Here is a 226,598-nt window from a genome sequence, read left to right as displayed (position 1 = left end):
GCGAGGCTGCGCGAGGCGGCGGCGACGTCCGCGCCGAGCGTCGCGAGCTCGGTGAGCCTGGCGCCGGTGTCCGCGGCGGCCCCGAGGATCTTCTCGACGACGACGGTCGCTCCGGTCCCGCGCCGCCCGGTCGCTGTGTCGAGCCCGTCGGTGGCGAGGTCGTCGTCGACGAGGACCCGGGCGACGTCGACGCCCTCCATCCGCAGCCGCTCCGCGGCGATGCCGAAGTTGATCCGGTCGCCGGTGTAGTTCTTGACGACGTGCAGGAGCCCGTCCGGGCCGGCGGCGGCCCGGGAGGCGTGCAGCACGGCCTTGTTGTGCGGGGAGGTGAACACCGGGCCGGGGGCGACGGCGTCGAGCATCCCGCGGCCGAGGAACCCGGCGTGCAGCGGCTCATGACCGGACCCCCCACCGGAGACCAGCCCGACCCGCCTGCCGGGTGCCCGATCGCGGGCGACCAGGTGGATCGGGTCCTCGTGCAGGACGACGAGGTCGGCGTGGGCCCGGGCGAACCCGCGGACGGCGGCCGGCACGGGGTCGTCGCTCGCGGGGTGGAAGGGGAACGGCATGGCGCCGATCATGCTGGCCGCGGGCGGTCAGCGCATCAACGGCGCGCGGACGGCGTTCTCCACGAGGTCGAGCACCGGGCCGAGGTCATCGGCGGGCAGGCCCATCGCCAGGTGCGACACGAGCCCCTCCAGCACCAGCTCCAGGTACTGGGCGAGCACCGGGACCGGCACGTCGTCGCGCAGGGCGCCGGCCGCGGCCTGGCGTTCCAGCCGCGCCCGGGTCGCGGCCGTCAGCGCACCGGAGTGCTGCTGCCAGCGGGCCCGGAACTCCGGCTCGGTGCGCAGCCGCCGAGAGACCTCCAGGCGGGTGCCCAGCCAGCTGCGGTCCGATCCGTCGCGCAGCAGGTCGCGCATGACCTGCACCAGGCCCTGCTCGGCGACGACGTCGGCCATCCGGGTGGCGTCCTGCTCGGCCAGGGCCAGGAACAGCGCCTCCTTGTCCCGGAAGTAGTGGAAGATCGCGCCACGGGACAGCCCGGTGTACTCCTCGAGCCGCCGCACGGTGGCGCCCTCGTAGCCGTGGTCGGCGAAGCAGGTCCGGGCACCGGAGAGGATCTGCTGCCGGCGCGCGGCGAGCTGGTCGGTGCTGACACGGGGCATGCCCCCAGTATTCCGTACGCTTGTCCTGCATGGGGGGACGGTCGTGCCGCCGGTCACCCGCGGTCCCGCGGACCACGATTTCATCGCGTGCGGGTGTCACACGTCGGGGGTAGCGTCGACCTGGTGACCCTGGACCACCAGAGCACCGACGGTGTGCTCCGCAGCGTGGGGGAGGCCGAGGCCTACGTGGCGTCGGTCTGCTTCAAACACGGCCCCCCGACCCTGGCCGGTGTCGAGATCGAATGGATGCTCCACCGACCCGGTCACCCGGCCGACCCGGTCGACCTCGGCGCCGTGCGTGCCGCGCTCGGCCCGCACTGCCCGGCCTCCCTGGACCCCGCCTCGCACGCGGCCCCGCTCCCCGCGGGCGGCACCGTGACCGTCGAGCCGGGCGGCCAGATCGAGATCTCCAGCGCTCCCGCCGGCTCGCTCGAGGCCCTCCTCGGCGCCCTCGCCGCCGACTCCGCCCACCTCCACGGACTGCTCGCCGAGTACGGCCTGCGCCCGCACGACCGCGCCGCCGACCCGGTCCGGCCCGCCCGGCGGCTGCTGGACCTGCCGCGCTACGCGGCCATGGAGTGCGTGTTCGACGGCGTCGGCCCGCACGGCCGCAGCGGCATGTGCTCCACGGCCGCGGTGCAGGTCAGCGTGGACGCCGGCCCGGCCGCCGGGATCGCCGACCGCTGGGCGGTCCTGCACGAGCTCGGTCCGGTGCTGCTCGCGGCGTTCGCGAACTCGCCGGTGCAGCACGGCCGCCGCACCGGCTGGAAGTCCTCCCGGCAGGCGTGCTGGCTGAGCCTGGACCCCTCGCGGACCGCGCCGCCGTCCATCGCGGCGTCCGGTACCGACCCGGCCGCGGCGTGGGCGCGCCGGGTGGTCACCACCCCGCTGCTGTGCGTGCGCGGCACCGGAACCTGGTCGGTACCGCCCGGGGTCACCTTCGCCGACTGGGTGTCCGGCCGCGTCCGTGGCGGGGTCCTCGACCGGCCGCCGACACTGGCCGACCTCGACTACCACGTCTCGACCCTGTTCCCGCCGGTCCGTCCGCAGGGCTACCTCGAGGTGCGCTACGTCGACGGCCAGGCCGGCGGGGACTGGGCGCTGCCCGCCGCGGTCCTGCTCGCGCTGACCACCGACACCGTCGTCGACCGGGTCCGGGAGCTGTGCGAGCCGGTCCGCGACGAGTGGGTCGCCGCCGCCCGCGACGGGCTGGACCACCCCGGGCTCGCCGCCGCGGCGGCCGCGCTGTTCCCGCTGGCCTGCGACGTGCTCGCCGCCGGCACTCACCCGCTGACCACCGCCCCCGTACCGCTGCTGGACCGGCTGCGGGAGGTCACCGAGCAGCGCGTGCTGCGCGGGCGATGCCCCGCCGACGAGGCCGACCCGGCCGAGCACGGCGCGGGGCCGGCCACCGCCCCGTTCCCGCCGGGGCTGTACCTGTCCCAGGCCGGTCGAGGCCCCGGCCGACCCGGCGCCGCCACCCCGACCACCCGAGCCGCCGAGGAGGACGTGGCATGACCGCCGACCCCACCGTTCCCACCGGACCCCTGACCGGGCCCGCGACGCCCGGGGAGCGCCCGGAGACCATGCGCACCCGGGTCGCGGCGCTGCTGGAGCGCTCGCGGGGCCGCAGCACCGCGCTGACCGATCTCGACGACGGCGAGCTGCAGGCCCAGCACTCGCCGCTGATGTCACCGCTGGTCTGGGACCTCGCGCACATCGGGTCGATGGAGGAGCTGTGGCTCGTCCGTGACGTGGGCGGCCGCGAGCCGCTGCGCCCGGAGATCGACGGCCTCTACGACGCGTTCCAGCACTCCCGCTCCTCGCGGGTCACGCTGCCGCTGCTCACCCCGGCCGAGGCCCGCGGCTACGTCGCCGAGGTCCGGGACAAGGCGCTCGACGCGCTGCACCGCAGCCCGCTGCGCGGTCGTCCGCTGGAGGCCGAGGGCTTCGCGTTCGGGATGATCGTGCAGCACGAGCAGCAGCACGACGAGACCATGCTCGCCACCCACCAGCTGCGCTCCGGGGCGCCGGTGCTCGACGCCGCCCCGCCGCCCCGCCCGGCCGGGGCGGTGGACCCGGCGGCGGAGGTCCTCGTCCCGGCGGGCCCGTTCGAGATGGGCACCTCGGCCGAGCCGTGGGCGCTGGACAACGAGCGGCCCGCGCACGTCGTCGACCTGCCCGCGTTCCGGATCGACGTGCACCCGGTCACCAACGGTGCGTTCGCGGCGTTCGTCGACGCGGGCGGCTACGACGACCCGCGGCTGTGGACCGACGCCGGTTGGGCGCACCGCACGGAGGAAGGGCTGGTCGCGCCGCGGTTCTGGTCCCGCGACGCCGACGGCACCTGGTGGCGGCGCCGGTTCGGGATCGTCGAGCGGGTGCCCGACGACGAGCCTGTCGTGCACGTGTCCTTCCACGAGGCGCAGGCCTACGCCCGCTGGGTCGGCAAGCGGCTGCCCACCGAGGCGGAGTGGGAGAAGGCCGCCCGCTTCGACCCGGCGACCGGCCGCTCGCGGCGCTTCCCCTGGGGTGACGACGAGCCGCGCGCCGAGCACGCCAACCTCGGTCAGCGGCACCTGCAGCCGGCCCCGATCGGGGCCTACCCGGCGGGGGCGTCCGCGCTCGGGGTGCAGCAGATGGTCGGCGACGTCTGGGAGTGGTGCGACTCCGGCTGGCACCCCTACCCGGGGTTCACCGTGTTCCCGTACCCGGAGTACTCGGAGGTCTTCTTCGGCGGGGACTACGCCGTCCTGCGCGGCGGGTCGTTCGGCACCGATCCGGCGGCGATCCGGGCGACGTTCCGCAACTGGGACCACCCGATCCGCCGACAGATCTTCGCCGGGTTCCGGCTGGTCCGCGACGCCGGTGTGTAGGCACCTCGCGTACCTGGGGGAACCGGCCACACTGGCGTCGCTGGTCCTGGAACCGGAGCACGGGCTGCTCGCGCAGTCCTACGCCCCGGCCGACATGCGCGGTGGCGGCACGATCAACGCCGACGGCCACGGCACCGGCTGGTACCCGCCCGGGAGCACGACGCCGGTGCGGGTCCGCTCGGCGTCGCCGCTGTGGTCCGACACGTCCTACGCCGCGCTGGCCGGGGCGACGACGTCGGGAGCGGTGCTCGCCGCCGTCCGCTCGGCGACGGTCGGGATGCCGGTCACCGCGGCGGCCGCCGCCCCCTTCACCGACGGGCGGTGGCTGTTCAGCCACAACGGCGTCGTCCGCGGCTGGCCGGAGTCCCTTGCGGAAGCCGCGGCGGCACTGCCCGTCACCGACCTGATGACCCTCGACGCCCCCACCGACGCGGCACTGCTGTGGGCGGTGGTCCGGCGGGGTCTCGCCGACGGCGCCGACCCGGCGGACCTGCTGGCCAGGGTCTGCGCCGACACCGAGCGGACCGCGCCCGGCTCGCGGCTGAACCTGCTGCTGACCGACGGCACGACGATCTGGGCGACGGCCTGGCGGCACGCACTCGCCGTCCGGGTCGGACCGGGCTGCGTGACCGTCGCCTCCGAACCGACCCATGCGTTCCCCGACTGGACCCGGGTGCCCGACCGGCACCTGGTGGTGGCCCGACCGGGCCACCACGAGAGTCATGACCTAGGAGCTCCGTGAGCACTCCCGGCGCCATTCAGCTGGACGTCCACCTCACCGAATCCGATGCCGACACCGCGCTGCGGTCCGACGTGACGCGCGGGCTCGCCGCGTCGCCGAAGGAACTGCCGCCGAAGTGGTTCTACGACGCCCGGGGATCCGAGCTGTTCGAGCGGATCACCGAGCTGCCCGAGTACTACCCCTTCCGCACCGAGCGGGCCCTGCTCGCCGACTCCGTGGACGACATCGCCCGCTCCTCGGGCGCCGACACCGTCGTCGAGCTGGGGTCGGGGTCCTCGACCAAGACCCGGTTGCTGCTCGACGCGTTCGCCCGGGCCGGGACGTTGCGCCGCTACGTCCCGCAGGACGTCAGCGAGTCCGCCCTGCGCGGCGCCATCGACGAGCTCCACCGGGACTACCCGGAGCTGGAGCTGCACGGCGTGGTCGGCGACTTCACCCGTGACCTGGACCGGCTGCCCGGTGCCGAGCCGGGCGGGAAGCGGATGATCGCCTTCCTCGGCGGCACCATCGGCAACCTCATGCCCGGCCCGCGCCACGACTTCCTGCGACACGTCCGCTCGGTGCTGCGGCCCGGTGAGCAGCTGCTGCTCGGCACCGGCCTGGCCACCGACCCGGCCGTGATGGTCCCCGCCTACGACGACGCCGCCGGGGTCACCGCGGAGTTCAACCGCAACGTGCTGCGCGTGCTCAACCGCGAGCTCGGCGCGACCTTCGACGTCGACGCGTTCGACCACGTCGCGGTGTGGGACGCGGAGAACTCGTGGATCGAGATGCGGTTGCGCGCCACCCGCGACATGCGGGTCCGGATCGCCGACCTCGACCTCGACGTCGCGTTCGTCGCGGGGGAGGAGCTCGCCACCGAGATCTCGGCGAAGTTCACCCCGGCGACGGTCGACGCGTTCGCCGCCGCGGCCGGGTTCGCCACGACGCGCCGCTGGGTCGACCCCGACGCGCGGTTCGCGCTGACCCTGTTCACCGCCGCCTGAGCCCCGGCGGTGCTGTGCCGGCCGGGCGCAGCACCGCCGACGGCGTGGTCCCGGTCTCCCGGCGGAACGCCGCGACGAACGCCGAGGGCGTCGCGTAGCCGACGTGCCGGGCGACCACGCCGACCGGGCGGCCCGCGGCCAGCTGCTCCAGTGCGACCCGCATCCGCAGCAGCGTCCGCCACCGGCCGGGGCCCACCCCGGTCTCGGCGCGGAACAGCCGGGCCAGGGTGCGTTCACCCGCTCCCACGGCCCGGCCCCACGCGGCGGTGTCGCGGTCGTCGGCGGGATCGTCGAGCAGGGCCAGGGCGACCCGGCGGGCTCGCGGGTCGGTGGGCAGGACGAGCCGGACCGCCGCGCCGGGGCCGCCGGCGTCGCGGGCCGGGCGGAGCCGGTCGAACAGCACCGCCTCGGCGCGGGACCGCTCGGGCGTCGCGGGCCCCGGCCCGGCCAGGTGTTCCAGCAGGGCCGCGACCAGCGGTTCGACCGCGAGCACGCACGGCGCGGGCCAGTCGATCGGGCAGCGGCCGGGCCACAGGTAGATCCCGCGCATCGCCGCCGTCTCGGTGGCGGCCGTGACGTGCGGGACCCCGGCCGGCAGCCACAGCGCCCGTCCGGGGCCGAGGACCCAGCTGGTGTCGGCGACGGTGACCCGCAGGACCCCGGCGGCCGCCCAGGCGAGCTGGTGCGCCGGGTGGGTGTGCTCGGCGAACGCGTGCCCGCGCTCGAGCGGGATGCGGGAGACCAGCACCGCGGCGCCCGGCACGTCGGGGACGTGCGCGGGCAGGCCGGAACGCGACACGATCCGGCAGCCTAGCGACTCCCGGCCACCGCTACCCGCGCCTAGCGTCGCGGCCATGGCGATGAACGTGCTGCACCGGCGGATCTGCCGCTCCGACTCCTGGTCCGACCGGATGCACGGGACGACGCTGCCCTGGGCCACCCGCGACGTCGACCTCACCGGTGAGGTCCTGGAGATCGGCCCCGGCTACGGCGTCACCACCCGCTGGCTCGCGCCGCGGTCCGGGGCACTGACCGCGCTGGAGGTCGACCCCGTGCTGGCGGCCGACCTGCGCGACGGCCTCGGGGACGAGCTCGGTGTCGCCGTCCGGCACGGCGACGGCGCCGCCCTGCCGTTCCCGGACGGGAGCTTCGACGCCGTCGTCTGCTTCACGATGCTCCACCACGTCCCGACGCCGGGGGAGCAGGACCGGCTCTTCGCCGAGGCCGCGCGGGTGCTGCGTCCCGGTGGGACGTTCGCCGGGATCGACTCCCGGATGTCGCTGCGGTTCCGGGCGGTCCACGTCGGGGACACCCTGACCGTGGTCGACCCGGCGACACTGCCGCGGCGGCTCGGCGCGGCCGGGCTCGCACGGCCGGAGACCGAGCTGGGTGCGCGGTCGTTCCGGTTCCGGGCCGGCCGCGGCTAGGGTCGGCCCATGAGCACCGACTGGCGCCACGACGGCGTCCGGGTCATCCCCGGCGACATGCTCGACGACAACACCCCGCAGACCCCCGGCATGCACCGCGCCGCCGCCGTCACCGGGGACCGGGTCGGCGCGCAGCGGTTGTGGGCGGGCACGGTGACCATCCATCCCGGCGCCCGCACCGGCGCGCACCACCACGGGGAGCTGGAGAGCGTCATCTACGTCGTGCGCGGCCGGGCCCGCATGAAGTGGGGCGAGAACCTGGAGTTCACCGCCGAGGCCGGGCCGGGCGGGTTCATCTTCGTGCCGCCGTGGGTGCCGCACCAGGAGATCAACGCCCTCGACGACGAGCCGCTGGAGTGCGTGCTGACCCGCTCCGGTCAGGAGCCGGTCGTGGTGAACCTCGACATCACCGGGGTCGAGCAGCCCGAGCACGTGCCGTGGATCGACCCGCTGCACCGGTCCTGAGCAGGCAGACGACCAGCGTCAGCGCCAGCAGGGTGCCCAGGACGAGGTCGACCACCGGCCACGCCCGCTCCGACGGGTCGATCCCCAGGGTGTAGACGGCCAGCGGGTCCACCAGACGCCCGCGGTAGGCGAGCAGCGTCGCCGGGCCGAATGCCAGCATCAGCCCGGCCATCCGGCCGGCGGTGCTCCTCGGACCCGGGTGGTGCCGCCCCCGCAGCGCGGAGACCGCCAGGAGCACGAGCCCGGCGAGGATCAGCGGGAGCCAGCCGCGCCACAGCCCGACCGGCAGCACCGGCACCGCGGTTCCGTGCCGGAAGACCAGGCCCGGCACCTGCTGGGCGACCAGCAGCACGGCGGCGGCGCCGGCGACGACCGGGGTGGCCCGGGACGGCCGGTCGGGCGGCTGTCCCGACGGTTGGCCGGACGACTGCCCGGACGGCTGGCCGGACGACACGGCACTCACGGCGGGCGACGATACGTCGCCCCGCGCCCGGCGCTCCGGCGCGGGTTCGGTGGAGGCGGGCACCGGGGCTCCGTCGCGGCTGCGGAGCGGGTCAGGGCCGGCTGCGGGCGACGAGTTCCTCGATCGCCCGGACGACCTGGTCGGGAGCTTCCTCCGGGACGAAGTGGCCGGCACCGGCCACCCGGACGTCGAGGACGTCGGCCGCGTCGCCGACGAGGGGTCGGACGGCCGCCGCCATGTCGGGGATCGAGCCCTGGTCGCTGGAGATCGCCGACACCGGCACATCGATCTTCCGTGCGGCCGCGAGCTCGCGGTTGCGACTCGCCGACTCCGGCACGGACCGGTAGTAGGCGAGGATCGCCCGCACCCCGTCCGCCGCGGCGAACAGGCGTGCGTACCGGTCGATCTCGGCATCGGAGAACACGTCGGGCGCCGCGGCCTTGTGGGTCAGGAACCAGGCCACGTACTCCCGCTCGTGCCCGCTGATGAGCGTCTCGGGGAGATCGGGCACCAGGTGGAAGGCGAAGTGCGCGAGCTTGTACGCGCTCGCGGGGTCGAGGGCCACGCTCGTGGGCAGGCTGACGCCGGGGATCCCGGCGTCGAGCAGTGCCAGGCCGAGCAGCTCGGGCCCGCCGGACGCGGTCGGGGTGTCGAGGGCGTAGGTGGTGGCGACCCATGCCCCGACGTCGTGGGCGACGAGCCAGTGCTCGCCGACCCCGAGGAGCTCGACGGCCCGCCGCATGAGGCGCGCCACGCTGAGGGTGTCGTAGCCGTCGGCGGGCCGGGCGGAGTGCCCCTGCCCGGGAAGGTCCAGGGCCACGACCCGGTGGGTCGCGGCGAGGGCGGGCATGACCCGGTGCCAGGCCCACCAGGTCTGCGGCACGCCGGCCAGGAGCACCACCGCGGGTGCCTCCGGGACGCCACCGTCGACGGCGTGCAGCGTCACACCGTCGACGTCGACCATGTGGTGGGTGAAGCCGTCGAGGACGTCGAACGGCACGTCGACCTCGCGGTGAGCGGATGCGGTCATCATGCTCTCCTCCCTGGGGAGCCGAGCGTAGAACGGGTACCGCCCGGCTCCACCGTGGCCGTGGTCGTTCTTCCCGGGCCGGGGCGCCGTGTGTCGGCGCGGCTGCCGCGGCGTGCCGCACCCGGTAGCGTCGTCGCCGATGCGGCGGCGGACGGACGAGCAGGCGGCCGCCCCGGTTCCGGCCGGGGCCCGCGACTCCGGGGCAACCCCGGGGTGCGCCGGCACGATGCAGCACGGCGTCCCGCGCGCTTACGGCACGACAGCGCTGCCCGCGGCGCGCGGCGGACGGAGAACACCGGTCGACCCCCGCCGCCGCATCACCCAGCGTTGCGGCCCCGCCGTGCCGCCCGGCCCCGCTGTGGTGCCCGGCCCCGCTGTGGTGCCCGGCCCCGCTGTGGTGCCCGGCCCCGCTGTGGTGCCCGGCCCCGCTGTGGTGCCCGGCCCCGCTGTGGTGCCCGGCCCCGCTGTGGTGCCCGGCCCCGCTGTGGTGCCCGGCCCCGCTGTGGTGCCGGGCCTCGCCGTGTCGTCCGATCCCGCGGTGCGGGACCGCTCGACGGTGCGGGGCCGCTGATGGCACCGCACCCGGCGGCGATCGCCGCGGCCGCCTGTGCCGGGCCGTGGGGCACGGACCCGCTGACCGAGCGGCTCGCCGGGCTCGGCGGCTGGTCGGGACCCGAGGAGCTGGCGGGCGTCGTGGGCGCGCTCGTCGCCCGCCGGCGCCGAGCCCCGCGCGGTTCCTCGGCCGGTGTCGAGGCCGAGGTCACCGCCCTCCTGGCGGGGCCGCGCCGGCACCGCCGGGTCGAGCAGCCCGACCCGGTGTGGCGCCTGCCGGTGCCGCGCTGGGCGGATCTGTCCGCCCTGGCCACCGCCCTGCGCCTCGACGACGGCGAGCTCGCCTGGTTCGCCGACCCCGGCGGCTGGCTGCGGCACGCCCCCGACGGCCCGCTGACCCACTACCGGCGGCACTGGACACCGTCGCGCTCCGGGACGCCCCGGCTGATCGAGGCACCCGCTCCGCGGCTCGCCGAGCTGCAGCGCCGGATCCGGCGGAGGGTGCTCGACCGGATCCCGGTGCACCCGGCCGCGCACGGCCACGTCCGGGGGCGGAGCCCGCACACCCTCGCCGCGGAGCACCGGGCCCGGCCGATGGTGCTGCGCCTGGACCTGGAGGGCTTCTACTCCCACGTGACCGGCGGCCGGGTCGCCGGACTGCTGCGGGTCGCGGGCTACCCGCCCGCCGTCGCCGCCACCATCGCCGGCCTGCTCGTGACCGCCACCCCGCCCGGGGTGCTGCGCGCCTGCCCGCACCGCGGCGATCCCGCCGCGCGACGACGGATGCTCGACCGCCTCGCCTCGCCGCACCTGCCCCAGGGCGCGCCGTCGTCGCCGATGGTGGCGAACCTGCTCACCTACGGACTGGACCGGCGGCTGAGCGGACTGGCGACCGCGGTCGGCGCCGCCTACGGCCGCTACGCCGACGACCTGGTGTTCTCCGGCGACGCCGGGCTGCCGGTGCACGGTCTGACACAGCGGGTGGCGGCGATCGCCGCGGAGGAGGGCTTCCGCGTCCGCCCGGACAAGACCCGGATCATGCCCGCGCACCACCGGCAGCGCGTCGTGGGCCTGGTCGTCAACGGCGACGCCCCGGCCGCCTCGCGGCGCGACCACGACGAGCTGCGCGCGATCCTGCACAACGCCGCCCGCACCGGTCCCGACGCGCAGAACCGGGCCGGGCACCCGGCGTTCCGCGAGCACCTGCTGGGGCGGATCGCGTGGGTGGGTCACGGACGCCCGGCGCGGGCGGCGCGGCTGCGGGAGCTCTTCGACCGCATCAGCTGGTGAACCGCCGGGGAAGGGAAAACGGCGGGCGCCGGGGGAGCGCGACGGCTACGGTGACGGCCGTGGGCAGTCCGGAGTCGAACACGCGGTAGCCACCGGTCCCACCGGTGGCGGCGACCTCCCCTGCCCGCACCCGGTGACGCGGCCGGACCGATGTCCGTTCCCGACCCCGTCACCCACGGAGTTTCACCGTGCTGCTCGTCGTCCTCGCCTGCGCCGTCACCGCGCTGGCCACCTCGGAGTTCATGCTCGCCGGGCTCGTCCCGGACATCGCCGCCGACCTCGGCGTCACCCCGCTCGCCGCCGGGTCCCTGACCTCGGCGTTCGCCGTGGGGATGGTCCTCGGCGCCCCGCTCACAGCGCTGGCCGCACGCCGGCTGCCGCCGCGGCTCGCGCTGTGCGGGTTCCTGGCCGCCTTCGTCGCCGCGCACGTCGCCGGGGCGCTGACCCCCGGCCTGGGGATCCTGCTGGTCACCCGGGTTCTCGCCGCGCTGTGCACCGCCGGGTTCCTCGCCGTCGCCCTGTCGGTCGCGGTCGCGGCGGTGCCGCCGGAGCGTACGGCCCGGGCGACCGCGACCCTGCTGTCCGGCACGACCGTCGCCCTCGTCGCCGGTGTCCCGGCCGGCGCACTGGTGGGACAGGCGTTCGGCTGGCGTGCGACGTTCTGGGTGGTCGCGGCGGTGGCCGCCGTCGCGCTGGCCGGGGTCGTCGCCGGCGTCCGCACCGGCGACGGCGGACGGGCACCGGCGCCGGGCCTGCGCGCCGAGCTGACGGTCCTGCGCCGGGGCGCGGTCGTCGGGGCGCTGGCGCTCGGTGCCCTGGTGAACGGCTCGACGTTCGCCGCGTACACCTACCTTGCGCCGCTGCTGGCCGAGGCGGGCGGCCCACCGGCGGTGCCCGTCGGGCTGCTGCTGTTCGGGTCCGGCGCCGCCGCAGGGGTGGGCATCGCGGGCAGGTTCGCCGACACCCGCGCCCGCCCGCTGCTGCTCGGCGCGGGTAGCGCGCTGCCGGTGGCCTGGACCGCGCTCGCGCTCGTTGCCACGCACCCGGTGGCGGTGCTCGCCCTGGTCGGGCTCCTGGGCGCGCTGGGTTTCGCGGTCGGGTCGACGCTCGTCGCCCGGGCGCTGACGGCCGCCCGCGAGGCACCGACCCTCGGCGGCGCCGTCGCCACCGCGTCGCTGAACGCCGGAGCGACCCTCGGCCCGCTACTGGGCGGCGCCGCATTCGCGGCGGCCGGGTCGGTCGCTCCGATATGGACGGCCGCGGCACTGGCCCTGCTGGCCGCGCCGCTGCTGGTGCTCACAACGACTCCCACTCCAGCTCCGGGCCGGGCGGCCACGGCCGCTCCCACCCGCCCAGGCGCAGCACCGCGTCGAGCACCTCGGCGGTGAACCCCCACACCACGTCCTCGCCCACCCGGAAACCGGGGCCCCGCCAGGCCCCGCCGCCGCCCCGGAGCCGGAACCGGTGCGCCGGGTCGGCGAGCACCACCAGCGGCACCTGCAGCACCGCCTCGGTCTCGGCCGGGTCGACCGCGTGCAGCCGGGTCGGCGTCCGCCAGTGCCCGAGTACCGCGGTCACGTGGAACCCGGTCAGCAGGATCAGCCGCGGCAGCGTCGCGACGACGTCCACACCGGACGGCTCCAGCCCGGTCTCCTCGGTCGCCTCCCGCAGCGCGGTGGCCGCGGGATCGGTGTCACCCGGGTCCGCACGGCCCCCGGGGAAGGAGATCTCGCCGGAGTGGTGGCGCAGCCGTCGGGCCCGCCGCTGGAGCACGACCTCCGGGCCGTCGGGGCCCTGCCCGAGCAGCACCAGCACGGCCGACTGCCGTGGCCCGACGTGGTCGGCGGGCAGGTCGTTCCTGCTGATGTCCCGCGGCCCGGCGCGCTCCAGCCCGCGCAGCAACGGCACCATCCAGTCCGGGGCACGGCCGGGATCGGGCCGGGCGGCGTCGAGCCAGCGCCGGGCCGCGGCGACGTCACACATACGGTTGGGTGATCATCTCGAGGAAGTGACCGGCCGGGTCGAGGAAGTACACCCCGCGCCCGCCGTGCCCGTGGTTGATCTCGCCGGGGCGGGTGCGCTGCGGGTCGGCCCAGTGCTCGGCGCCCGCCTCGACGAGCCGGGCGTACGCGCGGTCGAACAGCGCGTCGTCGACGAGGAACGCGTAGTGCTGGGGCTGGATCTGCGGGTAGACGTCGGTGGGCAGGTCGGCGAACTGGACGAGGACGCCGCCGTCGAGGGCGATGTTGGTGAACGGCCCCCAGGACGGCGCCTGCGCCGCCTCCAGGACGTGCCGGTAGAACGCCGCGGAGGCCACCCGGTCCCGGGCGGCGACGATCATGTGGTTGAACGTGCAGGTCATGCGGGTCTCCTGACGACAGTGGGGACCACGCGAACGACCTGGGTGAAGGAGCTGCGCCCGCGGGCCCGTGCGGGACTGGCGAGAACTCCTTCCGGCTGGGCCCATCGGGGGCGCACCGGACACGCTATCAGCGCAGCGCGGCGTTGCCGATGTTCTGCGCCTGCCGCAGCCCCGCGGCGACGGGCAGCCGCCCGGCGAACAGGTCGTCGAGCGTGGGCTCCATCGCCGTCGTCGCCGCGCCCACCTTCGGGCCCGACGGTGCCGGGGTCGTCGGGCCGTCCGCGACGAACTCCCGGGTGTCGACGCCGCGGCGCGCCCAGTAGTCGAACCAGCCCCGCTGGGCCGCGGTCACCGCGGGCAGCCCGGCGCCGCTGTCGCCGACCGGGGCGGCACCCTCCGGCGATCCCAACCAGCGCAGCACCCGCAGGATCTCCGGACGCCGCGGGCTGTCGGCGTTGCCGGCGGCCACGATGCTCGACACCACGCTGACCCGGCCGCGCGGGCCCTCGACCATCGGCGCGATCCCCCAGTCGAAGGTCGCGCCCTCGGCGATGTTGGCGAGGTTGTAGGTGCCGCTCTGGAACAGTGCGATCCGGCCCCGCAGGAACTGGTCGCGGCTGAAGTCCGGGTTCTGGTTCGTGTCGGCCGCGGACGGCGCCACCCGCTCGGTGTCGATCATGTTCACCAGGTAGCCGAATGCCTGCTCGCCCGCGGGCGTGGCGAGGTCGAAGGTCTCGTCGGGGGCCTGCAACCGGCCGCCCGCGGAGGCGAGGAAGTTCACGTAGATCGCCTGCAGGTCCCGGGCCGCGTTGAAGCCGTACCGGCGCACCGTGCGCGGGTCGAACCCGGGCTGGTCCGCGGTCCGTCCGGTGGCGTCGGCGGTCAGCCTCCGCGCGGCCGGGAGCAGGGTGTCGCGTGCCGGGTCGGTCGGATCCCACCGCAGCGTCGTCGGGTCGACCCCGGCCGCGCGGACCAGGTCCTTGTTGTAGAACAGCGCGATCCGGCCGTCGGTCACCGCCGGGACACCCCACAGGGTGCCGCCGCGGGAGTACTGGTCCGCGGCGGCCGGCACCCAGCCGGCGCGCTGGTCGGCCAGCGCCGACCCGATGTCGATCAGCCTTCCGGCGTCGGCGAGCGCCCCGAAGTTGGACGAGTTGACCCAGTAGATGTCGGTCGCGGTACCCGAGGCCACGTCGAGGGGCAGCGAGGTGAAGTAGTCCTTGAACGGGACCTGCACCAGCTCGACCCGGATGTCGGGGTTGGCCGCGGAGAACGCGTCGAACGAGCGCCGGTAGGCCGCCGCGACCTGGGTGTCCCACAACCGCAGCGTCACCGTGGTGACGCCGTCGGCGTCGTCGTCGAACCGCGACGCGGGGGAGCAGGCCGTCAGCACCAGCGCCGCGACCAGCACCAGCGCCGCGACCAGCACCAGCGCGGCGCCCAGGCGGCGCCTCACCGGAACCCGGTGATCGTGATCGAGCGGACGACGCTGCGCTGGAACACCAGGAACAGCGCGATCAGCGGGACGATCGCGACCGTCGTCGCCGCCATCACGATCGGCCAGTTCCCGTTGTACTGGGTCTGCAGCCCGGCGGTCGCGACCGTCATCACCTGCCAGGTCCGGCCGGAGGTGATGACCAGCGGCCACAGGAAGTTGTTCCAGTGCGTCACCACGGTGATCACCGCCAGCGTCGTGAGGATCGGCCGGCTCACCGGCACGACGACGTGCCGCAGGATCCCGACCGTCCCGGCGCCGTCGAGCCGGGCGGCGTCGATCAGGTCCTGCGGGATGGTCCGGAAGTGCTCGCGCAGCAGGAAGATGGCGAACGGCGACCCGAGGACGTAGGGCAGCACCAGCGCCCAGAAGGTGTTCCGCAGCCCCACCTCGGTCATCATCAGGTACAGCGGGATCACCGTCACCGCCTGCGGCACCATCAGCGTCCCCAGGTACACCCAGAACAGCGCGTCGCGGCCCGGGAACTCCAGGCGGGCGAACGCGTACGCCGCGAGCACCGAGAACAGCAGCTGCCCCACCAGGACCACGACCACCACCTGCGCGGTCACCGCGATCGGGGTCACGAAGTCGTAGTCGCGGCCGAACAGGGTCACGATGTTCTCCACCGTCGGCGGGGCCGGCGGTGCCAGCACCGGCGTCGCCGCGAACTGCCGGGTCGTCTTCAGCGCGGTCATCACGCTCAGCACGAACGGCGCCAGCGTCACCACCGCGCCCACCAGCAGCGCGACCAGCACGGCCGCGTCGACGAGTCTGCCGCGCCTCACGTGTCGAGCTCGTAGGTCGTGCGACGGCTGAACCACCGCTGCTGGGCCACGGTCACCACCACCAGGATCACGAACAACACCACCGCCATCACCGCGGCCTGCCCGACCGCGCGGTTCTCGAACGCCTCGTAGTAGATCCGCCCCGCGACGACGTCGGTGACACCCTGCGGTCCGCCGTTCGGCGTGAGCGCGTACACCGAGTCGAACACCTGGAAGCTGGAGATCACGCCGGTGACCAGCACGAAGAACAGCGTCGGCCGCAGCAGCGGCAGCCGGATCCGCCACAGCAGCTGCCACGCCGACGCCCCGTCGAGCCGGGCCGCCTCGACGATCGTGTCCGGGATGGCGCGCAGCCCGGCCAGGAAGAACAGGGCGACGTAGCCGACCTGGGTCCAGGCGGTCACGGCCGCGACCGACGGCAGCGCCAGCGCAGGGTCGGCCAGCCACTCGACGCGGATCCCCAGCAGCGCGTTGAGCGCACCGTCGGTGGGGGACAGGATCCACCGCCACACCACGCCCAGCGCCAGCGGCGCGCAGATCCACGGCAGCACGAAGATCACCCGGAACACCGTGGTCCCCGGAAGCCCGCGGTCCAGCAGCAGCGCCGCCGCCAGACCGAGGGCGGTCTGCACCGGGATGACGATGAGCACGAAGAACGCCGTCACCAGCAGGGACCGGGTGAACCGGCCGTCGGTGGCGACGGCGACGACGTTGCCCAGCCCGACGAACGTCCGCGGCCCGACCAGGTCCCACCGGAACAGCGCCAGCCCCACCACGATCAGCACCGGGACCAGCAGGAACAGCACCACACCCAGCAGGCTGGGCGCCAGCAGCAGGTACGCGGTGCGGGTGTCCCGCCCGGACCGGCTCACGTCCCGTGGGCGAAGCCCGCGGCCTCGCTCCCGCGGACAGGACCGGCCTGCCGGCGCAGTCGCTCCAGCAGCCGCGCCAGGTCGTCGAGCAGCAGCGCGGCCAGGTCGTGGCTGAACCCGTTGCGCACCACGATCCGCAGCGCCGCCAGGTCCTCCCGGTTCTGCGGGAACGTGTACGCCGGGACCAGCCATCCCGTCTCGCGCAGGCCCGCCGACACGTCGAACACCGAGAACGGTTCGCCGTCGGCGACGGTGAACGCGAACACGGGCAGCTGCGAGCCGTCGGTGAGCAGCCGGAACGCGCCCGTCTCGGCGATCCGCCCGGCCAGCCCGGTGGCGATCTCCCGGCAGGTGCCCTGCACCCGCGCGTAGCCCTCGCGACCCAGGCGCAGAAAATTGTAGTACTGGGCGATGACCTGCCCGCCGGGGCGGGAGAAGTTCAGGGCGAAGGTCGGCATGTCCCCGCCCAGGTAGTTCACCCGGAACACCAGGTCCTCGGGCAGCGCGTCGGTGTCGCGCCACACCGCCCAGCCGACGCCCGGATGCACCAGGCCGTACTTGTGGCCGGAGGTGTTGATCGACGCCACCCGGGGCAGCCGGAAGTCCCACTCCAGGTCGGGGTCGCAGAACGGCGCGATCATCGCTCCGGACGCCCCGTCGACGTGCACCGGGACGTCCAGCCCGGTGCGGGACTGCAGGTCGTCGAGCGCGGCGCAGATCTCGGCGACGGGCTCGTAGCTGCCGTCGAAGGTGGACCCCAGGATCGCGACGACGCCGATGGTGTTCTCGTCGCACAGCGCGACGGCCTCGTCGGCCCCCAGGTGCAGCCGGTCGCCCTCCATCGGGACCAGCCGCGGCTCCACGTCCCAGTAGTTCGCGAACTTGTCCCAGCAGATCTGGACGTTCACGCCCATCACGATGTTCGGCCGGTCCGTCGGGAGGCCTGCCGCCCTGCGCCGGTGCTGCCAGCGCCGCTTGAGCGCCAGCCCGCCGAGCATGCACGCCTCCGACGAGCCCGTCGTCGAGCAGCCGACGGCCCGTCCCGGGTCGGGGGCGTGCCACAGGTCCGCGAGCATCCGCACGCACCGCTGCTCCAGGTCCGCGGTCCGCGGGTACTCGTCCTTGTCGATCATGTTCTTGTCGAAGGACTCGGCCATCAGCCGCTCGGCCTGGGGCTCCGCCCACGTCGTGACGAACGTGGCCAGGTTCAGCCGGGCGTTGCCGTCGAGCATCAGCTCGTCGTGCACGACCTGGTAGGCGATCTCGGGGTGCAGGCCCGAGTCGGGCATCCGGAACCGGGGGATGTCCACCGGCTCGGCCGCGAAGACGGGGTTGACCGAGACCCCGCGGTCGTCGCCGCGGTCCTCCGAGGGTGAGTGCGCACCGGGCATGGTCAGCAACCTAGGCCCGGCTGGCCGGGAGCGCCCGCGGACGCGCCCGATCCGGGGACCCGGGTCAGGCGCCGAGCAGCTTCTTCTGGACCTTGCCCATCGCGTTGCGGGGCAGGGCGTCGACGAACACGACCTCGCGGGGACGCTTGTGCCAGGACAGCTGCCCGGCGACGTGGTCGATCAGCGCCTGCCCGTCACGCGAGTCGCCGACGACGTAGGCGACGATCTTCTGGCCGAGGTCGGGATCGGGGGCGCCGACCACGGCCACCTCGGCGACGCCCGGGTGGTCGAGCAGCACGGCCTCGATCTCCCCGGAGCCGATCCGGTAGCCGCCCGACTTGATCAGGTCGGTGGACTCGCGGCCGACGATGCGGTGGAACCCGCCCGGGTCGCGGACGGCGAGGTCCCCGGTGCGGAACCAGCCCTCGCCGGCCCAGCACTCGTCGTTCGCGCCGGGGCGGTTCAGGTAGCCGTCGAACAGCATGGGGCCGCGGACCTCGAGCCGACCGACGGTCTCGCCGTCGTCGGGGACGGTGGCGGGGGCATCGTCGGAGGCGGGCAGTAGCCGGGTCTGGGCGCCCGGGACGGGGAGGCCGACCCATCCGGCGCGACGCTCCCCGGAGGCGTGCGCGGACAGGGTGATCATGGTCTCGGTCATGCCGTAGCGCTCGACCGGCGCCTGCCCGGTCAGGCCGGCGATCCGGTCGAACAGCGAGGCGGGCAGCGGGGCGCTGCCCGAGACGAGGAGCCGGGCCCGGCCCAGGGCACGGGCGGCGTCGGGCTCGTCGACGATCCGGTTCCAGACCGTGGGGACGCCGAAGTACATCGAGGCGTCGACCGCGGCGTAGCGGGCGGGCTGCGGCTTCACCGTGTGCACCACCCGCGACCCGAGGCGCAGGGAACCGAGCACCCCCAGGATGAGGCCGTGCACGTGGAACAGGGGCAGACCGTGGGCGACGGTGTCCTCGGGGGTCCAGTCCCACACCTCGAACAGGGCGTCCAGCCCGGCGGCGATCGCGGCCCCCGACAGCTGCGCGCCCTTGGGGCGGCCGGTGGTGCCGGAGGTGTAGAGCAGCATCGCGGTGGCCGCCGGGTCGACCGGGCGCGGGGTGAGCGGTCGTGCGCCGGGGACGACGACCGGCAGGTCGACGCCGTCGGGCCGCGGTCCCGCCCAGGCGGTGGCGCCGGAGTCGGTCAGGATGTGCCCACGCTCGGCCGGCCCCGAGTCCGGCGGGACCGGCACGACCGGCACCCCGGCCATGATCGCGCCGGTGATCGCGACGACGGTGTCGATCGAGGCGGTGGCGTGCACCGCGACCGGGCCGTCGTCGGGGATCCCGGCGGCGACGCGGCCGGCCCGGTCGACGAGCTCGGAGCGGGAGAGCACGTCGTCGCCGACGGTGACGGCCCGCTCCAGGTCCCGCGGCTCGGTCAGGGAGGTGAGGAACACGAGGATCTCCTTCTCACGCGGCCATGGCCGGCAGTACGAGGGCGCCGACCAAGGCCAACGGGCCGATCACGACCATCGACAGGCCCCAGCGGGTCAGCAGTGCAGTCATGCGGGGGCGTTCCTGCTCGTCGACGGTGGTGGCGACCAGCGTCGCACCCACCGTCGAGAAGGGAGACACGTCCACGATGGACGAGCAGACCCCGAGCGCGCAGATCAGTGCCCAGCCCGGGATCCCGCCCTGCTGCACGAGCGGGATCGCCAGCGGCACCAGCGCGGCGAGTATGCCGGTGGTCGAGGCGAACGCCCCCACCAGCCCGCACACCGCGCAGATCACCAGCGCGGCGAGCAGCGGGACGGTGAGGCTCGCGGCGAGGTCGCCCAGCAGGTCGACCGAGCCGATCTCCTGGAGCACACCGACGTAGGTGATGATGCCGCCGACCAGCAGCACGGTGGACCAGTCGATCTCCTTCAGGGCGCCGCGGCCGCTGTCCGGGTCGATCAGGGTCAGCACCGCGCCGAAGGCGAAGGCGAGCACCCCCACGTCGGGTTCGAGGTCCAGCACCGCCAGCGCCACGACCGCCGCGACCAGGCCCAGCATCGCGACGACGGTAATCCGGTGCGTCGCGGTGAACGGCTCGCGGACCGGCGCCTCGGTGTCGCCGGGCTCCTGCGGCCCGCCCCCGCCGCCGGTGGTGACCGGGACGCGGCTGCGGGCGGAGAACATCAGGTAGGACGCGGCCAGCAGCACCAGGTTCGCGACGATCGCGACCGCGAACAGGGTCAGCGGGTTGAGCGCGATGCCCGCCGCCGACGCCGTGCCCCAGGTGACGATCCCGAACAGCGACGTCGGGGCGAACCCGCCCGCCGACAGGCCGGTCCCGATGGCCAGCGCCATCAGCATCGGGTCGATCCCGCGCCGGTGGGCCCCGGTCATCCCGATCGGCGCCATGACCAGACCACCCAGGGGCGAGCCCATCGCCGACACCACGCCGGTGAGCACGAAGAACGTCAGCGGCAGCGCCCCGGGCCGGTCACCGACCACGACCAGGGCCCGGTCGACGAGCCGGCCGATGGTGCCGTTGGCCTTCGCGATCCCGAAGAAGAACGTCACCCCGACCAGCAGGACGAGGATGTCGACGGGGAAGCCCGCGACGACGTCGTCGAGCGGCAGGCCCGCGACGAGCACGCCCATGCCCGCGGCGGCCGCGAACATGACGATCCCGATATGGGACCGGCGGACCTCGGCGATCACGAAGACCGCCGCGAACACCACCAGCGTGATGACCTGCACCGCCATGCCTACCCCCGTTGGTACGCGCTTGTCGTATCGGTCCATCAGGTGGCACAGTGGTTCGTAGAGTGGACCGTCTGGGGCGGACACTAGGTCGCCCGAACGGGGGAGGTCAACACCGCTCATGGCTCCGACCACCAGCGTCGTCTCCGCGGTCCGCGTCCTGGAGGCGGTGGGGGAGCGTCAGCCCGTCGGGCTGTCCGACCTCGCCCGCGCCGTCGTGCTGCCGAAGTCCACCGTGCAGCGGATCCTGCACACCCTCGCCGAGGTCGGCTGGTGCGTCAGCGACGACACCGCCCGCTGGCGGCTCACCTACCGGGCGTTCGCGGTCGGCAACCAGGCCCGCGACGCCGGTGGCCTGCGCGCGGTGGCGCTCCCGGTCCTGCACGAGCTGCAGCTCACGACGGGGGAGACCGTGCACCTGGCGGCCCCGGACGGTCGCGAGCTGGTCCTGCTCGAACGGCTGGACACCGCGCACCGGCTGCGCGCCTTCCTGCCGCTGGGCCACCGCATCCCGCTGCACGCCTCGGCCACCGGGCAGGCCTACCTCGCCGCCTGCACCCCGGCGGAGGTCGAGGACTACCTCGCCGGTCCGCTGGAGGCGTCCACCCGGCACACCGTCGTCGACCCCGACCGGCTGCGGGCCCGGATCGCCGAGGTCCGCGAGCGCGGATGGTCGGTCAATCCCGAGGGGCTCTCCGACGGCATCGCCGCGGTCGGTGCCCCCCTCCGCGGTCCCGACGGGCGACCGGTCGGGGCGCTGTCGGTGTCCGGTCCGACGGTGCGGATGACCGAGGACGTCTTCGACGACCACGGCCGCGCCGCCGCCGACGCCGCCCGGTGCATCTCCCACGACCTGGGGGCCCGTCCGTAGGCACGCGCCGGGAGCGCAGTCCCAGCCCGCAGCCCCGGCCCGCAGCACCGACGGAGCCCGCCCCCTCGGCGAGGGGACGGGCTCCGCGTGTGGTGGTGGGGTGCTGCGCGTCAGCTCTTCAGCATGCCCCGCAGGACGTACTGCAAGATGCCGCCGTTGCGGTAGTAGTCCGCCTCACCGGGGGTGTCGATGCGGACCTTCGCGTCGAACTCGACGGTCTCGCCGGACTCCTTGGTCGCGGTCACGTGCACCGACTTCGGGGTCTTCCCGTCGTTCAGCTCGGTGATGCCCGCGATGTCGAAGGTCTCGGTGCCGTCGAGCCCGAGGCTCTTCGCCGACTCGCCCTCGGGGAACTGCAGCGGGATCACGCCCATGCCGATCAGGTTCGAGCGGTGGATCCGCTCGAAGGACTCGACGATGACGGCGCGCACGCCCAGCAGCGCGGTGCCCTTGGCCGCCCAGTCACGCGACGAGCCGGAGCCGTACTCCTTGCCGCCGAGGATGACCAGCGGGGTGCCCTGCGCGGCGTAGTTCTGCGCGGCGTCGTAGATGAACGCCTGCGGCCCGCCGTCCTGGGTGAAGTCGCGGGTGTAGCCGCCCGAGACGTCGTCGAGCAGCTGGTTGCGCAGCCGGATGTTCGCGAACGTGCCGCGGATCATCACCTCGTGGTTGCCGCGCCGCGAGCCGAAGGAGTTGTAGTCCTTCTTCTCGACGCCGTGGGAGTCCAGGTACTCCGCGGCCGGGGTGCCCGGCTTGATCGCACCGGCCGGCGAGATGTGGTCGGTGGTGACCGAGTCGCGGAGCAGCGCGAGCACGCGGGCGCCGGAGATGTCGGTGACCGGGTCCGGCTCGCCCTTCATGCCCTCGAAGTACGGGGGCTTGCGGACGTAGGTGGACTTCTGGTCCCACTCGAAGACCTTGCCCTCGGGGGTGGGCAGCGCGCGCCAGCGATCGTCGCCGCGGAACACGTCGGAGTAGCTCTTGGTGAACATCTCCGAGGTGATCGAGGAGTCCACGACGTCGTTGATGTCCTCGGTCGAGGGCCAGATGTCGCGGAGGAAGACGTCGTTGCCCTCGGAGTCCTGCCCCAGGGGCTGGGTCTCGAAGTCGAAGTCCATCGTCCCGGCCAGCGCGTAGGCGATGACCAGCGGCGGGGACGCCAGGTAGTTCATCTTGACGTCGGGGTTGATACGGCCCTCGAAGTTCCGGTTGCCCGAGAGCACCGAGACGACGGTGAGGTCGTTGTCGTTGACCGCGGCCGAGATCTCCTCCGGCAGCGGGCCGGAGTTGCCGATGCAGGTGGTGCAGCCGTAGCCGACCAGGTTGTAGCCGAGCTTGTCGAGGTAGGGCCAGAGACCGGCCTTCTCGTAGTAGTCGGTCACGACCTGGCTGCCCGGGGCCATCGAGGTCTTGACCCACGGCTTGGTGGTCAGGCCCTTCTCGACGGCGTTGCGCGCCAGCAGCGCGGCACCGAGCATGACGCTCGGGTTCGAGGTGTTGGTGCACGAGGTGATCGAGGCGATCACGACGGCGCCGTGGTCGAGCACGAACTCGCCGCGCGTCTCGGACTTCACCGTGACCGGCTTGGACGGGCGGCCCTCGCAGCCGTCGGCCGCCGACATGATGATCGGCGCGGCGTCGTCGTCGGCGAAGGAGAGCGCGGGGGCGTCGCTGGCCGGGAAGGACTCGTTCGACGACTCGTCGACGCCGGCGAGCGGGCTCGGGGCCACGCCGTCGTCGGTGTAGTCGTGCACGGTCTTGCGGAACGCCGGCTTGGCGTCGGTCAGCTCGATGCGGTCCTGCGGGCGCTTCGGGCCGGCGATCGACGGGACGACCGTCGACAGGTCGAGCTCCAGGGTCTGGGAGTAGACCGGCTCGTGGTCCGGGTCGTGCCAGAGGCCCTGCTCCTTGGCGTAGGCCTCGACCAGCGCGATCTGCTCGGCTGACCGGCCGGTCAGCTTCAGGTAGCGGACGGTCTCCTCGTCGATCGGGAAGATCGCCGCGGTCGAGCCGAACTCCGGGCTCATGTTGCCGATGGTGGCGCGGTTGGCCAGCGGCACCGCGCCGACGCCGGCGCCGTAGAACTCGACGAACTTGCCGACGACGCCCTGGCGGCGCAGCATCTCGGTGATCGTCAGCACCACGTCGGTGGCGGTCACGCCGGTCGGGATCTCACCGGTCAGCTTGAAGCCGAGCACCTGGGGGATGAGCATCGAGACCGGCTGGCCGAGCATCGCGGCCTCGGCCTCGATGCCGCCGACGCCCCAGCCCAGCACACCCAGGCCGTTGACCATCGTGGTGTGGGAGTCGGTGCCGACCAGGGTGTCGGGGTAGGCCTGTCCGTTGCGCGGCATGACCACGCGCGCCAGGTTCTCGATGTTGACCTGGTGCACGATGCCGGTGCCGGGCGGGACGACCTTGAACTCGTCGAAGGCGCCCTGGCCCCAGCGCAGGAACTGGTAGCGCTCCTTGTTGCGGCCGTACTCGAACTCGATGTTCTTCTCGAACGCGTCGGCGGTGCCGAAGAAGTCGATCATTACCGAGTGGTCGATGACGAGCTCGGCCGGTGCGAGCGGGTTGACCTTGGACGGGTCGCCGCCCATCTCGGTCACGGCCTCGCGCATGGTCGCCAGGTCGACGACGCAGGGCACGCCGGTGAAGTCCTGCATGATCACCCGGGCGGGGGTGAACTGGATCTCGGTGTCCGGGTCGGCCTGCGGGTCCCAGTTCGCCAGGGCGTTGATGTGGTCCGCCGTGACGTTCGCACCGTCCTCGGTGCGGAGCAGGTTCTCGAGCAGGACCTTCAGGCTGAACGGCAGGCGCTTCGAGCCCTCCACCGCGGAGAGCCGGAAGATCTCGTAACCGGTGCCCCCGACGTCGAGCTGTCCTCGGGCGCCGAAGCTGTCGGTGCTGGCCACTTGGTGGTCCTCCCGTGGTGGTGGGCGGTCGCTATGTCCGGTGCGGTGAGCCCGCCCCGCCTCGCGGGGAGGAGGTGCTCACCTGCGTCGTGTCGGAGTCTCGCGCACCGCCGTGTCGGCAGCAGCGCGGACCCTCGTGAGGTAAACAGTACGCCTGTCCTATAAGCCTGGCGAGCCGGGTGTGGCCGGAGTCGCGGAGCCGTCGGGGGCGTGAGGTCGCTCGTGTGATGGACGGGTCCGGTGTGTCGCACGGGATTCGGGTGACACGAGTGGCAGTGTTGCCGGTCGAGCTCCCCTGTCGATCCCGCCCCGCTCCCCGGAAGGACCTCCCCGTGACGCGCCAGCCGTCGGCGACCCTCGTCGTGGTGGCCGTGCTCGTGGCGATCGCACTGGCCTCGCCCGGGGTGGGCGCGGCCGCGACCGTCGTGCCCACCGCTGCCGTGCCCGCCGCCGTGCCCACCGCCGCGGTGCTCCCGGCGCAGCCCCCGCCCCCGCCGCCGCCCAACCCCGGCGACGACGAGCTGGAGCGCAGCCGCCAGTCGGTGCAGGACCGGGCGGCCGAGGTCGGCAGGCTCACCGCCCGCCTCGCCGAGCTCGACGCGCAGGCCGAGCAGCTGCAGATGGAGGTCGCGGGGCGCAACGAGGAGGCGCTCGCCGCCCGGGACACCGCCGACGCCGCCGGTCGCGAGGCCGAGACCGCCGCGGCCCGGGCCGCCGACGCCCGCGCCGCGACCGAGGCCGCGGGCCGCGCCGTCGACGACGCCCGGACCCGGATCGACGCCTTCGTCGGCGACGTCTACACCCACGGGCTCGACCTGGGCCCGCTCGGCCTGCTCTCCCGGGCGACCGATCCGCAGGACCTGATGGACCGGGCCCGGCTCACCGACGCGCTGAGCGAGGACCAGGCCGCCGTCCTGGAGCAGCTCCAGCAGGCCCGCATCGCCCAGGCCAACGCCGACTCCCTCGCCCGCGCGGCGCAGGAGGAGGCCGACCGGCGCCGCGCCGACGCCGAGCAGGCGTCCGCGGCGGCCGATGCCGCCGTCGACGAGGCCGTCGCGGCCGCCGACGCCCAGCAGACCCGGCTCGACGCGGTGCACGCCGAACGCACCGACGTCCAGTCCCGGCTCGACGCCGCCGAGAACGCCGCCGCCGGGCTGCGCGCCCAGCGCCAGCGCTACGAGGCGTGGCGTGCCGAGCAGGCCCGGCTCCAGGCCGAGGCCGACCGGCGGGCCCGGGAGGAGGCCGCGTCGCGGGTCGCGCAGGAGTCCGCGCCGTCGGCGGGTCCCGCGCCGCGGCGCACCGGGACGGCGGCGATCGAGACCGTGATCGACCGGGCGATGGCCCAGCTCGGCACCATCTACGCCTGGGGCGGCGGCAACACGCGCGGACCGACCCGCGGCATCCGCGACGGCGGCGTCGCCGACGCCCACGGCGACTTCCGCAAGGTCGGCTTCGACTGCTCGGGGCTGATGCAGTTCGCCTTCGCCGGCGTCGGCATCTACCTGCCCCGCTACAGCGGGAACCAGGCCAACGCCGGGCGCCTGGTGCCGATCTCGGACATGCGGCGCGGGGACATGCTGTCCTGGGCCGAGGGCGGTCGCACCCACCACATCGCCATCTACCTCGGCGACGGCAAGATGCTGGAGGCCCCGTACTCGGGCGCGACGGTGCGGGTCACCCCGGTCCGCTACGCCGGACTGAACAAGGTCACCCGGCTGCTCTGACCGCCGCGGCCTCCGCGGCGAGCTCGTCGAGCACCAGCCGTACCGCGGGCCGGGTCACCGCACCGCGGGTCACGGCGCGCACCAGGCGGTCGGCCCGCACCCCGGCGAGCGGGCGCAGCGCGAGCCGGGCGCCGTCGCGGTGGTCGGTGGAGTAGCGGGGCAGCAGCGCGACGCCGTGCCTGTGCGCGACGAGCTCCTCGGTGACCGAGAAGTCGTTGATCCGCTGCACCACCCGCGGCACGGTGCCGGTCACCAGGGACAGCGAACTCAGCACGTCGTCGACCGGCCAGCCGACGGCGACCGAGATCCAGTCGGCGTCGACGAGCTCGGGCAGGTGCACCTCGGCACGGTGGGCCAGCGGGTGGTCCGGGGGGAGTGCGACGTCGAGGGGCTCGCGCAGGAGCGGGTGCACGGTGAGCCGGCCGGTGCCGAACGGGTCGAGCCGTTCGTCGTGGTGGGTGACGACGACGTCGGCGTCGGCCGCCGCGGCCGGCACCTCCTCCGGACGCAGGTCGAGGTCCCGGCAGGACAGCGCGAGCCCGGGATGGGCGGACGCCCGGTGCAGCAGCCCCGGCAGGAGCAGCCGGGCCGCGGACGGGAAGAACACCACCCGCACCGTCCCCAGCGGCTGCTCGCGCAGTCCCGCGGCGGTCTCCTCCAGCCGGCCCAGCGCGTCGAGCACCTCCTGCGCCCCGTCGACGACGGCCCGCCCGGCCGCGGTGAGCCGCAGACCACGCCCGTCCGGCGCGGTCAGCTCCAGCCCCGCCTCCCGCGACAAGGTCTTGAGCTGCTGGGACACCGCGGACGGGGTGAAGTTCAGTGCCGCGGCGACGGCTGTGACCGAGCCGCGGTCGGCGAGCTCGCGCAGGATCCGGAGCCGACGCACGTCCATGAAGGAACGCTACAACATCATTTCACATCTCATCGCTGGTCTGCACGGTCAGGGGGCGGCAGCGTGGACCCGTGACCGTTCGGGACCGTCTGCTCGCTGTCGTCGTCGCCGTGTTGTGGGGCGCCAACTTCATCGCCATCCACGTCGGCCTGGAGCACTTCCAGCCGCTGTTCCTCGCCGGGCTGCGGATGCTCGTGCTCGCGGTGCCGACGGTGCTGCTCGTACCGCGGCCGCGGGTGCCGCTGCGCTGGCTCGTCGGCTACGGGCTCGGGTTCGGCACGGTGCAGTTCCTCTTCCTGTTCCTGGGCATGTACGCCGGGATGCCGACCGGGCTCGCGTCGCTGGCGCTGCAGGCGTCGGGGCCGTTCACGCTGGTGCTGGGCGCGCTGCTGCTGCGCGAGCGGGTGACGCCGCGGCAGTGGGCCGGGATCGGCGTCGCCGTCGTCGGTCTGGGGTGCATCGCGGTGGCCCGGGCGCAGTCCGCGGCGTTGCTGCCCGTGGTGCTGACCCTGCTCGGCGCACTCGGCTGGGCGGCCGGGAACCTGTGCAGTCGCCTGGCCCAGCGCGACGGCGAGGCGGTGAACCCGCTGCACCTGACGCTGTGGATGACCGTCGTGCCGCCGGTGCCGCTGCTGGCCGCCTCGGCGGTGGTGGAGGGGCCGGGCGCGTGGGGTGACGTCGTCGCGATGGTGACCCCCGACGGCGTCGCGGGGCTGGCCGCGCTGGTGTACCTGTCGCTGGTCGCGACCGTGCTGGCCGCCGGGGTCTGGACCGGGTTGATGCGCCGCTACCCGGCCGGGCTCGTCGCGCCGCACTCGCTGCTCGTGCCGGTGGTCGGGATGAGCCTGGCGATGGTGCTGCTGGGGGAGCGGCCGTCGGTGGTCGAGCTGGTCGCCGGGGCGGTGGTGGTCGGTGGGGTCTTGGTGGCGTCCGCGCCGGCCCGGGGTCGGGTGCCGGTGGCGGTGTGAGGGCGTGGCGCTTCGGGGTGCCGGTGGGAGCTGCCGGCCGGGTCGTGCGTCAGCCGCGCCTGTGCCGTCGGCGGTTGCGGCGTCGCGGGCTCGGGACGACGAGCACCGCTGCGGTACCCCGGCCAGGGCCACGACCCGCAGCGCGATGAGTGTGGTCGCGAACCCGCCCGTGGAGACGGTGGTCACCGGGAGCTCAGGCGGCGCCGCGACCTCGTGGGTGGCGGTGCAGAGTGTGTCGGCGTAGGGGGCTCGCCGCCGGGGTCAGCGGGTGGAGTGGCCGACGTAGCCGCCCGCCGGACGGCTGCGCCCGGGCGCCGAACGGTCTGGGAAGGTGCAGCTCAGAACACTATAATCGAACGTATGATCGAGCACGTGGCGGCGTGGGTCTCCGTCGACCCCGGTGACGACCCGGCCTGGATCGAGCACCGACGCCGCTGTGAGGCGGTGGAGGAGGCGACCCGGTGTCCGCACGGTCTCGCGGCCGATCTGTGCGGCGAGATGTGCGGGCCCGAGCCGCCGCCCGACCCGTCCGGCGGGATCGACGACGTTGCCTGGGCCGCGTTGCGCTGCCTGGTCGCCGGCGCGCCGTCCGACCGGCTCACCGACCTGCAGGTGCTCGACGTCCTCGAGGGCGCCGAGCACTGGGTGCGCCGCTCGACCGCCCTGCGGATGCGCTCGGTCGCGGAGGTCGCGGAGCGGCACCCGGCCGGGACGAGTGCCGCACCGCCGGGAGCGGACCCGCGTGCGTCGCAGCCCGTCGCGCGATGGTTGCCGGACCAGGTGGCGATCGTGCTGCGGGTCCCGCGCGACCACGCCCGGTCGCTGATCGGTCAGGCGCAGCGGTTCGCCAGGGTGCTGCCGGAGACCCTGGCGGAGTGGGAGTCGGGGCGGATCGACCAGGCTGCGGCCGAGGCGATCTCGTCGTCGACCCTCGTGCTCGACGACGAGCGTGCCCGTCGGGTGCAGGCCGCCGTCCTCCCGGGTGCCCCGCAGGCGCACCGGCGGCTGCTCCGGGACCGGCTGCGCCGCCACATCGCCCGGATCGACCCGGACGGCGCCCGCGAGCGTCACGAACGGGCCCGTTCGGAGCGGCGGATGTCGGTCTCCCCGGGGGACGACGGCATGGGCTCGCTGTGGCTGGGCGGCACCGCCGCGCAGGTCGAGGCGTCGTGGCAGTGCGTCGACCGGCTCGCGCGTTCCCTCGACGACCCGTGCGATGACCGGACCCTGGACCAGAAGCGCGTCGACCTCGCCCACCAGCTGCTGCAGGGCACGCTGACGCTCACCGACGTCGGCACGGTCCGGGACGCGCTCGGTGCGGCCGCTGAGGGTGCCGAGGACGGCACCCTGCTCGCCGCGGTCGCGCAGGTGCTCGCGGCGAAGCCGGACCCGGGGGAGGTGGTGGGTCGTCGTCCGCTGATCCAGGTCGTGGTCCCGCTCAGCACGCTGATGGGAGGCGCGGCGCCGGCCGAGCTGGTCGGGCACGGTCCGATCCCCGCGGACCTCGCCCGGGCCCTCGCCGCAGGCGGTGTGTGGCAGCGGTTGGTGACCGACCCGCTGTCGGGCACGCTGCTCGACGTCGGACGGACGCGCTACCGCCCGCCGGTCGCGATGGCCGACCACGTCCGGGCACGGGACGGCACCTGTCGCGGTCCCGCGTGCAGCCGCCGGGTCCGCGACCTCGACCACCACCGGCCCTGGGCGGCCGGGGACGGGCCGACCAGCGCGGAGAACCTGTTCGGGCTCTGCCGGGCCGATCATGCGTTGAAGGACGCTCCCGGCTGGCAGGTGCTCGCCGGGTGCGACGGCCGCCTGACCTGGGTGGCACCGTGCGGTCGCCGAGCGACGACGCAGCCGTTCGACTACCGGGCCTTCACCGATCCGTTGCCTGCCGGGGCCGACCACGACGCCGCCCTCGTGCCCTTCTGATCCCGTCGAGCCCTTCTGGGCATGGCGTCGATCGGGCAGGGGGGTGTCGTGGAGCGGCTCCGGGAACGCAGCGTGGTCGTCGTGGTCGTCGTCCTGCTGCGGGCGCGTCGGCGGGGGATCTGAGCGCGGTTCAGGCCGCCTGCGCAGCGAGCTGCCAGGACACGCCGAAGCGGTCCTCGACCCAGGCGAAGGGGCCGAAGCCGTAGTCGTCGAGCGGCATGAACTCCCGTCCGCCGGTGGCGAGGGCGCCCAGCAGCCGCTTCTGCTCGTCACCGGACCCGCAGTCCACCCAGAGAGAGACGGCGGGGGTGAAGTCCCACTGGTGCACCGGCGGGCTGTCGCTGCACCGCAGCCGCTGCCCGGCGACGACGAACTCGGCGAGGACCACCGCGGTGGGGTCGTCGGGGCGGTGAGTGACCGAGACGATCTCGCCGTCGTCGAACAGGGACGTCCAGAACTCCATCGCCTCGCTCGCGCTCGGGCCGCGCGGCGGCTGGAAGGTCAAGAACGGCAGGGCACGGGCGGGCATCGGTCCTCCTGAGCTCGGACGGGTGCAGCGCGCCCGAAACCGGACGACGCGCCACCTGTCGCCGGGTAGACTCGAACCATGGCACGAGGAATCTGGTCGCAGAAGGTCCGCACCGCCCGCTGACGGCGGCGCCCACCTCTTCGTCCCGCGAAGCAACCACCGCGTCCGCCGTCCCGGTCCCCGCCGGGCGGCGCATTCCGTGCTGCCCGGCTCCGATCTCGGATGCCGCGGAGCCTCTCGTGCACACCACCCCCGAACCCTCGTCCCTCCTGCCCGCCCTCGACGCCGGCGCGTCCGCCCACGTGCGCGCCGAGGACGTCGTCGTCACCCGCGGATCGCACCGCGTCCTCGCCGGCGTGAGCCTCACCGTCTCCGCCCGGTCACGCCTCGCCGTGGTCGGGGAGAACGGCCGGGGCAAGTCCACGCTCCTGCAGGTCCTCGCCGGCGTGCTCGTCCCGGACTCCGGCACCGTGCACCGTGCCGGGACCGTCGCCCTGGTCCGCCAGGAGGTGCCCACCCGCGACGGCGAGACCGTCGGCACACTCACAGCGGAGTCGCTCGCCGCCCCGCGGACGGCGCTGAGCGAGCTCGACGCGGCAACCGTGGCGCTCACCGACGGTGCGCCCGGCGCCGACGACCGGTTCGCCGCCGCCCTGGACACCGCGACCCGGCTCGACGCCTGGGACGCCGAACGCCGCATCGACGTCGCGCTGGAGGCACTCGGCGCCTGCACCGATCGCGACCGGCCGCTGGAGACGCTGTCGGTGGGGCAGCGCCACCGGGTGCGGCTGGCGTGCCTGCTCGGCGCCCGCCACGACGTCCTGCTCCTCGACGAGCCCACCAACCACCTCGACGCGGGCGGTCTGGACTTCCTGACCCGCACCCTGCGCGCGTACCCGGGCGGACTCGCCGTGGTCAGCCACGACCGAGCCCTGCTGCGCGAGGTCGCCGAGGAGTTCTGCGACCTCGACCCGACCCGTGACGGCGCGCCCCGGCTCACCGCGGGCGGCTACGACGGCTGGGTGACCGCCCGCGACCGGGCCCGCAGCGCATGGGAGGCCGCGTACGCCGAGCAGCAGGCCGAGCACCGCCGCCTCGCCGACGCCGTCGCCACCGCCCGGGACCGGCTCTCGACCGGCTGGCGCCCGGACAAGGGGACCGGCAAGCACGCTCGTCAGTCGCGGGCTCCCGGCGTGGTGCAGGCACTGCACCGCCGCCGCGCCGAGCTCGACGCGCACCGGGTCGACGTGCCGGTGCCGCCGTCGTCGCTGCGTAGGCCCGACCTCGACGTGCGACCGGGCGCGCCACAGCTGCGCGCGCACGGGATCGGCGTGCGGGACCGCCTCGCCGGCCCGGTCGACCTGGTCCTCGACGGGGGCGACCGGCTGCTCGTGACCGGGCCGAACGGGGCCGGGAAGTCGACACTGCTCGCCGTGCTGGCGGGAGCACTCGACCCGGACACCGGGGCGGTGCGCACCGCGCGCGGCGCCCGGGTCGTCCTGCTGGGGCAGGAGACCGCGGTGCTCGACCCGCGGTGGCCCGCGCGCGCCGTGCTGGAGCAGGCCGGCGGCGGCGCTCACGGCCTGCTCGACGCGGCGGCGTTGCGGACCCCGGTCGGACGGCTGTCGGAGGGGCAGCGACGACGGCTCGACCTGGCCGTGACCCTCGCGGCGCGCCCGACGACGCTGCTGCTCGACGAGCCGACCAACCACCTGTCGGCGCGGCTGGTGGACGAGCTCACCGCGATGGTGCTGGACACCTCGGCGGCCGTCGTCGTCGCCACCCACGACCGGCAGCTGCTGCGCGACCTGGCCGACTGGCCGCGCCTCGAGCTCGGTACGGCCGGCTGATCAGGGCCGGAGCCCGGCCTCGACGACGTCGAGGGTGCGACGCAGCCCGGACTCGAACAGCGGCTCGCCGCCACCGGGTCCGCGCACCACCGCGCCGCCGAGCAGCCGGGACAGCACCGGCAGCTGCTCGGACCGGCCGGAGCGACGGACGTCGTCGAGGGTGGGCAGGCGGTCCCCGGCCAGGGCCGCTGCCCCCCGCACGTAGCCGTGCAGCAGGTGCAGCACCTCCACGGCCGCGTGCAGCGGATGCCCCCCGACGACGTGCGCGAGCAGCGTCTCCGACCACGCGCACTCGGCCGGGCCGGTGGCGCGGGGACCGGCGAGCAGCCCGACGGCCCACGGGTGCTCGTCGAGCACCTCGCGCAGGGCGGACGCCCAGATCTCGCACCCCAGCCGCAGCCCGCAGCCCGCCAGGTCCGGCGGCTCGCCCAGCGCGGCGTCCAGGACGAGGTCGACCAGCGCGTCCTTGCCGGGCACGTGCCGGTACAGCGACATCGGCGCCGACCCCAGCTCCCGGGCCAGCCGCGGCATCGACACCGCGGCCAGGCCGTCGGTGTCGGCGAGGCGCAGCGCCGTGGCGACGACGGACCCGCGGTCCAGCGTCCGTCGCGCCGGGGCCGGGGGAGCGGCCCAGCGGGGGTCGTCGACGGTCATGGCGTGGATCATGCCACGCACGTCGTAGAGCTACCTACGCACCATGCGTAAGCCCTACGCAGACACGGGCGGCGGGTCGTCCGCCGTGCGGTTCGTAGGGTGGCCCGATGCAGTGGTGGGAGGTCGGGGTCATCGCGCTGGCCGGAGTCTGGGCGGGGTTGATCAACACCGTCGTCGGGTCCGGGACGCTGGTGACCTTCCCGGTGCTGGTGGCGCTCGGCTTCCCGCCGGTGACGGCGACGACGTCGAACGCCATCGGTCTGATCACGGGGTCGGTCACCGGCGCCGTCGGCTACCGCAGGGAGTGGGCCGGGCACGGCCGCCGGCTCGCGAAGTACGCCGTCGCGTCGTTCCTCGGGGCGGTCGTCGGCGCGGCGCTGCTGCTGTCGCTGCCGCCGGACGCGTTCGAGACGATCGTGCCGGTGTTGGTCGGCACCTCGGTGCTGCTGGTCGCCGTGCAACCGCTGCTGGCCCGCCGGCTGCGGGACCGGCCGCGTCCCGACCGGTCCGGCTCGCCGGTGCTCTACCTGCTGGTGTTCCTGGTGGGCGTCTACGGCGGCTACTTCACCGCCGCGCAGGGGATCATGCTGGTCGGGGTCATGGGGCTGCTCCTCGCGGACCCGCTGCAGCGGCTCAACGCCTTCAAGAACACCCTCGCCTCGGTCGTGAACATCGTCGCGGGGGCCATATCTACGCCGTCGTCGCGCCGGTCGACTGGAGGGTCGTCGGGATCATCGCGGTCAGCTCGATCGTCGGCGGGCTGCTCGGCGCGAAGGTCGGGCGCAAATTGTCGCCCGCGGTGCTGCGGAGCGCGATCGTCGTGATCGGGGTCGCGGCCATCGTGTTCCTGCTGGTGGAGTGAGCGGCCCGGAACTGTCGGGGGTGTCTGCTCTGCTGGGGCCGTGGACGACGACCGCGCCGCCGAGCTGGCCGCGGCCCTCGCCGCGCTGGCCGGTCGCGAGATCGGTCCGGTCGAGGCGCGGGCCGTCGTCGCGCACGCCCACGACCTGACCCCGGCCCGGGCGAACGCGGTCTGGACCCGGCACCGGGCGGCACCGCGGACCGTGCCGCTGCGCGACTACCTGGCGATGACGCTGCGGTTCACCGCGCAGGACCCGGCGGTCGGCCCGCTCGCCGGCGGGGAGCGGCACGCCTCACCGGATCCACACGGCCGACACGGTGGGATGGCACCGTGAGCACGACTGCCTCGACCGGCCCGGACCCGATCACCCCCGCCCGCGACGCCGAGCGGCTCGAGCGTGCGGTACTCGAGGTGAAGCGGGTGATCGTCGGCCAGGACCGGCTCGTCGAGCGGATGCTGGTGGGTCTGCTCGCGAAGGGGCACCTGCTGCTGGAGGGCGTCCCCGGCGTCGCGAAGACCCTCGCGGTGGAGACCTTCGCCCGGGTCGTCGGGGGGAGCTTCTCCCGGCTGCAGTTCACCCCCGACCTGGTGCCCGCCGACATCCTCGGCACCCGGATCTACCGGCAGGGCCGGGAGGAGTTCGACGTCGAGCTCGGTCCGGTCGTCGCGAACTTCGTGCTGGCCGACGAGATCAACCGCGCCCCGGCGAAGGTGCAGTCGGCGATGCTCGAGGTGATGGCCGAGCGCAAGCTCTCCCTCGCCGGTCGCGACCACCCGATGCCCGACCCGTTCCTCGTGCTCGCCACCCAGAACCCGATCGAGAACGAGGGCGTCTACCCGCTGCCCGAGGCCCAACGCGACCGCTTCCTGTTCAAGCTGATCATCGAGTACCCGGGGGTCGAGGAGGAACGGGAGATCATCTACCGGATGGGGTCCACCCCACCGGTGGCCTCCCAGGTCCTCACCCCGGACGAACTGGTCCGGCTGCAGCGCACCGCGGCGGACGTGTTCGTGCACCACGCCCTGGTCGACTACGTCGTGCGGCTGGTCGTCGCGACCCGGCTGCCGTCCGAGCACGGCCTGTCCGACGTCGCGTCCTGGATCGCCTACGGGGCCTCGCCGCGTGCGTCGCTGGGCATCGTGTCCGCCGCCCGCGCGCTGGCCCTGGTGCGTGGCCGCGACTACGTCCTGCCGCAGGACGTGCTGGAGGTCGCCCCGGACGTGCTGCGGCACCGCCTCGTGCTGTCCTACGACGCGATCGCCGACCAGGTGCCGGTCGACCACATCGTCACCCGGGTCCTGCAGACCGTGCCGTTGCCGCAGGTCAGCGCCCGGCCCGGAGGAGCGCCCGAGGGTGCGCCGTCGGCGTGGCCGCCCGCACCGGGTGCCGGCCAGGGTCCGGCGTGACGGCGGGGTCCTCCGACCTCGTCCGGCTCGAGGCCTCCCTGCGGACCCTGGAGCTCACCGTCCGGCGCCGGCTGGACGGGCTGCTCCAGGGCAACCACATCGGGCTGCTGCCCGGCCCGGGCACCGAGCCCGGTGACGCGCGGCCGTACCAGCCCGGTGACGACGTCCGCCGGATGGACTGGTCGGTCACCGCCCGCACGACCGCCCCGCACGTGCGGGAGACCGTCGCCGACCGCGAGCTGGAGACCTGGGCGGTGGTGGACCTGTCGCGCAGCATCGACTACGGCACCGCCCGCACCGACAAGCGGCACCTGGCGCTGGCCGGGCTGACCGCGGTCGCCCAGCTGACGACCGGGGGCGGCAACCGGCTCGGCGCCGTCGTCGCGAACGGGGAGTCGACGCTGCGGCTGCCCGCCCGCGGTGGCCTGGCGCACGCCCGTGGCCTGGTCCGCCGGGTCGCGACGATGCCGTCGGCGCCCGAGGGCACCCGCGGCGACCTGTCGGGCGCACTCGACGAGCTGCGCCGTCCCCCGCGCCGGCGCGGGCTGGTCGTGGTGGTCTCGGACTTCCTCGGCGAGCCCACCTGGGAGCGGTCGCTGCGGGCGCTCTCGGCGCGCCACGAGCTCCTCGCGATCGAGGTCGTCGACCCGCGGGAGCTGGAGCTGCCCGACGTCGGGACCGTCGTGCTGGCCGACCCCGAGACCGGGCGTCAGCGCGAGGTCGACACCACACCGCTGCTGCGCCGCGAGTTCGCCGCCGCCGCCGCCGAGCACCGCGACCGGGTGGCCGCGGCGCTGCGTCGCTGCGGGGCCGGGCACCTGACCCTGCGCACCGACACCGACTGGGTGGCCGACATCGTGCGGTTCGCCGTCGCCCGTAAGCACACCGCGTCCCCGCGCAACGGCACAGCGGCCCCACGCAGCGGCGCCGCGTTCTCGCGCAACGGCGCAGCGTCCCCGCGCAACGGCGCAGCGTTCCCGCCCGACGGAACTGCGGCCCCGCGGAGGCCCGCGTGACGTTCACCGCCCCCTGGTGGCTGCTCGGGCTGCTCGTCGTCGCCGCGCTGGCGGTCGCCTACGTGTGGCTGCTGCGCCGGCGCCGTCGCGACGTCGTACGGTTCACCAACCTGGAGCTGCTGGAGTCGGTCGCCCCGAAGCGGCCGGGCCGGTGGCGGCACGTTCCCGCGATCGCGTTGATCGCGGCACTGGCGGTGCTCACCGTGGCGCTCGCCGGGCCACAGGCGATGGCGAAGGTGCCGCGGAACCGGGCCACGGTGATGCTGGTGATCGACGTGTCGCTGTCGATGAAGGCCACCGACGTCGCGCCGACCCGGCTCGCCGCCGCGCAGGCCGCGGCCAAGCAGTTCGCCGACCAGCTGACCCCCGGCGTCAACCTCGGGCTGGTGTCGTTCGCCGGGACGGCGGCGGTGCTCGTCTCGCCGACGACCGACCGCAGCGCGGTCAAGAACGGCGTCGACAACCTGCAGCTCGCCGAGTCCACCGCGACCGGTGAGGCGATCTTCACGGCGATGCAGTCCATCGACACCTTCTCCCGGTCGCTGCAGGGCGGCCCGGACGCGGAGGGGGTGCCGCCCCCGGCGCGGATCGTGCTGCTCTCCGACGGCACCCAGACCGTGCCGGGTCCGGACGGGGAGAACGAGCCGCGCGGCTCGTTCACCGCGGCCGCCGAGGCGCGCAACCGCGGCATCCCCGTGTCCACGATCTCCTTCGGCACCAGCTACGGCACGATCGAGCTCGACGGCGGGCGCACCCCCGTCCCCGTCGACGACGCCTCGATGGAGCGCATCGCGCAGCTCGCCGGTGGCCGGTTCTTCACCGCCGCCACCGAGTCCGAGCTGCGCGCGGTCTACTCCGACCTGTCCGAGGAGCTCGGCTACGAGGAGCGCGAGGTCGACGCGAGCAGACCGTGGATGATCGGCGGGTTCGTGCTGCTGATCGGCGGGCTCGGTGCGGGCATCCTGCTCGGCAGGCGGCTGCCGTGAGGGTGATCTCCGCTCGCGGGTACCGACCGGTAGTGCGTTAGGTTCACCCCCCGTGGGACGCAGCGTGCTCGTGACCGGAGGAAACCGCGGCATCGGCCTGGCGATCGCGCAGGCGTTCGCGGCCGAGGGCGACCAGGTGGCGGTGACCTACCGCTCGGGGAAGGACGACATCCCCGACGGGCTGTTGCCGGTGCACTGCGACGTCACCGACGCCGAGTCCGTCGACGCCGCGTTCACCGAGGTCGAGGCCGCCCACGGACCGGTCGAGGTGCTGGTGTCCAACGCCGGCATCACCGACGACGGCCTGCTCATGCGGATGTCCGAGGAATCCTTCACCCGGGTCGTCGACGCCAACCTCACCGCCGCCTACCGGGTCGCGAAGCGGGCCTCGCGCGGGATGCTGAAGGCCAAGAAGGGCCGCATGATCTTCGTGTCGTCGGTTGTGGGCCTCTCCGGGTCGGCCGGGCAGGTCAACTACGCCGCCTCCAAGTCCGGGCTCGTCGGCCTCGCCCGCTCGGTCGCCCGCGAGCTCGGCAGCCGCGGCATCACCGCGAACGTCGTCGCCCCCGGCTTCGTCGACACCGACATGACCCGCGCGCTGCCCGAGAAGCGGCGCGAGGAGATCCTCGGGACCATCCCGCTCTCCCGCTACGCCGACGCCGGCGAGATCGCCTCGGTCGTCGCCTTCCTCGCCTCGCCCGGCGCCGGCTACGTCACCGGGGCGGTCGTCCCGGTCGACGGCGGCCTGGGCATGGGGCACTGAGCATGGGGCACTGATCGGCGCTTGCGCGCGACACCGACACCGGGCCCCGGCCCGGGCCCCGCAGAACTCTCGAAAGGACGTCATGGGACTGCTCGACGGCAAGCGGCTGCTGATCACCGGTGTGATCACCGATGCCTCGCTGGCCTTCCACTCCGCCAAGATCGCCCAGGAGCAGGGCGCCGAGGTCGTGCTCACCGGCTTCGGCCGGATGCGGCTGGTCGAGCGGATCGCGATGCGGCTGCCGAAGCCTGCACCGGTCGTCGAGCTGGACGTGTCGAACCAGGAGCAGCTGGACTCGCTCGTCGAGCGGATCACCCCGCACCTGGGCGAGGAGCCCCGCCTCGACGGCGTGCTGCACTCGATCGGGTTCGCCCCGGCGGGTGCGTTGGGGGAGGGTGCGTTCCTGAACGCGCAGTGGGAGGACGTCGCCACCACGATCCAGGTGTCGGCGTTCTCGCTGAAGTCGCTGGCGATGGCGTGCAAGCCGCTGCTCGGTCCGGGCAGCTCGATCGTCGGCATGGACTTCGACAACCGTCAGGCCTGGCCCGCCTACGACTGGATGGGCGTCGCGAAGTCCGCCCTGGAGTCGGTCACCCGCTACCTGGCCCGCGACCTGGGCCGCGACGGAATCCGGGTCAACCTGGTCGCCGCCGGCCCAGTGAAGACGATGGCCGCCAAGTCGATCCCGGGCTTCGCCGCGTTCGAGGACGTGTGGGACAAGCGCGCCCCGCTCGGCTGGGACATGAACGACCCGGTGCCGGTCGCGAAGACCGTGTGCGCCGCACTGTCGGACTGGATGCCGACCACCACCGGATCGATGATCATGGCCGACGGCGGGGTGCACGCCGTCGGCGTGTGAGGCCGGGGAGCGCGCCCGCGGGAAGGCGTCGATAATCGGGTCCGTGCCCGAACAGTCCTGCCCCGACCCCGATGCCATCCTGGTGCTCAGCTTCGGCGGCCCCGAGGCCCCCGACGAGGTCCGCCCGTTCCTGGAGAACGTGACCCGGGGCCGCGGGGTCCCGCCGGAGCGCCTCGACGCCGTCGAGGAGCACTACCAGCACTTCGGCGGGGTCTCGCCGATCAACGCCCGCAACCGCGAGCTGATCGCGTCGATCGCCGCGCGCACCGAGCTGCCGGTGTACTTCGGCAACCGCAACTGGCGGCCCTTCGCCGAGGACACCGTGCGCGAGATGGCCGAGGCCGGCGTCGAGCGGGCACTGGTGTTCGCGACCAGCGCCTACGGCGGCTACTCCGCCTGCCGCCAGTACCACGAGGACATCGCCCGGGCCCGCGACGCCGTCGGCGAGGCGGCGCCCGAGCTGGTCAAGCTGCGCCACTTCTACGAGCACCCGGACTTCGTGCGCGCCAACGCCGACGCCGTGCGGACGGCGTGGGCGCAGCTGCCCGAGGACCGGCGCGAGGCGGCGCGGCTGGTGTTCACGGCGCACTCCATCCCCACCTCGGCCGACGCGGCCGCGGGGACCCCGGCCGACGGCGGGCACCGCTACTCCCGGCAGGTCGCCGAGGCCGCCGCGCTGGTCGCCGCCGAGCTGGGCGTCGACGAGTTCGACGTCGTCTGGCAGTCCCGCTCCGGTCCGCCGCAGGTGCCGTGGCTGGAGCCCGACATCGTCGACCACATCGACGACCTGCACGCCAAGGGTGTGCCCGCGGTCGTCGTCGCGCCGGTCGGGTTCGTGTCCGACCACGTCGAGGTCGTGTGGGACCTCGACAACGAGGCCGCCGAGCGGGCCGTCGAGCACGGCATGGGGTTCGCCCGCGCCGCCACCGCCGGGCCCGACCCGCGGTTCGCCGACATGGTGGTCGAGCTCGTGCGGGAGCACACCGACGACGCGCCCGCCCGGCGGCTGGGCAGCGGCCCGTCGGCGGGGTGCACCCGCAACGGGGCACCCTGCGCGGTCGACTGCTGTGTGCCGCAGCGGCGGCCCGCCCGGTCGGGCTGATCAGCGGCGCCGTACCCGGGCGAGGTGGGCGGGGACCTCGACCCTGGTCCCGGCCGGCTCACCGTAGGCCTGCGCCAGGGCGGCGGTCACGACTCCCCGGTACGACGCCGGTGTGACGGTCTCCACCGACCAGTCCGGACCGGTGAACGCGGTGCGGACGTCGGCCGCGTCGATCACCGGGCCGAACTCGGCGGCGGCGCCGGTCCGGGCCAGGGCGAGCACGTGCACGACGCCTCCCCGGCGCACGATCCCGGCGAGTGCGCGGGCGTAGCGGGCCTGGTCAGCGGGGTCGAACAGGTGGAACAGGGCACTGTCGACCACCGTGTCGAACGGGCCGAGGCCGTTCGGGGCGAGTGCGTCGGCGACGACGAACCGGGCGTCCACCCCCGCGGCCGCGGCGCGCTCGCGTGCCCGGTGTACCGCGGTCGGGGCGGCGTCGGCGCCGAGCACGTCGTACCCGAGCCTGGCCAGCAGGGTCGTGTGCTCGCCGGTGCCGCACCCGGGGTCGAGGACGGTCCCGGTGACGGCGTCGTCGCGGGCCAGCGCGACGACGGCCGGCTGCGGCTCGTCGATGACCCAGGGCGGGTCGCCGTCGCGGTAGGCCTGCTCGAACCAGGAGACGGGCGGGGTGAGGTCCATCGGATGCTCCTCTGACGGGGTTCTCCCGAGAGCCTCCGACCTCGATCGAGGTTCAGGTCAAGTCCCGGCGTCACACCAGGTCCGCCGTCCCGGCGGCCACAGCGGTTGGCCCATCCTGTCAAGGAATCATTGACGCCTGCGCGTGGTCAATCGAACGGCGACACCCACCGGACGTGGAGCCGGGGGAGTGGTCGCCGGATCCCGCGGAGCCGGGCGCGGGGACCGTCGCCGGGAGCCCAGCGGCCCCGCGCGGGGGTGACCTGGCACAGATGGTGTTCCCGGTGTCGTCGAGCTGCGGGAACAGGTCGTCGGCGTGGTGCGGCCCGGCTGCCGCGTGCGGAGGCGGTGCTCCTCTCGGGCCCTCGGTGATGCCGCCGCGCCCACGCCGCATCCCGCCGCGCCGCATCCCGCCGTGCCGGAGCGCATCGCGCGGTCTCCTCGCCGACCGTCGGATCGTGTCCTGACCTCCGATAACAATGATTCATTGACGCCAGCAGATCGTCGACGAAACGACGACAACCACACCGCCAGGAGCCGGGGAAGTCGGCGCCGGCCGGGGAGCCCGGGCTGCGGGATTTCCCGTGCGATGTGCGGTGTGGTCGGCCCGGGTCAGCGGGGCAGGTCGGCGGCCCGGTCGAGGGCGTCGACGACGGCGTCGGTGAACGCTCCGGCGCCACCGTGGCCGGCGTCGTCGATGATCCGCAGCTCGCTGCCGGGCCAGCGCCGGTGCAGGTCCCAGGGGATGTCCGGCGGCCCGCTGACGTCGTAGCGGCCGTGGACCATGCTCCCGGGGATGCCGGCGAGCCGGGTCGCCCCGTCGAGCAGGGCCCCGTCGGGGAGGAATGCGGCGTGCCGCCAGTAGTGCGTGACCAGTCGGGCGAACACGAGCCGGAACGCCGGGTCCTCGTAGCGGCTGCTCGGCCGGTACCCCGGGACGAGGGAGACGTGGACGTCCTCCCAGCGGCACCACTCGCGGGCGGCGTGCTCGCGGACGGCCGGGTCGGGGTCGGCGAGCAGGGTCGCGTAGGCGTCGACGAGGCGGGTGCCGCGCAGCGGGGCGGGCACGGCCTCGGCGAAGCGGTCCCAGGCGGCGGGGAAGATGCGGCGCATGTCCTCGGTGATCCAGCGGACCTCCCGCTCGGTCGTCGTCGCGACGGCGGCGAGAAGGAGCGCCTCGACCCGCTGCGGGTGGGCCTGGGCGTAGGCCAGCGCGAGGGTGCTGCCCCAGGAACCGCCCTTCACGACCCAGGAGGGGATCGCGAGCAGCTCGCGGAGCCGCTCGATGTCGTCGAGCAGCAGCCGGGTGGTCTGGGTGCGTTCCAGGTCGACGTCGGGGTCGGACGCGAGCGGCCTGCTGCGGCCGCAGCCGCGCTGGTCGAACAGCACGATCCGGTACCGCTCGGGGTCGAAGTACCGGCGTGCCCCGGCCGAGCAGCCCGAGCCGGGGCCGCCGTGCAGGTACAGCACCGGGCGTCCGTCGGGGTTGCCGCAGGTCTCCCAGTACAGCGCCTGGCCGTCGTCGGTGGTGAGGACGCCCGTGTCGTAGGGCTCGATCGGTGGGTGGAGAGGCACCGCTACAACCCTGCCAGCAGGGCGGCGGAGTTGTCCTCCCAGGCGTTGTCGACACGGATGTAGGTGCCGACGGTGGCCAGGGAACGGTGCCGGGTCTGGTGGGCGATGGCCCGGTCGGAGGCGCCGCGCTGGTGGGCGTAGGTGACGTGGCCCGCGCGCAGGGAGTGCGCCGACCAGGGGCCGGGGCCGATGCCGGCGCGGGCGACCGCACGCTGGACGATCTCGTTGACCGACTCCGGGTGCAGCGGGCGGTCGGTGACCCGGTTGCCACGAGTGACCTTGCGCAGCACCGGGCCCTCGGTGATCCCGGCTGCCTCGAGCCAGGTCCGCAGCGCGGTGATCGGGCAGCGCGCGGCCCGGTGCGCGTGCGGGAGGACCACGAGCTCGGGCTCGGTGCCGTACGGATTGGTCTTGGACCGGGGGATCGACAGGACGCGGCCGCGGGGGTGCTCGGCGACGTCGGCCACGGTGAGTCCCGCCAGCTCGGAGCGGCGCAGCGCGGAGAAGAACCCGACCAGCAGCAGGGCCCGGTCGCGCAACCCGGCGAGGTCGGTCCCGGACCCGCAGGCGGCGACGACGTCGTCGAGATCGGGCGGCATGAGGGCGCGGGCCCGGTCCGGCGGCGCGCCGTGGGTACGGCGGATGCCCTCCCAGACGGCGGTGACGCGGCGGGCGTCGGTGGGGTCGGGCAGGTCTCGCATGACGTGGACGAAGCGGATCGAGGACAGCCGACGGCTGATGGTCCCGACCTTCGCCCCGGCCCCGGCGAGCTCGGTGATGTAGCCGGACAGCGCCTCGGGGGCGGCCGGCAGCGGCGCGTGGCCGTTCCGGGCGCACCAGCCGCTGAACTCACGCCAGTCCGAGGCGTAGCCGCGGCGGGTGTTCGGGGAGCGGGCGGCCGCGACGTAGGCGGCCTCCTCCGGCGTCAGCGGCAGGTCGACCTGCGGTGCGAGCAGCTCGGCACCGGGGACCGTGGTGCGGTCGGGCACGGGGTCGGTCACGGGGTCATCCTGCCGGGTGCGGCGCGGCGGCCACGAGCACCACGCCCGACCCGCTCGCGCCCTCGGCGGGGAAACGGAGCTCGGCCTCGGTGCGCAGCCCGGTGTCCTCGACGAGCGCGCGGAGCCGCTCGGGCCGCCACAGGTGCGTGGTCCAGGTGACCGGGACGCCGCCGTAGCCCTCGGTGCGGACGAGGTCGCCGTCGCCGGCGTGGGTGGCCAGGATCAGTCGTCCGCCCGGGGCCAGCGCCCGGGCGAAGGAGGCCAGGACGTGCGGCAGGACGTCACGGGGCAGGTTGAACAGCGACCACCACCCGAGCACGCCAGCGAGCGAGCCGTCGGGCACGTCGAGCTCGGTGGCCGAACCGACCGCGAACGAGCAGTGCGGGTGCAGGCGACGGGCGTGGGCGACCATCGCGGGGGACAGGTCCACACCCGAGGCGTCCACCCCGCGCTCCACCAGGTAGGCGGTGACCTGCCCCGGCCCGCAGCCGACGTCGAGGACCGGCCCGCGGCCGGCGACGGCGTCGGCGAACACGTCCATCGCGGCGCGCAGCCAGGGATGGGCGCGGACGTCCCCGATCCCGGTGTCGACGACCATCGCGACGTAGTTGTCGGCGACGCGGTCGTAGGACGCGCGGACGGCGTCCAGGTCGGCGGGGCGCGGGACCGGTTCGGTGGGCACGCCGGCGACCGTAGGGCAGGGGACCGACACTCAGGCGCCGCGTGACCGGCGACCGGCCGGGGTGTGGCGCAGGGCCTGCTGGTGCGCGACGGCGCGGCGCACGATGTCGATCACGCCGTCGTCGTCGGCAAGGTAGACGCGGTGGCGGCCCTGGCGGCGGACGCGGACCCACCCGGCCGCCTTGAGCTTGCCCAGGTGGTGGCTGACCGTCGCGACGGACTGCCCGAGCTCCTCTGCGAGGGCGCCGACGTCGCGCTCGCCCTCGGCCAGCAGCCACATGATGTGCAGCCGGACGGTGGCCGCGAGCATGCCGAAGGCGGAGGCGGTGTCGTGCAACAGGTCCTGTGACGGGGGATCGGGGGTCAACGGTCTCCTTCCGCGACGGGGTGACGAGCGTCAAACATTCTCACAACCGTTTGAACGTTGCAGCTCGGTACGGTTCACTGGTCCCCGACTGTCCACGAGGGAGGTGAGCCGGATGTCCGACGACGAGCACAGTAGGTGCGGCCGCACGGACTGCCGGCCGCTGCACCGGGAACTCCCGGGCTGAGCTCCGGGCCACGTGCCCGCGTCCGCCGTCCACAACGGCCGCTTCGTCCGCGCGGCGTCCCCTGCCGCGCGTCTCCCACCTCTCCGTCCGTCACCGCCGCCCCCACACGGCCGGTCGTCGCGTGCTGCGCCGACCGGCATCGACGTGTGCCCGGCCGCGGCCGGCGGACCTCTCCTGCGCAACGAGAGCGAGTACGTGATGACGACCGTCGAGATGCTGCTGCGCCTGGGGGCCGGTGTCGGCCTGGGCACGGTGATCGGCTTCGAGCGCCAGTACCGGGCGCGGATGGCCGGCCTGCGCACCAACGCGCTGGTCGCCGTCGGCGCGACCCTGTTCGTCCTGCTGTCCGCACACGGCTTCGGTGGGCTGTCCGACACCGGCAGCGCCGATCCCACCCGGGTGGCGGCCCAGATCGTGTCCGGCATCGGGTTCCTCGGCGCCGGGGTGATCCTGCGCGACGGGATGACCGTCCGCGGGCTCAACACCGCGGCGACCCTGTGGTGCTCCGCCGCCGTCGGAGCGCTGTCCGGGGCCGGGCTCTACCCGGTCGCCGCCGCGGGGACCGGTGTCGTGGTGCTGGTGAACCTGGCGCTGCGCCCGCTGGGGCGGGCCATCGACCGCCGCCCGGAGTCCGGCGACGAGACCCCGACCGTCTACAGCTTCCACGCCGTCACCCGCGACGACGCCGAGGCCCACGTCCGGGCGCTGCTGGTCCAGGCACTCGGGCGCACCGACTTCCGGCTCGCCTCGGTCCGCTCGGCCAACACCGACACCGACGGCTACGTCGAGGTCCGGGCCGATCTGGCCGCCGACCACCGTGACGACACCCAGATGGAGTCGGCGGTCAGCCGGCTGTCGCTCGAGCCCTCGGTCACCAGCGTCCGGTGGGACGTGCGGACCCCGGCCCGGGACACCGGCGCCGCGCGCTGACCCCGCCCGCAGGCGGAGAAAGGAGACCGTCGTGGTGCTGCGCGTGTTCCCCTCCCGGGAGGCACTGGCCCGGCCGCGGCAGGGCCTCGTCGACGTCGCCGTGCTGGCCGGGGCCGCCGCCCTGCTCTACGCACTGGTGCGGGTCTCGCACGGGATCGACGTCCCGTTCGACCCGGCCACCGCCCCGTCGCGGCTCTCGACCGACCCGGCCGAGCTGCCCTACTACGCCGCCCGCTCGCTGCTGCGGATGTTCGCCGCGCTCGTGCTGTCGGTGCTGTTCACCTTCGTCTACGCCACCGCCGCGGCCAGGCTGCCGCGCGCGGAGGCGGTGCTCCTGCCGGCGCTCGACATCCTGCAGTCGGTGCCGATCCTGGGGTTCCTGTCGATCACGGTCACCGGCTTCCTCGCCCTGTTCCCCGGCTCGGAGCTGGGCCTGGAGTGCGCGTCGATCTTCGCGATCTTCACCTCGCAGGCCATGGAACATGGCGTTCGCCTTCCACCGGTCGCTGGTGTCCCAGCCCCGCGAGCTGGACGAGGCGGCGCGACTGCTGCGGCTGTCGAAGTGGCAGCGGTTCTGGCGGGTCGACGTGCCCGGCGGGATGATCCCGCTGGTCTGGAACGGCATGATGAGCTTCGGCGGCGGCTGGTTCTTCCTGGTCGCCTCGGAGGCGCTGACCGTCGACGGCCACTCCTACGTGCTGCCCGGTATCGGTGCCTACGTGGCCACCGCGACGGCCGACGCCGACCCGGGACGGGTGCTGCTCGCCGTCGTCGTCATGGTGGTCATGGTCGTCGGGGTGAACGTGCTGTTCTGACGGCCGCTCACGGCTTGGGCGGAGCGGTTCCGGATCGGTGACTCCGCACCCGGCGAGGCGCCCCGCAGCGTGGTGCTGGACCTGCTGCGCCGCTCCCGCGTCCCGCGGGCGGTCGGCCGGGTCGCGGGGCGGCTGGTCGGGCCGCTCGACCGGGCCATGGCGGTGTTCGGCCGCGCCGAGCACCCGCTGCGGGTGTCGGCCGTGCGCCGGCGGGCCGGTGACGTCGTGCTGGGGGCGGCGGTGGCGGCCGTGCTCGCCTACGCCCTGGTCCGGATGGCCGGTTACGTCGCGGCGACGGTCGGGTTCGGCGAGGTCGGGCACGCCCTGCTGCTGGGGCTGGTCACGTTCGGCCGGGTGGTGCTGCTCGTCGTCGTCGCGACCGTGGTGTGGGTGCCGGTCGGGGTGTGGATCGGCATGAACCCACGGGTGTCCCGGCTCGCGCAGCCGGTGGTGCAGGTACTGGCCTCGTTCCCGGCGAACTTCCTGTTCCCACTGGTCACCGGGGTGCTCCTGGCGACCGGGGTGAGCCTGGACTGGGGCGGGATCGTGCTGATGAGCCTGGGTGCGCAGTGGTACATCCTGTTCAACGTGATCGCCGCGGCGTCGGCGATCCCGCACGACCTGCGCGAGGCCGCGGCCGACCTCGGGCTGCCGCGCTCGCTGTGGTGGCGCCGGCTGGCGCTGCCCGCGGTGTTCCCCGGCTACGTCACCGGCGGGATCACCGCCGCGGGTGGCGCCTGGAACGCCTCGATCGTCGCCGAGGTCGTGACCTACGGACCGGTCACGCTCACCGCCACCGGGCTCGGCGCGTACATCGCTCAGGCCACCGCCGCCGGCGACGGGCCCCGGATCCTGATCGGCGTCGTCGTCATGAGCCTCTACGTCGTCGGGGTCAACCGCCTGTTCTGGCGACCCCTGCAGGCCCTGGCCGAGCGCCGCTTCGCCCTCTGACCCGCTGCCCCACCGATCACCAGGAGGCATCCCGTGTCGTCCACGACCGCCACCCGTTCCGACGCCCTGATCACCCTCGACGGGGTCAGCACGAGCTTCCCCGGCAGCACGGGGGAGGAGCTGCGGGTCCTGCAGGACATCGCCCTGGAGCTGCGCGAGGGAGAGATCGTCGCGTTGCTCGGCCGGTCGGGCTCGGGCAAGTCGACCCTGCTGCGCACCATCGCCGGGCTGATCGCGCCGACGTCGGGCTCGGTGCGGTACCGGGGCCGCGAGCTCGACGGCGCCAACCCCGGTGTCGCGATGGTGTTCCAGTCCTTCGCACTGATGCCGTGGCTGACCGTGCAGGACAACGTCGAGCTGGGGCTCGCCGCCCGTGGCGTCCCGGCCGCCGAGCGCCGCGAGCGAGCCCTGGCCGCGATCGACCTGATCGGACTCGACGGCTTCGAGTCCGCCTACCCGCGGGAGCTGTCGGGCGGCATGCGCCAGCGGGTCGGGTTCGCCCGGGCGCTGGTGCTGGAACCGGACCTGCTGCTGATGGACGAGCCGTTCTCCGCCCTGGACGTGCTCACCGCGGAGAACCTGCGCACCGAGCTGATGAGCCTGTGGACCGGGCGGCGCTTCCCGACCCGGTCGGTCTGCATCGTCACGCACAACATCGAGGAGGCGGTTCTGCTGGCCGACCGGGTCGTCGTCCTGGAGGCCAACCCGGGACGCATCCGGGCGGAGGTCGCGGTCGACCTGCCGCGTCCGCGGGACCGCGCGACGCCGGCGTTCACCGCGCTGGTCGACCGGCTCTACGACCTGTTGACCGGTCGCGAGTCCGACGTCGTCGGCGTCGGCACCGGCGAGGTGACCCCGACCGCGCGGCCGCTGCCCGCCGCCTCGGTGGGCGGGCTGGCGGGCCTGGTGGAGCTGGTGCACTCCGGTGGCGGCCGGGCGGACCTGCCCGAGCTCGCCGCCGGGCTGAGCTTCGAGGTCGACGACCTGCTGCCGCTGGTCGACGCGGCCGCGATGCTCGACCTGCTGGAGGTGTCCGGGGCGGACCTGCACCTGACCGGCACCGGGCGGGCGTTCACCACCGCCGACATCCAGGAGAGCAAGCGGATCTTCGCCGCGCAGGCGGTGACCCGGGCCCCGCTGGTGCGCACCGTGCACCGGGCGCTGTCCGCCGCGGCGGACGGATCGCTGCGGGTCGGGTTCTTCCTGGACCTGCTGCAGCGGGGGTTCTCCGCCGAGGACGCCCGCCGCCAGATCGACACCGCGATCGACTGGGGCCGCTACGGCGAGCTGTTCGACTTCGACACCGACACCGACACCGGTCTGCTCACCCTCGACCCGGCCCCCTGACCCCGCCGGGCCGCCCGCGCTCCCGGGCGGTCCCTGTCCAGTCACACGGGATTCTCTGCATTATCCAGTGTTATCTCGGTTAGTCATAACGAACCACGAACTGGTTTCGAGTTTGAGAAACATGAACCGGTAGCGTGGGGTGCATGGCGGACACGGTGGTGCGGTGCGGATACAGCCGATGCCGGGCGGAGCTGCCCCCGCCCGGGCCGCAGGGCGGCCGTCCGCGGTCGTTCTGCCGGGACACCCGGTGGGAGCAGGGTCGGACCTGCGCGCAGATGGCCCGCGCCGAGCGGGAGGCCCTCGGCGCCCTCGGTCTCGACACCGGGACCGGGGCGTTCGCGCTCGACGCGGACCGGCTCCGCGAGCACGTCGGCGCGCTCGCCGGGCCGGTCGCCGAGCTGTCCGGGGCACTGACCGCCGTGCTGGACCGGCTCGACGAGATCGAGCGCGACGCCCTGGCCGCCACCGAGGCCGCCCGCGCCGCCGCCACGGAGTCCGACGCGGCCCGTCAGCAGGCCGACGCCGCACGGGAGGCGGCCGAGCGCCGCGCCCGTGACGCGGACCGGGCCGCCGCCGACGCCCGGCAGGAGCGGGCCGAGGCGGTGGCCCGGGCCGAGGAGGCCGCCGCCACCGCGCTCGCGGCGACCGAGGCCCTCGGTGCCGCGCGCCAGCAGGCCGCCGACGCCGTCGCCGCCCGGGACGCCGCCGTCGTCGAGCGCGACGGCGCCGTCGCCGACGCCCGTGCGGAGCGGGAGGCCGCCGCGTCCGCCGGTCGGGGCCGGGAGACCGCGGTGCTCGCGGCCCGGACCGCGGAGCACGAACGCGACACCGCGGTCGCCCGCGCCGACGACCTCGCCCGCGACCGCGACCGTGTGGCCGGGGAGCTGGCGGCGCTGCGCGCCGAGCTCGCCTCGGTGGCCGGCGAGCGGGCCGGGCTGGCCGAGACCGTCGCCGAGCAGCGCAGCCGTCTCGCCGGGCAGCAGGACGCGCTGGCCGAGGCCCGCGCCGTCGCCGACGGGCTGCGTGCGGAGCACGACGCGGCGCGTGCGGAGATCCGGGAGCTCTCCGACCGGATCGAACGCGTCCGCGCCGAGCGCGACGGCCACGCCGCCGAGCTCGAACGGCTGCGGAGCGCGACCGTGGAACCCGCTCCTGTGGCCCGGATGCACCCCGACGACCTCGCCGCCCTGGCCGCAGCCCTGAAGGACTGACGCACCGGGCTGGATCGGCGTCGGGAGGTGCGGCTCGCGCGTCGACGCGACGTGAAGGTCGAGATCGCGAGCGTCCGGCGTCAGGAGCCGTCCTGAGCCGCCCGGTCACCGGTCGTCCGGTCGGACAGGGCCCAGCTGGCCAGGACGTCCATCGCCTCGCGCGACGGTGACCCGGCCGCGGTCGAGTAGAGGAACAACGTGGTGTCCGGATCACCGGGCGGGGTGAGGGTCTCGTACTCCACGCTCAGGTGCCCGACGACCGGGTGACGCAGCCGCTTGGTCCCGTAGGTCCGCTGATAGACGCGGTGCTCCCCCCACCATCGGTCGACATCGGGGCTCTCCCGGCGCAGCTCGGCCACGAGCTCGACGGTCGCCCGGTCCCCGGGGTCGCGGCCTGCCTCCAGCCGCAGGGTCTCGACCGCGGCGCGGGCCTGGACCGCCCAGTCCTCGAACAGCGACCGCGCGTCGGCGTCGAGCACGATCCAGCGGGCGTAGTTGCGTTCGGGGCCGGGGAACCGCTCGAAGTCGACGAACAGCGCCGCGGCCATCCGGTTCGCGGCCAGCACGTCCATCCGGCGGCCCAGCAGCAGCGCCGGCTCGTCGAGGGCGTCGAGCAGCTGTCGCAGCCCGGGCCGTACCCGCTGCACCGCCCGGGCCCGGGGCTGCGGCGAGGCCGGGCCGAGCCCGATCAGGTCGCTCAGGTGGGCCCGTCCCGCGGCGTCCAGCTCCAGGGCCCGGCCGATGGCCTCGACCACCGACGGCGAGGGGACGATCCGGCGTCCCTGCTCCAGCCGGGCGTAGTAGTCCGAGGAGACTCCGGCGAGCAGCGCCACCTCCTCCCGGCGCAGCCCCGGCACGCGGCGGACGCGCCCGTCGGCGGGCAGGCCCGCCCGCGCCGGGTCGCACTGACCGCGGGCGCGGCGCAGGAAGTCGGCGAGCTCGCGGTTGTTCCCGGCCATGCCGGCCAGTATCGCCCCACCCGGTCCGTCCCACCTGGCCCTGTGCGTCCTGGTCAGCGGGGTCCGCGGTCGGGCAGGGCCCGGTATCGGCCCCCGCGGCGCCCATGCCGCCACGAGGCTGGGGACACGCTCCGATCGCCGGGAGCGCACCACGGTCGACCATCGAGGGAGAACCACCATGGGCCGGATCCTGATCGTCATGTCCGCCGCCGACACCTGGGAGCGCACGGACGGCACCTCCTACCCGACGGGCTACTGGGCCGAGGAGCTGGCGGCGCCGTACGAGACGTTCGTCGGCGCCGGGCACACCGTCGAGTTCGCCTCCCCGGGCGGCGTTCTGCAGCCCCTGGACCCGCACAGCGCCGACCCCGATGTCGCCGGTCCCGACTGCGCGCGTCACGTCGAGGTCGCGGAGACCGCCCTGCGGGAGTTCGGGGCGCCGCTGGTGCTGGCCGAGGTCGACCCGGAGCGGTACGACGCGATCGTGCTCCCCGGCGGCCACGGACCGGTCGTCGACCTGCACGAGGACGCCGACCTGGGTGCCCTGCTGGCGCGGGCCGAGGCCGACGGCCGGATCGTCGGCGCGGTGTGTCACGGCCCCGCGGGACTGCTGAGCGCGACCGGCCCGGACGGCGGCTGGCTGTTCGCCGGGCGCCGGATGGCCGCCTTCACCGACGAGGAGGAGCAGATCTTCGGCACTGCGGAGGGCGCTCCGTGGCTGCTGGCGAGCCGGCTGCGCGAGCGCGGTGCCGCCCACGAGAGCGGGCCTGCCTACGAGGCGTTCACCGTCGTCGACGGCAACCTGGTCACCGGTCAGAACCCGGCGTCCAGCGCGCCGATGGCCGAGCAGGTCAACGACGCCCTGCGTGCCCGCGGCTAGGTGTTGCCGGTCCGGCCGAGGAGGAGGGCCTCCCGGGCGAGCTCCCGGCCGACCTGGTGGGCGCGGTGGGCCGAGCCGTCGCCGTCGTCGAAGGAGCCGACGTCGGCGTCGGTCGGTGTGGCGCGGGCGTGCTCGCGGGGGCGATCGTCAGGCCGGCGCCGGCGTGCGTCGTGTGATCGCAGTGCTCATCCGTCGGTGGGGCAGGCCGCGATTACGCCGTCCGGACCTTCCGACGGTCACGCGTGACTGTAAGTTCTCCTCGGGGTAGGAGGTGTCACCGTCGATGCCGACCACGGTCACGGGGTCCACATGAGATGGATGCTGGGCAGGCTCCGTCGCGGGCGGCACCGCGCCCGGGGCCGGTGGCGCCGCCGGGGCTGCACGTGGCCGTGGTGACCCGTCGTCGACGCGGCCTGGCACGCTCGGCGTCATGACCTCCCGTGTTCCCTCCCGCCCTCGCCGCGACGGTGAGGTCCCCGCCCCGGTCGTGGTGACGGTGCTGCGGGAGCGGCTCTACGGCACCCTGTCCTGCCTCTCGACCCTGCTGGTCCTGCTCGGCCACGGCGGCGAGGGATCCTCGGCCGGGTCCGCGATCGTGGACGTCGTCGTGGCCGCGGGCGCCCTGTGGGCGGCGAGCCTGCTCTCCGATGTCGTCGCCCACCTCACCGTGCACGGTCACGGCCCCCGCGGCCACGAGCTCGTCGCCGCGCTGCGCAGCTCGGGGCAGATCCTGCAGGCCTCCGCCGCGCCCGTCGTGCTGCTCGTCGCCGCCGCGGTCGGGCTGCTGGAGCTCACCACCGCGCTGGAGCTCGCGACCGGGGTGACGGTGCTGGTGCTGGCCCTGTTCGCGGTGCTCGCGGCCCGGCGGCCCCCGCTGTCGTGGTGGCGACGGGTGCTGCTGGTCGTCGCCCTGGTCGGGCTGGGCGCACTGGTCATCGTGGTCAAGCTGCTCGCGCACGGCTGACCTCGCACACGGCCGACCCCGGCCGGTCCGGCACGGACTCAGGCGGTGCCCGGGCGGGGCGGCCCGTACCGGAACGACGGGTGCGTCACCTCGGCGGTCGCGCGGGGCGAGAACCCGTCGAGGAGGTGGTCGACCCCGGACCAGGCGCACGCGGCGGGAACGTCGTCGTCGAACGGGGCGAGGACGTTCACGCAGTAGGCGGCGTCGCGGCCGCGGACGGTGTCGGCGACGGCCGCGGCCCGCCCGGCAGCGCCGCCCAGGTGCCGGATCCCGGTCACGACCATCGGCCCGGTGCGGGAGACGACCCGGTCGAGGCCGTCACGGTCGAGCCCGTCGACCAGCACGTCGTCGCCGAGGTAGGCGTGCGGGACCTCGGGCTCGGCGTACACCCGCGACGACGCGCGCGGGTCCAGCGGGGCGACGGTGTCGTCGTCCCAGGCGACGGCGGCGCGCAGCGGCGCGAGCAGCGCGTCGGTACGGCCGGTACCGCCGGTGCCGACGACCCCGACCCGCAGGACGCGACGTCCGCGCAGGTGCGGGGGGAGGACGGGCAGGTCGGGGTAGGGCACCACGGAGACCCCGGAGGTGACGTCGTCGGGCAGGGCCGCGGTCCAGCCCGCCCAGGCGTGCAGCGCGGCCGGGTCGCCGGGGGCGTCCGCGGCGCCGAGGACGCGGACCAGGCCGCCGCCGACCAGACCGTCGGAGCCGAGCAGCCCGACGACGACCGCGGTGACGACGTCGCCGTCGTCGGGGCCGGTGCCGCGCAGCCGGGCGAAGTACGCCGGGTCGGACTCCGCGGTCACCGTGACGGTGCCCCCGGGGCGGGCGATCTCGACGGCGCGGATGTGGTCGGCGGCCCAGCCGTCGGCGCGGACGGCGAGGCCGAGCCCGCCACCGAACAGGTACCCGGCGACGCCGACGGACGGTGCGCTGCCGTGCGGCGGGCGGAGTCCGTGCGGCGCCGCCGCGGCGACGACGTCGCCCCAGGTCGCGCCGACCCCCGCGCGGACGGTGCGGGTGCGCGGGTCGACCGTCACCTCCGCCAGCGCCGCGGTGTCGATCAGCAGGCCGCCGTCGCACGGGCGGCGCAGGCCGTGCCCGGTGGCGTGCACGGTGACGGCGAGGCCGTCGTGGTCGGCCCGCGTCAGCGCGGCGACGACGTCGTGCGCCCCGGTGGCGGCCACGACCGCCGAGGGCCGGTGGATGATCCCGGTCTGGAAGCTGCGTGTGCTGGTCATGGCATCGAGCCTGGGACCGAACACATCAGAAGTCGAAGAGATGGATCGTCTGCTCGCTATCATCGCTGGTTATGGAACTGCGTCACCTGCGCTACCTGGTCGCGGTCGTCGACTCCGGGACCGTCACCGCGGCCGCCGCGGCACTGCACGTCGCGCAGCCCGGGGTGAGCGCGCAGCTGCGGCAGCTGGAACGGGAGCTCGGTGCGCCGCTGTTCGAGCGCGGCCCGCGCGCGGTCACGCTCACCGAGGCCGGACGGGCGGTCCTGCCGCACGCCCGCGCCGCGCTCGCCGCCGTGGAGGACGCCCGCGACGCCGTCGCCGCGTTGCACGGTCTGCTGCGCGGGCGGGTCGCGGTCGGCATGGCCACGTCGCTGCCGGACACCGTGCTCGCCGACCCCGTCGGGGACTTCGCCGTCGCGCATCCGCAGCTGGAGGTGACCCTGCGGGAGGGGACCACCGACGAGCTGGTCGACGAGCTGCGGGCCGGGCGGCTCGACGTCGCCGTGCTGGGGTTCCCGCACGCCCCGCCCGATGGCCTCGACGGACGTGTGCTGGTCGAGTCCCCGCTGGTCGCCGCGGTCGCGGCGGACGACCCGTTCGCCGGCCGGGCCGCGATCACGTGCGAGGAACTCGCGGCCCGGGCGCTGATCTGCCTGCCCCGCGGGCACGGTCTGCGCGCCGCGCTGGACGCGGCGCTGGCGGCCCGGTCGCTCACCGCGCGGGTCGGGTTCGAGTCCGGCGCCATGACCCTGCTGCTGCGTCTGGCCGCCCGCGGCGCAGGGGTGGCGGTCGTCCCGGAACCCGCGCTCGGCGCGGCCGGGGTCGCCGCACTGGCGCGGCCGCCGGTCGCGGTGCCGATCACCCCGCAGATCCGGACGCGGCTGCACCTGGTGTGGCGCCGGGGCGGGCCCGGCGGACCGGCGGCGCGGGCGCTGCTGGAGTCCCTGCTCCGGCAGCACCCGGCGCCGTGAGATCAGCCGGATCAGCGGGAGATCAGCCGGGCATCAGCGGGGGACCGACACCAGGACCCGGACGGCCTCGGCGACGGCGGCGCGGCGCGCGACCCGGACCGCGGTGGCGATCGGGCGCAGCGCGTCGGACCGGGCGATCGCCGCCGACGCCGACAGCGCGCCGCCGGGCTCGTCGCCGGACGCTGCGGACAGGATCGCGTCGACCTCGTCGGCCTGCTGCAGGACCCGCAACGCCTGCGGGGGCATCCCACCGGGCCACAGCGCCTGCGGGCGCCGGCGCAGCCAGGCCGCGATCTCCTCGCGCACACCCGGCCGGTGCCGGGCCACACCCAGGTCGGTCAACGCCGCGGCGGCGGCCCGCACCTGGCCGCGCAGCTCCCGCTCGGCCTCGTTCAACGCGACGTACTCGGGGACCGGGCCGGCGTCGGTGACCGAGTGCACGGTCCAGCGGACCACCCCGTCGGCGATCGGCGACGGTACGACGCCGAACCCGGCGTCGGGGAACAGCACACCCTCGCCCGCGGTGATCGCGGCGTCGGAGAACGGGCCAGGGCCGGGCAGGCCACGCACGTCCCCGGGGGCGGGCAGCACCAGCCGGGCCTGCCCGCGCGGGGCGGCCCGGCGGACGGCGGCGAGCAGCATCGCCGTCGAGGTGGGAGCAGCCCCGGGGCCGGGCAGGCCGGTCGTGGCGGCGGTGACGTCGTCGGCGGCGAGCACGTCGTGCGCCTCCGACCACGGCGCGAGCGCGTCGAGGACGTCGTCGGGTGCGGCGGACCCGGCCAGCCAGGCCGAGGCCCACACGGCGAAGGTCGTGGAGGCACAGGACACGGCGGTCAGGCTAACGGCCCATCCCGCGTCGCACACCCGGCACGTGGGTGACGCAGCGCTACGAGATTCACGCTGAGCGTGACCACCGGAGTGTGGGCGTGTCGTGCACCGGTCACCGACCGACGTCGACCGATACTGGCTCACCATGAGCCGGACCCACGACTACCGGGGAATCTTCGACACCGCGGGCACCCGTGCCCCGCGGGAGAGCCGGGTGACCGAGGTCGCCGCCGAACCGGGCCTGGTCGTCGAGGACCCGGCCAGCGGGTTCTGCGGTGCCGTCGTGACCGTCACCGGCTCGGAGGTGACGCTGGAGGACCGCTTCGGCGGCCGGCGGATCTTCCCGCTGCGCCCCGCCGGGTTCCTCCACGAGGGCCGTCCGGCGACGCTGGTCCGGCCGCAGGCCGCCCCCGCGGGTCGCACGCTGTCCGCCTCCGGGTCGGTGCACGTCGCGAACCTGAAGGCCCGCACCGCGCGCGCCGCCCGGATCTGGGTCGAGGGGCTGCACGACGCTGCGCTCGTCGAACAGGTGTGGGGCCACGACCTGCGCGTCGAGGGTGCCGTCGTCGAGCCGCTGCACGGCGTCGACGACCTGGCCGCGGCCGTCCGGGACTTCGACCCCGGACCGCACCGACGCCTGGGCATCCTCGTCGACCACCTCGTCGAGGGCACCAAGGAGACCCGGCAGGCCCGCGAGGCCTACCGCGCCACCCCCGCCGCCCAGCACAACGTGCTGGTGACCGGCCACCCCTACGTCGACGTGTGGCAGGCGGTGAAGCCCTCGGTCGTCGGGATCCGCGAGTGGCCGGTGATCCCGCGCGGCACCGACTGGAAGACCGGGGTCTGCGCGGCGCTGCGGTGGGGCGAGCCCGCCGACGGTGCCCGGCGGGTGCTCGGCGCGGTCCGCAGCTACCGCGACCTGGAGACCCCGATGATCGGCGCGGTCGAGCGGCTCATCGACTTCGTCACCGCCGAGGGGGCCTGACCCCGACACCGGGGTCGAACTCCGGCACCGACCGGTAACGATCGGGCCAAGCAGTGCGGAGCATCCCGACGAAACGCCGACGGTGAATCGGACATTCTGGCACGCTGGGAGCCATGGAACCGGCACTGATCTGGCTGCTCGTCGGTCTCGTGCTGATCGGCAGCGAGCTCGTGTCCGGGGAGCTGTTCCTCGTCATGCTCGGCGGCGGGGCACTCGCCGCGGCGGCCGGGGCCGCCTTCGGGCTGACGCTCCTCCCGGCCGCCGGGCTGGGTGGCGCCGTGGCGGTCCTGCTGCTGCTGGCCGTGCGGCCGGCGGCGAAACGCAGGCTGGACGCGCACCTGGGCACCCTCGAACGCCACCAGGACCGGTTCGTCGGCGCCGCCGCCGAGGTCGTGCAGCGCGTCGACGGCGAGCGGGGGCAGGTCCGGATCGGACGCGAGCTGTGGTCGGCGCGGTCGATGGACGGGGTCGAGGTCCTCGAGGCCGGCAGCACCGTCACGATCCTGCAGGTGACCGGGGCGGCGGTTCTCGTCACCGGTCGGGGGGAACTACCGCCGTCCTGAAACCGCGACGCGGTAGGACGGCCACGACGCCCCGGGGACTCCGGGGCGACACCGGCGCCGGTTCTCCGGCGCGCAGGGAGGGGAGAGCACATGGGCGCCGAGCTCATCATCGGCATCATCCTGCTCGTGCTGGTCGTGACGATCGTCGTGAAGTCGGTCGTGATCGTCCCGCAGGAGTGGGCGTACATCATCGAGCGGCTGGGTCGTTACCACAGCATCCGTGAGGGCGGCCCGGCGATCCTGGTGCCGTTCGTCGACCGCACCCGCGAGCGGGTCGACCTGCGCGAGCAGGTCGTGTCGTTTCCGCCGCAGCCGGTCATCACGCAGGACAACCTGACCGTCAACATCGACACCGTCGTGTACTTCAAGGTCAACGACGCCAAGGCGGCGGTCTACGAGATCGCCAACTACATCGCCGGTGTCGAGCAGATCACCACCACGACGCTGCGCAACGTGGTCGGTGGCATGACGCTGGAGCAGACGCTGACCTCGCGGGACCGGATCAACACCGCGCTGCGCGGCGAGCTGGACGAGGCCACCGAGCGCTGGGGCATCCGGGTCGCCCGGGTCGAGATCAAGGCGATCGACCCGCCGCCCTCGATCCAGAACTCGATGGAACAGCAGATGAAGGCCGACCGCGAGAAGCGGGCGATGATCCTCACCGCCGAGGGCCAGCGGGAGTCGGCCATCCGCAGCGCCGAGGGCAACAAGCAGTCCCAGATCCTCACCGCGGAGGGCGCCAAGCAGGCCGCCATCCTCGCCGCCGAGGCCGAGCGGCAGTCGGAGATCCTGCGGGCGCAGGGCCGCCGGGCCGCCCTGTACCTCGAGGCGCAGGGTGAGGCGAAGGCGATCGAGAAGAAGTTCGCCGCGATCAAGGCCGGCAAGCCCACCCCGGAGCTGCTCGCCTACGAGTACCTGCAGACGCTGCCGCAGATGGCCGAGGGCGAGGCCAGCAAGCTGTGGGTCGTCCCGTCCGACTTCGGGAAGGCACTGGAGGGCTTCACCCGGATGCTGGGCGCGCCCGGCGAGGACGGCGTCTTCCGCTACGAGCCCAGCCCGGACGACGGCACCGTCTCCAAGCCCGCCGAGGACGACGGCGTCGAGGACTGGTTCGACACCTCCTCCGACCCGGAGATCGCCAAGCAGGTCGCGGCGGCCACCGCGGCGGCCCAGCAGGAGGTCCCGCCGGTGGGCTCGGACGTCCCGCCGGTCCCCGGCACCGAGGTCGGTACCGGCGGTGCTGCGACTCCGGCCCAGCTGGAGTCCTCCCGTGAGGCCCCCGGCATCGGCCTGCCGGACGCGGCGCAGGGCCACCCGAACGGCCAGGAGCAGCGCGGCTGACCCACCCCGCCGCACCGCACCGCACGACACCGCCCCACCCGGTTCGCCGGGTGGGGCGGTGTCGCGTCGGACCAACACCCGGCGCTCGCACCCACCTTGGGGTGGGGTCGGGGTGGTTCTACCGGATGGGCACGACCGTGACACCGACGTCGAGGGTGGTCCAGGCGGTGTCCGCGGTGACCGCGGGCAGTTCGAGCCGCGCGGCCAGGGCGAGACATGCCCGGTCACCCAGAGAAAGGCCCGCGGCGCGGGTGACCGGCCACAGCGTTGCCGCCGTGGTCGCGTCGGTGGTGTCGAAGGGTTCCACGTGCACGCCCAGGGTGCGGAGCTGGCGGATGGTCCGGTCGGCGTCGACGCCGTGTTGGGCGAGCTTCTGGTGGACCTCGGACAGATTCACTGCGCTGAGCACCGCTCCGATCCGGGCAGCTCCGGCGGCTGCGGTGAGATAGGGCTCGACCAGCTCCGCCCCGGGCTCGTCGCGCAACCAGGCCAGCACCGCGGAGGCATCCAGCACCGCCGACGTGCCCGGTGACGCCGCGGGGTCGGCGGGCACGGGGGTCAACGGGCGTCCTCGGCATCGGCCTCGGCGCGTCGGTCGGCGAGCAACTCGGCGGCCACGGATCGGGTGGGGGCGCCCTGCCAGGCGGCAGCGACGTCGCGGCGGATGCGCGCCATCAGCTGATCCCGGCTCTCCAAGATCACCCGGCCGTCCTCCACCGAGAGCACCAGCGCCGAGCCAGGGTCGAGCCCCAGCTCCTGGCGGACCTGCTTCGGGATCAACACCCGCCCGTCCCGGTTCATGGTCACGTCTGAAGTCAGTGGGTGATCCACAGATTCTGACACGTCCCTACTCTACCTGACGGGCCAGACCTCCAGGTGTCAGACGCGTTCCGACCACTATAGGAAACTGGCTCGCTGACAGCACTGCGTTCGGCCTGGCGGCGTTGCGGACCTGACCGAGTACGTCGGCCGACCAGCCTCTGGGGGGCGCGCAACCCGTCGCCGTACTAGGCGAGGACGAAGCCGTAGGGCAGCTCCAGCCGGTGCCGGGCGAGGAGCTCGGCGTCGGCCAGCAGGTCCCGGGTCGGCCCGTCGGCGACGACGGTCCCCCCGTCGAGCACGACGCTGCGCGGGCACAGCTGCAGCGCGTACGGCAGGTCGTGGGTGACCATGAGCATGGTCCGGCCCAGCCCCAGCAGCACCTCGGCCAGCTCGCGTCGGGCCACCGGGTCGAGGTTGGACGACGGCTCGTCGAGCACCAGGATCTCCGGGTCGCACGCCAGCACCGTGGCCAGCGCCACCCGGCGGCGCTGCCCGCCGGACAGGTGCAGCGGGGAACGGTCGCCGGCGTCGGCCATCCCCACTGCGACCAGCGCCTCGTCGACCCGCTCGCGCAGCGCCGGCCCGCGCAGCCCGAAGTTCGCCGGGCCGAACGCCACGTCCTCGGCGACGGTGGGCATGAACAGCTGGTCGTCGGGGTCCTGGAAGACGATCCCGACCCGGCGCCGGATCTCGCGCAGGTTCCGCTTCTCCACCCGGAGCCCGCCGACCTCGACCGAGCCCGCCCGGCGGTCCCCCCGGCCGTCCGCGCTGCCGCCGAGGATCCCGTTGAGGTGCAGCACCAGGGTGGTCTTCCCGGCGCCGTTGGGGCCGAGCAGCGCGACTCGCTCGCCGGGGGCGATCGTCAGGTCGACACCGAACAGCGCCTGGTGGCCGTCGGGGTAGGCGAAGGCCACGTCGGTCAGCCGCAGCGACGGCGGGCTCATGCGGCCACCCAGCCGGACCCGGCCAGCAGCACCGCGACCCCGGCCACGGTCAGCCCGGCCAGCCACTGCCGCGGGGTGGTCGGGGCGTCGCCCGACGCCGGCATGGTGCCGGTCCAGCCGCGCGACAGCATCGCCAGGTGCACCCGCTCACCGCGCTCGTAGGACCGCACGAACAGCGAGCCGATCCCTCGGGCGGTCGCCCCGGCCTGCCACAGGAACCGCGGGTCGTGGCCACGGGAGATCCGGGACAACCGCATCCGCCGGGCCTCGCCGGCGATCACGTCGGCGTAGCGCAGCATCAGGGTGGCGATCGTGGTGACGATCGCCGGGGCGCGGAGGCGCGCCAGGCCGACGAGCAGGTCGCGCATCGGCGTCGTCGCGGCGAGGGTCAGCGAGGTCAGCACGCCCAGGGTGCCCTTGACCAGGATGTTCCACGCCCCGAGCAGCCCCGGCTGGGACAGCGTGAGACCGAGCCAGTCCAGCGTCGGCGCCGGGCCGGTGAACGGCAGCAGCACCGCGAGGACCACGAAGGGCAGCTCGATGACCGAGCGGCGCAGGATCCAGCCCGGCCGGATGCCCGCCAGCGCCCACACCCCGGCGAGCAGGACGGCGAACCCGCCGAACACCGCGAACGCCTCCCGTGGGGTCGCGACCACGCACACCGTCACCAGCAGCGCCGAGACGATCTTGACCTCGGGTGGGAGCCGGTGGACGGGGGAGTCGTGGTGCAGGTGCAGCGGGTGGGAGTGCCCGGCGCCCATCAGCCGTCCCGTCGGCGCAGCAGCAGGAACACCCCGCCCGCGACGATGACCGTCACCAGCACCCCGGCCACCCCGGCGACGCCGGTGGTGCCCTCGCCGCCCACGACCGAGTACCCGGCGAGCGGACTCGCCGCCATGGCGTGGTCGCTCTCGTGGGTCGCGATGCAGGTGCCCTCCAGCCGCTCCCCGCCGTCCGGGGTCGCGACGGCGGTGCAGCCCTGCCGGGCGACGGTGTCGAGGCCGTCGGGGTCGGGGGAGGCGAGGGAGGAGACCAGCCCGGCCACGACGAGGGACACGATCAGGAACCCGGCGAAGAACAGCAGCGGACGGCGGTGGGCGGGGGCGGTCATCGCACACCCTCCTCGGAGGTCGGGCGACGGGCGAGCGGGGTCGCGGCGCCGCGCAGCAGGTACACCAGGTCCGGCCGGACGGCGGCCACCGCGCCCACGGTGGCCGCGGTGATCACGCCCTCGCCGATGCCGATCAGCACGTGCAGCCCGCCCATCAGCGCGAAGACGGTGCCGAGGGTGGCCCCACCCGCGCCGCCGATCGCGTACTCCAGGACGAAGCCCATCGCGGCGACGACCGTGTTCAGCAGGGCGGCGACGAACGCGACGACCACCAGCCCGGCCCGCGACCGCACCGCGAACCGACGCAGCGCCCGCGCCACCAGCCAGCCGACGACCACCCCGATCACGGCCATGTTCGTGATGTTGAGCCCGAGGGCGGTGATGCCGCCGTCGGCGAACAGCAGCGCCTGCACGACGAGCACGATCGAGATCGCGATGATGCCCACCCAGGGGCCCACCAGGATCGCGACGAGCGCCCCGCCCAGCAGGTGCCCGCTCGCGCCGGGCAGGATCGGGAAGTTGATCATCTGGACGGCGAAGACGAAGGCCGTGACCAGCCCGGCCATCGGCGCGGTGCGGTCGTCGAGGTCCGCGCGGGCGCGCAGGACGGCAACCGTCAGCGCGATCACTGCGACGACGGCGAACAGCAGCGCCGTCGGGCCGTTCACCAGCCCGTCGCTCATGTGCATGGCGACCGCATGCGTCCGCATCGCGCCCCCTCACCGGTCGGTCCGGCCGCCACCGGGCCGGGTGAGGGAATTCAACGCGACGGCAGTGCTGCCGCAAAGACCTGGCAGCAGATAGGCGACTGCATGTCCCCGATGTCCGGTATCGGCCCCGCCGATCGGGGAGTCCGGGATGCCGTCGGGGCGGCGGCCGCGGTCGCGGCCTGCACCCAGCGCGGTCAGCGGGCCTCGGCGGCCGCGGCCTCGTCGCGCTCGGCGATGAGCTTGTCGTCCTTGCGGGCGGCGATCCGCGACACCTTGAACAGTGCCTTGCGCCGGGCCCGGCCCAGCGGCAGGGCGAGCCGGCCGATCCGCACGTCGATCGGGCGGACGTCGAACACCCCGGAGTCGCCCAGCTCGTCGAACAGCAGCTGCTGCTCCTCGGAGATCTGCTGCTCGAACTCCGAGGAGACCGAGCCGCGGGCGATCCGGAAGGCGGCCAGGGTCTCGGGGACGCCGAGGAAGTCGCCGTACTGGAGCAGGCGCATCCAGAGGTCGAGATCCATGATGAAGCGCCGCTCCGGGCGCCACCCGCCCGCGGTGACGAACTGCTCGTGACGGAACAGGACGTTGCCCGGTTCGCCGATCGGGTTCGCCCCGTTGCGGATGACCCGCCGCGCGACCTCGCTGCCCGAGTGCAGCCCGACCAGGCCGCCGCCGAGACCGCGGCGCGGGACGATGACCCGACTCTGCTCGTCGATCATGTGCCGGCGCGAGGCCACCACCGACAGCGAGGGGTCGTCGCGCATCGGCGGCACCTGCAGCTCCAGGCAGCGCGGGTGCAGCAGGTCGTCGGCGCACACCAGCTTCACCAGCGGCGCACGGCACAGCTCGACGGCGCGGTTCCAGTTGTCGCCCTGCGGCAGGACCTGCCGGTTGCGCTCGACCCGGATCCGCGGGTCGCGGAAGGAGGTGGCGATCTCCCAGCTCGCGTCGGTGCTGCCGTTCTCCAGCACGACGAGCTCGAAGTCCCGCCAGGTCTGCTCCAGCACGCTGCGGATGGTCTCGGCGAGATAGGCCTCGCCGTTGTGGACCGGGATGCAGACGGACACGCTGGGCACAAAGCCGCCGGGCCTCATCGGGTACCTCGCAGGGGTGGAACGGATCGGACGAGCAGGCGGCGACCCACGCTACCCGCCCCGGCCGACGTGCCGGACGGCGGCGCGGACGTGCGACGTCCGAACGGGACCATCGGGACGGAACGGATACGCACCGTGATCATGGGCCGGGTATCCCGCCGCTCGCCGCCCGACGGTCACCGCTCGTCGGCCGGGGCCCCGCGAGGCGGTCCCGCGCCGCGGTGGTCCGGAGCGCATCCGTAGTATCCGTTGTCGTGTTCGCGTGGTCGGTCCACGCCGCGGCGACGGAGTCCGGGGCCTTGCACCGTCCGGGCGACACCCGATGCGGTGCGGCTCACGTAACGCGACCGACGGCACCGGAGATATCTCGGATGACCCCCGTTGTGGGGTAAAGGATCCGGTCGGATCGGCATCGTCGTCACGACCGGACACGCACTGCTCGCCAACCGCGCGCCAGGACCGATCGATTCGGGGGAGAGACCGGTGAACAAGCGCCCTGACCACGGACTACGTCGTCCGAGCCAACCGAGGGTGTCGGTGATCGTGCCGACCCGCAACGAGGCACGGAACCTCGAGGTGGTGCTGCCGGCCGTCGCGGCCGTGCGTCCCGCCGTGCACGAGGTCATCGTCGTCGACGGCGACTCCCGGGACGGCACCGTCGAGACCGCACGCCGTGTCCTGCCCGGCGTCCGGATCGTCCGCCAGACCCGCAAGGGCAAGGGCAACGCGATGGCCTGCGGGTTCGCCGCGGCCACCGGGGACGCGATCGTCATGTTCGACGCGGACGGCTCCGCCGACCCGCAGGAGATCCCGCGCTTCGTGGCCGCGCTCGTCGACGGCGCCGACTTCGCGAAGGGCAGCCGGTTCACCAAGGGCGGCGGCAGCGACGACATCACGCTGCTCCGCAAGGGTGGCAACGCCGGGCTGAACCTGATCGCGAACACGCTGTTCGGCACCCGCTACAGCGACCTCTGCTACGGCTACAACGCCTTCTGGGCCGACATCCTGCCGCTGCTGGACCTGCCCGCGGTCGACATGCCCCCGCACCCGGACGGCGGGATGTACTGGGGCGACGGCTTCGAGATCGAGACGGTCCTGAACTGCCGCGTCGCCGCCGCCGGTCTGACGATCACCGAGGTCCCCTCGGTCGAGAAGGAGCGGATGTTCGGCGAGACGAACCTGCGCACCTTCGCCGACGGCACCCGCGTCCTGCGGACCCTCGCCGCCGAGCGGCGTCGCGCCGGTCGCGAGGACCGGCCCGCCGTCCCCGGCCCCGCCGCGGTCGCCCCGCCCGCCGGACACCCGGCGGCGCCCACCACCCCGCCCACGGGCCCGGTGCCGCCCACGACGCCGGACCGGATGGTCCCGCCGGCCCACCAGCGACGCCCGGCCCCGCGGCCGCGCGCCGACGCCCCGGCCCCGCAGCGCCGGCCGCAGCCGTCGCGACCGGCCCCGCAGCCGCAGCCCGGCACCGCCCAGCCCGCTCCGGCGCAGCCGGCCCCGTCGCCGGTCGCCCGCGAGCAGCGCCCCGTCGGCGCCGAGCGGGACGGGTCCGCCCGTCCCGAGCGGACCGGTGTGCGGTACGCATGGGGGGAAGAGGCGTCCTGAACGCCCCGGGACCGGATCGATCCGGTCCACGCCCCACCGGCACTCGTCCCACGGGGGACGCCGTGCCGGGAGAACCACCAGTGAAGAGGAGTGAGCCGCGGTGAGCGTGCAGTCCGCAGCAGAGCTGACCCGCGCGAGGACCGCGCGGCGGTACGTCGCGATCCTGCTCGTCCTCGCCGGCATCGTCGCCTGCGGACTGAACGTCGCCGGGGTCACCGGTGGCGCGTTGGGCGAGTTCCGGCTGCTGGTCACCATCGGCTTCCTGCTGCTCGGCCCCGGCTGGGCCGCCGCGGGATTCCTGCGCCGCGCGCCCGCCGCGCACGTCTGGCTGCTGACCCTCGGGGTCGGCACTGCCGTCACCCTGATCGGCGGCCAGCTCATGGTCAGCCTGGGGCTCTGGTACCCGAGCGTCGCCCTGTTCGTCGTCACGCTCCTGTCGGTCCCGTTCCTGCTGCGCCACGCCGTGGTGGCCCAGTGAGCGGGACCTTCCGGTGAGGCCGGTCGGGCCGGCGCGTCCCCGCCCCGCCGCGGGGACGCCCGGTCCCGGCCCCGTCCCCGGACCGCACGCGAGGGGCGTCGACCCGGAAGCCCCGACCCAGCGTCTGTCCACGGCGCACGCCCGGGCGCACTCGCGCCGCAACGCCGAGCAGCACACCGAGTTCCTGCCCCCGCTGGTCGGGCTGCGCGGGCCCGGTGAGAACCCGCCTACCCCGCCGCCCACCCCACCACCCGGACCGGGCGGCGGAGGCGGCGACGGCGACGGCGAGCAGGTCCCGGACCGCAACGGCGGCATCGGCGACGGCATCGCCCTGACCCTGTGCTCGGGCTTCGGCTCGGTCGCCGGGCTGCTCGGCGTGCTGATCGCGACCCGGATCATGCCGCAGTCCGAGGTGGGCCGGGCCTCGGAGTTCGTGTCGGCCTTCCAGCTGATCGGCGGCGTCGCCCAGCTCAACCTGGGGCTCGCGCTGCTGCGCTGGCTCCCCGGGGCCGGCCGCAAGTCGGTCCGGCTGACCTTCGGCTCGCTGCTGCTGATCATGCCGCTGTCCGGGCTGATCGGCCTGATCTACGGCACGCTCGTGCCCCGGGTCGCGGAGGCCGCCGGCGGCGGATCGTTCGGCTGGGGACTGGTCGTCCTGGTCCTGACCTGCGCCGGCTGGTGCGTGTTCGTCGTCCACGACTTCGTCATGGTCGCCATCGGGCGGCCGTGGGTGGCGGTGTGGCGCAACGGCACCTTCGCCGTGACCCGGATCGTGCTGCTGCTGGCGCTGGGCAGCACGCTCGCGTCCGAGGCGCTGGTGCTGTCCTGGGCGATCCCGGTCGTGCTGTGGATCGCCGCGGGCACCGTGCTGCTCTGGTTCATGGTGCGGCGCTTCGCCCGCGCCGGCGGGCCGGGCACGCTCCCGTCGCGCCCGGAGATGATCGCGTTCCTCGCGCCGACCGCGCTGGCGCAGTGCGGCAACGCGCTGCTCTACAACCAGGTCCCGTTGTTCGCGAACTTCCGGATGGGCAACGAGATCGGCGCGGTCTTCTTCATCTGCTGGCAGGCGGTGACCGTCATCGACCTGGCCGCGACGTTCTTCACCAACTCGCTGACCGTGCAGACCGCCCGCGAGCCGCACCGCGCCGAGGAGTTCGCCCGCGTCGCCCGGCGCCGGATGCTCCTGCTGTTCGTCCCGGCGCTCGGGCTCGGCGCGGCACTGGGCTACCCGGTGCTGTCGCTGCTCGGGGAGGGCTACGCCCCCGGCGCCCCGGCGCTGGCCGTGCTCATGGGCGGGCTGTTCTTCCGGCTGATCGTCGTGTTCGAGCTCGCCCGCCGCCAGGCCGACGGCGACGGCATGGGCTACGCGAAGATCCAGTTGCTCAACACCGGCCTGGTCGTGGCCTTCGCCGGTCTGGTCCCGCTGCCCGAGCCCGGGACCGCGTCGGTCAGCATGACCATGCTGCCGGTGGTCCTCGGCTACGTCGGCGCGCAGGTCCTCTGCGCGCTGGCACTCAGATTCGTCCCGGCGTGGAACCGCCGGAGCACACCGGAGGTGAAGTCGTGACGTCGGAGACCCGCCGGACGGGCGGCCCCGACCCGTCCACCCGCGGCCACCGCGGCGAGGAGCCCGCCGTCGCGCGGACCCGCGTCGCGGAGGAGAGCGCGAGCGAGCGGACCCAGTTCGTCACGCCGCCGGGTCCGGACTCGCCGACCATGGCCGTCCGCGGCCCGGTCCCGCGCCCGCCCGGTGACGGCCCGCCGCCGCCTCCGCCGCCCGCGCCGGAGACCGCCGAGCCGCTGTCCCCGCTGTGGGTCTGGGGCGCCCCGGTCCTGGCCGTGCTCGCGGTGCTGCTGCTGCCCGTCGCCGCGGCGACGACCGACCTGTCCGACCTGGGCGGCTGGGGCCTGGCCCCGGCGCTGAGCCCGTTCGCGTGGGTGGCCCTGCTGCTCGCGATCGGGGCCTGCCTGGTCGAGCTGTGGTCGCGCCGGCCGCGGATCCCGATGCTGGGTGCCGCGACGGGTGTGCTGCTGCTGTGCTCCACCGGTCTGCCCTCGGTCGTGCAGCCCCAGGCCCGGTTCACCACCGCGTGGCTGATCTCCGGCTTCGTCGACGCCGTGGCCAGCAACAACGGCGTCCCGCCCACCGGTGTGGACGCCCGGTTCTACTGGCCGGCGTTCTTCGCCCAGTGGGCGTGGATCCGCGACGCCGCGGGCGCCGACCAGCTCGACACGGTCCTGCGCTGGTACCCGCCCGCCGTCACCGCGGTGTGGGCGATCGGTGTCTACGCGCTCGCCCGCTCGATGCTCGGGGGCACCCGCGCACCGTGGGTGGCGGCCTGGCTGTTCATCGGCCTGAACTGGATCGAGCAGGACTACTTCTCGCCGCAGGCGACCGCGATCGTGCTGCTGCTGACGGTGCTGACCTTCGCGCTCGGCCCGCTGGCCACCCGTCGCGTCGACAATGCCGGGGCCCCGGGCTGGCCACGGGCGCACCGTGGGGCACCACCGCTGCCACGGTGGCGGCGCTGGCTGGTGTCGGCGTTGACCCCGCCGAACACGCCGACGCTGCCCGCCCGGCAGCTGCTGCTGATCTACTTCTGCGCGGCGCTGTGCGTGATCGCGGTGGCCCCGGCCCACCAGCTGACCCCGTTCGCCATCATCGGCCAGCTGGCCGTGCTGGCGATCGTGGGCCGGTTCCGCGGCCGCGGGCTGGTGATCGTCGCGATCGCCGCGGTGACGGTGTTCGTCCTGATCGGGGCCCGCGACTTCTGGATGAACCAGATCAGCATGATCATCGGCAGCAGCGACGAGGGCAGCGCGCTGCAGGCCGGCGTCGCCGACCGGTTCCAGGGCGACACGGGGCAGCTGGTGGGCAAGGGACTCCGGGTCGTCATGACCGGCCTGACCTACGTCATCGGGTTCGCCGGTGCCTGGGTCTACTGGCGCCGCCGTCGCGACCTCGTGCCGATCCTGCTGGCGATCATCCCGATGGGCATGGCGGTCGTGCAGACTTACGGCGGCGAGCTGCTCCTGCGCGTGCTGCTCTACGGCCTGCCGATCCTGTCGATCCTGGCCGTCGACGCGCTGCGGGCCTTCGCCCGGGTCGACCGCAAACGCGAACGGCTGCTCGCGGTGGGCATGGTGGTGGTCTTCGGTCTGCTGATCTTCATCCGCGGCGGCAACGAGGCCTACACCGACGTCACCACCGAGGACGTCCAGATGACCCGCAAGGCCTACGACGAGGCGCCGCCCGGGGCGACGGTGCAGCCGTTGTCGACGGTCGGGCCGTACGCCCTGGAGGGCGTCGGCGAGCACAACAACATGGCCTCGGGCGGTCAGGGCTGCGCGGTGCTCGCCGCGGACCCGTTCCGCTGCATCGACCAGGTCCAGCCGCAGACACTGCTGTTCTACCCGGCGATCGAGAAGCAGGGCGTCGTCCTGAACGACCGCCAGCCGGGCTGGACGCTCGAGATCCGCAACCAGCTGATCGCGTCGGGCCAGTACCGCGCGACCTACGAGAGCGGCTTCGACGCGATCCTGGTGCGCAACGACCCGCCCCCGGCGCCGGGTGTCCCGGCGCCGGCGACGGCCCCGGCCCCGGCGGCTGGCGGGGAGGTGCCGAACCCGTGAACGGATTCGCCCTGACCTGGCTCGCCTTCGGCCTGATGCTGGCGGTCTTCGCCGCCCGCGCCTGGGTGGTGGAGACCAGCCGTGGCCGACTGGTCACCAGCGGGTCCGCGCAACGCGGACTCACCGCGGCCGCCGTCGCCTCGGTGGCGCTGTTGATCGTGATGCTGACCCTCAACGGCGGTGTCGAGCTGGTCGAGCTCGTCTCGGGCGGGCAGGTCGACGTGACCCAGCCCGCCGAGCCGGTGCCCGGGCAGGATGCGGCGGTCCCGATCCAGCCGCAGGCCCCGGCACCCGCGGCACCTGCTGCACCCGCGGCCCCGGCCAACTGACCGGTCCGCGAACCACGAGGGCCCCGGCGCCGTACGGCGCCGGGGCCCTCGGCCGTTCCCGTGATTCAGCCGCTGTAGCCGATGGCCACGTACTTGGTCTCGAGGAACTCGTCGATGCCGATCGCGCCGCCCTCGCGGCCCAGCCCGGACTCCTTCACTCCGCCGAACGGGGCGGCCGGGTTCGACACCAGGCCGGTGTTGAGCCCGATCATGCCGCTCTCGAGGTTCTCGGCGATGTGCAGCGCCCGGTTCAGGTCGCGCGTGTACACGTAGTTGACCAGGCCGAACTCGGTCGCGTTGGCCGCGGCCAGCGCCTCGTCGGCGGTGTCGACGACGGTGATCGGCGCGACCGGGCCGAAGATCTCCTCGTGGTTGAGCCGGGAGTCGACCGGCACGTCGGTGAGCACGGTCGGCGGGTAGAAGTAGCCCGGCCCGTCCTGGGCCTTCCCGCCGAGCGCGACCGAGGCGCCCGCGGCGACGGCGTCGGCGACCAGGTCGGTGACCTTGTCCCGGCCCTTGGCGTCGATCAGCGGGCCGACGTTCACGCCCTCCTCGGTGCCACGGCCGACCTTGAGCGCACCCATCCGCTCGGCGAGCTTGGCGGTGAACGCCTCGGCGACGCCGCGCTGGACGTAGAAGCGGTTCGCCGCAGTGCAGGCCTCGCCCATGTTCCGCATCTTGGCGATCATGGCGCCCTCGACGGCGGCGTCGACGTCGGCGTCGTCGAGCACGATGAACGAGGCGTTGCCACCCAGCTCCAGCGACGAGCGCAGCACCTTGTCCGAGGCCTGGGACAGCAGCAGCTTCCCGACCGGGGTGGATCCGGTGAACGACATCTTCCGGGCGCGGCCGTCGCGGAGGATCGGCTCGATCACCGCGCCGGCGTCGGTGGCGTTGATGACGTTCAGGGCGCCGTCGGGCAGGCCGGCGTCGGCCAGCACCTGCGCGAACGCGAGCATCGTCAGCGGTGTCTGCGGTGCGGGCTTGATCACCGAGGCGCAGCCGGCGGCGACCGCCGGAGCGATCTTGCGGGTGCCCATGGCCAGCGGGAAGTTCCACGGGGTGACGAACACGCAGACCCCGACGGGCTGGCGGATGGTGAGGAAGCGGGTCTGGCCGTTCGGGGCGACCTGGTAGCCGCCGTCGATCCGCACGGCCTCCTCGGAGAACCAGCGGAGGAACTCCGAGGCGTAGGTGACCTCACCCTTGGCCTCGGCGAAGGGCTTGCCCATCTCCAGGGTCATGAGCAGGGCGAGGTCGTCGATCCGCTCGTGGAGCAGGTCGTAGGCGCGGCGCAGGATCTCGCTGCGCTCCCGCGGTGCCATCGCGGCGATCGTGGGCTGCGCGGCGTGCGCGGCGGCGAGAGCGTCCATGCCGTCGGCGGGGGAGGCGTCGGCGACCTCGGTCAGGACCTCTCCGGTGGACGGATCCTCGACCTTCGCGGTCGCACCGTTCTCCGCCTGCCGCCACTGGCCGCCGATGAACAGGCCGGTGGGGACGGCATCCAGCACCCTGCGCTCGTCAGCATTGGTGGTCATGCCCGGAACGTACCCCGGTGAGTCGGCCCATAGACACCGGCGGCGTCGGCGGGGCTGGGTCATGATGAGGCCCGTGGCAGTGACATCGACAGCGGCAGCGACGCTGCCCGAGCTCGTGCCCGACCCGGTCGAGCTCCCCGCCGGGCTGGCGGACCTGCGGGCCGAGGTCCGGTCCTTCCTCGACGAGGAGCGCGACGCCGGCCGCTGGACCCCGCGTGCGGACGTGTGGCTCTCCGGCTGGGACGAGTCGTTCTCGCGGCGGCTGGGGGAGCGCGGCTGGCTCGGTATGACGATCCCCACCGAGTACGGCGGGCACGGCCGCACCGCGCTGGAGCGCTACGTCGTCACCGAGGAGCTGCTCGCGGCGGGCGCCCCGGTGGCGGCGCACTGGATCGCCGACCGCCAGATCGGGCCGTCGCTGCTGCGTCACGGCACCGAGGAGCAGCGTCGCGCGTTCCTGCCCGGCATCGCCCGCGGCGAGGTGTACTTCGGCATCGGCATGTCCGAACCGGACTCCGGCTCCGACCTGGCGTCGGTGCGGACCCGGGCGACCCGCGTCGACGGCGGGTGGCGGCTGTCGGGCACCAAGGTCTGGACCTCCGGGGCCCACCATGCGCACGCGTTCTTCGCGCTGGTGCGCACCGAGCCGCGCGACGACGCCCACCGGCACGCGGGCCTGTCCCAGTTCCTGGTCGAGCTGGACTCGCCCGGGGTGGAGATCCGCCCGATCCCGCTGCTCACCGGGGCGCACCACTTCAACGAGGTCCGCTTCGACGACGTGTTCATCCCGGACTCGCGGGTCTTCGGCGAGATCGGCAACGGCTGGGCCCAGGTCACCGGCGAGCTGGCGTTCGAGCGGTCCGGGCCGGAGCGGTTCCTGTCGACCTATCCGCTGCTGTCGTCGCTGGTCGGGGAGCTGACCGCGGCGGCGGGCGGTGTCGACACCGGCACCCGGCGCCGGGTCGGGTCGCTGGTGTCGCGGCTGTGGACGCTGCGGGCCATGTCGCTGGCCGTCGCCGGGGCACTGGAGTCGGGTGAGGCGCCCGAGCTGGCCGCGGCCCTGGTCAAGGACCTCGGCACCCGCTTCGAGAACGAGATCGTCGACGCCGCCCGGCTGCTGGTCGACATCCCACCGGACCCCGGCGCGGAGTCCGGGTTCGCCCGGCTGCTCGCCGACGCCGTGCTGCACGCGCCCGGGTTCACCCTGCGCGGCGGTACCAACGAGGTCCTGCGCGGCATCGTCGCGCGGGGGATGGGACTGCGCTGATGGCCCGCAACAGCGACCTCGCCGACCTGGCCGCGTCGATCCTGGCCGCCGGGTCCGACGACCGCGAGGGCACCGGCCTGGACACGGCCGCCTGGAAGGTGTGCGCCGGGGCCGGGCTGACCTCGCTGACCGACCCGGAGACCGGCGGCACCCTCGACGACGCCGCCGTGCTGCTGGAGGTCGCCGGAGCGGCGGCGGCCCGGCTGCCGCTGGCCGAGACCGACCTGCTCGCCGGGTGGCTGGCCCGCGCCGCCGGGCTCGCCGTGCCGGACGGGCCGCTGGCCGCGGTCGTCACCGACGCGACCGGCGGGGACCGCCCTGCCGGTGCGGCCGGGGGCGCGCTCACCGGCGGCGGCACTCACGGCGGCATTGGCGGTGGCACCGACGGCGGCTCCGGCGGCGTCACTGGCAGCGGCACCGTGTCGGCGGAGCTGACCCGGGTGCCGTGGGGGCGCTCGTTGGCCGCGGTCGTCGTGCTCGACGGGGCCCGGGTGCTCGTGCTCGACGCGGCCGCGGCGCGGGTCACCGAGGGCGTCAACCTCGCCGAGGAGCCCCGCGACGGTCTGACCCTCGACGCGGTCACCCCGACGGCCACCGGCACCGCCCCGGCCGGCGCGGCCACGGAGCTGACCCTGCGGGCGGCGCTGGCACGATCGCTGCTGCTCGCCGGCGCGGCCCGCGGTGCGCTGGCCGCCTCGGTCGCCTACGCCGGGGAACGCACCCAGTTCGGTCGCCCCATCGGCCGCTTCCAGGCGGTGCAGCAGATGCTCGCCGAGGCCGGGTCGGAGGTCGCCGCCGCCTCGGCCGCCTCCGCCGCGGCGACCTCGACCGCGCAGCGCGCGGGATTCGCCGCCGCGGAGACCGGGTTCGCCGTCGCCGCGGCCAAGGCCCGCTGCTCGGAGGCGGCCACGGCCGTCGCCCGGATCTGCCACCAGGTGCACGGCGCGATCGGGTTCACCCGTGAGCACGCGTTGCGGCTGGTCACGACCCGGCTGTGGGCCTGGCGGGACGAGGACGGCACCGAGGCGTACTGGAACGACCGGGTCGGTGCGGCTGCCCTGGCCGCGGGCGCCGACGGCCTCTGGCCGCTGGTGACCGGGCGGCCCTGACCCGGCCGGAACCCGGTGATCGTCACGGGTGAGCGGATCGGTGCCACATCCGGCACCGATCCCCTCACCCCCGGCGATCACATCTTCCGGAAGTCCCAGCTGGTGATCTTCTCCGGGCGCAGCCGCAGCCAGGCGTGCCGGCCGTCGATCACGACCTGCCCGCCGAAGTAGCGGTCGGCCATCGCCTGCTCGACCCGCTCCAGCTCGGGGTGCGGCTCCCCGGTGCGCGGGACCTCGCCGACGACCTCGACCGAGCCGCGCAGCTCGACCCCGCGCAGCTCGGAGTAGTCGTGCCCGGCGTCGACGACGACGGCGATCCGCGGGTCGCGCTGCAGGTCGGTCCAGCGCTGCGAGCGCGACAGCGAGGTCAGCCAGAGCGCCTCGCCGTCCCACACGTACCAGAGCGGGGTGGCGTGCGGGCCGTTCACGCCGTTGGTGGCGACCCGGCAGGTGCGCTCGGCGTCGAGGAACGCGGTGACCTCCTCCGGGGTCATGGCGATCTTCCGGGCGCGGCGCTGCGGCTTCGGTGCGGTCATGGGTCGAACCTAGATCAGGGGCCCGGCGCCCGGAGCGGTCCGGTCGGGCCGGTCCGTGCCCCGGCGGGTCGTGGCCCCGCAGGTCGTGCCCCGGCGGTGAGGCGCGGCCCGGCCCGGGAGACGATCGCGGTGTGCCCGACACCCTGAGCCCCGGCCTGGAGCGGCTGCTCGCCACCGACCGTCCGACGCCGTACCTGGCGCTGGACCCCGTCGTCGTCGGGGAGCGGTACCGCGCGCTGGCCGCGGCGTTCGGCGACGCCCGGATCCTCTACGCCGTCAAGGCCTGCCCGGAACCCGCGGTGCTGCGCACCCTCGTCGCGGCCGGGGCCGGGTTCGACGTCGCCTCCCAGGCCGAGATCGACCTGTGCCTGGCCGCCGGGGCGGACCCGGCGTCCCTGCAGCACGGCAACCCGGTGCGCGGCCCCGGTGCCGCCGCCCGGGCTGCCCGCGACGGCGTCACCCGGTTCGTCACCGACAGTGCCGAGGACGTCGACGCCCTGGCCTCCGAGGTCCCCGGCGCCCGGGTGCAGGTCCGCCTCTCGGTCGACGACACCGGCTCGGCGACGCCGTTCCACGGCAAGTTCGGCGCGCCGCCCGACGCCGCCGTCGCGCTGCTGGGCCGGGTCGCGGACCGCGGCCTGGTCGCGGCCGGGGTCACCTTCCACGCGGGCTCCCAGCAGACCCGCCCCGCCACCTACGCCGGGGCCGTCGCGCTCGCGCTGCGGGTCGCCGGGCGGGCCGGGCTGCGCCGCCCCGAGCTGGACCTGGGCGGCGGCTGGCCGGTGGCCTACCGCACCGCCGTCGCCCCCGCGCAGGACTACGCCGCGGCCGTGCGCAGCGCGGTGGCCGCGGCCGTCGCCGCCGGGCACGTGGACGACGCGACGCTGCTGCTCGAACCGGGCCGCGCGCTGGTCGCCCCGGCCGGGGTGCTGCGCGCCCGGGTGCTGCGGGTGTCCCGCCGCCCGGGGGTCGACCACCGTCGCTGGGTGTACCTCGACGTCGGCCGCTACCAGGGCCTGGCCGAGACCGAGGGCGAGGCGATCGCCTACCCGCTGCGCGTGCCCGGCCGCTCCGGCCCGTGCGGACCGGTCGTGGTCGCGGGCCCCACCTGTGACGGTGACGACGTCGTCTACCGCCGGACCCCGGTCGCGCTGCCGCTGGACCTGGCCGCGGGCGACGTCGTCGACCTGCTCGGGACCGGCGCCTACACCTCCAGCTACGCCTCGGTCGGGTTCAACGGCTTCGGACCGCTGGACGTGGTCGTCGGCGAGGAGGGGGCGGCGTTCCCACATCGCGGTTAACGTGTCCGGACGTGTCATCTTCCACCTCGCCCACCATGTCCGTGCCCGCCACCGCGGCCGGAGAACTGCATCCGGGCACCGGGCTCGGGACGGGCGCGCCCGCACTGCCCAGCACCTCGTCGCCGGTCGGCAGGCACGTCCTGGCCGAGCTCGGCGGCATCGCCCCCGAGATCCTCGACGACTGCGCCCGCCTGCGCAGCGACCTCACCGCCGCGCTGACCGAGGCCGGAGCCCAGGTCCGTCAGGTGGTCGTCGAACGGTTCGAACCGCAGGGGGCGACCGTCGTCGCGGTCCTGGCCGAGTCGCACGCCTCGATCCACACCTGGCCCGAGCACGGCGGCATGCACGTCGACGTGTTCACCTGCGGTGAGAGCGCCGACCCGGTCGACGCCGTGCGCCGCCTCGCCGACCGCGTCGGCGCGACCGACACCGCGCTGCAGGTCGTCGACCGCGGCGGCGCCCCGCGCACGGTCACCGAACCCCTCTCGCCCGGCCTGACCCGGCGCTGGGACCTCGGCCGGGTCCACCACGTCGCGGACACCGGGTTCCAGCACGTGGTCGTCGCCGACACCGCGCACGGCGTCACCCTCTTCTGCGACGACGAGCGCCAGTCCACCGAGCACACCCAGCTCACCTACCACGAGGCACTGGTGTGGCCGGGTGCCCTGCTCGCCCGCGAGCTGGACCGGGTGCTGATCATCGGTTCCTCGGAGGGCGTCGCGTCGGAGATGGCGGTCGCGGCCGGCGCGAGCCGGGTCGACCACGTCGACATCGACGCCGAGGCCGTCCGGATCTGCGCCGAGCACCTGCCCTACGGCTACACCCCCGAGTCCCTGGCCGCGGCCGAGCGCGGCGAGGGCCCGGTGCACCTGACCTACGGCGACGGGCGGCAGTTCGTCCTGGACGCGCGTGAGCAGTGGGACCTGGTGATCGTCGACCTGCCCGACGAGCGCCCCGACGAGCCCGACGCCCAGATCAATAGGCTCTACGAGGAGGAGTTCGTCCGGGCCTGCGCACAGCGGCTCACCCCCGGCGGGGTCCTGGTGTTCCAGGCGGGCAGCCCGGCCGTGTGGCGGGACGCGACGCTGCGCTCGGCCTGGCAGCGCTTCGCCGCGGTGTTCGGCGAGACCGGCGGTCGCGGGGTCTACATCGGGTGCGAGGAGCACGAGTGGGCCTTCCTCGCCGGCGTCCGCGAGCCGATGGCCGACCCCGGCGCGGTGGCCGCCGAGCGGCTCGCGTCGATGCCGTCGCAGCCGCAGCTGTGGGACGCGACCGCGCTGCGGCACCGCCTGGTCGCGCCGCTGTCGCTGCGCAGGCTCACCGACTGAGCGAGCACCGTCCACGGTGCGTGACGGGTCGGGCGGTCCCGGCCCGTCACGTGCGCCGAACGGGGCGTAACCGGTCCGCGACGATGATCGTTGGTCGGTCAGGACCGGCGTGCCCACGCCGGCGACGTCCGACCGGAGGTCCGAGAACCCGTGCGCCGTCCCCGCCCGTCCCGGTGGCTCGCCGTGGCGACCATGACCCTGCTGAGCTCGGCCGGGATGAGCGCCCTCGCGCCCGCGCAGGCGGAGGCGCCGACCACGTTCGCCGAGACCACGCTGTCCGCGCGCAACCTCGACTCCGCCCCGGTCGGGCGCTTCGTCGCCCTCGGCGACTCCTACGCCGCGGGCCCGCTGGTCCCGGTGCAGCAGGGCACACCGTCGGGCTGCCAGCGCTCGAACCAGAACTACCCCTCGGTGCTCGCCCGCTCCGCCGGCATCGGCCGGTTCACCGACGTGTCCTGCAGCGGTGCGACGACCGAGGACATGACGGCCCCGCAGGAGGTGAAGGCCGGCCCGAACCCGCCGCAGCTCGACGCCCTCGACGGGTCCGAGTCGCTGGTCACGCTGACCATCGGCGGCAACGACATCGGGTTCTCCGGGATCATCGGCGAGTGCGTGCGCCGCTCCTCGGCGAACCTGTTCGGCGCGGCCTGCAAGGACTTCTTCACCGCGGGCGGCACCGACCAGCTCGCCGAGCGGATCGACGGCACCGAGTCGAAGGTCTCCGACGTGCTCGAGAAGATCCGCGAGCGGTCGCCCGCCGCGAGGGTCGCCGTCGTCGGGTACCCGTCGATCCTCCCGGACACCGGTCCCGGCTGCTACCCGGTCATGCCGTTCAGTGCGGGCGACACCGCCTACCTGCGCGAGACCGAGAAGAAGCTCAACGCGATGCTGGCCGGCGCCGCCCGCGACGCCGGTGTGGACTACGTCGACACCTACACCCCGACCATCGGCCACGACGCCTGCACGCTGCCCGGCGTGAAGTGGGTCGAGGGCCTGGTCCCGACCTCGCCTGCCGCCCCGGTGCACCCGAACGCCCAGGGCATGCGCGCGATGGCCGCCGCCGCGGGCGACGTGCTCGGCATCCCGGTCGCCCGGCCGGCCTCGCAGCCGGTCCCGGGGGCGACGAACCCGGTGCCGACCGAGTCGCTGCCGCCGCAGGCCCGCACCGCGGGCTGACCCCCGGACCGGCGGCCGCGGTGCGTGTCAGACTCGCACCGTGACGCGGACGGTCGAGCGCGGACGGCGCATGCCGGTGCCGGCCCGGTGGGGCGAGCTGCGGACGTGGGCGGCCGCGGTCGACCCCGGCCACACCCGGCTGCACCTGGCCTCGGTCGCGACGGCGGCGATGCTGCTCGCCGCGGTGCTGGCGAGCGTGCTGCGCGCGCTGACCGGGCAGCCGGTCACGATCGTGCTGTTCTCCGTGGTGCTGGCGATGATCAGCAACCTGGCGGTGAACGAGAACGACCTGCGACGGCGGCGGGTCACCACCGCCCTGATGGTGCTGCCCGCCGCGGCGTCGGCGACGGTGTCCGCGCTGCTGTCGACGAACCGGGTCGCGGCCGACGTCGTGTTCGTCCTGGTCATGGTCGTCGCCGTCGCGGTCCGGCGGTACGGGCCGCGCGGGGTCGCGCTGGGCATGGCGGCGTTCATGCCGTTCTTCTTCGTGCAGTTCCTGCACGCCGGCCCCGGCGAGCTGCCGTACCTGCTGGCCGGCGTGGTGATCGGCATCGGCAGCACCTTCCTGCTGCGCTGCCTGGTGTTCACCCGCCGCTCCGAGGCCGTGCTGGACGCGCTGTTCCGGGCGTTCGAGGCGCGGCTGCACGCGCTGCTGCTCACCGCCGTCGAGGCGGTGGAGACCACCGGGGGCGAGCCCGACCTCGACCCGCTGGTGCGCGCCCAGGCCCGGCTCAACGAGACCGCGCTGCTGGTGACCGACCGGCTCGACGACACCGTCCCCGACACGGACACCGACACCGACGCCGGGACCACCGGGACCGACACCCCGACCGAGACCGCCGCCACCGCGGGACCCGCCGCCGGCCTGCGGCAGTGGATCATCGACTCCGAGCTGGCCGCCGAACGGGTCGCGATGTCGGTCCGCCGGTCGGTCGAGCACCACGACCCGATCCCCGACGACGACCGCGCCGCCCTGGCCGAGGGACTGCGGGCCCTCGCCGCGGCCACCGCCGTCGGGACACCCGGCGCGATCGCCGCCCGCCTCTACGACGGCGCCCGGTCCGCCGTCGCCGACATCGTGGACCGGCCGTCCGGGGTCGGGCCCGCCGCCCGCGAGCAGCGCATCGGGTTCGCCGTCGTCCGGCTCGCCGACGCGATGCAGACCACCGTCGAGCAGGCCCGGCTGCGGATCGCCGAGCACCACGACACCGACCGGGCGACCGCGGGCGGCGACCCGGTCCCCTCCGGCGACCCCGCCCCGCCCGGCGACACCGTTCCTTCCGGTGCTTCTGCTCCCTCCGGTGAGACCGTTTCCTCCGGTGAGACCGGTGGCGACACCCCGGCGGGCCGGGACCGGTTCGAGGGGCTCGCGCTGCACACCCGCCAGGCGGTGCAGGTCGGCGTCGCCACCAGCCTCGCGATCGTGGTCGGCGAGCTCATCTCACCGGCCCGCTGGTACTGGGCGGTGATCGCCGCGTTCGTGGTGTTCGCCGGCACCGCCAGCCGCGGCGACGTCCTGAGCCGCGGCTGGGCCCGCGCGGTGGGCACCGCGGGCGGCGTCGTGGCCGGGATGCTGCTGGCGCTGCTGGTGGGCGGCAACGTCGTCGCCAGCCTCGCGCTGCTGTTCGTCTGCGTGTTCCTCGCCCTGTACCTGGTGCGGATCTCGCAGGCGATGATGGCGTTCTGGATCACCGCGGTGCTGGCCCTGCTCTACGGCGTGATCGGCCAGTTCAGCGTGCAGACCCTGGTCCTGCGGGTGGAGGAGACCGTCGTCGGTGGCGCGCTGGGCATGCTCGCCGCCTACCTGATCCTGCCCACCCGCTCGCGCACGGCTTTCGCCGAGGCCCTCGACGACGCACTCACCGCGGTCGACGTCTCCCTGCGCACCTCGGTCGACGCGGCACTGGGCCGCCCCGGAGCCGGTGACCCGCTGGAGCGGGCCCGCGCCGTCGACGCCGCGGTGGCCACCGTGCGGACCCGCGCGGTGCCGCTGGAGCACCCCGTCGCCCGCAGGCCGCTGCGCCGCGGGGTGCACCACACCGTCCGCGTCGTCGGGGCCATCGATCACTACACCCGCCAGCTCGCCGCCCAGGCCGCGACGGCGTCGGCGCCCGGCTGGGCCGCGACGCTGGAGCCCGCGGCCGAGCGGGTCCGCGCGGACCTCGACGGCCTGCGCCGCATCCTCGACGACGGCTGGGGCCCCGCCGACCGGCGCGAGCACCCGCCCGGCGCGAGCCCCGCCGACTACGGCGTCGGCTCCGCGGAGGAGCTGCTCGACGCCGCCGAGGCCGACGCCGCGTCGCGCGCGGTGGTCGGCCCCGGGACCGAGCGGACGCGGCGGCTGGCCGCGGCGCGGATGCTGCGCCGGATCGACCAGCTCGCGGTCGGGCTGGCCCGGGAGCTGTGCGGACAGAGCTGGAGCGAGCCCGCGCCCGCCGGGCGCGGCGCCGGTCACGCGGACGGGTCCGGGGCGTCGACCGCGGGTTAGGGTCCGGCCCGTGATCTCCGTGAGCACCCACGACGACGTCGGTCTGATCGAGCTGAACCGCCCCGAGCGCCGCAACGCCCTGGACATCGCGACCTGCCGGCAGCTGGTCGACGCCGCCGCCGAGGTCCGCGCGGCCGGCGCGCGGGCGGTCGTGGTCGCCGGGAACGGGTCGGCGTTCTGCTCCGGCGCCGACTTCGGCGAGGTCTACACCGACGAGTTCCTCGACGCGCTCTACACCGGCCTGCACGCGGTCGCCGACCTTCCGATGCCGACCGTCGCCGCGGTGACCGGGCCCGCGATCGGCGGCGGGCTGCAGCTGGCGCTGGCCTGCGATCTGCGGGTCGCCGCCCCGGAGGCGGTGTTCGGGCTGCCGACCGCGCGGCTCGGGCTGGCCGTGGACCCGTGGACGATCGAGCGGCTGGTGCAGATCGCCGGCGGCGGCACGGCCCGCAGTCTGCTGCTGGCCTGCGCCACGGTCGACGCCGCCACCGCGCACGCCCGCGGCCTCGCCGACACCCTCGGCGACCGCGACGCCGCACTCGCCCTGGCCCGTGACGTCGCGACCATGGCCCCGCTCACGCTGGCCTACAACAAGCGTGCGGTGAACGCGTTCGGCCGTGGCGGGCACACCGACCCGGCCGTCGTCGACGGGCTCGCCGCGGACTTCCGCGGCTGCTGGGCCGCCGAGGACATCGCCGAGGGCCGCGCCGCCCGCACCGAGAAGCGCGTCCCGGTGTTCCGGGGCCGCTGACCGCCGCCACCGACCGTCCGGCGCGCCTCGCGTACCGCCGATCGGGGGTATGCGATGCACCCGTTCAGTCCAAGATCGTGATCAACTACGGTTCGAGGACGACCGGTCGCGCTGTGCATCCGGTCGGTCCGGGCGGGTCGAGCCCGCCGGACCCGACGGAGGAGCGGACGGATGCGGGCACGGGGACGGAGCCGGGTCGTCGGGCTCCTCGTGGCGGGTGTCGCAGTGAGCGGTGCCCTCGCCGGGCTCGTGGTGGGCCCCGCCCTCGCCGAGCCGTCGGAGCAGCCCGACCCCACCGACCGGCAGGTCGCGACCGGCTCGCTCGTCGCCGGGACGCCGTGCACCTCCTCGGCGCGCGCCTGTGTGGACCTCGCGAGCCGCTCCACCTGGCTGATCGAGGCGGGCCAGGTCGTCGCCGGGCCGGTCGCGATGCGCCCGGGCGACCCGGAGGCCCCCACACCGACCGGCACCTTCGCGGTGCAGTGGAAGGCCGAGCAGTGGACCAGCCGGGAGCGGCTGACCCAGATGCCGTGGTCGGTGTTCTTCGCCCAGGGCGGGATCGCCTTCCACCAGGGCGACCTCTCGACCCCGTCGGCCGGGTGCGTCAAGCTCGGTGAGTCCGATGCGCGCCAGTGGTTCGAGAACCTGCAGGTCGGCGACCAGGTGCAGATCCACTGACGACACACCCGGGTGTGAGCCATCTCCCGCGGGGGTTCTACGCGCAGTAGAAAGGTTCGCGTAGGATGACCTACGTGACGAGTCTGGGCGAGTTGGAGCGGGCGGTCATGAACGTCCTCTGGGAGTCGGACCGGGACATGACGGCCCGTGAGGTGCAGGATCAGCTCGCCGACCGCGACCTGGCCACGACGACCGTGCTCACCGTCCTCGGTCGGCTCGAGCGCAAGCAGCTGGTCCGGCGCATCCGCGACGGCCGCGCCCACCACTACCGCCCGGTGGCCAGCCGGGAGGACCACGTGGCCGAGCTGATGACCGACGCGCTCGACGACGCGTCCGACCGCGGCGCCGCCCTCGCGCGGTTCCTCGGTTCGATGTCGGAGGAGGAGCGGTCGCGCCTGCGCGACCTGCTCGGCTGAGCGCCGGACGGTCGAGGATCCTGTCCGGTCGCGGGGGTGATGCGGCGCCGCGGCGCGCCCTCCGCGACGATGTGACGCGATGGAGCTGACCGCGCTCGGACTCGGACTGCTCGGCGTACTGCTCGCCGAGCCGGTCAGCCGTGCCCTGGCCCGGGCGCGCTGGCCCGGCCGCGACCCGGTCGGCGCGCTGCTGCTGTGGCAGGCCGTCGGGCTCGGCGGCGGCATCTCGCTGTTCGGTGCCGGGCTTGCCTACGGGCTCTCGCCGATGGGGGAGAGCCTGCCCTCGGCGGCCGCCGCGCTGGCGTCGTCGCTGTCGGCCGGGGAGTGGCCGGAGCAGATGGACCCGTTGCACGTCGGGGCGCTGCTCATCGCGGTCGGGGTGCTGCTGCGGCTGCTGTCGGTGCTGGTGATCACCACCGTGCGGACTCTGCGGGCCCGTCGCCGCCACCGCGACCTGCTCGACGTGCTCGCGTCGCCCTGGCCCTACGCCTCCGGTACCCGCGTGCTCGACCATCCCGTACCGGTCGCCTACTGCCTGCCCGGGCGCAGCTCCCGGCTGGTGGTGTCGGCGGGGGTGCTGGACGCGCTCGACACCGCCGGGGTCGTCGCGGTGCTCGCGCACGAGCGGGCGCACCTGCGCGAACGCCACGACCTGGTCGTGCTGCCCTTCGTCGCGTGGGGTGCGACGGCGCCGTTCGTGCGCGGCATGGTGCACGCCCAGCTCGCGGTGGCCCGGCTGATCGAGATGCGGGCCGACGACGTCGCCCGCAAGCTCTGCGACCCGACCGAGCTGGCGACCGCGCTCAAGGCCGTCGGCGGGTCCGCGCCGGCGGCGGCGCTGTCGTCGTTCACCGATGCGCTGGAGGCGCGGATCGACCGGATCACCGCGCCGCCGACCCCGCTGCCGCGTGTCGTGCACGGGCTGGTCCGGCTGGTCGCGGTCGCGCTGGTGGCGATCCCGGTGTGGCTGCTGGTGGCCCCGTGAGCGGCCCGGTCCGGGCGTTCCCCGGGGCGGAGGCGCTCGTGCGGGTGCACGCGGCGTCGCTGCCCCAGCCCGACCAGCTGGCCGGGCCGTTCGTCGCCCGGCTGCTCGTCGCCGCGCTCTCGCCGCTGCCCGCACCGACGGTGGCGGCCTTCGCCCACGCGGCGGGCACCCGGGTGCGGCCCGGCGACGACGTGGCGTCGCGGCCACCCGGGGCGCCCGCGGACGCCGACTACCTGCAAGGACTGCCGGTCGCCGCGGACGACGAGCCCTCCGGCACCCCGGTGTCCGGCCTCGGACGCGCGGTCGAGGAGTTCTCCGGCGAGTCGCTCGCGGCGGTCCCGGTGACCGGGGACTGGACCGGCGACCGGCTCGTGGGGCTGCTCGGTGCGGTCACCGGCGACGGCCCGGTCGGGGTGCTCGCGTCGCTCGCGACCGGTGAGCTGGGTGCCGCCGCGACCGCCGTCGCCGACCTCGACGCCGGGGCCCGCCCGGGGCCGGACTGGTCGGTCGCGCACGTCGTCGCGCTGTGGGGGCGCCGGGACGGCCCGGCCGGGCCGCTGCTCGCCGTCGCCGACACCTACCCGCAGCTCGGGTCGCCGGACCTCGGCCCGGGTCTGCACCTGCAGCCCGCGGACCGGGTCGCCGCCGCACTGGGCCACGGCGGAGGCATCGTCCTGGTCGGGCCGGACCGGCGGCGCGCCGCGCTGACCGGGGCCGTTGAGGCCGCCGGGCTGTCGTCGCGCTGGTGGGACGCCCCGGACCGACCTCAGGCGCCGTAGGCCTCGAACAGGGTGGGGCCGTCGTCGGCGAGTAGCGCCCGGGTCGCGGCGATGTTGCGGACCCGCACGGCTTCCAGCGACGCCGGGCTGCGCCGGACCCACCGGCGCTGCAGCGCGACCACCCGGCCCAGGACGGCGACGGCCAGCTCCCACCCGGGGCTGCGCCGCAGACCCAGCCCGGTGGTCACCGCGGCGCCGTGGAAGCGCCGGGCCAGTGCCTGCAACAGGCGCCGGCCGTGGGGCACGGGCAGGCGCAGCGGCTCGACGAGCAGCACGGCGACGGCCCCGATCAGCGCCCCGGCCAGGGCGCGTGACTCGGGGGCGGGCGGTCCGGTGACGGCGCTGACCAGCGCGTCGAGCTCCTCGGCCGCGGCGTGCGAGGTGACGTCGCGGACCAGCTCGGGGTCGATGCCGAGCTGGTGGGCCAGCAGCTGCCAGCAGGCGTAGACCTCGGTGATCTCGGCGGGGGTGAGCCCGAACCCGATCGTCGCCTCGGCCCGCATCGAGACGAGCGTGAAGTCCAGCCAGGTGCGGACCAGGTCGAGCTGGTTGACCGGGGTGCCGTGCACGGCCTCGTCGAGGCCGCGGTCGCGGGCGAGCACGCGCATGTGGGCGTGCAGCACGCGGACCTGCAGGGTGCTGACGTAGCCGGGGCTGCCGGGCCGCATGCCGCCGGGCAGGGTGGCGGCGAGCAGCCAGGCGCCGGTCTCGGTGAGGCGGCGCTCGGCGGACTCCACCAGCCGTCCGGTGGTGCCGAGCAGCACCGCGATCGACGGCGAGCCGTAGGTGCGCAGCAGTGCCCCCGCCGACAGCGACAGGGTGTGCACCGCGGGCGGCGCGGTGAACATCGGTCGGACCCCGGTGTCGAGGATCGCGGGGTCGGTGCCCGCGGGCACCGACTCGGCGGAGCCGAGCAGGGCCGCGATGGCAGGGGAGGGGTCGGTCAGCGAGGCGAGTCCCTCGCGGATGCCGCGCTGCAGCTGGGCGGTGAGCGCCCGGCCGCCGTCGCGGCCCGCGGCGCGGATCTCGGCGACGACGGCGTCGGCGAGCGGGTCGCCGGTGGTCCTGGCGCGCAGCGCGAGGTCGGCGCGTGCGGGGCCGAAGCGGGCGGCGACGGCGTCGCGGTCGGGCGCGCCGGGGGATCGGGTGGCGGTCACGGGAACCGGTCCTCCTGGGTCTCGGGCCGCGGCCGTCGGGTCCGGCGGCGGGTCTCGGGCCGGGGCCCGTGGCGGGTCTCGTCGCGGTCGTCGTCGGTGGGGAGCCCGGCTCCGGCGAGCAGCCGCGCCATCCGGGCCCGCAGCTCGTGCTCCGTCGGCGGTGCGGGGGCGAACACGGCGAGCGCGGACAGCCCGAAGACCCCGGCGAACAGCTCGCGGGCCCGTTCCCGGTTCCCGACGTGGTCCTGGATGAGGTCGATCAGGGCCGCGTCGGGTTCCGGGTCGGGCATCGGATCGGGTTCCGTGCCGTGCGGGCCGGTGGCGCCGCCGTGTCCCCGGGCGACGCGGACGCGCAGCTCCAGCATGGTCAGGAACACCGGGCGGCGGGGGCCGAGCAGGTCGGCCAGGTAGGCGGTGCAGGCGTCGAGCAGGGTCAGCTCGCCGGAGCGGGCCCGGCGCGTGAGCTCGCCCAGCCGTGCGACGGCGTCGCGCTCCAGCTCGACGACGACCGCCTCCAGCAGCGCGTCGACGGTGCCGAAGTGATAGGTCGCCGCCGCGGCGGAGGCGCCCGCACGGTCCGCGACCTGGCGCAGCGTGAGCCGGTCGAAGCCGTGGGCGACGACGACGTCGACGGCGGCCCGCACCAGCGCGCGACGGGTGTCGGCGCCGCGTCGTCGTCGTCCGTCGGGGCGGGCATCGGCCATACCCGACAAACTATCTGTACAGCCAGACAGATTCCAGTCCGGTCCCGCGGAACATCGTTCCGCGACGACGCGCTGCACCCCGGGAGCGGGCGTAGCGTGGAGAGCGTGCCCGTCACACCTGACCTTCCCCGTACCGTCGGCGCACTGCGTGCGTCCGGCCACGTACAGCGCCCTGTGAAGCACGAGATCCGCGACAACCTCCTGGCGGCCCTGCGCGAGGGCCGCGACCCCTGGCCCGGCATCGTCGGCTTCGACGACACCGTCGTCCCGCAGCTGGAGCGGGCCCTGATCGCCGGCCACGACCTGGTGCTGCTCGGTGAGCGTGGCCAGGGCAAGACCCGGCTGCTGCGCTCGCTGGCCGGGCTGCTCGACGAGTGGGCCCCGGTCATCGAGGGCTCCGAGATCGGCGAGCACCCCTACGAGCCGATCGTGCCCGCCTCGATCCGGCGCGCCGCCGAGCTCGGCGACGACCTGCCCGTCGCGTGGGTGCACCGCGACCACCGCTACACCGAGAAGCTCGCCACGCCCGACACCTCGGTCGCCGACCTGATCGGCGACGTCGACCCGGTCAAGGTCGCCGAGGGCCGCTCGCTGGGCGACCCCGAGACGATCCACTTCGGGCTCGTCCCGCGGTCGCACCGCGGGATCGTCGCCATCAACGAGTTGCCCGACCTGGCCGAACGGATCCAGGTCGCGCTGCTCAACGTGATGGAGGAGCGCGACATCCAGGTCCGCGGCTACACGCTGCGGCTGCCGCTGGACGTGCTGCTCGTCGCGAGTGCGAACCCCGAGGACTACACCAACCGCGGGCGGATCATCACCCCGCTCAAGGACCGGTTCGGCGCCGAGGTCCGCACCCACTACCCGCTGGAGCTGGCGCCCGAGGTCGAGCTCGTCGCGCAGGAGGCCGACCTCGTCGCCGAGGTGCCGCGACACCTGCTCGAGGTCGTCGCCCGGTTCACCCGGCACCTTCGCGACTCCTCCGCGGTCGACCAGGGCTCGGGGGTGTCGGCCCGGTTCGCCGTGGCCGCCGCCGAGACGGTCGCCGCGGCGGCGCTGCGTCGTGCCGCGCTGACCGGGGAGGAGACCCCCTACGCCCGCCCGGTCGACCTGGAGTCGGTCCCCGCGGTGCTCCGCGGCAAGATCGAGTTCGCGTCGGGGGAGGAGGGGCGCGAGGACGAGGTGCTGGAGCACCTGCTGCGCCGCGCCACCGCCGACACCGCCCGGTTCGCGCTCCGCGTCGTCGACCTCGACGAGCTCGCCGACGCGGTCTCGACCAGCCCGGTCCGGACCGGCGAGCGGATCCCGGCGAAGGACGTCGTCGCCGCGCTGCCGCAGGTCGACGCGCTCACCGAGATCGCGGCCAAGCTGGGCGCCTCGGGCACCGAGGACCCGGGGCCGATGGCCTCGGCGGCGGAGCTGACGCTGGAGTACCTGTTCCTGACCCGCAAACTGGCCAAGGACGAGAGCGACGACGGAGACACGGTGTCGTATGGCTGATCCCAGGCGTCGTCGCCGCCGTTACGCCTACGGCCCCTACGCCGGCGGGCCCGACCCGCTGGCGCCGCCGTACGACATCCGCGCGGCGATGGACCAGATCGGCCGCGACGTCATGGAGGGCTCCTCGCCGCGGCAGGCGCTGCAGGAGCTGCTCCGCCGCGGTCTCGACGGGCGACGCGGCCTCGACGACCTCACCCGCCGGGTATGGGAGCGGCGCCGCGACCTGCAGCGCGACAACCGGATCGACGGGACGCTGCAGGAGGTCCGCGAGCTCCTGGCGCGGGCGCTGGACGCCGAGCGGGAGTCGCTGGGCAGCGAGGACTCCGACGACGCGCGGTTCCGCGAGATGCAGCTCGACGCCCTGCCCACCGACACCGGCGGCGCGGTGCGCGAGCTGGGTGAGTACGACTGGCGCTCCTCCGACGCCCGCGAGGCCTACCAGGAGATCCGCGACCTGCTCGGCCGGGAGATGCTCGACCAGCGCTTCGAGGGCATGAAGCAGGCGATGCAGAACGCCACCCCCTCCGACGTCGAGCGGATCAACGCCATGCTCGACGACCTCAACGACCTGCTCGACCGCCACGCCCGCGGCGAGGACACCACCGAACGGTTCGCCGAGTTCATGCGCGAGCACGGCGAGCACTTCCCGGAGAACCCGCAGAACACCGAGGAGCTGGTCGACGCGCTCGCCGCCCGGGCCGCCGCGGCCCAGCGGATGATGAACTCGATGTCGGCCGAGCAGCGCGCCGAGCTGGCCGAACTGGCCCAGCAGGCGTTCGGCGACCCGCGGCTGGCGCAGTCGCTGGCCCGGCTCGACGCGCAGCTGCAGGGCCTGCGCCCGGGCGAGGACTGGTCGGGGAAGGGGAACTTCCGCGGCGAGAACCCGATGGGCATGGGCGAGGCGACCCGCGCCCTGGAGGAGCTGGGACAGCTCGACGCGCTGGCCGAACAGCTGGCGCAGAGCTACCCCGGTGCGCGGATGGAGGACATCGACCTCGACGCGCTCACCGAGATGCTCGGCCCGGAGGCCGCCGCCGACGCCCGCACCCTGGCCGAGCTGGAACGCGAGCTGCAGCGCCAGGACCTGTTCCGGCGCGCACCCGACGGCTCGCTGCTGCTCTCGCCGAAGGCGCTGCGCACGCTCGGGCAGTCGGTGCTGCGCGACGTCGCCGACCGGATCTCCGGGCGGTCGGGGCAGCGCGACACCCGGCGTGCCGGGGCGGCGGGCGACGCGACCGGGGCGACCCGGCCGTGGGCCTTCGGGGACACCCAGGCCTGGTCGGTGCCCCGGACCCTGCTCAACGCCCAGCTGCGCCGCGCCGGTGGCGACGACCGGGCACTCGACGTGTCCGACGTCGAGATCGTCGAGACCGAGCAGCGCACCCGGGCCGCCGTCACGCTGCTGGTCGACACGTCGTGGTCGATGGTCGCCGAGGGCCGGTGGGTGCCGATGAAGCGCACTGCGCTGGCCCTGCACCAGCTCATCTCCACCCGGTTCCGCGGCGACGACCTCTCGCTGATCACGTTCGGCCGGCACGCCCAGACCGTCGACCTGGCCGAGCTGATCGGGCTCATCGACTGTTGACAAAGTATCCGGTACTAGCTCATACTGATTTAGATGCGTATAGCGCGAGCTGCCGAGTACATGGGCATGTCGGTGGTGGGTGTTCGGAAGGCTGGAGGGCGTGTACATGCAGGGCACCAACCTGCACCACGCCCTGCTCCTGGCCCGCGAACGGCTGGCCCGCCAGCCCGACGCGACGCCGGTGGTCCTGGTGGTGAGCGACGGCGAGCCGACGGCGCACCTGGAGCGCGACGGCGAGGCGTTCTTCGACTACCCGCCCAGCCCGTACACCCTGCGGGCGACCGTGGACGGGCTGGACAAGCTGATCGGGATGGACGCGGCGTTCACCTTCTTCGTGCTCGGCGACGACCCGGGGCTGCTGTCGTTCGTGAACCGGCTCGCCCGCCGGGCCGGGGGACGGGTGGTGCAGCCCGACCTCGACGGTCTCGGCGCCGAGGTGGTCTCGGACTACCTGCGCCGCCGCACCGGCTGAGCCGCAGCAGCGTCGGCGGCCCGCTGTGGTCAGGCGGGTTCCGGGGCGCGCAGGTGTTCGGCGGCCCAGCTCCGCAGGGTCGTCGGGGTCGTCGAGACCGCGTCGCGGCGCTGCTCGGGCACGTACCCGGGGACGGCGAGCCCCTCCGCCATCCCGGCGACCGCGTCGACCTCGGCCGGGGTCATCCCGGCCCCGGCCAGGATCTCCCGGAACTCCCGGCTCCCGAGGGGCACTGCACGGACCGGGTGGCCGAGGACCTCGGTGAGCACCGCCGCGGCATCGTCGAACGTCAGGTCCGCCGGCCCGTGCACCGCCTGGACCAGCCGCCCCGACCACACCGGACCGAGCAGCCGCACCGCGGCGACGGCGGCGATGTCACCGGGCGCCACCCACGGCAGCGGATGGTCCGGCGGCCACGGCGTCGACAGGGTCCCGCCGGCGAGCTCGTCGGCCGCGTGCAGCAGGTTCGACATGAAGTAGCCGCACCGCAGGTGCAGCACCGGCGCACCGGTCGCGTCGAGGGCCTGTTCGGTCGCGGCGAGGCCGTCGATGTCCCCCACCCCGCGACGCAGCTCCGCCCCGCCGCTGCTCTGGAACACCGTCGCGCTGATCCCGTTGCGTCGCACCGCCTCCGCGACGGCGGCCGCGCAGGCCGCGTGGTGGGCGAGCGGGTCGGTGCCGGGTCGGCCCGGCGGGTTCACCCAGTACAGCCGGTCCGCGCCCAGGGTGGCGCCGACGACGGCGTCGGCGTCGGTCTGGTCCGCGACCACCGGCTCGACCAGACCGGCCAGGTCGGGTGGCAGTCGTGCCGGGTCGCGGAGCAGGGCCACCGGCCGGACCCCGGCCTGCACGAGCAGGCGCAGCACCCGGGAGCCGACGGTGCCGGTCGGTGTCGTCACGACGATGCGCATGCCCGCACCGTCGCACAGGGGTCCGACAGCGGGTGTGGGGTCAGCCGAGCCAGGGGCGGGCGAGGCGGTCCCAGGTGCCGTCGGTGCGGGCGGTGCGCAGCCAGTCGTTGACGCGGGCGGCGAACACCGGATCACCGGGCGGCATCAGGTAGGCCTTCTCCGAGTCGGTGAACGGGGCGTCGGGGTGCACCGCGCAGAGCACCCCGGGGTGCCGGGCGGCCTGCCAGCGGGTCTCGATCGCGTCGGTGACCATCAGGTCGGCGCGGCCGGCCACGATCTCGTCGAAGATCGTGGAGTTGTCCGGGTGGTCGACGATCGTCGCGCGGGTGAAGGTCTCCCGGGCGAAGCGCTCGTTGGTCCCGCCCGGGTTCACCACGACCCGCACGCCGGGCCGGTCGATGTCGGCGACCGTGCCGTAGCGGGCGACGTCGGGGCAGCGCACGATGGGCGTCTTGCCGTCGCGCAGGTAGGGCTCGGTGAACACCGCCCGCGCCGCGCGGTCGGGGGTGACCGAGATGCCGCCGACGGCGATGTCGCAGCGCCCGGCGACGACGTCGTCGAGCAGGGTCGCCCAGGCCGTGCGCACCGGCTCGGCCCGGGCGCCGAGCTCGGCGGCGAGGTCGCGGGCCATGTCGATGTCGATCCCGGACCAGGTGCCGTCCGCGGCCAGCGCGGTCAGCGGCCGGTAGTCACCGGTCGAGCAGACCCGCAGCACCTGCGACGACACGACCCGCTCCAGCGTCGGGGACCCCGGCGCGGCGGGCGCGGCGCACCCGGTGACCAGCAGCAGGAGCAGCAGGACGATCGGCAGGCGGCGCACGGTCCGGGACCCTAGCCGCCGATCGGGGGAGTCCAGGACTCCGGACGGAGGTCGGCCGAGCGGATGCTGCGGACCAGCGCCTCGGCCGGGCCGCTGCGGCGTCGTCCGTGCGCCAGCACCACGTCGACCGGACCCAGGTCGGGCAGCCCGGCGTGGTCGGCGACGACCTCCAGCCCGTCGGGGACCAGCGTCGCGGCGTGCGCGAGCACCCCCAGCCCGGCGAGCGCGGCGGCCCGCAGCCCGGACAGGCTGCCGCTGGTGCAGGCCATCCGCCACGGCCGCCCCACGGCCTCCAGGGCCCCGACGGCGGCGGTGCGCGACAGGCTCGGCGGGGGATAGGCGACGACCGGCACCGGGTCGCCGGGGCCGAGCGGCAGCCCGGGCGCCCCCACCCAGACGAATCGGTCGCGGCGCACGACCAGCCGGCCGTCGTCGGGGCCGGGCAGGCGCTTGGCGAACATGAGGTCCAGCTCCCCGGCGGCGAGGCGGCGTTCGAGGTCGCCGGCGAGGCCGACGGTCAGCTCCAGGTCGACCTCGGGGTGGCGACGGCGGAAGTCCGCCAGCACCGCGGGCAGCCGGGTCAGGACCAGGTCCTCCGACACCCCGAACCGCACCCGGCCGTGCACCCGCGAGGCCCGGAAGTGCGCCATCGCCCGGTCACCCGCGTCGAGGATAGTGGCGGCGAACTCCAGCATCGCCTCGCCGTCGACGGTGAGCGACACCGAGTGGGTGTCGCGTTCGAGCAGCGGGCGCCCGACCGTCGCCTCCAGGCGTCGCACGTGCTGGCTCACGGTGGACTGGCCGACGCCGAGGCGCGCGGCGGCCCGGGTGAAGCTGCGGGCGCGCGCGACGGCGGCGAAGGACCGTAGCTGCACGGGGTCGAGCACCCGGTCATCGTAGTTCGCGGACACAGTCATGGTGATCAGCCGGTTTCCCGATCGGAACCCGGCTTGCAGGATGGAACCATGCGTGTCCGTCCCGACCCCTTCCTGGTGCTGCTCCTCGTGACGGTCGGTGTCGCGTCGCTGGTCCCCGCGCGCGGCGCGGCCGTCGGGGTGGTCGACGTCGCCGTCACCGCGGCGATCGCGCTGCTGTTCTTCCTCTACGGCGCCCGCCTCTCGGCCGCCGAGGCACTGGGCGGGCTGCGGAACTGGCGGCTGCACGGCACCGTCCTGGCGGCCACGTTCGTCCTGTTCCCGCTGCTCGGGCTGTCGGTGCTGCTGCTGCCGGAGTGGCTGCTGCCCGCGCCGCTCGCCGCCGGGGTCGTGTTCCTGTGCTGCCTGCCCTCGACCGTGCAGTCCTCCATCGCCTTCACCGGCGTCGCCCGCGGCAACGTGCCCGCCGCGATCGTCGCGGCGTCGGTGTCGAACGTGCTCGGTGTGGTCCTCACCCCGGTGCTGGCCGCGCTGCTGCTGGCGACCAGCGGCGGCTTCGACGCGTCGAGCTTCGGCGACATCGCGTTGCGCCTGCTGGTGCCCTTCCTCGCCGGGCAGGCCGCACGGCCGCTGATCGGCCGGTTCGTCGCCCGGCACCGGACACGGCTCGCGCTGGTCGACCGCGGATCGATCCTGCTGGTCGTCTACGCCGCGTTCAGCGAGGGCGTCGTGGCGGGGATCTGGGGACGGCTCACCCCGGTCTCGCTGCTCGTGCTGCTCGGGATCTGCCTGGTGCTGCTCGCCCTGGTGCTCGCCGCGACCGCGTACGGGTCCCGCGCGCTCGGGTTCGACGACGCCGACCGCATCGCGATCGTGTTCTGCGGCTCGAAGAAGTCGCTGGCCAGCGGACTGCCGATCGCCGGTGTGCTGTTCGGCGGCCCCGCCGGGGCGCTGGTGGTCCTGCCGCTCATGCTGTTCCACCAGATCCAGCTGATGGCCTGCGCGGTGATCGCCGAGCGGGTCGGCCGGCGTCGCGCGGCCCTCGACACCGAGCAGGTCGCCGGAGCACCATCGCGGGCGTGACGCCGTCCGCCTGCCGCCTCTGCGGCACCCCCGGCCCCGACGACGCCGGGGTCGCCGCCGTCGCGGGCTGGGTGACCGACCGCGACGAACGCGGCCGGGACGGGCGGCTCTGCCCGGCCTGTGCCCGCCGCCACGTCCGCGACATCGAGTCCAAGCTCGACCACCGGTGGTGGTGACCGGCGCCAGGGCCTCGCCGGAATCTGCGACGGGCACCGCGCGTTCGCATGCGTGACCGCTTCCGAGAGCTAGGTAGGTTTGACCGCATGGAGACCTGGGCCCCGACCGACGTCCCGGCACTGGAGGGCAGCGGCCCGCCGCTGCGCCTGCACGACACCGCCACCGGCCGGGTCCGGCCCACGGCGCCCGGCCCGGTCGCGACGATGTACGTCTGCGGGATCACCCCCTACGACGCGACCCACCTCGGCCACGCGGCCACCTACCTGACGTTCGACCTGGTCAACCGCTACTGGCGCGACCTCGGACACGACGTGCACTACGTCCAGAACGTCACCGACATCGACGAGCCGCTGCTGGAGCGCGCCGAGCGCGACCAGGACGACTGGGTCGTGCTGGGCCTGCGCGAGACCGCCCTGTTCCGCGAGGACATGGAGGCCTTGCGGGTGCTGCCGCCGCGGGAGTTCGTCGGCGCGGTCGAGGCGATCCCCGAGATCGCCGAGCTGGTCGAGAAGCTCGTGGCCTCCGGCGCGGCCTACCGGATCGACGACCCGGAGTACCCCGACGTCTACCACGACGTGTCCGCCACCGGGCACTTCGGCTACGAGTCGAACTACGACCTCGACACCATGCTGGCCTTCTCCGCCGAGCGCGGCGGCGACCCGGACCGGCCGGGCAAGCGCAACCGGCTCGACCCGCTGCTGTGGCGCACCGCGCGCCCCGGTGAGCCGGCCTGGGACTCGGGTCTCGGGCGCGGTCGTCCCGGCTGGCACGTGGAGTGCGCCGCGATCTCGCTGAACCGGCTCGGCCCGCAGATCGACCTCAACGGCGGCGGCTCGGACCTGATCTTCCCGCACCACGAGTGCGGTGCCCTGCACGCCGAGTCGCTCACCGGTGAGCACCCGTTCGCCCGGCACTACGTGCACACCGGCATGATCGGTCTCGACGGCGAGAAGATGTCGAAGTCCAAGGGCAACCTGGTCTTCGTCTCCAAGCTGCGCAACGCCCGCGTCGACCCGAACGTCATCCGGGTCGCCCTGCTCGACGGGCACTACCGCACCGACCGGGTCTGGACCGACGAGGTGCACGCGACCGGCGACCGGCGGGTGACCCGCTGGCGCGAGGCCGTGGGCCTCGACGCCGGACCGGACGCGACCGAGCTGGTCGCCAAGGTGCGGACCCACCTCGCCGACGACCTCGACACCCCCGGTGTGCTCGCCGCCGTCGACGCCTGGGCCGAGGAGGCGCTGACCCGCCGCGGCACCGACACCGCGGCCCCGCAGCAGGTGCGCACCGCGCTGGACGCGCTTCTCGGGGTGCAGCTGTAGATCGGCTGTAGACCAGATGAGGACCGCGCGGCCCGCGCCGCACTGAGCGCAGGTGCGGCGCCGCCGGTGGTGCCGGAGGCCACCCACGCCCGCACCTCGGAACGGGTCGCGCTCGGCGACCTGCGGGCGCACGCCGTCGGGCGGGCCTCAGACGCGGCGCGCCCGGTCGACCGCGAGGACGGCCGGCGCGCCCGCCGCGAGCAGCGCCGCCGGCGCGAGGAAGGCCACGAGCGGGTCCGCGTGGTACACCGGCGTCAGCGCGACCGGCGACGCCGCCGTCCCGGCGAAGCGGACCGCCTGGACCACCGACACCGCCCCGCCCCCGCCGCCACCGGCCGGACCGAGGACCAGCGCGTTCACCCCGACCAGGACGAGCTGGCTGCACACCCCGCCGACCGCCCACAGCGCGACGACCACCCCGAGCCACGGGACCAGCCCGATCGGCCGCGACGAGCACGCCGCCGACGACCGACCCGGCCAGCACGCAGCGCCGCGCCCCGAACCGGTCCACCGCCCCGCCGATCACCCGCGCGGTCAGGATCCCGGCGACCCCCAGCGCGGTCAGCACCAGCCCGCGTGGCCCCGACCCGAGCCCGAAGACCTCCTCCAGCCGCAGCGCGAGCAGGAAGTTCAGCCCGGCCAGGCAGCCCCAGCCGATCCCGGCGACCAGCCCGAGCCGCAGCACCGGGCCGGTCCAGGCCGCTCGCAGCCGTGGCCGGGGGTCGCCGTCGGACGGCGACCCGCCGCCGGGGATGCCGATCACCGCCAGCACCAGGGCCACGCCCGCGGCGCCCCAGAACGCCCACCGCCAGTCCACCTCCGCGGCCAGCCCGCCGACCAGCGGCGCCGAGGTCTGCCCGGCCGCCTGCAGCGACCCGAACCAGCCCAGCACCCGGCCGAGGCGGTCCGGCTCCACCGCGGCGGCCAGCGCCGCCAGAAGCAGGGGAGTGGTGAACGCGTTCGCGACGCCCTGCAGTGCCCGCCCCGCCAGGAACAGGGGCCAGGACACCGCCAGCACGCAGACCAGCGAGGCGACGACGTAGAGCGCGTACCCGGCGACGACGGTGCGCCCCCGCCCCCAACGGTCGCCGAGGGTGCCCGAGACGAGCATGACCCCGGCGAACGGCAGCAGGTACGCGGTGATCGAGACCGACGCGGTCGCCGTCGGGACGCCGAACTCGGTGCCCAGCTCGGGCAGCATCGCCGCGGTCATCCCGCCGCCGAACGGGCCGAGGAACGCCCCGGCGAACAGCGCCCCCCGGCGCAGGGCGGTGACCACCGGCCGGGTCAGGAGTTGGGGCCGCGGCGGCGCAGGTAGCGCTCGAAGTCCGCCGCGATCGAGTCCCCGGAGGTCTCGCGCAGCTCGGTGCGGGCCTCCTCGTCGTCGGACTCCGAGGCCTGCTCCTCCAGCTGGCGGACGTACTCGCGGACCTCGTCGTCGGCGTCGGCCATCTCCGAGACCGTCCGCTCCCACTCCTCGGCCTTCTCCGGCAGCACCCCGAGCGGCACCTCGACGTCGAGGGACTCCTCGATCCGGTGCAGCAGCGCGACCGCGGCCTTGGGGACCTGGGCCTGCGAGACGTAGTGCGGCACCTCGGCCCAGTAGGAGACGGCCGGGATGCCGGCCTGCACGCAGGCCTGCTGGAAGACCGCGACGATCCCGGTCGGGCCCTCGTAGTTCGACGGCTCGGTGCCCATCGCCTTCTGCGACTCCGCGTCCCAGGACGTGCCGTTCACCGGCGTCGGCCGGGTGTGCGGGACCTCGGTGAGCAGGGCCCCCAAGGTGATGACCTTCGTCACGCCGAGACGCTCCGCGTGACCCACGAGCTCGGCGCAGAACGTCTTCCAGCGCAGGTTCGGCTCGATCCCGTTGACCAGGACGACATGGCGGTCGGTGCCCGGCAGCGTCGCCCAGGACAGCCGGGTGGTCTGCCACTCGATCCGTCGGGTGACACCGTCGGCGAGCTTGACGTGCGGACGCGTGACCTGGAAGTCGTAGTACTCCTCTGGATCGATCGAGGTCAGAGGCTTCGCGTCCCAGCTGAGCTCGAGGTGCTCCAGCGCGGTGCTCGCGGCCTCACCGGCGTCGTTCCATCCCTCGAACGCGGCGATGAGGACCGGATCGACCAGGTGCGGAGTGCTGTCGCCACCCGTGATGCTCGGCTCTCGGTCGGTCATCTCCCCAGCCTACGACCCCGCGGGCGCGGGGCCTGGTCGCTACCCCTCCAGCAGGTACCCTGGGGGATCGTGTCATCTACGACGGGAGCGGATCACTCGGTGGGCACCTCGGCGCACGACAGCACCCTCCGCCCGGTCGACCCCGAACGGGTCCGGCGGGCTGCGCAGCGTACCGAGCAGCTGACGGAGCTCCTCGGCCGTCGGATCGCTGTGATCGACGGCGCCTGGGGCACCGTCATCCAGGGCCTCGGCCTGACCCCGGAGGACTACTCCGCGGACTGGCTGAAGGGCCACCCCAAGGACACCAACGGCGACCCGGACCTGCTCAATCTCACCCGTCCGGACCTGATCCTCCAGGCGCACCGCAACTACTTCGACGCGGGCGCCGACCTGACGACGACCAACACCTTCACCGCGACCACGATCGGCCAGGCGGACTACGGCCTGGAGTCGAAGGTCGACCAGATGAACGTCGCCGCGGCGCGGCTGGCCCGCGAGGCCGCCGACGAGGCCGAGAAGGCCACCGGCGAGCCGAAGTGGGTGGCCGGCTCGATCGGTCCGCTGAACGTCACGCTGTCGCTGTCGCCGAAGGTCGAGGACCCCGCCTACCGCGCGGTGTCCTACGAGCAAGTCTACGACTCCTACGCCCAGCAGATCGCCGCGCTCGACTCCGGCGGCGTCGACATCCTGCTGATCGAGACCATCTTCGACACGCTGAACTCAAAGGCCGCGCTGCAGGCCGCGCACGACGTCGCCCCGCACCTGCCGGTGTGGATCTCGGTGACCATCGTCGACCGCTCCGGGCGCACGCTGTCCGGGCAGACCGTCGACGCGTTCTGGACCTCCGTGCGTCACGCCGCGCCGCTCGTCGTCGGGCTGAACTGCGCGCTGGGCGCCGACGAGATGCGCCCGCACGCCGTCGCGCTCGCCGAGATCAGCGACGCGTTCGTCGCCACCTACCCCAACGCGGGCCTGCCGAACGCCTTCGGCGGCTACGACGAGACCCCCGAGCAGACCGCGGACTACCTCAAGGAGTTCGCCGAGTCCGGGCTGGTCAACATCGTCGGCGGCTGCTGCGGCACCGGCCCGGAGCACATCCGGCACATCGCCGACCGGGTCAAGGGGCTGCCGCCGCGGGTACCGGCCGAGCCGCCGCAGCGCACCCGCTTCTCCGGTCTGGAGCGCTTCGAGATCGGCCCCGACACCGGCTTCGTGATGATCGGTGAGCGCACCAACGTCACCGGGTCCAAGCGGTTCCGCAGGCTCATCGAGTCCAAGGACTACAACGGCGCGCTGGACGTCGCGCTGGACATGGTCCGCGGCGGCGCGAACATGCTCGACGTCAACATGGACGCCGACCTGCTCGAGTCCGCCGACGAGATGCGCACCTTCCTCAACCTGCTGGCCACCGAGCCCGAGGTCGCCCGGCTGCCGATCATGATCGACAGCTCGCGGTGGTCGGTGATCGAGGCCGGCCTGCAGTGCGTGCAGGGCAAGGGCGTCGTCAACTCGATCAGCCTCAAGGAGGGCGAGGAGCCCTTCCTGGAGCAGGCCCGCAAGGTCAAGGCCTACGGCGCGGGCGTCGTCGTCATGGCCTTCGACGAGGACGGCCAGGCCGACACCGCCGACCGCAAGGTCGAGATCTGCGGACGCGCCTACGACCTGCTCGTCGAGAAGGCCGGGCTCGACCCGCACGACATCATCTTCGACCCGAACATCCTCGCCGTCGCCACCGGCATGGAGGAGCACAACGACTACGCGAAGGCCTTCATCGAGGCCTGCCCCCGGATCAAGGAGCGCTGCCCCGGCGCCCACATCTCCGGTGGCGTCTCGAACCTGTCCTTCGCCTTCCGCGGCAACAACGTCGTCCGCGAGGCCATGGACTCGGCCTTCCTGTTCCACGCCATCAAGGCCGGCCTGGACATGGGCATCGTCAACGCCGGCCAGCTCGCGGTCTACCAGGACATCCCCGCCGACCTGCTCGAGATGGTCGAGGACGTCCTGTTCAACCGCCGGCCCGACGCCACCGACCGGCTCGTGGAGAACGCCGACCGGTTCAAGGGCGAGGGCACCCAGCGCAAGGTCGACCTGACCTGGCGGGAGAACGACGTCCGCGCCCGCCTGGAGCACGCCCTCGTGCACGGCATCGTCGACTTCGTCGAGGCCGACACCGAGGAGGCCAGGGCGCAGGCCGCCCGGCCGCTCGACGTCATCGAGGGCCCGCTGATGGACGGCATGAAGGTCGTCGGCGACCTGTTCGGCGACGGCAAGATGTTCCTGCCCCAGGTCGTGAAGTCCGCCCGCGTGATGAAGCGCGCCGTCGCCTACCTCGAGCCCTTCATGGAGAAGGAGAAGGAGGAGGCCAAGGCCCGCGGTGAGATCGACACCCGCGGCAACGGCAAGGTCGTCATGGCCACGGTCAAGGGCGACGTGCACGACATCGGCAAGAACATCGTCGGCGTCGTCCTGGGCTGCAACAGCTACGAGGTCATCGACCTCGGCGTCATGGTGCCCGCCCAGACCATCCTCGACACCGCCGTCGCCGAGGGTGCCGACGTCGTCGGGCTGTCCGGCCTCATCACCCCCTCGCTCGACGAGATGGTCAACGTCGCCACCGAGATGGAGCGGCGCGGCCTGAAGCTGCCGCTGCTCATCGGCGGTGCCACCACCTCCCGCCAGCACACCGCGGTGAAGATCGCCCCGCAGTACCAGGGCACCGTGCTGCACGTCCTGGACGCCTCCCGGGTCGTCGGGGTCGTGTCCGACCTGCTCGACGACGACCGCGCCGAGGCCCTGTCCGCGCGCAACGACGACGACCAGCAGCGGCTGCGCGAGCAGCACGAGGGACGGCAGGCCAAACCCCTGCTGCCCTTCGCCGACGCCGTCGCCAACCGCGAGGTCGTCGACTTCGGCGAGCTGCCCGTCCCGGAGTTCACCGGGGTCCGGCCCTGCGAGCCGACGATCGCCGAGCTCCGTGAGCTGATCGACTGGCAGTTCCTGTTCCTGGCCTGGGAGCTGAAGGGCAAGTTCCCGCAGATCCTGAACTCGCCGGTCGCGAAGGAGCTCTACGACGACGCCAACGCGATGCTCGACCAGATCATCGCCGAGGACCGGTTCACCGCCCGCGGCGTCTACGGCTTCTGGCCGGCCCACGCCGAGGGCGAGGACATCGTGATCTCGCCCGACGGCGGCGACGTGCGGCTGCCGATGCTGCGCCAGCAGACCGTCAAGCCGGCGGGGCGGGCCAACCGGAGCCTCGTGGACTACGTGGCGCCCGAGGGGGACCACCTCGGCGCGTTCGCGGTGTCCATCCACGGCGCCGAGGACATGGCGGCCGAGTTCGAGGCCGCGCTCGACGACTACAAGGCCATCATGGTGAAGGCGCTGGCCGACCGGCTCGCCGAGGCCTTCGCCGAGTACGCCCACCGGCAGGCCCGTCGCGAGTGGTTCGAGCCCGACGCGAACCAGGCCGTCGAGGACCTGCACGCCGAGCGGTTCCGGGGCATCCGGCCCGCGTTCGGCTACCCGGCCTGCCCGGACCACACGCTCAAGCGGCCGCTGTTCGACCTGCTGGGCGCCGAGGAGACCGGCGTGGGGCTCACCGAGTCCTTCGCCATGACCCCGGCGGCCGCGGTCAGCGGCATGATGTTCGCCCACCCGGAGTCGCGGTACTTCACCGTCGGCCGGATCGGGCCCGACCAGGTCGCCGACTACGCCGGCCGGCTCGGCGTCGACGTCGCCGTCGTCGAGAAGTGGCTGCGCCCGAACCTGGGCTACACCCCCGATGCCTGAGCCGACGACGATCCGGCCCGCGGGCGTGCTGCTGGACATGGACGGCACCCTGATCGACTCGGAGAAGGTGTGGGAGGTCGCCCTCAACGACCTCATGAAGCACCTCGGCGCCCCCGAGCTGAGCCTCGGGGCCCGGCTGGAGTCCGTCGGCGGTTCGCTGGACTCGTCGCTGCGGATCTGCTTCCGGGAGGCCGGACGCGACCCGGACACCGTGCCCGCCGACGAGTACCGCGAGACCGGCGAGTGGCTCTACGACCGCGCCGGTGAGCTGTTCACCCACGGCGTGCCGTGGCGGCCGGGCGCCCGGGAGCTGCTCACCGCGCTGCGCGAGGCCGGCATCCCGGCCGTGCTCGTCACCAACACCATCCGGGTGCTGGTGGAGCGGGCGCTGGAGACTCTGGGCCGGGAGCACTTCGTCGCCGTCGTGCCCGGCGACGAGGTGCGCGAGCCCAAGCCGCAGCCCGAGCCCTACCGGCGCGGTGCCGAGCTGATCGGGGTCGACCCCGGCGACTGCGTCGCGGTGGAGGACTCACCGACGGGTGCGCTCTCGGCGGAGCGGGCCAGCTGCGCGGTGCTGGTGGTGCCCTGCGAGCTCGACGTGCCGGCCGGACCGCGCCGGGTGCTGCGCGAGACCCTCGCCGGGGTCGGCCCGGCCGAGCTCGGGGCGGTCCTCGCGGAGGTCCGGGCCCGCTGAACGGCGCAGGCACCGGCGTGAGCGGGCCGTTCGCGGCGATGAACGGCACCGCACCCGGGGGTTGCTCACTCCGGGTGAACCACCCGGCGCGGTCCGTTGCCCACACGGCTTACCGCCCCGGATGCGCCCGGCATGCGGCGTAGGTCACCGTTCACACTGGTACCCGTGAAGACTTTCGACGACTTGTTCGCCGAGCTGGCGGCCAAGGCCCGGGACCGGCCGGCCGGCTCGGGGACCGTCGCCGCGCTCGACGCCGGGGTGCACGCCCAGGGCAAGAAGGTGCTCGAGGAGGCCGGTGAGGTCTGGATCGCCGCCGAGTACCAGGGTGACGACGAGCTGGCGGAGGAGATCTCGCAGCTGCTGTACCGGCTGCAGGTGATCATGCTTCAGCGGGGGCTCACCCTCGAGGACGTGTACAAGCATCTGTAGGCCGACCCGGCCCACCGACACCACCACCACCGATGACGACCGTCAGGAGAGCGGAAATGCTCCGCGTGGCACTGCCGAACAAGGGCACCCTGGCCGAGCCCGCCGCGACGATGATGCGCGAGGCCGGGTACCGCCAGCGGACCGACTCGCGCGACCTCAGCGTGGTCGACGAGGAGAACGAGATCGAGTTCTTCTACCTGCGGCCCAAGGACATCGCGACCTACGTCGGCAAGGGCGACCTGCACCTGGGCGTCACCGGCTTCGACCTCATGGAGGAGTCGGGCAGCCAGACCCAGGAGATCATCCCGCTCGGCTTCGGCAGGTCGCGGTTCCACTTCGCCGCCCCGGCCGACGCCGACTGGAAGATCGAGGACCTCGACGGCCGCAAGATCGCGACGTCCTACCCCCGCCTGGTCCGCTCCTACCTGTCGGGCAAGCGGATCGGCGCCGAGATAGTGAAGCTCGACGGCGCGGTGGAGATCTCCATCCAGCTCGGTCTGGCCGACGCGATCGCCGACGTCGTGTCCTCCGGCCGCACGCTGCGCCAGCACGGTCTGCAGATCATCGGCGAGGCCATCGCCACCTCGCAGGCCACGCTCATCGAGCGGGAGAAGCGGCACGACCGCGCCGAGGACGCCGAGACCACCCGTCTGAAGAAGGTCTTCGCCGACCGGCTGCAGGGCGTCGTCGTGGCCCGCGAGTACCTGATGATGGACTTCGACTGCCCGGAGGGGCTGCTCGAGGCCGTGGAGAAGGTCGCGCCGGGCCTGCAGGCGCCGACGGTCTCGCCGCTGTCGAAGAAGGGCTGGGTCGCGGTCCGCACGATGGTGCGCACCAAGGACACCAACCGCGTGATGGACAAGCTCGCCGACATCGGCGCCACCGCGATCCTCACCTCGGAGATCCGGTCCTGCCGCGCGATGACGGTCAACGGCCACGGCCACTGAGTACGTCCCCGTCCGACGTCCGTTCCCCCCGCGGCGGCCCGCCCCCGGTGACTCCGGTGGGCGGGCCGCCGTCGTGTCGCCGGGGTCTCCGGCGGGCCGCTAGCGGGCCCGGACGGTCAACGCCTGGGCGCTCCGACCGGTGTGCCCGTCGTGGTCGAACAGGGTGGCCGAGCAGGTGCCCAGCCCGTCCGGCCCGACGACGGTCGCGGCGTCCACGCCGATCCACTCGCCGGCCGGGGCCCGGTGCAGGTGCACCGTCAGCTCGGTGTTGACGAACAGCCAGCGGGCCGCGTCCAGCGGTGCGGCGAGCCCGTTCGCGCAGTCCGCGGCGACCATCAGCCGCTGTGCCGGGCTCGGCTCCTCGCCCTCGACGAGTGGGACCCGCATCCGGATCCAGCCCCGTCCCGGGCCCTCGGTGCCGAGGCGGCCGCCGTCGAGCCAGGCCCACTCGACCGCGTCGAGGAATCCGGGCAGCCAGCCGTCCGGCCGCTCGGTCCGCACGACGGCGGTGTCCCGGCCGGGCAGCGGCGCTGTCTGCCCGACCGCGACGGCGGCGGTGTCGGAGGCGGCGAGCCGCCAGGCCCGCGCCCGGAGCACGTCCCGGTCGCCGGCGCGCATCGTCGCCGACAACAGTTCGATGGTCCGCCCGGGCCGCTCGACGCCCGCGGTCACCGTGAGCGGCCCGGCGGGGACCGCCCCGAGCACCTCGACGGTGACGCGGGCGATCCGCCAGTCGTCCCCGGCGCCGCCGGGCCGGGACGCGGGCAGCCGTTCGAGCGCACGGACCAGCAGCGCCGAGGGCGGGCCCATGTGCTGGGCGTCGGCGAACCAGGGTCCAGTGGTCGACGGGGTCGCCTCGAACGCGGCGTGGGTGACGCCGTCGGCGGAGTGCTCGCCGCGGGGCAGGTAGAACGGGCCGGGCGGGATCGGGGGCGGTGCGCTCACCCGTCGATCATGCCCCGCCGCCCGGCCAGCCGGGGTACGGCGGGGGAGTGCCGCCCCAGGCGGGGCAGCGGGCCTGGTGGTCGCAGGTACGGCAGGCCGGGCCGGGGCGGGGCCGGAAGTCCCCGGTGGGGGCGGCGAGCCGGATGGCCGTCCACAGTGCGTCGAGCAGGCGTCCGAAGCGGGTGAGCTCCTCGGCGTCGGGGCGGTAGGTCAGGGCGGTGCCGTCGGCCAGGTAGAGCAGGCGCAGCTCGTCGGGGACGCGGCCGTGGGTCAGCAGGACCGCCAGCGCGTAGAACTTGAGCTGGAACAGCACGCCGGACTCGTAGCCCTCCCCGGGCGTCGCGCCGGTCTTGTAGTCGACGACCCGCAGGCCGTCGGGGCCGTCGTCGAGCCGGTCCAGGATGCCGCGCAGCGGTACCGGGGCCGCGCCGTCCGTGCCGTCCGCACCGTCGAGGGTCGCCTCGATGCGGGCCTCCACCGCCGTCGCGGTGACTCCGGTCGGGTCCTCCAGCGCGAAGTAGCGGTCCAGCAGTGCCGAGGCCGAGTCCAGCCAGAGCGCGAGCTGCGGGTCCTCCGGGCCGGTGAACAGCGCCGCCACGGCGGGATCGGCCGCGGCGAGGTCGTCCCAGCAGGGGCCGAGCAGCTCCCGGGCCGCGCGTGGGGTCCGGTCGGCCGGCTCCCGGGCGAACAGCTGCTCCAGCACGGCGTGCACCAGGGTGCCGCGGACCTGCGCCCGCGACGGCGGCTCCGGCAGCCGGTCGACCGCGCGGAACCGGTAGAGCAGCGGGCAGCGGCGGAAGTCCGCCGCCCGCGACGGCGACAGCGCGGGCGGGCGCGGTGGTGCCGCGACGGCCGGGGTGACGGCCGGGGTGACGACCTCGGGGCCCGCCTCGGCCGGGAACGGGCCGGACTCGTCGGAGGGGGCTGCGGTCATGGCGGCAGGCTAGCCGCGACCCCCGACGGTTCCGGGCTGCCCGGTGCTGCCCTGTGCCCCGGCGTCGGGGCCGGGGGTGCGCGCGGATAGCGTCGTCGTCCGTGCACGACGCCCCGACGCCCGACGCGCCGACCGAGTCCGCGCCCCTCGACTCCCCTCACACCGAGTCCCACACCGAGGAATCCGTCGACGCGGAGCTCGTCGCCCCCCGGCCCGTCGACGCCGAGCCCGCCGCCGGGCCGGCCACCGACGAGCCCGCCGACGAGTCGGCCACCTGGGTCCCCCCGCGCCGCGGCGGGCCGTTCCGCGAGGGCGACCGGGTGCAGCTCACCGACCCCAAGGGGCGCCACTACACCGTCGTCCTGCAGGCGGGCGGGTCGTACCACACCCACCGCGGCCAGATCGACCACGACGACATCATCGGCTCGCCCGAGGGCGGGCTCGTGCACTCGGCGGCCAACACGCCGTACCTGACCCTGCGGCCCCGCCTGGCCGACTACGTGCTGTCGATGCCGCGTGGCGCCCAGGTGATCTACCCGAAGGACTCGGCACAGATCCTGATGTGGGGCGACGTGTTCCCCGGCGCCCGGGTGCTGGAGGCCGGCGCCGGGTCCGGCGCGCTGACCTGCTCGCTGCTGCAGGCCGTCGGGCCGAGCGGGAAGGTGATCTCCTACGAGGTCCGCGAGGACCACGCCCCGCACGCGGTCACCAACGTCGAGACCTTCTTCGGGCAGCGGCCCCCGCACTGGGAGCTGACCGTCGGCGACGTCCGGGACCACCGCGGCGAGGTCGACCGGGTCGTGCTGGACATGCTCTCCCCGTGGGACGTGCTCGACACCGTCCGCGACTGCCTGGTCCCGGGCGGGATCCTCGTCGGCTACGTGGCGACCACCACCCAGCTGTCCGTGCTCACCGAGGCGCTGCGCGAGATGCAGTGCTGGACCGAGCCCGAGTCGTGGGAGGCGATGGTCCGCCCCTGGCACGTGGTCGGTCTCGCCGTCCGTCCGGAGCACCGGATGATCGCCCACACGGCCTTCCTGCTGACCACCCGGCGGCTCGCCGACGGCGTCACACCGCCCCGGCAGCAGCGGCGGCCGACCGGCCGCTGACCTGGGCGTTGTGTCCGGTTTCGGTCGGATGGTGACCGCGACGCGCCCGAACGCGGAACGAGAACGTTACGAACTACCCTCCGTGTGGACGTGGCGGTGACGCCCGCGAAGCCGCAGAGTGACCACATGGTGCCGACCGGCTGAGGCCCGGATCACCGGTTCGACGCACCGTCGCGGTCACCCGTCACGGGTACCGTGGTGAGACGGAACACGGAGGGAGGCTGCCGTGAACCACCCCTACGACGACGGTCCCGGCAACCAGGGTTTCCAGTCTGACCGCGACCTCAGCCCCGCTGAGGCCGCCGAGCACATCCGTCACCTCGAACACGAGATCTCCACGCTGCGTCAACGGCTGACCGAGACACCCCGGCACGCCCGAGTGCTGGAACAGCGTCTCGCCGAGACCACGAGCCGGCTGTCCGCGCTCAACGCTCGGAACGAGAAGCTGACCGAGACCCTCAAGGAGGCCCGCGGCCAGCTGGTCGCGCTCCGCGAGGAGGTCGACCGGCTCGCGCAGCCGCCGTCCGGCTACGGGGTCTTCCTCGGCCGGTACGACGACGACACGGTCGACGTCTTCACCTCCGGCCGCCGGATGCGGGTTCCCGTGTCCCCGGCGGTCGAGGGCGAGACGCTGCGCAGCGGTCAGTCCGTCCGGCTCAACGAAGCACTCACCGTGGTCGAGGCCATGGGCTTCGAGCAGGTCGGTGACCTCTACTCGCTGCGGGAGATCATCTCCCGTCCGGGGGAGGACGGCTCGGCCGGTCGCGGTCTGGTCGTCGGCCACTCCGACGAGGAGCGCGTCGTCTGGCTGGCGGCGCCGCTGTTCGAGCTCGGGCAGGAGGAGGGCACCAGCCCGCTCAAGTCCGGTGACTCGGTCATGGTCGACTCGCGGGCGGGCTACGCCTACGAACGGGTCGCCAAGGCCGAGGTCGAGGACCTCGTGCTGGAGGAGGTCCCGGACATCGCCTACTCCGACATCGGTGGCCTGACCCGGCAGATCGAGCAGATCCAGGACGCGGTCGAGCTGCCGTTCCTGCACACCGAGCTCTTCACCCAGTACGAGCTGCGTCCGCCCAAGGGCGTGCTGCTCTACGGGCCGCCCGGCTGCGGGAAGACGCTCATCGCGAAGGCCGTCGCGAACTCGCTGGCGAAGAAGATCGCCAAGCAGCGGGGCGACGACCCGGACGAGGGCCGCGCGTTCTTCCTCAACATCAAGGGCCCCGAGCTGCTCAACAAGTTCGTCGGCGAGACCGAGCGGCACATCCGGCTGATCTTCCAGCGCGCGCGGGAGAAGGCGAGTGCCGGCACCCCGGTGATCGTGTTCTTCGACGAGATGGACTCGATCTTCCGGACCCGTGGGTCGGGTGTGTCCTCCGACGTGGAGACGACGATCGTCCCCCAGCTCCTCGCCGAGATCGACGGCGTCGAGGGCCTGGAGAACGTCATCGTCATCGGCGCCTCGAACCGTGAGGACATGATCGACCCGGCCATCCTGCGCCCGGGTCGGCTCGACGTGAAGATCAAGATCGAGCGTCCGGACGCCGAGGGCGCGATCGACATCTTCTCGAAGTACATCACCGACACCCTGCCCATCCACGAGGACGACCTGGCCGAGTTCGGCGGGGACCGGAGCGCCTGCACCTCCGCGATGATCCAGCGGATCGTCGAGCGGATGTACGACGAGTCCGAGGAGAACCGGTTCCTGGAGGTCACCTACGCCAACGGTGACAAGGAGACGCTCTACTTCAAGGACTTCAACTCCGGCGCGATGATCCAGAACATCGTCGACCGCGGGAAGAAGTCCGCGATCAAGGCGGTGCTCGAGTCCGGCCAGCCGGGCCTGCGGGTCCAGCACCTGCTGGATGCGATCGTCGACGAGTTCGCCGAGAACGAGGACCTCCCGAACACGACCAACCCCGACGACTGGGCGCGGATCTCGGGCAAGAAGGGGGAGCGGATCGTCTACATCCGCACCCTGGTCACCGGCAAGAACGACGCCACCGGCCGCGCGATCGACACCGCGTCGAACACCGGCCAGTACCTGTAGACACGCTCTGCTCGCACGGGCCCCGCCGCATCCCGCGGCGGGGCCCGTCGTGCGTTCGGTGGGCGGTGCCCCCGGAGGAGTGAGGGCCGGACGAAACGGGCATCCTGTGCAGGGAGCCGTGCACGTCCGTGTCGCGGCCCGCACCACGGAGGACCACACATGGCCGGCATCATCGGGCGGATCACCGCATTCCTGAAGAGCCCGCAGGGACGTCGTTACACCGACCAGGCCAAGCGGATGGCGAGCGATCCGCGCAACCGGCAGAAGGCGCAGGACATGCTGCGGCGCTTCCGCGGCAAGCGCTGACCCTGTCCGATCCGTTCACGACGCCGGGCCGCCCGCGGCCTAGCGTCGTGGGCATGGACACCTCGATCGGCGCCGAGCTCGACATGATCGGCATCGTGGTCACCGACATGACCCGTTCGCTCGCCTTCTACCGCCTGCTGGGGCTGGAGTTCCCCGAGGGCTCCGACACCGAGGCGCACGTGGAGACCACCCTGCGCGGCGGCCTGCGGCTGGCCCTGGACCTGCAGTCGGCGGTGGAGGGCTTCCACCCGGGGGCCGCACCGGTCGGCAACGGCCGGGTCGCGCTGGCGTTCCGGTTGCCCGGCGCCGCGGCCGTCGACGAGGCCTGGGGCCGGGTCACGGCGGCCGGGCACACCTCGGTGCTGGACCCGTTCGACGCCCCGTGGGGCCAGCGCTACGCGACCGTCGCCGACCCCGACGGGTCGTCGCTGGACCTGTTCGCCTGGGCCTGACCGACCCGGGCGAGCAGGTCACTATGAGCCGGGCGGCAGGGGGAGCTCCAGTGCGAGCAGCCGCGACGAGAGCGACTTGCCGTGCGTGTCGAGCTGGGTCGACACGGTGACCCCGCCGCCGTGGATCCCGGTGCAGACGAACTGCAGACAGCTCACCCGGGGCAGCTCGTAGCGGGTGACCTCGCCGCCGACCCAGCGGCTCAGGCCCGTCCGGACCAGCTGCGGGGTGAGCACGGTGACGAGCAGCGGGTAGGTCGCGTCGTCGTGCGGGACCACCGTCAGCGTCGCCACCGTCCCCTTGTCGCCCGCGCGGCAGTGCGCGATCTCATGCAGCAGCACGGCCGGCCTCCAGGACGGTGACCCGCGGGACGACGGCGTCGCGGGGGACGAGGGTGGACAGCACACCGACGACCTCGTCGAGCCGGGTGCGCACCCCGCCCCCGCCCGCCGGGCCGTTGGTGTAGAGCGCCTCGACCTCGTGGGCGAGGACGTCGAGCAGGCCCGGGTCGCGGTGCAGCGCCGCGACCCGCAGCCGGGCGTCGGTGTCGCCGCCGCGGACCTCGATCCGGGGAGCGACGGCGAGCCCGCGGACCCGCTCGGCGACCACGTCGGCGGCCAGCCGGGCCCGGGCGGCGGCGTTCGGGCCGACGTAGGAGATCCCGGCCTCGACGCGGTGCCCGGCCCGGTAGCCGACGCTGACCTTCAGCTCGTCCGGGCGGGCGCGGCCGGTGGCGCCGGCGACGCGGACCCGGTCCGTGCCGTCGTGGTCCACGGAGACGCCACGCAGGTCCAGAACGACGTCGGGGGTGCGGTACCCGGTGGGGTCGGTCACCTCGTAGAGCAGCTGCTCGCGCACCGTGTGCCGGTCGAGGCGGCCGCCGGTGCCGTCGAGCTTGCCGTAGCGGGCACTCCCGTCCGCGGCGACGTCGGCGAACGGGAACCCGAGCTCGGCCAGCCGGGGGACGTCGAGGTGCCCGGGGTCGGCGGCATAACCGCCGGTCAGCTGCCCCGCGCACTCCAGCAGGTGGCCCACCAGGGTGCCCGCGGCGGCCCGGTCCGGGCGGTCGAGGTCCCAGCCGAGCCGGTGCGCCAGCGGCGCGAGGAACAGCGACGGGTCCGCCACCCGCCCGGTGACGACCACCGCTGCCCCGGTGTCCAGCGCGGGCGCGATCGCGTCGGCGCCGAGATAGGCGTTGGCCGACACCAGCTCCCCGTGCTCGCCCAGCGGGACACCGTCCTCGGCCGCGGGTGCCGCCGGATCGACCACCTCGAGCACGTCGTCGCCGGTCCCGACGGCCACCGGGGCCACCGACCCCAGACCGTCGAGGTGCTCGCGGACGATGCGACCGGCCGCGTGAGGGTTCGCCGCGCCCATGTTGGTGAGCAGCCGGACCCCACCCGCCAGCAGGTCCGGCAACAGCGCCGTCAGCCGCTGTCCGAGCCGTGGGTCGTACCCGGTCGCCGGGTCGGCGAGACGCCGGAGGTGGCCGAGCGCGATGGTGCGCTCGGCCAGGCACTCCAGGACGAGGTCGTCCAGCCCGCCGCGGCGGACCAGGTCGACGGCGGGCTCGATCCGGTCGCCGGCGAAGCCGGCACCGCTGCCGATCCGGGTGGTCGTCCGGGTCATCGGGTCTCCTCAGAGGCTCAGGGCGCCGGTGAGCAGCGCGACGACGGTCATGACGGCGGTGGTGCCGAACGCCCACCCGAACACGAACCGCTGGTGGCGGCCCAGCTCGACGGCGGTGAGCCCCAGCAGGATGAAGGTGGAGGCGGTGAGCGGGCTGAGCGGGAACCCGGTGGTCATCTGGCCCAGGATCGCGGCCCGGGCGACCTGCGCGGGGTCGCCGCCCAGCGCCGCCGAGGTCTCCGCCAGCACCGGCAGGACACCGAAGTAGTAGGCGTCCGGGGTGAACACCAGGCTGAGCGGCATCGAGGTCAGCGCCACCGCCACCGGCAGCGCTCCGCCCGCGCCGTCGGGGACGAGCCCGACCAGCGACTGCGCCATCGCGGTGATCATCCCGGTGCCGCCGAGGACACCGGTGAACACACCCGCCGCGAAGATCATCGCGGTCACCAGCACGACGTTCTGGCCGTGCTTCTCGAACAGCGCGCGCTGGCCGTCCCAGGTGGGCCGGTTGACCAGCAGCGCGACGACGAAGGCGCAGAGGAACACCACCGGCAGGTCGGCCAGCTGCAGGAGCAGGACCACCACCAGGGCCAGGGTCAGCACGACGTTGACCACGAACCTGACCCGGTCGGCCCGCGACCGCACGGCGGGCGTTCCGGCGGCCCCGGGCGCGTCGGCGGGCTCGGGCAGCTCGACGACGCCGAGCCGGGCACGCTCGCGGCGGCCGATGACCCAGGCCGCGAACAGCACCCAGATGATGCCGGCGGCCATGGCGGGCAGCAGCGGCACGAACACGTCGGAGGCGGTGAGGTCGAGGGCGGCCATCGCCCGTGCCGTCGGGCCACCCCAGGGGATCATGTTCATCACCCCGGCGCCGAGGCACACCAGCGCCGCCAGGACGATCCGCCGCATGCCGAGCCGGTCGTAGAGCGGCAGCATGGCGCTCACCATGATCAGGAAGGTGGAGGCGCCGTCGCCGTCGAGGGCGACGAGCACGGTCAGCGCGGCCGTACCGACACAGATCTTCAGCGGGTCCCCGCCCGCCCACCGGACCACTCGGCGGATCGCCGGGTCGAACAGGCCGGTGTCGAGCATCAGGCTGAAGTACAGGATCGCGAAGGTGATCATGATGGCGACCGGCGCGACGGTCTCCAGGCCGGTCGCGACGTACTCGCCCAGCCTGCCGCCCAGCCCGGCGACGACGGCGGCGGCCGCGGGCACGACGGTCAGCGCCAGGAGCACCGACACCCGCCCGGACAGCACGGCCGCCAGGAACACGGCGATGGTCAGGAATCCGATCGCGGCGAGCATCGTCGACCTCCTCGTCGGCGGGGCGGACCAGCGTCGGCCCGGGGGAACGGTGCGCGCGCGGACCTATGATCGTCAAAGACCGAATCCGGATGGACTGATGCGGTGAGCGCATGGATCTGACGTTGCAGCAGCTCAGGGCCGTCGTCGCGGTGCACGAGGCGGGTGGGTTCACCGCGGCCTCGGCCGTGCTGCGGACCGCGCAGCCGTCGTTGAGCCGCACGGTCGCCGACGTGGAGCGGCTCCTCGGGGCGCGGCTGTTCGAGCGGACCACCCGGCGGCTGGAGCCGACGCCGGTGGGGGAGACCGTCGTGGCGGCCGCCCGCCGGGCGCTGGACGGTGTCGCGACCGAGCTGCGCCACGTCGAACGCGTCCTGGACGGGCGGGCGGGCACCGTGCGGATCGCGACGCTGCCCTCGCTGGCCGCGATCCTGCTCCCCGGGGTGGTGTCGGCGTTCCGGCGGGAGCGGCCGGGTGTGCGCCCGGAGATCTCCGACGCCCTGGCCGACGAGGTGACCGCACGGGTGCGTTCGGGGCGTGCCGACCTCGCCGTCACCGTGGTGCACGGCCGTGTCCCCGACGACCTCGTGGTCACCCCGGTGGCCACCGACAGGTTCTGCGCCCTGGTGCCTCCCACCCATCCGCTCGCCGGGCGCAGCACGCTGCGCTGGGCCGAGTTCGACGGCGTCGAGTTCGTCGACTTCGACTCCTCCACGAGCATCCGCCAGCACGTGGACCGCGCCCTGGACGAGTCGGGATGCCGGCCCGGCCGTGGCCTCGCGGCCCGCAACATCGCCGCGGTGGCGGGTCTCGTCGCCGCCGGCCTCGGTGCGACGGCGGTCCCGGGGCTGGTCGTGCCGCTCACCGGTTTCGCCGGGCTGACCGCGGTCCCGCTGACCGACCCGGTCGTGCGACGGCGGATCGCGCTGGTCCTGCCGCGGGGACGGCAGCCGGTCCCTGCCGCCGCCGCCTTCGCCGGGCTGCTCACCGGCTCCGCACCGCGTCCGTCGCTGCCGGCGCACGCCCGGTGGGCGCCACCGGACGGGGCATCCGGCGCGGGCGACGGGAGCTAGCGGACGTCGTCGGCGTCTGCGCTGGGGACGGCCCGCAGCGAGCCCGGCGACACCCCGGCCAGCGCGCGGACCTCGCGGGACAGGTGGGGCTGGTCGGCGTAGCCGGTGCGGGCGGCGACCTCGGCCGGGGCGACTCCGTCGTAGAGCAGGGCGCTCGCGGCCCGGAAGCGCAGCACCCGCCGCGCGACGGCCGGTCCGTAGCCGAGGGTGGCGACGCAGCGCCGGTGCAGCGTGCGGCCGGTGACGCCGAGCCGGTCGGCCAGCTCGGCGGCGGGCACACCCCCGGCCAGGGCGCGCAGCGCGGCGTGGGGCAGCGGAGCGGGCGTCGGACGGTCCACGGCGGCGATACGCAGGGCGAGTGCCAGCCGGGCGAGCCACACGACGTCGCCGCTGCCCGTGTCACCGGGGTCGCCGGTCCCGGGGGCGGCGGGTCGGAGCAGCCGGCGACGTCCGGGGTCGAGGATCTCGGAGAGGGGGACGCGGCGGTCGCGCAGCGCGTCCGCCGGGACGCCCAACAGCGCCGGGAGGGCGCCGGGACGGAACCGCAGGCCGGTGGTCACCCCGCCGGCGGGCGAGGCGGCGAGGTGCGCGGTGGTGTCCGGTCCGGCGACGACGAGGTCACCACCGGACAGGAGGAGGTCCATGCAGCCGTCGGGCAGCACCCGCTGGGTGTGCGGCTCGGCACCCGAGCGCGCCTGCCAGGCCACCTCGACGACGGCGCGCAGCGGTCCGGTCGGGGGCGTCTCGGCGTAGCTGCGCACCGCGCCAGCCTACGGACGCGGCACGGCCCCGGTACCGGCGTCGCCGGTCCGGGGCCGTGGCCGCGTGTGCGGAGCTCAGGAGGCGCGCAGGACCGCCTCGATCTCCAGCTCGACGCTGACCTTGTCGCCGACCACGACGCCGCCGCCGTCCATCGGCATCTCGATGTCGACGCCGAACTCCGAGCGCTTGATGGTGGTGGTCGCGGTGAAGCCGGCGCGGGTGCCGCCGTAGGCGTCCGGGCCGAAGCCGTTGACCTCGAGGGCGAACTCGACGGGGCGGGTGACGCCCTTGATGGTCAGGTCGCCGGCGAGGACGTAGTCGTCGCCGCCCTTCGCGGCGAGGCCGGTGGAGCGGAAGGTCCACTCCGGGTACTTCTCCACGTCGAAGAAGTCGGCGGAGCGGATGTGGCCGTCGCGCTGCTCCTGGCCGGTCGTGATCGAGGTGGCGTCCACGGTCGCGGTCACGCTGGAGTCCTGGAAGCGCTCGGCGGTGACGAGCTCGCCGGTCACGCCGGTGAAGCGGCCCCGGACCTTGCTGACCATCATGTGACGGACGGAGAAGGAGACGTCGGAGTGCGCAGCGTCGATGTCCCAGGTGCCGACGACGTAGCCGGGGATGGCGGTGGCGGTGGTCATGATCTCTCCCGGAGAACTAGTTGAACTCTCACTTGTTGAGAGCGATACTAGAACTAACGGATCGCACGTCAAAATGTTTCGGAGGGTGCTGTGGGTCACACACGCTGGCTCGACGACGAGGAGCAGCGCACCTGGCGCGCCTTCCTGGCCGCGCAGCGGCTGGTCTCGGAGAAGGTCGAGCGACGGCTGCAGTCCGGGGCCGGGATGCCCCAGGCCTACTACGAGATCCTGGTCCGGCTGTCCGAGGCGCCGGAGCGGACCCTGCGGATGAGCGTCCTCGCGGACTCCGCGCTGTCCTCACGCAGCCGGGTGTCGCACGCGGTGGCCCGGATGGAGGAGGCGGGCTGGATCGAACGGCGGTCGTGCCCCACCGACCGGCGTGGCCAGCTGGCCCACCTGACCGACCGCGGCTTCGAGGTCCTGGCCGGCGCCGCACCGGACCACGTCGAGAGCGTCCGCGAGGCGGTGTTCGACGGCCTGACCCCTGCTCAGCAGGCCGGGCTGCGCGAGGCCTGCGAGGCCGTCGTCGCCCACCTGTCCGGTGGCGGGGAGTGGCCGGTGACCCGGGACTCGGGACCGGACGGCCCGAGCCCGGCTCAGGCGTCCTAGGCTGGGCACATGCCTCATTTCGACGTCGTCGTCCTCGGAGCCGGACCCGGTGGATACGTGGCGGCCATCCGTGCCGCCCAGCTCGGCCGCAGTGTGGCGGTGATCGAGGAGAAGTACTGGGGCGGTGTCTGTCTCAACGTGGGCTGCATCCCGTCCAAGGCGCTGCTGCGCAACGCCGAGATCGCCCACATCGTCACCAAGGAGCAGAAGACCTTCGGCCTGTCCGGTGAGGTGTCGCTCGACTTCGGCGCCGCCTTCGACCGCAGCCGTTCGGTCGCGGACGGGCGCGTCAAGGGCGTGCACTTCCTGATGAAGAAGAACAAGATCACCGAGTTCGACGGGTTCGGCCGGTTCACCAAGCCGGGCGAGATCGAGGTCGAGCTGTCGAAGGGCGGCAACGAGACCGTCACCTACGACGACGTGATCATCGCGGCGGGCTCGACGGTCAAGCTGCTGCCGGGCACCGAGCTGTCCGAGCGGGTCGTCACCTACGAGGAGCAGATCCTCACCCGTGAGCTGCCGGAGAGCGTGATCATCGCCGGCGCCGGTGCGATCGGCGTCGAGTTCGCGTTCGTGCTGGCCAACTACGGCGTCGACGTCACCATCGTGGAGTACCTGGACCGGCTGCTCCCGCTCGAGGACGCGGACGTGTCCAAGGAGCTGGCCAAGGCCTACAAGAAGCTCGGCGTCACGGTGCGGACCTCCACCAAGGTCGAGTCCATCACCGACGACGGCAAGGGCGTCACCGTCTCGGTGTCCTCCTCCAAGGGCAGCGAGGAGCTGCGCGCGGACAAGGTCGTGCAGGCCATCGGCTTCGCGCCCCGGGTCGACGGCTACGGCCTGGACAAGCTCGGCGTGAACCTCACCGAGCGCGGCGCGATCGAGATCGACGACTACATGCGCACCAGCGTGGAGCACGTCTACGCGATCGGTGACGTCACCGCGAAGCTCATGCTCGCCCACGTCGCCGAGGCGCAGGGCATCGTCGCCGCCGAGACCCTGGCGGGCGCCGAGACCCAGGAGCTGAACTACAAGATGATGCCGCGCGCGACCTTCTGCAACCCGCAGGTCGCGTCGTTCGGCTACACCGAGGCCGAGGCCCGGCAGCTGGCCGACGAGAAGGGCTGGAAGGTCAACACCGCGACCTTCCCGTTCACCGCGAACGGCAAGGCGCACGGCCTGGCCGAGCCCGCAGGCTTCGTGAAGCTGATCGCCGACGACACCTACGGCGAGCTGCTCGGCGGGCACATCATCGGCGCCGAGGCGACCGAGCTGCTGCCCGAGCTGACCCTGGCCCAGAAGTGGGACCTGACCGTCCACGAGATGGCGCGCAACGTGCACGCGCACCCGACCCTGTCGGAGTGCCTGCAGGAGGCGATCCACGGCCTGGCCGGCCACATGATCAACTTCTGACGACGGCCGCGACGGGCCCGCATCCCCACCCCGGGGTGCGGGCCCGTCGGCGTACCGGGGGTCAGGACCTGCGGGCGTCCGGCTCGCGCCGGGCCGTGTGCTCGCGACGCGTGGTCGAGCTCGCGGCGACGCGCTGCTCGTGCCGCTCGGCGGCCAGTGCCGCCTCCACCGCGGCCTGCACGGCGGCGGTGTTGACATCGGGATCGATCAGCCTGGCGGCGGCGAGGGATCGGGCCGAGACCGAGATGCTGACCATGGTGGCTCCTGGAACTGTCGCGTGGTGGGTGTGGTGGTCCGTCGGGGAGGCCTCACGCTGGGCCCTTCCCGGGGTGGCGTCGCGCGACCCGCTCGGCATGGACCGATTCAGGTACCGGTGTGGGTGACATATGTTACCCATTGGTAAACGCGCTGGCCCGAGGACTTTAACGGACGAGATCTGCCAGGAGGAGGCGGGTGACGTAGAGGCCGTCGGGGACCCAGGGCCGGTCCGGGGTGCCGACCCGGGCCACCAGCTCGTCGAGGGTCCACCAGCCGCCCTCGGCCACCTCCGAGGGCTGGTGGGTCACCGGGCCGTCGGAGAAGGCGCGGTAGACGTGCACGTGGGCCCGCAGCCCGTCCGGGCCGGTGCCGGGCCCGGTGTCGACGCCCAGCGCGGCGGCGTCGAAGGGGACCACGGCGAGCTTCTCCAGCGGCACGCCGGTGACGCCGAGCTCCTCGCCCAGCTCGCGGGCGGCGCCGTCGTCGGGCGTCTCGCCCTCGTCGAGGACCCCGCCGGCCAGGCAGTCCCACATCCCGGCCATGACCAGCTTGGTGTCGGTGCGCCGGTGCACGTAGGCCCGCGTGCCGTCGGCGGAGCGGAGCAGGACCGCGGTCGTGGCGTGCCACAGCGAGCGGGCGTAGACCTCGCCGCGCTCGGCGACGCCGGTGGGCCTGCCCTCGGCGTCGAAGACGGTCAGGCGCTCACGTGCGGGATCGGTCACGCCACGATGATCCCGCCGGGCCGCGGTGCACCCCGGACCGGGGCGGGGACGGTTAGTCTCGTGCAATGCACTCTCGCGCAGGGGGCCGGTCGTGACGGCCCGCCGGATCATGGGCACCGAGGTGGAGTACGGCATCGCCGTGCCGGGTGACCCCACCGCGAACCCCGTCGTCACCTCGACGCAGGTGGTGCTCGCCTACGCCGCCGCGGCGGACGTGCCCCGCAACCGTCGGGCGCGCTGGGACTACGAGGTCGAGTCGCCGCTGCGCGACGCCCGCGGGTTCGACCTGTCGGCGCCGTCGCTGGCGCCGCAGCTCGACACCGACCTCGACGACCTCGGTGCGGCGAACGTCATCCTCACCAACGGTGCTCGGTTCTACGTCGACCACGCCCACCCGGAGTACTCCACACCCGAGGTCCTGTCCCCGCGCGACGTCGTGACCTGGGACAAGGCCGGCGAGCGGATCATGCTGGAGGCGGCGAACCGCGCGACCACCGTGCCGGGCGCGCCGCGGATGCAGCTGTACAAGAACAACGTCGACGGCAAGGGCGCCAGCTACGGCTCCCACGAGAACTACCTGATGGCCCGCTCGACGACGTTCCCGTCGATCGTCACCGGGCTGACCCCGTTCTTCGTGACCCGTCAGGTCGTCTGCGGCGCCGGCCGGGTCGGCCTGGGCCAGCAGGGCGACGAGGCCGGCTACCAGATCGCCCAGCGCTCGGACTACGTCGAGGTCGAGGTCGGCCTGGAGACCACGCTCAAGCGCGGCATCATCAACACCCGCGACGAGCCGCACGCCGCCGCCGACAAGTACCGCCGCCTGCACGTCATCATCGGCGACGCGAACCTGTCCGAGGTCGCGACGCTGCTCAAGGTCGGCACCACCGCCCTGGTCCTCGACATGATCGAGAAGGGGCGCTCGTTCGAGGACCTGCGCCTGGCCGAGCCGGTGAAGTCGGTCTCGCGGATCAGCCACGACCCGACGCTGCAGCGGACCGTCCCGCTGGCCGACGGCCGTCACCTCACCGCACTGCAGATCCAGCAGGAGTACCTGGCCCGCGCGGTCGAGCACCTGGAGCAGACGGTCTCCCCGCGCCGCGAGGAGTGGGACCCCGACACCCGCGAGGTCGTCGAGGAGTGGGAATCGGTGCTGGTCGACCTGGAGCGCGACCCGATGCTGACCGCCGACCGGCTCGACTGGACGGCCAAGCTCAAGCTGCTCGAGGCCTACCGCGAGCGCGACGGCCTGACCTGGGCGTCGGGCCGGCTCGGGATGGTCGACCTGCAGTACTCCGACGTCCGGCTGGCGAAGGGCCTCTACAACCGGCTGGTCACCCGAGGGTCGATGCGCCGGCTGGTCACCGAGGAGCAGGTCGCCGCGGCGATGACCGAGCCGCCCGAGGACACCCGGGCCTACTTCCGCGGCACCTGCATGGGCCGGTTCCCGGTCGAGGTCGCCGCCGCGTCGTGGGACTCGGTGATCTTCGACCTGGGGCGTGAGTCCCTGGTCCGGATCCCGACGCTGGAGCCGCTGCGCGGAACCCGCAAGCACGTGGGGGAGCTGTTCGAGGCGGTGTCGACGGCCGAGGAGCTGGTCGACAAGCTCACCGCCTCCTGAGCCGTCCCGCCGGGAAGCGGATCACACGCCGCCGCGCAACAGGCGATTTTGTCGCCCCCGGTGGGTAGGGTGAGCAGGCAGGCAATTCTCTGCGAGGAGATCTGCAAGGAGGAGCGTCATGTCCCAGGAGCAGACCAAGCGCCAGGGTGGCGGCGACGGAGACGACGAGTCCGGCGAGAACGCGTCCGGATCCGGCCAGGAGCGCCGCGAGAAGCTCGGTGAGGACGTCGACACCATCCTCGACGAGATCGACGACGTGCTGGAGGAGAACGCGGAGGACTTCGTGCGGTCCTACGTGCAGAAGGGCGGTGAGTGAGCTCCACGGGGCCATTCACCGTGCCGCACCCCGGCACCAGCAGTACCGTCCCGGCCGGGTCCGCACCTGCGGGCCCGGCCGTGCCGGAAGGGCCGCCGACCCCCGCCGAGGTGGGGGAGCGGCACCCCCGGCGCACGCAGTTCGAACGAAAGGCACGTCCGAGAGATGGAGTTCCGGCCGTCGGTCACCTCCGGGCTGGTGCCCGGGCACCACACGGGTCAGCTCGGCACCTTCCTGACCGGGTCGCAGTCGTTCTCCGACTTCGTCGGCGGCGCGGCCCCGCACCTGCTCCCCGGCGCGGGCCTGGACCGGACAGCCGGTCCCGGCACCTCCGCCGACGCCCTGGGCGTCCCGCACGGCACCACGATCGTCGCGCTGCTGTTCTCCGGCGGTGTCGTGATCGCCGGTGACCGGCGCGCGACCGCGGGCAACGTGATCGCCCAGCGCGACATCGAGAAGGTGTTCGTCACCGACACCCACTCCGCGGTCGGCATCGCCGGCTCCGCGGGGATCGCGCTGGAGATGGTCCGGATGTTCTCGGTGGAACTCGAGCAGTACGAGAAGCTCGAGGGCGTCCCGCTCTCGCTGGACGGCAAGGCCAACAAGCTCGCCGGGATGGTCCGCCAGAACCTGGGCGCGGCGATGCAGGGCTTCGTCGTCGTCCCGCTGTTCGCGGGCTACGACACCCACGCCGCCGACCCGGCCCAGGCCGGCCGGATCGTCACCTTCGACCCCACCGGCGGGCGGTACGACGAGAACCTCGGCTTCCATGCCGTGGGATCGGGCTCGGTGTTCGCCAAGTCCTCGCTGAAGAAGCTGCACGACCCGGCCGCGGGCCTCGACGGCGCGGTGCGCACCGCGATCGAGGCGCTCTACGACGCCGCGGACGACGACACCGCCACCGGCGGGCCGGACACGGTGCGGCGCATCTACCCGGTGGTCGTCGGCATCACCGCCGAGGGCGCCGTGCGCCGCGACGAGGCCGAGATCGCCGCCGTCGTCGACCAGGTGATCGCCGGGCGCCGGGAGCGCCCGGGCGGACCGTCCCGCTGACCCCCTCCCCGCACGAAGCACGAGCCTGGAGCGCCTCCCCATGACGATGCCGTTCTACTCCTCCGTCGACCAGCTGCTGCGCGACCGTTCCGAGCTGGCCCGCAAGGGCATCTCGCGTGGCCGCAGCGTGGTCGTGCTGACCTACGCCGGTGGCGTGCTGTTCGTCGCGGAGAACCGGTCGACGGCCCTGCACAAGGTCTCCGAGATCTACGACAAGATCGGCTTCGCCGCGGTCGGCCGGTACAACGAGTTCGAGAACCTGCGCACCGGCGGGATCCGGATGGCCGACTTCCGCGGGTTCACCTACGACCGGCGCGACGTGACCGGCCGGATGCTGGCCAACGCCTATGCCCAGGCGCTGGGCACGGCGTTCGTCGAGCAGCAGAAGCCGTTCGAGGTGGAGCTGTGCGTCGCCGAGGTGGGCGTCGAGGCCTCCGGGGACCAGCTGTACCGGATCACCTACGACGGCTCGATCACCGACGAGCCGCGGTTCGTCGTCATGGGCGGGCAGACCGAGCCGATCTCGCAGAAGCTCTCCGAGACCTACGCGCACGGCCTGGAGCTGGGCGCGGCGATCGAGGTCGCGCTCGGCGGGCTGCAGGTGCCCGGGGCGGACCCGGCGTCGGCCGGCAACGGCGCGAACGCGCAGCCGCGGGTCCTGGGCGCCGAGGCGCTCGAGGTCGCGGTGCTCGACCGGACCCGCCCGCGGCGGACCTTCCGTCGTCTCGAGGGGGCGGCGCTGGCGGACCTGCTGCCGGCCGCGAACCGCGGCACCGAGGAGCCGGAGCCCGACGTGGCGGGCGGGGACGACAGCCCGGCCGCCGGCGGGGCGCTGGGTGGGGACGGGGCGTCCTGACCCGCTTCTCCGCGACCACCGCGTCCGAGGCCGTCGTCACGGCCTCGCGTGACGACGTCTGGCGCGTCCTGACCGACCCCGCCGTGCTGCCGACGTTGACGCCGCTGCTCAACCGGATCGAGGCCGACCCCGCGCGGGACGCCGCCGTCGACGGCTACGAGCTGTGGCGCTGGCACATGGTGCGGATCGCGGTGCTCGGGGTGGGCATCAAGCCGGTGTTCACCGAGCGGATGACCTTCGTCGAGGGCAAACGGATCGAGTTCACCCACGCACCGCCCGCCGGAGCCACCGAGTGGGCGGGGGCGGAGGGCTACTACGCGTTGAGCGACGCCGAGCCGGAACCGGACGGCACGCCCGCGACACATCTGGAGATCTCGCTGACCGTCGACGTCGACATGCCGCTGTCGCGGCTCGCCGCGCCGGTGGTGACCCGCACGATGAAGGCGACGATGGACGTGACCGGGGACCGGTTCGGAGCGAACCTGCTGCGTCGCCTGGGGGCCCGCGAGCGCTAGTCCTGTCCGGGGTGGTCGACCAGCACCACCACCCCGCCGTGCGGTGCCTCCGGCCCGTGGAACCCGTGGCATGATTGAGCCATCAACCAAATGGGGGACCGGATGAGCGAGATCATCTTCGGCATGGACACCTTCGGCGACGTCCCGGTGGGCGACGACGGCACGCTGCTGTCGCACCCGCAGGCCATCCGCCAGGTCGTCGACGAGGTGGTGCTCGCCGACGGGGTGGGCGTCGACGTCGTCGCGCTGGGGGAGCACCACCGCCCCGAGTACGCGATCTCCACCCCGGAGACGGTGCTCGCCGGCATCGCGACCCGGACCTCCCGGATCCGGCTGTCCTCCGGCGTCACCGTCCTCAGCTCGGACGACCCGGTGCGGGTGTACCAGCGCTTCGCCACGCTCGACGCGCTGTCCGACGGCCGCGCCGAGGTGATCGTCGGCCGCGGATCGTTCACCGAGTCCTTCCCGCTGTTCGGCTACTCCATGAACGACTACGAGCGGCTGTTCGAGGAGAAGCTCGAGCTGTTCGTGCAGCTCCTCGACGAGAAGCCGGTGACCTGGCCGGGTGGGACCCGCGCCGCGATCGACGGCATCGAGGTCTTCCCGACGACCGGCCGCCGGCTGCCCGTGTGGGTCGGCGTCGGCGGCTCCCCGGAGTCGGTGGTGCGCACCGCCCGCCACGACCTGGGCCTGATGCTGGCCATCATCGGCGGCCCCGCCGGACGGTTCGCGCCCTACGTCGACCTCTACCACCGCGCCGTCGAGCAGTTCGGGCACGCGGCGAAGCCGGTGGGCATGCACTCGCCGGGCTTCGTCGCCGACACCGACGCCGAGGCGAAGGAGATCTTCTTCGCCCCCTACAAGGCGCAGATGGACCGGATCGGCGCCCAGCGCGGCTGGCCCCCGCTGGACCGCGCCCGGTTCGAGTCCGAGGTCGCCGACGGGGCGCTGCACGTCGGGTCCCCGGAGACGGTGGCCCGCCGCATCGCCGACTCGGTGCGCTCGCTGGGCGCCCAGCGCTTCGACCTGATCTACACCGTCGGCCCGCAGCCGATCTCGGCCCGCCTCCGTGCTGTCGAGCTGTACGGCACCCGCGTGATCCCGATGGTCCGCGACATGCTCGCCTGAGCGGATCCACACCCGCTCCCGGGCAGCCACACCCATTGCGACGGGTGTGGCTGGCGGCCAGGGGGTGTGGCTGCGGGCCGGGGCGGTCAGGTGGGGTCAGGTGGGGATGATGCGGGCCGCGGCGGCGCGCAGGCCGTCGACCAGGGCGCGCAGCGCGGGCAGGTCGGCGTCGGACCCGCGGGTGGCCAGCACCAGGGAGCGGCCCGCCGCGGGCCGGCAGGGGAGCAGCCGGACGCCGTCGTCGGCGGTGACCGGGACCGGGCCGGTGCCGCCGGGGACGGCCGACCCCGCCACCGCCATGCCCGGGACCAGCGCGATCGCGAGCCGCGCGCGGACCAGCGCCAGCTGGGTGGCGAAGTCGCCGACCCGGTAGCGGATGTCCGGCTCGAACCCGACACCGCGCAGCAGCTGCAGCAGCGCCGCGTAGGGCTCGGTGCCGACCGGGCCGGAGGTCCACACCCGCCCGGCCAGGGTGCGCAGCGGCACCGGGTCGGGACCGGTGAGCGGGTCGTCGGCGGGGACGGCGAGCATCGCGGGCTCGGTGGCCAGTGCGGTCACCCGGATCCCGGCGGGCAGCCGGGCCGGGGCCTGCGTCCAGCTCTCCATGAGCACCGCGTCCAGGTCGCGGGACTGCAGGGCGGGCAGCAGGTCGACGACCTCGCCGTCGTCGACGGTGGGGACCAGCCGGGGGTGTGCGGCGGCCAGTCCGTCGATGACCTCGGGCAGCAGCGTGCGCAGCGCGCTCGCGACCGAGCCGATCCGCAGCGGTCCTGCGGCGTAGTCGTGCAGCGCGGCGAGGTCGCGCTCGGCACCGGCGACGGTCGCCGCCGCGGCGGCCGCGTGCCCGGCCAGCACGTGTCCGGCGGCGGTGAGCCGGATGCCGCGCCCGTCCGGTTCGACGAGCCGGGTGCCGGTCTCGCGTTCGAGCTTGCGCAGCTGCTGGGTCACCGCCGGCCCGGTGATGTGCAGTGCGGCCGCGGCGGCGCCGACCGAGCCGTGCTCGGCGACGGCGTCGAACACGCGCAGCCGGTCCCAGGAGATCACATAGCAGAGCTTAGCGGTATCGGGTAGGAACAATCATTGGATCTTCGCGGTGCCGAGAGGGATCGTGGATCACGTGAACGCACGCACCGCCCCCGACCCGCACTCCGCCCTGCTCCTGCTCGCCGGCGCCTCCGTCCTGGCCTGGACCGGCATCCTCGTCGCGATGGCGGGTACCGACCCGGCGACGGCGTCGTTCTGGCGGTGCGTGCTCGCCCTGGTCGTGCTGGGTCCGTGGGCACTGGCCGAGTACCGGCGGGTGGGCGGGCTCCCGCTCGCGACGGTCGGCACCTCGCTGCTGTCCGGGGTCTTCCTGGGTGCGGACTTCCTGCTCTGGACCCACGCGGTGCTCGACGCGGGCGCCGGGATCGCGAACGTCGTGCTCAACATCCAGGTGCTGGCGCTGCCGCTGATCGCCTGGATCGTCGCGGGCGAGCGGGTCCCGCGCAGGCTGGTGTACGCCGCGCCGCTGCTGCTGGGCGGCATCGCCCTGGCCGGCGGGGTGCTCGGCGCCGGCGTCGGGGGGCCGGAACCGGTGCGTGGCGCGGTGCTCGGCACCCTCGCCGGGATCGCCTACGCCGGCTTCCTGCACCTGAACCGCTCGGTGTCGCGGCGCCGTCCGCGCCACCTGGTGACCCCGGTCGCGCTGGCGACCGTCGGGGCCGGGCTGACCTGCGGGCTCGTCGGCGTCGCCGGGGGCGGGATCGCGGTCGCACTGTCCGCGACGACATGGGCCTGGCTGATCGTGCTGGCCCTGACCGGGCAGGTGGTCTCCTGGGTGCTGATCGGCCGCGGCTCGGCCGGGCTGGCGCCGGGCACCGCGGGCGCACTGCTGCTGGTGCACCCGGTGCTGTCGGTGGTGCTCGGCATGCTGGTGCTCGGGGAGACCCTCACCGGCTGGCAGGCCGCGGGCTGCGCGTTGGTCGTCGCCACCGTCGCCGCACTGGTCGGCCCGGCCGGGACCGCGGGGCGGCTGCGCCGGGTGGTGGACCGGCACGAGCGGGCCTGGGCCACGCTCACTCCGCGCGTCTGACCACCGCCGGGCGCGGCGGCACTCACAGGTCGATGCGCTCGGCCCCGGTGTAGACGTTGCCGGTGTCGCCGCGCAGGAACCCGACCAGGGTCATCCCCGACTCCTCGGCCAGCTCCACCGCCAGCGACGACGGCGCCGACACGGCCGCGAGCATCGGCACCCCGGCCATCACGGCTTTCTGTACGAGCTCGAACGACGCCCGCCCGGACACCATCAGCACGGTGCCCGCCGCGGGCACCCGGCCGTCCATCACCATCCGGCCCAGCACCTTGTCCACCGCGTTGTGCCGGCCCACGTCCTCACGGGCGGCGAGCAGGCCACCGTCGGCGTCGAACAGGGCGGCGGCGTGCAGCCCACCGGTGGAGCCGAACACCTTCTGGTGCGCGCGCAGCCGGTCGGGCAGCTCCAGCAGCAGCTCCCGGCCGATCCGCAGCGGGTCCGCGGCCGGGGAGTGCCGGGTCTTGAGCTTCACCGCGTCCAGGGAGGCCTTCCCGCACACCCCGCACGACGAGGTCGTGTAGAAGTTGCGCTCCACCGACACGTCCGGCGGGGCGACGCCCTCGGCCAGGTCGACGTCGAGCACGTTGTAGGTGTTGCGGCCCTGCTCGTCGACGGAGTTGCAGTAGCGGGCCCCGGCCAGGTCCAGCCCGGAGCCGATCACACCCTCGGTCAGAAGGAACCCGTGCGCGAGTTCCACGTCGTGGCCGGGGGTGCGCATCGTGACCGTCAGCGCCTTCCCCCCGACGCGCAGCTCCAGCGGCTCCTCGGCGACGAGGGTGTCCGGCCGCGAGCGGGTGCTGCCGTCCGCGTTCAGGTGCAGCACCGGGCGCCGCACGGTGAGCCGTCCCATTCCGATCCCCTCCCGCTGTCGACCCCCAGGGTAGGAGGAGGATCGGCGGCGTGCGCGGGTACGGGGGTCGGCGGCCGGGGGCGGGGATCGTGCCGGCGGGCGGTGCCTCGTCGCGGATGGGGACGGCGAAGGCGTCGCTGGACTGGCACGGGGCGGCGCTGCTGACCCGCACCGTCGCCGTCCTGGGCCGGGCGGTGGACGGGCCGCTGGTCGTGGTCCGCGCCGCCGGGCAGGATCTGCCGGAGCTCCCGCCGGGCACCGAGGTCGTCGACGACCCGGTGCCGGGCCTCGGCCCGCTGCCCGCGATCGGTGCCGGGCTCGCCGCCGTCTCGGGCCGGGCGCAGGTGGCGTTCGTCGCGTCGGTCGACCTGCCGCTGCTGCATCCCGCGTTCGTCGCCCGGGTGCTGGACCTGCGCGGGGACCACGACGTCGCGCTGCCCGAGGCGTTCGGGCACCACCAGCCGCTCGCCGCCGCCTACGCCACCACGCTCGCCCCGGTGATCGACGGGCTGACCGCGGCCGGGCAGGGGCGCCCGCCGTCGCTGTTCGAGCGGGTCTCGGTCCGCCGGATCGGCGAGCAGACCCTGCGCAGCGACCCGGTGCTGGCCCGCCTCGACCCGGACCTGGCGTCGCTGACCAACGTCAACACCCCCGGCGAGCTCGCCGCCGCCCGGGCCCGGCCGCTGCCGGCGGTGCGGCTGCACGAGGGGGACCGGGGCCGCACCGTCCGCGCCCGCACGGCGGGGGAGCTGGGACGTCCGGTGGCGATGTCCGGCGGGACGGAGCCGCTGCCGTCGTGGTTCCCGCTGGTGACCGGCGACGAGCTCGACGGTCTCTGACGCGCCCTGGCTTCCCCGGGGTGCGGGGAGCCGGTGACACGCCCGCCGGTCCGACGGCGCGCTCCGGTGCCGGTCAGGCCGGGCGCAGCACGGTCGTGACGAACGCGGTCAGCTCGCGCCGCACGTACTCGGTCACCGGGAGGGCCGGGTCGAAGCTCCACCACAGCAACGTGCCCTGCCAGTAGGTCGCCAGCACCGCGCCCGCACCCGGCGGGCCCTCCAGACAGGTGTCCAGTATCCGGGCCAGCGCCTCCTTCCACTCGCGGCCGCGTCGGCGGGACTCGGGGTCCAGCAGGTCCTCGCGCAGCACGAGCAGCGCGTCGGCGTAGCTGTCGATGCCCCCGTACTGCGCGGAGAGCCCGACCAGGAAGGCGACGGCCCCCTCCGGCCCGGGCGCGGCGGCCTCGCCGAGCTCGGCGGTCCGCCACTCCAGCTGGTCCCAGGCGTGCATCAGCACCCGGTGCAGGAGCTCGGCCTTCCCGCCGAAGCGCTGCACCAGGGTGGCCGGGGCCAGACCGCTGACCTCGGCGAGCGCCGCGAACGTCAGCGCCTGGGCGCCGCCGGTGTGCAGGACGCCGAGGGCGAGGTCGAGGACGTCCGCGTCGGGGACCTGCTTGCGCCGGGGCATGACGCCAGCTTATATGAACGAACACTCGTTTACATAAGGAGGACCATGGACCTCACCGGACGCATCGCTCTGGTGGCCGGCGCGACCCGCGGCGCGGGCCGCGGCATCGCCGTCGAGCTGGGCGCCGCGGGCGCGGTCGTCTACTGCACCGGGCGCACCACCCGCGACCGTCGGTCCGAGTACGACCGCCCGGAGACGATCGAGGACACCGCCGACCTGGTCACCGCCGCGGGCGGGACCGGCATCGCGGTGCCGACCGACCACCTCGACCCCGCGGCGGTCGCCACGCTGGTGGCGCGCGTCGAGCGCGACCACGGCCGGCTCGACGTGCTGGTCAACGACATCTGGGGCGGCGAGATGATGGTGGAGTGGGACACCCCGGTCTGGGAGCACGACCTGGACAACGGGCTGCGCACCCTGCGCCTGGCGATCGACACCCACCTCGTCACCGCCCACCACGCGCTGCGGCTGCTCTCCCGGACCCCGGGTGGGCTCGTCGTCGAGATCACCGACGGCACCGACGCCTACAACGCCGAGAACTACCGGCTCAACGTCTTCTACGACCTGGCCAAGATCGCACCGATCCGGCTGGCCCGGTCCTGGGCGCACGAGCTGCGCGGGCACGGCGGAACGGCCGTCGCGGTCACCCCGGGCTGGCTGCGCTCGGAGATCATGCTGGAGCACTACGGGGTCACCGCCGACACCTGGCGCGACGCGTGCGCGGCCCAGCCGCACTTCGCGATCTCGGAGACACCGCGGTTCGTCGGCCGTGGCATCGCCGCGCTGGCCGCCGACCCCGACCGGCACCGCTGGAACGGCCGCTCCACCTCCTCGGGGGAGCTCGGCCGGGTCTACGGCGTCGACGACGTCGACGGGTCCCGCCCCGACGCCTGGCGCTACGTCACCGAGGTTCAGGACGCGGGTCTGCCCGCCGACACGACGGGCTACCGGTGACGGCTCACCTCGGGCTCCGGGGGTCACGACGGTCGAGCACCAGCAGCGCCGCCAGCGCCAGCAGCGCGAGCACCGCGACCGCCACACAGAACACGATGCCCGCGGTCCGCAGCCCCCACGCCTGGCTCGCCGCCCCCAGCCCGACCACCGGCAGCGAGATCGCGACGTAGAGCACCACGAAGTACGACGACGTCGTCCCCGCCCGCTGGTGGGCCTCCACCCGCGCGTTCACCGCGGCCAGGCCCTTGGAGAACGTCATCCCCTGACCGACGCCCGCGACCACCGCGCCGACGACCAGCTCCACCATCGAGCCCCGCGCCACCGACACCGCGACGAGCGCCGCCCCGGCCGCCAGCAGCACACAGCCCAGGTGCAGGATCCGCCCGGTCGGCGCGGTGCGGACCGCGAGCTGGGCGAGCACCGAGGCGCCCAGCAGCAGCAGCGACATCGCCCCGGCGACGGCGTGGCTCGGGTTCCCGATCAGCTCGGACACGATCCGCGGGGACAGCGCGGTGAACAGGCCCAGCACCGCGAACCCGGCGACCCCGGCCGTCGCGGCGACCCCGAACACCGCGCGCACCGCAGGCGGGACCTCGGGGCGCTGGGGCCGCAGCACCGGGCGCGCGGGCAGGTCGGTCACGGTCTCCGGTGCGCCCAGCACGAGCAGCCCGCACAGCGCGACGGCGACGGCGTGCACCGCGAAGGACAGGTGCAGCGGCGCCGGCAGGTACTCCACGGCCGCCCCGGCGAGCGCCGCGCCCAGCCCGAGCCCGCCGATGTTCGCGACGGTCGCGACCGCGGCCCCGCGTTCCCGCCAGGACTCCGGCGCGGCCTCGATGACCGCGGCGGTCGCCGCCCCGGCGAAGATGCCGGCGGAGAAGCCGGACAGCAGCCGTCCGACCAGCAGCACCCACACCGGGCCCGCCACCAGGAACACCAGGCTCGACGCGAGCGACAGCGCCACCCCCGCCAGCAGCATCGGCCGCCGTCCCAGCTGGTCCGACCACCGTCCGGTGACCAGCAGCGCGGCGAGCACCCCGACCGCGTAGACGGCGAAGATCACCGTCTGGACGGTGGCGGAGAACCCGAGCTCGCGCTGGTAGAGCGCATACATCGGGGTCGGCATCGTCGCCCCGAGCATGACCACGGCGAACGTCACGGCCAGGCCGGCGAAGGCGGCGGCCCGAGGCAGTCGGAGGATGGCGGAACCCCTTCCGGAGGTCGTTGCGCGGCGCACCGCTGATCATCGCAGCTGGTCGGTGCGACGGCATCCGCAGCGCCCGACACCCCCCGCCGCACGGTCAGGGACGGCGCAGGACGTGCAGGTCCACCCCGTCGGGCAGCGGCCGGGTCGTGACGGTCCAGACCTCCCGGGCCGCGGCGAGCCAGCGCGGCGTCTCGGGACGGCCCGGATCGGCGAGCCACACCTGCCCGTCGGGGGCGGTCACCCGCGGCAGCAGCGCGGCGAGCGCGTCGGCGGCGGCCACGCCGTAGAGCACGTCGGCGGCCAGCACCAGGTCCCAGCGCGCGCCGCCGTCGCCCGCCCGGTCGAACGGGACCGCCGCGGTGCCCACCGCCAGCCCGCACCGGCGGGCCGCCGCCGCGACCCAGGCGACGGCGGCGGCCGACCGGTCGATGGCGAGCACCGTCCCGGCCCCGGCACGGGCCGCGGCCAGCGACGGCAGCCCCAGCCCGCACCCCAGCTCCAGCACCCGACGCCCGGCGAGCCGCTCCGGACCGGCATCGTCGACCGCGTGCGCCAGCGCCCGGCCCGATGGCCAGAGCCGCGCCCAGTGGGGCGGGTGCAGCTCCTCGCTGGCACCGGGCCCCGGCACCGGCTCGAACGCCACGACGTCCGGGTCGGCCGGGCGCAGCACCGTCAACGTTCCGGACGGCAGCGCGACCTCCTCCAGCACCCCCGGCCCGGACGGCCCTGCGACCCGTCGGTGCACCCTCAGACCCCCGAGCGGTGCGTCCAGCGCCCCCCGACCAGCGTCCCGGCCACCGGCATGGCGCGCAGCACCGCCGGCGCGCAGGAGGTGGGGTCGGCCTCGGTGAGCACGAGGTCGGCCCGGGCGCCGACGGTGACCGCCGCGGTCGCGCCGTCGACCACCCCGAACGACGCGCCGAGCGCGGTCGCCCGGTCGATCTCCTGCTCGGGGTGCCAGCGGTCCCGGTCGTCGGCGGTGCGGTGCACGGCCGCGGCGAGCGCAATCCACGGGTCCAGCGGCGCGACCGGGGCGTCCGAGCCGAGCGCGAGGCGGGCTCCGGCGCGGTGCAGCGACGCGACCGCGAACGCCCGGTCGGTGCGGCCCGCCCAGAGCCGGTCGGCGACGTCGCGGTCGTCGAGGGCGTGCTCGGGCTGCACGCTCGCGACCAGGCCGAGACCCGCGAAGCGGGGGACGTCGTCGCCGGTCAGCAGCTGGGCGTGCTCGACCCGCCCGCGGGCCCCGGTCGCGGCGAACGCGTCGAGGACCAGGGTGTTGGCGTGGTCGCCGATGGCGTGCAGGGCCGCGGTGAGCCCGCCCGCGTGCGCCCGGGCCAGCAGCGGGCGCAGCTTCGTCCGGCGGCACCAGCAGCAGCCCGCACGGGTGCTCCAGGGGGTTCTCCGGCGGTGCGGGGTAGGGGTCGTAGCAGTAGGCGGTGCGGGTGTTGAGCGACCCGTCGGTGATCACCTTCAGCGGCCCCGCGGTGAGCAGCCCGCCGGTGCCCTCGACGACGTCGCCGGTGCGCAGCCCGGTGGCCAGGGCGTCGTCGAGGCGGTCGGGCCACACCGATGCCTCGACCCGCAGCCCGGTCGTGCCGCCGGCGATCCGGCGTCGCCAGTCCGGCAGCGACCACGGCGCCTCGAAGTCGACGACGCCGACCACCCCGCGTGCCGAGGCCGCGGACGCGGCGTCGGCGACGAACCCGTCGAGGGCCCCGGTCGGCGCGTCCTGGAGCGCGGGGGAGACGACGGCGAAGAACTCCGACTCCCGGATCCGGCCGGTCGGGTGCCCGTCGTGCCCGAAGCGGGCCAGCGCGGCGCCGTTGAGCCAGCCCTGGTGCAGGTCCCCGGACACGAGCACGACGGGGGTGTCACCGGTGACCGGGTCGAGCAGCGAGCGGTGCGCCTCGTCGGGCCACAGCGCGTCGCGGAACCCGAACCCGACCAGCACCTCACCGGCGGCCGGTGGCGCGGTCGCCAGCCGCCGTGCGACGAGCGCCACGGCGTCGGCGGCCGAGCGGGCGCCGGACACGTCCAGCCTGCGGCGGGCCAGCGCCCACTGGGCCATGTGCACGTAGTGGTCCCACAACCCCGGCAGCAGCGCCCGCCCGTCGCACTCGACGACCTCGGCGCCGCCCGGGTCGAGCCCGGCGCCCACGGCGCGCACCCGGCCCCCGTCCAGGAGCACGTCGACCGGATCGCCCAGGCCGTCGCAGCCGGGCCGCAGCGGGCGGACCGAGCGCAGCAGCACGGGTCTCACCCCTGGAACGGGCGGTCCCGCCCGGTCCAGCGCTCCTCGTCGCGGCGGTAGACCGGGATCGGCTTCTCGGCGAGCCGGAAGGTGTAGCGCCCGGCCTCCTCGACGACCTCGCCGTCGGTGGCCAGCATGCTCGGCTCCAGCAGCTCGACGTCGAGGCTGGGCACCTCCCGCTGGTGGTAGACCCGGCTGTGCCCCAGGGCGCCCAGGATCAGCGCGATCACGACCCGCAGCCGGGAGAACCGCACGTCGGCACGCAGCCAGCGCACGTCGAGCAGGCCCGAGTCCAGCGTCGGCCGCCACGCCGGGACCGCGCCGCGCGGGTAGTACGGGCCGTTCCCGACGAACAGGAACCACACCTTGTACCAGCGGCCCTCGATCTTCACGCTGATCTTCTCCGAGCGCTGCAGCACAGTGATCAGCGCCGCGGCGAACGCCGGCCACTTGCCGTAACGCGGCTGCCACTGCTCCCGCAGCCGCACCAGCTCCGGGTAGGAGCCGATCGAGGCGGTGTTGATGAAGTAGCGGGTGCGGGTGACCGAGATGTCCTCGGGGTCGTCGAGCCGGCCCGGGTGGGCCTCGACCAGCGCCAGGTCGACCGCGACGGCCTCCCCGGCCTGGGCGGCGTCGACGGCCTCCTGGGTGTCGTAGACGCCGACGTCGCGCGCGAAGTGGTTCAACGTCCCGCCCGGCACGACGACCAGCGGCAGCCCGTGCCGGTCCGCGACCGCGGCGGCGGTGGCGACGGTGCCGTCCCCGCCCGCGACACCCACGGCGCGCACCCACTGCCCGCGCTCGGCCAGCGCGTCCTCCAGCATGTCCTCGACCTTCACCCCGTCCCCGACCACCAGGTGGTGCGCCGCGGGCAGCCGCTCCCGGACCTCCTCGGACACGTCGGTGTCGGGCGGCCCGGAGAACGGGTTCGACACGATGACCAGGCCCTCGCCCTGCGGCAACGCCGGCACGGTGTCGATCGGGCGGGCGCGGGCCTCGTCGCTGGGGCGCACCGGCCACCAGCGGTTCGTCAGCTTCGCCACGCCGGTGCCGATCGCCGCGCCGACGAGCACGTCGGAGGTCCAGTGCACCCCCACGTGCACCCGTGACCAGCCCACCAGCGCCGCCAGCGGCACCACGACCGGTGCGGCCCGGCGGTTCTCCATCACCACCGCCGTCGCGAACGCCGCGGCCGAGGCGGCGTGCCCCGACGGGAACGACGACGACGACGGCGGGTCGGCCACCGTCCGGTAGACCGGCAGCTCGGCCGCGGCCGGGCGCCGGCGCGGCAACAACGGCTTGAGCAGCGCGTTCGCGGTGAAGCTGGTCAGCGCGATGGACGCGATCCCGCGCATCGCCGCCTTGCGCCCGGCTCCCCGGCGCACCGACAGCACCGCGGCGATCGCGAACCACAGCACGCTGTGGTCGGCGGTGCGGGTCAGCCGCCGCAGCGAGGTGTCCACCCGGCTCGGTGGACGGCTCGAGATGAACTCGGTGACCGCCCGGTCGGCCCGGGACACCGAGTCCGCCCCGCGGTCCAGTCGACGGGACCTGCGGGCGACGCGTTCGAACCATCCACTCACAGTCGTGACAGTAGAGGGGGTCGGGCGCCTACCCTGAACGGCATGCAGCGTCGGATCTTCGGGGTCGAGACGGAGTTCGGTGTCACGTGCACCTTCCACGGGCAGCGCCGGCTGTCCCCGGACGAGGTGGCGCGCTACCTCTTCCGTCGGGTGGTGTCGTGGGGCCGGTCCTCCAACGTCTTCCTCCGCAACGGTGCCCGTCTCTACCTCGACGTCGGGTCGCACCCCGAGTACGCCACGGCGGAATGCGACTCCCTGACCCAGCTGGTGTCCCACGACAAGGCCGGTGAACGGATCCTCGAGGACCTCCTCGTCGACGCGGAACGACGGCTGGTCGACGAGGGCATCGGCGGCGACATCTACCTGTTCAAGAACAACACCGACTCCGCGGGCAACTCCTACGGCTGCCACGAGAACTACCTCGTCGCGCGGCAGGGCGAGTTCTCCCGGATCGCCGACGTGCTCCTGCCGTTCCTGGTCACCCGCCAGCTCATCTGCGGTGCCGGGAAGGTCCTGCAGACCCCGCGCGGCGCGGTCTACTGCCTGTCCCAGCGCGCCGAGCACATCTGGGAGGGCGTCTCCTCCGCGACGACCCGGTCCCGGCCGATCATCAACACCCGCGACGAGCCGCACGCCGACGCCGAGCGCTACCGGCGGCTGCACGTGATCGTCGGGGACTCGAACATGTCCGAGGTGACGACCCTGCTCAAGGTCGGGTCGGCCACCCTGGTGCTGGAGATGATCGAGGCCGGCGTCCAGTTCCGGGACTTCACCCTGGACAACCCGATCCGCGCGATCCGCGAGATCAGCCACGACCTCACCGGGCGCCGCCCGGTGCGGATGGCCGGTGGCCGGGAGGCCTCGGCGCTGGACATCCAGCGCGAGTACCACGCCCGCGCCGTCGAGTACCTGGAGGCGACCGGGCACCCGGACCCGGCGATGGCGCGCGTCGTCGAGCTGTGGGGGCGCACGCTGGACGCCATCGAGTCCCAGGACCTGTCGAAGATCGACCGCGAGATCGACTGGGCGATCAAGCACCGGCTGGTGGAGCGCTACCGGGCCAAGCACGATCTGGACCTGTCCAGCGCCCGGGTCGCCCAGCTCGACCTGGCCTACCACGACGTCCGCCGCGGCCTGTTCGACATGCTGCAGCGCAAGGCGCTGGTCGACCGGGTCACCGACGACGGCGAGATCGAGGCCGCGAAGGACACCCCGCCGCAGTCGACCCGGGCGAAGCTGCGCGGTGACTTCATCGCCGCGGCCCAGGCCGCCGGGCGGGACTTCACCGTCGACTGGGTGCACCTGAAGCTGAACGACCAGGCCCAGCGCACCGTGCTGTGCAAGGACCCGTTCCGCGCCGTCGACGAGCGGGTGGACCGCCTGATCGCCTCGCTCTGACCGCCGCCCCCGGGGTGGGAGTGCACCCGCCCCGGGGCCACGGCTCAGTCCGGCTGGGCGATCCGGCCGAACCGCGACTCCTGCGGGTCGGCGAACACGTGCAGCCCGAACCGCGACGACAGCTCCCGGTAGACCGCGACCCCGCGCACCGAGTTGCCGTGCCTGTCCAGGCCGGGGGAGTACACGCCGAGCCCGAACCAGCGCGGCAGTACACCCATGATCCCGCCGGACACCCCGCTCTTGGCCGGGATGCCGACGTCGTGCGCCCACTCACCCGCGGCGTCGTACATGCCGCACATGCTCATCACGCTGATCACCGTGCGCAGGTGCTCGCGGGACAGCGCCCGCTCACCGGTCAGCGGGTTGACCCCGCCGTGCGCGAGCGTCGCGCCCATCACCGACAGCTCCGGCGCGGTGACCGTGATCGAGCAGGCGGCGAGGTAGACGTAGAGGGTGTCGTCGATGTCGCCGTGCAGCATCCCCAGGCTCCGCATGAGGTAGCTGAGCCCGAGGTTGCGGTCGTTGGAGACGAGCTGCTCGTCGAGGACGTCCTGGTCGATCTCCAGCGACGGGTTGCCGGTGTAGACGCGGTTGCGCTCCAGCAGCCGCCCGGCCCGCTCCTCCTTCGTCGCTCCCTGCACCATGTTCGCCGCGACCAGCGCCCCGGCGTTGATCATCGGGTTGAACGGGCGGTGGTGCACCTGGTCGAAGGTGATGGAGTTGAACGGGTCCCCGGAGGGCTCCACGCCGATCCGGCGCAGCGTCTCGGCCAGGCCGTTGTCCTCCAGCGCGAGCCCGTAGGTGAAGACCTTCGAGATCGAGTGCAGTGGGAAGCGGACCTCGCAGTCGCCGACCTGCCACTGCGTGCCGTCGACGTTCGTGCCGGCCAGGCCGAACTCCTCGGCCCGGGCCTCCATCTCCGGCGGGTAGTAGCTGACGACCTCCTCGCCGGGCAGCAGGATGCCGCTCCCCGCGGTGCAGGTGCTGCGGAGCTCCTCGAACTGCTGCTGGACCAGTTCACGCTCGGCCTGGGCGACCATCGGTGTCCCTTTCGTCGGGGGTGTCCGGGCGCACCGTACCGACGGCGACGGGCCCGGCCGCGGGCTCAGCTGTCGCGCCGGGTGGACCAGGGGGCCCACCGACGGTCGTTCGGGCCTGCCGCGCCGAGGTCCTCCTCGTCCTCCGTCGCGGCCCACGACTCGCCGGAGGACGACCCGCCCGCGTAGGGGCCGAGGGCGTGGCCGTGCCACATGCGGTCGGCACGGCGGACCCGCCACTCCCGGAAGGCCCCCGCCGGGATCGCCCCCACGGTTTCCGTTCGCCGGGGCGACGGCCCGCGCCCCGGTCAGGGCGCCTCGCCGATCCCGTCGGGCAGCCAGCCGTCGCCGGAGGGGTACATCTCGGTGGTCTCCTCGCGCCGGCCCGGGCGCACGATCCGGCCCAGCCGCGACTCCGACGGGTCGGCGAACACGTGCAGCCCGAACCGGTCGGACAGCTCCCGGCACACCGCGACCCCGCGGACCGAGTTGCCGTGCCGGTCCAGCCCGGGTGAGTAGACACCGACCCCGATCGCGTCCGGGATCGCCGCCAGGATCGCCCCGGAGACGCTGGACTTGGCCGGGATGCCGACCTCGTAGGCCCACTGTCCGGCGGCGTCGTACATGCCGCACATGCTCATCACGCTCAGCACGTCCCGGGTGTAGGTGCGGGGCAGCGCGGGCACCCCGGTGAACGGGTTCGCCCCGCCCCGGGCCAGGGTCGCCGCCATCGTCGACAGCTCGCTCGCGGTGACCGTGACCGAGCAGGCCGCCAGGTAAACGTAGAGGTTGTCCTCGATGTTGCCGTGCAGCATCCCCAGGCTGCGCATCAGGTAGGACAGCGCGACGTTGCGGTCGTTGGAGACCAGCTGCTCGGCGAGGACGTCCTCGTCGACGGCCAGGTCGGGGTTGCCCGCGTAGATCCGCAGCCGGGTCAGCAGCCGCTCGACCTTCTCCTCCCGCGTCGCGCCGTGCACCAGGTTCACCGCGACCAGCGCCCCCGCGTTGATCATCGGGTTGAACGGGCGGTGGTTGACCTCGTCGAAGCTGATCGAGTTGAACGGGTCCCCGGACGGCTCGACCCCGACCCGTAGCAGGACCTCCTCGCGGCCGTTGTCCTCCAGCGCCAGGCCGTAGGTGAACACCTTCGAGATGGAGTGCAGCGGGAAGCGGACCCCGGCGTCGCCGACCTCCCACTGGGTGCCCTCGATGTCGGTGGCGGCCAGCCCGAACAGGTGCGACCGCTCGGCCATCGCCGGCGGGTAGTAGGCGACGACCCGCCCGTCGGGCACCCCACCGGGGCCCCCGATCGCCGCGTGCAGCTCCTCGAGCTGCCGCTGCACGATCGCGCGCTCGGTCTGCTGCTCCATCGGCGCCCCTCCCCGCGGACCGGTCCGTCCGTGCGGAGCGCAAACTAGATCACCGGCGCGCGGTCACTCGATCCCGGGCATGATCCGGCGCCGCAGCTCGGCCAGCTCGTCCTGGACCTCCGGGTCGGCCGGACCCGCCTTCTCCGGTGCCGGTGCGATCCCCATGGACCGCAGCAGCCCGGTCGCGGCCGCGGCCGGGTCCCCGGTCTCCCCGAGCACCGGGCGCAGGCCCTGGTCGGCCAGGTGGTGGAACACCAGGTTCACCACGGTCCACGGGTTGTAGGTCTCCTGCTCGCCGGACATGCGCCACCTCCACGTGCCGGTACGGCCGCGGCGCCGCACCCGGGGACGAGCCTTTGCCGTGCGCGGGCCGTCGTCAACGACCCTGTCGCAGGATGAGACACCGGTCAGCGGTGACCGGTACCCGGCGCGGTCCCGGGTGCCCGCGGCCCGGGGCGCCCGATCCGCCCCGTCCGGCCTGGCTACGATGCCCGTCGTGTCCTCCGCCCGCGCCGAGCGACTAGTCAACCTGGTGCTCTGCCTGATGTCGACGCGCCAGTACCTGTCCGCGGAACGGATCCGGTCCATCGTCCCCGGCTACGCCGACGGCGCCGGCGACGAGGCGTTCTTCCGGATGTTCGAGCGGGACAAGGCCGAGCTGCGCGAGCTGGGCGTGCCCCTGGAGACCGGTCACAACTCGGTGTTCGACACGGTCGAGGGCTACCGGATCGCCCGGGCCGACTACGAGCTCGGCGAGATCCACCTCGACCCGGACGAGGCGACCGTCGTCGCGCTGGCCGGGAACCTCTGGGACTCCCCCGAGCTGGCCGGGGCCGCGCACGGCGCGCTGGTGAAGCTGCGCGCCGCCGGCGTCGAGGTCGCCGAGACCCCGGCCGCGGCGATCCGCCCCGGTGCCGCCGCGGGCGAGCCGGCGCTCGCGCCGCTGTTGGGCGCGGTGCGCACCGGCCGCGTCGTCACCTTCGACCACCGCCGCGGGGGCCCCGCCGGGGAGCTGGTGCGGCGCACCGTCGAGCCCTGGGGTGTGGTGTCGTTCCGGGGCCGCTGGTACCTGGTGGGCCACGACCGGGACCGCGACGACGTGCGCTGCTTCCGGCTCTCCCGCGTCGAGGGCCCGGTCCGGGCGGTCGGGCCGGAGGGAGCGGTCACCGTGCCCGACGGCGTCGACCTGCGGGCGCTGGTGCGCGCCTCGGCGGGCCCGCAGCCGGTGTCGGGCACCGCGCGGGTCTGGGTGGCGGCGGGACGCGCGGCCGGGCTGCGCCGCACCGGCCGCGAGCGCGGGCCGCGCGAGCACGCGGGCCGACCGGGCGTGGAGATCGAGCTGGACCTGCGTGACCGGGGCACCGTCGCGCGCTGGCTGGCCGGGCACGGCCCGGACGTCGCCGTCCTCGACCCGCCGGAGCTGGCCCACGCGGTCCGCGAGCTGTGGGAGGCCGCGCTCGGCGCCGCAGCCCGGGGGGCCCGCACGTGAGCCGTCAGGGCGTCGCCCAGCGCCTGCCCCGGCTGTTGTCGCTGGTGCCCTACCTGCGCGCGCACCCAGGGGTGCCGGTCGCCGAGGCCGCCGAGGACTTCGGCGTCGACGAGCGACAGCTGCGCAAGGACCTGGAGCTGCTGTGGATGTGCGGCCTGCCCGGCTACGGGCCGGGTGACCTGGTCGACCTGTCCTTCGCCGGGGACACCGTCGACGTCGTCTTCGACGCCGGGCTGACCCGGCCGCTGCGCCTGACCACGACCGAGGCGACCGCGTTGCTCGTGGCGCTGCGCATGCTGCACCAGACCGCCGGGGTGGTCGACTCCGACGCCGTCGGGCGGGCCATCGCCAAGGTCGAGGCCGCGGTGGGGGAGGCGGCCGGTCCGGGCGGCCTGGTCACCGTCGAGTCCGGGATCGGCGAGCGCGACACCACCGCCGTCGTGCGCCGGGCCCTGGACCGCGGGCGCGCGCTGCGCATCGTCTACTTCACCGCGGGCCGCGACGTCGACCCGATGCGGCTGGTCGTCAGCGGCGGGCGCGGCTACCTGGAGGCGTGGTGCCGCCGGGCCGAGGACGTGCGGATGTTCCGCCTGGACCGGGTCGAGCAGGCCGAGGAGCTCGACGAACCGGCCCGCGCGCACCCCGAGGCACGGCCCGTCGACGTCTCGCACGGGCTGTTCAGCCCGCGTGCCGAGCACCGGTACGCGGTCCTGGAGCTCGAACCGGACGCCCACTGGGTCGCCGAGTACTACCCGGTCGACGAGGTGCGCACCGCCGCCGGCGAGCTGGTCGAGGGCGACCCGCCGCCCGGCGCGCCGGACCCGGTGCCCCCACCGGCGGGCGGCGACGACCGGCTGCGGGTGCTGCTCCGCTTCGCCGACGACGACTGGCTGGTCCGTCTCGTGCTCGGCCTCGGCGGCGCGGCCCGCATCCTCGAACCGCCCGAGCTGGCCACGGCGGTGCGCGACCGGGCCCGCGAGGCCCTGCGGACCGCCGACGCGTCACCCGGGGTCACCCCGCCGGGCACCGACGCGTGAATGCGACAGGATGACGACGACGGGATGAACACCGAGTGACCGTGGCCACGTCCGACGACGGGGGGACCGGGCGACCGATTCGCCCGTGTCTACACTCGGTCCTGACCCGGCCCGATCGACGCGAGGTGGACCCATGCCCGGTGGCTACGAGTGGCTGATCATCATCGCCGTTCTGCTCCTGCTGTTCGGCGCGAAGAAGCTGCCCGAGATGGCGCGTTCGGTCGGCCAGTCCGCCCGCGTGTTCAAGGGCGAGATGAAGGGCCTCAAGGACGACGACGCCCGCACCCGCCAGGGCGAGGAGCCCAAGCCCGCCCAGGAGCTGCCCGCGGCCGCCCCGGCGCCGCAGCAGACCGCCCCGGCCCCGCAGCAGGCGTCGCAGCAGCAGGCCCCGCAGCAGCCGCAGGCACCCGCGCAGGCCACCGACCGGCCCGCCGGCCCGGCCGCCTGAGGCACCTCCTCCCGTGAAGGCACCGTTCCGTCGGAAGCGCAGGCTCAACCCCGACGGGACCATGACCCTGATCGAGCACCTCTACGAGCTGCGCAACCGGCTCGGCATCTCGCTCGCCGCGATCGTGGTGACGACGGTGTTCGGCTACATCTGGTTCGAGGTCTCGTTCTTCGGCTTCCCCAGCCTGGGGGAGCTGCTCAAGGAGCCCTACTGCTCCCTGCCGCCCTCGGCGCGCGCGTCGCTGACGGCGGACCCGAACGTCTGCACCCTGCTCGGCACCACCCCGTTCGACCAGTTCATGCTGCGCCTGAAGGTCGGGGCGACGGCCGGGGTGATCCTGGCCTGTCCGATCTGGCTCTACCAGCTGTGGGGGTTCATCACCCCTGGCCTGCTGAAGAAGGAGCGCCGCTACGCGCTGAGCTTCGTCTCGGTCGCCGCGGTGCTGTTCGTCGCCGGCGCGGTGCTGGCCTACCTGATCATCCCGCAGGCGCTCGGCTTCCTGCTCACCATCGGTAGCGAGATCCAGACGACGGCGCTGACCGGCACGTCGTACTTCTCCCTGGTCGTCAACCTGATCGTCATCTTCGGGGTCAGCTTCCTGATCCCGCTGCTGGTCGTCGCGCTCAACGCGGCCGGGGTCGTGTCCTACGACCTGCTGCGCCGCTCCCGGCGTGGGCTGATCTTCGGACTGTTCTGCTTCGCCGCGATCGCCACACCCGGCCAGGACCCCATCTCGATGCTGGCGCTGGCGTTCGCGCTGACCCTGCTGTTCGAGGCGGCCATCCAGGTCTGCCGGATCACCGACCGCCGCCGGGCCCGCCGGCGGGCCGCCGAGGGCTGGGACTCCCTGGACCCGGACGAGCCGTCGCCGCTGGACACCACGCCGTCGCCGATCGAGGGCCCGTCCCGGATCGAGCCGCCCGCCCCGGTGTCCGCTCCGGTGTCCGCCACCCCGACGCCTGTCGTTCCCCCGACCGGTGGCGCCACGGGCGCGGCGAACGGCCGCCCCGGTGCCGGGGCGAACGGGACCGCACCCGAGCCGCCCCGCTACGACGACATCACCTGACCGGGCGGCGCCGCAGATCCCCCCGCGGCCCGGTCCGGCACGGCTCCGTAGGCTGGCTCCCCGGATCGGGTCGGGCGGCACTGAGGAGCGGGTCGGGACAGATGAAGTACAACCGGGTGGTCATCAAGCTCAGCGGACAGGCGATGGCCGGTGCCGACGGCTTCGGGTTCTCCGCGCAGGCCCTCGCCCACCTCGCCGACCAGATCCGGCAGATGCGCGCGCTCGGGGTGCAGGTCGCGGTCGTCGTCGGCGGCGGGAACGTGTTCCGCGGCAACCGGTCCGAGACCTGGGGGATCGACCGCGTCGAGGCCGACAACATCGGCATGCTCGGCACCGTGATCAACGGCCTCCTGCTGCGCGGCAAGCTGTCCGCCGGCGGCGAGGAGAACGTCCGCGTCATGACCGCGATCCCGATCAACGCCGTCGCCGAGCCGTTCCTGCGGCTGCGCGCCAAGCGGCACCTGGAGAAGGACGCGATCCTGATCTTCTCCGGCGGCAACGGGCAGCCGTTCATCACCACCGACTACCCGAGCGTGCAGCGCGCCCTGGAGATCGGCGCGGACGCCCTGCTGGTGGCCAAGCACGGCGTCGACGGCGTCTACGACACCGACCCGCGCACCAACCCCGACGCCCGCCGCTACGAGCGCCTGCCCTACGACGAGGTGCTGTCGCGCCGGCTGGCCGTGATGGACCAGACCGCGTTCATCCTGGCCCGCGACCACGGCCTGCCGCTGCACGTGTTCGACATCGAGAAGGACGGCCTGATGGCCGCCATCTGCCGTGGCGAGCACCACGGCACCGAGATCAACCCCGACATCGTCGAGGCGGAGTTCGCCCGGCCGGAGTAGGCCGGCGGTCACACGTGGCCCGGCTCACCCTGTGACGGAGCAGGGTGTCGGTGCCGTGTGACAGCCTGGGGCGGTGAATGGTTCCGCCGACCCGGCCGCCGCGTACGCGGCGGCGAAGGCCCGCGCCGCCTACCCGCGGCTGGCCGAGTTCACCGGTCTGATGCCCTTCGACCTGGACCCGTTCCAGCGCGAGGCGTGCGAGGCACTGGAGGACGGCCACGGTGTCCTGCTGTGTGCGCCCACCGGCGCCGGGAAGACCGTCGCGGGCGAGTTCGCCGTGCACCTGGCCCTGTCCGAGGGCCGCAAGTGCTTCTACACCACGCCGATCAAGGCGCTGTCGAACCAGAAGTACGCCGACCTGGTCGCCCGCTACGGCGCGGACGCGGTCGGCCTGCTCACCGGCGACACCGCGGTGAACGGCGACGCCCAGGTGGTCGTGATGACCACCGAGGTGCTCCGCAACATGATCTACGCCGACTCGGACAAGGCGGCGAACCGGCGGCTGGACCACCTCGGCTACGTGGTGATGGACGAGATCCACTACCTGGCCGACCGGTTCCGCGGCGCGGTCTGGGAGGAGGTCATCCTCCAGCTGCCCGAGCACGTCGCGGTGGTGGGTCTCTCGGCCACGGTCAGCAACGCCGAGGAGTTCGGCGACTGGCTGGTCGAGGTCCGGGGCGACACCCGCGTCGTGGTCGACGAGCACCGCCCGGTGCCGCTGTGGCAGCACATGATGGTCGGCAACCGGCTGTTCGACATGTTCGGCGAGCGACGCACCCCCGGCGGGCCCGGGGAGGTCGTCGTCGACCCGGAGCTGGTCCGCTACACCCGAGAGATGGCGCGGCGGGACTTCACCACCTCCCGCGCCGCGGACCGGGCGGGCGATCGCGGTCCGCGCGGGCGGGGCGGCCCGCAGCGCGGACGCACCCGGGGCGGGAAGACCGACTCCACGGCCGTCGTCGGCAGGGGGCCGCGCGGGGGCGGGCCGTCGCGCGGGGGGTTCCGGCCGCCGTCGCGGGTGCAGGTGATCGACCGGCTCGACCGCGAGGGGCTCCTGCCCGCGATCACGTTCGTCTTCTCCCGGGCCGGTTGCGACGCCGCCGTCGGGCAGTGCGTGCGGGCCGGGGTGCGCCTGACCGTGCCCGAGGAGGTCGACGAGATCCGCCGGATCGTCGAGAAGCACACCGGTGACCTGCCGCAGGCCGACCTGGGGGTGCTCGGGTACTGGGAGTGGCGCGAGGCGCTGGAACGCGGCGTCGCCGCGCACCACGCCGGGCTGCTGCCGGCGTTCAAGGAGACCGTCGAGGAGCTGTTCGTCGCCGGCCTGGTGCGCTGCGTGTTCGCCACCGAGACCCTGGCGCTGGGCATCAACATGCCCGCCCGCACCGTCGTGCTGGAGCGGCTGGTCAAGTACAACGGCGAGGCCCACGTCGACCTCACCCCCGGCGAGTACACCCAGCTCACCGGGCGTGCCGGGCGGCGCGGGATCGACGTCGAGGGCCACGCCGTCGTGCTCTGGACCCCCGGCATGGACCCGGAGCAGGTCGGCGGGCTGGCCTCCACCCGCACCTACCCGCTGCGCAGCTCGTTCCGGCCCGTCTACAACATGTCGGTCAACCTGGTCGGGCGCCTCGGCACCGACGCCGCCCGCGAGCTGCTGGAACGCTCCTTCGGGCAGTTCCAGGCCGACCGGTCGGTGGTCGGGCTGGCCCGGCGGATCGACCGCAACAACGAGGCCCTGGAGGGCTACCGGGAGGCGATGACCTGCCACCTCGGCGACTTCGCCGAGTACGCCGACCTGCGCCGACGCATCTCCGACCGGGAGAAGTCGCTGCGCCGCCAGAACACCGTCGCCGCCCGGGACGAGGCCACGGAGTCGCTGCGCGAGCTGCGCCCCGGCGACGTGATCGCGGTGCCCTCGGGCAGGCGCGCCGGGATCGCCGTGGTGCTCGACCCGGGGATCGGGGCGGTGTCGGCCGCGGGCCGTGACCCCGAGGTCCGGCCGCTGGTGTGCACCGAGGACCGGTGGGCGGGGCGGCTGTCGGCCGCGGACTTCCCGGACGCGGTGGAGGTGCTGGGCCGGATCAAGCTGCCCAAGCGGGTGGAGCACCGCTCCCCGCAGGTCCGCCGGGACCTGGCCGCCTCGTTGCGCGCCTCCCGGCTGGGGGAGGGTCGCGCCGTCGGGCGTCGTCGCCGGCCCGGGGTGCAGGACGACCCGGAGCTGTCGACGCTGCGCCGGGCCCTGCGGGCGCACCCCTGCCACGGCTGCGACGACCGGGAGGCGCACGCCCGCTGGGCCGAGCGGCACGCCCGCCTGGAGCGGGAGACCGAGTCGCTGCGGCAGAAGGTGCGGGCCACGACGCACTCGCTGGCCCGGGCGTTCGACCGGATCCGGGCGCTGCTCGCCGAGCGCGGCTACCTCGTCCCGGCCGGGGAGACCGAGCCCGGCGAGGAGGAGATCACCCCGCACGGCCGGATCCTGGCCCGGCTGTGGGGCGAGTCGGACCTGCTGGCCGCCGAGTGCCTGCGGCACGGCGCGTGGGACGGCCTGGAACCCGAGGAGCTGGCGGCGGTCGTCTCGGCGCTGGTCTACGAGTCCCGCCGCGACGACGCCCCGATGCCGCGGCTGCCCCCCGGCCCGGTGTCCGAGGCGCTGGAGCGCACCGTGCGGCTGTGGGAGGAGCTCGACGCCGACCAGCGCCGGCACAAGGCCGAACGCACCCGGGCACCCGACCTGGCCTTCGCCTGGCCGATGCACCGGTGGGCCCGCGGGGAGTCCCTGGCGCAGGTCCTGGAGGCCGCCGAGCGGAACGGGCACGAGCTGTCCGCGGGCGACTTCGTACGCTGGACCCGGCAGGTCCTCGACCTGCTCGACCAGATCGCCGGGCGGTCGAGCCCGGTCGGGAAGGCGGCCCACCGGGCCTCCGGTGCCGTCCGGCGTGGTGTGGTCGCGGCCGGTATGCAGTAGCGGTCACCGGCACACGGCACCAGCGTACGGCACGAACGGACGGCCACGAACAGCGGCCACGAGCACGGCCACAGGCAGCAGGAACGACGAGAGAGACGGGCGGACGAGTAGGCGATGAACAACCCGCAGGGACCGGACCGGCATCCCGAGGATGCCGCGGAGCGGACCGGGGAGATCCCCGCCTGGGGCACGCCACCGCCCGGCGGGTGGGGCGCGGACCCCGAGACCACAGGAGCCTGGTCCCCCGAGCGCGACGACCGTGACGGCTGGGCCACCCACGGCAGCACCGACGCGGGCTGGGACCCGGCCACGGCCCGCCGGGACGCCACCCACGACGCCGGCGGCGCGCCCGTGCAGGGCACCGGCGGCTGGGACGCCGTCCCGCCCGCCGGCGGGCGTCACAGCGGCGACACCGGCGGCTGGGCCGCCCACGACGGATCGGCCGCCGGCGGCGACACCGGGGACCGGACCCGCGCCGAGCCGCTGTGGGGCGACGAGGCGGGCACCGGCACCGATACCGGCACCGACGGCGGGTGGGCCGTGCCGACCGGGCGCCGCGCCCGTCGCCGGGCCGCCGGAGCCCCCACCGACGCCGTGCCGGCGTCCTCACCCGAGTCGCCCTGGGCCGACGCGCAGTCCACCGCGGCGGTCCCCGCCGACGGCGGGGCCGATGCGGGCGGGTGGCAGAACCCCGGACCCGGCGAGGACGAGCCCTGGGTGTCGCGGGACGCGGTCCGCTCCCCGTCGAGGACCCGGTTGTGGATCCTGGCCGGGATCGGCGCCGTGGTGGTGGCCGCGCTCGTCGTCGGGGCGCTGTTCTGGGCGGGCGTGCTCGGCAGCGACCGGCTCGACCGCACCGCGCTGCAGGCCGGGGTCACCCAGGTCCTCACCCGGGACTACGGCCTGCAGGTCGGTGCGATCGCCTGCCCGGAGGACGTCGAGGTGTCGGCCGGCACACGGTTCACCTGCCAGGCCGTCGTCGACGGCGAGCAGGTCGAGGTCCCCGTGGTCGTGACCAGCGACCAGGGCGACTACCAGGTCGGGCGGGTCTGACCGGGCCGCGGTGACGGCCGGCTAATCGGCTGGCGCGCGGGGCGCGCGGGCGCGAGGCTCGTCGGATGTGAGCACCGATGCCCCGTTCGCCCCGCACCCCGCCCCGCCGACGGCCGCCCCGCACACGGTCCGCACCCTGACCGACCCCGCCGACCGGCGGCGTGCGTTCGACCTGTTCCTGGGCGCCCTGCACCACGGCCCGATCACCGACGACGCGTGGGAGGCCCACGGCCAGGCCGCCGAGGAGCACTGGCTCGGCGTCACCGACCCCTCCGGCGCGATCGTCGGCTCCGCGTACTCCTTCCCGACCCGGCTGACCCTGCCCGGCGGGACCCGGATCCCCGCGGCCGCGGTCAGCGGCGTGGGGGTGCGACCCGACCGGACCCGCGCCGGGCGGCTGACCGCCCTCATGCGCGCCCAGCTGAGGGCGGCCCGCGACCGCGGCGACGTCGCCGCCGTGCTCCGCGCGTCGGAGGCCACCATCTACGGCCGCTACGGCTACGGCGTCGCCTCCCGCGGCGACCACGTCCGCGTCACGACGGGCGCCACGTGGCGCCAGGAGGCCCCGGCCGGGGGCACGGTGCGGATGCTCGACCCCGACGAGGCGACCGCGCTGCTGCCCGACCTGCAGGAACGCCTCGCCGCCTATCGCCCGGGCGGGATGACCCGCTCCGCGCGCTGGTGGCGGCGGGCGCTGCGCCCCGCGGGCCCGTCCGCCGGGGAGTACAAGGGCGTGGCGGTGCACACCGGCACCGACGGCGTCGACGACGGGTTCGTGGTGTGGGGTGTCTCCGAGGGCGACCTGGCCACCGGGGCCACGGACGAGGTCCGGCTGCAGCAGCTCTGGTCCGCAGGGCCCGCCGCGACGGCCGGGCTGTGGCGGTTCCTGACCGGTCTCGACCTGGCCGGTGCGGTGATCGGCTGGGTACGCCCGCTCGACGAGGACCTCGACCTGATGCTGACCGACTCCCGGGCCCACCGGGTCACCGGGCACGGCGACGACCTGTGGCTGCGCCTGCTCGACCCGGGCGCGGCGCTGAGTGCCCGCACCTGGGGGCCGGGCGACCCGGTCGTGCTGCGGGTGCACGACGCGTTCCTCGGCGACGGCGGCACCTGGCGCCTCGCCGGCGGCGCCGCCGAGCCCGCCGCGGACGCCGATCCGGACCTGGAGTGCACCGTCGACGCGCTGTCGGCTGCGTTCCTCGGCGGCCGGTCGCCGTCGTCGCTGGTGGCGGCGGGGCGCTGGAGCGAGCGCACCCCCGGAGCGGCGGTCCGCGCGGACGCGCTGTTCGCGGTGCCCGGCCCGGCCCCGTGGTGTGGCACGTTCTTCTGAGCGCGGCGGGCGACCCGGATCCGGCGGCTCCTGCCCCGCCGGCGACCCGACCCGACCCGACCCGGCGGCACCGGCCCGGCGGCCGGGGCGGGACGGACGGGGCGCTCAAGCCCGGCGGCGGGCGCGCACGACCGCGTCGTGCCCGGTCACCGTGCTCCCGTCGGGCAGCGTCACCGGCCGCGGACGGGTGTCGGCGACCAGCACCTCCCACCGGTCCGGGTCGAGAGCCCCGGCGAGCTCGTGCTCGTCGGGGAACATCTCCGGCTCGGGCGGGCGCGGGATCCCCGCGGCCAGGTCGCTCGGGTGGTGCAGCACCAGCAGCAGGGTCCCGCCGGGCGCGACGGCGTCGGCGAGCGCGGCGTACAGCGGGCGGCGCACGTCCGGGGGCAGGTGCAGGAACTGGGCGGTGACCAGGTCGTAGACGCCCGCGGCGGGCGGGTCGGAGCGCAGGTCGGTCGCGGTGAGGGTGACCGCGTCGGTGACCCCGGCCCGCGCCACGGCGGCCCGGGCCCGCTCCAGGGCGACGGGGGAGACGTCGACGGCGTCCACCCGCCACCCCCGCGCGGCGAGCCAGACCGCGTCGCCGCCCTCCCCGCAGCCGACGTCGAGGGCCCGCCCGGGCGGCAGGTCCGGGGCCTCGGCGACGAGGGCGGCGTTGGCGTCGCCGCTCCACAGCTGCGGGCGGGTGGCGTAGTGGGCGTCCCAGAACGCCGCGGACCAGCGGTCCTCGGTCACGGTGGCTCCTCGTGTGGGTGCAGAAGAGGGAGTGGGTGTGCGGGGTGCAGCGGTGCCGGCGGTGAGCCCGTGCGGGTCGCCGCCGACGAGCGCAGCGACCCGGCGCTCGGAGGCGGCACCGAACGGGTCCGTGGGGGAGGGCGTCATGGCACCAGCGTGCGCGCCACGACGCGGAGCTGGCAAAGCTCGTTGCCGAAGTGGCAAACTATCCGGGTGGACGAGGCGATCGCGGACACCCTGGCCGGCGTCGGCCCCCGGCTGGCCGGGCTGCGCACCGCGCACGGCATGACCCTGGCCGACCTGTCGGAGGCCACCGGCATCTCGGTGAGCACGCTGTCACGGCTCGAGTCCGGCGGGCGTCGCCCGACCCTGGAGTTGCTGCTGCCGATCGCGGCCGCCCACCAGGTGCCGCTCGACGAGCTCGTCGCCGCCCCACCGGTCGGCGACCCGAGGGTCCGGCTGCGGCCGCGCCGGGCCAACGGGATGACCGTCGTGCCGCTGACCGAGCGGCCCGGTGGGCTGCAGGCGTTCAAGATGGTCATCCCGTTCCGCGGCGACGAGCCCGACCCGCGGGTGCACGAGGGCTACGAGTGGCTCTACGTCCTCGACGGCAGGCTGCGCCTGGTCCTGGGCGGGCACGACGTCGTGCTCGGCCCCGGGGAGGCCGCCGAGTTCGACACCCACGTCCCGCACTGGTTCGGCTCGGCCGACCGCGACCGCGCCGTCGAGCTGCTCAGCCTGTTCGGCCCGCAGGGCGAGAAGATCCACACCCGCGCGCCGCCCCGCGACCGCCACCCCGGCACCGGCGGCTGAGTCCCACCCGGGGAGAACGACCTCACTCGAAGAACGCGGGCACGTCCACCGGGCCGCCGGCCTCGGCGAACTCCGCCGCGACCGCCTCGCGCAGTGCCGCATCGTGCAGCAGGTCGGCCACCACGGTCGCCAGCCCGGCGGCTCCGTCGAGGACCGCGCGGTCCCCGGCCGCGCCCGCCGCGGCCTCGGCGAACCCGGTGGTGTGCAGCGCGGTGCCCGGCTCGGCGATCGCGATCATCGGATGGATCGAGGGCACCCGCAGCGAGACGTTGCCCAGGTCGGTCGACCCGGTCTCGGACTCCGGCACCACCCCGCGCGGGTACACCGTCCGCCCCCGCCCGGCCTGGTGCACCGCCCAGCGTGCGGCGAGGGTCCGGTTGTGCCGGATCGGCAGGTACGGCGGGCGCGGGTCCCAGTCCAGGGTGTGACCGCAGCCGGTCATCGCCGCCGCCGCGACCACGATCGCCTCCACCCGGGCGGTCAGGTCCCGCAGCGTCTCCGGGTGCTGCGAGCGCAGGTAGTAGCGCGCCGCCGCCCGCTCCGGGACGACATTGGGTGCCTGCCCGCCGTCGACGACGACACCGTGCACCCGGTCCCCGTCGGGGATGTGCTGGCGCAGCATCGCGATCCCCTGGTACCCCATCACGACGGCGTCCAGGGCGTTGCGGCCGCGGTGCGGCTGGGCCGAGGCGTGCGCGGCCACCCCGTGGTAGGTCACCTCGAGCTGCCGGCGCCCCAGGAACGGGTGGTCGGCGATGTCGTGGGCGAACGGGTGCAGCATCACCGCGGCGTCGACGCCGTCGAAGGCGCCGTCGCGGGCCATCGTCTCCTTCCCGCCGCCGCCCTCCTCGGCGGGTGTGCCGAGCAGCACCACGGTGCCGCCCACCGGGTGCGCCGCGAGCACCCGCGCGAGCGCCAGGAACGCCCCCACCGCGGCCGCGCAGATCACGTTGTGCCCGCAGGCGTGCCCGATGCCGGGCAGCGCGTCGTACTCGGCGAGCACCGCTACCGTCGGGCCCTCTCCGGAGCCGAGGGGCGCCCGCAGCGCCGTGTCCAGCCCGTGCACCCCGACGGCCGCGTCGATCCCGTGCCCGGCCAGCAGCGCGGCCACCGCGGCGACGGAGCGGTGCTCGGAGAACGCGGTCTCGGGGTGGGCGTGCAGGTCGTGCGACAGCGCCAGCAGCTCGTCCCGCAGCCCGTCGACCGCGGACGCCACCGCGTCGCGCACCGCGGCGGGGGCGCCATCGTACGGGGAGGTGATCGGCTCGGCCGCCGCCGCGCGTACCGCGGTCTCCCGGGCCACCGCCTCGTCGTACGCCGACGACGGCGGGACCGGCAGGCAGTGGTCGTGGTCGTCCTGGTCGTGGCGGGTCACGACGCCGCCGCCGCGTCGAGGGCCTTGCGCAGCCGCCCCACCGAGGACTCCAGACCCCACCGCACCGCCAGCTCGTCGAGCCGGTCTGGGTCGGCGAACGCCACCGGGAGCGCGTCGTCGCGGCTGAGGTCCACCTCGGCGTCGGTCCGCACCCGCACCACCGGCTCGACGACGTCGAGGTAGTCCCGCGCCGCGGCCAGCTTCGCCCGCGGCCCGGCGCCGATCCGGGGGTCGCCGTCGCCGACGGCGGCCAGCAGCTCCGCCCACGAACCGAACCGGCCCACCAGCGTCGCCGCGGTCTTCGCGCCGACCCCGGGCACGCCGGGCAGCCCGTCGGAGGGGTCCCCGCGCAGCATCGCCATCTCCGCGTAGGCGGCACCGGCCCGCTCCCGCGGCACCCCGAACTTCGCCGCGACGTCGTCCGGGCCCAGGTTCTCGGCCTTGTTCAGCCCGCGGCCGATGTAGAGCAGCCGCACCGGCGGGGCGTCGCGCACGATCTGCATGAGGTCCCGGTCCCCGGACACCCCCAGCACCGGGTCGACGGCCTCGCGGTGGGCCAGGGTCCCGATCACGTCGTCGGCCTCGCAGCCCGCGGCCCCGCCGGTCGCGATCCCGGCCGCCGCCAGGACCTCCATGATCAGCGGCACCTGCGGGGCGAGCGTGTCCGGCACCTCCTCGGGCACCCCGGCCGGGACCTCGTCCCCGGCCCGGCCCGCCTCCACCCGGTGCGCCTTGTACGACGGCAGCGCCGACACCCGGAACGCCGGCCGCCAGTCCAGGTCCAGGCAGGCCACCAGCCGCGCCGGGCGGTGCTCGGTGACCAGCCGCGCGATCATGTCGGTGAACCCGCGGACGGCGTTCACCGGCGTCCCGTCCGGGGCGGTGACGCTCTCCGGGACGCCGAAGTAGGCACGGAAGTACATGCTCGCGGAGTCCAGCAGCATCAGCGGGCGCTCACTCATGCCGAGAGTCTGGCACCGTCGCCGTACCCGGGTGGGCGTCGGACCCGGCCGGACCGTGCAGAATGTGCTCGTGGAGAACAGCGGAACCACTACGAGCAGCGGACCTGCGGCGGCCGCCGCGGGAGACGAGGACTGGAGCGTCGAGCGCGCCCTCTTCGTGGCCGCCGAGCAGCGCGGCGGGCCCGCCGAGGCCGCCCTCGCCGAGACCGGTCCGCTCGCCCGCGAGTTCACCGCCCTCACCACCGCCCTGCTCGCCTCCGGCTCGGTCGCCGACGTCCTCGCCCGGATCGTCGCGGCGGTCCGCCGGGTCGTGCCCGGCGCGGACATGGTCAGCGTCACCCTCCGCGACGAGGACGGCCGCTTCCACACCCCCGTCGAGACCGACCCCGCCGCCTCGTCGATCGACGAGGCCCAGTACGCCAGTGGCCTCGGACCCTGTGTCGAGGCCGCCCGCGCGGACGGCCCCGCGCTGGCCTTCTCCGACGACCTCACCGCCGAGCCCCGCTGGCCCGACTTCGCCCGTGCCGCCGTCGGGCACGGCTACCACTCGGTGCTGGCGGTCTCGCTCATCCCCAACGCCGAGCCGCCGCGGCTGCCCGGCGCGCTCAACGTCTACGCCACCGAGCGGCACGCGTTCACCCCCGAGGACCGCGACCGCCTCATGCTGCTCGCCACGCACGCGTCGCTGGCCCTGGCCACCTGCGTCGCCGTGTCCAGCTCCGCGCTCCAGGAGACCCAGCTGCGCCAGGCCATCGTCTCGCGCGACGTGATCGGCCAGGCCAAGGGCATCCTGATGGCGCGCCGCGGACTCACCGCCGACGAGGCCTTCGACGTGCTCCGCCGCACCTCCCAGGACCTGAACGTCAAGCTCGTCGAGCTCGCCGGGACCGTCACGGCGCACCCCACCGCCCTCGACACCGACTGACCCGCCGACCGGCTCCGCAGGCGTCCGGTCACGCAGCGCGTCCGGCCGCGCGCCGGCCGCCGCCCGGCCCACGCCGCGGTGCTCCGGGTGGCGGTCGTGTACCCCCCGTGCCCGCCTACGCTCACGGTCATGACCGATGCCGTCCCCACCGAGCTGTTCGCCGACCGGCTGCGCCGTGCCGGCGAGCACGCCGCCGAGCAGGGCTCCGACGTGCTGTTCCTGACCCCGGGAACCGACCTGCGCTACCTGACCGGGTTCGACGGGTCCTCGCACGAGCGCCTCACCTGTCTGATCGTCCCGGCCGCCGGGCACCGGGCGCCGCCCGCGCTCGTCGTCCCGTCGCTGGAGGCGCCGGGGTTCGCCGGTGTGCCGCTGGAGGCCCTCGGCATCGACCTGGTCACCTGGACCGACGGGGAGGACCCGTACCTGCTGGTCAGTGACCTCGCCGGCGGCCCAACCCGGATGTCGGTCGACGACGACATGCCCGCCCGCCACGTCCTCGGCCTGCGTCACGCCTTCCCCGACGTCCCGCAGTACCTCGGCGGCACCGTGCTGCGCGAGCTGCGCATGCGCAAGGACCCGGCCGAGATCGACCGCCTGCGCGAGGCCGGCGCCGCCATCGACCGGGTGCACCGGCGGATGGGCGAGTTCCTGCGCCCCGGCCGCACCGAGGCCGAGGTCGGCGCGGACATCTCCGCCGCGATCGTCGCCGAGGGCCACACCGAGGCCGCGTTCGTCATCGTCGGCTCCGGACCCAACGGCGCCAGCCCGCACCACGACGTCTCCGACCGCGTGATCGAGCCCGGCGACGTCGTCGTCATCGACATCGGTGGTCCGCTCCCCGGCGGCTACAACTCCGACTGCACCCGCACCTACGCCGTCGGCGGCGAGCCCGGCGCGGAGGTCAAGGAGACCTACGCGGTGCTGCAGGAGGCCCAGGAGCGCGCCGTCGCCGCGGTCCGGCCCGGCGCCACCGCGGCCGACATCGACCGCGCCGCCCGCGAGCACATCGCCGCCGCCGGGCACGGTGAGCACTTCATCCACCGCACCGGGCACGGCATCGGGCTCGACGTGCACGAGGAGCCCTACATCGTCGACGGCAACGACCTCGTCCTCGCCGAGGGCATGACCTTCTCCGTCGAGCCCGGCATCTACCAGGCCGGCAGGTGGGGCGCCCGGATCGAGGACATCGTTGTCGTCACCGCCGACGGCGTGGAGCGGCTCAACACCACCGCCCGCGACCTCGTCGTCCTGTAGCGCTGTCCTGTAGCGCCGCCTGCGGGGTCTCCGGGTGCGTTCGGGGTCACCGTCGGGGTGTTCCCCGAGCGCGCCGGGGCCCGGTGGTGCCAAGGTGGGGGAGGTCCGATCCGCACCACCAAGGAGCACCCGTGAACATGCCCGTGTCCCAGCGCCTCGTCCGTCCCCGCAACGGGAAGGTGATCGCCGGGGTGTGCGCCGTGCTGGCCGACCGCTTCGGGTTGGGCCGCAACACCGTGCGGTTCCTGTTCGTGTTGTCCTGCCTGCTGCCCGGCCCGCAGTTCGTCATCTACCTGGCGCTCTGGCTGATCATGCCGAAGAGCACGGTCTGACCAGCGCCGATCGAGGGCTGATCGAGGGCTGATCGAGCGCTGTGAGCGCCGTCGCGGGACCCGGTGTGGACCCGCGACGGCGGCCCTGCCATCATCTCCCGCGTGATCGACCCGACGACCGCCACCGCCGCCGCGCGCCCCGTGCGTGCCGCCGCGTGTCGCTGTCGTCGGGGTCCGTCCCCGCGCGGCTGACACCGCCGTCCCGGCTCACCGTCCGTGGACCGCTCCCGCCGCCCGGGTACCGACCCGCTCCGGACCGACGTCCGTACCGGCCACCCCGGCCCCGCACGCGAAGCGATCACCAGGTGCACACCCTCTCCGGCCAGACCGTCCTGGCCCTCCACGCCCACCCCGACGACGAGTCGATCTTCACCGGCCTGACCCTGCGCCGTCTCGCCGACGCCGGCGCCCGCGTCGTGCTCGTCATGGCCACCGGCGGTGACCTCGGTGGCTCCCGGCTCCCGCTGGAGCCCGGCGAGACCGTCCCCGACCGCCGCCGCCGCGAGCTCGCCGACGCCGCAGCGCTGCTCGGCGTGCACCGGCTGGTGCTGCTCGGGCACCGCGACTCCGGCCTGCCCGGTGGCGAGGGCCTGCGCCACCCGCAGGCACTCGCCGGTGCCGACCCGGTTGCGCTCGGCCGCGCCGTCGCCGAGATCGTCGACGCCGAGGGCGCGGGCACCGTCCTGCACGACGACGACGCCGGCATCTACGGCCACCCCGACCACCGCGCCGCGCACGCCGCGGGCGCCATCGCCTGCTCACTCACCGGCGCCCACGGCTACCGGATGACCGTCGACCGCGAGCACCTGGCGCTGGCCGCGCGCGACCGGCACCTCGTCCACGGCGCCGCGCACGCCGCCGGCGTCGGCTACGGCCGGGTCACCGCCGAGATCGCCGTCGCCGTCGGGGGCGGGCCTACCGAGCTCGCCGTCAAGCGGGCCGCGATGCTCGCCCACGCCAGCCAGATCGCGCCCGACTCGGTCGACGAGGAGAGCTTCGCCGCCACCTACGGCTACGAGTGGTTCCTCCCCGGGGAGAACACCGGCGGCCGGGTCGGCGGCGGCGTCCTGGAGGCGCTGGGCAACGCCCACCTGCTCGCCGGGACCCGCTGACCACCGACCGCGTCCCCGCCCCGGCGCCGACCGCGTCCGGGCCCGGGTGCGATCCCCTGTCCGGTTCCGTGGCAGAAGCCACCGCGTCGGGCGATCGCACCGCTCCACTACGCTGTCCGCACGACCGCGCTCGGCCACAGCACGACGAGCGGTGACCGAACAGGTGCGGTCCGTACGGGTAGGGTCGTCCGGTCGACACCGATCGGGCGGGGGAGAGGACGAGCATGGTCGAACCGCCGGGCCCGGTCCTGGTCGTGGTTCCCACCTACGACGAGCGGGAGAACCTCGGTCCCGCCGTCGCGCGGCTGCACGCCACGCTGCCCGACGCCGACGTCCTCGTCGTCGACGACGCCAGCCCCGACGGCACCGGCGAGCTCGCCGACTCCCTCGCCGCCGCCGACGAGCGGATCAGCGTCCTGCACCGCTCCGGCAAGGACGGCCTCGGCGCCGCCTACCTCGACGGCTTCCGGCACGCGCTGACCGGCGAGCACCAGGTCGTCGTCGAGATGGACGCCGACGGCTCGCACGCCCCGGAGGACCTCCCCGCGCTGCTCGCGGCCCTGGCCGACGCCGACGTCGTCCTCGGTTCCCGCTACGTGCCCGGCGGGCGTGTCGTGAACTGGCCCTGGCACCGCGAGGTCCTCTCCCGCGGCGGCAACCTCTACTCCCGCCTCGCGCTCGGCGTCCCGCTGCGGGACATCACCGGCGGCTACCGGGTCTACCGGCGCACGGTGCTCGAGCAGCTGCAGCTGGACTCGGTCGCCTCGCAGGGCTACTGCTTCCAGGTCGACATGGCCTGGCGGGCGCTGCAGGCCGGGTTCCGGGTCCGCGAGGTCCCGATCACCTTCACCGAGCGTGAGCGCGGCGCCTCCAAGATGACCGGCGGCATCGTCGCCGAGGCGCTGTGGAGGGTCACCTGCTGGGGGCTGTCGCACCGGCTCGGCCGCGACGTCCCCCAGCACCCCGCGGGCCCGGTCACCGAGGGCGCCACACACGGCTGAGCCGCGCGCGGCGCCCCGGTGCGCCGTCAGGCGCGCGCTGCCGGCAGGGCCGCCAGCTCCGGCACCAGGTCGTCGAGCCCCAGGGTGCCCTGCGCGAGCGCGGCGGCGTGCCACGCGGCCAGATCGAACTCCTCGCCGCGCGCGGCGTGCGCGGCCCGGGCCCGCTCCCGCCCGGTCAGCCAGGCCCGCTCACCGAGCTTGTAGCCGATCGCCTGGGCCGGACCGCCGAGGTAGCGCAGCAGCTCCGAGTCGGCCATCGCGTCCCCGCCGCCGACGTGCCGGCCGAAGAACTCCCGCCCCAGCTCCGGGGTCCACCGCAGACCGGGCCCGACCGGGGAGTCGTCGGGGATCGGCAGCGACAGGTGCATCCCCAGGTCGATCACGACGCGCACCGCGCGCAGCATCTGCGCGTTGAGGTAGCCCAGCCGCGAGCCCGGGTCGGTGTGGTGGCCCAGCTCGTCCATCAGCAGCTCGGCGTAGAGCGCCCAGCCCTCGACGTCGGCGCTCACCGCGCCCACCAGCGACGTCTGGAACGTCGACAGCTCCCGGCTGCGCACCGCCCACGACGCCAGCTGCAGGTGGTGACCCGGGACGCCCTCGTGGTACCAGGTGCTGATCAGGTCCCACAGCGGGTAGCGGTCGTCCTCGCTGCGGGGCAGCCAGGTGCGGCCCGGACGGGAGAAGTCCAGCGCCGGCGGTGTGTAGTACGGCGCCGTCGCACTCCCCGCGGGCGCCAGCCGTGACTCGACCTCCCGCAGCCGGCCGGACAGGTCGAAGTGGACGCCGTCGAGCTCCGCGATCGTCTCGTCCATGATCTTCTGCAGGTGCGCCCGGGCGGCCTCCCCGCCGATGACGACCCCGGTCGTGCCCCCGTCGGTCTCCAGGAGCTCCATCGCCTCGCGCACGCTGCCGCCGGGCACGATCCGCTCGGCCTCGACGGCCATCTCCGCGCGGATCCGGTGGAACTCCGACCAGCCCCACTCGTAGGCCTCGGTGGTGTCGATGTCGGCGCCGTTCCAGAACCGGTTCGCGATGCGGTACCGGTCGGGGCCCACGCCGTCCGGGGTCCCCTCCGCGGCGGGCAGGTACTCCGCGGCCAGCCAGTCCCGCAGCTCGCCCAGCGCGGTCGTCGCCTCCTGGGCGCCGCGGTCCAGGTCGGCGCGCACGGCGTCACCGACGGAGGCCTCCGCGGCGAACGCGGCGAACCAGCCGCGGCCGCCCGCGTCGCGGTTCCAGGCGTCGATCTGCTCGGTCACCCGCACGACCTGGCGCGGCGCGGCGAACAGCCCGCGACGGCATCCCTCCGCGAGCGACGCCCGGTACCCGGCGAGTGCCTCGGGGACCCGGGTCATCCGCGCGGCGACGGTGGCCCAGTCCTCGTCGCCGTCGACGGGCATGAGGGTGAACGCGGTCCGCAGGGTCGCCAGCGGGCCGAAGAGCTCCTGCACCGCGCGCAGCGGCTCCCCGGAGGTCAGGTGGTCGAGCTGGGCGCCGAGACGCTCGCCCAGCAGCCGCGCGCAGCGACGCTCGTCGGGGTCGGCCGGCTCCCGTGCGCCCGTGGTGGCGTCCAGCCGGTCCAGGGTCTCCCGGCAGACGGCGACGAGCGCGGCGGTGCCGTCGGGGGACAGGTCGGGCAGCTCGTCCTGCCGCGCGGTACCGCCGAGCTCACCGGCGAGGATCGGGTCGAGCTCGGTGAGACGCCGGACGTGGTCGTCGGCGAGGTCCCGGACCGCCCGGCTGGGGCGTGCGGTGCGGTCGGTCCCGGTCTGCGTGTCGTTCATCGCCGGCCATCATGCCCGGACGCCATGGAGCCCGGACCCCCTGAGGGGTCCGGGCTCCATGATCACCGCGGTCACCGGGCGGTGGTCCGGTATGTGCCTGTGGCGCGGCCGGGATCAGGCGATCTCGGCGCGCCGCTCGCGCAGCAGCTCCAGGCGCTCGTCGAGCAGCTCCTCGAGCTCGGCGATCGACCGGCGCTCGAGCAGCATGTCCCAGTGCGTACGCGGCGGCTTCTGCTTCTTCTGCTCCGGCTCGGTCCCGTCCACCCGACGACCGACGCCGCCCTGCGGGGACTCCCACGTCGCGGGAGCCTCGGCGTCGTTCGCGAACGGCACCTGGAACTCGTAGCCGGACTCGGACACATAACGGACCATCTGCCGCGGCGCCAGGTCGTGGTTGCGGTCCGTCTCGTAGCTGACAGCCCCGAGCCGGCTGCCACGCAGAACGCGGTCGGCCATGCGTCACCCTCCTGTAGCGCGATGTCGAGGGAGCACCTCGACGGTTACGTCTCCGCCACCGGGTGTAACGTGCGTAGAGCTAGGATATTCCGGCGGCAGGGCAGAACGGACCGCTCGAGTTACCTCGCGGTAACCCGCTCTGCGCCCGATTGACCAGTGTTCCCTATCGCCGCCATCTACACACTCTGATGTGACGTGTCAGCCATGTGTGATGGTGCTCACGTCCACGTCGACGAGTGTTCACACGGCGGACCGGACCGGTGCACGGTCGGGGGAGCGCACCGGCAGCAGCGCGACCAGTCCCGCCGCCAGGACCAGCACGATCCCGACCGTCCCGGCCCGGTCGGAGCCGAACGCGTAGGTGAACACCCCGATCAGCGCCGGCGCCAGGAACGACACCGCGCGCCCGGTCGTCGCGTACAGGCCGAACAGCTGGCCCTCCTGCCGCGCCGGGCTGACCCGCAGCAGGTACGACCGCGACGACGCCTGCGCCGGCCCCACGAACAGCCCGAGCACCAGCCCGAAGATCCAGAACATGGTCGGACCGGACACGAACAGCAGGACCACGCCCACCGCGACGCTGCCGGCCAGCGACCCCACGACGACGGCCTTGGGCCCCAGCCGGCCGCCCACCACGCAGCCCAGCGCCGCGACCACGTTGATCGCCACGCCGAAGATCAGCACCTGTCCCGGCTCCAGGCCGTACACGGTGACGGCGAGGACCCCGCCGAAGGCGAACACCGCGTTGAGGCCGTCCCGGTACAGCGCGCTCGCCCCGAGGAAGTACACGGTGTGCGGGCTCGTCCGGTACAGCTCGCGCAGGTCGGCCACGAGCCTGCGGTACGAGCCGACGACGCCCAGCTTCGGCGCGTCCGGCGTCGCCGGCGGTGTCTCGGGCAGCAGGAGGAACATCGGCGCGGCGAACACCGCGAACCACACCGCCGCCACCAGCACCGCGATCCGCACGTCGAGGCCGTCGGTGGTGGGGACGCCGAGCAGTCCGCCGTCGCCGGACAGCAGGAACACGTACACCGCGAGCAGCAGCACGATCCCGCCGATGTAGCCCAGCGACCAACCGAATCCCGACACCCGCCCGACCGTCGCCGGCGTCGACACCTGCGCCATCAGCGCGTAGTAGGACACGTACGCCAGCTCGACGAAGATCGACGCCAGGGCCAGCAGCAGCAGACCCAGCCACAGGTAGGACCAGTCGTCGCGGACGGCGAACATCCCGGCCATGCAGAGCACGACCAGTGCCGTCCACAGCCCGGTCGCACGCACCCGCCGGCCCGTCCGGTCCGCGCTCTGCCCGATCACCGGCGCCATCAGCGCGATTAGCACCCCGGCCGCGGCCGTCGACCAGGCCAGCCAGCTGTTGGCGCTGACCGGGCCGGGCAGGTCCGCCCCGACCGTGTCGGTCAGGTACACCGAGAACACGAAGGTCAGCGCGATGTGCTGGAACCCCGACGAACCCCAGTCCCACAGCCCCCAGGCCCACACCCGGGATCGGCGGGGCGGGGCCGGCTCTGCGGTCGGGACGGTCGAGGCGGTCACGGCGCGAGCGTATCGACGCCCGCGGGACCCGGCCTCCGATCATCTACGCAGACGCCCACCCGGTCAGCCCCCGACGACGTCGAGCAGCCGGTCCGGCCGGTCGGACAGCAGCCCGTCCACCCCGAGGGCCAGCAGCCGTCGCATCTCACCGGGCTCGTCGACCGTCCACACGTGCACCTCGTGCCCGGCCCGGTGCGCCGCCTCGACGAACCGCCGGTCCGAGGCCACCGGGATCGGCCCGAACGCCGGTGGCACCTGCGCGAACACCCCCGCCGGCGACGGCAGCAGCCGGCCGGGGACACCCCACGCTCGGGCCCGCAGCGCGACCACCTCGGCCTGTCCCATCGACGTGCACAGCCGCGCCCCGGCCAGCGTCCGGGCGACGTTCAGCCACCGGGCGGAGAACGAGCCCAGGCACACCCGGTCCCAGGCGTCGGCGGCGTCGAGCACCGCCAGCGTCGGCGCGCCGACCTCGGCCGACTTCAGCTCGATCGTCACCCGCACCCCCGGCAGCGCGGCGAGCACCTCGGCCAGCCGCGGCAGCGGCTCGGTGCGATGTGCCCCGGTGACCCGCACGGTGTCGAGCTCCGCGGCGGGGCGCGCGTCGATCCGGCCGGTGCCGTCGGTGGTGCGGTCCAGCGTCGGGTCGTGGTGCACGAACGGCACCCCGTCGGCACTGGCGTGCACGTCCATCTCGACGTAGCGCAGACCGTGGTCGGCGGCGGCGGTGAACGCGGCGAGGGTGTTCTCGCAACCCGCGAGCTCCCCGACGTGCCAACCGCGGTGGGCGTAGGCGCGTGGGTGCGGACCGTCGAGGTACGGGTGGTGCACGGCGGTCAGCCTGGCACCTGCCCGATCACCCCACCACGGGGGAGCACGAAACCCTGGGTGTCGATCAGGGGACGCATCAGGTCCCCGTGGGTGTCCAGCCGTGCCGGGAGGTCGTCGAGGGTGAACACCAGGTCGGCGGGCTCGCGACAGCCCTCGACCTCGGCCCAGGTGAGCGGGGTCGCCACCGTGGGGCGCTCGCGCCCGCGCAGCGAGTACGAGGCGATCGTGGTCTTGGCGGTGGCGTTCTGGCTCCAGTCGACGAAGATCTTCCCGCGGCGACGCGCGCGGGTCATCACCGCGATCACCTCGCGCCGATGTTCCTCGGCAAGCCGCTCGGCCACCTCACGGGCGAACCCGCTGGTCCGTTCAGGGTCGGTGACCCGCACCGGCAGGTAGAGCTGCATCCCCTTCCCGCCCGACGTCGACGGGTACACCGGCAGACCGTGACCGTCGAGCAGGTCTCGCAGCCAGAGCGCCACCCGGGCGCAGTCCACGATGGTCGTGCCCTCGCCCGGGTCCAGGTCGAACACCACCCGGTCCGGCGGGCGACGCCCGTCGCGCGGGCCGAGCCGCCACTGCGGCACGTGCAGCTCCAGCGCCGCCAGGTTCGCCGCCCAGGCCAGCCCCTCGGCGTCGGAGAGCACCGCGAAGTCGGCGGACTCCGACCGTCCGCCGGGCGTCCCCACGCGGGCGGTGCGCAGCCAGTCCGGGGCGTGCCGGGCCACGTTCTTCTCGAAGAACGACTGCCCCTCCACCCCGTCCGGCCAGCGCTTCAGCGTCGCCGGCCGGGCCTCGATGTGCGGCACCATCGCCTCGGCGACGGCCAGGTAGTGCCCCAGCACGTCGGCCTTGGTCGTGCCGGTGGCGGGGTAGAGCACCTTGTCCGGGTTGGACAGCGCCGCCCGCCCGTACCCCGCGCGCTGTGCAGACCCGCGCTGTGCAGACCCGCGCCGGGCCGCCTTCCGGCTCGCGCCGTCCACCAGGACCTCCCGCCAGTCGTCGCCCGCGCCCTCGGGGTACCCGGAACCGGCCCGGACGGCGACCACCCCGGGCAGCCCCTGGTCCCGCACCGCGTCGAGCAGCCGGGCACCCGCGTTCGGGTACGACGGCACCGCGCGCCGGTGCGGCCCGTCCAGCGGCAGCTCCTCCAGCAGTGCCCTCCGCTGCTCGACCGGCAGGGCCCGGACGTCGCGGCCACCGGTGTGCAGCACGTCGGCGACTCACAGCTCGCCCCGGTCGGTCAGCTCGGCGTCGAGCAGGTGCCCACCGGCGCCCAGCACGGGCCCCAGGCCCCGCAGCGCGCCCGGCGGGTCGAACGCCTCCCCGGGGCGACCCTCGTCGTCCACCGGGCGCAGGGTCAGCCGGCCGCCGTCGGACCGCACCAGCACCCGCCGGCCACCGAACACCGGGCGGACCGTCCAGCCGTCCCCGCTCGGCAGGCGGTCGGCGAACCGGGGGACGGCCAGGACGATGTCGTGGGGGAGCGGGTCGCCGCCGGCGCCCATGCCGTCGGGCTGGTCCCGGGTGCGGCGCAGCAGCCAGCCGTCCTTCCGCCCCCCGGAACTCCGGTGCAGCAGCACGAACCGGCCGCGGGCCCGCTCGCCGTGCAGGACGAACGCGATCTCACGGTCGTCCCACTTCTCGGTGTCGTAGCGACCCTGGTCCCAGATCGCCATCCGGCCGCCGCCGTACTCGCCGCGCGGGATCTCCCCGGAGAACTCCAGGTACTCCAGGGGGTGGTCCTCGGTGCGCACCGCCATCCGGACGGTCTCGGAGTCCTCCGGCAGCCCCTTGGGCACCGCCCACGACGCCAGGACACCGTCACGTTCGAGCCGCAGGTCCCAGTGCAGCGCCGTCGCGTGGTGCTCCTGGACGACGAACCGGTCGCCGACGGCGCCCGGCGGGCCGGAGTCGTGCTCGGGCACCGGCTCCGGCGTGCGCCGCGGGTCGCGCCGGCGGCGGTACTCGTCCAGGGGCACGACGGCAGCGTAGTGACCGGCACCGACACCGGCCGGGTTCCCGTTATGACAGTTCCGGTGACGGCGGGACGGCTCGACGTGCGGGGAGTGGTGGTCGAAGATATGTTCGACACATGACCAACGACCACAGCACCGACGCCATCGACCCCGGTACGGCCGAGAAGGACCCCGCCGACTGGACGACCGGCGACGAGCCGATGACCGGCCCGCAGCGGTCGTACCTGGAGACGCTGCTGCAGCAGGCCGGGCAGGACGCCCCGGACGATCTCGACGGGCTCACCAAGGCCGAGGCGTCGAAGCGGATCGACGAGCTGCAGGACGCCACCGGCCGCGGGAACTGACACCGTCCGCTCAGGGCGCGACGAGCTCCACCTCGAAGCCCTCGGCGTTCTCCAGGAACAGCGCGGTGTGGTCCGGGCCGCCGGCGTGCGGGTAGGTCTCGCCGAACAGCTCGGACCACCCGTGCGCTGCGCAGTCCGCCCGCAGCGCGTCGAGCCGGGCGCGACCGGGCACGGTCAGGGCCAGATGGTTCAGGCCCGGCCGCATGCGGTCGTGCACGCCGTGGACGGCGGGCGACTGCTCCAGGACTACGTACACGCCCGACGGATGGGTCCAGATCCGTCCGTGGTCCCAGTCGTCGCCACGCAGGGTCCAGCCGAGCCCGGTGAGGGGCCAGTGGAACGACGGCGCCGTCCCGGCGAGGTCCCGGGTCCAGAGTTCGAGATGATGGATGGCGGCAGTCACCGGGGCATCTTAGTGCTGAGCCGATAATGCACGTTATGACAGTTCGAGTGCTGCGAGGAGGGTCCGCGATCCACCCCGGCGCCCCGTCGCCCGATCTGCTAGGACTGCCATGGCGCCGGCGAGCGCGCCCCGTTCCGGCAGGCGTTCGTGGGTGGCGTCGGCACGGCCGCCCTGGTGTCCAGCCGGTGCCCGGCGTGCCATGGACCGGGAAGGCGGGCGCGTGATGCTCTCGGAGTGGTGGATCGTCGCCGCGGCAGTGGTCGGCGTCGTTGCCGTGCTGTCGATCGGCGAGTTGATCATTCGCAGGCGGCGACAGGCGCGGGTGGCGGGTCTCCAGGCGAGGGTCGACCGCCTTCGCGAGGAGCTGGCCGAAGCCGTGGAGAAGGTCGAGGACGACGCGCAGCAGCAGGCGCCCGACGCCCGGAAAGCGATGGGCGGCGAGTAGCACGACAGCGGCCCCGCCAGGAGAACCGGCACCGTGGTCGCCCTCAACCAGGACAAGGGCCTGCTCCCGGAGTTCCTGGATCTGCGCTACGTCAACGCCTTCCTGTACGAGCGGGCCGCCTACTCCCGAGGCGAGACCTGCTCCTGCGGCGACGACCGACACCTCACCAACCTTGAGCCTGCTGCGTGTCGGTCATCGCCCGGTGCGAACGTGGTGAGCGCCTCCGCATCGCTGGCGGCGGCACGAACGAAGTAGTCAACCCAGTCCTGCCGGTCGGGGAAGGTCGACTCCCCGACGATCTGGGCGCACGCTGCGTCGACGTCGACGATGGTTCGCCGCATCGAGACTCCTCCGGCGCGCAGTAGCACCCAGTGTCCGCCCGAACGGCCGTATGGCATGCCCACGCTGCCAGGGTTGATCACCTGCCGCCGATCGACCAACCTGACGAACGGCATGTGGGTATGACCGCACACAACTGTCCGGACCGAGTCGGCTAGTCCGGCGAATGCTTCGGCCCACCGCTCGAGGCGAGTGTCAACGAGAACGACCTCGTCGTCGGCGCGCGGTGTTCCGTGGCAGAAGGTCACTGGCCCGAATCCCTCGATCTCCAGCGTGATCGGGTGCGGCAGTCCGGCCAACAGGTCGATGTGCTCGGGCGAGAGCTGCTCGGCAGCCCACGTCGTCACCGCGTCCGGGACATCGAGTTGCTCACCCCGCGCGAGCGCGACCAGCTCACGATCGGCGTTGCCGCGCACGAGAACGACCCGCTCCCCCAGCGCCGAGAGTCGGTCGAGCACGTCGACCGGTTGAGGACCAGAGGCATGGTCGCCGGTGACGACCACGAGGTCGGCAGCCCTCACCTCCGGCTCGGCCAGCACGGCATCGAGCATGGGCAGGACCCCATGGACATCGGACAAGACCGCCACGGTGTTCAACACACCATCGATCCTGGCACTCAGCGCGCCGTTCAGAGTCAGCCTTCAGCGAACGCGACCATGCGGGGCTGAAATCCTGTCCAGGAGCGCCGAACATCGACGATTCGAATACTGTTGGTGCCTCTGCAGAACCTTGCTACTGGAATGTGCGCTTCAGATGAGCAGTCGGGCAGTAGACCGGATCGCGACGGCACACGACGGAGCCCGTATCGGATTCGATGACGCAGGAACAGGGGATCCGGTAGTGCTACTGGCAGGGCAGGCGAACTCTCGCCGATGGTGGGATCCAGTCAGGTCCGACTTCTCCGTTCGGAGGCTTATTCAGGCTCCGTCAGGTAAGTGTGTAGAAGATGAGTCCGATGACTGCCGAGATTGTCGTTTTAAATGTGGCGTAGGGCCGCCGGTAGTCTGTGTGGAGAACTTTCCACGTTTTGATATGGGCGATGACTCGTTCGATGGTGGCGCGTGTGTGGTTGAGGCTCTTGTTGAATGTTTTTTGCCAGTTGAGAAGTTCCCGGCCGGGTGGTTTTTTGAACGGGGTGAGCATGCCGCGCCCGATGTATCCTTTATCGCCGATCGGGGGGTATGTGGCGAGGTGGTCGAGGGCGCCGGATTGGTCGAGGCAATATAGGTCGTGTCGGGAGCCTGGGGTCGGGTCGGAGATCCACGACAGCTGCCCTTCCAGGGTGGCTGCGACCTGGACGACGACGCCGGTGGTGCGATGCTTGCCCGACCACAGACCCGGCACCGCGGCCCATGACCAGCAGGGCAGCAAGGTTCCATCGATGATGTACTGCCGATCGGCACGAAGCTCCTCTGCCGTCGGAACGACACTCCGCAGCGCCTGTGCCAGCAACGGTGTCACCCCCGTGATCGCTCGACTAACCGTCGACTGCGACACCCCATAGGTTTCCGCCAACTCCCACTGCACACGATTCCCGCGCAGATACGCCAACGTGATCACCACCGACCAGAACAACCCCAGAACCGGCGGCCAAGACAAACGTGCCTCCGTCGCGTCCCGCTGATCCTGCTCATACACTATAGCGACAAGATCCTGAATTTCATCACGCCGGAAACCAGTGGTATAGTACATACTGCGGCAGCCCGTTCATCTCGGATTGATTCGGCAAACCAATATTCGCGATGGACGGGCTGTCGCCCAACCCGACACGCCGGGCTAGATCGTTATTTCACGGGGCCTGAATAAGCCTCTCGGTACGCAACGATCGCGGTCGATTATCTAGGGACCGGGAGGAGTGATAGTCCCCGTGCTGCGGAGTGGAGTACCCGTCGGTTCGCCAGGGACGTAGTAGCTGTCCTGGACGAGATCGGTGTACCGCGAGCCCACGTGTACGGGACGTCCATGGGGGGCGTGTCGCACAGTGGTTTGCCGTGGATCTCCCTGACAGAGTTGGTGCCCTCGTCCTGGGCTGCACAACGGCAGGTGGGGCGGGGATGGTCCCGCCGGAGCCAGACGATCTTGGTGTCTTAGGTGGTCACTCCGAGGCCGCTCGTGAGGCGTTGGCGGATCTCATGGTCGCCCCGTGCTGGAAGCAGTCGCATCCAGCCCCTCTGGCGGTGCTCGGTGACCCCAGCATGACGGGCTACGCTCGACGGGCTCACAGGCGGGCCAGCCAGCAGCACAATACGTGGTTGGAGCTGCCTTCGTTGGACGCACCGACACTGGTACTACACGGGACGGCTGACCAGCTCACTCCGGTGGAGAACGGCGTCCGCCTCGCCGGCCGGATTCCCGGTGCCCATCTGACGCTGTTCGACGGCGCCCGGCATGCGTACTTCCTCGAACGCAGGGAAGAAGCGAGCGTTGCAGTAGTGGACTTTCTCGACTCGCACTCAGACGCTCTCGATTGAGTCCTCTCCGGCCCCGTCCCGATCACGACCCAGGTGCGTCGAAGAGGCCCGTTCGCCGGCGGAGGGCGGTGGAGGTGGCTGCGCCGGGCCTCCCGTTCCACTCCCGTGACGACTCCGGAACGCCCCGCTCCCCGGCCCCGATACCCCCGCGCCCACCCGGCGTCCTAGGTTGGACACGTGAAGGTCCTGCTGCTGGAAAACATCCACCCCGGCGCCGCCGAGGCGTTCCGACGCGACGGCTTCGAGGTCGAGACCCGACCCGGGTCACTCAGCGGCGACGAACTGCGCGAGGCGCTCGACGGTGTGCAGCTGCTCGGCATCCGCTCCAACACCACGATCACCGCCGAGGTGCTCGACGCCGCGAAGGATCTGCTCGCCGTCGGCTGCTTCTGCATCGGCACGAACCAGGTCGACCTCGCCGCGGCCGCCGAGCGCGGCATCGCGGTGTTCAACGCGCCGTACTCCAACACGCGCAGCGTCGTCGAGCTGGTCATCGGCGAGATCGTCGTCCTGGCGCGGCGGTTGACCGAGAAGACCCAGCGGATGCACGAGGGCGTCTGGGACAAGTCGGCCAAGGGTGCCCACGAGATCCGCGGCCGCACCCTGGGCATCGTCGGGTACGGCAACATCGGCACCCAGCTGTCCAACATGGCCGAGGCCATCGGCCTGCAGGTCGTGTTCTACGACACCGCCGACCGGCTCGCCCACGGCAACGCCCGGCGGATGCCGAGCCTGGACGCCCTGCTGGCCGAGTCCGACGTCGTCTCCATCCACGTCGACGGCCGCCCCGGCAACGCCGGTCTGTTCGGCGCCGAGCAGTTCGCCCGGATGAAGCCCCGCTCGATGTTCATCAACGCCTCGCGCGGCATGGTCATCGACGAGCTGGCGCTGCGGGAGAACATCCTGTCCGGGCACATCGCGGGTGTCGCCGTCGACGTGTTCCCGGTCGAGCCCAAGGCCCAGGGTGACCGGTTCGACTCGCCGTTGCGCGGCCTGGACAACGTGATCCTCACTCCGCACATCGGCGGATCCACCCAGGAGGCGCAGGAGGGCATCGGGGCGTTCGTCTCGCGCAAGCTGCTCGACTTCGTGCAACTGGGCGCCACTCCCCTGTCGGTCAACCTGCCCAATGTCAGCGCCCCGAACCCGCCCGGGGTGTTCCGGACCGCCTACCTGCACACGAGCACCCCGGGCGTGCTCGCCGACATCAACCGGCTGCTGGCCGACGCCGGCGTCAACATCGTCGGGCAGGCGCTGTCCACGGGTGGCGACCTCGGCTACGTGCTGACCGACACCGACCAGGTCCTGCCCGAGGACGTGCTGTCGGCGCTCCGCCGGGCCGCGCAGACCGTCTGGCTGCGCTCCTTCCGGCTCTGAGGCTCACGCACAGGCGTTCGCGCCGTATGCCTCGACGTCGGAGGGGTGCATCGGCCCGTGCACCCCGTGGAAGACGACGAACTCGACGCCGGTCGGGCGGTGGAACAACCCGCCCGTCCGGCGTCGGTACACCAGCGGAGCGCAGCGGTACCCGAACACGGCCCGTGCCCAGCCTTCGGCCTCGCCGCGCGCCAGCGGCTCCGACCCGGTGACGGCGAGCTCCCAGATCCCCACACCGGCCGCCGGGGAGCTCGTGTCCGGCGCGGTCGAGGCCACCAGCGTCAGCTCGCCGGCCCCCCGCATCGCCGGGACGACGGTCCGCACACTGTGCCAGTCGGGCACCGGCTGCGGGTAGGGGTAGGCCAGCAGTCCCGCGCGCAGCGCGGTGACCGGTCCCCCGTGTCGTTCGTGGATCAGCTGTGCCAGATCCACCGAACGCTTGCGGCGCAGGTCGGCGTTGACCAGACGCGCTTCGACCGTCATTCCCGTGGCCCTCATTCCCGTCCCCGCGCCCCGGGGACGGACCTCCGGCGCTGAGGCGGCGCGGTGGGGCCCGACGCCCGGGTGGGAGGACCCTCGAACGGTCCGGCGTCGGCACCGTGTTCTACGGCTCGTAGAGCATTCTAGATCACATCTCGCAGCCGGGCGAGAGCGGGATCACATGATGGTCCGATCACACCTCGCGCCGGTAATGCGCGCTCAACGGATCGACCGGGTAGTCGGCGAACGGCGGGCAGCGGACGAACCCGAAACGCTCGTAGAGCCGCCGGGCCGGGGCCCAGTACTCCCCCGAGCCCGTCTCCAGGTACACCGCCCGGTGTCCGCGTTCGCGCGCCGCGTCGAGCAGTCGGGTCAGCACCGCGGCGCCCACACCGCGACCGCGGGCGTGCTCGGCCGTCCGCATGGACTTGATCTCCGCGGCCGGGTGCTCGGGCACCGACCCGGCCGCCAACGTGCTCAGCGCGCCGCAGCCGAGCAGGGCGTCGTCGTCGTCGCGGGCGACCCACAGGGTCACCCCGGGCCCGCGGAGCCCGTCGAGGTCCAGGGCGTGTGTGCTCTCCGGCGGCCCCTGGGTGTGCATGTCGGCGACGTGCCCGGCGAGGAACCCCTGGACCTCCGCCCCGGACAGGTCGTCGGTGTCGATCTCCATGTGTACCGTCCCCGTCCTCCCCCGGCCGGCCCTGCTCAAGAATTGCTCAAATACCGCGCCGACCCATTCGACGCGCTCCTATCGTCGGTGCATCGCACTTTCACCGGCGGCGGGTGGCCGCGTACCGACCGGCGAGGAGAACATCGTGAGCGCAGTCGTCGCAGTAGTGCTGGTCATTGTCCTGATCGCCCTCGCCGTCCTGATCGGGACGCTCCGCGAGGTGCGCCCGACCAGGCCGAGCATCGTCCGGTCGCGCGAGGTCCGGCGTTCCGCCCGACCGGGCGCCCACGGTTCCTGAAGCCTCGTCGTTATGCTTCCGGCGACCCCGGGTGAATCCGGGACGGCGAACCGGGAGGAACTGCAGTGGCGAAGGTCGAGACGATCCGGCTGGTCGACGACATCACCGGCGGCGACGCCGCCGAGACCGTCGATTTCGGGCTCGACGGTCGCCGGTTCGAGATCGACCTGACCGCGGACAACGCCGCGGCGCTGCGGGAGGCGCTCGCGCCGTTCCTCGGGGTCGCGCGCGCCGCGGGGTCCCCACGCACCGGACGCAATGCGGGAGTGCCCGCGCAGACCGCCCGACGCAGCGGTGCGAGCGGCTCGGACACCGCGACCCGCGAGCACAACCGAGCCGTGCGCGCCTGGGCCCGGGAGAACGGCTGGACGCTGTCCGAGCGGGGCCGCATCCCGTCCGAGGTCGTCGAGGCCCACCGGCGGGCCCAGGACGGCGGCGCGGCGAGCACCGCCACGCCGGCGCCCGCTGCCGAGGCCGTCCCGGAGGCGACCCCCGAGGCCGAGACCCGGGCCGAGGCGCCCGCGAAGCGCAGGAAGCCCTCCGCGGCACCCGCGGTCGAGTTCAGCGGCTGATCCCGCTCCCCCGGGCCCCCGACGGCCCGGGGGCCCGTCACCGGCTCGGCGACGGGATGCCCGGCGGCGGCGCCGGCAGCGGACCGGAGCTGTAGAGCCCGGAGCGGTCGACGTCGCGACGTTCCAGGGTCGGCGCGACCGCGTTCGGCCGGTACGGCTGGATCGCCTGCACCTTCCCCCAGTCCCGGCCGGGGTCGCCCTCGAGGTAGGTGGGCAGCTCCGTCTGCTTGCCGATCACGGTGATCCAGCCCAGCGGGCCGCCGGCCTGCGGGGACGACCAGCCCTCGCCGTCGCCGCGCATCTGGCTGCCGTCGGCCTGCAACCGGTAGGCCGGGACCTCGGCGATCCCGCCGGAGGTCCGGAACGGGCGCAGGCAGGGGCTGGCCAGCGACACCGGGTACTCCAGGAACATCGGCTGGTTGCCCACGACCTGCGGCAGCGGTGCCAGCTGCGGCGCGCGCAGCGGTGCGACCGCCAGCCACCCGTCCGCCCCGAGCGAGTTGTCCTGCACGACCATCCGGACCTCGGTCGCCGCGCGGGCGGTCTCGGGCAGGTCGAACCGCAGCTCGCGCCACGGCATCTCCTCCACCCGCCCGTCGTCGAGGGTGGTCTGCTCGACCACGCGGACCCGCCCGTCGGACAGCCGCGTCGCGTACTGGATGGTCAGCCGGTTCCCGTTGACCAGGCGCCCGGCCGCGGTCACGACCAACGGCGTGCTGCCGGCGCGCTGTTCGGCGGTGAGCAGCACCCAGGGGGTGCGCAGGGTGCCGGTGTTGCGGTCGCCGTGGGGCAGGTAGCTGCCGAACGCCGGCGCCGCGTCGCTGCCCAGGCCGCCGGACAGCACGTACTCGAACCCGGACGCCCCCGTCCCGCCGCCGGTCGGCGGGATGCCGTTGCGGACGAAGCCGCTGCCCCCGCTGTTCGGGTCGAGCAGCTGGGCGTCGGGGCTGTTCGCCGGGACGACACCCGGCGGCAGCGGCGCCGGGGTCGCGGTCGGCTCCCCCGGCGGGGGCGGCGGGGCGACGGTCGGCAGCAGCCCGGAGCGGGCCGGTGCGGCCATCCCGGTCGGTTCCGGGGCGGGGGGCAGCACACCGTCGACGGGCCGGCGCTCGGCGAACACCTGGCTGGCGAGCCCGCAGGACCCGCCGAACGGGTGCGACAGCGCGTCGGCGCCCATCGTCCAGGTGCCGGAGCGGTCCTGGATCGCCGAGACCATCGACCACACGTTGAACGTGACGAGCAGCCCGCACAGCACCGCCAGCGGCGCGGAGGTGAGCCGCAGGCGCCGGGTCGCCCGCAGCGCCGAGGACGCGTCGCGGCGCCAGTCCCGGGCCCGGACCCAGCGGGCCACCAGCGGAATCCGGCCCAGCGTCCGTTCGACGCCGGCGAGCTGGTCGGGGTGCCGCTGCTCGCGGATGCCGCGCAGGTGCTCGACCCCGGCGCCCGCGGCCAACAGCAGCGCGACGAGCAGCAGGATCGTGGAGAGCTCGTAGCCGGCGACCGTGACCTGCTCACCGGCCCACGGCACGCCCCAGTTGTTGGTGTACCACCACAGGTTCGGCCCGGCCGCGGACAGCGCCGCCACCAGGAACACCGCGGACAGGAACGCGAGCCGGTTGCGCAGCGAGCGCAGGACGTCCGAGCCGGTGGCGATCGCGGCCAGCGCCACCATGCCGGAACCCAGACCGACGAGATCGCCGAAGTGGTGGGTCCACTTCGTCGGGGTCAACGCGAAGATCAGCAGCGCGATCACGGTGCTGCCGATGAGGCGCTGGGCGGGCCCGAGCGCGGCGCCCGGGATGCGGTTGCGCCGGATCAGCACGACCACGCAGGCCAGCAGACACAGGATGACCAGCAGGATCGGGAACCGGCGGGCGATGGAGCCGTCCGCGAGCCCCTCGAACAACGGCGCGTAGCGCTGGGCGATCTCGGTGTACCAGGGCCAGTCCGGCCCGATGTCGGACCGCAGCCGCGTGGAGTCGATCACCGCTGCCCAACTCTGGTCGGCCCAGGCGATCATCAGGATGGCGGTGCTCGAGGCCAGCAGCGGCGCCAGCACCGGTACCGCGCCGACGGTCCGGATCCGGGCCGCGAGCAGGTGCCACAGCGGGCGCACACCGGCGATGAACGGCGCGATCGCGATCAGCCCCGCCGGGTTCGCCCCGACCGCCATCGAGGCAGCGAACAGGCCGAGCGCGATCGGGAGCAGCCGCTGCAGCGCCAGCGCCCGCTCCACGCAGACCAGCGCCAGCAGCGAGCACACGACGACGACCGGCTCGGGACGCAGCCCGGAGTTGTAGGCCATCCAGAACGCCAGGAACACCATCCCCGCGGCCCAGGTGGCGGCGCGGGAGCGGCGGGCCTGACGGCCCAGGCGCGGCAGCAGCCCGCGGGAGACCAGCCACCAGGCCATGATCCCCATCAGCACCGAGGGCAGCCGCAGCCAGAGCAGCGAGTCCGAGACCCGCACCCACAGCGCGTAGAGGTCGTAGAACCAGCCGAACGGCGCCTCCGCGGCGTCGTACCAGCGGTAGTAGTTGCCGACGTAGCCCGAGGTCGGGACGTCGCGCACGATGCCGAGGGTGAACCCGTCGTCGGAGGTCTGGCCCCCGATCGCGGCCCACCCGACCAGCACGACGGTGACGATCAGGTCGATCGGTCGCGGCCGGGCGCGGGACCACCAGCGACGCAGCCGCGGCGGCCACCGGCCGGCGAGACCGCCGATGGCGTCGCGGCCGGCTCGGTGCGGGCTGCGCCCCAGGTGCCGGTCGACCCCGGCCAGCGCGAGCAGCGAGCCCAGCAACGCCACCGCGGCGACCGCGGTGGCGGCGGTCTTCCACACCGAGGGGCTGGTGTCGAAGCGGGTGTCCGGGGTGATCCGGACCGCGGTGCCCGTGGTCGGGTCGAGCTCGGTGTCCAGGTCGGAGTAGATCCCCACGACCTGCGGCCGCAGGTCCCCCTCGAACGTCTGCGCCCCGGCACCCAGGTCGATCGTCGTCGACGTGCCCTCGGAGGTGATCCGGACCTCCGACGGGCCGGCCCGCAGCGGCGCCGTGGCGAGCTGCTGGCCGCGGTCGACCAGCGCGAGCTGGCCGTCGGCGACGGTCAGGACCATCCCGGAGCGTGCGCCCTCCGGCGACTCCGGCGGGACGGTGGACAGCACCGTGGCGGTGCCGTCGGTGCGGTCGTCGAGGCTGCGGATCGTGTCGGCGGGGACGACCACCGACATCGTCTCCGGGCGCAGCGCGACCAGCGGCGAGTTGACGTCGGCGGTGCCGGTGGCGGCCGACGGCCAGACGATCGTGGTCGTGTGCTGCACCACGGGCAGGAAGGGCACCGCGACGGCGAGCACGAACGCCAGGAGGCCGAGCCGGCCCGCCCAGCGCAGGCGTCGACGGTCGCGGAGCGTGTCGACCGGAGCCGGCGCGGCGACCGTCGCTTCGGAGGTGAGCACCGAACGACGGTAGCGGCCTCGCTCCGCGTGATCCGGGGAGCCCCCAGGGGTGATCAGCCCACCGGGACGTGGTGCCGGTCGCGGAACCGACGGCCCTGCAGCCACCACCCCAGAACCCGGGTGATCCAGGGCAGCATCACGTACACCATGATCGGGGTCAGGACGATCGTCGTCACCGCCAGCCGCGGCACGACGGGCCAGTCCGCGATCAGCGCACCGAGGGTCACCGTGGCGAGCAGGTTCATCGGGAAGAAGACGAGCCAGATCGTCGTCGCCTGCTTCCAGCGCGGCGGGGTGATCTGGGGCGGGCCCGCGGTCTCGACCGCGGCGGGCTGGTCGAACCAGCCCTCGATGCCGGTGCGGCGCTCGGCCCGGGTCATCTCGGCCAGGCCCTGGGCGGAGCCGAGCCACCAGCGGCGCTCCGGGCTGGCCTCCCATCGCCCGAGTGACTCCGGGGAGTCGAAGCGGGCCAGCATGTGCCACTCGTCGGAGCCGTCGCGGCTGCGGACCCAGCCGCCGCCGAGGAAGCCGGGGAACCCTTCGGCCATGAGCAGGCCGGCGCGGATCCAGGCCGTCATCTCCGCGGCGTGACCGGGATCGGCGCGACGGGTGAACGAGACCGTGACGGGGTCGCCGCCGGCCGGTGCGGGAGCGGACGCGGCGGCGGGGGTGGTGCCGTCGGCCCGGTCGTGGGTGTCGGTGGACATGCCGGCCATGGTGACCGCTCCCCCGGCGGACGCCCAGTCCGGCCGCACGACATCACTCCGGGACACTCTCCGGGCAGCCTGCTCCCCGCAGGCTGCTCCCCCGTCGTTCCGTGCCGTGTCGTCCTGTGTCGTTCCGTGTCGAGAGGTCCCACCGTGCCCACACCCGTCCTGCGCCGGGCCACGGCCCGTGACGTCCCCGCCGTCGTCGCGCTGCTGGCCGACGACCCGCTCGGCGCCGCTCGCGAGACCCCGGACGACCTGGCTCCCTACCTCGCCGCGTTCGCCGAGGTCGACGGCGACCCCCGGCACCTGCTCCTGGTCGCCGACGACGAGGGCACGGTGGTCGGGACCCTGCAGCTCACGCTGCTCCCGGGGCTGGCCCGCCGGGGCGCGCTGCGGGCCCGGATCGAGGCCGTCCGGGTGGCCGCGTCCCGGCGCGGCGACGGCCTCGGGGCGACCATGGTCCGGTACGCCGTCGACGAGGCCCGCCGTCGTGGCGCGGTGCTCGTCCAGCTCACCTCCGACCGGTCCCGGACCGACGCCCACCGGTTCTACGAGCGGCTCGGGTTCACCCGGACCCACGACGGGTTCAGCCTCTCCCTGATCTGATCGCTGCTCCTCCGGCGAGCGGCGGGCTCGGTGGTCGAGGGGGGTTCTGTGTCGTTGTTTCGCTGACGATGAGAACGCGTCAATGATTCATTGCCTGCAGAGGAGGAGCCCTGGTCCGGTGGACCGAGCCGTAGCCGACAACCGGGACTCGGTCACGTCACGGGACGACAACCGACGTCTGGATGGGCCGGCTCCCCCTCGCGCCCGGCGGACGTTGTGGCGTACCGGTCTGTCCCACGGCGCATCCCGCCGGTAGCGAGGGATGAGAGAGCGCCGCGGGGGCTGCGGCAACGACAAAGCTCCTACCGACCCGGCGGCAACCCGGGGCCCCGTACAGCGCCGTTCAGGGCGTCCTGAACGGCTCCTGGACCGTCCGGCACCACACGGCGGCACTCGGGCCACCGGGCGCGCCGAGCGCACCGCTACGGGCCTCCGGTGCCGGCCCCCGCTCCCCCGCCGACCGGCTCGGGTCCACCCGGCCCCATCACGGGCTCGGTCTCTCCTGGCCCGAGTACCGCCTCCCTGCCCTGGGCGTCGTCCTGGCAGGTCGGTGGTCGTCGTGTGGATGACCATCAGAAGGTGTCAACGCTACATTGACATAGAGAGGCAGAGGCCGAGATCCCGCCGCCGAGCGGGCGGTGGACCGGCTCCGGCGGTGGTCGAGGATCGCGCCGGCTCCTCCGCAGCGGAGGTGTTACGACGATCCGGGACCTCCGTCCTCGGCCGGCCCGGGGGACGTCCGAGGCGGTGCCGCCATCGCCGTACGCAGCTCGGCGGTGGCCTCGGCCATGAGCTCGGCGAGTGTGGCGTCCTCCTCGGCCAGCCAGCGGGAGACGGCTCGCCGGTGGATCGCCAGGACCACATCGACGAGGAAGCGCGCCGTACCGGGGTCGCCACCCCGGCGTTCGAGAGCCGGGGCCAGTGCCTCCGCGATGTCGGCGAGCTTGATCAGATCGCGCTCGGCCAGCGCCGGGTTGGCCGCGATCACCCTCCCGCGGCGCCGGAGGTACCCGCGCGGGCGGAGAAGGCCCTCGGCGCTCCCCAGTGCGGACAGGAGCACGTCGATCGGCGCCAGACCGGGGTCGGCCGCCTCCACCTGCTCGACGAGGTGCGCCTCGATCTCCCCGCCGGCGAAGAGGACCTCCCGCTTGTCGGGGAAGTAGCGGTAGAACGAGCGCTCCTTGAGGCCTGCGGCGTCCGCGATCTGCGCGACCGAGGTGCGGTCGAACCCGTGGGTCTCGAACAGGTCCAGGGCCGCGCGTTCGAGCCGGCCCTGTGCGTCGGATTCCCAGCGCGGCATACCCGCCAGGATACGACAACAGACACTGTCGTCGCCTGCTACCGTTGGCGACAACAGGTGCTGTCATCACTGAGGGGACCGTCATGAGAGCTCTGCAGTTCCACAGGTTCGGCTCCCCGAACGTGATCGTGCTCGCGGAGGTAGCCCGGCCCGAGCCGGGCCCCGGCCGCATCCGGATCTCCGTGCAGGCCTGCGGGCTGACACCGGCCGACTGGCACCTGGCGGACGGTCTGCTCGCCGACGTCCTCCCGGTTCTGCCCCGTGGCCTCGGCCTGGAGGTGGCGGGCACCGTCGATGCGCTCGGCCCGGGAGTCCACGACGTCCGCATCGGAGACCGTGTGTTCGGCCCGGCCTGCTTCGACGGTCCGACGGCCGGCGCCGCCGAGTACGCGCTCATGCCGGCCTGGGCACCCGTTCCCGAGGGGGTCACCGCCGAGCAGGCCGCCGCGCTGCCGGTGGCGGCCGAGACCGCGTGGCGTGCGCTCGACGACCTCGGTGTCCGGCCGGGCGAGCTGCTACTCGTCCACGGCGCGGGCACCACCGTGGGTGAGACGGCCGTGCGCCTCGCACGGCACCGGGGTGTGCGGGTGATCGCCACCGCCGGGCCGACCCGGACTGCCGCCCTGGAACAGGTCGGTGCCCGGGTCACGCCCTACGGGGAGGGAATGGTCGCGCGCGTCCGCCGGCTGGCCCGGGGACCGGTGGACCGCGCGCTGGACGCCACGCCGACCGGGGGGGCGGATAGACCGCGCCGACCGGCCCAGCCCGGCAGGCGGCTCGCTGCCGGCCCTGATCGAGCTGACCGGGGTCGCCGACCGCGTCCTCACCGTGTCGGACTTCGCCGCCGCATCCGAGCTGGGCGTCCGGACCAGTACCACGATGCGCTACGACCGGATGGACGGGATCGCCCGGCTCGCGGGCGAGGGCGTCCTGGCCGTGCCGGTCGCCGGCACCTACACCTTCGACCGCGTCCAGGAGGCGGCCTCGCTCAGCCTGTCCCGCCGAACCGGCGGCAAGCTCGTGCTCGTCCCGTGACCGCCCCGTCCACGCGCTAGGTCGCGACCACCCCGGCCGGCTCGGGCGCTCCGCCCGTGTCCTTCGGCGGGGCGACTCCCCCGCCCGACGCCGTGCACGGAGCCGTACGGGGCACCTCAGGGCGATACAGAACCTCCCCGGCGGCGCCCGCCGGGGACCCGGGTCCGGTGACCCCGGGTGTGGCCTCGCCGTGCCGGCGCCGGTCGTGCCCGCCCCTCCCCTGTCGTCCGGCCCGGACCGTGTCCCGGCGACCCGCCGACCGTGCGGCCGGGCGTGGCCGCGGTTCCCTCCACCACCACGACGGCCGGCCCCGATCCGACGGGGCGGCCGTGTCGCCGTGGCCGTCGGTTCCCCGGCGACACGCCGGGGTCGCCCAACGGTTGACCTCAGGTACGCGTCAATGAACCATTGACTTCATGAGGTACGAGGAAGCGCAGCGCTGGCTGGAACGGGCCGATCCGTCGATCGCGAAACGCCGGGAGTCGATCACCCAGCAGCTGGACGGGATGAAGGAGCGCGCCGCCGACGGCGTCCTCACCCACGACGGGGCCGCCGCCTGGTACGCCCTGGTGCAGGAGATGCGCCGGCTGGCCGACTACTACGAGCGCGACCTGATCCGCACCCTGCGGGCCGGGGGCATGACGTGGAAGGAGGTCGCCGACGCCGTGCAGGCCCAGCTGTCGAGCCGCCAGGCGGCGCAGGCGAAGTGGAAGCGCCTGGTGGATCCGACCCGGCGGACCACCAACGGCAACATGCGCCGCGGCGGACGACCGCGCCAGGACCAGGTCCCCCGGCAGGACACGGCCACAGAGCCGAACGGGCGTGCCGACCCGGATCGGACGGAGTAGCCGCTCCTCCCCCGGACGGCCCTGTCGGGTGACGGTCAGCAACCTCCCCTCGGTGTGGTCGTTGATCCGGTGACGACGGCACCCGAGGAGGCGGCTCGTGACTGGACAGGGCATCGATCGGCGCAGGTGGGCGGCGGTCGTCTCGATCGCGGTGGCGGTCTGCACGGTCGGCCTCGCGCTGGTGCCCCCGGCCCAGGCGGCGCCACAGCCCGCACCGGTCGCCTCGCTGACCGACCTGCTCGACCCGCCCCCGCCCGGGTCGAACGACTGGAACTGCCGGCCGTCAGCGGCGCACCCGAACCCGGTCGTGCTCACGCACGGCCTACTGGCCAACCAGGGCAACAACTGGAGCTACATGGCCCCCCGGTTGGCGGAGCGCGGCTACTGCGTGTTCTCGCTGACCTATGGCCGCAACCCCCTCGCACCGCCGCCGCTGACCCAGGTCGGAGGCCTGGCGCCGATGGAGGACAGCGCCGCCGAGCTCGCCGCGTTCGTCGACCGGGTCCGCAGCGCCACCGGAGCGGCGAAGGTCGACATCGTCGGGCACTCCGAAGGCTCGCTGATGCCGAACTACTACGTCCGGTTCCTCGGCGGTGCCGACAAGGTCGAGCGCTACGTCGGCATGACCCCGCTGTGGGACGGCACGACCGTCGCAGGCCTGGACTTCCTCAACCGCACCGGCCAGCAGCTGGGCCTCGGCCCGGCCGTCGGCCTCGTCCTGGACCCGCTGTGCGTGTCCTGCCGGCAGTTCCTGCGCGGCTCGGACTTCCTGGAGCGGATGAACTCCGACGGCGGGCCGCGCGCCGACGGCGTCGACTACACCATGATCCTCACCCGCTACGACGAGCTGGTCGTCCCCTACACCTCGGGCCTGATGGACGGGGCGCACAACATCGTCCTGCAGGACGGGTGCCCGACCGACCTCGCCGAGCACGGCGCCGTCGCGTTCGACCCGGTCGCTCTCCAGCATGTGTTCAACGCCCTGGATCCGGAGCACCCGCGCCCGGTGCAGTGCCTTCCGGTGGGCCCGGACGCCCCCACCGCACGCTGACCTGCCAGGCTGTCGCCGTGGTGGCGGTGACGACGGAGGCCGAGCTCGTCGCGGCGGCTCGTGCCGGTGGCGAGGTGGACGCGCCGCGCCTGGACGAGGCCGACCTGCGCGAGACCGACCTCGCCGGGCTGGTCCTGCGGGGCGGCTCGCTCGCGGGCGCCGACCTGCGCGGTGTGCGGTTGGACCGGGCACGGATCTCCGGCACCTCGTTGGCGGGCGCCGACCTGCGCGAGGCCGACCTGACCGACGCCGTGCTGAGCGGGGTGGACCTGTCCGGGGCCCGGCTGGCCGGGGCGACCCTCGGCGACACCCGGTTCACCGGCTGCCGGATGATCGGCACGGTCCTGCGCGGTCTGCGGGGGCTGACGGCCTCGTTCGTGCTGGACGACTGCTCGCTGCAGCTGGCGGACGTGCGTGACGTCGCGATGCGCGGGCTGCGGGTCGCCGACTGCGACCTCTCCGAGGCCGACCTGTCGGGCGCCGACCTGCGCGACGTCCGGTTCGAGCGGTGCCGGCTGCGCGGCACGGTGCTGCGTTCGACCCGCCTCGACGGTGCCGACCTACGGAGCTGCGACCTCGGCGAGGTCACCCCGGACACCCCCCGCGAGCTGCGCGGGGCGATCGTCTCCCCCACCCAGGCGAGCGCGATCTGCGCGGCGCTGGGGCTGACGGTGCTCGAGCCGTAGATCCGGGTCAGCCGACGGAACGGTCGACGCCGCCGCGGCGCATCGCGTCGTCGATCTGCCCGGCGATCCACGGGTCGTCGTCGCACTCCGGCCCGGCGGCGGTGAGCTGACCGAGCCGGACGACGTCCGCTGCACGGCAGAGCGGTGAGCTGCCGACGCCGTCGGCGGTGTGGTCGTCGAGGAGCACCGGACGCGACGAATCCGCGAGCCGGTCCTGACGGGCCGCCTCGTCACGGTGGTAGGCGGCGAGCTCGGCGGCCCCGGCGGCGCGGGCCGCCTCGGCCCGCGCCCGTGCCTGGTCACGGAGCTCGGCGGCCACGGTGCTGACCCGGGCCGAGGTCTGTGCGTCGGCTGCGCGGGTGGCGGCGTCGCGGGCACCGCCGACGGCGTCCAGCACGATCTCGCCGCGTCCGGGGACGGCGACCGGCTCGGCCGCATCGGTGGCTCCGCCGTTCGCGCCGTTCGCGCCGTTCGTGACGGCGGCGGTGGGAGTGGGGGTGACGTTCCGGGCCGGGTCCGTGCCGTCGGCGCCGGCGAGGGCGGCGGCCAGGCCGGCGCCGCCGACCAGTGGGACCGTGCCGAACAGGGCCAGGCGGCCGGGCGTGGTGCGTGGACGTCGATGCCGTCCGCTCATCGTGATCGCCTCCTGCCCTGTCGGTAGCCGGAGCCGGAGGGGCTCAAACCTCCCTCGCCCCGTCGGGTGCCAGCGGTGCCGGGTGTCAGCGGGGCACGGTCACGAACCGGACGACACGGCTCACGACGCCTCGGTGCGCGGGGCGCCCCCGGTCGGTGCCGGGGCCGAGGTACCGGTCGGCGCGGGGGCCGCGCTCCCGGACTCGTCGGGCCCGGTGCTGCTCGGCGGGGCCGGGGCGGTGCTCGGGGCAGGCGGGGTCGTGGGGGCCTCGGTCGGCGGCACGGCAGCGCGGCGGCGTGCGTCGGCCTGCTCCCGGGCCCGCTGCTCCTCCGCGCGCCGCTCGGCGGCACGGCGCTCCTGCGCGGCGATCTCCGCGGCCCGGCGCTCGTCGGCGAGCCGCCGTTCCTCGGCGATGCGGGCCGTCGCCGCCCGTACCGCCCCGTCGGCGACGGCGGCCGCGCGCGTCTCGCGGGCCGCGACCGGCACCGTGGTGGGCGTCCCGGTGGGCACCGCGGTGGGCACCGTGGTGGACGTGACCCCGGTGCCGGAGCCGTACCAGCGCGACGGCACGGGGAGCGACGAGGCGTCGTCGGCGGTCGGGCCGGCGGCGAAGGTCGGCACCGGGACGTGGTCGTCGACCCGCTGGTCCGCGGGGGCGACCCCGCCGAGCACCCCGGTACCGAGGAGTCCGGCGACGGTGACCGCGGCGACCAGCACCGCCGGGACGACCCCCGCCAGGGTGACGCGGAGCCGACGGCGGCCCCGCGCCGGCCGGTCCCGGTCCTCGACCGGTCGTGGCGCCTCGCGCGGGTGGGTGGGTGTCGTCGCGCCCCGGGAGCGGGCCGCGGCGTGCGGCCACGCCGCGGGCCCGACCGCGGCCGGGCCCGGGCTCCTCGGGTCGGCCGAGCCGGGGTGCCGGTGCCGGCCGGTCACGGGGTGGAGCCGCTCGCCGTGCGCATGGGGTGATGGTGACCGGCGGACGGAGGAACGGCCATGCACCGAACGGGTGCGTCGCGGGCGGGTGGCGTCCCGGTGGGGTGGTCTTCGCGCCACCCGGACGGACCGGTCGGACTCAGCCGCCGAGCAGCGACAGGGCGGGGCCGGGCACCCGGACGTCGACGGGCGGGGTCTCGGCGATCCGCAGGCGGAGCAGCGCCCCGTCCGCGGTGCCGGTGCCCGGGTCGGCCGGCGTGACCGCGCCCGGGGAGCCGCCGGAGGAACCGCCGCCGGCCGGGTCGTCGCCGTTCGGGTCGTCGCCGCGCGGGGTGGGCGTGACGGTCTGCGGCTGCGGGGGTGTCGGCCGGGTCGGGGCGGAGAACCCGGTGTCGCGGTCCCGTCCGGAGAGGTCGCCGGGTGCGGTGTCGTCGACCGGAGCCGGGTCGTCCGGTCTGGTGTCGCCGGGTCTGGTGTCGCCGGGACGTGTGGTGTCGTCGGACGGGGAGGTGACGTCGGAGGGCGTCGTGCCGGCCGGAGGGACGTCCCGGCCGGGGTTCGGCGTGGTCCCCGCGCCGGGCTCGCCGGCGAGCGGACCGGGCGCGGTGCGGTCACCGGCCGCACCACCGGCCACGCCGCCTGGGGCTGCCGGGCCGGTACCGGCTGCGCCACCGGTCGTGGAGCGCGGCTCGACAGCGCGCTGTGCCCCGCCGCCGCCGGACCGGGTCGGACCGGCCCCACCGGCGGACGTGGTCGACGATCCGGGCCTCCCGGACCATCCCTGCTCCCCGGACAAGCCCGGCTGCGGGGAGGCCTCGGGTGCGGCGGCGGGGTGTGCGGCGGCAGGGTGTGCGGCGGCCGCGGCGTCGGCGGCCGCCCGTGCCGGTGCCTGCGCGAGCGGAGCCGGGTCGGCCGGCCGCGCCGGTGCGCCCCCGCCTTCCGCCGTGGGACCGGCGGCGAGCGGCGCGGCCGGGCCGGGATCGGTCTGCTCCGCCTGCCCCGCGACCGGCTGCTCGGTCGGCGTCACGGTGACGACGACCGCCGCGGCGAGGGCGACCGCGCCGACCGCGGAGACCGTCACGGCCAGGACCCGCCTGACCAGCCCGGCGCCCGCCGTCCTCCGGTGCCTGCCGCTCATCGCTCGGTCCTCTCCCACGTCCGGTACCGCCCCGCGTCACCGAGCGTCGAGTCTGGACCAGACGGAGCCGCAGGGCCAGCCCGAACGGGTGAGCGGTCGCGGTGTCACCGCTCCAGTGCGCTGTGCATCCGCCCGAGCCGGTCCTTCCGCTCGACCCGTAGCGACAGCGCCGTCTCCAGATCGACCGCGACGAACCGGGTGCGGGTGCGCGGCGCCGACTGGGCGACGACGTCGAGGTCCCCGGAGATCACCGTCGCCACCATCATGTAGCCGCCGCCGGACACCGCGTCGCGGTGCAGCACGATCGGCTCGACCCCGCCCGGGACCTGGATGGAGCCGATCGGGTACGGCGAGTCGACGATGTTCGACGGGTCCTGGCCCGCCCCGAACGGCGGCTCCCGGTCGACGGTCTCCAGCTCGCCGCCGGTGTAGCGGAACCCGATCCGGTCCGCGACCGGGGTCAGCGTCCACGTGGTGTCGAGGAAGGTGGCGCGGCCGCGGTCGGTCAGCCGGTGGTCGTAGAGCCCCATCACGACCCGGACCTCGACGTCCTTGGCGAGAGTGGGGCGCAGGTCCTCGGGCACCACGAGCCCCGCGCGGCCGGCTCCGGTCCCGACGGGCAGGACGTCGCCCTCGGCCAGCGGCCGGCCGTCGAGCCCACCCAGGGCGCCGAGGGCGTAGGTGGCGCGGCTGCCGAGCTTCTCGGGCACGTCGATCCCGCCGGACACCGCCAGGTAGGCGCGTGCGCCGGCCTTGAGGTAGTCGAAGGCCAGCACGTCGCCCTCGACGACGTCGAAGGACTCCCACACCGGACGGGCTTCGCCGTTGACCTTCGGGGCGATCGTCGCACCGGCCACCGCGACCGTCGCCGGCCCGGTGAACGCCAGCTCCGGGCCCATGTAGACGATCTCCAGGGCGGCGGCGTCGTCCGGGTTCCCGACGAGGGCGTTGGCGCAGGTCAGCGAGTACTGGTCGAGCGCGCCCGACGGCGGGATGCCCAGGTGGTAGTAGCCGGAGCGGCCACCGTCCTGCACGGTGGTCGACAGACCGGGCTTGCGGACCTCGATGCGTGTCACGCGAGCACCTCCAGCAGGCGCTTGTTGTAGCCGTCGGGGTCGTCGAGGAAGGGCTGCAGGTCGAACGCGACCGGGCGGGCGGTGATCCGGTACTCCCCCGCCTGGGCCTGCGCCTCCAGCTGGTCGTACTCGTCGCGGTCGATCCCGCGGAACTTGACCATGTCCCCGGGCCGCATGAAGACCATGTGCTCGGCGAAGTCCGGCTTGGTCTGAGTCGGGTCGTAGATCGGGGCCGGGGTGATCCCGAACATCTGGTACCCACCGGCCCCCCGCACCGAGTAGATGCAGGAGAAACAGCCGCCGTAGCCGACCGTCTGCTTCGGGGTGTCGGTCCGCGGACGCAGGTACTTCGGCACGATGATCTGCCGCTCCCGGGGCACCATCTGGTACTTGAACGGCAGACCGGCCACGAACCCGACCATCGAGGTGAACCACGGCGAGCCCGAGTGCGCGGCGATGAACTCCTCCACACCCGAGTAGCCGTTGATCCGGGCCGCGTACTCGATGTCGGTGGCCTCCGGGTCCTGGTGACGGTCCCGGAACCGCAGCAGCGTCTCGGTCGTCCACGGGTCCTGGTAGAGCACCGGGATCTCCACGACCCGGCAGTCCAGGGTGACCCCGAGCGCGTCGCCGACCCGGGCCTCCAGTTCCTTCAGCTGGGAGAGCAGCGCGTGCGGGTCGAGCACGTCGGGGTCGTAGCGCACCTGGTAGGAGGCGTTCGCCGGACAGATCTCCAGGATCCCCTCCGGTCGCTCCTCGCGGAGCAGGTTCGTGATCGCGACGGCCTTGAAGTTGGCCTGCAAACTCATGTCCTCGGCCAGCTCGACGAACACGAACTCGTCACCGCCCCAGCTGTAGCGGGCGCTCATGAGGTCCCCTTCCCTTCGGCCAGCCACTGTTCGAGGGTCCCGGTGTGGAAGTCGGCGTCGGCCACCCACGGCTCACCCGCCAGGGTGCGGAGCAGCCCGGCGGTGGTCGGGATCCCGGCGACGGAGAACTCGTCGAGCGCGCGCCGGGACCGGGCCAGCGCCTCGGTCCGGGCGGCTCCCCACACCACGACCTTCGCCAGCAGCGAGTCGTAGTACGGCGGGACGGTCCCGTCGGGCTCCAGCCAGGTGTCGCAGCGCACCCACGGCCCGGACGGCAGCGTGACCCGTCCGACGCCGCCGGGTTGGGGCAGGAAGTCCCGCTCCGGGTCCTCTGCGCAGACCCGGAACTCGATCGCGTGCCCGCGCCGTTCGACGGCGTCCTGGGTGAACCGCAGCGGCTCCCCCGCGGCGACGCGCAGCTGCTCGGCGACCAGGTCGATGCCGGTGACGAGCTCGGTGGTGGGGTGCTCGACCTGGATGCGCGTGTTCATCTCGATGAAGAAGAACTCGCCCGTGCGGTCGTCGACGAGGAACTCCACGGTGCCGGCCGAGGTGTAGCCGACCTCGCGGCACAGGGCGACCGCCGCGGCCGTCATGGCGTCCCGGGTCGCCTCGGTGATGCCCGGCGACACGGCCTCCTCGACGACCTTCTGCCTGCGGCGCTGCAGCGAGCACTCCCGCTCGAACAGGTGGACGGCGTCCCGGCCGTCGCCGAGGACCTGCACCTCGACGTGCCGGGCGCGCTCGACGAACCGCTCCAGGTACATGGTGCCGTCGCCGAACGCCTTCTCCGCCTCGGTCGAGGCCTGCCCGAAGGCGGTGCGCAGCTCCTCGGCGTCGGCGACGACCCGGATGCCCCGGCCCCCGCCGCCGGCGGCGGCCTTGAGCATCACCGGGTAGCCGACCTCCTCGGCGGCGGCGACCGCGGCGTCGGCGTCGTCGACCCCGCCGGGGGTGCCGGGCACGGTCGGGACCCCCGCGGCGCGGGCGACCTCCCGGGCGGCGACCTTGTCACCCATCCGCTCGATCGTCGCCGCGTCCGGGCCGACGAAGGTCAGGCCCGCACCGGCGACGGCGGCGGCGAACGACGCCCGCTCGGACAGGAACCCGTAGCCGGGGTGGACCGCGTCCGCGCCGGTCTCCTTCGCCGCGGCGAGGATCGCGTCGGCCACCAGGTAGGACTTCGACGCGGGCGAGGGCCCGATCGCGACGGCGGTGTCGGCCAGGCGCACGTGCAGGGCGTCGGCGTCGGCCTTGGAGTGCACGGCGACGGTGCCGATGCCCAGGTCCCGGGCTGCCCGGATGATCCGGACGGCGATCTCGCCGCGGTTCGCGACGAGCAGCCTCATGCGGTCTCCACCACCGCCACGGGCTGGCCGGCGTCCACCTCGTCCTCGTCACCGACCAGGAACTCGACGACGGTGCCGGTGGCGCCCGCCGGGATCTGGTGGAAGGACTTCATGACCTCGACCAGGCCGATCGCCTGGTCGTCGGTGACGGCGGCACCGTCCTCGGCGAACGGCGGGCTGCCGGGGTCGGGGCGGCGGTAGAACACGCCGGGGATCGGGGAGACGACCTCGTGTCGGGGCACTGCGGGTACTCCTTCTCAGCTGCTCAGGTGGGGTTTCAACGCGTCGTGCACGGCACGGGCGAGCTCGACGGCGTTCGGGGTGTCGGAGTGCACGCACACCGAGTCCGCGCGCACGGTGAACTCCTTGCCGTTCTCCGAGGTCGCCTTCCCCTCGGTGACCGCGCGCAGGGCGCGTTCCGCGGAACGCACCGGGTCGAACGCCTCGTGCTCCCGGGTGATGATCAGCGAGCCGTCGTCGCGGTAGTCGAGGTCGGCGTAGTACTCGGCGACGAAGCCGGCCGGCCGGTCGCCCCACACCTGCTCGTGCGCGGTGCCGACCATGCCGACGAGCGGGGCGCCGAAGACGTCGGCGGCGTCGGCGATCGCGGCGGCCACCTCCGGGTCACGGGCCGACATGCCGTAGAGCGAGCCGTGCACCTTGACGTGGTTGAGCTCCATGTCGTGGGCACGCAGGAACCCCGCCAACGCACCGATCTGGTACACCACGCCCGCGGTCAGCTCCTCGCGGTCGAGCCTCATCTCACGGCGGCCGAAGCCCTCCCGGTCGGGCAGCGACGGGTGCGCCCCGACCTTCACCCCGTGCCGCTTGGCCAGCGCGACGGTGCGGGTCATGACCCGCGGGTCGGAGGCGTGGAAGCCGCAGGCCACGTTGGCGACGGTCACCCAGGGCATCAGGCCCTCGTCGTCGCCGCAGTGGTAGATCGAGTACGACTCGCCCATGTCGCAGTTGATGTCCACCATGTGCCGGTCTCCCTCCCCTGGTCTCAGGCAGTGTGGCCGGAGGCCTGCGTGATCGCCCGCCAGACGGCCTGTGGTGTCGCGGGCATGTCCACGTGGGTCACCCCGAGGTGGGCGACGGCGTCGATCACCGCGTTCACCACGGCGGGCGAGGACCCGATCGCGCCGGACTCGCCGATCCCCTTGACCCCCATCGGGTTCGTGGGCGACGGGGTGACCAGCTGCTCCAGCTCCAAGTGCGGCAGGTCGGTCGCGGCGGGCACGGCGTAGGACGCCAGGTTGGCCGCCGTCGGGTTGCCGGCGTCGTCGAAGGTGGCGTGCTCGTAGAGGGCCTGCCCGATGCCCTGGGCGATGCCGCCGTGCAGCTGACCCTCGACGATCGTGGGGTTCACCACGACCCCGCAGTCGTCGACGGCGACGTAGCGGCGGATCCGGGTGAACCCGGTCTCGGTGTCGACCTCGGTGACGCAGACGTGGGTCCCGAACGGCCAGGTGAAGTTCGGCGGGTCGAAGGCCGAGTCCGCGGTCAGGTTCGGCTCCATGCCCTCGGGCAGGTCGTTGGCCAGCGACGCGGCGCCCGCGACCTCCTGGATGGTCACCGACGGCCCGGCCGTGCCCGCGACCGAGAACCGGCCCCCGGTGAACTCGAGGTCGGACTCGTCGGCCTCCAGCAGGTGCGCGGCGATCTGCATCGCCTTGTCCAGGACCTTGCCGGCGGCCAGGTGCACCGCGGTGCCGCCGACGGCGAGGCTGCGCGAGCCGTAGGTGTCGCGACCGAACGGGGCGACGAGGGTGTCGCCGTGCAGGACCTCGACGTCATCGGGGTGCACGCCGAGGCGGTCGGCGACGATCTGCGACCAGGCCGTCTCGTGGCCCTGCCCGTGCGGGGAGGTGCCGGTGACGACCTCGACCTTGCCGCTGGTCGTCATCCGGACCGTCGCCTGCTCCCAGCCGCCGGACCGCAGCCGGACCCCGGCCGCGACCTTCGACGGCGACAGCCCGCCGGACTCGGTGAAGTTGCCGAACCCGATCCCGAGCTGCACCGGGTCGCCGGACTCGCGGCGGCGGGCCTGCTCGGCGCGCAGGGCGTCGTAGCCGACCAGCTCCATGGCCCGGCGCATGCAGGTCTCGTAGTCCCCGGAGTCGTACTGCACGCCCGAGGGGACGGTGCGCGGCTCGAGGAACTTCGGGTGCAGGTTGCGCAGCCGCACCTCGGCGGCGTCCATGCCGAGCTCGCGGGCGAGGTCGTCCATGATCCGCTCGTGGCCGTAGGCGGCCTCGGAGCGGCCGGCACCGCGGTAGGCGTCGGTCGGGGTGAGGTTGGTGAACACGCCCTTCGCGGTGAAGGAGTAGTGCCCGAAGTCGTAGAGGCCGCAGAAGGTGAACGCGCCGAACACGGCGATCCCGGGGGTGAGCAGCTGCAGGTAGGCGCCCATGTCGGCGAGCAGCTCGACCTTCATCCCGAGGATCCTGCCGTCGCGGGTGGCGGCGACCGAGACGTCCTGGATCTGGCCGCGGCCGTGCGTGGTGGCCTGGTGGTGCTCCGAGCGGGTCTCGGTCCACTTCACCGGGGCGCGCAGCCGGCGGGCGAGCACGAGGGCGAGGAACTCCTCGGCGTAGACGTTGAGCTTGGCGCCGAAGCCGCCGCCGACGTCCGGGGCGACGACCCGGATGCGGGTGTCGGGGATGCCAGTGACCGCGGCGAGGATGTCGCGGACGAAGTGCGGTACCTGGGTGGCGGTGTAGACGGTGAACCCGGCGCCGACCTGGTCCGGCACGCAGACCACCGCGCGCGGCTCCATCGGCGAGGGGATCACACGCTGCTGCAGGTAGCGCCCGGACACGACGACCTCGGCGTCGGCGAACGCGGCGTCGACGTCGCCGGTGGCCAGCGGCCAGGTGTAGCAGTGGTTGGTGCCCATCTCCTCGTGGACGACGGGGGCGCCGTCGGCGAGGGCCTCGGCCATGTCGACCACGGCGGGCAGCTCGGCGTACTCGACGTCGACGAGGTCGGCTCCGTCGCGGGCGGCCGCGGCGCTGGTGGCGAGCACGACAGCGACGCCGTCGCCGACGTGGTTGACCTCGTCGCGGGCGAGCGGGCGGTGGTCCGGGATGCGGATGTCCTCGGTGACCGGCCAGCCGCACGGGATGCCGGCGAGGAACTCGTCGTCGACGTCGGCGGCGGTGAGCACCGCGCGGACCCCGGGGACGGCGGCCGCGGCGGCGGTGTCGATCGCGACGATCCGGGCGTGCGGCAGCGGGCTGCGCACGACGACCATGTGCAGGGTCCCGGGTGGCGCGATGTCGTCGGTCCAGGTGGCCCGGCCGGTGAGCAGCGCCTGGTCCTCCTTGCGCTGCATGCGGGCCCCCACCCACGGTGCCGCAGCGGTACCCGTCTCCTGCGTGGCGGTCACAGCGCTCCTTCCGACGACGACTGCGGTCCGTGCGGGACATCGTGATCGGGAACACCCGCACGCGGTAGTGTCCGAACCGTCCAGTTCCAGGTCCGCGACACACCGTTCCGGCAGGGATTTCGATGGCGCTGACGCTGCGCACGCTGTGCGCGAGCCGCACTCTCGGACTGCGGCTCGTGTGTCCGTCCGCGGATCAGGATCGGCGGCTCACATGGGTGCATTCGAGCGAACTGTCCGATCCGACGCCCTACCTCGACGGCGACGAGCTGCTGCTGACCACCGGCCTCGGACCCGCCCCCGACCCGGCCGGCTACGTGGCACGGCTCGTCGCGCACGGGCTCGCCGGGCTCGGGTTCGGCTGCGGGTTGGGGCACGACGACCTGCTCCCCGCGCTGCGCGAGGCGTGCGAGCGGGCCGGGCTGGCGCTGCTGGAGGTCCCCGAGCGCACCCCGTTCCTGGCGCTCACGAAGGCCGTCGCCGAGGCGCGCGCCGCCGACCGCTACGCCGAGGTGGTCCGCACCGACGAGGCGCAGCGGGCGCTCACCTCGGCCGCCCTGGGCGAGGACGACCCGGACACCGGCACCGCCCGGGTGCTGGACCGGCTCACCGAACGCCTCGACGCCTGGGCGCTGATCTCCGAGGCCGACGGCCGGGTCCGCCGGTCCGCGCCCGCCGGTGCGGCCCGGCGGGCGGTGCTGCTGCGGTCGGAGATCGACCGGGTGCGCGAGCACCCCGGGCCGTCCAGCGTGACCGTCGCCGCCGGGGACGGGCAGGTCGTGCTCCAGCCGGTACGGCTGATCGGGCCCGCGGTGCTCGTCGTCGGGCGGGACCGGCGTTTCACCCCGGTCGACCGGCAGCTCATCGGGTCGGCGGTGTCGGTGCTGACCCTGGCCCACGCCCGGAGCGCCGCGGCGGGGCGGGCCGAGCGCCGGGTACGGACCGCGGTGCTCCGCGCGCTGGCCACGCTGCCCGGCTGCGGGGCCGAGGACGTGCTCGCCGAGACCTGGGGTCCGCTGCCCGCGGGGGACCTGGTCGCCGTCGCGCTGGGCGGGCGGGCCACCGGTGCGCCGCCGGACGTGCTGCTCGACGCCCTGGAACGCGATCCCGGGGTCGCCTTCCACGCCGAGCTCGACGGACAGGTGGCGGCGGTCGTCGGCGCGGGGTCGGTGCCCGCGGTGCTCGACGTCGCCGGGCGGGTGCGCGGGGTCCGGGCCGGTGTGTCCACCCCGGCCCCGGTCGGTGACCTGGGCCGTGCGCTGCGCGAGGCGGGCCGGGCGCTCGACGCCGCCGAGCGCCGTGACCGGACGGTGCTGCGCTTCGCCGACCTCGCCGGCAGCGGGCTCGCCGCGCTGGTGCGCCCCGAGGACGCGGGCGCCTTCGCGGACGCGGTGCTGGCCCCGCTGGTCCGGCACGACGCCGAGCGGCGCGGCGACCTGGTCGCGTCACTGCGGGAGTGGCTGGCCCAGCACGGGCAGTGGGACCCGGCCGCGTCCCGGCTCGGGGTGCACCGCCACACCTTGCGGGCCCGCATCACCCGGGCCGCGGCCCTGCTGGGGCGCGATCTCGACTCCCCCGGTGTCCGGGCCGAGCTGTGGTTCGCCCTGCACGTCGCCGACACCGCCTGAGCCGCCCGCCGGAGCTGCCGGGTCGCGCCCCGTGGGCGGCGCCGCGGTCTCCCCGATCGGGCCGGGTAGGGCCGCGGCCTACCGGGCCTCGACCGACCCCACCGTGGCCTGCGGCGGCGCCGGGTCGGCGGAGCACACCGGGCCGGGGCGCGGCACGAACCTCCCACCGCTGCCGCCGGGCGGGGTGACCCGCAGCCCGCGCGCCTGCTCCGGGACGCAGTCGGCCTCCGGGTACGAGCCGGTCGCCCGCACCCGCAGCGCCGCCGTCGCGGCGGCGCCCGGAGCCAGCCGTACCCGCGCCCGGGGCCCGTCGATCGCGGCCCGTGGCCCGACCCGGGTCCCTTCGTTGCCCGCCACGAACGCCACCCCCGGGTAGCCGTCGAGCACGCACGCGTCGTCGCCGGTGTTGCGGAACACCAGGTAGGAGACCTCGGCCGGGCCGTCGGTGCGAGGCGCGGTGGCGGACACGTCGAGGGTGTCACCGGTGCACGGCCCGGCCGGGCCGCCGTCGGCCGGGCCGGCCAGGGTGCTCGTCGGGACCGGGGTGGCCGGGGCGGGAGTTGCCGGGGCCGGAGTGACCGGAGCCGCAGCGGCGGGTGACGAGGTGGCCGGGCGCGGGCCGGGGCCGGCGGCGCCGCAGCCCGCGAGCAGGAGCAGCAGGGCGACACCCACCCCGGCCTCGCGCGGACCCACGTCCATCCCCCGTTCCGACGCAGGTCGCTGCGCCGATCGGCGCCATTGTGGCGTGGTCGTGCCCCTCACGGGGCGGCGGGTAGGGTCCTGTGCATCCACAACGAGATGCTCCGCCGGTGACCCCATGACCCCGTGGCAGCTGGTCACACTCCTCGGTGCCGGCGTCGCGGCCGGCCTCATCGGCTCGGTCGCCGGGCTCGCCTCGCTGTTCTCCTACCCCGCGCTGCTCGCCGTCGGGCTGCCCCCGACGACGGCGAACGTCACCAACACCGTCTGCATGCTGTTCCAGGGGGCCGGAGCGGTCGCCGGGTCCCGCCCGGAGCTGCGGGGCGCCGGGCCGCAGCTGCGGCGCTGGCTCGGCCCGGCGGTGCTCGGCGGCGCGGCCGGGGCCGGGCTGCTGCTGCTCACCCCCGCCGGCGGCTTCGAGCGGATCGTGCCGTTCCTCGTCGCGGCCGCGGCCCTGCTCCTCCTGCGCCCGCCCGCGGCGGGCGAGCCCCGTCCGCCCGGGCCGGGCGTCGCGCTGGCGGTGTTCGGGGTCGCCGTCTACGCCGGGTACTTCGGCGCGGCGGCCGGGGTGATGATGCTGGCGCTCACGCTGTCGCTGCCGGGCGCGACCCTGCTGCGGGCCAACGCGCTGAAGAACGTGCTGACCTGGGCCGCGAACACGGTCGCCGCGGTCGGATTCGCGGTGTTCGGCGACGTCGCGTGGGCGGCGGTGCCCCCGCTGGCGCTGGGCCTGCTCGTCGGCGGGCGGCTCGGCCCGGTCGTCGCCCGCAGGCTGCCCGCCCGGTTCGTGCGGATCGCGATCGCGGTCGCCGGACTCGGCCTGGCGGTGCGGCTGTTCGTCCAGGCCTGGCTCTGAGCGGCCCGGCGCGGCCCGAGCGGACGGCGGTCAGCCGCGGCGGTACTCCAGCATCGCGGTGACCGGGCCGTCGGTGCGGTGCCCGTGGCGACGCAGCCAGCCGTCGAGCTTGGCCTGCACCGTGGGCAGGTCCGGACGCCGGTGCGGCTCGGTGCGCATCGCCTGCTTGAGCAGCGTCAGGTGTGCCGTGCGGGTCGGCAGGTGGGTCAGCTTGGCCCCGGCGGCGGCCGCCCGCAGCCCTGCGACGGCGTCGGCGGACTCCCCGCGCGGCGGGTGCCCGCTCAGCGCGAACGACACCGCCGCGGCGAGCTGCCAGGCGTCGGAGGCGGGCGAGGCGGGCTTGCCGGCCGCGGCCTCCGGCGCCAGGTAGTCCGGGGTGCCCAGGACGTAGCCGGTCTGGGTCAGCGTGGAGTCACCCTGCTTGCGCGCGATCCCGAAGTCGATCAGGTGCGGGTGCCCCTGCGGGTCGACGACGATGTTGCCCGGCTTGATGTCGCGGTGCAGCACCCCGGCGCGGTGCGCGGTGTGCAGCGCCCCGGCGATGCCGGTCCAGATGCGGGCCGCGGAGATGTCGTCGACCGGGCCCTGCTCGCCGACGAGCTGGCCCAGGGACATGCCGTCGACGTACTGCATGACGATGACCAGGCCGTCCATGCCCTGCAGGCCCGGGTCGGAGGAGGCGTGCAGCAGGTCGTGGATCTGCACGCAGCAGGGGTGGCGCAGCGCCCCGAGCGCGGCGGCCTCGCGCCGGATGCGTTCCTCGGTCTCGGGGTCCGCGGCGTGCGCGGACTTGACCGCGACGGTGTGGCCGAGCTTCGCGTCGTGGGCCAGCCAGACCCCGCCGAAGCCACCGGCACCGAGGCGGCGCAGCAGCCGGAACCGGGGCGCACGGGGCGGCCCGCCCGGCACCGGCGCGACGAGCGTGGGCCGGCGCGACGGACCCGCCGGGGGCCGTCCCGCACCGGAGACGGGGCCACGGGCCGCTCCTGACACCGGGCCGCGCAGCGGACCCGCCGCCGGGTGGGCGGCCGGGCCGGTGAACGGCGGCGGTCCGGCGGGCGGGCGCCCGGCCGGGCCGGGCGCATAGGCCACGGGGGGCGGTGCGCCGAACCCGGCCGGCGGACGGGGGGCGGCGGCGAACCCGACGTAGGGGGCGGACTGCTCGACCGACGACGGCCCGCGGGCGCCGCCGGTCCCGGGGCTGCCCGGGTTCTCGCGGGCCGAGAAGCGCTGGGCGAGGCGCTCGGCGACGCTGGGCGTCGCGGCGGCGCCGGACTGCGGGGCGAGCCCGTCGCCGCCGCCACGGCCGGCACGGGACGACCCGGTTCCGATGCGGCCCGCCGCGGACGGCTCGGCACGTCGGGCCGGCACGTCGCGCCCGGCGCGGATCCGCTCGATCCTCGCCCGCGACGGCACCGGGAACAGCGGGACGACCAGCACCCCGACCAGGCTGGCGGCGAGGACACCGACCCACAGGTGCTCGGCGGTGCCCGCCGGGACCCCGCCGGTCAGCACGATCAAGGAGAACAGCGGGAGCCAGAAGAACTTGGCGGGCCAGCGCGGCCCGCGCCGCAGTGCGGTGCGCGCCTGGACCGCGACCAGCACCGTCGCGAGCAGCGGCACGACACCGAGCAGGGCGACCGAGGTGACCGAGGTGACGACGTCACCGCCGATGGACCCGGCCACGGTGCCCCGGCCCAGGTAGCTGCTCTGCGTCCCGACGACGCTGCAGGTCTCGACCCGGATCGACGACGTCGCCGACTGGCTCAGGCCGGGCACGGCCGGCACGCCCGCGGTCGCGCGGCTGAAGACCCCGCCCGCTCCGACGAACACGGCCAGCGGGAGCAGACCCGCCGCCAGCACCCCGATCCCGGCCAGCAGCACGGACTCGGCCGAGCCGTAGCCCGAGGAGGACCCGGAGCCGATCCCGCGGCGCAGCAGCGCGACCAGCGCCGCGCCCGCGGTGGGCAGCAGCCCGGTGAGCACGCCGAGCGCGGTGACCGACCAGGCCCAGTCCCCCGGACACACGTCCGGCACGCCGAGCCCGCGGATGCCGTCCAGCACTCCGGCGACGAGCGCCACCAGCGCGTCCACGCCCGTCCTCACCCCCGAAGTCACTCCGGGTGCGGCCACCCGGACTGCCCACTATCGCATCACCCGGGCGGGGCCCGGCGGAGCAGCGGGTGCCCGGGTGCGTCCGGGGCGGGTGGAGCGGGGTCAGCGCACGAAGAGGTCCAGGTCGGTGTTGAACCGGTCGAGCAGCTCGGCGAGGGAGTCGCGGTCGTGGGTCGGCCAGTGCGCGATGACCTCGCGCAGCGGGGCCAGGCGGGCCTCGCGGACCTGCTCGCGGGCCGCAAGCCCGGCCGGGGTGAGGGTGACGCTGACCGAGCGGGGGGCGCGCTCGTGCGGGGAGACGTCGACCAGGCCGGCCCGCGACAGCCGGGACACCTGACGGCTGGCGGTGGGCTTGGAGACCCCCAGCTTGCCGGTGAGCGCGGTCAGCGAGAGGGGGCCCTCGTCGTCGAGGAGCATGAGCACCGGGTAGGTGTAGCGGTCCACGGCGTCGTTCGTGCCGTACCCGTGGGACCACACCGACTCCATGGTGCGGCGGACCAGCAGCGTGATCTGCTTCTCCAGCGAGTGCAGCGGGTCCTGCGTCGCCGTGGCGACGCCGCCGGTCGCCACGGTGGCGTCGTCGTCAATCGGGCCAATCGGACGTTCGGTCATGTTTCGCATGCTACACACGTTGCGGGCCGCAACATTGACGATCGCAATCACGTAAGCGGATCGAAAGGTTCGTGCGCCTTCACGCAACAGTGCTACTCCGAACGGGTGTGATCGGCGACGTGCGTCGCCGAAATCGCGGGACGAACCACCCAGCACCGGACAGAGCCCGCACCGTGTGTTTCGCCCGTGTTGCGTTACGCAATCATTAGCGTTGCAATCGATCCGCCGGACGACGTGGTCCGGGCACGAGATCGAGGAGGCGCTCAACCGTGTGCGGAATCTGCGGCTGGATCGACTACCGACACGACCTGGGGGCGGACGAGCACGCCCGCACCCTCGCGGCGATGAACGACACGATGTCCTGCCGCGGACCGGACCAGCAGGGTGTGTGGGCCCAGGGCCCCGCGGCGCTGTGCCACCGCAGGCTCGCGGTCATCGACATCGAGGGCGGCCGCCAGCCGATGACCCTCGACGAGGGCGGGGCACCCGCCCTGCACATGGTCTACTCCGGGGAGACCTACAACTTCCGTGAGCTGCGCGAGCAGCTCGCCGCGGCGGGGCACCGGTTCCGTACCTCCAGCGACACCGAGGTCGTGCTGCGGGCGCACCGCGAGTGGGGCGCGAAGGACCCGCGTGAGGTCGCCCGGCGGCTCAACGGCATGTTCGCCTACGCCCTGTGGGACTCCGGCACGAGCGAACTGGTGCTGGTGCGCGACCGGCTGGGCATCAAGCCGCTCTACTACTACCCCACCCCGCACGGGGTGCTGTTCGGCTCCGAGCCCAAGGCGATCCTGGCCAACCCCGAGGCCGAGCGGGTGGTCGACGCCGAGGGGCTGCGCCGAGCGCTGGCGTTCGTCTCCGACATGTCCAACGCGGTCTTCCGCGGCATGCGCGAGGTCCCGCCCGACCGCGTCGTCCGGGTCTCCCGCGCCGGCGGGATCCGCGAGGAGCGCTACTGGCAGCTCACCGACACCGGGCACACCGACGACGTCGACACCACCGTGCACCACGTCCGCGAGCTGCTGGAGGACACCGCGCAGCGCCAGCTCTACGCCGACGTGCCGCTCTGCACCCTGCTGTCGGGCGGTCTGGACTCCTCGGCGCTCACCGCGCTGGCCGCGAAGCACGTGGACGGCACCGTCCGGTCGTTCGCGGTGGACTTCGTGGGCTACGCCGACAACTTCGTCGCCGACGACGCCCGCAGCACCCCGGACACCCCCTACGTGCACGAGGTCGCCGAGTACGTCGGCACCTCCCACCGCGACATCGTGCTGCGCACCGAGGACATGATGGACCCCGCCGTGCGCCGGGCCACGGTGCACGCCCGCGACCTGCCGGCCGGCATCGGCGACATGGACTCCTCGCTCTACCTGCTCTTCTCCGCGATCCGCAAGGAGTCCACGGTCGCGCTGTCCGGGGAGTCCGCCGACGAGGTCTTCGGCGGCTATCGCGACTTCCACGACCCGGAGACCGTCGCCGCGGACACCTTCCCGTGGCTCGCCGGGCGGATGATGAACCACGACCCCGCCGACCCCGGCCTGTTCGACGGCGCGCTGTGGGCCAAGCTCGACGTGCCCGGCTACGTCGAGGACCAGTACCGGACGGCACTGTCCGAGGTGCCCGAGCTGACCGGCCCGGCCGCCGACGACCCGCACGAGCGGCGGATGCGCGAGATCTGCTACCTGTACCTGACCCGCTGGCTGCCGGTGCTGCTCGACCGCAAGGACCGGATGAGCATGGCGGTCGGGCTCGAGGTGCGGGTGCCGTTCTGCGACCACCGCCTCGTCGAGTACGTCTTCGGCACCTCGTGGGCGCACAAGACCTTCGACGGCCGCGAGAAGTCGCTGCTGCGCCACGCCACCTCCGACCTGCTGCCGGAGTCGGTGGTGCAGCGGGTCAAGAGCCCGTACCCCTCCACCCAGGACGACGGCTACGAGAAGTCGCTGCGCGAGCAGGTCGCCGAGATCCTCTCGCACGGCGACGACGCCCCCGTCGCGCCGCTGGTGGACCGCGCGGCCGTCCGGCGACGGCTCGACGCCGGCGGCGGGCACGAGGCCAACTCGATGGGCCGCCGGATGCAGCTGGAGCGGATCATCGACCTCAACACCTGGATCGGCGACTACGACGTGCAGCTCTCGCTGTAGCCCGTGGCGGGTTCGCCCCGTGGGTGGTTGTGTGGGTACCGACCCGCACGACCACCCACGAGGTGAGGCCACATGGGACTGACCCGCACCGACGGCCCGCTGTCGTCCTCCGCGCCGACGACGGTGAACTACGCGATCGAGGGCCCGCCGCACAAGCTGCTGATGCACCCGTTCCCGAGGCGGGTGCGGGCGGAGTTCGCCGGGCGCACCGTGCTCGACACCCGTGGCGGGTTCCTGCTGCACGAGTCGAACCTGCTGCCCGTGCTCTACGTCCCCGAGGCCGATCTCGACCAGGACGTGCTGGTCGCGACCGACCACACCACGCACTGCCCGTTCAAGGGCGACGCGTCCTACCGCTCGCTGGTCGTCGGCGACCGCACCGCGGAGAACGCGGTCTGGCACTACCCGGAGCCCGTCGCGGCCGCGCCCTGGCTGCGCGGGCTCGCCGCGCTGTACTGGAACGCCGCCGACGCCTGGTACGACGAGGACGAGCAGGTCTTCGCGCACCTCACCGATCCCTACACCCGGGTCGACGTCCGTCCGACCCACCGCGAGGTCGTCGTCACCCACGTCGCGACCGACGGGGTGGAGACGGTCCTGGCCCGCTCGCGACGCCCGTGGGTACTGTCGGAGACCGGGCTGCCGAACCGCTGGTACCTCCCCGCCGCCGACCTCGCCGTCCCGACCTCGCCGAGCGACCTCCGGACACGCTGCCCCTACAAGGGCGAGGCGCACTACGAGCACGCCGACCTGCCCGGCGGGACCCGGCTGGCCGACGTGTTCTGGCACTACCCCGACCCGCTGCCCGAGTCCTCCCGCGTCGCGGGGCTGCGCGCCGTCGCGGGCGGCAGCCGCGACGACGGCTCCCGGGTCGTGGTCACCGTCGACGGCGCCGAGACCTGACCCCGGCCGGGTCGGTTGTCACCGGCGGTCGCCCCACCGGGGCAGTTCCGGTCGATCGCCGCACCAGGGTGCGGGCCGGTCAGTCGTCGGCGACGAGCAGGGCCTCCAGCGCGGGCAGCGCGGCCTCCAGCGCGGCGCGCTGAGCGGCGTCGAGCCGGTCGAGCCGGCGCGCGACCAGGGCGGTGCGCTGGCTGCGGATCTCGCGCAGCCGGGCCAGCCCGTCGGCGGAGACCGAGACGAGCACGCCGCGGGCGTCTCCCGGGTCCGCGGCACGCTCGACCATGCCCTGCTCGTCCAACGCGGAGAGCACCCGCGACATCGTCGGTGCGGTCACACCCTCACGGCGGGCCAGCTCCGACAGGCGCAGCGGGCCGTGCTGCTCGACGGTAACCAGGGTCGACAGCTGCAACGGCGGCAGCGACTCGGAGCCGTCGATGCGGATCCGGCGGTTCAGCCGTCCCACCGCCAGTCGCAGCCGGGAGGCCACCTCGTCGTCGCTCGTCTCGAAACGGCCGGTCACCACGGTGCCACCGGACTCGCCGCCCGATCCCTCACTCATCGCCCCATTCTGCCAAAGAAGTGCTGAGCAATGGCATCGGCCCTCGGCGGCGGCGGCGCAGCAGGGTCGTGGCAAGGGTCGTGGCAGGGTCGCGGGGATGGAGATCCCCGACCCCGTCGCGCTCGCCGGCTCGCCGATCGCCCTCGACACCCGGGGCGGCGGCGAGCGCGCGGCCGCCGACGCCCTCGCCGGCCTGCTCGACGACGGCGGATTCACCGTGCGGACCGAGCCCGACCCGGCCGACCCGGCGCGGGCGAACCTGGTGGCCCGCCGCGGCGACGGCCGCCCACCCGTCACCCTCACCGGGCACCTCGACACCGTCCCCGCCGACCCGGCCGGCTGGTCGTTCGACCCGCATGCCGGTGACGTCGTCGACGGCCGGCTGCGCGGGCGCGGCAGCACCGACATGAAGGCCGGGGTGGCCGCGCTCGTCGTCGCGGCACTGCGCAGCACCCCGGCGACCCCGCTGCAGCTGGTGTTCACCTTCGGCGAGGAGACCGGCGGCGACGGCGCCCGGCTGCTCACCGGCCTGGAGCCGTCGCCGCTGCTGGTGGTGGCCGAGCCGACCGCGAACCGGGTGCTGCACGGCCACAAGGGCGTGCTGTGGCTGCGGCTGGTGCAGCACGGGGTGAGCGCCCACGGGTCGCGCCCGGAGCTGGGCGACAACGCGCTCGTCGCGCTCGGGCGGGTCGCGGCGGCGCTGCACGACCACACCTGGCCCGTCAGCGCGACGCACGGCGCCGCCACCGCCAACCCCGGGACGCTGCACGCCGGACTGCAGCCCAACCTGGTGCCCGACCGCGCCGAGCTGGAGGTCGACCTGCGTCTGGTACCCGGCCTCGACGCCGCCGCGGCCCGCGACGAGGTGGCCGCGGTCGCCCGCGCCGCGCTCGCCGGGACGCCCCACCGCGGCGTCCCGCACGTCGAGGTGCGCCTGGACCTGCCCGCCGTCGGCACCGATCCGGCCGACCCGCGGGCAAGGGCGGCCGCCACCGCGCTCGGCCACGACGGACCGGCGGCGTTCGCGTCCTACTTCACCGACGCGTCGGTGCTGGTCCCCGCGCTCGGGGACCCGGCGGTGCTGGTGTACGGGCCCGGCGACCCCGAGCTGGCCCACGTCACCGACGAGACCTGCTCCGCGGCCCGGGTCGGCGAGGCGGCCGAGGCCCTCACCACGGCCCTGGTCAGAGCTTGCGCAGCCGCACCCGCGTGACGTCGTGGTTCGGGCCCTTGGTCAGCACCGCGCTGGCCCGCGAGCGGGTGGGCAGCACGTTCTGTTCCAGGTTGGGCTGGTTGATCGTCGCCCAGATGTGCTCGGCCCGTGCCACGGCCGCGTCGTGGTCGAGCTCGGCGTAGCGGCGGAAGAACGACTGCGGGTCCCGGAACGCGGTCTGGCGCAGCCGCAGGAAACGCTCCACGTACCAGCGGCGCACGTCGGCGGTGGCGGCGTCGACGTAGACGGAGAAGTCGATGAAGTCCGACACGGTCAGCGCGCCCGCGACCGCGGGCTGGAGCACGTTGAGCCCCTCGACGATGAGGATGTCGGGGCTGCGGACGACGAGCTGCTCGTCGGGGACGATGTCGTAGACCAGGTGTGAGTAGACCGGGGCGGTGACCTCGGGGCGGCCGCCCTTGATCTCGGAGACGAACCGCAGCAGCTTGCGGCGGTCGTAGGACTCCGGGAAGCCCTTGCGCTCCATCAGCCCGCGGGCCTGCAGCTCGGCGTTGGGGTAGAGGAACCCGTCGGTGGTGACCAGCTGCACGTCGGGGTGCTCCGGGGAGCGGGCGAGCAGCAGGCGCAGCAGCCGCGCGGTGGTCGACTTCCCGACCGCGACCGAACCCGCGATCCCGATCACGAACGGGGTCCGGGCCCCGCCCGAGCCCAGGAAGCGCCGGTAGGCCCGGTAGAGCCGACCGCCCTCCTCGACGTGCAGGTTCAGCAGCCGCGACAGCGGCAGGTAGACCTCGCGGACCTCGTCGAGGTCGACGAAGTCGCCGTAGCTGCGCAGCTGGTCGAGCTCCTGGGCCGACAGCGGCACCGTGGTCGAGGACGCGAGCTGCGACCAGGAGCGGCGGTCGAAGTCGACGAACGGTGAGGCGCTCCCCCGGGCCAGGCCCGAGCTGCGCCGGCCGCCGTACTGCGGGTGCGTCGCGGCCGCGGGGGACGCGCGCTCCGACGGGGGCGTCGGCTGCGGTGCGCTCACCGGTGCGCTGCGGTCGGGGCCCCGCTCACCGGCACCCGACCGCCGTCCGGGGAGCCCGGTGGCGCGGGGGACGGTGCGGAGGGCGACGTCGCCGTGGTCATGGCTGACCAACCTAGACCCCGGTCACGGCCGGGATCACCGTCGGGACGCCGTGACATCACTCGCAGCTGCCCGACTCGCAGCTCCCGTCGCGCGGTCCCGGCGCGGCCGCCGTATCGTCGTGCACCGTTTCTCCCCGATGGAGGCCATGAGCTCCGTGTCCGTCCTGCTCTCCGTCCTCGGGCTGCTCGCGGTCGCCGCGCTCACCCTGGGAACCGCCGTGTCCGTCGCCTCGGAGTTCTCCCTCACCGCGCTCGAACGCAGCCGCATCGACGCCGCCGTCGCCCGCCGGGACGACCGCCGCACCCGCGCGGTGCAGCGGGCGCACGCCGGGCTGTCGTTCCAGCTGTCGGGCTGCCAGCTCGGGATCACCGCCACCACCCTGGCCACCGGCTACATCGCCGAGCCCGCCGTCGCCGAGCTGATCCGGCCGGTCCTGGAGGCCGTCGATCTGCCCGCCGGGATCGCCTCGGGCACCGCGACCGTGCTGTCGCTCGTCCTGGCGACGGTGCTGTCGATGGTCTTCGGCGAGCTGGTCCCGAAGAACCTCGCGATCGCCCACCCGATGGAGGTGGCGCGCTCGGTGGTGTGGCTGCAGGCCGGGTTCGCCTCGGCGTTCCGCTGGCTCATCACCGGCCTGAACAGCGCGGCCAACGCCATCGTGCGCCGGCTCGGCATCGAACCGGCCGAGGAGCTGCGCTCGGCCCGCTCACCCGGCGAGCTGAGCTCGCTGGTGCGGGCCAGCGCCGAGAGCGGCAGCATCGACCCGGGCACCGCGGTGCTGCTGGAGCGCTCGCTGCGCTTCACCGACCGCGTCGCCGAGGACCTGATGACCCCGCGGGTGCGGGTGGAGACCATCGACGCCACCGACACCGTCACCGACCTGGTCGCGCTGGCCCGCCGCTCCGGGTTCTCCCGGTTCCCGGTCGTCGACGGCGACCCGGACGTCCCGCTGGGCCTGGTGCACGTCAAGCAGGCGTTCTCGGTGCCGCCGGCCCGCCGCGCCGACACCGCCGTGCGGGACCTGGCCCGGCCGGTCGAGACGGTGCCGTCGTCGCTGGACGGCGACGAACTGATGACCCGGCTGCGGGCGGCGGGACTGCAGACCGCCGTCGTCGTCGACGAGTACGGCGGCACCGCCGGTCTGGTGACCATGGAGGACCTGGTGGAGGAGATCCTCGGCGACGTCCGCGACGAGCACGACCGCGGCGAGCAGAACCGGGTGCGCCGCCTCGGCGACGGAGTCTGGGCGCTGTCCGGCCTGATGCGCGACGACGAGGTGGACGAGGTGACCGGGTTCCGGATGCCGCCCGGGGGTTACGAGACCCTCGCCGGGCTGGTCGTGGCCCGGCTGGGCCGGATCCCCGACGTCGGCGACACCGTCGAGGTCGACGGGTGGACGCTGGAGGTCCTGCGCCGCGACCGCAACCGGGTCGCCGAGATCCGTGTGCAGCGCAGCCCCGACCGCAGCCCGGACCACGGCGCCGACCGCACCGCCGGGCACGGGACGGTGCCGGCGTGAACGACCTGCTCGCACTGCTCGCCGCCGTCGCCCTGCTCGGGGTGAACGCCTTCTTCGTCGCCGCGGAGTTCGCGCTGATCTCCGGCCGCAAGGACCGCCTGGAGGCCATGGCCGACGCCGGGTCCGCCGGGGCGCAGCGGGTCCTCGACGCCTCGCACGACCTGTCCCGGATGCTCGCGGCCTCCCAGCTGGGCATCACCATCGCGTCGCTGCTGCTCGGCCGGCTCGGCGAGCCGGCCGTGGCGCACCTCATCGACGGGCCGCTCGAGGCGGTCGGGGTGCCGGAGTCGTTCGCCTACCCGGTCGCGTTCGCGGTGTCGCTGATGATCGTCGTCGTCGCGCACATGATGCTCGGCGAGATGGTGCCGAAGAACATCTCGATCGCGGGCCCGGAGCGCGCGGCGATCCTGCTGGTCCCCCCGTTCCTGGTGTGGACCCGGGTCACCCGCCCGTTCATCGACCTGTTCAACGCGATGGCCAACGCCACCCTGCGCCTGGTCGGGGTGACCCCGCGCGACGAGCTGGAGACCGCGTTCACCACCGGCGAGCTCGCCGAGATGCTGGGCGACTCGCGCCGTGAGGGCCTGCTCGACGACTCGGAGAGCTCGCGGATCGAACGGACCCTGTCCTCGGCGGAGGCGACCGTCTCCGACGTCGTCGTCGCGCTGGAGGACCTGGTGTGCCTCGACGCCGGCCCCGGCGGGACGACGACGGTCTCCGCGCTCACCGAGGCCGTCGAACGGACCGGGTACTCACGGTTCCCGATCCGCGGCGCGCAGGGCAGGCTGACCGGGTACCTGCACGTCAAGGACGTGCTGGATCTCGCCGACGCCGAGTCCGCGACGATCCCGCCGCAGCGGGTCCGCAGCGTGCCGTCGGTCCCGGCCTCGGCCCGCCTCGACGAGGCGCTCGCCACGCTGCGGGCCGCCAGGGCACACCTGGCCCGCGCCGTCGACGAGCACGACACCACCGTCGGCGTGGTCACCATGGAGGACCTCACCGAGGCGTTCGTGGGCAGCGTCCGCGACGCCACCCACGCCCCCGGCACCCCGGCCTGACCCGCGCGCGTCGTACCGTCGGACACCGTGCCGCCCCCGTCCGTGCCGACCTCACCCGGGCCGACCCCGCCTGTGTCGACCTCTCCTGTGTCGACCGCGTCCGGGCCGACCCCGCGCGTCTCGGCCCCCGGCGCCACCGTGCCCGTCCTCGACGGCGCGACCTGGCGGGCACGGGCGGCGGCCCACCGCGAGCGGGTCGCGGCCTGGACCGGGCCGCACCGCGAGCGGCGACGGCGCGGCGAGCCGCACCCGGTGTGGGACTTCCTGTTCACCTACTACTCCCACCGCCCCGCCCAGCTGGAGCGCTGGGACCCGGGCCCCGGCGTCGCGCTCGCCGACGCCGCGGAGCTCGCCGACCGCCCCGGCCACGTCACCCGGCCCGACGGCACGGTCCTGTTCGATCCCGCGGCGGCGCCGCAGCGGCTCCGGACGACCGCGACGTTCGTGCACCGGCTGCTGGTCGCGACCCGGTCCCGGCCGCCCCGGCTGGGCTGCTTCGGCCTGCACGAGTGGGCGATGGTCTACCGCACCGACGACGCCCGGCACCGCGACACGGTGCCGCTGCGTCTCGGGCGGGCGGGCACCGACGCCGTCGTCGAGTCGGCGCGGATCAGCTGCACCCACTACGACGCCTACCGGTTCTTCACCGACGCCGCGGCCCCGCGCAACGAGCTCGTGCCCACCCGCGAGCGGCAGGTCGAGATGGAGCAGCCGGGCTGCCTGCACGCGACGATGGACCTCTACAAGTGGGCCTACAAGCTCGCGCCGGCGGTACCGTCGGAGCTTGTCGCCGACTGCTTCGCCCTCGCCGCGGACGTCCGTGAGCTGGACATGCGCGCCTCCCCCTACGACCTGTCCGGCCACGGGTTCGACCCGGTGCGGATCGAGACACCCGCCGGACGCGCCGAGTACGCCCGCGCCCAGGCCGGGTTCAGCGAGCGCGCCGCGCCGCTGCGCGACGCGCTGGCCGACCTCGCGGGCCGGCTCGCCGGGAGCCCCGACCACCCGGCCGAGGGCCCCCTCAACGGCCCGCGCACGGACGACGGGGCCGCCGGGACGGTTCCCGGCGGCCCCGCGACCGCGTAGCGGCTCAGCCCGCGACGAGCTCGTCCAACACGCCGTTGCGCGCCGAGGCGACGAGGTCGGCGAACTGGTCGACGCTCATCTGCACGCGCTGGCCGAAGTCGTCGGTGACCACGATCCGCTTCTCCGGGACGGCCGCGTCGTCGACGAACAGCTCGGGGCATCCGCAGTTGCAGCTGCCGCAGAAGGTGGCGATGTGTCGCACTCGGGTGCTCCTCGTCGTCGGTCCGGGTGTCGCGGGCGGTGTGCCCGCGCCGTCGGGAGAGGTCGCCCGCGGGCTCCCGGCGGTTCCCGATGCCACCCGATGGGGTCAAGCGGTCACCCTCGGGAGCCGCGCGGGGATCACACCGGCAGGGCTCACACCGGCAGGTCGGCCGGGTCGGTGCCCTCGAGGAAGAAGTCGATGTCGTTGTGCTCGGAGTCGCCGTAGGGGTGAGGTCGGTGACGCCGTGCGCGGCGAGCACCTCGTCGTCGATGAAGGTGTGCCCGGTGGGGCGCGCCGGATCGGTCAGGATCGCCAGGGCCGCGTCGGCCATGATCTCGGGGGTGCGGGCACGCCCGGCGACCTGGTCGCCGCCCAGCAGGTTCGTCACGGCCGCGGTCGCGATGGTGGTGCGCGGCCACAGGCAGTTGGCCCGGATGCCGTCGCCGGCGAACTCGTGCGCCCAGCCCAGGGTCAGCAGCGACATGCCGTACTTGGAGAGCATGTAGGGCGGGAACGCGCCGAGCCACTTCGGGTCGAGGTTGATCGGCGGGGACAGGGTGAGGACCTGCGCGTCGTCGGAGGCCTTGAGGTGGTCCAGCGCGGTCCGGGTCAGCAGGTAGGTGCCGCGCGAGTTTATCGACTGCATGAGGTCGTAGCGCTTGGGCGTGACGTCGGCGGTGCCGCTGATGTTCAGGGCGCTGGCGTTGTTGACGACGATGTCGACGCCGCCGAAGGTCTCGGCGGCGGTGGCGACGGCGCGTTCCACGTCCGCCTCGACCCGCACGTCCCCGACGACGGCGACGGCCTTGCCCCCGGCCTGCTCGATCTCGGCGACCGCGGTGTGCACGGTGCCGGGCAGGCGCGGATCGGGCTGGTCGGTCTTGGCCAGGATGACGGCGTTCGCGCCGCGGCGGGCGGCGGCGAGCAGGATCGCGAGGCCGATGCCGCGGCTGCCGCCGGACATGACGATGGTGCGGCCGTTCAGGTCCCGCTGGGCGGTCTCGGTCATGGGGTCCTCCGGTGACGGTGCGTCGGTGCACGTGCTCGGAGGCACTCTAACAGTCAGCCCTGACCGTTTCTGTGGAGGTGCGTCACACGTGCGGGTCGCAACCGGTTCAGCGCGGCCGCGACCTCGTGCCGTCGCGGCACCGCGACGTCCACCGGCGCGCCCCGGGTGATCGCGTCGGTCCCGCCGCGCCGCAGCGCCTCCTCCAGCCGCTCCAACGCCTCGGCGAGGGTGACCCCACGCAGGTCGAGGGCGGCCAGGGCGTACCCGACGCCGGTGGTCTGGCCGGGGTCGGCGAGCTGGGCCAGCGCGGACAGGTCGATGTCGTCGGCGCCGAAGGTGAGACGGCCGCGGCCGCGGGCGGTGATCCTGCGCCGCCCGCGCACCGAGGCGTCCACGCTGCGGGGGTCGAACTCGCGGCGGGCGAACGCCGGGAACGCGGTGTCGGTCGCCTCGTCGGCCAGTCCGGCGATCTCCCGGGCCCGGCCGGTGACCTCGGAGGCGACGTAGTCCTGCAGCAGGATCACGGTGTCGGCGCGGTCGAGGTACTCCCCCGAGCCGCCCATGACGAGCACGGTGGACACCCCGTGCCCGCGGTGCAGCGGCCGGACCCGCTCGGCGAACGGGACCAGCGGCTCGGCCGGGATCAGCGCGCGCATCCGGTCGTCGCGGATCATGGCGTTGGTGGCTGCGGTGTCCTCGTCGATCAGCAGCACGCCGGCGCCGGCCTCCAGCGCCTCCACCGTGGCGGCGGCCTGCGAGGTCGAGCCGGACGCCGACTCCGTGGAGAAGTCGTCGGTGGGGTTCCCGGACGGGAGGCCGGTGACGAAGGCCGACACGTCGACGCGCTGCACCGAGCGCTCGTCCTCGGCGCGCACCGACACCGCGTCGGCGCGGGCGACGACGAGCTCGCGCCCGTCGCCGGGGACGTGGTCGTACACGCCGTTCTCCAGCGCACGCAGCAGCGTGGACTTGCCGTGGTAGCCGCCGCCGACGATCAGCGTGACGCCCTCGGGGACGCCCATGCCGGTCACCGTGCCGCGGTGCGGGACCTCCAGGCTCACGCGCAGCTCCGGCGGGGAGACGAACGGCACCCCGCCCACCAGCGGCCGGTCGTCGACGCCGGAGGCCCGCGGCAGCACCGCGCCGTCGGCGACGAACCCGACCAGGCCGCGACCGGCCAGCGCGTCGCGCAGGGCACCGGCGTCGACGACGGTCTCCACGAACTCCTCGGCGGCGGCGGCGTCGGCGGTCTCCCAGCGCAGCGCCCCCAGCACCGCGCGCGGCAGCGCGACCGTGACCTCCGCGGCCGCTGCCCGGCCGTCGATCCGCCGACCCCGGCCGGGCAACGGCACCGACACCTCGGCGACGACCGTCCCGTCGGGCCGGATGCGGACCGCGCTGCGGTCGAGCACCTCCTGGCCACCCGCGTCGATCCGCACGGTGCTGCGCTCCAGGGCGCGGCGCAGGGCGCGGGCCAGGAACCCGGCGAGGGCACGCGCCCGCACGGGTCCGTCGTACAGGCCGGGCGGCAGCCCGGCGGCCCGGGCGGGCACGGTCACCCGCAGCCGCGACGGCGGCGCGAACGGGTCGGCCTGCACCGTCCGGATCTCGAGGTCGTAGCCGTGCTCCCCCGTCCAGACGCCGGTGAGGTCCTTGTAGGAGCGGTAGGACGCTCCGTCGAGGTCGTGGAGCCGGTGGCCGAGAGCTGCGACGTCGCCGCGTCGTCGGGGCGTGGCCGAGCGCTCGTGCGGGGTCATGCGGGGTCATGCGGGGTCGTCTCCTCCACGTCGTGGCGACCGCCCGTGGCCCCGCGGGGCCCGGTCCGCGGCGGACCGGGCCCGGACGCGGATCAGCGAGCGGTGAACGCCTGGATCACCAGCTGGTCCCCGGGCGGGGTGGCGGCGCAGCCGGTGCCCTCCATCGGGACGAACAGCGAGTCGGTCTCGCCGGGCGGGTAGACGCGCAGTCCGCGCACCGCCGTCGGGCGGCAGGCGGCCTCGTCGAAGTTGCGCACGTTCACCACCCGCAGTGTCGCACCGGCGCTCCCGCCCGGGGCGAGCCGGACCGGGTCGCCGTGCCCACCCTGCATCGCGGCGGCCGGGCCGATCTGGTGGCCGTCGTCGCCGCCGACGTAGGACACGCCCGGGAAGCCGCGCAGGTAGCAGGTGCGGCCACTCTGGTTGCGCAGCGTCAGCGTCACGTACGACGAGCCCGCGGCTCCGCCGCCCGGGTCGGCCGCGACCGAGCCGGCCAGCTCGGAGGTGTGGCAGCGCTCGTCGCCGCCCGCCTCGGTCCCCCCGGTTCCGGTGTGCGCGCCGCCGGCACCGGCACCGCCCCCGGTGTTCCCGGCGTCGGACACCGGGGTGCTCGTGGTCGGTGCGGCGTTGCTCGGCGTTGTGGCGGTGCCGCCGGAGCCGGCGGCGGTCGGCCAGTCGCCGCCGCCGCTCCCGCAGCCGGCCAGCACCGCCCCGCAGGCGGCGATGGTCACGGCCCAGCGGGCGGTGCGGTGCAGGACGTACCCGTCCATGTCAGTCCCCCGATCGTCATGGTGCGTACGTCTCCTCGGACGTATCGGCACGCAACCGGTTGCCCCGATCCTTGGTGATGCGAACGAGAGTTCACCCGTCCGCCACCGTTCGTCGCCCGGTCGGTACCGTCCTGGCCCGTGTTGTCGCGTATGTCCGTTGTTCATCTGGCCCGTGGGGCCGCGATCGGCGTGGTCGAGACCATCCCGGGGGTCAGCGGCGGGACCATGGCGCTGGTCGTCGGGATCTACGAACGCCTGATCGCCCAGGGCGCGCACCTCGTCGGCGCGGCCCGGGCGTTGCTGCCGGGCGCGGCGGGCGGTGACGTGACGCCCCGCGAGGAGCTGCGACGGCTGGACCGGGGCCTGCTGGTGCCCGTGGCGCTGGGCATGGTGCTGGCGGTGCTGGCGGCGTCGCAGGTCCTCCCGGGGCTGATCGAGGACCACCCCGTCGGCGCCCGGGCGGTGTTCCTGGGGATGGTCGCCGCGTCGGTGGTGGTCCCGCTGCGGATCACCGGGCGGCTGCGCGGGCTGCGCGAGTGGGCGCTGGTCGTCGTCGCGTTCGCGGCGACGTTCGCCGTCAGTGGGCTCCCCCCGGTCGTCGGGGACGGCCGCCCGCCGATGCTCCTGGTCGGGCTGGCCGCGGCGGTCGCGGTGTGCGCGCTGGTGCTGCCGGGGTTCTCCGGCTCGTTCCTGCTGCTGGTGTTCGGGCTCTACGAGCCGACCCTGCGTGCGGTGCGCGACCTGGACCTGGCCTACATCGCGGTGTTCGGGCTCGGCGCCGTGGTCGGGCTCGTGAGCTTCGTGTCGGCGCTGACCTGGCTGCTGGAGCACCACCGCCGCACCCTCATGGTGATCATGACCGGCGTGCTGCTGGGGGCGCTGCGGGCGCTGTGGCCCTGGCAGGACGACGCCCGCGGTGTGCTGGCGCCCGACCCGGGCTGGTGGTGGATGCTGCTCCCGGCCGCGGCGGGTGCCGCGCTCGTCCTGACGATCATGGCCGTCGAGCGGCGGGTCGGCGGGCCCCGGCCTCAGCGGGGCAGCCACTCCGGACGCCCGGAGCCGCGCGGGACGAGCACCGTGCGGTACTCCCCCGGCGTCGCGCTCATCGTGACCTGGTCGGTCACCCCCTGGTAGTGCCCGAGCGGGGTCTGCGCGGTGAACGTCTCCGGGGCGGGGTAGGCGTGCCGCTCCCCGGTGCCCGCGACCTCGCGGGCGTAGCCGAGGTCGAGCACCCCGAGCTCCAGCATCCAGAGCGCGGCCCGGGCCAACGACACCTCCACCGCCCAGGACCCGCCCTCCACCGCGCGGCGGCGCAGGGCAGCGGCGATCCCGGCGGCGGTCAGCCAGGACACGATGTAGTCGTTGACGACCAGGATCGGCGAGAGCCGGGGCGTCACCGTCGGGTCGGTGGCCGAGCCGCCCTCCAGGGTCATCATCCCGACCAGGGTGCCCGCGGACTGGTCGAACCCGACGCGGTGCGCCCACGGTCCGACCGGCCCGTGCAGGGTGTTCGTCGCGTGCACGATGCCCGGCCGCACCGCGGCGGCCTCCTCGGCGGACAGCCCGAGCCGGGCCAGGTAGCCGGGGCGGCGGTTGGCGTAGAAGACGTCGGTCTCGGCGAGCAGCCCGCGCAGCAGCGCGGCGCCGTCGGCGGCGTGCGGGTCCACCGTGGCGGACCGGACGCCGACGTTCGCGGTGACGTAGGTGCTGTCGTGCTCGAACTCCGTGGGGCGCCAGATGTTCAGCACGTCCGCGCCGTGCAGGGCCAGCGCCCGCCCGGTCCCGGCACCCGCGATGACGTGGCCCATCCCGAGCGCGCGCAGCCCGTCCAGCGGGAGGTCGGCGCGGCGGCGCTGCGGGAACGGCTCGGGCGGCGCGTCGCCGATGCGGCGCAGGGTGATCGGCGGGGTGCCGGCCAGCGCGGCGTGCTGCTCGGTCGCGAGCCACTCGCCGGGGGTACGGGCCATCGGCATGACGATGCCGACATCGCTCGCGGCCTCCTCCAGCTCGGCGGCGTCCCACCGGGCGATCGCGTCGGCGACGCCGCTCTCCGGGGCCCCGAGGAAGGTCTCGGCCCGGGCCCGCAGCGCGGGGTAGGGATTGAGCGGCATCACCCAGCGGTCGTCGCGGGTGCGGTGGAACGAGAACCCCAGCGCCTGCGAGGTGATCGCCGGGCTGGCGGCCGGGTACCCGTTCACCAGCTCCCAGCGGCGGTCGTAGAACGGGCAGAGGCGGTGCGGGGCGCGCCGGACGTCGACGGTCACGTCCTGACCGTCGCCGCCGCGGTCGCGGTGCACCGCGGCCATCCCGACCGACTTCGCGGCGAGCGCGACGGCCGCACCGCCCCCGAGGCGCAGCGCGCTGGGCACGACCGGGTCGGCACCGACGAACGCGACCCGCCCCCCGGCGTCGGCGCCGCTCATCCCGACGCAGCCCAGCAGCCCGTCGAGCGCGGCGCCGGGGTCGAAGGCGTCGTCGGTCGCGGGGGACGCGACGTTCGCGAGGATGCGCTCGGCAGTGGCGTCACCGGCAGTGGCGTCACCGGCAGTGGCGTCACCGGCAGTGGCAGCGGCGGGGGTGGTCATGCGGTGGGTCCTCCCACGTACTTGGCCCGCAGGTACTCGCCCACGGACTTGCCGATCTGGTCCACGCGCAGGTTGGCCGAGCCGCCCGAGCCGAGCAGCCCGACGAGCACCAGGTGCACCGCGCGCAGGTGCGGGAACTCGTGCCGGACGATGCGGCCCTCGGCCTCGGGGAGCAACGCGGCCGCCCGCTCGGTGGTCAGCGTGGCACGCAGCCAGTCCCAGTGCGCGGGGTCGCGGCACCAGACGCCCACGTTGGCGTTGCCGCCCTTGTCCCCGGCCCGCGCCCAGGTGTACTCGCCCAGCTCGACGGGCGGGCCGGTCGGCGCGGGCAGGTCCGGCTCCGGGTGCACCGGCTGTGCGGTCTCGTCGGGGGTCGCGGTCCGCGAGGCGCGCGGGACCTCGACCCGGCTGCCGTCGTCGAGGACGGCGTGGTGGTCGAGCAGCGCGGACTCCAGCAGCGCCGGCCAGTACTCGATCCGCGGCCACGGCTGCGACGCCCGCGGCGCGTGCCCGTCGTGGTGGAACCCGGGGAAGCCCTGCAGGTACAGCGACCCGACGGCCGGGGAGAACCGGAGCAGCGGCTCCTTCTCGCGGGCGGTCGCGATCACCCGGATCGGGACGGTCGCCGCCCACTGGGTCGGCGGGTCGACCGCCGCGACACCGAGCGGGGTGACCTCCAGGGTGTCGACGTGGCCCTCCAGCGCCGCGCGCAGCTGGTTGCGCAGCAGCTCCACCTTGCCCTCGACGTCGGGAGCGGTGCAGAACAGCATCGTGGAGATCTCGTAGCCGATGGGGGCGAACACCGCGACCTTCGCCGTGGGCGGCGGCGGGGACCCGGTGACCGGACCGATCGCGACCCGGTCCGGTCCCTCCTGGCTCAGCCGCACGGTGTCCAGGTGCACGGTGACGTCCGGGTTCAGGTAGCGCGGGCCCTGGATCTCGTAGAGCAGCTGCGCGGTGACGGTGTCGACGGTGACCGTGCCGCCGTCGCGGGCGTGCTTGGTGATCACCGAGGAGCCGTCGGCGGCGCCCTCGGCGATCGGGAACCCGGGGCGCAGCATGCCGGGCACCGAGCGGAAACCGGAGAAGTTGCCGCCGGTGGCGTGCGCGCCGCACTCGATGACGTGCCCGGCGGTCACCGCCCCGGCCAGCGCGTCGACGTCGTCGGGGCCCCAGCCGTGCCACCAGGCCGCCGGCCCCGCGGTCAGCGAGGCGTCGGTGACCCGCCCGGTCACGACGACGTCGGCGCCGGCGGCCAGCGCGGCGGCGATCCCGAACCCGCCGAGGTAGGCGTTCGCGGTGATCGGGGCGAACCCCCAGTCCTTGAGCGGGGCCCCGGTGTCGAGGTGCTCGAGCCCGTGGCCGTCGGCGTGGAAGTCGGCCAGCCGGTCGAACACCCCGTCCCCGGCGACGTGGGCGACCCGCAGCGACAGCCCGGCCGCCGCGATCCGGTCGCGCAGCTCCTGCGCCATCCCGGCCGGGTCGAACCCGCCGGCGTTGGTGACGACCCGGACCCCGCGGCGGGCGATCTCGGGCAGGTGCGGGGTGAGCTGGTCGAGGGCGTAGGCGACGTAGCCGGGGCCGCCGCGCCCGGCCGCGGCGGCGAGGGCGGCGAGGGTGATCTCGGCGAGGTAGTCGCCCATCAGGACGTCGACCGGGTCCCCGGCCATCGCCTCGTCGACGGCCGTGTACCGGTCGCCGAGGTAGCCGGACACGTTCGCGATACGCACGGGACGGGAGGCCATGCCGGTCACGGTAGGCCGCCGGTCAGGGGCGCGACCAGGACCGATGACCGCACCTGGGCGTGACCTCTAGGGTCACGCCCCGTGGAGCTGTTCCATCTGCGCTACTTCCTCGCCGTCGCCGACGAGCTGAACCTGACGCGGGCGGCGGCCCGGCTGCACCTGGCCGCGTCGCCGTTGTCGCGACGGGTCCGCGACCTGGAGCGGGAGCTCGGCGCGCCGCTGTTCACCCGGTCCGCGCGCGGGATGGCGCTGACCGCGGCCGGGCGGGCACTGCTGCCGCGGGCCCGGGACATCGTCGCCCGGGTCGAGGCGCTGCCCGGCGCGCTCGCCGCCGCCGACGGGCACCCGGTCGTCGTGGTGGGGATGGCCCCGGACGTGACGGCGGCGGTCCGCGACGGCTTCCTGGAGCGTCTGCGGGCCGCGCGCCCGGAGCTGGCGGTGCGGATCCGCCCCGGCACCTCTGCGGAGCTGGCCCGCGCGGTCGCCCGGCGCGAGCTGGACCTGGCCTTCGTCCACGGCGCCGTCGACGACCCCGGGCTGAGCGCACGACGGGTGGAGACCCGGCCGGCCGCCGTCGCCGTCGGGCACGGGCGGGGTTTCGACGACCGGACCGAGGTCGCCCTGGAGGAGCTGGCGGACCTGCCGTACGTGTCCATCCGCTACGACGCCGCCCCGTCGGTCTACCGGGCCACCGGGGAGCTACTGGCCCGCCACGGGGTGCACCGGCGAATCGAACTCGACACCCACAACCCCGGCGACCTGACCCACGTCGTCGCCTCCGGGGAGGCGTTCACACTGGTCGGACTGGGGTCGGGGGCGACGCACAAGGCGTTCGTCGGGGAGCCCGTGCACGTGCTGCCGGTGACCGGGGCGCAGGTGCGCCTGGGCACCGACGCGGTGTGGCGCACCGACCGGGCCGCCGACCCCGGCGACGTCGTCGGACTGCTGGCGGCCGCCGCCGGGACGCCGACGGGGCCCGTGGCGTGACGCCACGGGCCCCGCTGCGGTGCGGTCGGATCAGACGCGGGCCGGGGCCCGGTCTCGGGTCCCGAACCCGGCCTCGATCTCGTCGAGGGTCTGGTGCGCGGTCTCCCGGGCCGACCAGGCCGCCGCCGCCGCGACCAGACAGATGACGCCGCCGAAGACGGCGACCGGCAGCCAGCCGGTGACGCTGTTCTCGGCCAGCGCGGCGGCGATGGTCGGGGCGAAACCGCCGAACGCGAAGCCGATCTGGGTGCCGACGGCCATGCCGGTCAGGCGGACCTTGGCCGGGAACATCTCCCCGTAGAACGAGGGCCAGACACCGTTGGCCGCGCTGTAGACCACCCCGGAGAGCAGGATGCCCGCGCCGAACACGAACAGGTACTCGCCGGTGGACACCGCCCACAGGTAGACGGCGAGCAGGACCGCGCTGCCCAGTGCGCCCGCGACGAACACCGGGCGGCGTCCGACCCGGTCGGACAGCGTGGCGAACAGCGGGATCGCGGCCAGGGCCACGACGTTCGCGCTGACGACGACCCACAGCATCGTCGAGCGCTCCAGGCCCACGGTGTTCACCGCGAAGGACAGCGCGAAGACCGTCATCAGGGTGCTGACCGAGGCGACGGTCGCGGCGAGGCTGACGCGCAGCAGGTTCGGCCAGTGGTCACGGAACAGCGCGGCGATCGGGAGCTGCTCCGCGGCCCGCGGGGACCCCTCGGTGTCGGCCACCTCCGTCGCGAAGACCGGGGTCTCGTGCAGGGTGCGCCGGATCAGCACACCGGCGACCATCACCAGCACGCTCGCCCAGAACGGCACCCGCCAGCCCCAGGACAGCAGCGCCTCCTCCGGGAGCAGCGCGATCGGCAGGAACACCGCGGTCGCGATGATCTGCCCGCCCTGGGTGCCGGACAGGGTGAAGCTGGTGAAGAACGCGCGCCTGTGCTGGGGCGAGTGCTCCAGGGTCATCGAGTTGGCGCCGGCCTGCTCACCGCCCGCGGACAGGCCCTGCAGCAGTCGGCAGGTCACCAGCAGCACCGGCGCGAGCACGCCGACCTGGCCGTAGGTCGGCAGGAAGCCGATCGCCAGCGTCGCGACGCCCATCATCATCAGCGTCGAGACCAGGACCTTCTTGCGGCCGAACCGGTCGCCGATGTGTCCGAACAGCACCGCGCCGAGCGGGCGGGCGACGTAGCCGAAACCGAAGGTCGCCAGCGACAGCAGCGTGCCGGCCACCGGGCTCGAGTCGGGGAAGAACACCTTGTTGAACACCAGCGCCGCAGCGGTGCCGTAGATGAAGAAGTCGTAGTACTCCAGGGCGCTGCCGACCCACGCGGCCAGGGCGGCCCGTTTCGGCTGCGCCTCCGGCGCGCTCGGCGCGGCGGCGGACGGTTGCTGGCTCACGGTGGCTCCCGGCGTGTGCGACGTTGCAGGCACTTGATGACGCGGTCGACGGCCCGGGCGGCGAGCCGCTCGTCTATGTACCGTCTGGTTAGGTACCGAATAGTGAGTTGCGACGCGGGGCGTGTCAAGAGCCGGATGGACGCCGGCGCGGTCACCCCGCCAGGGGTTCTCCGTCGACCCTGCGGTCGGTCCTGCCGGGCACCTGCCACAGGCCCCTGCCACAGGCTCCGCCGTCAGTCCTGCCCGACACGCGCGGTCAGGTACTCCACGACCAGGTCGCCGACCATGCGGCGGTAGTGCCCGCGCCGCTGCGGGTCCAGCAGGTCGCGACCGAAGATGGCCGAGACGGTGTGCCGGTTGGCCACCCGGAACACGCAGAACGAGCTGATCAGCACGTGGACGTCGAAGGCGTCGACGTCGTCGCGGAACAACCCGGCCTCCCGGCCGCGGGCGAGGATGGAATCGAGCACGCCGAGCGCGGGCCCGGCGAGCCCCGCGCGCAGCGGGGAGGAGCGCAGGTGCTCGGCGTGGTGGATGTTCTCGATCGCGACCAGCCGGATGAAGTCCGGGTGCGCCTCGTGGTGGTCGAAGGTGAGCTCCGCGACCGCCCGCACCGCCCGTGCCGGGTTGAGGTCCGACACCGACAGCTGCTGCTCCAGCGCCCGGATCCCGGTGTACGCGCGTTCGAGAACGGCCAGGTAGAGACCCTGCTTCGAGCCGAAGTAGTAGTAGAGCATCCGCTTGGTGGTCCGGGTGCGCGCGGCGATCTCGTCGACCCGCGCCCCGGCGAGGCCCCGGTCGGCGAACTCCGCGGTCGCCTCGTCGAGGATCTCGGTGCGGGTGCGCTCGGCGTCGCGCTGCCGGACGCCCTCCTCTGGTACCGCCGCCACCGCGACCCCCCTCCACCGGTCCGCGCCACCGGGATCCCGGTGGCGCCCCGGACTCTACGGATCGTCGGCCGTTCCCCCTGGCCGACGGACCCACCGTCCAGTATAACTAACCGTACGGTACATAGATCCGAGGAGGGATCCGTGCGGAGCAGCAACGAGACCCGGCGCGAGACCGACGCCGCCGCAACCGGCACACGGGTGCGGACGGGGTTGATCGGCGCCGGCATCGGTCCGTCGCTGTCCCCCGCCCTGCACGAGCGCGAGGGCGCGGCGCACGGCCTGGACCTGACCTACACGCGTTTCGACCTCGATGTCCTCGGGCGCGACCCCGACGCCGTCGGCGACCTGCTCGCCCGGGCCCGCGCGCAGGGCTACGCCGGGGTCAACGTCACCCACCCCTGCAAGCAGCGGGTGATCGGCCACCTCGACGTGCTCGCCCCGGACGCCGCCGCGATCGGCGCGGTCAACACCGTCGTCATCGGTGCGGACGGGGCGCTGACCGGGCACAACACCGACTGGACCGGCTTCCGCGACGGCTGGCGGGCCGGGCTGCCCGGCGCCGCGACCGGGCGCGTCGTGCTGCTGGGCGCCGGGGGTGCCGGTGCCGCGGCCGCCTACGCCATGGCCCGCGAAGGCGTCGGCGTCCTGCAGATCGTCGACGTCGACGGTGCCCGCGCCGCCGCACTCGCCGCGTCGGTGACCCCGCACCTGTCCCCCGGCGCGCACGCCACCGGGCACCCGCTGCCCGCACTGTCCGCGCTGCTCCCGGGGGCCGACGGCCTCGTGCACGCCACCCCGACGGGGATGGCCGAGCACCCCGGACTCCCCCTCGACCCAGCGCTGCTCGCCACCCGTCCGTGGGTCGCCGAGATCGTCTACCGGCCGCTGGACACCGCGCTGCTCGCCGCCGCCCGCGCCGCGGGCTGCCGCACCGTCGACGGCGGTGCGATGGCCGTGCACCAGGCGGCGGAGGCGTTCCGGCTGTTCACCGGCGCCACACCGGATCCGGCGCGGATGCTCGCCCACCTGGCCGAGCTCGTCACCGCCGAGCAGGCGGCGGCCCGTGTCGCCTGAGCCCCGCCCCCCGCACGGGCCCGCGCGTCTGTCGCTGGCCACGGTCTGCCTGTCCGGCACGCTGGAGGACAAGCTCGCCGCCGCCGCGACCGCCGGGTTCGACGGGGTCGAGATCTTCGCGCCGGACCTGCTCGCCGACCCCGAGTCCCCGGCCGGGATCGGCGCCCGCTGCCGCGACCTGGGCCTGTCGGTGGACCTGTACCAGCCGCTGCGCGACATCGACTCGACCGATCCCGCCCGGTTCGCCGCGAACCTGCGCCGCGCGGACGCGACCTTCGAGGTCATGGCCGGCCTCGGCGCCGACACCGTGCTGGTGTGCTCCTCGGTGTCCCCCGACGCCGTCGACCCCGCCACCGACGCCGACCTGCTCACCACCCAGCTGCACACCCTCGCCGACCGGGCCCACGAGCGCGGGCTGCGCGTCGCCTACGAGGCGCTCGCCTGGGGCCGGCACGTCGACACCTGGGACGCCTCCTGGGACGCCGTGCGCGCCGCCGACCACCCCGCGCTCGGGCTGTGCCTGGACTCCTTCCACATCCTCGCCCGCGGCTCGGACCCCGCTCCGATCGCCGACGTCCCCGGCGACAAGCTGTTCTTCCTCCAGCTCGCCGACGCCCGTGAGCTGTCGATGGACGTGTTGTCCTGGAGCCGTCACCACCGGCTGTTCCCCGGCCAGGGCGGGTTCGACCTGCCCGCGTTCCTCGCCCCCGTGCTGAGGGCCGGGTACACCGGACCGCTGTCGCTGGAGGTGTTCAACGACGTCTTCCGCCAGTCCGACCCGGTCCGCACCGCCGTCGACGCCCGCCGCTCGCTGATCGCGCTCGCCGAGGCCACCGCACGGGCCGGCGCCGGGACCGATCCCGTGGGCACCGCGGCGCCGGCCCTGCGCGGGACGGCGTTCGTCGAGCTCACCGCGCGCCCGGAGCTGGGGCGGGTGCTGCGCGCCCTGGGGTTCAGCCGCACCGGGGTGCACCGCACCAAGCAGGTCGAACGCTTCGAACAGGGCGACGCCCGGCTGCTGGTGAACGCGGCGGGCGACGGCACCGGCGCGGTCGCCGCGATCGCCGTCGAGTCCGCGGACCCGGCCGCCGCCGCCCGCCGCGCGGCCCGGCTGTGCGCCGCCCCCGTCCCCCGGGTCACCGGGCCCGGCGAGGCCGAGCTCGCCGGGATCACCGCCCCCGACGGCACCGCGGTGTTCCTGTGCCGCACCGACGGCGACGCCGGACGGGCCTGGCCGCACGACTTCGTCGCCGTCGACGAGCCCCGCTCCCCCGGCACCGGGATCACCGGCATCGACCACATCGGGCTCACCCAGCCCTACGACGCGTTCGACGAGGCGGTCCTGTTCCACCGCGCCGTGCTCGGCCTCGACACCGTCGGCGACGGCGAGTACGCGGCCCCGTTCGGATTGGTCCGCAGCCGCGCGCTGGCCGACCCGGACCGCAGCGTCCGGCTCGCCCTGACCGTGTCGGTGCTGCGCCGCGGCGGGTGGAGCCCGGCCGTCGCCGACCCGCAGTACGTGGCCCTGGCCTGCGACGACGTGCTCGCCACCGCGGCCGCCGCGCGGGCGGCCGGGGTGCCGCTGCTCCCGGTCCCGGCGAACTACCACGACGATCTCGCCGCCCGCCTCGACCTGCCCGCGGCGACCGTCGCGGCCTACCGGGAGCTCGGTGTCCTGCACGACCGCGACGCTGCCGGTGACTACCTGCAGGTGTGCACCGAGCTGCTCGGGGGCCGCCTGTTCCTGGCCCTGGTGCAGCGCACCGGCGGCCACGACGGGCACGGCTGGGCCGACGCCCCGGTGCGGATGGCGGCCCATCGCCGGTCCCGGCTCGCCCGGGCCTGAGCGGCGCCGCTACCGTCCCGGCGTCGGTCGCGGAGGGGAGTTGCAGGTGCGTCGCTGGGGTTGGTTGCTCGTCCTGGTCGTCGGGGTCGCGCTGTTCGAGGCGGTCCGCCGGGTCCTGCTCGTCACGCAGAACCCCAACCTGGTGCCGTCGCTGATCCTGCTCGGCGCCGCGGTCGCCCCGGCCGCGTTCGTGGCCTTCGTGCTCGGGCGGCGGCTGGACTACTCGATCGGCGCGGGCCCGATCGCGCTGGTCGCGTTCCTCGGCGGGGTCGTCGGCGTCGTCGCGGCGGGGCTGCTGGAGTTCGACGCGCTGCGGTCGCTGGGCAGGATGCCGATGCTGGGCGTCGCGCTGATCGAGGAGTCGGCCAAGCTCGTCGCGCCGCTGGTGGTGCTGCTGCTGACCGCCCGCCGCGGGCACCCCGCGGACGGGCTGCTGGTCGGGGTCGCCTCCGGTGCCGGCTTCGCCGCGCTGGAGACGATGGGCTACGGCTTCGTCGTGCTGGTCCGCTCGGGCGGCGACCTGGGCGCCGTCGACGACGTCCTGCTCCTGCGCGGCGTGCTCAGCCCGGCCGCCCACATGGCCTGGACCGGGCTCACCGCGGCCGCGCTGTGGTACGCGGCCCGGCGGCGCACCGGGCGGGCCGCCGGACGGGCGCTGCTGGTGTTCGTCCTGGCCGTCGCCCTGCACACCACCTGGGACAGCATCGGCGGGTTCGTCGCCTACGGCGTGCTCGCGGTGCTGAGCCTCGGCCTGCTCACCGGGTTCGCCCACCGGCTCCCGCACCGCGCCCCCGGCACCGCGCTGCCCGCCTGACCCCCTCAGGTGCTCTGTTCGGCCGTGGGCTGCGCGGCCAGGCGCGCCGAGTAGATCGAGTAGCCGTCGAGCCACCGGGCCACCGCGGTGGCCACCAGCGTCGCGACGACCAGCGGGACGGCGATCGCGAACCCGGTGCCGGTCAGCTCCAGCACCAGCACCAGCCCGGCCAGCGGCGCCTGCATCCCGGCCCCGATCATCGCGGCCGCCCCGACCAGGGCGAACGTGCCGACCGGGGTGCCCGGCCACAGCGCCGACCAGACCCCGCCGAGCGCGGCCCCGAGCAACGCGCCGGTGCACAGGGTCGGGGTGAACAGCCCACCGGACGCGCCGCTGCCCAGGCACATCGCCGTCACCAGCGGCTTCAGCACGGCCAGCAACGCGAACAGCAGCAGCGCCCCGCCACCCAGGAAGGCCTGCTCGGCCAGGTCCGCGCCGTTGCCGTAGAGCTGCGGGAACGCCAGCCCGGCCACGCCGAGCAGCCCGAACGCGGCGACCGGGGCGGCGATCCGCCACCACGTCCGCCGGGGCCCGTGGTGCGACACGAACCCGATCAGCCGGACCCAGCCGGTCGCGAGGACCCCGATCAGCACGCCCGCGGGCACCGCCCACACCAGCAGCGACGGCGTCGTCACCGGGTCCGGCAGGCCGGGGTAGACCGGCCCGGCGGGCAGGTAGAGCCAGGCGACGACGGTGGCGGTCGCGGTGCAGGCCAGTGCGGGCAGCACCACCGGCAGACGGACGGTGCCGACGAGCACCTCGGCGACGAACAGCGCCCCGCCCAGCGGCACGTCGTAGACGCACGCCAGCCCGGCGCCCGCACCGCAGGCGACCAGCAGACGTCGCTGCTCGACCGACAGGCCGCCCCAGCCGGCCAGGACCGCGCCCCACACCCCGCCCATCAGCTTGGGCGCGGCCTCCCGGCCGAGCGAGGCGCCCAGCCCGACGACGACCTCCGACAGCACCGCGGTGCCCGAGCTGCGGCGCACCCCGAGCCGGGCGTCACCGGTCCAGATCGCGTCGTCGACGTCGGTGCGGCCGGGGACGAACCGGCGCAGCAGGTACCCACCGACACCGGCGACGAGCCCGGCCACCAGCAGCGGCCAGATCCGCCCCCAGGCGTCGGCCCGCTCGACCGCCGCGCCGAGCCCTTCTGCCGCCCCGGATCCCCACGCCCACTCCGACACCGCGTGCAGCAGCGCCATCAGCGCGATCCCGGACAGCCCGGCGGCGATCCCGGTCACGACGAGCAGCACCCAGAACCGGGCGGTCAGCGGCGACGCGCCGTCGCCGGTGACGTTGGGCTGGTCGGTCGCGGCCCGCTTCGACCGGACCCGCGTCCGCAGGACGGGGGCGGGGACCCGGAGGCGCTCACTCGGTCGGTGTGACACCCCTCCATGATCCCCGACCTGTCCGGACACCCTCCCGACGGGTGGGCAGAGATCAGGCGAAGGCCTCCGGCGGCGGGCAGGAGCAGACCAGGTTGCGGTCGCCGGGGGCGCCGTCGATCCGGCGTACCGGCGGCCACACCTTCCGGTCGTGCACCCCCGGGGTGACCCCGGTCGGGTACGCGGCCAGCTCCCGCGGGTACGGGTGGTCCCACTTGTCGTCGGCCAGGCAGGCCGCGGTGTGCGGGGCGTTGCGCAGCGGGTTGTCCTCGGCGGGCCACTCCCCCGCGGCGACCCGGTCGATCTCGCCGCGGATCGACACCATCGCGGCGACGAACCGCTCGATCTCGGCCAGGTCCTCGGACTCGGTCGGCTCGACCATCAGCGTCCCGGCCACCGGGAAGGACATGGTCGGGGCGTGGATGCCGTGGTCGATCAGCCGCTTGGCGACGTCGTCGACGGTCACCCCGGTCTCCTTGGTCAGGATCCGCAGGTCGAGGATGCACTCGTGGGCGACCGCGCCGTCGGCGCCCGAGTAGAGCACCGGGAAGTGCTCCCGCAGTCGGGTGGCGACGTAGTTGGCGGCGGCCACCGCGGTGAGCGTGGCGCGGCGCATCCCGTCGGTGCCCATCATCCGCAGGTAGGCCCAGGAGATCGGCAGGACGCCGGGCGAGCCGTACCGGGCGGCCGAGACCGCGCCGACCCCGCCGTCGGACACGGGCGTGCGACCGGGCAGGAACGGCACCAGGTGCTCGGCCACCGCGACCGGGCCGACGCCGGGCCCGCCGCCGCCGTGCGGGATGCAGAAGGTCTTGTGCAGGTTGAGGTGGCTGACGTCGCCGCCGAAGGCACCCGGGCGGGCCACCCCGACCAGGGCGTTCAGGTTGGCGCCGTCGACGTAGACCTGGCCGCCCGCGTCGTGCACCGCGGCGCAGACGTCGCGGACCCCGGCCTCGTAGACACCGTGCGTCGACGGGTAGGTGATCATCAGCGCGGCGAGCCGGTCACCGTGCTCGGCGATCTTGGCGTGCAGGTCGTCGAGGTCGACGTCGCCGCCCGGCGCGGTCCCGACGACGACCACCCGCATCCCGGCCATGACCGCCGAGGCGGCGTTCGTGCCGTGCGCCGAGGCGGGGATCAGGCAGACGTCGCGGTCGGCCGCCCCGCGGCTGCGGTGGTAGGCGGCGATGGCGAGCAGCCCGGCGAGCTCGCCCTGGCTGCCCGCGTTGGGCTGCAGCGACACCGCGGCGTAGCCGGTGAGGTCGGCCAGCCAGGTCTCCAGCTGCTCGATCATCTCCCGGGTGCCGACCGTGTCGGACTCGGGCGCGAGCGGGTGCAGGTCGGCGAACTGGGGCCAGGTCACCGCCTCCATCTCGGCGGCGGCGTTGAGCTTCATGGTGCACGAGCCCAGCGGGATCATCGTGCGGTCCAGCGCGAGGTCGGCGTCGGCGAGGCGACGCAGCCAGCGCATCAGCGCGGTCTCGGACCGGTGGTCGTGGAACGTCGGGTGCGTGAGGTACTCACCGGTGCGACGTAGGCCGGCGGGCAGCGCGTCGGCGGTCTCCCGGTCGAGGGCGTCGGCGTCCACCCCGGCGACCCCGAACGCCGCCCACACCGCGTGCAGGTGCGCCACGGTGGTGATCTCCGAGGTGGCGACGCCGACCTCGTCGTCCGAGGCCCGGCGCAGCGCGATCCCGGCCTCGTGCGCGGCGGCGACCACGGCGTCGGCGCGGCCGGGGACCCGGGCGAGCACCGAGTCGAAGAACGCGTCGTGGACGATCTCCACCCCGCCCGACCGCAGGCCGGCGGCGAGGACCGCGGCCATCCGGTGGGTGCGGGTGGCGATGTCGCGCAGCCCGTCCGGGCCGTGGTAGACGCCGTAGCAGGCGGCCATGACCGCGAGCAGGACCTGTGCCGTGCAGATGTTCGAGGTGGCCTTCTCCCGGCGGATGTGCTGCTCACGGGTCTGCAGCGCCAGGCGCAGGGCGTAGTGGCCGTCGGCGTCGCGGGAGACGCCGACGAGCCGGCCGGGCAGCTGCCGGGCGTGGCGCTGCCCCACCGACAGGTAGCCGGCGTGCGGGCCGCCGAAGCCGAGCGGCACCCCGAAGCGCTGGGTGGAGCCGATCGCGGCGTCGGCGCCGAGCTCCCCGGGCGGGGTGAGCAGGGTCAGGGCCAGCAGGTCCGCCGCGACGGCGACGAGCGCCCCGCGGCCGTGCGCGGCCTCGATGAGGCCCGACGGGTCGGCGACCCGCCCCGAGGCGCCCGGGTACGACAGCAGGACACCGAAGAACTCGCCCTCGGGCAGCACGCCGTCGGCGAGGTCGGCGACGACCAGCTCGATGCCGAGCGGCTCCGCGCGGGTGCGCAGCACGTCCACGGTCTGCGGCAGCGTGTCGGCGTCGACGACGAACCGCGGGCTGGTCGAGCGGTTGGCCCGGCGCAGCAGCGTCATCGCCTCGGCGGCGGCGGTGGCCTCGTCGAGCAGCGACGCGCCGGCGACCGGCAGCCCGGTCAGGTCGGACACCATCGTCTGGAAGGCCAGCAGCGCCTCGAGCCTGCCCTGGCTGATCTCGGGCTGGTACGGCGTGTACGCGGTGTACCAGGCCGGGTTCTCCAGCACGTTCCGGCGGATCACCGACGGGGTGCGGGTCCCGTGGTAGCCGTAGCCGATCATCGGGACGGTCACGGTGTTGCGCCCGGCCATGGCGCGGAGCTCGGCCAGCATCTCGGCCTCGCCGACCGGCGCGGGCAGCGAGGCCCCGACCGGCTCGGCGGCGCGGATGGTGTCGGGCAGCGCGCGGGCGGCGAGCGCGTCGAGCGAGTCGACGCCCAGCACCTCCAGCATCCGGGCCAGGTCGCCGGGGCGGGGCCCGATGTGGCGCTCGGCGAACGGGAGCCCCCGCTCCAGCTCGGCGAGGGTGGGACGGTGCTCGGACGTCGGGCTCACGGCGCCTCCGGAGGTCGTCGGGCGGATTCGGGGCAGGGCAACTCGCCCTCCCCCTCTGTCCGTACCCGGAGACCGGGCGCCTGAGAGATTCACCGGAGGCTTCCGGCTTTCCCCGTCGGCGGACGGCTCCCCGCGTGCGCGGGTGACCCGTCGCTTTCCAGAGGCGTCTCGACCGCGCGGTCCGTGTGCCTGAGAGATTCCGGGAAGGGGTTGCTCCTTCGGCGCCCGGGCTCGTTCCCCGGGGCTCTCCCGCGCGGCGTCGACGACTACCGGGTCAGCCTACCTGCGTAGTTCTGCGGCGTCGCCGCCTGCGCCGTCTCGTCACACTCGTGTCATGTCGAACACCAGCGCTCCGAACACCACCCCGGCCACCACCGCCGCGTTCCACATGCAGGCGATGCTGTCCTTCGGCGTGTCCCTCGCCGCCGTCGTCGTCGGGACCGTCTACCTGCCCGTCGACGGCTGAGTGAAGGCGTTCCTCGCGATCGCCGTGCTGTACGCGATCACCTCGGCGTTCACCCTGGCGAAGTGTGTCCGGGACCGGCAGGAGTCCCTGACCGTGGTCAACCGGGTCGACCAGGCGCGGATGGAGAAGCTGCTCGCCGAGCACGACCCGTTCCGCTCGGTGGCGTGAGCGGATCCGCCTCAGGAGATGGCCTCAGGAGATGGCGCGGCGCGCGCGGCGGCGCGCCAGCTCGTCCTCGGGGGCCTCGTCGACGGTGCCGCCGTCGGCCCGCTCGGCCGGGAAGTCCTTGATCACGCCGGAGATCTCGCGCATCGCCCCGGAGACGGCGATGCCGAACACGCCCTGCCCGCCCTGCAGCAGGTCGACCACCTCCTCCGGGGAGGTGCACTCGTAGACGGTGGTGCCGTCGGAGAACAGGGTGATGCCGGCGAGGTCACGGATCCCGCGCCGACGCAGGTGCTCGACGGCGATCCGGATGTTCTGCAGCGAGACACCGGCGTCGAGCAGCCGCTTCACGATCTTGAGGACGAGGACGTCCTTGAAGGAGTACAGCCGCTGGCTGCCCGACCCGGCGGCACCGCGGATGGACGGCACGACGAGCCCGGTGCGGGCCCAGTAGTCCAGCTGTCGGTAGGTGATGCCGACGACCTGACACGCGGTCGGGCCGCGGAAGCCGACCAGGCGGTCGGTCACCCCGTCGAGCCCCGCACCGACGAGCGGGTCCGGGAACAGCTCTCCCTGACCCGGCCCCTCGGGTGGTGGCGTCTGCACCGCGCGGTCTCCTTCGTTCGGGACCGTGGACCGTCCTCTACCATGTGACTCTGGGTAGTGGGTGAGTTCCACGGATGTCATCAGTCGAGATGACGGTAGGCCCAGCGGCCGGGGTGGTCAACGCGGCTCGCCGACCTGGGCGTACCGGACACCCGGCCGGGTCGCCGGGCACACAGGGCGTACGGCCGCCGAACGGTCGGTGACGTCGGTGAACGGTCGGACCGCGGTCCGTGCGTTCCCACTGCCGGGTGACGGCGGTGGTGACCCGCACGGATCAGCCCGGCTGGGCACCGCGGAAGTCCTCCGGCGACACGGAGTCGAGGAACTCGCGGAACTTCTCGACCTCGTCCTCCTGCTCGTCGGGGATGACCAGTCCCGCCTCGGCGAGGACGCTCTCGTCGGCGTGCACCGGGACACCGATCCGGAGCGCCAGCGCGATCGAGTCGCTCGGCCGTGCGGACACCGTGACACCACCGTCGAAGATCAGCTCCGCGTAGAAGGTGCCCTCCTGCAGGTCGGTCACCCGCACCTGCTCGAGCCGCCGCCCGAGTGCTCCGATCACGTCCTTGAGCAGATCGTGGGTCAACGGCCGCGCGGGCTTGACCCCCTGCTGCTCCAGGGCGATCGCCGTCGCCTCCACCGATCCGATCCAGATCGGGAGGTATCGGTCGCCGTTCGTCTCCCGCAGCAGCAGGATCGGCTGGTTCGCCGGAAGTTCGACCCGGACGCCCACGACGCGCATCTCGCTCATCAGCCCGCCTCCCCGGCCCTGTCGGGCCTGTCGGACCACCCGGGTGGACACGCCACCCCGGCCGCCCTGATCGCCTTGCTCGCCCTGACCCGCGCGGTGGACCCGACGGCTCCGTGTCGTCACCGTGGTGTCGTCACCGTCGTCGTTGCCACCGCACTGCCACCGACACCTGATGACGCTACACGGCGGTCCGCCCGGACGCGCGCCTCCGGACGGGGAGTGACGGGGTCCGTTCGACGATCGTCACACGCCCGTCGCGCACGGCGTGTCGGCTCGACACCCGCTGGTCCCCGTCCACGCCGAAGGCCCGCCGCACCAGGGGGTACCGGAGCACCCCCGGCCGCGACGGGCCGGTCACACGCGGGGCTCCGTGCACGGCGCCCGCGGCACCGCCGTCAGAGACGGCGGCAGAGACGGCGCGGACGGCGCCACCGCACGGGACCCGGGTCAGCCCTGGGCGCCGGGCTCGCGGGGCCCGGTCAGGAACACCAGGCGGAACTTGCCGATCTGCACCTCGTCGCCGTTGGCGAGCACGGCCGTGTCGACCGGCTCACGGTTGACGTAGGTGCCGTTGAGGCTGCCGACGTCGACCACGACGAACTCACCGGCGTCGCGGCGGAACTCCGCGTGCCGCCGGGAGACAGTGACGTCGTCGAGGAAGATGTCGCTGTCGGGGTGCCGGCCGGCGCTGGTGGTCGGCACGTCCAGCAGGAAGCGCGAGCCGGCGTTCGGACCGCGCCGGACGACGAGCAGCGCCGACCCGGCGGGAAGCCCGTCGACACCCGAGACGGCGGGCTCGGCGGCCGGCTGCTCGACGTCGGCGAGGAAGTCCGCCCGGAAGACCGACGTGGTCTCCGGTGCGCGCTCCGGTGGCACGTCGCGCGGGTCGTTCGTGGTCACCTCGGGGACTCCTCCTCGCGGATGCGGTACCCGGACGGCGTCCGGGCGGGCAGGTCTGTTCGGGGCCGGGTGTCCCGGCCCCTTCCGGACGACACGTCCAGGGGATGTGAACCTACCGGTCGGAGCGGCCGGGGCGATACGGAGGTCCGCGTGCCGTGCTGCGTGGTGCGGCGGGCGGCCGGCTCAGTCGCCGTCGGCCAGCTGGCGGTAGGCGTCGGCGGCGAGCAGGCCGTCGGGCGAGGCCCCGTCGGCCAGCCGGATCTCGACGATCCACCCGTCGCCGTAGGGGGCGGAGTTCACCAGCTCCGGGGCGGCGTCGAGCCCGTCGTTCACGGCGACGACCTCACCGCCGACCGGGGCGTAGATGTCCGACACCGACTTGGTCGACTCGACCTCGCCCATGGCGTCGCCCGCGGCGAGGGTGTCACCGACGGTCGGCAGCTGCACGAACACGACGTCCCCGAGCTGCGACTGGGCGTGGTCGGTGATCCCGACCCGGACCACCCCGGCCCCGCTGCGGCGCACCCACTCGTGGGCCTCGGTGTAGGACAGGTCCGACGGAATCTCCGAGCTCACGCCGCGGAGCCTATCCCCCGGCCCGGTCGTGATCGAACCGGGTCGCCGGGGCAGGGACGCCCGGCGCCGGGCGGCGCAGCGCCAGCCGGAACTGGGCCAGGTAGAGCAGCCCCGACCACAGGTAGAGGGCCACGCCCCAGATGGCGAAGGCGTTCGCGACGACACCGACCACGGCCTCGGCGGGTGTCGGGCCGTCGCCGAGCAGGAGCAGCGGAAAGGCGTAGAGCAGCACGAAGGTGGCGGCCTTGCCGAGGTAGACGACCTCGAAGGGGCCGTAGCCGCGGTGGCGCAGCACGAACACGCAGCCTGCGAGGACGACGTCGCGGGCGACCAGGGCGACCACCGCCCACCACGGGACGATGTCGCGCGCGGCCAGCCCGACGAGCGCGGCCAGGA

General features: G+C 74.4%; 220 protein-coding genes, 8 pseudogenes and 1 riboswitch (2 of these 229 only partly in view). Of the genes and pseudogenes, 119 read left to right on the top strand and 109 right to left on the bottom strand.

The annotated features are described in order from the left end of the window. Both KPL59_RS28005 and KPL59_RS28000 read right to left on the bottom strand, forming a co-directional pair. On the bottom strand, positions 1-569 hold the 5' portion of the coding sequence (locus KPL59_RS28005) for a dihydroxyacetone kinase subunit DhaK (protein WP_226362549.1). The gene continues 436 nt to the left of window position 1, outside the view; the window shows 569 of its 1,005 coding nt (coding positions 1-569); it begins with the start codon at positions 567-569; its stop codon lies off the left edge, out of view. 27 nt (positions 570-596) lie between these two features. Beyond that, positions 597-1,169, bottom strand: a complete 573-nt coding sequence (locus KPL59_RS28000; RefSeq protein ID WP_020625434.1) for a TetR/AcrR family transcriptional regulator — start codon at positions 1,167-1,169, stop codon at positions 597-599. A gap of 123 nt (positions 1,170-1,292) precedes the next feature. Here KPL59_RS28000 and egtA point away from each other — a divergent pair, with 123 nt between their 5' ends. The 4 genes from egtA (at position 1,293) to egtD (ending at position 5,773) form a co-directional block, all read left to right on the top strand. Then, entirely contained in the window at positions 1,293-2,687 is a 1,395-nt protein-coding gene (gene egtA, locus KPL59_RS27995) for an ergothioneine biosynthesis glutamate--cysteine ligase EgtA (RefSeq protein ID WP_226362548.1), read from the top strand. A 68-nt stretch (positions 2,688-2,755) separates the two neighbouring features. Next, positions 2,756-4,045, top strand: a complete 1,290-nt coding sequence (gene egtB / locus KPL59_RS27990) for an ergothioneine biosynthesis protein EgtB (protein ID WP_374111680.1) — start codon at positions 2,756-2,758, stop codon at positions 4,043-4,045. Then, entirely contained in the window at positions 4,038-4,787 is a 750-nt protein-coding gene (gene egtC, locus KPL59_RS27985) for an ergothioneine biosynthesis protein EgtC (RefSeq protein WP_226362546.1), read from the top strand. The genes egtB and egtC overlap by 8 nt, the downstream gene beginning before the upstream one ends. Continuing rightward, positions 4,784-5,773 carry an L-histidine N(alpha)-methyltransferase gene (egtD, locus tag KPL59_RS27980; RefSeq protein WP_083702366.1) on the top strand — a complete coding sequence of 330 codons (990 nt, stop codon included), beginning with the start codon at positions 4,784-4,786 and terminating at the stop codon, positions 5,771-5,773. Before egtC ends, egtD begins: the two co-directional genes overlap by 4 nt. On the opposite strand, the gene KPL59_RS27975 is transcribed toward egtD, so the two are convergent. Then, on the bottom strand, positions 5,760-6,572 hold the full coding sequence (locus KPL59_RS27975) for a helix-turn-helix domain-containing protein (protein WP_226362545.1): 813 nt from the start codon (positions 6,570-6,572) through the stop codon (positions 5,760-5,762). The genes egtD and KPL59_RS27975 overlap by 14 nt on opposite strands. A 55-nt stretch (positions 6,573-6,627) precedes the next feature. Between KPL59_RS27975 and KPL59_RS36595 the strand changes: the two genes are divergently transcribed. Next, entirely contained in the window at positions 6,628-7,200 is a 573-nt protein-coding gene (locus KPL59_RS36595) for a class I SAM-dependent methyltransferase (RefSeq protein ID WP_305080582.1), read from the top strand. Positions 7,201-7,209: 9 nt separating this feature from the next. Continuing rightward, positions 7,210-7,665 carry a cupin domain-containing protein gene (locus KPL59_RS27965; RefSeq protein WP_226359336.1) on the top strand — a complete coding sequence of 152 codons (456 nt, stop codon included), beginning with the start codon at positions 7,210-7,212 and terminating at the stop codon, positions 7,663-7,665. Here the strand turns inward: KPL59_RS27965 and KPL59_RS27960 are convergent. Together KPL59_RS27960 and KPL59_RS27955 are read right to left on the bottom strand one after the other, a co-directional pair. Beyond that, positions 7,607-8,128 carry a hypothetical protein gene (locus tag KPL59_RS27960; RefSeq protein ID WP_226362544.1) on the bottom strand — a complete coding sequence of 174 codons (522 nt, stop codon included), beginning with the start codon at positions 8,126-8,128 and terminating at the stop codon, positions 7,607-7,609. The two genes, KPL59_RS27965 and KPL59_RS27960, sit on opposite strands and share 59 nt — an antisense overlap. Before the next feature lie 91 nt (positions 8,129-8,219). Beyond that, on the bottom strand, positions 8,220-9,158 hold the full coding sequence (locus KPL59_RS27955) for an alpha/beta fold hydrolase (RefSeq protein WP_226362543.1): 939 nt from the start codon (positions 9,156-9,158) through the stop codon (positions 8,220-8,222). A gap of 139 nt (positions 9,159-9,297) precedes the next feature. Between KPL59_RS27955 and KPL59_RS27950 the strand changes: the two genes are divergently transcribed. From KPL59_RS27950 to KPL59_RS27940, 3 genes are all read left to right on the top strand, one after another. After that, a complete protein-coding gene (locus KPL59_RS27950; protein ID WP_226362542.1) occupies positions 9,298-9,729 on the top strand; it encodes a hypothetical protein in 432 nt (143 codons plus the stop codon). Next, on the top strand, positions 9,729-11,000 hold the full coding sequence (locus tag KPL59_RS27945) for a reverse transcriptase family protein (RefSeq protein ID WP_226362541.1): 1,272 nt from the start codon (positions 9,729-9,731) through the stop codon (positions 10,998-11,000). The genes KPL59_RS27950 and KPL59_RS27945 overlap by 1 nt, the downstream gene beginning before the upstream one ends. Before the next feature lie 188 nt (positions 11,001-11,188). Continuing rightward, on the top strand, positions 11,189-12,388 hold the full coding sequence (locus KPL59_RS27940) for an MFS transporter (RefSeq protein WP_226359341.1): 1,200 nt from the start codon (positions 11,189-11,191) through the stop codon (positions 12,386-12,388). On the opposite strand, the gene KPL59_RS27935 is transcribed toward KPL59_RS27940, so the two are convergent. From KPL59_RS27935 to KPL59_RS27900, 8 genes are all read right to left on the bottom strand, one after another. Beyond that, positions 12,297-12,983, bottom strand: coding sequence for a CoA pyrophosphatase (locus KPL59_RS27935; RefSeq protein ID WP_226362540.1), 687 nt, complete (start codon positions 12,981-12,983; stop codon positions 12,297-12,299). The two genes, KPL59_RS27940 and KPL59_RS27935, sit on opposite strands and share 92 nt — an antisense overlap. After that, entirely contained in the window at positions 12,976-13,362 is a 387-nt protein-coding gene (locus tag KPL59_RS27930; protein ID WP_226359343.1) for a VOC family protein, read from the bottom strand. Before KPL59_RS27930 ends, KPL59_RS27935 begins: the two co-directional genes overlap by 8 nt. Positions 13,363-13,489: 127 nt before the next feature. Further along, entirely contained in the window at positions 13,490-14,818 is a 1,329-nt protein-coding gene (locus tag KPL59_RS27925; RefSeq protein ID WP_226362539.1) for a sugar ABC transporter substrate-binding protein, read from the bottom strand. Further along, positions 14,815-15,642 (bottom strand): carbohydrate ABC transporter permease, encoded by an 828-nt coding sequence (locus KPL59_RS27920; RefSeq protein ID WP_020623777.1) that lies wholly within the window; start codon positions 15,640-15,642, stop codon positions 14,815-14,817. Before KPL59_RS27920 ends, KPL59_RS27925 begins: the two co-directional genes overlap by 4 nt. Further along, positions 15,639-16,514, bottom strand: a complete 876-nt coding sequence (locus tag KPL59_RS27915) for a carbohydrate ABC transporter permease (RefSeq protein ID WP_226359346.1) — start codon at positions 16,512-16,514, stop codon at positions 15,639-15,641. Before KPL59_RS27915 ends, KPL59_RS27920 begins: the two co-directional genes overlap by 4 nt. After that, a complete protein-coding gene (locus tag KPL59_RS27910; protein ID WP_226362538.1) occupies positions 16,511-17,905 on the bottom strand; it encodes a glutamate decarboxylase in 1,395 nt (464 codons plus the stop codon). Before KPL59_RS27910 ends, KPL59_RS27915 begins: the two co-directional genes overlap by 4 nt. A 64-nt stretch (positions 17,906-17,969) precedes the next feature. After that, positions 17,970-19,355, bottom strand: coding sequence for an acyl-CoA synthetase (locus KPL59_RS27905; RefSeq protein ID WP_226362537.1), 1,386 nt, complete (start codon positions 19,353-19,355; stop codon positions 17,970-17,972). 13 nt (positions 19,356-19,368) lie between these two features. Further along, complete coding sequence (locus tag KPL59_RS27900; RefSeq protein WP_226362536.1) at positions 19,369-20,652, bottom strand: SLC13 family permease; 1,284 nt, start codon at positions 20,650-20,652, stop codon at positions 19,369-19,371. Positions 20,653-20,770: 118 nt separating this feature from the next. On the opposite strand from KPL59_RS27900, the gene KPL59_RS27895 reads away from it, so the two are divergent. Further along, positions 20,771-21,520 (top strand): IclR family transcriptional regulator, encoded by a 750-nt coding sequence (locus KPL59_RS27895; protein WP_226362535.1) that lies wholly within the window; start codon positions 20,771-20,773, stop codon positions 21,518-21,520. Between the two features lie 110 nt (positions 21,521-21,630). On the opposite strand, the gene KPL59_RS27890 is transcribed toward KPL59_RS27895, so the two are convergent. Continuing rightward, positions 21,631-24,438: an aconitate hydratase gene (locus KPL59_RS27890; protein ID WP_226362534.1), complete on the bottom strand. Its 2,808-nt coding sequence runs from the start codon at positions 24,436-24,438 to the stop codon at positions 21,631-21,633. A 332-nt stretch (positions 24,439-24,770) separates the two neighbouring features. Here KPL59_RS27890 and KPL59_RS37195 point away from each other — a divergent pair, with 332 nt between their 5' ends. After that, positions 24,771-26,162 carry an NlpC/P60 family protein gene (locus tag KPL59_RS37195; RefSeq protein ID WP_226362533.1) on the top strand — a complete coding sequence of 464 codons (1,392 nt, stop codon included), beginning with the start codon at positions 24,771-24,773 and terminating at the stop codon, positions 26,160-26,162. On the opposite strand, the gene KPL59_RS27880 is transcribed toward KPL59_RS37195, so the two are convergent. Next, complete coding sequence (locus tag KPL59_RS27880; protein WP_226362532.1) at positions 26,146-27,054, bottom strand: LysR family transcriptional regulator; 909 nt, start codon at positions 27,052-27,054, stop codon at positions 26,146-26,148. The genes KPL59_RS37195 and KPL59_RS27880 overlap by 17 nt on opposite strands. 71 nt (positions 27,055-27,125) lie before the next feature. On the opposite strand from KPL59_RS27880, the gene KPL59_RS27875 reads away from it, so the two are divergent. Further along, positions 27,126-28,022: an EamA family transporter gene (locus KPL59_RS27875; RefSeq protein ID WP_226362531.1), complete on the top strand. Its 897-nt coding sequence runs from the start codon at positions 27,126-27,128 to the stop codon at positions 28,020-28,022. Positions 28,023-28,382: 360 nt separating this feature from the next. Continuing rightward, the gene (locus tag KPL59_RS27870) at positions 28,383-29,951 is read left to right on the top strand and encodes an HNH endonuclease signature motif containing protein (protein WP_226362530.1); all 1,569 of its coding nucleotides are present in this window, start codon (positions 28,383-28,385) and stop codon (positions 29,949-29,951) included. Positions 29,952-30,081: 130 nt separating this feature from the next. Here KPL59_RS27870 and KPL59_RS27865 read toward each other — a convergent pair whose 3' ends face one another. Then, positions 30,082-30,480, bottom strand: a complete 399-nt coding sequence (locus tag KPL59_RS27865) for a VOC family protein (protein ID WP_226362529.1) — start codon at positions 30,478-30,480, stop codon at positions 30,082-30,084. A 239-nt stretch (positions 30,481-30,719) separates the two neighbouring features. Here KPL59_RS27865 and KPL59_RS27860 point away from each other — a divergent pair, with 239 nt between their 5' ends. Continuing rightward, complete coding sequence (locus tag KPL59_RS27860; protein ID WP_226362528.1) at positions 30,720-32,330, top strand: ABC-F family ATP-binding cassette domain-containing protein; 1,611 nt, start codon at positions 30,720-30,722, stop codon at positions 32,328-32,330. Here KPL59_RS27860 and KPL59_RS27855 read toward each other — a convergent pair whose 3' ends face one another. Next, positions 32,331-32,984 carry a TetR/AcrR family transcriptional regulator gene (locus KPL59_RS27855; protein WP_226362527.1) on the bottom strand — a complete coding sequence of 218 codons (654 nt, stop codon included), beginning with the start codon at positions 32,982-32,984 and terminating at the stop codon, positions 32,331-32,333. Between the two features lie 107 nt (positions 32,985-33,091). On the opposite strand from KPL59_RS27855, the pseudogene KPL59_RS27850 reads away from it, so the two are divergent. The 8 genes and pseudogenes from KPL59_RS27850 to KPL59_RS27815 all read left to right on the top strand — a co-directional run bounded on the left by KPL59_RS27850 (position 33,092) and on the right by KPL59_RS27815 (position 39,979). Beyond that, a pseudogene (locus tag KPL59_RS27850) lies at positions 33,092-33,846 on the top strand (sulfite exporter TauE/SafE family protein). Positions 33,847-33,886: 40 nt separating this feature from the next. Continuing rightward, positions 33,887-34,180 (top strand): hypothetical protein, encoded by a 294-nt coding sequence (locus KPL59_RS27845; RefSeq protein ID WP_226353550.1) that lies wholly within the window; start codon positions 33,887-33,889, stop codon positions 34,178-34,180. Further along, positions 34,177-35,253 (top strand): MoxR family ATPase, encoded by a 1,077-nt coding sequence (locus KPL59_RS27840; RefSeq protein WP_075306204.1) that lies wholly within the window; start codon positions 34,177-34,179, stop codon positions 35,251-35,253. Before KPL59_RS27845 ends, KPL59_RS27840 begins: the two co-directional genes overlap by 4 nt. Continuing rightward, a complete protein-coding gene (locus KPL59_RS27835; protein WP_226362526.1) occupies positions 35,250-36,269 on the top strand; it encodes a DUF58 domain-containing protein in 1,020 nt (339 codons plus the stop codon). Before KPL59_RS27840 ends, KPL59_RS27835 begins: the two co-directional genes overlap by 4 nt. Further along, a complete protein-coding gene (locus KPL59_RS27830) occupies positions 36,266-37,255 on the top strand; it encodes a VWA domain-containing protein (RefSeq protein ID WP_226362525.1) in 990 nt (329 codons plus the stop codon). Before KPL59_RS27835 ends, KPL59_RS27830 begins: the two co-directional genes overlap by 4 nt. Positions 37,256-37,307: 52 nt before the next feature. Then, positions 37,308-38,018, top strand: coding sequence for a 3-oxoacyl-ACP reductase FabG (fabG, locus tag KPL59_RS27825; RefSeq protein ID WP_020627585.1), 711 nt, complete (start codon positions 37,308-37,310; stop codon positions 38,016-38,018). An 82-nt stretch (positions 38,019-38,100) separates the two neighbouring features. Further along, positions 38,101-38,877 carry an enoyl-ACP reductase FabI gene (gene fabI / locus KPL59_RS27820; RefSeq protein WP_020627584.1) on the top strand — a complete coding sequence of 259 codons (777 nt, stop codon included), beginning with the start codon at positions 38,101-38,103 and terminating at the stop codon, positions 38,875-38,877. Positions 38,878-38,920: 43 nt separating this feature from the next. Beyond that, a complete protein-coding gene (locus KPL59_RS27815; RefSeq protein WP_226362524.1) occupies positions 38,921-39,979 on the top strand; it encodes a ferrochelatase in 1,059 nt (352 codons plus the stop codon). Here the strand turns inward: KPL59_RS27815 and KPL59_RS27810 are convergent, their stop codons facing one another. The 5 genes from KPL59_RS27810 to KPL59_RS27790 all read right to left on the bottom strand — a co-directional run bounded on the left by KPL59_RS27810 (position 39,980) and on the right by KPL59_RS27790 (position 44,239). After that, positions 39,980-40,618, bottom strand: coding sequence for a class I SAM-dependent methyltransferase (locus KPL59_RS27810; protein ID WP_226362523.1), 639 nt, complete (start codon positions 40,616-40,618; stop codon positions 39,980-39,982). It lies immediately after the preceding gene. A gap of 609 nt (positions 40,619-41,227) precedes the next feature. Further along, positions 41,228-42,190 (bottom strand): prolyl aminopeptidase, encoded by a 963-nt coding sequence (gene pip / locus KPL59_RS27805; protein ID WP_226362522.1) that lies wholly within the window; start codon positions 42,188-42,190, stop codon positions 41,228-41,230. A 2-nt stretch (positions 42,191-42,192) separates the two neighbouring features. Beyond that, positions 42,193-43,191 (bottom strand): site-specific integrase, encoded by a 999-nt coding sequence (locus KPL59_RS27800; RefSeq protein ID WP_226362521.1) that lies wholly within the window; start codon positions 43,189-43,191, stop codon positions 42,193-42,195. 4 nt (positions 43,192-43,195) lie between these two features. Then, the gene (locus tag KPL59_RS27795) at positions 43,196-43,873 is read right to left on the bottom strand and encodes a trans-aconitate 2-methyltransferase (RefSeq protein ID WP_226362520.1); all 678 of its coding nucleotides are present in this window, start codon (positions 43,871-43,873) and stop codon (positions 43,196-43,198) included. A 30-nt stretch (positions 43,874-43,903) separates the two neighbouring features. Then, positions 43,904-44,239 (bottom strand): helix-turn-helix transcriptional regulator, encoded by a 336-nt coding sequence (locus KPL59_RS27790; RefSeq protein WP_226362519.1) that lies wholly within the window; start codon positions 44,237-44,239, stop codon positions 43,904-43,906. Positions 44,240-44,621: 382 nt separating this feature from the next. Between KPL59_RS27790 and KPL59_RS27785 the strand changes: the two genes are divergently transcribed. The 5 genes from KPL59_RS27785 to KPL59_RS27765 all read left to right on the top strand — a co-directional run bounded on the left by KPL59_RS27785 (position 44,622) and on the right by KPL59_RS27765 (position 49,677). After that, on the top strand, positions 44,622-45,353 hold the full coding sequence (locus KPL59_RS27785; protein ID WP_043281833.1) for an MgtC/SapB family protein: 732 nt from the start codon (positions 44,622-44,624) through the stop codon (positions 45,351-45,353). A gap of 482 nt (positions 45,354-45,835) precedes the next feature. Further along, entirely contained in the window at positions 45,836-46,168 is a 333-nt protein-coding gene (locus tag KPL59_RS27780; protein WP_226362518.1) for an ABC transporter permease subunit, read from the top strand. 69 nt (positions 46,169-46,237) lie between these two features. Next, a complete protein-coding gene (locus tag KPL59_RS27775; protein ID WP_226362517.1) occupies positions 46,238-47,119 on the top strand; it encodes an ABC transporter permease subunit in 882 nt (293 codons plus the stop codon). A gap of 33 nt (positions 47,120-47,152) precedes the next feature. Continuing rightward, a complete protein-coding gene (locus tag KPL59_RS27770; protein WP_226362516.1) occupies positions 47,153-48,466 on the top strand; it encodes a nitrate/sulfonate/bicarbonate ABC transporter ATP-binding protein in 1,314 nt (437 codons plus the stop codon). A 143-nt stretch (positions 48,467-48,609) separates the two neighbouring features. After that, positions 48,610-49,677 carry a response regulator receiver protein gene (locus KPL59_RS27765; RefSeq protein ID WP_226353373.1) on the top strand — a complete coding sequence of 356 codons (1,068 nt, stop codon included), beginning with the start codon at positions 48,610-48,612 and terminating at the stop codon, positions 49,675-49,677. A gap of 80 nt (positions 49,678-49,757) precedes the next feature. Here KPL59_RS27765 and KPL59_RS27760 read toward each other — a convergent pair whose 3' ends face one another. Beyond that, complete coding sequence (locus KPL59_RS27760) at positions 49,758-50,636, bottom strand: helix-turn-helix transcriptional regulator (RefSeq protein ID WP_226353372.1); 879 nt, start codon at positions 50,634-50,636, stop codon at positions 49,758-49,760. Between the two features lie 178 nt (positions 50,637-50,814). On the opposite strand from KPL59_RS27760, the gene KPL59_RS27755 reads away from it, so the two are divergent. Continuing rightward, positions 50,815-51,516 (top strand): type 1 glutamine amidotransferase domain-containing protein, encoded by a 702-nt coding sequence (locus KPL59_RS27755; RefSeq protein ID WP_226353371.1) that lies wholly within the window; start codon positions 50,815-50,817, stop codon positions 51,514-51,516. An 11-nt stretch (positions 51,517-51,527) separates the two neighbouring features. Here KPL59_RS27755 and KPL59_RS27750 read toward each other — a convergent pair. Beyond that, positions 51,528-51,667 (bottom strand): annotated as a pseudogene (locus tag KPL59_RS27750) (1,4-dihydroxy-2-naphthoyl-CoA synthase); the annotation flags it as partial. Positions 51,668-51,946: 279 nt separating this feature from the next. On the opposite strand from KPL59_RS27750, the gene KPL59_RS27745 reads away from it, so the two are divergent. Beyond that, positions 51,947-52,480, top strand: coding sequence for a hypothetical protein (locus KPL59_RS27745; protein ID WP_226362515.1), 534 nt, complete (start codon positions 51,947-51,949; stop codon positions 52,478-52,480). 38 nt (positions 52,481-52,518) lie between these two features. Here KPL59_RS27745 and KPL59_RS27740 read toward each other — a convergent pair whose 3' ends face one another. Next, entirely contained in the window at positions 52,519-53,718 is a 1,200-nt protein-coding gene (locus KPL59_RS27740; protein WP_226362514.1) for an FAD-binding oxidoreductase, read from the bottom strand. Positions 53,719-53,789: 71 nt separating this feature from the next. On the opposite strand from KPL59_RS27740, the gene KPL59_RS27735 reads away from it, so the two are divergent. After that, complete coding sequence (locus KPL59_RS27735; RefSeq protein WP_226362513.1) at positions 53,790-54,689, top strand: LysR family transcriptional regulator; 900 nt, start codon at positions 53,790-53,792, stop codon at positions 54,687-54,689. Between the two features lie 33 nt (positions 54,690-54,722). Here the strand turns inward: KPL59_RS27735 and KPL59_RS27730 are convergent, their stop codons facing one another. After that, positions 54,723-55,517, bottom strand: coding sequence for a hypothetical protein (locus KPL59_RS27730; protein ID WP_075306229.1), 795 nt, complete (start codon positions 55,515-55,517; stop codon positions 54,723-54,725). Between the two features lie 145 nt (positions 55,518-55,662). Between KPL59_RS27730 and KPL59_RS27725 the strand changes: the two genes are divergently transcribed. The 3 genes from KPL59_RS27725 to KPL59_RS27715 all read left to right on the top strand — a co-directional run bounded on the left by KPL59_RS27725 (position 55,663) and on the right by KPL59_RS27715 (position 58,406). Continuing rightward, positions 55,663-56,502 (top strand): DUF3097 domain-containing protein, encoded by an 840-nt coding sequence (locus KPL59_RS27725; RefSeq protein WP_226362512.1) that lies wholly within the window; start codon positions 55,663-55,665, stop codon positions 56,500-56,502. A 113-nt stretch (positions 56,503-56,615) separates the two neighbouring features. Beyond that, entirely contained in the window at positions 56,616-57,065 is a 450-nt protein-coding gene (locus tag KPL59_RS27720) for an NfeD family protein (RefSeq protein WP_226362511.1), read from the top strand. Between the two features lie 90 nt (positions 57,066-57,155). Further along, a complete protein-coding gene (locus KPL59_RS27715) occupies positions 57,156-58,406 on the top strand; it encodes an SPFH domain-containing protein (protein ID WP_226362510.1) in 1,251 nt (416 codons plus the stop codon). Positions 58,407-58,524: 118 nt separating this feature from the next. On the opposite strand, the gene KPL59_RS27710 is transcribed toward KPL59_RS27715, so the two are convergent. The 7 genes from KPL59_RS27710 to KPL59_RS27680 all read right to left on the bottom strand — a co-directional run bounded on the left by KPL59_RS27710 (position 58,525) and on the right by KPL59_RS27680 (position 63,069). Then, positions 58,525-58,959, bottom strand: a complete 435-nt coding sequence (locus KPL59_RS27710; RefSeq protein ID WP_226362844.1) for a type II toxin-antitoxin system VapC family toxin — start codon at positions 58,957-58,959, stop codon at positions 58,525-58,527. Between the two features lie 5 nt (positions 58,960-58,964). Next, positions 58,965-59,207 (bottom strand): AbrB/MazE/SpoVT family DNA-binding domain-containing protein, encoded by a 243-nt coding sequence (locus KPL59_RS27705; protein WP_226362843.1) that lies wholly within the window; start codon positions 59,205-59,207, stop codon positions 58,965-58,967. 206 nt (positions 59,208-59,413) lie between these two features. After that, entirely contained in the window at positions 59,414-60,172 is a 759-nt protein-coding gene (locus tag KPL59_RS27700) for an energy-coupling factor ABC transporter ATP-binding protein (RefSeq protein ID WP_226362509.1), read from the bottom strand. Further along, complete coding sequence (gene cbiQ, locus KPL59_RS27695; RefSeq protein ID WP_226362508.1) at positions 60,169-60,933, bottom strand: cobalt ECF transporter T component CbiQ; 765 nt, start codon at positions 60,931-60,933, stop codon at positions 60,169-60,171. The genes KPL59_RS27700 and cbiQ overlap by 4 nt, the downstream gene beginning before the upstream one ends. After that, entirely contained in the window at positions 60,933-61,283 is a 351-nt protein-coding gene (locus KPL59_RS27690) for a PDGLE domain-containing protein (RefSeq protein ID WP_226362507.1), read from the bottom strand. The genes cbiQ and KPL59_RS27690 overlap by 1 nt, the downstream gene beginning before the upstream one ends. After that, the gene (locus KPL59_RS27685; protein ID WP_226362506.1) at positions 61,280-61,993 is read right to left on the bottom strand and encodes an energy-coupling factor ABC transporter permease; all 714 of its coding nucleotides are present in this window, start codon (positions 61,991-61,993) and stop codon (positions 61,280-61,282) included. The genes KPL59_RS27690 and KPL59_RS27685 overlap by 4 nt, the downstream gene beginning before the upstream one ends. Before the next feature lie 194 nt (positions 61,994-62,187). Then, positions 62,188-63,069 (bottom strand): glycosyltransferase, encoded by an 882-nt coding sequence (locus KPL59_RS27680; RefSeq protein WP_063718593.1) that lies wholly within the window; start codon positions 63,067-63,069, stop codon positions 62,188-62,190. A 555-nt stretch (positions 63,070-63,624) separates the two neighbouring features. On the opposite strand from KPL59_RS27680, the gene KPL59_RS36590 reads away from it, so the two are divergent. From KPL59_RS36590 to KPL59_RS27655, 5 genes are all read left to right on the top strand, one after another. After that, positions 63,625-64,695: a glycosyltransferase gene (locus tag KPL59_RS36590; protein ID WP_308187965.1), complete on the top strand. Its 1,071-nt coding sequence runs from the start codon at positions 63,625-63,627 to the stop codon at positions 64,693-64,695. A 100-nt stretch (positions 64,696-64,795) separates the two neighbouring features. Then, positions 64,796-65,173 carry a hypothetical protein gene (locus KPL59_RS27670; RefSeq protein ID WP_020623972.1) on the top strand — a complete coding sequence of 126 codons (378 nt, stop codon included), beginning with the start codon at positions 64,796-64,798 and terminating at the stop codon, positions 65,171-65,173. A gap of 13 nt (positions 65,174-65,186) precedes the next feature. After that, positions 65,187-66,740: a lipopolysaccharide biosynthesis protein gene (locus KPL59_RS27665; RefSeq protein ID WP_226362505.1), complete on the top strand. Its 1,554-nt coding sequence runs from the start codon at positions 65,187-65,189 to the stop codon at positions 66,738-66,740. Beyond that, a complete protein-coding gene (locus KPL59_RS27660) occupies positions 66,737-68,806 on the top strand; it encodes a hypothetical protein (RefSeq protein WP_226362504.1) in 2,070 nt (689 codons plus the stop codon). Before KPL59_RS27665 ends, KPL59_RS27660 begins: the two co-directional genes overlap by 4 nt. After that, positions 68,803-69,135, top strand: coding sequence for a hypothetical protein (locus tag KPL59_RS27655; protein WP_226362503.1), 333 nt, complete (start codon positions 68,803-68,805; stop codon positions 69,133-69,135). Before KPL59_RS27660 ends, KPL59_RS27655 begins: the two co-directional genes overlap by 4 nt. A 65-nt stretch (positions 69,136-69,200) precedes the next feature. Here the strand turns inward: KPL59_RS27655 and KPL59_RS27650 are convergent, their stop codons facing one another. Then, positions 69,201-70,673: an NAD-dependent succinate-semialdehyde dehydrogenase gene (locus KPL59_RS27650; protein WP_226353698.1), complete on the bottom strand. Its 1,473-nt coding sequence runs from the start codon at positions 70,671-70,673 to the stop codon at positions 69,201-69,203. 64 nt (positions 70,674-70,737) lie between these two features. Here KPL59_RS27650 and KPL59_RS27645 point away from each other — a divergent pair, with 64 nt between their 5' ends. Together KPL59_RS27645 and KPL59_RS27640 are read left to right on the top strand one after the other, a co-directional pair. Beyond that, positions 70,738-71,940, top strand: a complete 1,203-nt coding sequence (locus tag KPL59_RS27645; protein ID WP_226362842.1) for an acyl-CoA dehydrogenase family protein — start codon at positions 70,738-70,740, stop codon at positions 71,938-71,940. Further along, positions 71,940-73,049: an acyl-CoA dehydrogenase family protein gene (locus KPL59_RS27640; protein WP_226362502.1), complete on the top strand. Its 1,110-nt coding sequence runs from the start codon at positions 71,940-71,942 to the stop codon at positions 73,047-73,049. Before KPL59_RS27645 ends, KPL59_RS27640 begins: the two co-directional genes overlap by 1 nt. Before the next feature lie 77 nt (positions 73,050-73,126). Here KPL59_RS27640 and KPL59_RS27635 read toward each other — a convergent pair whose 3' ends face one another. Then, a complete protein-coding gene (locus tag KPL59_RS27635) occupies positions 73,127-73,585 on the bottom strand; it encodes a pyridoxamine 5'-phosphate oxidase family protein (RefSeq protein WP_020623247.1) in 459 nt (152 codons plus the stop codon). 131 nt (positions 73,586-73,716) lie between these two features. On the opposite strand from KPL59_RS27635, the gene KPL59_RS27630 reads away from it, so the two are divergent. The 9 genes from KPL59_RS27630 (at position 73,717) to KPL59_RS27590 (ending at position 83,487) form a co-directional block, all read left to right on the top strand. Beyond that, complete coding sequence (locus KPL59_RS27630) at positions 73,717-74,886, top strand: type III PLP-dependent enzyme (protein WP_226362501.1); 1,170 nt, start codon at positions 73,717-73,719, stop codon at positions 74,884-74,886. 35 nt (positions 74,887-74,921) lie between these two features. Beyond that, entirely contained in the window at positions 74,922-76,214 is a 1,293-nt protein-coding gene (gene speD, locus KPL59_RS27625; protein ID WP_020624770.1) for an adenosylmethionine decarboxylase, read from the top strand. Positions 76,215-76,406: 192 nt separating this feature from the next. Continuing rightward, positions 76,407-77,390 (top strand): SGNH/GDSL hydrolase family protein, encoded by a 984-nt coding sequence (locus tag KPL59_RS27620; protein WP_226362841.1) that lies wholly within the window; start codon positions 76,407-76,409, stop codon positions 77,388-77,390. Positions 77,391-77,430: 40 nt separating this feature from the next. After that, on the top strand, positions 77,431-79,878 hold the full coding sequence (locus tag KPL59_RS37190; RefSeq protein WP_226362500.1) for an FUSC family protein: 2,448 nt from the start codon (positions 77,431-77,433) through the stop codon (positions 79,876-79,878). Between the two features lie 10 nt (positions 79,879-79,888). Then, on the top strand, positions 79,889-80,629 hold the full coding sequence (locus KPL59_RS27610; protein WP_226362499.1) for an enoyl-CoA hydratase: 741 nt from the start codon (positions 79,889-79,891) through the stop codon (positions 80,627-80,629). Positions 80,630-80,800: 171 nt separating this feature from the next. Next, the gene (locus KPL59_RS27605; RefSeq protein WP_226362498.1) at positions 80,801-81,307 is read left to right on the top strand and encodes a L,D-transpeptidase; all 507 of its coding nucleotides are present in this window, start codon (positions 80,801-80,803) and stop codon (positions 81,305-81,307) included. A gap of 74 nt (positions 81,308-81,381) precedes the next feature. Continuing rightward, a complete protein-coding gene (locus KPL59_RS27600) occupies positions 81,382-81,723 on the top strand; it encodes a BlaI/MecI/CopY family transcriptional regulator (protein ID WP_139318712.1) in 342 nt (113 codons plus the stop codon). A 79-nt stretch (positions 81,724-81,802) separates the two neighbouring features. After that, complete coding sequence (locus KPL59_RS27595) at positions 81,803-82,708, top strand: M56 family metallopeptidase (RefSeq protein ID WP_226362497.1); 906 nt, start codon at positions 81,803-81,805, stop codon at positions 82,706-82,708. Continuing rightward, a complete protein-coding gene (locus KPL59_RS27590; RefSeq protein WP_226362496.1) occupies positions 82,705-83,487 on the top strand; it encodes a hypothetical protein in 783 nt (260 codons plus the stop codon). Before KPL59_RS27595 ends, KPL59_RS27590 begins: the two co-directional genes overlap by 4 nt. On the opposite strand, the gene KPL59_RS27585 is transcribed toward KPL59_RS27590, so the two are convergent. Then, positions 83,475-84,644: an oxygenase MpaB family protein gene (locus KPL59_RS27585; protein WP_226362495.1), complete on the bottom strand. Its 1,170-nt coding sequence runs from the start codon at positions 84,642-84,644 to the stop codon at positions 83,475-83,477. The two genes, KPL59_RS27590 and KPL59_RS27585, sit on opposite strands and share 13 nt — an antisense overlap. Then, on the bottom strand, positions 84,641-85,348 hold the full coding sequence (locus tag KPL59_RS27580) for a TetR family transcriptional regulator (RefSeq protein ID WP_226362494.1): 708 nt from the start codon (positions 85,346-85,348) through the stop codon (positions 84,641-84,643). Before KPL59_RS27580 ends, KPL59_RS27585 begins: the two co-directional genes overlap by 4 nt. 105 nt (positions 85,349-85,453) lie before the next feature. Between KPL59_RS27580 and KPL59_RS27575 the strand changes: the two genes are divergently transcribed. The 3 genes and pseudogenes from KPL59_RS27575 to KPL59_RS27565 form a co-directional block, all read left to right on the top strand. After that, on the top strand, positions 85,454-86,848 hold the full coding sequence (locus tag KPL59_RS27575) for a sigma 54-interacting transcriptional regulator (RefSeq protein WP_226362493.1): 1,395 nt from the start codon (positions 85,454-85,456) through the stop codon (positions 86,846-86,848). Continuing rightward, a pseudogene (locus tag KPL59_RS27570) lies at positions 86,841-88,418 on the top strand (hypothetical protein); the annotation flags it as partial. The gene KPL59_RS27575 and the pseudogene KPL59_RS27570, both read left to right, overlap by 8 nt. A gap of 106 nt (positions 88,419-88,524) precedes the next feature. Then, positions 88,525-88,905 (top strand): annotated as a pseudogene (locus tag KPL59_RS27565) (hypothetical protein); the annotation flags it as partial. 29 nt (positions 88,906-88,934) lie between these two features. Here the strand turns inward: KPL59_RS27565 and KPL59_RS27560 are convergent. From KPL59_RS27560 to KPL59_RS27550, 3 genes are read right to left on the bottom strand one after another with little or no spacing between them, the layout of a single operon-like run. Next, the gene (locus KPL59_RS27560; RefSeq protein ID WP_226362492.1) at positions 88,935-89,816 is read right to left on the bottom strand and encodes an NAD(P)H-binding protein; all 882 of its coding nucleotides are present in this window, start codon (positions 89,814-89,816) and stop codon (positions 88,935-88,937) included. Between the two features lie 40 nt (positions 89,817-89,856). Next, a complete protein-coding gene (locus tag KPL59_RS27555) occupies positions 89,857-90,636 on the bottom strand; it encodes a transporter substrate-binding domain-containing protein (RefSeq protein WP_226362491.1) in 780 nt (259 codons plus the stop codon). An 11-nt stretch (positions 90,637-90,647) separates the two neighbouring features. Beyond that, positions 90,648-91,523 carry a LysR family transcriptional regulator gene (locus KPL59_RS27550; protein WP_226362490.1) on the bottom strand — a complete coding sequence of 292 codons (876 nt, stop codon included), beginning with the start codon at positions 91,521-91,523 and terminating at the stop codon, positions 90,648-90,650. A 78-nt stretch (positions 91,524-91,601) separates the two neighbouring features. On the opposite strand from KPL59_RS27550, the gene KPL59_RS27545 reads away from it, so the two are divergent. The 3 genes from KPL59_RS27545 to mshC all read left to right on the top strand — a co-directional run bounded on the left by KPL59_RS27545 (position 91,602) and on the right by mshC (position 94,096). Further along, complete coding sequence (locus KPL59_RS27545) at positions 91,602-92,594, top strand: bile acid:sodium symporter family protein (RefSeq protein WP_226362489.1); 993 nt, start codon at positions 91,602-91,604, stop codon at positions 92,592-92,594. Then, positions 92,591-92,770 carry a hypothetical protein gene (locus tag KPL59_RS27540; RefSeq protein ID WP_226362488.1) on the top strand — a complete coding sequence of 60 codons (180 nt, stop codon included), beginning with the start codon at positions 92,591-92,593 and terminating at the stop codon, positions 92,768-92,770. The genes KPL59_RS27545 and KPL59_RS27540 overlap by 4 nt, the downstream gene beginning before the upstream one ends. An 87-nt stretch (positions 92,771-92,857) precedes the next feature. After that, positions 92,858-94,096, top strand: coding sequence for a cysteine--1-D-myo-inosityl 2-amino-2-deoxy-alpha-D-glucopyranoside ligase (gene mshC, locus KPL59_RS27535; RefSeq protein WP_226362487.1), 1,239 nt, complete (start codon positions 92,858-92,860; stop codon positions 94,094-94,096). A gap of 147 nt (positions 94,097-94,243) precedes the next feature. Here the strand turns inward: mshC and KPL59_RS27530 are convergent, their stop codons facing one another. The 3 genes and pseudogenes from KPL59_RS27530 to KPL59_RS27520 form a co-directional block, all read right to left on the bottom strand. Next, positions 94,244-94,513: a hypothetical protein gene (locus KPL59_RS27530; protein WP_226362868.1), complete on the bottom strand. Its 270-nt coding sequence runs from the start codon at positions 94,511-94,513 to the stop codon at positions 94,244-94,246. Between the two features lie 88 nt (positions 94,514-94,601). Next, positions 94,602-95,297: pseudogene (locus KPL59_RS27525) on the bottom strand (MFS transporter); the annotation flags it as partial. A gap of 86 nt (positions 95,298-95,383) precedes the next feature. Beyond that, on the bottom strand, positions 95,384-96,274 hold the full coding sequence (locus KPL59_RS27520; protein WP_020625551.1) for a PAC2 family protein: 891 nt from the start codon (positions 96,272-96,274) through the stop codon (positions 95,384-95,386). Positions 96,275-96,373: 99 nt separating this feature from the next. Here KPL59_RS27520 and metH point away from each other — a divergent pair, with 99 nt between their 5' ends. The 4 genes from metH to hisG all read left to right on the top strand — a co-directional run bounded on the left by metH (position 96,374) and on the right by hisG (position 102,136). Continuing rightward, the gene (metH, locus tag KPL59_RS27515) at positions 96,374-100,066 is read left to right on the top strand and encodes a methionine synthase (RefSeq protein ID WP_226362486.1); all 3,693 of its coding nucleotides are present in this window, start codon (positions 96,374-96,376) and stop codon (positions 100,064-100,066) included. Then, positions 100,059-100,760, top strand: a complete 702-nt coding sequence (locus tag KPL59_RS27510) for an HAD family phosphatase (protein WP_226362485.1) — start codon at positions 100,059-100,061, stop codon at positions 100,758-100,760. Before metH ends, KPL59_RS27510 begins: the two co-directional genes overlap by 8 nt. A 165-nt stretch (positions 100,761-100,925) precedes the next feature. Next, the gene (locus KPL59_RS27505) at positions 100,926-101,189 is read left to right on the top strand and encodes a phosphoribosyl-ATP diphosphatase (RefSeq protein WP_020625548.1); all 264 of its coding nucleotides are present in this window, start codon (positions 100,926-100,928) and stop codon (positions 101,187-101,189) included. Positions 101,190-101,245: 56 nt separating this feature from the next. Next, complete coding sequence (gene hisG, locus KPL59_RS27500) at positions 101,246-102,136, top strand: ATP phosphoribosyltransferase (RefSeq protein WP_020625547.1); 891 nt, start codon at positions 101,246-101,248, stop codon at positions 102,134-102,136. Between the two features lie 99 nt (positions 102,137-102,235). Here hisG and KPL59_RS27495 read toward each other — a convergent pair whose 3' ends face one another. Together KPL59_RS27495 and KPL59_RS27490 are read right to left on the bottom strand one after the other, a co-directional pair. Beyond that, a complete protein-coding gene (locus tag KPL59_RS27495; RefSeq protein ID WP_226362484.1) occupies positions 102,236-103,081 on the bottom strand; it encodes a thioesterase family protein in 846 nt (281 codons plus the stop codon). A 7-nt stretch (positions 103,082-103,088) separates the two neighbouring features. Next, positions 103,089-104,015, bottom strand: a complete 927-nt coding sequence (locus KPL59_RS27490; RefSeq protein WP_226362483.1) for a PD-(D/E)XK nuclease family protein — start codon at positions 104,013-104,015, stop codon at positions 103,089-103,091. Between the two features lie 101 nt (positions 104,016-104,116). On the opposite strand from KPL59_RS27490, the gene KPL59_RS27485 reads away from it, so the two are divergent. The 4 genes from KPL59_RS27485 to KPL59_RS27470 all read left to right on the top strand — a co-directional run bounded on the left by KPL59_RS27485 (position 104,117) and on the right by KPL59_RS27470 (position 107,929). Continuing rightward, entirely contained in the window at positions 104,117-105,124 is a 1,008-nt protein-coding gene (locus KPL59_RS27485) for a tRNA (adenine-N1)-methyltransferase (protein WP_226362482.1), read from the top strand. A gap of 226 nt (positions 105,125-105,350) precedes the next feature. Beyond that, on the top strand, positions 105,351-107,171 hold the full coding sequence (gene arc / locus KPL59_RS27480; RefSeq protein WP_075306283.1) for a proteasome ATPase: 1,821 nt from the start codon (positions 105,351-105,353) through the stop codon (positions 107,169-107,171). A gap of 159 nt (positions 107,172-107,330) precedes the next feature. Then, complete coding sequence (locus tag KPL59_RS27475; RefSeq protein ID WP_020624749.1) at positions 107,331-107,477, top strand: hypothetical protein; 147 nt, start codon at positions 107,331-107,333, stop codon at positions 107,475-107,477. A 53-nt stretch (positions 107,478-107,530) separates the two neighbouring features. Continuing rightward, positions 107,531-107,929, top strand: a complete 399-nt coding sequence (locus KPL59_RS27470; protein ID WP_226358187.1) for a VOC family protein — start codon at positions 107,531-107,533, stop codon at positions 107,927-107,929. 21 nt (positions 107,930-107,950) lie between these two features. On the opposite strand, the gene KPL59_RS27465 is transcribed toward KPL59_RS27470, so the two are convergent. Genes KPL59_RS27465 through KPL59_RS27455 form a run of 3 tightly spaced genes read right to left on the bottom strand, consistent with a single transcriptional unit; the run spans position 107,951 to position 110,867 of the window. Further along, entirely contained in the window at positions 107,951-108,268 is a 318-nt protein-coding gene (locus KPL59_RS27465) for a hypothetical protein (RefSeq protein WP_226358186.1), read from the bottom strand. Continuing rightward, positions 108,255-109,556: an acyclic terpene utilization AtuA family protein gene (locus tag KPL59_RS27460; protein WP_226362481.1), complete on the bottom strand. Its 1,302-nt coding sequence runs from the start codon at positions 109,554-109,556 to the stop codon at positions 108,255-108,257. Before KPL59_RS27460 ends, KPL59_RS27465 begins: the two co-directional genes overlap by 14 nt. Positions 109,557-109,565: 9 nt before the next feature. Further along, a complete protein-coding gene (locus KPL59_RS27455) occupies positions 109,566-110,867 on the bottom strand; it encodes a CitMHS family transporter (protein WP_226362480.1) in 1,302 nt (433 codons plus the stop codon). 110 nt (positions 110,868-110,977) lie between these two features. On the opposite strand from KPL59_RS27455, the gene KPL59_RS27450 reads away from it, so the two are divergent. Next, the gene (locus KPL59_RS27450; RefSeq protein ID WP_226358183.1) at positions 110,978-111,937 is read left to right on the top strand and encodes a LysR family transcriptional regulator; all 960 of its coding nucleotides are present in this window, start codon (positions 110,978-110,980) and stop codon (positions 111,935-111,937) included. On the opposite strand, the gene KPL59_RS27445 is transcribed toward KPL59_RS27450, so the two are convergent. Next, entirely contained in the window at positions 111,934-112,698 is a 765-nt protein-coding gene (locus KPL59_RS27445) for a helix-turn-helix domain-containing protein (protein WP_226358182.1), read from the bottom strand. The two genes, KPL59_RS27450 and KPL59_RS27445, sit on opposite strands and share 4 nt — an antisense overlap. Positions 112,699-112,773: 75 nt before the next feature. Continuing rightward, entirely contained in the window at positions 112,774-113,334 is a 561-nt protein-coding gene (locus KPL59_RS27440) for a YceI family protein (protein WP_226362479.1), read from the bottom strand. Positions 113,335-113,424: 90 nt separating this feature from the next. On the opposite strand from KPL59_RS27440, the gene KPL59_RS27435 reads away from it, so the two are divergent. Both KPL59_RS27435 and lpdA read left to right on the top strand, forming a co-directional pair. Beyond that, positions 113,425-113,943 carry a MarR family winged helix-turn-helix transcriptional regulator gene (locus KPL59_RS27435; RefSeq protein ID WP_020626582.1) on the top strand — a complete coding sequence of 173 codons (519 nt, stop codon included), beginning with the start codon at positions 113,425-113,427 and terminating at the stop codon, positions 113,941-113,943. A gap of 9 nt (positions 113,944-113,952) precedes the next feature. After that, positions 113,953-115,356: a dihydrolipoyl dehydrogenase gene (lpdA, locus tag KPL59_RS27430; protein WP_075306293.1), complete on the top strand. Its 1,404-nt coding sequence runs from the start codon at positions 113,953-113,955 to the stop codon at positions 115,354-115,356. A gap of 61 nt (positions 115,357-115,417) precedes the next feature. Here lpdA and KPL59_RS27425 read toward each other — a convergent pair whose 3' ends face one another. Continuing rightward, complete coding sequence (locus tag KPL59_RS27425; RefSeq protein WP_020626584.1) at positions 115,418-115,612, bottom strand: hypothetical protein; 195 nt, start codon at positions 115,610-115,612, stop codon at positions 115,418-115,420. A gap of 166 nt (positions 115,613-115,778) precedes the next feature. Next, complete coding sequence (locus KPL59_RS27420; protein ID WP_226358181.1) at positions 115,779-116,336, bottom strand: NUDIX domain-containing protein; 558 nt, start codon at positions 116,334-116,336, stop codon at positions 115,779-115,781. Between the two features lie 109 nt (positions 116,337-116,445). Between KPL59_RS27420 and dop the strand changes: the two genes are divergently transcribed. From dop to KPL59_RS27390, 6 genes are all read left to right on the top strand, one after another. Further along, the gene (gene dop, locus KPL59_RS27415; protein ID WP_226362840.1) at positions 116,446-117,954 is read left to right on the top strand and encodes a depupylase/deamidase Dop; all 1,509 of its coding nucleotides are present in this window, start codon (positions 116,446-116,448) and stop codon (positions 117,952-117,954) included. A 118-nt stretch (positions 117,955-118,072) separates the two neighbouring features. After that, complete coding sequence (locus KPL59_RS27410; RefSeq protein ID WP_020626587.1) at positions 118,073-118,270, top strand: ubiquitin-like protein Pup; 198 nt, start codon at positions 118,073-118,075, stop codon at positions 118,268-118,270. A gap of 165 nt (positions 118,271-118,435) precedes the next feature. Then, positions 118,436-119,323: a proteasome subunit beta gene (gene prcB / locus KPL59_RS27405; RefSeq protein ID WP_226358175.1), complete on the top strand. Its 888-nt coding sequence runs from the start codon at positions 118,436-118,438 to the stop codon at positions 119,321-119,323. 40 nt (positions 119,324-119,363) lie between these two features. Further along, on the top strand, positions 119,364-120,179 hold the full coding sequence (gene prcA, locus KPL59_RS27400; protein ID WP_060711846.1) for a proteasome subunit alpha: 816 nt from the start codon (positions 119,364-119,366) through the stop codon (positions 120,177-120,179). 83 nt (positions 120,180-120,262) lie between these two features. Further along, the gene (locus tag KPL59_RS27395) at positions 120,263-120,694 is read left to right on the top strand and encodes a hypothetical protein (protein WP_020626590.1); all 432 of its coding nucleotides are present in this window, start codon (positions 120,263-120,265) and stop codon (positions 120,692-120,694) included. Positions 120,695-120,796: 102 nt separating this feature from the next. Next, entirely contained in the window at positions 120,797-121,822 is a 1,026-nt protein-coding gene (locus tag KPL59_RS27390) for an LLM class flavin-dependent oxidoreductase (protein WP_226358174.1), read from the top strand. Between the two features lie 96 nt (positions 121,823-121,918). On the opposite strand, the gene KPL59_RS27385 is transcribed toward KPL59_RS27390, so the two are convergent. Next, complete coding sequence (locus KPL59_RS27385) at positions 121,919-122,866, bottom strand: LysR family transcriptional regulator (protein ID WP_226358173.1); 948 nt, start codon at positions 122,864-122,866, stop codon at positions 121,919-121,921. Positions 122,867-122,939: 73 nt separating this feature from the next. Here KPL59_RS27385 and KPL59_RS27380 point away from each other — a divergent pair, with 73 nt between their 5' ends. Continuing rightward, the gene (locus KPL59_RS27380; RefSeq protein ID WP_226362478.1) at positions 122,940-123,896 is read left to right on the top strand and encodes a DMT family transporter; all 957 of its coding nucleotides are present in this window, start codon (positions 122,940-122,942) and stop codon (positions 123,894-123,896) included. 22 nt (positions 123,897-123,918) lie between these two features. On the opposite strand, the gene fdhD is transcribed toward KPL59_RS27380, so the two are convergent. Next, on the bottom strand, positions 123,919-124,746 hold the full coding sequence (gene fdhD / locus KPL59_RS27375; RefSeq protein ID WP_226358171.1) for a formate dehydrogenase accessory sulfurtransferase FdhD: 828 nt from the start codon (positions 124,744-124,746) through the stop codon (positions 123,919-123,921). Positions 124,747-124,796: 50 nt separating this feature from the next. Between fdhD and KPL59_RS27370 the strand changes: the two genes are divergently transcribed. Then, positions 124,797-125,585, top strand: coding sequence for a molybdenum cofactor guanylyltransferase (locus KPL59_RS27370; RefSeq protein WP_226362477.1), 789 nt, complete (start codon positions 124,797-124,799; stop codon positions 125,583-125,585). A 73-nt stretch (positions 125,586-125,658) separates the two neighbouring features. On the opposite strand, the gene KPL59_RS27365 is transcribed toward KPL59_RS27370, so the two are convergent. Continuing rightward, a complete protein-coding gene (locus KPL59_RS27365) occupies positions 125,659-126,213 on the bottom strand; it encodes a TetR family transcriptional regulator (protein ID WP_226362476.1) in 555 nt (184 codons plus the stop codon). A 45-nt stretch (positions 126,214-126,258) separates the two neighbouring features. Here KPL59_RS27365 and KPL59_RS27360 point away from each other — a divergent pair, with 45 nt between their 5' ends. Further along, complete coding sequence (locus KPL59_RS27360; protein ID WP_226358169.1) at positions 126,259-127,167, top strand: SDR family oxidoreductase; 909 nt, start codon at positions 126,259-126,261, stop codon at positions 127,165-127,167. A 4-nt stretch (positions 127,168-127,171) separates the two neighbouring features. Here KPL59_RS27360 and KPL59_RS27355 read toward each other — a convergent pair whose 3' ends face one another. The 3 genes from KPL59_RS27355 to KPL59_RS37185 all read right to left on the bottom strand — a co-directional run bounded on the left by KPL59_RS27355 (position 127,172) and on the right by KPL59_RS37185 (position 129,712). After that, positions 127,172-128,404 (bottom strand): MFS transporter, encoded by a 1,233-nt coding sequence (locus KPL59_RS27355; RefSeq protein WP_374111673.1) that lies wholly within the window; start codon positions 128,402-128,404, stop codon positions 127,172-127,174. Positions 128,405-128,468: 64 nt separating this feature from the next. Then, the gene (locus tag KPL59_RS27350; RefSeq protein WP_226362475.1) at positions 128,469-129,119 is read right to left on the bottom strand and encodes a methyltransferase domain-containing protein; all 651 of its coding nucleotides are present in this window, start codon (positions 129,117-129,119) and stop codon (positions 128,469-128,471) included. A gap of 2 nt (positions 129,120-129,121) precedes the next feature. Then, positions 129,122-129,712, bottom strand: coding sequence for an amidohydrolase family protein (locus KPL59_RS37185; RefSeq protein ID WP_308187983.1), 591 nt, complete (start codon positions 129,710-129,712; stop codon positions 129,122-129,124). A 107-nt stretch (positions 129,713-129,819) separates the two neighbouring features. Between KPL59_RS37185 and KPL59_RS37180 the strand changes: the two genes are divergently transcribed. Beyond that, on the top strand, positions 129,820-130,452 hold the full coding sequence (locus KPL59_RS37180) for a hypothetical protein (protein ID WP_308187963.1): 633 nt from the start codon (positions 129,820-129,822) through the stop codon (positions 130,450-130,452). A 178-nt stretch (positions 130,453-130,630) separates the two neighbouring features. Here KPL59_RS37180 and KPL59_RS27340 read toward each other — a convergent pair whose 3' ends face one another. Further along, on the bottom strand, positions 130,631-132,208 hold the full coding sequence (locus KPL59_RS27340; RefSeq protein ID WP_226362474.1) for a phosphatase PAP2 family protein: 1,578 nt from the start codon (positions 132,206-132,208) through the stop codon (positions 130,631-130,633). Positions 132,209-132,250: 42 nt separating this feature from the next. Between KPL59_RS27340 and pafA the strand changes: the two genes are divergently transcribed. Continuing rightward, entirely contained in the window at positions 132,251-133,606 is a 1,356-nt protein-coding gene (gene pafA, locus KPL59_RS27335) for a Pup--protein ligase (protein WP_226362473.1), read from the top strand. A 44-nt stretch (positions 133,607-133,650) separates the two neighbouring features. Here the strand turns inward: pafA and glsA (KPL59_RS27330) are convergent, their stop codons facing one another. The 4 genes from glsA (KPL59_RS27330) to KPL59_RS27315 all read right to left on the bottom strand — a co-directional run bounded on the left by glsA (KPL59_RS27330) (position 133,651) and on the right by KPL59_RS27315 (position 136,316). Beyond that, a complete protein-coding gene (glsA, locus tag KPL59_RS27330; protein ID WP_226362472.1) occupies positions 133,651-134,646 on the bottom strand; it encodes a glutaminase A in 996 nt (331 codons plus the stop codon). A gap of 65 nt (positions 134,647-134,711) precedes the next feature. Continuing rightward, complete coding sequence (locus KPL59_RS27325; protein ID WP_226358178.1) at positions 134,712-134,915, bottom strand: hypothetical protein; 204 nt, start codon at positions 134,913-134,915, stop codon at positions 134,712-134,714. Positions 134,916-134,951: 36 nt separating this feature from the next. Further along, entirely contained in the window at positions 134,952-136,013 is a 1,062-nt protein-coding gene (gene glsA, locus KPL59_RS27320; RefSeq protein WP_226362471.1) for a glutaminase A, read from the bottom strand. Between the two features lie 63 nt (positions 136,014-136,076). Beyond that, complete coding sequence (locus KPL59_RS27315; protein ID WP_060711863.1) at positions 136,077-136,316, bottom strand: hypothetical protein; 240 nt, start codon at positions 136,314-136,316, stop codon at positions 136,077-136,079. Between the two features lie 193 nt (positions 136,317-136,509). On the opposite strand from KPL59_RS27315, the gene KPL59_RS27310 reads away from it, so the two are divergent. The 8 genes from KPL59_RS27310 to KPL59_RS27275 all read left to right on the top strand — a co-directional run bounded on the left by KPL59_RS27310 (position 136,510) and on the right by KPL59_RS27275 (position 146,255). Continuing rightward, complete coding sequence (locus tag KPL59_RS27310) at positions 136,510-137,502, top strand: YafY family protein (RefSeq protein WP_226362470.1); 993 nt, start codon at positions 136,510-136,512, stop codon at positions 137,500-137,502. After that, the gene (locus tag KPL59_RS27305) at positions 137,499-138,539 is read left to right on the top strand and encodes a YafY family protein (protein WP_226362469.1); all 1,041 of its coding nucleotides are present in this window, start codon (positions 137,499-137,501) and stop codon (positions 138,537-138,539) included. Before KPL59_RS27310 ends, KPL59_RS27305 begins: the two co-directional genes overlap by 4 nt. A gap of 133 nt (positions 138,540-138,672) precedes the next feature. After that, positions 138,673-138,987 (top strand): Sec-independent protein translocase subunit TatA, encoded by a 315-nt coding sequence (gene tatA, locus KPL59_RS27300; RefSeq protein ID WP_226362468.1) that lies wholly within the window; start codon positions 138,673-138,675, stop codon positions 138,985-138,987. Between the two features lie 61 nt (positions 138,988-139,048). Beyond that, the gene (gene tatC / locus KPL59_RS27295; protein ID WP_226362838.1) at positions 139,049-140,053 is read left to right on the top strand and encodes a twin-arginine translocase subunit TatC; all 1,005 of its coding nucleotides are present in this window, start codon (positions 139,049-139,051) and stop codon (positions 140,051-140,053) included. 101 nt (positions 140,054-140,154) lie between these two features. After that, positions 140,155-140,901: a UMP kinase gene (pyrH, locus tag KPL59_RS27290; RefSeq protein WP_226362467.1), complete on the top strand. Its 747-nt coding sequence runs from the start codon at positions 140,155-140,157 to the stop codon at positions 140,899-140,901. A 73-nt stretch (positions 140,902-140,974) separates the two neighbouring features. After that, positions 140,975-143,869 carry an RNA helicase gene (locus KPL59_RS27285; protein WP_226362466.1) on the top strand — a complete coding sequence of 965 codons (2,895 nt, stop codon included), beginning with the start codon at positions 140,975-140,977 and terminating at the stop codon, positions 143,867-143,869. Between the two features lie 114 nt (positions 143,870-143,983). After that, positions 143,984-144,922, top strand: a complete 939-nt coding sequence (locus KPL59_RS27280) for a DUF4333 domain-containing protein (protein WP_226362465.1) — start codon at positions 143,984-143,986, stop codon at positions 144,920-144,922. Between the two features lie 67 nt (positions 144,923-144,989). Continuing rightward, positions 144,990-146,255, top strand: a complete 1,266-nt coding sequence (locus tag KPL59_RS27275) for a GNAT family N-acetyltransferase (protein WP_226362464.1) — start codon at positions 144,990-144,992, stop codon at positions 146,253-146,255. Between the two features lie 105 nt (positions 146,256-146,360). Here the strand turns inward: KPL59_RS27275 and KPL59_RS27270 are convergent, their stop codons facing one another. Then, complete coding sequence (locus KPL59_RS27270; RefSeq protein WP_226362463.1) at positions 146,361-146,990, bottom strand: cyclopropane-fatty-acyl-phospholipid synthase family protein; 630 nt, start codon at positions 146,988-146,990, stop codon at positions 146,361-146,363. A gap of 213 nt (positions 146,991-147,203) precedes the next feature. Between KPL59_RS27270 and KPL59_RS27265 the strand changes: the two genes are divergently transcribed. Further along, positions 147,204-147,803, top strand: a complete 600-nt coding sequence (locus KPL59_RS27265; RefSeq protein WP_226362837.1) for a helix-turn-helix domain-containing protein — start codon at positions 147,204-147,206, stop codon at positions 147,801-147,803. Positions 147,804-147,825: 22 nt separating this feature from the next. Here the strand turns inward: KPL59_RS27265 and KPL59_RS27260 are convergent, their stop codons facing one another. Continuing rightward, positions 147,826-149,178 (bottom strand): amidohydrolase, encoded by a 1,353-nt coding sequence (locus tag KPL59_RS27260; protein ID WP_226362462.1) that lies wholly within the window; start codon positions 149,176-149,178, stop codon positions 147,826-147,828. After that, positions 149,175-150,140 carry a 5'-3' exonuclease gene (locus KPL59_RS27255; RefSeq protein WP_226362461.1) on the bottom strand — a complete coding sequence of 322 codons (966 nt, stop codon included), beginning with the start codon at positions 150,138-150,140 and terminating at the stop codon, positions 149,175-149,177. Before KPL59_RS27255 ends, KPL59_RS27260 begins: the two co-directional genes overlap by 4 nt. 70 nt (positions 150,141-150,210) lie before the next feature. Here KPL59_RS27255 and KPL59_RS27250 point away from each other — a divergent pair, with 70 nt between their 5' ends. From KPL59_RS27250 to KPL59_RS27230, 5 genes are all read left to right on the top strand, one after another. Further along, positions 150,211-151,065: a GAF and ANTAR domain-containing protein gene (locus KPL59_RS27250; RefSeq protein WP_226362460.1), complete on the top strand. Its 855-nt coding sequence runs from the start codon at positions 150,211-150,213 to the stop codon at positions 151,063-151,065. 129 nt (positions 151,066-151,194) lie between these two features. Further along, a complete protein-coding gene (locus tag KPL59_RS27245; RefSeq protein ID WP_226353352.1) occupies positions 151,195-152,322 on the top strand; it encodes a Xaa-Pro peptidase family protein in 1,128 nt (375 codons plus the stop codon). A 137-nt stretch (positions 152,323-152,459) separates the two neighbouring features. Then, positions 152,460-152,654, top strand: coding sequence for a PspC domain-containing protein (locus tag KPL59_RS27240; RefSeq protein ID WP_226362836.1), 195 nt, complete (start codon positions 152,460-152,462; stop codon positions 152,652-152,654). Positions 152,655-152,959: 305 nt separating this feature from the next. Beyond that, positions 152,960-153,766 carry a PIG-L deacetylase family protein gene (locus KPL59_RS27235; protein ID WP_226362459.1) on the top strand — a complete coding sequence of 269 codons (807 nt, stop codon included), beginning with the start codon at positions 152,960-152,962 and terminating at the stop codon, positions 153,764-153,766. 224 nt (positions 153,767-153,990) lie between these two features. Beyond that, positions 153,991-154,767, top strand: coding sequence for a polyprenol monophosphomannose synthase (locus KPL59_RS27230; RefSeq protein WP_226362458.1), 777 nt, complete (start codon positions 153,991-153,993; stop codon positions 154,765-154,767). A 26-nt stretch (positions 154,768-154,793) separates the two neighbouring features. Here KPL59_RS27230 and KPL59_RS27225 read toward each other — a convergent pair whose 3' ends face one another. From KPL59_RS27225 to KPL59_RS27200, 6 genes are all read right to left on the bottom strand, one after another. After that, complete coding sequence (locus KPL59_RS27225; protein ID WP_226362457.1) at positions 154,794-156,548, bottom strand: DUF885 domain-containing protein; 1,755 nt, start codon at positions 156,546-156,548, stop codon at positions 154,794-154,796. Between the two features lie 114 nt (positions 156,549-156,662). Further along, the gene (locus KPL59_RS27220; RefSeq protein ID WP_020627709.1) at positions 156,663-157,004 is read right to left on the bottom strand and encodes an RNA polymerase-binding protein RbpA; all 342 of its coding nucleotides are present in this window, start codon (positions 157,002-157,004) and stop codon (positions 156,663-156,665) included. A gap of 240 nt (positions 157,005-157,244) precedes the next feature. Continuing rightward, entirely contained in the window at positions 157,245-158,558 is a 1,314-nt protein-coding gene (locus KPL59_RS27215) for an MFS transporter (protein ID WP_226362456.1), read from the bottom strand. Between the two features lie 63 nt (positions 158,559-158,621). Beyond that, positions 158,622-159,389 (bottom strand): glycerophosphodiester phosphodiesterase, encoded by a 768-nt coding sequence (locus KPL59_RS27210; protein ID WP_226362455.1) that lies wholly within the window; start codon positions 159,387-159,389, stop codon positions 158,622-158,624. Positions 159,390-159,394: 5 nt separating this feature from the next. Then, positions 159,395-160,600: a non-homologous end-joining DNA ligase gene (gene ligD, locus KPL59_RS27205; protein ID WP_308187961.1), complete on the bottom strand. Its 1,206-nt coding sequence runs from the start codon at positions 160,598-160,600 to the stop codon at positions 159,395-159,397. Between the two features lie 9 nt (positions 160,601-160,609). After that, the gene (locus KPL59_RS27200; protein WP_226362454.1) at positions 160,610-161,368 is read right to left on the bottom strand and encodes a DNA polymerase ligase N-terminal domain-containing protein; all 759 of its coding nucleotides are present in this window, start codon (positions 161,366-161,368) and stop codon (positions 160,610-160,612) included. 113 nt (positions 161,369-161,481) lie between these two features. Here KPL59_RS27200 and KPL59_RS27195 point away from each other — a divergent pair, with 113 nt between their 5' ends. After that, on the top strand, positions 161,482-161,709 hold the full coding sequence (locus KPL59_RS27195; RefSeq protein ID WP_226353347.1) for a DUF3072 domain-containing protein: 228 nt from the start codon (positions 161,482-161,484) through the stop codon (positions 161,707-161,709). Between the two features lie 10 nt (positions 161,710-161,719). Here KPL59_RS27195 and KPL59_RS27190 read toward each other — a convergent pair whose 3' ends face one another. Further along, positions 161,720-162,112, bottom strand: a complete 393-nt coding sequence (locus KPL59_RS27190; protein ID WP_226353346.1) for a VOC family protein — start codon at positions 162,110-162,112, stop codon at positions 161,720-161,722. Positions 162,113-162,332: 220 nt separating this feature from the next. On the opposite strand from KPL59_RS27190, the gene KPL59_RS27185 reads away from it, so the two are divergent. Further along, on the top strand, positions 162,333-162,557 hold the full coding sequence (locus KPL59_RS27185; RefSeq protein WP_226362453.1) for a hypothetical protein: 225 nt from the start codon (positions 162,333-162,335) through the stop codon (positions 162,555-162,557). A gap of 119 nt (positions 162,558-162,676) precedes the next feature. Here the strand turns inward: KPL59_RS27185 and KPL59_RS27180 are convergent, their stop codons facing one another. Both KPL59_RS27180 and KPL59_RS27175 read right to left on the bottom strand, forming a co-directional pair. Next, on the bottom strand, positions 162,677-163,495 hold the full coding sequence (locus KPL59_RS27180; RefSeq protein WP_226362452.1) for a metallophosphoesterase: 819 nt from the start codon (positions 163,493-163,495) through the stop codon (positions 162,677-162,679). 328 nt (positions 163,496-163,823) lie between these two features. Then, complete coding sequence (locus KPL59_RS27175; RefSeq protein WP_226359656.1) at positions 163,824-164,588, bottom strand: transposase; 765 nt, start codon at positions 164,586-164,588, stop codon at positions 163,824-163,826. 129 nt (positions 164,589-164,717) lie between these two features. On the opposite strand from KPL59_RS27175, the pseudogene KPL59_RS37855 reads away from it, so the two are divergent. From KPL59_RS37855 to serA, 3 genes and pseudogenes are all read left to right on the top strand, one after another. Next, positions 164,718-164,987 (top strand): annotated as a pseudogene (locus KPL59_RS37855) (alpha/beta fold hydrolase); the annotation flags it as partial. Next, positions 164,951-165,367 (top strand): alpha/beta fold hydrolase, encoded by a 417-nt coding sequence (locus tag KPL59_RS37850; protein ID WP_374111672.1) that lies wholly within the window; start codon positions 164,951-164,953, stop codon positions 165,365-165,367. The pseudogene KPL59_RS37855 and the gene KPL59_RS37850, both read left to right, overlap by 37 nt. Before the next feature lie 177 nt (positions 165,368-165,544). Further along, entirely contained in the window at positions 165,545-166,744 is a 1,200-nt protein-coding gene (gene serA / locus KPL59_RS27160; RefSeq protein ID WP_226362451.1) for a phosphoglycerate dehydrogenase, read from the top strand. A 3-nt stretch (positions 166,745-166,747) separates the two neighbouring features. On the opposite strand, the gene KPL59_RS27155 is transcribed toward serA, so the two are convergent. Both KPL59_RS27155 and KPL59_RS27150 read right to left on the bottom strand, forming a co-directional pair. Then, entirely contained in the window at positions 166,748-167,227 is a 480-nt protein-coding gene (locus tag KPL59_RS27155) for a hypothetical protein (protein WP_226362450.1), read from the bottom strand. Positions 167,228-167,417: 190 nt separating this feature from the next. Beyond that, entirely contained in the window at positions 167,418-167,894 is a 477-nt protein-coding gene (locus tag KPL59_RS27150) for a GNAT family N-acetyltransferase (RefSeq protein WP_226362449.1), read from the bottom strand. 145 nt (positions 167,895-168,039) lie between these two features. On the opposite strand from KPL59_RS27150, the gene KPL59_RS27145 reads away from it, so the two are divergent. Together KPL59_RS27145 and KPL59_RS27140 are read left to right on the top strand one after the other, a co-directional pair. Beyond that, entirely contained in the window at positions 168,040-168,192 is a 153-nt protein-coding gene (locus tag KPL59_RS27145) for a hypothetical protein (protein ID WP_226353337.1), read from the top strand. A gap of 65 nt (positions 168,193-168,257) precedes the next feature. Continuing rightward, the gene (locus KPL59_RS27140) at positions 168,258-168,764 is read left to right on the top strand and encodes an Lsr2 family protein (protein WP_308187960.1); all 507 of its coding nucleotides are present in this window, start codon (positions 168,258-168,260) and stop codon (positions 168,762-168,764) included. A 37-nt stretch (positions 168,765-168,801) separates the two neighbouring features. On the opposite strand, the gene KPL59_RS27135 is transcribed toward KPL59_RS27140, so the two are convergent. Further along, entirely contained in the window at positions 168,802-172,218 is a 3,417-nt protein-coding gene (locus tag KPL59_RS27135; protein WP_226362448.1) for an arabinosyltransferase domain-containing protein, read from the bottom strand. A 53-nt stretch (positions 172,219-172,271) separates the two neighbouring features. Beyond that, positions 172,272-172,925, bottom strand: a complete 654-nt coding sequence (locus KPL59_RS27130; protein ID WP_226353336.1) for an antibiotic biosynthesis monooxygenase — start codon at positions 172,923-172,925, stop codon at positions 172,272-172,274. Positions 172,926-173,078: 153 nt separating this feature from the next. Here KPL59_RS27130 and KPL59_RS27125 point away from each other — a divergent pair, with 153 nt between their 5' ends. After that, positions 173,079-173,534 (top strand): GNAT family N-acetyltransferase, encoded by a 456-nt coding sequence (locus tag KPL59_RS27125; RefSeq protein ID WP_226362447.1) that lies wholly within the window; start codon positions 173,079-173,081, stop codon positions 173,532-173,534. A gap of 694 nt (positions 173,535-174,228) precedes the next feature. Here the strand turns inward: KPL59_RS27125 and KPL59_RS27120 are convergent. Continuing rightward, a complete protein-coding gene (locus KPL59_RS27120) occupies positions 174,229-174,834 on the bottom strand; it encodes a TetR family transcriptional regulator (RefSeq protein WP_226362446.1) in 606 nt (201 codons plus the stop codon). 83 nt (positions 174,835-174,917) lie between these two features. Here KPL59_RS27120 and KPL59_RS37845 point away from each other — a divergent pair. The 5 genes and pseudogenes from KPL59_RS37845 to KPL59_RS27095 all read left to right on the top strand — a co-directional run. Continuing rightward, a pseudogene (locus KPL59_RS37845) lies at positions 174,918-175,178 on the top strand (alcohol dehydrogenase catalytic domain-containing protein); the annotation flags it as partial. A gap of 484 nt (positions 175,179-175,662) precedes the next feature. After that, positions 175,663-175,869, top strand: a complete 207-nt coding sequence (locus KPL59_RS27110) for a zinc-binding dehydrogenase (protein WP_226362445.1) — start codon at positions 175,663-175,665, stop codon at positions 175,867-175,869. Positions 175,870-176,285: 416 nt separating this feature from the next. After that, entirely contained in the window at positions 176,286-176,717 is a 432-nt protein-coding gene (locus KPL59_RS27105) for a hypothetical protein (protein ID WP_226353332.1), read from the top strand. 97 nt (positions 176,718-176,814) lie between these two features. Beyond that, on the top strand, positions 176,815-177,768 hold the full coding sequence (locus KPL59_RS27100) for a triacylglycerol lipase (protein ID WP_226362444.1): 954 nt from the start codon (positions 176,815-176,817) through the stop codon (positions 177,766-177,768). A gap of 17 nt (positions 177,769-177,785) precedes the next feature. Further along, positions 177,786-178,454: a pentapeptide repeat-containing protein gene (locus KPL59_RS27095; protein WP_226362443.1), complete on the top strand. Its 669-nt coding sequence runs from the start codon at positions 177,786-177,788 to the stop codon at positions 178,452-178,454. Between the two features lie 7 nt (positions 178,455-178,461). Here KPL59_RS27095 and KPL59_RS27090 read toward each other — a convergent pair whose 3' ends face one another. The 9 genes from KPL59_RS27090 to KPL59_RS27050 all read right to left on the bottom strand — a co-directional run bounded on the left by KPL59_RS27090 (position 178,462) and on the right by KPL59_RS27050 (position 187,847). Then, entirely contained in the window at positions 178,462-179,088 is a 627-nt protein-coding gene (locus tag KPL59_RS27090) for a hypothetical protein (RefSeq protein WP_226362442.1), read from the bottom strand. A gap of 120 nt (positions 179,089-179,208) precedes the next feature. After that, positions 179,209-180,021, bottom strand: coding sequence for a hypothetical protein (locus KPL59_RS27085; RefSeq protein WP_226362441.1), 813 nt, complete (start codon positions 180,019-180,021; stop codon positions 179,209-179,211). Positions 180,022-180,160: 139 nt separating this feature from the next. Further along, positions 180,161-181,159: a hypothetical protein gene (locus tag KPL59_RS27080; protein WP_226353327.1), complete on the bottom strand. Its 999-nt coding sequence runs from the start codon at positions 181,157-181,159 to the stop codon at positions 180,161-180,163. 104 nt (positions 181,160-181,263) lie between these two features. Further along, positions 181,264-182,235, bottom strand: a complete 972-nt coding sequence (locus KPL59_RS27075; RefSeq protein WP_226362440.1) for a biotin-dependent carboxyltransferase family protein — start codon at positions 182,233-182,235, stop codon at positions 181,264-181,266. Next, on the bottom strand, positions 182,232-183,104 hold the full coding sequence (locus KPL59_RS27070; protein WP_226362439.1) for an allophanate hydrolase subunit 1: 873 nt from the start codon (positions 183,102-183,104) through the stop codon (positions 182,232-182,234). Before KPL59_RS27070 ends, KPL59_RS27075 begins: the two co-directional genes overlap by 4 nt. After that, the gene (locus KPL59_RS27065; RefSeq protein WP_226362438.1) at positions 183,101-184,453 is read right to left on the bottom strand and encodes an acetyl/propionyl/methylcrotonyl-CoA carboxylase subunit alpha; all 1,353 of its coding nucleotides are present in this window, start codon (positions 184,451-184,453) and stop codon (positions 183,101-183,103) included. The genes KPL59_RS27070 and KPL59_RS27065 overlap by 4 nt, the downstream gene beginning before the upstream one ends. After that, positions 184,450-184,695 (bottom strand): acetyl-CoA carboxylase, encoded by a 246-nt coding sequence (locus tag KPL59_RS27060; RefSeq protein WP_020625095.1) that lies wholly within the window; start codon positions 184,693-184,695, stop codon positions 184,450-184,452. The genes KPL59_RS27065 and KPL59_RS27060 overlap by 4 nt, the downstream gene beginning before the upstream one ends. 15 nt (positions 184,696-184,710) lie before the next feature. After that, on the bottom strand, positions 184,711-185,436 hold the full coding sequence (gene pxpA / locus KPL59_RS27055) for a 5-oxoprolinase subunit PxpA (RefSeq protein ID WP_226353323.1): 726 nt from the start codon (positions 185,434-185,436) through the stop codon (positions 184,711-184,713). 23 nt (positions 185,437-185,459) lie between these two features. After that, a complete protein-coding gene (locus tag KPL59_RS27050) occupies positions 185,460-187,847 on the bottom strand; it encodes a xanthine dehydrogenase family protein molybdopterin-binding subunit (protein ID WP_226362437.1) in 2,388 nt (795 codons plus the stop codon). Between the two features lie 122 nt (positions 187,848-187,969). Here KPL59_RS27050 and KPL59_RS27045 point away from each other — a divergent pair, with 122 nt between their 5' ends. Then, positions 187,970-189,472, top strand: a complete 1,503-nt coding sequence (locus KPL59_RS27045) for a PucR family transcriptional regulator (RefSeq protein ID WP_226362436.1) — start codon at positions 187,970-187,972, stop codon at positions 189,470-189,472. A 78-nt stretch (positions 189,473-189,550) separates the two neighbouring features. Here the strand turns inward: KPL59_RS27045 and KPL59_RS27040 are convergent, their stop codons facing one another. Further along, positions 189,551-190,171 (bottom strand): DUF4232 domain-containing protein, encoded by a 621-nt coding sequence (locus tag KPL59_RS27040; RefSeq protein WP_226362435.1) that lies wholly within the window; start codon positions 190,169-190,171, stop codon positions 189,551-189,553. A 118-nt stretch (positions 190,172-190,289) separates the two neighbouring features. On the opposite strand from KPL59_RS27040, the gene KPL59_RS27035 reads away from it, so the two are divergent. After that, a complete protein-coding gene (locus KPL59_RS27035) occupies positions 190,290-191,027 on the top strand; it encodes a sulfite exporter TauE/SafE family protein (RefSeq protein WP_075306381.1) in 738 nt (245 codons plus the stop codon). A 30-nt stretch (positions 191,028-191,057) separates the two neighbouring features. On the opposite strand, the gene KPL59_RS27030 is transcribed toward KPL59_RS27035, so the two are convergent. Both KPL59_RS27030 and KPL59_RS27025 read right to left on the bottom strand, forming a co-directional pair. Then, entirely contained in the window at positions 191,058-193,121 is a 2,064-nt protein-coding gene (locus tag KPL59_RS27030; RefSeq protein WP_226362434.1) for a serine/threonine-protein kinase, read from the bottom strand. 123 nt (positions 193,122-193,244) lie between these two features. Continuing rightward, positions 193,245-193,754 (bottom strand): MarR family winged helix-turn-helix transcriptional regulator, encoded by a 510-nt coding sequence (locus KPL59_RS27025; protein WP_226362433.1) that lies wholly within the window; start codon positions 193,752-193,754, stop codon positions 193,245-193,247. Between the two features lie 269 nt (positions 193,755-194,023). Between KPL59_RS27025 and asnB the strand changes: the two genes are divergently transcribed. Together asnB and KPL59_RS27015 are read left to right on the top strand one after the other, a co-directional pair. After that, the gene (asnB, locus tag KPL59_RS27020) at positions 194,024-195,898 is read left to right on the top strand and encodes an asparagine synthase (glutamine-hydrolyzing) (protein WP_226362432.1); all 1,875 of its coding nucleotides are present in this window, start codon (positions 194,024-194,026) and stop codon (positions 195,896-195,898) included. A 72-nt stretch (positions 195,899-195,970) separates the two neighbouring features. After that, entirely contained in the window at positions 195,971-196,801 is an 831-nt protein-coding gene (locus KPL59_RS27015) for a DUF427 domain-containing protein (protein ID WP_075333430.1), read from the top strand. Positions 196,802-196,880: 79 nt separating this feature from the next. Here the strand turns inward: KPL59_RS27015 and KPL59_RS27010 are convergent, their stop codons facing one another. Beyond that, entirely contained in the window at positions 196,881-197,360 is a 480-nt protein-coding gene (locus KPL59_RS27010; protein WP_063718673.1) for a MarR family winged helix-turn-helix transcriptional regulator, read from the bottom strand. Between the two features lie 97 nt (positions 197,361-197,457). Here KPL59_RS27010 and KPL59_RS27005 point away from each other — a divergent pair, with 97 nt between their 5' ends. Beyond that, on the top strand, positions 197,458-198,573 hold the full coding sequence (locus KPL59_RS27005) for a M20/M25/M40 family metallo-hydrolase (protein WP_226362431.1): 1,116 nt from the start codon (positions 197,458-197,460) through the stop codon (positions 198,571-198,573). Here KPL59_RS27005 and coaA read toward each other — a convergent pair. Further along, a complete protein-coding gene (gene coaA / locus KPL59_RS27000) occupies positions 198,545-199,474 on the bottom strand; it encodes a type I pantothenate kinase (RefSeq protein WP_075311794.1) in 930 nt (309 codons plus the stop codon). The genes KPL59_RS27005 and coaA overlap by 29 nt on opposite strands. A gap of 337 nt (positions 199,475-199,811) precedes the next feature. On the opposite strand from coaA, the gene KPL59_RS26995 reads away from it, so the two are divergent. The 3 genes from KPL59_RS26995 (at position 199,812) to KPL59_RS26985 (ending at position 203,329) form a co-directional block, all read left to right on the top strand. Beyond that, positions 199,812-201,185, top strand: coding sequence for a hemolysin family protein (locus KPL59_RS26995; RefSeq protein WP_226359284.1), 1,374 nt, complete (start codon positions 199,812-199,814; stop codon positions 201,183-201,185). Further along, complete coding sequence (locus KPL59_RS26990) at positions 201,182-202,243, top strand: hemolysin family protein (protein WP_226359285.1); 1,062 nt, start codon at positions 201,182-201,184, stop codon at positions 202,241-202,243. The genes KPL59_RS26995 and KPL59_RS26990 overlap by 4 nt, the downstream gene beginning before the upstream one ends. Before the next feature lie 87 nt (positions 202,244-202,330). Continuing rightward, positions 202,331-203,329 carry a 3-methyladenine DNA glycosylase gene (locus KPL59_RS26985; RefSeq protein ID WP_374111671.1) on the top strand — a complete coding sequence of 333 codons (999 nt, stop codon included), beginning with the start codon at positions 202,331-202,333 and terminating at the stop codon, positions 203,327-203,329. A gap of 4 nt (positions 203,330-203,333) precedes the next feature. On the opposite strand, the gene KPL59_RS26980 is transcribed toward KPL59_RS26985, so the two are convergent. The 4 genes and pseudogenes from KPL59_RS26980 to KPL59_RS26965 form a co-directional block, all read right to left on the bottom strand. After that, on the bottom strand, positions 203,334-203,531 hold the full coding sequence (locus KPL59_RS26980; protein ID WP_226359286.1) for a hypothetical protein: 198 nt from the start codon (positions 203,529-203,531) through the stop codon (positions 203,334-203,336). A gap of 280 nt (positions 203,532-203,811) precedes the next feature. Further along, positions 203,812-204,495: pseudogene (locus tag KPL59_RS26975) on the bottom strand (SDR family oxidoreductase); the annotation flags it as partial. A gap of 98 nt (positions 204,496-204,593) precedes the next feature. Then, positions 204,594-206,297 (bottom strand): ABC-ATPase domain-containing protein, encoded by a 1,704-nt coding sequence (locus KPL59_RS26970; protein ID WP_226362430.1) that lies wholly within the window; start codon positions 206,295-206,297, stop codon positions 204,594-204,596. Between the two features lie 92 nt (positions 206,298-206,389). Next, positions 206,390-207,067 (bottom strand): DUF4232 domain-containing protein, encoded by a 678-nt coding sequence (locus KPL59_RS26965; RefSeq protein WP_226359287.1) that lies wholly within the window; start codon positions 207,065-207,067, stop codon positions 206,390-206,392. Between the two features lie 138 nt (positions 207,068-207,205). On the opposite strand from KPL59_RS26965, the gene KPL59_RS26960 reads away from it, so the two are divergent. Continuing rightward, entirely contained in the window at positions 207,206-208,201 is a 996-nt protein-coding gene (locus KPL59_RS26960; RefSeq protein WP_226362429.1) for a DUF368 domain-containing protein, read from the top strand. On the opposite strand, the gene KPL59_RS26955 is transcribed toward KPL59_RS26960, so the two are convergent. Both KPL59_RS26955 and KPL59_RS26950 read right to left on the bottom strand, forming a co-directional pair. Then, positions 208,096-209,652 (bottom strand): CoA transferase, encoded by a 1,557-nt coding sequence (locus KPL59_RS26955; RefSeq protein WP_226362428.1) that lies wholly within the window; start codon positions 209,650-209,652, stop codon positions 208,096-208,098. The genes KPL59_RS26960 and KPL59_RS26955 overlap by 106 nt on opposite strands. Continuing rightward, positions 209,649-211,397, bottom strand: a complete 1,749-nt coding sequence (locus tag KPL59_RS26950) for an acyclic terpene utilization AtuA family protein (RefSeq protein WP_226362427.1) — start codon at positions 211,395-211,397, stop codon at positions 209,649-209,651. Before KPL59_RS26950 ends, KPL59_RS26955 begins: the two co-directional genes overlap by 4 nt. Before the next feature lie 81 nt (positions 211,398-211,478). Between KPL59_RS26950 and KPL59_RS26945 the strand changes: the two genes are divergently transcribed. Further along, positions 211,479-212,384 carry a LysR family transcriptional regulator gene (locus KPL59_RS26945; protein WP_226362426.1) on the top strand — a complete coding sequence of 302 codons (906 nt, stop codon included), beginning with the start codon at positions 211,479-211,481 and terminating at the stop codon, positions 212,382-212,384. Between the two features lie 30 nt (positions 212,385-212,414). Here KPL59_RS26945 and KPL59_RS26940 read toward each other — a convergent pair whose 3' ends face one another. Both KPL59_RS26940 and KPL59_RS26935 read right to left on the bottom strand, forming a co-directional pair. Then, positions 212,415-213,779 (bottom strand): MFS transporter, encoded by a 1,365-nt coding sequence (locus tag KPL59_RS26940; RefSeq protein WP_226362425.1) that lies wholly within the window; start codon positions 213,777-213,779, stop codon positions 212,415-212,417. 233 nt (positions 213,780-214,012) lie between these two features. Then, a complete protein-coding gene (locus tag KPL59_RS26935; RefSeq protein ID WP_226361026.1) occupies positions 214,013-214,669 on the bottom strand; it encodes a TetR/AcrR family transcriptional regulator in 657 nt (218 codons plus the stop codon). Positions 214,670-214,810: 141 nt separating this feature from the next. Between KPL59_RS26935 and KPL59_RS26930 the strand changes: the two genes are divergently transcribed. From KPL59_RS26930 to KPL59_RS26920, 3 genes are read left to right on the top strand one after another with little or no spacing between them, the layout of a single operon-like run. Further along, on the top strand, positions 214,811-215,743 hold the full coding sequence (locus KPL59_RS26930; RefSeq protein WP_308187880.1) for a shikimate dehydrogenase: 933 nt from the start codon (positions 214,811-214,813) through the stop codon (positions 215,741-215,743). Next, on the top strand, positions 215,733-217,589 hold the full coding sequence (locus KPL59_RS26925; RefSeq protein WP_226361027.1) for a sugar phosphate isomerase/epimerase and 4-hydroxyphenylpyruvate domain-containing protein: 1,857 nt from the start codon (positions 215,733-215,735) through the stop codon (positions 217,587-217,589). Before KPL59_RS26930 ends, KPL59_RS26925 begins: the two co-directional genes overlap by 11 nt. 46 nt (positions 217,590-217,635) lie before the next feature. Beyond that, complete coding sequence (locus KPL59_RS26920; RefSeq protein ID WP_226361028.1) at positions 217,636-218,403, top strand: PrsW family glutamic-type intramembrane protease; 768 nt, start codon at positions 217,636-217,638, stop codon at positions 218,401-218,403. A gap of 5 nt (positions 218,404-218,408) precedes the next feature. Here KPL59_RS26920 and KPL59_RS26915 read toward each other — a convergent pair whose 3' ends face one another. Both KPL59_RS26915 and gcvP read right to left on the bottom strand, forming a co-directional pair. Next, positions 218,409-219,794: a chloride channel protein gene (locus tag KPL59_RS26915; RefSeq protein WP_226361029.1), complete on the bottom strand. Its 1,386-nt coding sequence runs from the start codon at positions 219,792-219,794 to the stop codon at positions 218,409-218,411. A gap of 52 nt (positions 219,795-219,846) precedes the next feature. Beyond that, positions 219,847-222,738 carry an aminomethyl-transferring glycine dehydrogenase gene (gcvP, locus tag KPL59_RS26910; protein WP_226361030.1) on the bottom strand — a complete coding sequence of 964 codons (2,892 nt, stop codon included), beginning with the start codon at positions 222,736-222,738 and terminating at the stop codon, positions 219,847-219,849. 167 nt (positions 222,739-222,905) lie between these two features. After that, positions 222,906-223,000: riboswitch (glycine riboswitch) on the bottom strand. Between the two features lie 72 nt (positions 223,001-223,072). On the opposite strand from gcvP, the gene KPL59_RS37175 reads away from it, so the two are divergent. Both KPL59_RS37175 and KPL59_RS37170 read left to right on the top strand, forming a co-directional pair. Next, a complete protein-coding gene (locus KPL59_RS37175) occupies positions 223,073-223,204 on the top strand; it encodes a hypothetical protein (RefSeq protein ID WP_308187881.1) in 132 nt (43 codons plus the stop codon). After that, positions 223,205-223,372 carry a YiaA/YiaB family inner membrane protein gene (locus KPL59_RS37170; RefSeq protein ID WP_308187882.1) on the top strand — a complete coding sequence of 56 codons (168 nt, stop codon included), beginning with the start codon at positions 223,205-223,207 and terminating at the stop codon, positions 223,370-223,372. Positions 223,373-223,396: 24 nt separating this feature from the next. Here KPL59_RS37170 and KPL59_RS26900 read toward each other — a convergent pair whose 3' ends face one another. The 5 genes from KPL59_RS26900 to KPL59_RS26880 form a co-directional block, all read right to left on the bottom strand. Next, the gene (locus KPL59_RS26900; RefSeq protein WP_060711889.1) at positions 223,397-223,975 is read right to left on the bottom strand and encodes a MerR family transcriptional regulator; all 579 of its coding nucleotides are present in this window, start codon (positions 223,973-223,975) and stop codon (positions 223,397-223,399) included. A gap of 274 nt (positions 223,976-224,249) precedes the next feature. Continuing rightward, positions 224,250-224,726 carry a bifunctional nuclease family protein gene (locus KPL59_RS26895; RefSeq protein ID WP_020623535.1) on the bottom strand — a complete coding sequence of 159 codons (477 nt, stop codon included), beginning with the start codon at positions 224,724-224,726 and terminating at the stop codon, positions 224,250-224,252. Between the two features lie 447 nt (positions 224,727-225,173). Continuing rightward, positions 225,174-225,626 carry a glycogen accumulation regulator GarA gene (gene garA, locus KPL59_RS26890; protein WP_062394962.1) on the bottom strand — a complete coding sequence of 151 codons (453 nt, stop codon included), beginning with the start codon at positions 225,624-225,626 and terminating at the stop codon, positions 225,174-225,176. 183 nt (positions 225,627-225,809) lie between these two features. After that, a complete protein-coding gene (gene gcvH, locus KPL59_RS26885; protein WP_226362424.1) occupies positions 225,810-226,202 on the bottom strand; it encodes a glycine cleavage system protein GcvH in 393 nt (130 codons plus the stop codon). Positions 226,203-226,212: 10 nt separating this feature from the next. Next, positions 226,213-226,598: the 3' portion of a CDP-alcohol phosphatidyltransferase family protein gene (locus tag KPL59_RS26880; RefSeq protein WP_051050132.1), read on the bottom strand. It continues 253 nt past the right edge of the window; 386 of the gene's 639 nt are visible here — the last part of the coding sequence; the start codon falls outside the window, past its right edge; it ends in the stop codon at positions 226,213-226,215.

Origin of the sequence: Pseudonocardia sp. ICBG1142, from assembly GCF_020496255.1 — a bacterium.
Classification (GTDB): Bacteria; Actinomycetota; Actinomycetes; order Mycobacteriales; family Pseudonocardiaceae; genus Pseudonocardia.
The sequence above is the reverse complement of the archived record's forward strand: the minus strand, read 5'-3'. Positions and strand labels throughout refer to the sequence as shown.

Bases quoted from the DNA above. Each gene is read 5' to 3' on its own strand.
- KPL59_RS27475 (WP_020624749.1), top strand. From the start codon at position 107,331: ATGGCCGGCATCATCGGGCGGATCACCGCATTCCTGAAGAGCCCGCAG.
- KPL59_RS27035 (WP_075306381.1), top strand. From the start codon at position 190,290: ATGACCCCGTGGCAGCTGGTCACACTCCTCGGTGCCGGCGTCGCGGCC.
- pxpA (WP_226353323.1), bottom strand. From the start codon at position 185,436: ATGGTGGACATCAACTGCGACATGGGCGAGTCGTACTCGATCTACCAC.
- KPL59_RS27150 (WP_226362449.1), bottom strand. From the start codon at position 167,894: ATGGAGATCGACACCGACGACCTGTCCGGGGCGGAGGTCCAGGGGTTC.
- KPL59_RS27040 (WP_226362435.1), bottom strand. From the start codon at position 190,171: ATGGACGTGGGTCCGCGCGAGGCCGGGGTGGGTGTCGCCCTGCTGCTC.
- KPL59_RS27510 (WP_226362485.1), top strand. From the start codon at position 100,059: ATGCCTGAGCCGACGACGATCCGGCCCGCGGGCGTGCTGCTGGACATG.
- KPL59_RS27255 (WP_226362461.1), bottom strand. From the start codon at position 150,140: ATGAGTGAGCGCCCGCTGATGCTGCTGGACTCCGCGAGCATGTACTTC.
- KPL59_RS27545 (WP_226362489.1), top strand. From the start codon at position 91,602: ATGCGTGTCCGTCCCGACCCCTTCCTGGTGCTGCTCCTCGTGACGGTC.
- KPL59_RS27765 (WP_226353373.1), top strand. From the start codon at position 48,610: ATGGCGGACACGGTGGTGCGGTGCGGATACAGCCGATGCCGGGCGGAG.
- KPL59_RS26950 (WP_226362427.1), bottom strand. From the start codon at position 211,397: ATGGCCTCCCGTCCCGTGCGTATCGCGAACGTGTCCGGCTACCTCGGC.
- dop (WP_226362840.1), top strand. From the start codon at position 116,446: ATGGGCACCGAGGTGGAGTACGGCATCGCCGTGCCGGGTGACCCCACC.
- KPL59_RS26995 (WP_226359284.1), top strand. From the start codon at position 199,812: ATGAGCTCCGTGTCCGTCCTGCTCTCCGTCCTCGGGCTGCTCGCGGTC.
- KPL59_RS27720 (WP_226362511.1), top strand. From the start codon at position 56,616: ATGGAACCGGCACTGATCTGGCTGCTCGTCGGTCTCGTGCTGATCGGC.
- KPL59_RS27965 (WP_226359336.1), top strand. From the start codon at position 7,210: ATGAGCACCGACTGGCGCCACGACGGCGTCCGGGTCATCCCCGGCGAC.
- KPL59_RS27315 (WP_060711863.1), bottom strand. From the start codon at position 136,316: ATGTCCGGCGAGCAGGAGACCTACAACCCGTGGACCGTGGTGAACCTG.
- KPL59_RS37175 (WP_308187881.1), top strand. From the start codon at position 223,073: ATGTCGAACACCAGCGCTCCGAACACCACCCCGGCCACCACCGCCGCG.
- KPL59_RS27950 (WP_226362542.1), top strand. From the start codon at position 9,298: ATGCGGCGGCGGACGGACGAGCAGGCGGCCGCCCCGGTTCCGGCCGGG.
- KPL59_RS26955 (WP_226362428.1), bottom strand. From the start codon at position 209,652: ATGACCACCCCCGCCGCTGCCACTGCCGGTGACGCCACTGCCGGTGAC.
- KPL59_RS27935 (WP_226362540.1), bottom strand. From the start codon at position 12,983: ATGTGTGACGTCGCCGCGGCCCGGCGCTGGCTCGACGCCGCCCGGCCC.
- hisG (WP_020625547.1), top strand. From the start codon at position 101,246: ATGCTCCGCGTGGCACTGCCGAACAAGGGCACCCTGGCCGAGCCCGCC.
- KPL59_RS27280 (WP_226362465.1), top strand. From the start codon at position 143,984: ATGAACAACCCGCAGGGACCGGACCGGCATCCCGAGGATGCCGCGGAG.
- KPL59_RS27900 (WP_226362536.1), bottom strand. From the start codon at position 20,652: ATGGCGGTGCAGGTCATCACGCTGGTGGTGTTCGCGGCGGTCTTCGTG.
- KPL59_RS27225 (WP_226362457.1), bottom strand. From the start codon at position 156,548: ATGAACGACACGCAGACCGGGACCGACCGCACCGCACGCCCCAGCCGG.
- tatC (WP_226362838.1), top strand. From the start codon at position 139,049: ATGACCCTGATCGAGCACCTCTACGAGCTGCGCAACCGGCTCGGCATC.
- KPL59_RS27015 (WP_075333430.1), top strand. From the start codon at position 195,971: ATGGGACTGACCCGCACCGACGGCCCGCTGTCGTCCTCCGCGCCGACG.
- KPL59_RS27220 (WP_020627709.1), bottom strand. From the start codon at position 157,004: ATGGCCGACCGCGTTCTGCGTGGCAGCCGGCTCGGGGCTGTCAGCTAC.
- KPL59_RS27700 (WP_226362509.1), bottom strand. From the start codon at position 60,172: ATGAGCCCGCCGTCGCTGCGGCTGACCGACGTGGCCTTCGCCTACCCC.
- fabI (WP_020627584.1), top strand. From the start codon at position 38,101: ATGGGACTGCTCGACGGCAAGCGGCTGCTGATCACCGGTGTGATCACC.
- KPL59_RS27080 (WP_226353327.1), bottom strand. From the start codon at position 181,159: ATGAGCGGCAGGCACCGGAGGACGGCGGGCGCCGGGCTGGTCAGGCGG.
- KPL59_RS26970 (WP_226362430.1), bottom strand. From the start codon at position 206,297: ATGACCCCGCACGAGCGCTCGGCCACGCCCCGACGACGCGGCGACGTC.
- KPL59_RS27760 (WP_226353372.1), bottom strand. From the start codon at position 50,636: ATGGCCGGGAACAACCGCGAGCTCGCCGACTTCCTGCGCCGCGCCCGC.
- KPL59_RS27785 (WP_043281833.1), top strand. From the start codon at position 44,622: ATGACGACCGTCGAGATGCTGCTGCGCCTGGGGGCCGGTGTCGGCCTG.
- KPL59_RS27945 (WP_226362541.1), top strand. From the start codon at position 9,729: ATGGCACCGCACCCGGCGGCGATCGCCGCGGCCGCCTGTGCCGGGCCG.
- KPL59_RS26965 (WP_226359287.1), bottom strand. From the start codon at position 207,067: ATGGACGGGTACGTCCTGCACCGCACCGCCCGCTGGGCCGTGACCATC.
- KPL59_RS27450 (WP_226358183.1), top strand. From the start codon at position 110,978: ATGGATCTGACGTTGCAGCAGCTCAGGGCCGTCGTCGCGGTGCACGAG.
- KPL59_RS36595 (WP_305080582.1), top strand. From the start codon at position 6,628: ATGGCGATGAACGTGCTGCACCGGCGGATCTGCCGCTCCGACTCCTGG.
- KPL59_RS27455 (WP_226362480.1), bottom strand. From the start codon at position 110,867: ATGCTCGCCGCGATCGGATTCCTGACCATCGCCGTGTTCCTGGCGGCC.
- KPL59_RS27240 (WP_226362836.1), top strand. From the start codon at position 152,460: ATGCCCGTGTCCCAGCGCCTCGTCCGTCCCCGCAACGGGAAGGTGATC.
- mshC (WP_226362487.1), top strand. From the start codon at position 92,858: ATGGAGACCTGGGCCCCGACCGACGTCCCGGCACTGGAGGGCAGCGGC.
- KPL59_RS27855 (WP_226362527.1), bottom strand. From the start codon at position 32,984: ATGACCGTCGACGACCCCCGCTGGGCCGCTCCCCCGGCCCCGGCGCGA.
- fdhD (WP_226358171.1), bottom strand. From the start codon at position 124,746: ATGGGACGGCTCACCGTGCGGCGCCCGGTGCTGCACCTGAACGCGGAC.
- KPL59_RS27645 (WP_226362842.1), top strand. From the start codon at position 70,738: ATGAGGCCCGTGGCAGTGACATCGACAGCGGCAGCGACGCTGCCCGAG.
- KPL59_RS27715 (WP_226362510.1), top strand. From the start codon at position 57,156: ATGGGCGCCGAGCTCATCATCGGCATCATCCTGCTCGTGCTGGTCGTG.
- KPL59_RS27470 (WP_226358187.1), top strand. From the start codon at position 107,531: ATGGACACCTCGATCGGCGCCGAGCTCGACATGATCGGCATCGTGGTC.
- prcA (WP_060711846.1), top strand. From the start codon at position 119,364: ATGACGATGCCGTTCTACTCCTCCGTCGACCAGCTGCTGCGCGACCGT.
- tatA (WP_226362468.1), top strand. From the start codon at position 138,673: ATGCCCGGTGGCTACGAGTGGCTGATCATCATCGCCGTTCTGCTCCTG.
- KPL59_RS27460 (WP_226362481.1), bottom strand. From the start codon at position 109,556: ATGACCCGGACGACCACCCGGATCGGCAGCGGTGCCGGCTTCGCCGGC.
- KPL59_RS27155 (WP_226362450.1), bottom strand. From the start codon at position 167,227: ATGACGGTCGAAGCGCGTCTGGTCAACGCCGACCTGCGCCGCAAGCGT.
- KPL59_RS27865 (WP_226362529.1), bottom strand. From the start codon at position 30,480: ATGCCCGCCCGTGCCCTGCCGTTCTTGACCTTCCAGCCGCCGCGCGGC.
- KPL59_RS27560 (WP_226362492.1), bottom strand. From the start codon at position 89,816: ATGCGCATCGTCGTGACGACACCGACCGGCACCGTCGGCTCCCGGGTG.
- KPL59_RS27070 (WP_226362439.1), bottom strand. From the start codon at position 183,104: ATGAGCGCCCGCTACAGCTGGGGCGGTGACGAGTTCGTGTTCGTCGAG.
- prcB (WP_226358175.1), top strand. From the start codon at position 118,436: ATGGAGTTCCGGCCGTCGGTCACCTCCGGGCTGGTGCCCGGGCACCAC.
- KPL59_RS27690 (WP_226362507.1), bottom strand. From the start codon at position 61,283: ATGACCGCCCCCGCCCACCGCCGTCCGCTGCTGTTCTTCGCCGGGTTC.
- KPL59_RS27130 (WP_226353336.1), bottom strand. From the start codon at position 172,925: ATGTCCACCGACACCCACGACCGGGCCGACGGCACCACCCCCGCCGCC.
- KPL59_RS27230 (WP_226362458.1), top strand. From the start codon at position 153,991: ATGGTCGAACCGCCGGGCCCGGTCCTGGTCGTGGTTCCCACCTACGAC.
- KPL59_RS27880 (WP_226362532.1), bottom strand. From the start codon at position 27,054: ATGGACGTGCGTCGGCTCCGGATCCTGCGCGAGCTCGCCGACCGCGGC.
- pafA (WP_226362473.1), top strand. From the start codon at position 132,251: ATGCAGCGTCGGATCTTCGGGGTCGAGACGGAGTTCGGTGTCACGTGC.
- KPL59_RS27025 (WP_226362433.1), bottom strand. From the start codon at position 193,754: ATGACCGAACGTCCGATTGGCCCGATTGACGACGACGCCACCGTGGCG.
- KPL59_RS27490 (WP_226362483.1), bottom strand. From the start codon at position 104,015: ATGACCGCAGCCCCCTCCGACGAGTCCGGCCCGTTCCCGGCCGAGGCG.
- KPL59_RS27685 (WP_226362506.1), bottom strand. From the start codon at position 61,993: ATGCGGACGCATGCGGTCGCCATGCACATGAGCGACGGGCTGGTGAAC.
- KPL59_RS27365 (WP_226362476.1), bottom strand. From the start codon at position 126,213: ATGCCCCGGCGCAAGCAGGTCCCCGACGCGGACGTCCTCGACCTCGCC.
- KPL59_RS27705 (WP_226362843.1), bottom strand. From the start codon at position 59,207: ATGAACCGGGACGGGCGGGTGTTGATCCCGAAGCAGGTCCGCCAGGAG.
- KPL59_RS27650 (WP_226353698.1), bottom strand. From the start codon at position 70,673: ATGACCACCAATGCTGACGAGCGCAGGGTGCTGGATGCCGTCCCCACC.
- KPL59_RS27740 (WP_226362514.1), bottom strand. From the start codon at position 53,718: ATGACCAGCACACGCAGCTTCCAGACCGGGATCATCCACCGGCCCTCG.
- KPL59_RS27735 (WP_226362513.1), top strand. From the start codon at position 53,790: ATGGAACTGCGTCACCTGCGCTACCTGGTCGCGGTCGTCGACTCCGGG.
- KPL59_RS27360 (WP_226358169.1), top strand. From the start codon at position 126,259: ATGGACCTCACCGGACGCATCGCTCTGGTGGCCGGCGCGACCCGCGGC.
- KPL59_RS27810 (WP_226362523.1), bottom strand. From the start codon at position 40,618: ATGGACCTCACCCCGCCCGTCTCCTGGTTCGAGCAGGCCTACCGCGAC.
- glsA (WP_226362471.1), bottom strand. From the start codon at position 136,013: ATGGAGCAGCAGACCGAGCGCGCGATCGTGCAGCGGCAGCTCGAGGAG.
- pyrH (WP_226362467.1), top strand. From the start codon at position 140,155: ATGAAGTACAACCGGGTGGTCATCAAGCTCAGCGGACAGGCGATGGCC.
- KPL59_RS27895 (WP_226362535.1), top strand. From the start codon at position 20,771: ATGGCTCCGACCACCAGCGTCGTCTCCGCGGTCCGCGTCCTGGAGGCG.
- KPL59_RS27635 (WP_020623247.1), bottom strand. From the start codon at position 73,585: ATGACCGCACCGAAGCCGCAGCGCCGCGCCCGGAAGATCGCCATGACC.
- KPL59_RS27005 (WP_226362431.1), top strand. From the start codon at position 197,458: ATGGAGATCCCCGACCCCGTCGCGCTCGCCGGCTCGCCGATCGCCCTC.
- KPL59_RS27425 (WP_020626584.1), bottom strand. From the start codon at position 115,612: ATGGTCAGCATCTCGGTCTCGGCCCGATCCCTCGCCGCCGCCAGGCTG.
- KPL59_RS27745 (WP_226362515.1), top strand. From the start codon at position 51,947: ATGACCTCCCGTGTTCCCTCCCGCCCTCGCCGCGACGGTGAGGTCCCC.
- KPL59_RS27955 (WP_226362543.1), bottom strand. From the start codon at position 9,158: ATGACCGCATCCGCTCACCGCGAGGTCGACGTGCCGTTCGACGTCCTC.
- KPL59_RS27065 (WP_226362438.1), bottom strand. From the start codon at position 184,453: ATGAGGCTGCTCGTCGCGAACCGCGGCGAGATCGCCGTCCGGATCATC.
- cbiQ (WP_226362508.1), bottom strand. From the start codon at position 60,933: ATGGGCGCCGGGCACTCCCACCCGCTGCACCTGCACCACGACTCCCCC.
- KPL59_RS27390 (WP_226358174.1), top strand. From the start codon at position 120,797: ATGAGCGAGATCATCTTCGGCATGGACACCTTCGGCGACGTCCCGGTG.
- KPL59_RS27725 (WP_226362512.1), top strand. From the start codon at position 55,663: ATGAGCCGGACCCACGACTACCGGGGAATCTTCGACACCGCGGGCACC.
- KPL59_RS27870 (WP_226362530.1), top strand. From the start codon at position 28,383: ATGATCGAGCACGTGGCGGCGTGGGTCTCCGTCGACCCCGGTGACGAC.
- KPL59_RS26895 (WP_020623535.1), bottom strand. From the start codon at position 224,726: ATGAGCGAGATGCGCGTCGTGGGCGTCCGGGTCGAACTTCCGGCGAAC.
- KPL59_RS27045 (WP_226362436.1), top strand. From the start codon at position 187,970: ATGGCGCTGACGCTGCGCACGCTGTGCGCGAGCCGCACTCTCGGACTG.
- KPL59_RS27175 (WP_226359656.1), bottom strand. From the start codon at position 164,588: ATGTACTATACCACTGGTTTCCGGCGTGATGAAATTCAGGATCTTGTC.
- KPL59_RS27640 (WP_226362502.1), top strand. From the start codon at position 71,940: ATGGCCCGCAACAGCGACCTCGCCGACCTGGCCGCGTCGATCCTGGCC.
- KPL59_RS27910 (WP_226362538.1), bottom strand. From the start codon at position 17,905: ATGCCCGGTGCGCACTCACCCTCGGAGGACCGCGGCGACGACCGCGGG.
- KPL59_RS37850 (WP_374111672.1), top strand. From the start codon at position 164,951: ATGGTCCCGCCGGAGCCAGACGATCTTGGTGTCTTAGGTGGTCACTCC.
- speD (WP_020624770.1), top strand. From the start codon at position 74,922: ATGTCCGTGCCCGCCACCGCGGCCGGAGAACTGCATCCGGGCACCGGG.
- KPL59_RS27605 (WP_226362498.1), top strand. From the start codon at position 80,801: ATGCGGGCACGGGGACGGAGCCGGGTCGTCGGGCTCCTCGTGGCGGGT.
- KPL59_RS27410 (WP_020626587.1), top strand. From the start codon at position 118,073: ATGTCCCAGGAGCAGACCAAGCGCCAGGGTGGCGGCGACGGAGACGAC.
- glsA (WP_226362472.1), bottom strand. From the start codon at position 134,646: ATGGTCGCCCAGGCCGAGCGTGAACTGGTCCAGCAGCAGTTCGAGGAG.
- egtB (WP_374111680.1), top strand. From the start codon at position 2,756: ATGCGCACCCGGGTCGCGGCGCTGCTGGAGCGCTCGCGGGGCCGCAGC.
- KPL59_RS28000 (WP_020625434.1), bottom strand. From the start codon at position 1,169: ATGCCCCGTGTCAGCACCGACCAGCTCGCCGCGCGCCGGCAGCAGATC.
- KPL59_RS27930 (WP_226359343.1), bottom strand. From the start codon at position 13,362: ATGACCTGCACGTTCAACCACATGATCGTCGCCGCCCGGGACCGGGTG.
- KPL59_RS27595 (WP_226362497.1), top strand. From the start codon at position 81,803: ATGGAGCTGACCGCGCTCGGACTCGGACTGCTCGGCGTACTGCTCGCC.
- KPL59_RS27090 (WP_226362442.1), bottom strand. From the start codon at position 179,088: ATGAGCGGACGGCATCGACGTCCACGCACCACGCCCGGCCGCCTGGCC.
- KPL59_RS27010 (WP_063718673.1), bottom strand. From the start codon at position 197,360: ATGAGTGAGGGATCGGGCGGCGAGTCCGGTGGCACCGTGGTGACCGGC.
- KPL59_RS27580 (WP_226362494.1), bottom strand. From the start codon at position 85,348: ATGGCCGATGCCCGCCCCGACGGACGACGACGACGCGGCGCCGACACC.
- lpdA (WP_075306293.1), top strand. From the start codon at position 113,953: ATGCCTCATTTCGACGTCGTCGTCCTCGGAGCCGGACCCGGTGGATAC.
- KPL59_RS27120 (WP_226362446.1), bottom strand. From the start codon at position 174,834: ATGCCGCGCTGGGAATCCGACGCACAGGGCCGGCTCGAACGCGCGGCC.
- KPL59_RS27755 (WP_226353371.1), top strand. From the start codon at position 50,815: ATGGGCCGGATCCTGATCGTCATGTCCGCCGCCGACACCTGGGAGCGC.
- KPL59_RS27245 (WP_226353352.1), top strand. From the start codon at position 151,195: ATGACCGATGCCGTCCCCACCGAGCTGTTCGCCGACCGGCTGCGCCGT.
- KPL59_RS27780 (WP_226362518.1), top strand. From the start codon at position 45,836: ATGGCGTTCGCCTTCCACCGGTCGCTGGTGTCCCAGCCCCGCGAGCTG.
- KPL59_RS27440 (WP_226362479.1), bottom strand. From the start codon at position 113,334: ATGACCACCGCCACCGCCATCCCCGGCTACGTCGTCGGCACCTGGGAC.
- KPL59_RS27105 (WP_226353332.1), top strand. From the start codon at position 176,286: ATGAGGTACGAGGAAGCGCAGCGCTGGCTGGAACGGGCCGATCCGTCG.
- KPL59_RS27620 (WP_226362841.1), top strand. From the start codon at position 76,407: ATGACCCTGCTGAGCTCGGCCGGGATGAGCGCCCTCGCGCCCGCGCAG.
- KPL59_RS27520 (WP_020625551.1), bottom strand. From the start codon at position 96,274: ATGACCGACCGAGAGCCGAGCATCACGGGTGGCGACAGCACTCCGCAC.
- KPL59_RS27195 (WP_226353347.1), top strand. From the start codon at position 161,482: ATGACCAACGACCACAGCACCGACGCCATCGACCCCGGTACGGCCGAG.